At 48.0% G+C, this 229,277-nt stretch carries 220 protein-coding genes, 6 tRNA genes and 3 pseudogenes (2 of these 229 only partly in view); 124 read left to right on the forward strand and 105 right to left on the reverse strand.

Features of this window, described 5'->3' with window-relative positions; translation table 11 throughout:
• Positions 1-709, forward strand: the final stretch of a protein-coding gene (gene clpB, locus NC981_RS00495; protein ID WP_348241079.1) for an ATP-dependent chaperone ClpB. The gene continues 1,973 nt to the left of window position 1, outside the view; 709 of the gene's 2,682 nt are visible here — the last part of the coding sequence; its start codon lies off the left edge, out of view; the stop codon is at positions 707-709.
• 185 nt (positions 710-894) lie between these two features.
• Here the strand turns inward: clpB and NC981_RS00500 are convergent, their stop codons facing one another.
• Positions 895-2,046 carry an acyl-CoA dehydrogenase family protein gene (locus tag NC981_RS00500; RefSeq protein WP_348241080.1) on the reverse strand — a complete coding sequence of 384 codons (1,152 nt, stop codon included), beginning with the start codon at positions 2,044-2,046 and terminating at the stop codon, positions 895-897.
• A 107-nt stretch (positions 2,047-2,153) separates the two neighbouring features.
• Here NC981_RS00500 and NC981_RS00505 point away from each other — a divergent pair, with 107 nt between their 5' ends.
• Positions 2,154-2,921: a helix-turn-helix domain-containing protein gene (locus NC981_RS00505; RefSeq protein WP_348241081.1), complete on the forward strand. Its 768-nt coding sequence runs from the start codon at positions 2,154-2,156 to the stop codon at positions 2,919-2,921.
• 104 nt (positions 2,922-3,025) lie between these two features.
• Here NC981_RS00505 and NC981_RS00510 read toward each other — a convergent pair whose 3' ends face one another.
• A complete protein-coding gene (locus tag NC981_RS00510; protein WP_348241082.1) occupies positions 3,026-3,484 on the reverse strand; it encodes a GatB/YqeY domain-containing protein in 459 nt (152 codons plus the stop codon).
• A 401-nt stretch (positions 3,485-3,885) separates the two neighbouring features.
• Between NC981_RS00510 and NC981_RS00515 the strand changes: the two genes are divergently transcribed.
• Together NC981_RS00515 and NC981_RS00520 are read left to right on the forward strand one after the other, a co-directional pair.
• Positions 3,886-4,878: a ribose-phosphate pyrophosphokinase gene (locus NC981_RS00515; RefSeq protein ID WP_190376214.1), complete on the forward strand. Its 993-nt coding sequence runs from the start codon at positions 3,886-3,888 to the stop codon at positions 4,876-4,878.
• Between the two features lie 176 nt (positions 4,879-5,054).
• Positions 5,055-5,285: a DUF1049 domain-containing protein gene (locus tag NC981_RS00520; protein ID WP_348241083.1), complete on the forward strand. Its 231-nt coding sequence runs from the start codon at positions 5,055-5,057 to the stop codon at positions 5,283-5,285.
• Here NC981_RS00520 and NC981_RS00525 read toward each other — a convergent pair.
• From NC981_RS00525 to NC981_RS00535, 3 genes are all read right to left on the reverse strand, one after another.
• A complete protein-coding gene (locus NC981_RS00525) occupies positions 5,282-6,217 on the reverse strand; it encodes a transposase (RefSeq protein ID WP_348241084.1) in 936 nt (311 codons plus the stop codon). The genes NC981_RS00520 and NC981_RS00525 overlap by 4 nt on opposite strands.
• A gap of 78 nt (positions 6,218-6,295) precedes the next feature.
• Positions 6,296-7,345, reverse strand: a complete 1,050-nt coding sequence (locus NC981_RS00530) for a hypothetical protein (protein ID WP_348241085.1) — start codon at positions 7,343-7,345, stop codon at positions 6,296-6,298.
• A gap of 26 nt (positions 7,346-7,371) precedes the next feature.
• Positions 7,372-8,043, reverse strand: a complete 672-nt coding sequence (locus NC981_RS00535; protein WP_348241086.1) for an Npun_F0813 family protein — start codon at positions 8,041-8,043, stop codon at positions 7,372-7,374.
• A 247-nt stretch (positions 8,044-8,290) separates the two neighbouring features.
• Here NC981_RS00535 and NC981_RS00540 point away from each other — a divergent pair.
• The 4 genes from NC981_RS00540 (at position 8,291) to NC981_RS00555 (ending at position 11,456) form a co-directional block, all read left to right on the forward strand.
• Positions 8,291-8,363, forward strand: a tRNA-Arg gene (locus NC981_RS00540).
• Positions 8,364-8,553: 190 nt separating this feature from the next.
• Positions 8,554-9,156, forward strand: a complete 603-nt coding sequence (locus NC981_RS00545; protein ID WP_348242011.1) for a DedA family protein — start codon at positions 8,554-8,556, stop codon at positions 9,154-9,156.
• A 228-nt stretch (positions 9,157-9,384) separates the two neighbouring features.
• Complete coding sequence (locus NC981_RS00550; RefSeq protein WP_348241087.1) at positions 9,385-11,109, forward strand: ABC transporter ATP-binding protein; 1,725 nt, start codon at positions 9,385-9,387, stop codon at positions 11,107-11,109.
• A gap of 113 nt (positions 11,110-11,222) precedes the next feature.
• The gene (locus NC981_RS00555; RefSeq protein WP_348241088.1) at positions 11,223-11,456 is read left to right on the forward strand and encodes a hypothetical protein; all 234 of its coding nucleotides are present in this window, start codon (positions 11,223-11,225) and stop codon (positions 11,454-11,456) included.
• Here the strand turns inward: NC981_RS00555 and NC981_RS00560 are convergent.
• Positions 11,453-12,163, reverse strand: coding sequence for a Crp/Fnr family transcriptional regulator (locus NC981_RS00560; RefSeq protein ID WP_348241089.1), 711 nt, complete (start codon positions 12,161-12,163; stop codon positions 11,453-11,455). The genes NC981_RS00555 and NC981_RS00560 overlap by 4 nt on opposite strands.
• 353 nt (positions 12,164-12,516) lie before the next feature.
• Between NC981_RS00560 and NC981_RS00565 the strand changes: the two genes are divergently transcribed.
• From NC981_RS00565 to pgsA, 3 genes are all read left to right on the forward strand, one after another.
• Complete coding sequence (locus tag NC981_RS00565) at positions 12,517-13,545, forward strand: hypothetical protein (RefSeq protein WP_348241090.1); 1,029 nt, start codon at positions 12,517-12,519, stop codon at positions 13,543-13,545.
• 283 nt (positions 13,546-13,828) lie between these two features.
• A complete protein-coding gene (locus NC981_RS00570; protein WP_348242012.1) occupies positions 13,829-14,455 on the forward strand; it encodes a sugar transferase in 627 nt (208 codons plus the stop codon).
• 102 nt (positions 14,456-14,557) lie between these two features.
• Complete coding sequence (gene pgsA, locus NC981_RS00575) at positions 14,558-15,076, forward strand: CDP-diacylglycerol--glycerol-3-phosphate 3-phosphatidyltransferase (RefSeq protein ID WP_348242013.1); 519 nt, start codon at positions 14,558-14,560, stop codon at positions 15,074-15,076.
• On the opposite strand, the gene plsY is transcribed toward pgsA, so the two are convergent.
• From plsY to NC981_RS00590, 3 genes are read right to left on the reverse strand one after another with little or no spacing between them, the layout of a single operon-like run.
• On the reverse strand, positions 15,073-15,759 hold the full coding sequence (gene plsY, locus NC981_RS00580; RefSeq protein ID WP_348241091.1) for a glycerol-3-phosphate 1-O-acyltransferase PlsY: 687 nt from the start codon (positions 15,757-15,759) through the stop codon (positions 15,073-15,075). The two genes, pgsA and plsY, sit on opposite strands and share 4 nt — an antisense overlap.
• A gap of 1 nt (position 15,760) precedes the next feature.
• Entirely contained in the window at positions 15,761-16,840 is a 1,080-nt protein-coding gene (locus NC981_RS00585) for a DUF3086 domain-containing protein (protein ID WP_348241092.1), read from the reverse strand.
• A gap of 30 nt (positions 16,841-16,870) precedes the next feature.
• Complete coding sequence (locus NC981_RS00590) at positions 16,871-17,257, reverse strand: DUF3119 family protein (RefSeq protein ID WP_348241093.1); 387 nt, start codon at positions 17,255-17,257, stop codon at positions 16,871-16,873.
• A 104-nt stretch (positions 17,258-17,361) separates the two neighbouring features.
• Between NC981_RS00590 and NC981_RS00595 the strand changes: the two genes are divergently transcribed.
• The 3 genes from NC981_RS00595 (at position 17,362) to NC981_RS00605 (ending at position 19,524) form a co-directional block, all read left to right on the forward strand.
• Positions 17,362-17,583 (forward strand): hypothetical protein, encoded by a 222-nt coding sequence (locus NC981_RS00595; RefSeq protein WP_348241094.1) that lies wholly within the window; start codon positions 17,362-17,364, stop codon positions 17,581-17,583.
• Positions 17,584-17,944: 361 nt separating this feature from the next.
• On the forward strand, positions 17,945-18,577 hold the full coding sequence (locus tag NC981_RS00600) for a hypothetical protein (protein WP_348241095.1): 633 nt from the start codon (positions 17,945-17,947) through the stop codon (positions 18,575-18,577).
• Between the two features lie 176 nt (positions 18,578-18,753).
• Positions 18,754-19,524 carry a COP23 domain-containing protein gene (locus NC981_RS00605; RefSeq protein ID WP_242026712.1) on the forward strand — a complete coding sequence of 257 codons (771 nt, stop codon included), beginning with the start codon at positions 18,754-18,756 and terminating at the stop codon, positions 19,522-19,524.
• Between the two features lie 188 nt (positions 19,525-19,712).
• On the opposite strand, the gene NC981_RS00610 is transcribed toward NC981_RS00605, so the two are convergent.
• Both NC981_RS00610 and NC981_RS00615 read right to left on the reverse strand, forming a co-directional pair.
• Positions 19,713-23,285, reverse strand: coding sequence for a GAF domain-containing protein (locus NC981_RS00610; RefSeq protein ID WP_348241096.1), 3,573 nt, complete (start codon positions 23,283-23,285; stop codon positions 19,713-19,715).
• Between the two features lie 140 nt (positions 23,286-23,425).
• On the reverse strand, positions 23,426-23,581 hold the full coding sequence (locus NC981_RS00615) for a hypothetical protein (protein ID WP_348241097.1): 156 nt from the start codon (positions 23,579-23,581) through the stop codon (positions 23,426-23,428).
• A 179-nt stretch (positions 23,582-23,760) separates the two neighbouring features.
• Between NC981_RS00615 and NC981_RS00620 the strand changes: the two genes are divergently transcribed.
• The gene (locus NC981_RS00620) at positions 23,761-24,246 is read left to right on the forward strand and encodes a hypothetical protein (RefSeq protein ID WP_348241098.1); all 486 of its coding nucleotides are present in this window, start codon (positions 23,761-23,763) and stop codon (positions 24,244-24,246) included.
• Positions 24,247-24,307: 61 nt separating this feature from the next.
• Here NC981_RS00620 and NC981_RS00625 read toward each other — a convergent pair whose 3' ends face one another.
• Entirely contained in the window at positions 24,308-24,574 is a 267-nt protein-coding gene (locus NC981_RS00625) for a DUF1830 domain-containing protein (RefSeq protein WP_348241099.1), read from the reverse strand.
• A gap of 404 nt (positions 24,575-24,978) precedes the next feature.
• Positions 24,979-25,455, reverse strand: coding sequence for a hypothetical protein (locus NC981_RS00630; RefSeq protein ID WP_190376195.1), 477 nt, complete (start codon positions 25,453-25,455; stop codon positions 24,979-24,981).
• A gap of 115 nt (positions 25,456-25,570) precedes the next feature.
• Here NC981_RS00630 and hetZ point away from each other — a divergent pair, with 115 nt between their 5' ends.
• Together hetZ and NC981_RS00640 are read left to right on the forward strand one after the other, a co-directional pair.
• Entirely contained in the window at positions 25,571-26,734 is a 1,164-nt protein-coding gene (gene hetZ / locus NC981_RS00635; RefSeq protein WP_348242014.1) for a heterocyst differentiation protein HetZ, read from the forward strand.
• A gap of 12 nt (positions 26,735-26,746) precedes the next feature.
• The gene (locus NC981_RS00640; protein ID WP_348241100.1) at positions 26,747-27,736 is read left to right on the forward strand and encodes a PatU; all 990 of its coding nucleotides are present in this window, start codon (positions 26,747-26,749) and stop codon (positions 27,734-27,736) included.
• Between the two features lie 170 nt (positions 27,737-27,906).
• On the opposite strand, the gene NC981_RS00645 is transcribed toward NC981_RS00640, so the two are convergent.
• The 5 genes from NC981_RS00645 to NC981_RS00665 form a co-directional block, all read right to left on the reverse strand.
• Positions 27,907-28,344, reverse strand: a complete 438-nt coding sequence (locus tag NC981_RS00645; RefSeq protein WP_348241101.1) for a hypothetical protein — start codon at positions 28,342-28,344, stop codon at positions 27,907-27,909.
• A 15-nt stretch (positions 28,345-28,359) separates the two neighbouring features.
• Positions 28,360-28,977, reverse strand: coding sequence for a VWA domain-containing protein (locus tag NC981_RS00650; RefSeq protein WP_348241102.1), 618 nt, complete (start codon positions 28,975-28,977; stop codon positions 28,360-28,362).
• Positions 28,978-29,089: 112 nt separating this feature from the next.
• Positions 29,090-30,682, reverse strand: coding sequence for an NAD(P)H-quinone oxidoreductase subunit 4 (locus NC981_RS00655; RefSeq protein WP_348241103.1), 1,593 nt, complete (start codon positions 30,680-30,682; stop codon positions 29,090-29,092).
• 540 nt (positions 30,683-31,222) lie between these two features.
• Positions 31,223-32,158, reverse strand: coding sequence for a glycosyltransferase family 2 protein (locus tag NC981_RS00660; protein ID WP_348242015.1), 936 nt, complete (start codon positions 32,156-32,158; stop codon positions 31,223-31,225).
• Between the two features lie 48 nt (positions 32,159-32,206).
• A complete protein-coding gene (locus tag NC981_RS00665; protein WP_348241104.1) occupies positions 32,207-32,923 on the reverse strand; it encodes a hypothetical protein in 717 nt (238 codons plus the stop codon).
• Between the two features lie 81 nt (positions 32,924-33,004).
• Here NC981_RS00665 and cobU point away from each other — a divergent pair, with 81 nt between their 5' ends.
• The 6 genes from cobU to NC981_RS00695 all read left to right on the forward strand — a co-directional run bounded on the left by cobU (position 33,005) and on the right by NC981_RS00695 (position 39,785).
• A complete protein-coding gene (gene cobU / locus NC981_RS00670) occupies positions 33,005-33,556 on the forward strand; it encodes a bifunctional adenosylcobinamide kinase/adenosylcobinamide-phosphate guanylyltransferase (protein ID WP_348241105.1) in 552 nt (183 codons plus the stop codon).
• A gap of 198 nt (positions 33,557-33,754) precedes the next feature.
• The gene (locus NC981_RS00675) at positions 33,755-35,098 is read left to right on the forward strand and encodes an efflux RND transporter periplasmic adaptor subunit (RefSeq protein WP_348241106.1); all 1,344 of its coding nucleotides are present in this window, start codon (positions 33,755-33,757) and stop codon (positions 35,096-35,098) included.
• The gene (locus NC981_RS00680; protein WP_348241107.1) at positions 35,095-38,280 is read left to right on the forward strand and encodes an efflux RND transporter permease subunit; all 3,186 of its coding nucleotides are present in this window, start codon (positions 35,095-35,097) and stop codon (positions 38,278-38,280) included. Before NC981_RS00675 ends, NC981_RS00680 begins: the two co-directional genes overlap by 4 nt.
• Positions 38,281-38,388: 108 nt before the next feature.
• Positions 38,389-38,462: transfer RNA gene (locus NC981_RS00685), tRNA-Pro, on the forward strand.
• A gap of 361 nt (positions 38,463-38,823) precedes the next feature.
• Positions 38,824-39,420, forward strand: coding sequence for a phage integrase SAM-like domain-containing protein (locus tag NC981_RS00690; protein ID WP_348241108.1), 597 nt, complete (start codon positions 38,824-38,826; stop codon positions 39,418-39,420).
• Positions 39,411-39,785, forward strand: a complete 375-nt coding sequence (locus tag NC981_RS00695) for a hypothetical protein (protein WP_348241109.1) — start codon at positions 39,411-39,413, stop codon at positions 39,783-39,785. The genes NC981_RS00690 and NC981_RS00695 overlap by 10 nt, the downstream gene beginning before the upstream one ends.
• Here NC981_RS00695 and NC981_RS00700 read toward each other — a convergent pair.
• The 5 genes from NC981_RS00700 to NC981_RS00720 form a co-directional block, all read right to left on the reverse strand.
• Positions 39,735-40,052 carry a hypothetical protein gene (locus tag NC981_RS00700; protein WP_348241110.1) on the reverse strand — a complete coding sequence of 106 codons (318 nt, stop codon included), beginning with the start codon at positions 40,050-40,052 and terminating at the stop codon, positions 39,735-39,737. The genes NC981_RS00695 and NC981_RS00700 overlap by 51 nt on opposite strands.
• A 92-nt stretch (positions 40,053-40,144) precedes the next feature.
• On the reverse strand, positions 40,145-40,804 hold the full coding sequence (locus tag NC981_RS00705; RefSeq protein ID WP_348241111.1) for a hypothetical protein: 660 nt from the start codon (positions 40,802-40,804) through the stop codon (positions 40,145-40,147).
• On the reverse strand, positions 40,785-41,336 hold the full coding sequence (locus NC981_RS00710) for a helix-turn-helix domain-containing protein (protein ID WP_348241112.1): 552 nt from the start codon (positions 41,334-41,336) through the stop codon (positions 40,785-40,787). The genes NC981_RS00705 and NC981_RS00710 overlap by 20 nt, the downstream gene beginning before the upstream one ends.
• Positions 41,337-41,355: 19 nt before the next feature.
• Positions 41,356-41,589 (reverse strand): hypothetical protein, encoded by a 234-nt coding sequence (locus NC981_RS00715; RefSeq protein ID WP_348241113.1) that lies wholly within the window; start codon positions 41,587-41,589, stop codon positions 41,356-41,358.
• A gap of 275 nt (positions 41,590-41,864) precedes the next feature.
• Complete coding sequence (locus NC981_RS00720) at positions 41,865-42,242, reverse strand: hypothetical protein (RefSeq protein ID WP_348241114.1); 378 nt, start codon at positions 42,240-42,242, stop codon at positions 41,865-41,867.
• Between the two features lie 163 nt (positions 42,243-42,405).
• On the opposite strand from NC981_RS00720, the gene NC981_RS00725 reads away from it, so the two are divergent.
• The 3 genes from NC981_RS00725 to NC981_RS00735 all read left to right on the forward strand — a co-directional run bounded on the left by NC981_RS00725 (position 42,406) and on the right by NC981_RS00735 (position 46,060).
• Positions 42,406-43,173, forward strand: coding sequence for a hypothetical protein (locus tag NC981_RS00725; RefSeq protein WP_348241115.1), 768 nt, complete (start codon positions 42,406-42,408; stop codon positions 43,171-43,173).
• A gap of 1,103 nt (positions 43,174-44,276) precedes the next feature.
• Positions 44,277-45,344 carry a hypothetical protein gene (locus tag NC981_RS00730; protein WP_348241116.1) on the forward strand — a complete coding sequence of 356 codons (1,068 nt, stop codon included), beginning with the start codon at positions 44,277-44,279 and terminating at the stop codon, positions 45,342-45,344.
• 428 nt (positions 45,345-45,772) lie between these two features.
• On the forward strand, positions 45,773-46,060 hold the full coding sequence (locus NC981_RS00735; RefSeq protein WP_348241117.1) for a hypothetical protein: 288 nt from the start codon (positions 45,773-45,775) through the stop codon (positions 46,058-46,060).
• Between the two features lie 182 nt (positions 46,061-46,242).
• On the opposite strand, the gene NC981_RS00740 is transcribed toward NC981_RS00735, so the two are convergent.
• The 7 genes from NC981_RS00740 to NC981_RS00770 form a co-directional block, all read right to left on the reverse strand.
• The gene (locus tag NC981_RS00740; protein WP_348241118.1) at positions 46,243-48,090 is read right to left on the reverse strand and encodes a PAS domain S-box protein; all 1,848 of its coding nucleotides are present in this window, start codon (positions 48,088-48,090) and stop codon (positions 46,243-46,245) included.
• Between the two features lie 767 nt (positions 48,091-48,857).
• The gene (locus NC981_RS00745; RefSeq protein ID WP_348241119.1) at positions 48,858-49,490 is read right to left on the reverse strand and encodes a pentapeptide repeat-containing protein; all 633 of its coding nucleotides are present in this window, start codon (positions 49,488-49,490) and stop codon (positions 48,858-48,860) included.
• 602 nt (positions 49,491-50,092) lie between these two features.
• Positions 50,093-51,601, reverse strand: a complete 1,509-nt coding sequence (locus NC981_RS00750; RefSeq protein ID WP_348241120.1) for a mannitol dehydrogenase family protein — start codon at positions 51,599-51,601, stop codon at positions 50,093-50,095.
• Entirely contained in the window at positions 51,558-52,715 is a 1,158-nt protein-coding gene (gene ugpC, locus NC981_RS00755; protein WP_348241121.1) for a sn-glycerol-3-phosphate ABC transporter ATP-binding protein UgpC, read from the reverse strand. The genes NC981_RS00750 and ugpC overlap by 44 nt, the downstream gene beginning before the upstream one ends.
• Before the next feature lie 36 nt (positions 52,716-52,751).
• Positions 52,752-53,573, reverse strand: coding sequence for a carbohydrate ABC transporter permease (locus tag NC981_RS00760; RefSeq protein ID WP_348241122.1), 822 nt, complete (start codon positions 53,571-53,573; stop codon positions 52,752-52,754).
• Positions 53,574-53,587: 14 nt separating this feature from the next.
• Complete coding sequence (locus NC981_RS00765; RefSeq protein ID WP_348241123.1) at positions 53,588-54,505, reverse strand: sugar ABC transporter permease; 918 nt, start codon at positions 54,503-54,505, stop codon at positions 53,588-53,590.
• 114 nt (positions 54,506-54,619) lie between these two features.
• Complete coding sequence (locus tag NC981_RS00770; protein WP_348241124.1) at positions 54,620-55,966, reverse strand: sugar ABC transporter substrate-binding protein; 1,347 nt, start codon at positions 55,964-55,966, stop codon at positions 54,620-54,622.
• A 157-nt stretch (positions 55,967-56,123) separates the two neighbouring features.
• Here NC981_RS00770 and NC981_RS00775 point away from each other — a divergent pair, with 157 nt between their 5' ends.
• Both NC981_RS00775 and NC981_RS00780 read left to right on the forward strand, forming a co-directional pair.
• On the forward strand, positions 56,124-56,951 hold the full coding sequence (locus NC981_RS00775) for an SDR family NAD(P)-dependent oxidoreductase (protein WP_348241125.1): 828 nt from the start codon (positions 56,124-56,126) through the stop codon (positions 56,949-56,951).
• A 185-nt stretch (positions 56,952-57,136) separates the two neighbouring features.
• Entirely contained in the window at positions 57,137-58,099 is a 963-nt protein-coding gene (locus NC981_RS00780) for a sugar-binding transcriptional regulator (RefSeq protein WP_348241126.1), read from the forward strand.
• Positions 58,100-58,483: 384 nt separating this feature from the next.
• On the opposite strand, the gene xylB is transcribed toward NC981_RS00780, so the two are convergent.
• A complete protein-coding gene (xylB, locus tag NC981_RS00785) occupies positions 58,484-59,950 on the reverse strand; it encodes a xylulokinase (RefSeq protein ID WP_348241127.1) in 1,467 nt (488 codons plus the stop codon).
• A 66-nt stretch (positions 59,951-60,016) separates the two neighbouring features.
• A pseudogene (locus NC981_RS00790) lies at positions 60,017-60,900 on the reverse strand (FAD-dependent oxidoreductase); the annotation flags it as partial.
• 867 nt (positions 60,901-61,767) lie between these two features.
• Here NC981_RS00790 and NC981_RS00795 point away from each other — a divergent pair.
• Both NC981_RS00795 and NC981_RS00800 read left to right on the forward strand, forming a co-directional pair.
• Positions 61,768-62,142 carry a hypothetical protein gene (locus NC981_RS00795; protein WP_348241128.1) on the forward strand — a complete coding sequence of 125 codons (375 nt, stop codon included), beginning with the start codon at positions 61,768-61,770 and terminating at the stop codon, positions 62,140-62,142.
• A gap of 9 nt (positions 62,143-62,151) precedes the next feature.
• Positions 62,152-62,550: a type II toxin-antitoxin system VapC family toxin gene (locus tag NC981_RS00800; RefSeq protein WP_348241129.1), complete on the forward strand. Its 399-nt coding sequence runs from the start codon at positions 62,152-62,154 to the stop codon at positions 62,548-62,550.
• 19 nt (positions 62,551-62,569) lie between these two features.
• Here NC981_RS00800 and NC981_RS00805 read toward each other — a convergent pair whose 3' ends face one another.
• The gene (locus tag NC981_RS00805) at positions 62,570-62,890 is read right to left on the reverse strand and encodes a hypothetical protein (protein ID WP_348241130.1); all 321 of its coding nucleotides are present in this window, start codon (positions 62,888-62,890) and stop codon (positions 62,570-62,572) included.
• Between the two features lie 270 nt (positions 62,891-63,160).
• Positions 63,161-63,811: a DUF3596 domain-containing protein gene (locus NC981_RS00810; RefSeq protein WP_348241131.1), complete on the reverse strand. Its 651-nt coding sequence runs from the start codon at positions 63,809-63,811 to the stop codon at positions 63,161-63,163.
• A gap of 448 nt (positions 63,812-64,259) precedes the next feature.
• Between NC981_RS00810 and NC981_RS00815 the strand changes: the two genes are divergently transcribed.
• On the forward strand, positions 64,260-64,712 hold the full coding sequence (locus NC981_RS00815) for an ATP-binding protein (RefSeq protein ID WP_348241132.1): 453 nt from the start codon (positions 64,260-64,262) through the stop codon (positions 64,710-64,712).
• Positions 64,713-64,730: 18 nt separating this feature from the next.
• Here the strand turns inward: NC981_RS00815 and NC981_RS00820 are convergent, their stop codons facing one another.
• Together NC981_RS00820 and NC981_RS00825 are read right to left on the reverse strand one after the other, a co-directional pair.
• Positions 64,731-65,696 (reverse strand): DUF4351 domain-containing protein, encoded by a 966-nt coding sequence (locus tag NC981_RS00820; protein ID WP_348241133.1) that lies wholly within the window; start codon positions 65,694-65,696, stop codon positions 64,731-64,733.
• A 170-nt stretch (positions 65,697-65,866) separates the two neighbouring features.
• The gene (locus tag NC981_RS00825) at positions 65,867-66,607 is read right to left on the reverse strand and encodes an aldo/keto reductase (protein WP_348241134.1); all 741 of its coding nucleotides are present in this window, start codon (positions 66,605-66,607) and stop codon (positions 65,867-65,869) included.
• A 63-nt stretch (positions 66,608-66,670) separates the two neighbouring features.
• Between NC981_RS00825 and msrA the strand changes: the two genes are divergently transcribed.
• A complete protein-coding gene (gene msrA / locus NC981_RS00830) occupies positions 66,671-67,150 on the forward strand; it encodes a peptide-methionine (S)-S-oxide reductase MsrA (protein ID WP_348241135.1) in 480 nt (159 codons plus the stop codon).
• On the opposite strand, the gene NC981_RS00835 is transcribed toward msrA, so the two are convergent.
• Together NC981_RS00835 and NC981_RS00840 are read right to left on the reverse strand one after the other, a co-directional pair.
• Complete coding sequence (locus NC981_RS00835; protein ID WP_348241136.1) at positions 67,127-68,095, reverse strand: HEAT repeat domain-containing protein; 969 nt, start codon at positions 68,093-68,095, stop codon at positions 67,127-67,129. The genes msrA and NC981_RS00835 overlap by 24 nt on opposite strands.
• Before the next feature lie 188 nt (positions 68,096-68,283).
• Positions 68,284-69,387: a DUF6398 domain-containing protein gene (locus NC981_RS00840; RefSeq protein WP_348241137.1), complete on the reverse strand. Its 1,104-nt coding sequence runs from the start codon at positions 69,385-69,387 to the stop codon at positions 68,284-68,286.
• A 126-nt stretch (positions 69,388-69,513) separates the two neighbouring features.
• On the opposite strand from NC981_RS00840, the gene NC981_RS00845 reads away from it, so the two are divergent.
• Positions 69,514-70,161 carry a Uma2 family endonuclease gene (locus tag NC981_RS00845; protein ID WP_348241138.1) on the forward strand — a complete coding sequence of 216 codons (648 nt, stop codon included), beginning with the start codon at positions 69,514-69,516 and terminating at the stop codon, positions 70,159-70,161.
• Here the strand turns inward: NC981_RS00845 and lepB are convergent.
• The 6 genes from lepB to NC981_RS00875 form a co-directional block, all read right to left on the reverse strand.
• Positions 70,060-70,698 (reverse strand): signal peptidase I, encoded by a 639-nt coding sequence (lepB, locus tag NC981_RS00850; RefSeq protein ID WP_348241139.1) that lies wholly within the window; start codon positions 70,696-70,698, stop codon positions 70,060-70,062. The two genes, NC981_RS00845 and lepB, sit on opposite strands and share 102 nt — an antisense overlap.
• Positions 70,699-70,707: 9 nt before the next feature.
• Positions 70,708-70,923 carry a hypothetical protein gene (locus NC981_RS00855; protein ID WP_348241140.1) on the reverse strand — a complete coding sequence of 72 codons (216 nt, stop codon included), beginning with the start codon at positions 70,921-70,923 and terminating at the stop codon, positions 70,708-70,710.
• The gene (locus tag NC981_RS00860; protein WP_348241141.1) at positions 70,907-71,983 is read right to left on the reverse strand and encodes a hypothetical protein; all 1,077 of its coding nucleotides are present in this window, start codon (positions 71,981-71,983) and stop codon (positions 70,907-70,909) included. The genes NC981_RS00855 and NC981_RS00860 overlap by 17 nt, the downstream gene beginning before the upstream one ends.
• Before the next feature lie 77 nt (positions 71,984-72,060).
• Positions 72,061-73,140: a hypothetical protein gene (locus tag NC981_RS00865; RefSeq protein WP_348241142.1), complete on the reverse strand. Its 1,080-nt coding sequence runs from the start codon at positions 73,138-73,140 to the stop codon at positions 72,061-72,063.
• Between the two features lie 132 nt (positions 73,141-73,272).
• Complete coding sequence (gene mobF, locus NC981_RS00870) at positions 73,273-74,856, reverse strand: MobF family relaxase (protein WP_348241143.1); 1,584 nt, start codon at positions 74,854-74,856, stop codon at positions 73,273-73,275.
• Position 74,857: 1 nt separating this feature from the next.
• Positions 74,858-75,412 (reverse strand): hypothetical protein, encoded by a 555-nt coding sequence (locus NC981_RS00875; protein ID WP_348241144.1) that lies wholly within the window; start codon positions 75,410-75,412, stop codon positions 74,858-74,860.
• A gap of 820 nt (positions 75,413-76,232) precedes the next feature.
• On the opposite strand from NC981_RS00875, the gene NC981_RS00880 reads away from it, so the two are divergent.
• The 4 genes from NC981_RS00880 (at position 76,233) to NC981_RS00895 (ending at position 79,790) form a co-directional block, all read left to right on the forward strand.
• Positions 76,233-77,399 (forward strand): ParM/StbA family protein, encoded by a 1,167-nt coding sequence (locus NC981_RS00880; RefSeq protein ID WP_348241145.1) that lies wholly within the window; start codon positions 76,233-76,235, stop codon positions 77,397-77,399.
• Between the two features lie 10 nt (positions 77,400-77,409).
• Entirely contained in the window at positions 77,410-77,934 is a 525-nt protein-coding gene (locus NC981_RS00885) for a hypothetical protein (protein WP_348241146.1), read from the forward strand.
• Between the two features lie 127 nt (positions 77,935-78,061).
• Entirely contained in the window at positions 78,062-78,691 is a 630-nt protein-coding gene (locus NC981_RS00890; RefSeq protein ID WP_348241147.1) for a DUF4433 domain-containing protein, read from the forward strand.
• Positions 78,692-78,740: 49 nt separating this feature from the next.
• A complete protein-coding gene (locus NC981_RS00895) occupies positions 78,741-79,790 on the forward strand; it encodes a macro domain-containing protein (protein ID WP_348242016.1) in 1,050 nt (349 codons plus the stop codon).
• Between the two features lie 24 nt (positions 79,791-79,814).
• On the opposite strand, the gene NC981_RS00900 is transcribed toward NC981_RS00895, so the two are convergent.
• From NC981_RS00900 to NC981_RS00915, 4 genes are all read right to left on the reverse strand, one after another.
• A complete protein-coding gene (locus NC981_RS00900) occupies positions 79,815-80,561 on the reverse strand; it encodes a Uma2 family endonuclease (protein ID WP_348241148.1) in 747 nt (248 codons plus the stop codon).
• A 113-nt stretch (positions 80,562-80,674) separates the two neighbouring features.
• Positions 80,675-80,899, reverse strand: coding sequence for a hypothetical protein (locus NC981_RS00905; protein ID WP_348241149.1), 225 nt, complete (start codon positions 80,897-80,899; stop codon positions 80,675-80,677).
• A 49-nt stretch (positions 80,900-80,948) separates the two neighbouring features.
• Positions 80,949-81,449, reverse strand: a complete 501-nt coding sequence (locus NC981_RS00910; RefSeq protein ID WP_348241150.1) for a hypothetical protein — start codon at positions 81,447-81,449, stop codon at positions 80,949-80,951.
• Between the two features lie 68 nt (positions 81,450-81,517).
• Positions 81,518-81,829 carry a hypothetical protein gene (locus tag NC981_RS00915; RefSeq protein WP_348241151.1) on the reverse strand — a complete coding sequence of 104 codons (312 nt, stop codon included), beginning with the start codon at positions 81,827-81,829 and terminating at the stop codon, positions 81,518-81,520.
• 244 nt (positions 81,830-82,073) lie between these two features.
• Between NC981_RS00915 and NC981_RS00920 the strand changes: the two genes are divergently transcribed.
• Complete coding sequence (locus tag NC981_RS00920; RefSeq protein WP_348241152.1) at positions 82,074-82,301, forward strand: hypothetical protein; 228 nt, start codon at positions 82,074-82,076, stop codon at positions 82,299-82,301.
• An 82-nt stretch (positions 82,302-82,383) separates the two neighbouring features.
• Here the strand turns inward: NC981_RS00920 and NC981_RS00925 are convergent, their stop codons facing one another.
• From NC981_RS00925 to NC981_RS00940, 4 genes are read right to left on the reverse strand one after another with little or no spacing between them, the layout of a single operon-like run.
• Positions 82,384-82,860, reverse strand: a complete 477-nt coding sequence (locus tag NC981_RS00925; protein WP_348241153.1) for a hypothetical protein — start codon at positions 82,858-82,860, stop codon at positions 82,384-82,386.
• Positions 82,861-82,873: 13 nt separating this feature from the next.
• Positions 82,874-83,335 (reverse strand): hypothetical protein, encoded by a 462-nt coding sequence (locus NC981_RS00930; RefSeq protein ID WP_348241154.1) that lies wholly within the window; start codon positions 83,333-83,335, stop codon positions 82,874-82,876.
• A 12-nt stretch (positions 83,336-83,347) separates the two neighbouring features.
• Positions 83,348-83,782 carry a hypothetical protein gene (locus NC981_RS00935; protein ID WP_348241155.1) on the reverse strand — a complete coding sequence of 145 codons (435 nt, stop codon included), beginning with the start codon at positions 83,780-83,782 and terminating at the stop codon, positions 83,348-83,350.
• Positions 83,779-84,396 (reverse strand): hypothetical protein, encoded by a 618-nt coding sequence (locus tag NC981_RS00940; protein WP_348241156.1) that lies wholly within the window; start codon positions 84,394-84,396, stop codon positions 83,779-83,781. The genes NC981_RS00935 and NC981_RS00940 overlap by 4 nt, the downstream gene beginning before the upstream one ends.
• A gap of 171 nt (positions 84,397-84,567) precedes the next feature.
• Here NC981_RS00940 and NC981_RS00945 point away from each other — a divergent pair, with 171 nt between their 5' ends.
• Positions 84,568-85,305, forward strand: a complete 738-nt coding sequence (locus NC981_RS00945; protein WP_348241157.1) for a helix-turn-helix transcriptional regulator — start codon at positions 84,568-84,570, stop codon at positions 85,303-85,305.
• Here NC981_RS00945 and NC981_RS00950 read toward each other — a convergent pair.
• On the reverse strand, positions 85,286-86,758 hold the full coding sequence (locus tag NC981_RS00950; protein ID WP_348241158.1) for a DUF2779 domain-containing protein: 1,473 nt from the start codon (positions 86,756-86,758) through the stop codon (positions 85,286-85,288). The two genes, NC981_RS00945 and NC981_RS00950, sit on opposite strands and share 20 nt — an antisense overlap.
• 69 nt (positions 86,759-86,827) lie before the next feature.
• Here NC981_RS00950 and NC981_RS00955 point away from each other — a divergent pair, with 69 nt between their 5' ends.
• Complete coding sequence (locus NC981_RS00955; RefSeq protein ID WP_348241159.1) at positions 86,828-87,403, forward strand: hypothetical protein; 576 nt, start codon at positions 86,828-86,830, stop codon at positions 87,401-87,403.
• Positions 87,404-87,514: 111 nt separating this feature from the next.
• Here the strand turns inward: NC981_RS00955 and NC981_RS00960 are convergent, their stop codons facing one another.
• The 3 genes from NC981_RS00960 to NC981_RS00970 are packed head-to-tail and all read right to left on the reverse strand — an operon-like array spanning position 87,515 to position 92,272.
• The gene (locus NC981_RS00960; protein ID WP_348241160.1) at positions 87,515-88,690 is read right to left on the reverse strand and encodes a restriction endonuclease; all 1,176 of its coding nucleotides are present in this window, start codon (positions 88,688-88,690) and stop codon (positions 87,515-87,517) included.
• Between the two features lie 3 nt (positions 88,691-88,693).
• On the reverse strand, positions 88,694-90,178 hold the full coding sequence (locus NC981_RS00965) for an AAA family ATPase (protein ID WP_348241161.1): 1,485 nt from the start codon (positions 90,176-90,178) through the stop codon (positions 88,694-88,696).
• Positions 90,179-90,223: 45 nt separating this feature from the next.
• Complete coding sequence (locus NC981_RS00970; protein ID WP_348241162.1) at positions 90,224-92,272, reverse strand: DNA phosphorothioation-associated putative methyltransferase; 2,049 nt, start codon at positions 92,270-92,272, stop codon at positions 90,224-90,226.
• Between the two features lie 280 nt (positions 92,273-92,552).
• Between NC981_RS00970 and NC981_RS00975 the strand changes: the two genes are divergently transcribed.
• The 11 genes from NC981_RS00975 (at position 92,553) to NC981_RS01025 (ending at position 111,652) form a co-directional block, all read left to right on the forward strand.
• Positions 92,553-93,467 carry a DUF4007 family protein gene (locus NC981_RS00975; protein WP_348241163.1) on the forward strand — a complete coding sequence of 305 codons (915 nt, stop codon included), beginning with the start codon at positions 92,553-92,555 and terminating at the stop codon, positions 93,465-93,467.
• 4 nt (positions 93,468-93,471) lie between these two features.
• A complete protein-coding gene (locus NC981_RS00980; protein ID WP_348241164.1) occupies positions 93,472-96,975 on the forward strand; it encodes a hypothetical protein in 3,504 nt (1,167 codons plus the stop codon).
• The gene (locus NC981_RS00985; protein WP_348241165.1) at positions 96,972-97,778 is read left to right on the forward strand and encodes a phosphoadenosine phosphosulfate reductase family protein; all 807 of its coding nucleotides are present in this window, start codon (positions 96,972-96,974) and stop codon (positions 97,776-97,778) included. Before NC981_RS00980 ends, NC981_RS00985 begins: the two co-directional genes overlap by 4 nt.
• A gap of 60 nt (positions 97,779-97,838) precedes the next feature.
• Positions 97,839-98,555, forward strand: a complete 717-nt coding sequence (locus NC981_RS00990) for a hypothetical protein (RefSeq protein ID WP_348241166.1) — start codon at positions 97,839-97,841, stop codon at positions 98,553-98,555.
• 1 nt (position 98,556) lies between these two features.
• On the forward strand, positions 98,557-100,167 hold the full coding sequence (locus NC981_RS00995; protein ID WP_348241167.1) for a DNA-directed RNA polymerase subunit alpha C-terminal domain-containing protein: 1,611 nt from the start codon (positions 98,557-98,559) through the stop codon (positions 100,165-100,167).
• Positions 100,168-100,293: 126 nt separating this feature from the next.
• The gene (locus NC981_RS01000; protein WP_348241168.1) at positions 100,294-102,120 is read left to right on the forward strand and encodes a hypothetical protein; all 1,827 of its coding nucleotides are present in this window, start codon (positions 100,294-100,296) and stop codon (positions 102,118-102,120) included.
• Complete coding sequence (locus NC981_RS01005) at positions 102,120-103,691, forward strand: hypothetical protein (protein ID WP_348241169.1); 1,572 nt, start codon at positions 102,120-102,122, stop codon at positions 103,689-103,691. Before NC981_RS01000 ends, NC981_RS01005 begins: the two co-directional genes overlap by 1 nt.
• Positions 103,691-109,000 (forward strand): FtsK/SpoIIIE domain-containing protein, encoded by a 5,310-nt coding sequence (locus NC981_RS01010; RefSeq protein WP_348241170.1) that lies wholly within the window; start codon positions 103,691-103,693, stop codon positions 108,998-109,000. The genes NC981_RS01005 and NC981_RS01010 overlap by 1 nt, the downstream gene beginning before the upstream one ends.
• 11 nt (positions 109,001-109,011) lie before the next feature.
• Positions 109,012-110,214 (forward strand): cysteine desulfurase family protein, encoded by a 1,203-nt coding sequence (locus NC981_RS01015; protein ID WP_348241171.1) that lies wholly within the window; start codon positions 109,012-109,014, stop codon positions 110,212-110,214.
• A gap of 59 nt (positions 110,215-110,273) precedes the next feature.
• Positions 110,274-111,104, forward strand: a complete 831-nt coding sequence (locus tag NC981_RS01020; RefSeq protein WP_348241172.1) for an aldo/keto reductase — start codon at positions 110,274-110,276, stop codon at positions 111,102-111,104.
• Between the two features lie 263 nt (positions 111,105-111,367).
• On the forward strand, positions 111,368-111,652 hold the full coding sequence (locus NC981_RS01025) for a hypothetical protein (protein WP_348241173.1): 285 nt from the start codon (positions 111,368-111,370) through the stop codon (positions 111,650-111,652).
• Between the two features lie 51 nt (positions 111,653-111,703).
• Here NC981_RS01025 and NC981_RS01030 read toward each other — a convergent pair whose 3' ends face one another.
• The 5 genes from NC981_RS01030 to NC981_RS01050 form a co-directional block, all read right to left on the reverse strand.
• Positions 111,704-112,516, reverse strand: coding sequence for a hypothetical protein (locus NC981_RS01030; RefSeq protein ID WP_348241174.1), 813 nt, complete (start codon positions 112,514-112,516; stop codon positions 111,704-111,706).
• Between the two features lie 59 nt (positions 112,517-112,575).
• The gene (locus NC981_RS01035; protein ID WP_348241175.1) at positions 112,576-112,947 is read right to left on the reverse strand and encodes an IS1595 family transposase; all 372 of its coding nucleotides are present in this window, start codon (positions 112,945-112,947) and stop codon (positions 112,576-112,578) included.
• Positions 112,948-113,029: 82 nt separating this feature from the next.
• A complete protein-coding gene (locus NC981_RS01040) occupies positions 113,030-113,254 on the reverse strand; it encodes a hypothetical protein (protein WP_348241176.1) in 225 nt (74 codons plus the stop codon).
• A 27-nt stretch (positions 113,255-113,281) separates the two neighbouring features.
• On the reverse strand, positions 113,282-113,545 hold the full coding sequence (locus NC981_RS01045; RefSeq protein WP_348241177.1) for a hypothetical protein: 264 nt from the start codon (positions 113,543-113,545) through the stop codon (positions 113,282-113,284).
• A gap of 54 nt (positions 113,546-113,599) precedes the next feature.
• Positions 113,600-113,845 carry a hypothetical protein gene (locus NC981_RS01050; RefSeq protein ID WP_348241178.1) on the reverse strand — a complete coding sequence of 82 codons (246 nt, stop codon included), beginning with the start codon at positions 113,843-113,845 and terminating at the stop codon, positions 113,600-113,602.
• A 299-nt stretch (positions 113,846-114,144) separates the two neighbouring features.
• On the opposite strand from NC981_RS01050, the gene NC981_RS01055 reads away from it, so the two are divergent.
• Together NC981_RS01055 and NC981_RS01060 are read left to right on the forward strand one after the other, a co-directional pair.
• On the forward strand, positions 114,145-114,984 hold the full coding sequence (locus tag NC981_RS01055) for a hypothetical protein (RefSeq protein WP_348241179.1): 840 nt from the start codon (positions 114,145-114,147) through the stop codon (positions 114,982-114,984).
• Positions 114,985-115,151: 167 nt separating this feature from the next.
• On the forward strand, positions 115,152-115,841 hold the full coding sequence (locus tag NC981_RS01060) for a hypothetical protein (RefSeq protein WP_348241180.1): 690 nt from the start codon (positions 115,152-115,154) through the stop codon (positions 115,839-115,841).
• A 30-nt stretch (positions 115,842-115,871) separates the two neighbouring features.
• Here the strand turns inward: NC981_RS01060 and NC981_RS01065 are convergent, their stop codons facing one another.
• Together NC981_RS01065 and NC981_RS01070 are read right to left on the reverse strand one after the other, a co-directional pair.
• Positions 115,872-117,029 carry a DUF3596 domain-containing protein gene (locus NC981_RS01065; RefSeq protein ID WP_348241181.1) on the reverse strand — a complete coding sequence of 386 codons (1,158 nt, stop codon included), beginning with the start codon at positions 117,027-117,029 and terminating at the stop codon, positions 115,872-115,874.
• 247 nt (positions 117,030-117,276) lie between these two features.
• Positions 117,277-117,349, reverse strand: a tRNA-Thr gene (locus NC981_RS01070).
• A gap of 191 nt (positions 117,350-117,540) precedes the next feature.
• Between NC981_RS01070 and NC981_RS01075 the strand changes: the two genes are divergently transcribed.
• Positions 117,541-118,281 carry a hypothetical protein gene (locus NC981_RS01075; protein WP_348241182.1) on the forward strand — a complete coding sequence of 247 codons (741 nt, stop codon included), beginning with the start codon at positions 117,541-117,543 and terminating at the stop codon, positions 118,279-118,281.
• A 1-nt stretch (position 118,282) separates the two neighbouring features.
• Here the strand turns inward: NC981_RS01075 and NC981_RS01080 are convergent, their stop codons facing one another.
• Positions 118,283-119,749, reverse strand: a complete 1,467-nt coding sequence (locus NC981_RS01080; protein WP_348241183.1) for a hypothetical protein — start codon at positions 119,747-119,749, stop codon at positions 118,283-118,285.
• Positions 119,750-119,861: 112 nt separating this feature from the next.
• On the opposite strand from NC981_RS01080, the gene NC981_RS01085 reads away from it, so the two are divergent.
• Both NC981_RS01085 and NC981_RS01090 read left to right on the forward strand, forming a co-directional pair.
• The gene (locus NC981_RS01085) at positions 119,862-120,911 is read left to right on the forward strand and encodes a WD40 repeat domain-containing protein (RefSeq protein ID WP_348241184.1); all 1,050 of its coding nucleotides are present in this window, start codon (positions 119,862-119,864) and stop codon (positions 120,909-120,911) included.
• 99 nt (positions 120,912-121,010) lie between these two features.
• Positions 121,011-121,631, forward strand: coding sequence for a fasciclin domain-containing protein (locus NC981_RS01090; protein WP_348241185.1), 621 nt, complete (start codon positions 121,011-121,013; stop codon positions 121,629-121,631).
• Between the two features lie 83 nt (positions 121,632-121,714).
• On the opposite strand, the gene NC981_RS01095 is transcribed toward NC981_RS01090, so the two are convergent.
• Entirely contained in the window at positions 121,715-122,254 is a 540-nt protein-coding gene (locus NC981_RS01095; RefSeq protein WP_348241186.1) for an SH3 domain-containing protein, read from the reverse strand.
• A 120-nt stretch (positions 122,255-122,374) separates the two neighbouring features.
• Positions 122,375-122,445 (reverse strand) — tRNA-Gly (locus NC981_RS01100).
• Between the two features lie 148 nt (positions 122,446-122,593).
• On the opposite strand from NC981_RS01100, the gene rplI reads away from it, so the two are divergent.
• From rplI to NC981_RS01155, 11 genes are all read left to right on the forward strand, one after another.
• Positions 122,594-123,052: a 50S ribosomal protein L9 gene (rplI, locus tag NC981_RS01105; RefSeq protein ID WP_348241187.1), complete on the forward strand. Its 459-nt coding sequence runs from the start codon at positions 122,594-122,596 to the stop codon at positions 123,050-123,052.
• A gap of 111 nt (positions 123,053-123,163) precedes the next feature.
• Positions 123,164-124,525, forward strand: coding sequence for a replicative DNA helicase (gene dnaB / locus NC981_RS01110; protein WP_190376047.1), 1,362 nt, complete (start codon positions 123,164-123,166; stop codon positions 124,523-124,525).
• Positions 124,526-124,599: 74 nt separating this feature from the next.
• Positions 124,600-125,361 (forward strand): SprT family zinc-dependent metalloprotease, encoded by a 762-nt coding sequence (locus NC981_RS01115; RefSeq protein ID WP_348241188.1) that lies wholly within the window; start codon positions 124,600-124,602, stop codon positions 125,359-125,361.
• A gap of 68 nt (positions 125,362-125,429) precedes the next feature.
• Complete coding sequence (locus NC981_RS01120; RefSeq protein WP_348241189.1) at positions 125,430-125,630, forward strand: hypothetical protein; 201 nt, start codon at positions 125,430-125,432, stop codon at positions 125,628-125,630.
• A 329-nt stretch (positions 125,631-125,959) separates the two neighbouring features.
• Positions 125,960-127,048: a glycosyltransferase gene (locus NC981_RS01125; RefSeq protein ID WP_348241190.1), complete on the forward strand. Its 1,089-nt coding sequence runs from the start codon at positions 125,960-125,962 to the stop codon at positions 127,046-127,048.
• 56 nt (positions 127,049-127,104) lie between these two features.
• Complete coding sequence (locus tag NC981_RS01130) at positions 127,105-129,321, forward strand: polysaccharide biosynthesis tyrosine autokinase (RefSeq protein ID WP_348241191.1); 2,217 nt, start codon at positions 127,105-127,107, stop codon at positions 129,319-129,321.
• Between the two features lie 658 nt (positions 129,322-129,979).
• On the forward strand, positions 129,980-130,930 hold the full coding sequence (hepC, locus tag NC981_RS01135) for a heterocyst development glycosyltransferase HepC (RefSeq protein WP_348241192.1): 951 nt from the start codon (positions 129,980-129,982) through the stop codon (positions 130,928-130,930).
• A gap of 19 nt (positions 130,931-130,949) precedes the next feature.
• A complete protein-coding gene (gene hepA / locus NC981_RS01140; protein WP_348241193.1) occupies positions 130,950-132,782 on the forward strand; it encodes a heterocyst formation ABC transporter subunit HepA in 1,833 nt (610 codons plus the stop codon).
• Positions 132,779-133,957: a glycosyltransferase family 4 protein gene (locus tag NC981_RS01145; RefSeq protein ID WP_348241194.1), complete on the forward strand. Its 1,179-nt coding sequence runs from the start codon at positions 132,779-132,781 to the stop codon at positions 133,955-133,957. The genes hepA and NC981_RS01145 overlap by 4 nt, the downstream gene beginning before the upstream one ends.
• A gap of 17 nt (positions 133,958-133,974) precedes the next feature.
• Entirely contained in the window at positions 133,975-135,114 is a 1,140-nt protein-coding gene (locus tag NC981_RS01150) for a glycosyltransferase family 4 protein (RefSeq protein WP_348241195.1), read from the forward strand.
• Between the two features lie 196 nt (positions 135,115-135,310).
• Positions 135,311-136,738, forward strand: a complete 1,428-nt coding sequence (locus NC981_RS01155) for an O-antigen ligase domain-containing protein (RefSeq protein ID WP_348241196.1) — start codon at positions 135,311-135,313, stop codon at positions 136,736-136,738.
• On the opposite strand, the gene NC981_RS01160 is transcribed toward NC981_RS01155, so the two are convergent.
• Positions 136,719-137,870 (reverse strand): alanine--glyoxylate aminotransferase family protein, encoded by a 1,152-nt coding sequence (locus NC981_RS01160; RefSeq protein WP_348241197.1) that lies wholly within the window; start codon positions 137,868-137,870, stop codon positions 136,719-136,721. The two genes, NC981_RS01155 and NC981_RS01160, sit on opposite strands and share 20 nt — an antisense overlap.
• A gap of 170 nt (positions 137,871-138,040) precedes the next feature.
• On the opposite strand from NC981_RS01160, the gene NC981_RS01165 reads away from it, so the two are divergent.
• Both NC981_RS01165 and NC981_RS01170 read left to right on the forward strand, forming a co-directional pair.
• Positions 138,041-138,301, forward strand: coding sequence for a sulfiredoxin (locus NC981_RS01165; RefSeq protein WP_348241198.1), 261 nt, complete (start codon positions 138,041-138,043; stop codon positions 138,299-138,301).
• A gap of 82 nt (positions 138,302-138,383) precedes the next feature.
• Positions 138,384-138,860, forward strand: coding sequence for a Dps family protein (locus NC981_RS01170; RefSeq protein WP_190376057.1), 477 nt, complete (start codon positions 138,384-138,386; stop codon positions 138,858-138,860).
• A 52-nt stretch (positions 138,861-138,912) separates the two neighbouring features.
• Here the strand turns inward: NC981_RS01170 and NC981_RS01175 are convergent, their stop codons facing one another.
• Together NC981_RS01175 and NC981_RS01180 are read right to left on the reverse strand one after the other, a co-directional pair.
• A complete protein-coding gene (locus NC981_RS01175; protein ID WP_190376058.1) occupies positions 138,913-139,557 on the reverse strand; it encodes a response regulator transcription factor in 645 nt (214 codons plus the stop codon).
• Between the two features lie 66 nt (positions 139,558-139,623).
• The gene (locus NC981_RS01180) at positions 139,624-140,061 is read right to left on the reverse strand and encodes a dTDP-4-dehydrorhamnose 3,5-epimerase (protein ID WP_348241199.1); all 438 of its coding nucleotides are present in this window, start codon (positions 140,059-140,061) and stop codon (positions 139,624-139,626) included.
• 202 nt (positions 140,062-140,263) lie between these two features.
• On the opposite strand from NC981_RS01180, the gene NC981_RS01185 reads away from it, so the two are divergent.
• From NC981_RS01185 to NC981_RS01205, 5 genes are all read left to right on the forward strand, one after another.
• Positions 140,264-141,133 (forward strand): hypothetical protein, encoded by an 870-nt coding sequence (locus NC981_RS01185; RefSeq protein WP_348241200.1) that lies wholly within the window; start codon positions 140,264-140,266, stop codon positions 141,131-141,133.
• Positions 141,130-141,525, forward strand: coding sequence for a hypothetical protein (locus NC981_RS01190; RefSeq protein WP_348241201.1), 396 nt, complete (start codon positions 141,130-141,132; stop codon positions 141,523-141,525). The genes NC981_RS01185 and NC981_RS01190 overlap by 4 nt, the downstream gene beginning before the upstream one ends.
• 22 nt (positions 141,526-141,547) lie before the next feature.
• A complete protein-coding gene (locus tag NC981_RS01195) occupies positions 141,548-141,955 on the forward strand; it encodes a hypothetical protein (protein ID WP_348241202.1) in 408 nt (135 codons plus the stop codon).
• A complete protein-coding gene (locus tag NC981_RS01200) occupies positions 141,952-142,908 on the forward strand; it encodes a hypothetical protein (protein ID WP_348241203.1) in 957 nt (318 codons plus the stop codon). Before NC981_RS01195 ends, NC981_RS01200 begins: the two co-directional genes overlap by 4 nt.
• Before the next feature lie 128 nt (positions 142,909-143,036).
• On the forward strand, positions 143,037-143,273 hold the full coding sequence (locus NC981_RS01205; RefSeq protein ID WP_348241204.1) for a Calvin cycle protein CP12: 237 nt from the start codon (positions 143,037-143,039) through the stop codon (positions 143,271-143,273).
• 245 nt (positions 143,274-143,518) lie between these two features.
• On the opposite strand, the gene NC981_RS01210 is transcribed toward NC981_RS01205, so the two are convergent.
• Entirely contained in the window at positions 143,519-146,713 is a 3,195-nt protein-coding gene (locus NC981_RS01210) for an MFS transporter (protein ID WP_348241205.1), read from the reverse strand.
• A gap of 185 nt (positions 146,714-146,898) precedes the next feature.
• Positions 146,899-148,236: a UDP-N-acetylmuramoyl-tripeptide--D-alanyl-D-alanine ligase gene (gene murF / locus NC981_RS01215; protein ID WP_348241206.1), complete on the reverse strand. Its 1,338-nt coding sequence runs from the start codon at positions 148,234-148,236 to the stop codon at positions 146,899-146,901.
• A 137-nt stretch (positions 148,237-148,373) separates the two neighbouring features.
• On the opposite strand from murF, the gene NC981_RS01220 reads away from it, so the two are divergent.
• Together NC981_RS01220 and NC981_RS01225 are read left to right on the forward strand one after the other, a co-directional pair.
• Positions 148,374-148,454, forward strand: a tRNA-Leu gene (locus tag NC981_RS01220).
• A gap of 285 nt (positions 148,455-148,739) precedes the next feature.
• Positions 148,740-148,868: a hypothetical protein gene (locus tag NC981_RS01225; RefSeq protein WP_277881337.1), complete on the forward strand. Its 129-nt coding sequence runs from the start codon at positions 148,740-148,742 to the stop codon at positions 148,866-148,868.
• A gap of 92 nt (positions 148,869-148,960) precedes the next feature.
• On the opposite strand, the gene NC981_RS01230 is transcribed toward NC981_RS01225, so the two are convergent.
• Positions 148,961-149,425: a DoxX family protein gene (locus NC981_RS01230; RefSeq protein WP_348241207.1), complete on the reverse strand. Its 465-nt coding sequence runs from the start codon at positions 149,423-149,425 to the stop codon at positions 148,961-148,963.
• Between the two features lie 244 nt (positions 149,426-149,669).
• On the opposite strand from NC981_RS01230, the gene NC981_RS01235 reads away from it, so the two are divergent.
• Positions 149,670-150,026 (forward strand): DUF1257 domain-containing protein, encoded by a 357-nt coding sequence (locus NC981_RS01235; protein ID WP_190376067.1) that lies wholly within the window; start codon positions 149,670-149,672, stop codon positions 150,024-150,026.
• Between the two features lie 66 nt (positions 150,027-150,092).
• Here the strand turns inward: NC981_RS01235 and NC981_RS01240 are convergent, their stop codons facing one another.
• Positions 150,093-150,788, reverse strand: a complete 696-nt coding sequence (locus NC981_RS01240) for a hypothetical protein (protein ID WP_348241208.1) — start codon at positions 150,786-150,788, stop codon at positions 150,093-150,095.
• A 196-nt stretch (positions 150,789-150,984) separates the two neighbouring features.
• On the opposite strand from NC981_RS01240, the gene clpP reads away from it, so the two are divergent.
• Positions 150,985-151,590, forward strand: a complete 606-nt coding sequence (clpP, locus tag NC981_RS01245; protein ID WP_348241209.1) for an ATP-dependent Clp endopeptidase proteolytic subunit ClpP — start codon at positions 150,985-150,987, stop codon at positions 151,588-151,590.
• A gap of 58 nt (positions 151,591-151,648) precedes the next feature.
• Here the strand turns inward: clpP and purF are convergent, their stop codons facing one another.
• Both purF and purL read right to left on the reverse strand, forming a co-directional pair.
• The gene (purF, locus tag NC981_RS01250; protein WP_348241210.1) at positions 151,649-153,127 is read right to left on the reverse strand and encodes an amidophosphoribosyltransferase; all 1,479 of its coding nucleotides are present in this window, start codon (positions 153,125-153,127) and stop codon (positions 151,649-151,651) included.
• A 104-nt stretch (positions 153,128-153,231) separates the two neighbouring features.
• Positions 153,232-155,565 carry a phosphoribosylformylglycinamidine synthase subunit PurL gene (gene purL, locus NC981_RS01255; RefSeq protein WP_348241211.1) on the reverse strand — a complete coding sequence of 778 codons (2,334 nt, stop codon included), beginning with the start codon at positions 155,563-155,565 and terminating at the stop codon, positions 153,232-153,234.
• A gap of 169 nt (positions 155,566-155,734) precedes the next feature.
• Between purL and NC981_RS01260 the strand changes: the two genes are divergently transcribed.
• A complete protein-coding gene (locus tag NC981_RS01260) occupies positions 155,735-156,691 on the forward strand; it encodes an asparaginase (RefSeq protein ID WP_190376071.1) in 957 nt (318 codons plus the stop codon).
• 87 nt (positions 156,692-156,778) lie between these two features.
• Positions 156,779-158,668: an ABC transporter ATP-binding protein gene (locus NC981_RS01265; protein WP_348241212.1), complete on the forward strand. Its 1,890-nt coding sequence runs from the start codon at positions 156,779-156,781 to the stop codon at positions 158,666-158,668.
• On the opposite strand, the gene NC981_RS01270 is transcribed toward NC981_RS01265, so the two are convergent.
• From NC981_RS01270 to NC981_RS01285, 4 genes are all read right to left on the reverse strand, one after another.
• Entirely contained in the window at positions 158,665-159,216 is a 552-nt protein-coding gene (locus NC981_RS01270; protein ID WP_348241213.1) for a Uma2 family endonuclease, read from the reverse strand. The two genes, NC981_RS01265 and NC981_RS01270, sit on opposite strands and share 4 nt — an antisense overlap.
• A gap of 3 nt (positions 159,217-159,219) precedes the next feature.
• Positions 159,220-159,588, reverse strand: a complete 369-nt coding sequence (locus NC981_RS01275) for a 2Fe-2S iron-sulfur cluster-binding protein (protein ID WP_348241214.1) — start codon at positions 159,586-159,588, stop codon at positions 159,220-159,222.
• Between the two features lie 79 nt (positions 159,589-159,667).
• Positions 159,668-161,326 carry a hypothetical protein gene (locus tag NC981_RS01280; RefSeq protein WP_348241215.1) on the reverse strand — a complete coding sequence of 553 codons (1,659 nt, stop codon included), beginning with the start codon at positions 161,324-161,326 and terminating at the stop codon, positions 159,668-159,670.
• Positions 161,327-161,401: 75 nt separating this feature from the next.
• On the reverse strand, positions 161,402-161,623 hold the full coding sequence (locus tag NC981_RS01285; protein ID WP_347272583.1) for a helix-turn-helix transcriptional regulator: 222 nt from the start codon (positions 161,621-161,623) through the stop codon (positions 161,402-161,404).
• A gap of 169 nt (positions 161,624-161,792) precedes the next feature.
• Between NC981_RS01285 and NC981_RS01290 the strand changes: the two genes are divergently transcribed.
• The gene (locus NC981_RS01290; RefSeq protein ID WP_348241216.1) at positions 161,793-162,008 is read left to right on the forward strand and encodes a hypothetical protein; all 216 of its coding nucleotides are present in this window, start codon (positions 161,793-161,795) and stop codon (positions 162,006-162,008) included.
• 199 nt (positions 162,009-162,207) lie between these two features.
• A complete protein-coding gene (locus NC981_RS01295) occupies positions 162,208-163,269 on the forward strand; it encodes a fatty acid desaturase (protein WP_348241217.1) in 1,062 nt (353 codons plus the stop codon).
• Between the two features lie 46 nt (positions 163,270-163,315).
• Here NC981_RS01295 and NC981_RS01300 read toward each other — a convergent pair whose 3' ends face one another.
• On the reverse strand, positions 163,316-163,594 hold the full coding sequence (locus NC981_RS01300) for a hypothetical protein (protein ID WP_348241218.1): 279 nt from the start codon (positions 163,592-163,594) through the stop codon (positions 163,316-163,318).
• Positions 163,595-163,649: 55 nt separating this feature from the next.
• Between NC981_RS01300 and NC981_RS01305 the strand changes: the two genes are divergently transcribed.
• Positions 163,650-164,525, forward strand: coding sequence for an MnmC family methyltransferase (locus tag NC981_RS01305; RefSeq protein ID WP_348241219.1), 876 nt, complete (start codon positions 163,650-163,652; stop codon positions 164,523-164,525).
• Between the two features lie 237 nt (positions 164,526-164,762).
• Complete coding sequence (locus NC981_RS01310) at positions 164,763-166,064, forward strand: N-acetylmuramidase domain-containing protein (RefSeq protein ID WP_348241220.1); 1,302 nt, start codon at positions 164,763-164,765, stop codon at positions 166,062-166,064.
• Between the two features lie 56 nt (positions 166,065-166,120).
• Here the strand turns inward: NC981_RS01310 and NC981_RS01315 are convergent, their stop codons facing one another.
• Positions 166,121-167,668, reverse strand: a complete 1,548-nt coding sequence (locus NC981_RS01315; protein ID WP_348242017.1) for a gamma-glutamyltransferase family protein — start codon at positions 167,666-167,668, stop codon at positions 166,121-166,123.
• 346 nt (positions 167,669-168,014) lie between these two features.
• Between NC981_RS01315 and NC981_RS01320 the strand changes: the two genes are divergently transcribed.
• From NC981_RS01320 to NC981_RS01340, 5 genes are all read left to right on the forward strand, one after another.
• The gene (locus NC981_RS01320; RefSeq protein ID WP_348241221.1) at positions 168,015-169,244 is read left to right on the forward strand and encodes a sedoheptulose 7-phosphate cyclase; all 1,230 of its coding nucleotides are present in this window, start codon (positions 168,015-168,017) and stop codon (positions 169,242-169,244) included.
• The gene (locus NC981_RS01325) at positions 169,245-170,057 is read left to right on the forward strand and encodes a class I SAM-dependent methyltransferase (RefSeq protein WP_348241222.1); all 813 of its coding nucleotides are present in this window, start codon (positions 169,245-169,247) and stop codon (positions 170,055-170,057) included.
• A 340-nt stretch (positions 170,058-170,397) separates the two neighbouring features.
• Positions 170,398-171,744, forward strand: a complete 1,347-nt coding sequence (locus tag NC981_RS01330; RefSeq protein ID WP_348241223.1) for an ATP-grasp enzyme — start codon at positions 170,398-170,400, stop codon at positions 171,742-171,744.
• A complete protein-coding gene (locus NC981_RS01335) occupies positions 171,744-172,925 on the forward strand; it encodes a family 43 glycosylhydrolase (protein ID WP_348241224.1) in 1,182 nt (393 codons plus the stop codon). The genes NC981_RS01330 and NC981_RS01335 overlap by 1 nt, the downstream gene beginning before the upstream one ends.
• Before the next feature lie 48 nt (positions 172,926-172,973).
• Positions 172,974-173,819: a hypothetical protein gene (locus tag NC981_RS01340; RefSeq protein ID WP_348241225.1), complete on the forward strand. Its 846-nt coding sequence runs from the start codon at positions 172,974-172,976 to the stop codon at positions 173,817-173,819.
• On the opposite strand, the gene NC981_RS01345 is transcribed toward NC981_RS01340, so the two are convergent.
• Positions 173,816-174,376 carry a pentapeptide repeat-containing protein gene (locus tag NC981_RS01345; RefSeq protein WP_348241226.1) on the reverse strand — a complete coding sequence of 187 codons (561 nt, stop codon included), beginning with the start codon at positions 174,374-174,376 and terminating at the stop codon, positions 173,816-173,818. The genes NC981_RS01340 and NC981_RS01345 overlap by 4 nt on opposite strands.
• A gap of 261 nt (positions 174,377-174,637) precedes the next feature.
• Here NC981_RS01345 and NC981_RS01350 point away from each other — a divergent pair, with 261 nt between their 5' ends.
• Positions 174,638-176,173, forward strand: coding sequence for a SagB/ThcOx family dehydrogenase (locus NC981_RS01350; RefSeq protein WP_348241227.1), 1,536 nt, complete (start codon positions 174,638-174,640; stop codon positions 176,171-176,173).
• A gap of 75 nt (positions 176,174-176,248) precedes the next feature.
• On the opposite strand, the gene NC981_RS01355 is transcribed toward NC981_RS01350, so the two are convergent.
• Complete coding sequence (locus NC981_RS01355) at positions 176,249-176,854, reverse strand: HD domain-containing protein (RefSeq protein WP_348241228.1); 606 nt, start codon at positions 176,852-176,854, stop codon at positions 176,249-176,251.
• A 131-nt stretch (positions 176,855-176,985) separates the two neighbouring features.
• Here NC981_RS01355 and dnaG point away from each other — a divergent pair, with 131 nt between their 5' ends.
• Complete coding sequence (gene dnaG, locus NC981_RS01360; RefSeq protein WP_348241229.1) at positions 176,986-178,890, forward strand: DNA primase; 1,905 nt, start codon at positions 176,986-176,988, stop codon at positions 178,888-178,890.
• On the opposite strand, the gene NC981_RS01365 is transcribed toward dnaG, so the two are convergent.
• Positions 178,887-180,059 carry a TetR family transcriptional regulator gene (locus tag NC981_RS01365; RefSeq protein WP_348241230.1) on the reverse strand — a complete coding sequence of 391 codons (1,173 nt, stop codon included), beginning with the start codon at positions 180,057-180,059 and terminating at the stop codon, positions 178,887-178,889. The genes dnaG and NC981_RS01365 overlap by 4 nt on opposite strands.
• A 171-nt stretch (positions 180,060-180,230) precedes the next feature.
• Between NC981_RS01365 and NC981_RS01370 the strand changes: the two genes are divergently transcribed.
• Positions 180,231-181,070: a fatty acid desaturase gene (locus tag NC981_RS01370; protein WP_190376087.1), complete on the forward strand. Its 840-nt coding sequence runs from the start codon at positions 180,231-180,233 to the stop codon at positions 181,068-181,070.
• Positions 181,071-181,249: 179 nt separating this feature from the next.
• On the forward strand, positions 181,250-181,570 hold the full coding sequence (locus NC981_RS01375; protein WP_348242018.1) for an IS630 transposase-related protein: 321 nt from the start codon (positions 181,250-181,252) through the stop codon (positions 181,568-181,570).
• Positions 181,571-181,684: 114 nt separating this feature from the next.
• On the opposite strand, the gene NC981_RS01380 is transcribed toward NC981_RS01375, so the two are convergent.
• Together NC981_RS01380 and mtnA are read right to left on the reverse strand one after the other, a co-directional pair.
• Positions 181,685-181,757: transfer RNA gene (locus NC981_RS01380), tRNA-Ala, on the reverse strand.
• A 147-nt stretch (positions 181,758-181,904) separates the two neighbouring features.
• Positions 181,905-182,966 (reverse strand): S-methyl-5-thioribose-1-phosphate isomerase, encoded by a 1,062-nt coding sequence (gene mtnA / locus NC981_RS01385; RefSeq protein ID WP_348241231.1) that lies wholly within the window; start codon positions 182,964-182,966, stop codon positions 181,905-181,907.
• A 60-nt stretch (positions 182,967-183,026) separates the two neighbouring features.
• On the opposite strand from mtnA, the gene glp reads away from it, so the two are divergent.
• Positions 183,027-184,235 carry a gephyrin-like molybdotransferase Glp gene (gene glp / locus NC981_RS01390; protein ID WP_348241232.1) on the forward strand — a complete coding sequence of 403 codons (1,209 nt, stop codon included), beginning with the start codon at positions 183,027-183,029 and terminating at the stop codon, positions 184,233-184,235.
• Between the two features lie 303 nt (positions 184,236-184,538).
• Here the strand turns inward: glp and ftsZ are convergent, their stop codons facing one another.
• The 3 genes from ftsZ to NC981_RS01405 all read right to left on the reverse strand — a co-directional run bounded on the left by ftsZ (position 184,539) and on the right by NC981_RS01405 (position 187,471).
• Entirely contained in the window at positions 184,539-185,765 is a 1,227-nt protein-coding gene (gene ftsZ / locus NC981_RS01395) for a cell division protein FtsZ (RefSeq protein ID WP_348242019.1), read from the reverse strand.
• A gap of 214 nt (positions 185,766-185,979) precedes the next feature.
• Positions 185,980-186,792, reverse strand: coding sequence for an FtsQ-type POTRA domain-containing protein (locus NC981_RS01400; RefSeq protein WP_348241233.1), 813 nt, complete (start codon positions 186,790-186,792; stop codon positions 185,980-185,982).
• 280 nt (positions 186,793-187,072) lie between these two features.
• Positions 187,073-187,471 (reverse strand): DUF4168 domain-containing protein, encoded by a 399-nt coding sequence (locus tag NC981_RS01405; RefSeq protein ID WP_190375992.1) that lies wholly within the window; start codon positions 187,469-187,471, stop codon positions 187,073-187,075.
• Between NC981_RS01405 and NC981_RS01410 the strand changes: the two genes are divergently transcribed.
• Positions 187,470-187,766, forward strand: a complete 297-nt coding sequence (locus NC981_RS01410; RefSeq protein WP_348241234.1) for a DUF2288 domain-containing protein — start codon at positions 187,470-187,472, stop codon at positions 187,764-187,766. The genes NC981_RS01405 and NC981_RS01410 overlap by 2 nt on opposite strands.
• Here NC981_RS01410 and NC981_RS01415 read toward each other — a convergent pair.
• Both NC981_RS01415 and NC981_RS01420 read right to left on the reverse strand, forming a co-directional pair.
• Complete coding sequence (locus NC981_RS01415; RefSeq protein WP_348241235.1) at positions 187,763-188,356, reverse strand: YdcF family protein; 594 nt, start codon at positions 188,354-188,356, stop codon at positions 187,763-187,765. The two genes, NC981_RS01410 and NC981_RS01415, sit on opposite strands and share 4 nt — an antisense overlap.
• A 49-nt stretch (positions 188,357-188,405) precedes the next feature.
• Complete coding sequence (locus NC981_RS01420) at positions 188,406-189,281, reverse strand: tetratricopeptide repeat protein (protein ID WP_348241236.1); 876 nt, start codon at positions 189,279-189,281, stop codon at positions 188,406-188,408.
• Positions 189,282-189,511: 230 nt separating this feature from the next.
• Between NC981_RS01420 and thyX the strand changes: the two genes are divergently transcribed.
• The 3 genes from thyX to NC981_RS01435 all read left to right on the forward strand — a co-directional run bounded on the left by thyX (position 189,512) and on the right by NC981_RS01435 (position 191,775).
• Positions 189,512-190,285, forward strand: a complete 774-nt coding sequence (gene thyX, locus NC981_RS01425; RefSeq protein WP_348241237.1) for an FAD-dependent thymidylate synthase — start codon at positions 189,512-189,514, stop codon at positions 190,283-190,285.
• 173 nt (positions 190,286-190,458) lie between these two features.
• Positions 190,459-191,112, forward strand: a complete 654-nt coding sequence (locus NC981_RS01430; protein ID WP_348241238.1) for a MotA/TolQ/ExbB proton channel family protein — start codon at positions 190,459-190,461, stop codon at positions 191,110-191,112.
• Between the two features lie 21 nt (positions 191,113-191,133).
• Positions 191,134-191,775: a biopolymer transporter ExbD gene (locus NC981_RS01435; RefSeq protein WP_348241239.1), complete on the forward strand. Its 642-nt coding sequence runs from the start codon at positions 191,134-191,136 to the stop codon at positions 191,773-191,775.
• Positions 191,776-192,006: 231 nt separating this feature from the next.
• Here NC981_RS01435 and NC981_RS01440 read toward each other — a convergent pair whose 3' ends face one another.
• The 3 genes and pseudogenes from NC981_RS01440 to speY form a co-directional block, all read right to left on the reverse strand.
• Positions 192,007-192,219, reverse strand: coding sequence for a hypothetical protein (locus NC981_RS01440; protein WP_348241240.1), 213 nt, complete (start codon positions 192,217-192,219; stop codon positions 192,007-192,009).
• Positions 192,203-192,478 (reverse strand): annotated as a pseudogene (locus tag NC981_RS01445) (BrnT family toxin). Before NC981_RS01445 ends, NC981_RS01440 begins: the two are co-directional and overlap by 17 nt.
• 139 nt (positions 192,479-192,617) lie before the next feature.
• Complete coding sequence (gene speY, locus NC981_RS01450; RefSeq protein WP_348241241.1) at positions 192,618-193,805, reverse strand: deoxyhypusine synthase; 1,188 nt, start codon at positions 193,803-193,805, stop codon at positions 192,618-192,620.
• Between the two features lie 524 nt (positions 193,806-194,329).
• Between speY and cobO the strand changes: the two genes are divergently transcribed.
• Both cobO and NC981_RS01460 read left to right on the forward strand, forming a co-directional pair.
• Complete coding sequence (gene cobO / locus NC981_RS01455) at positions 194,330-194,941, forward strand: cob(I)yrinic acid a,c-diamide adenosyltransferase (RefSeq protein WP_348241242.1); 612 nt, start codon at positions 194,330-194,332, stop codon at positions 194,939-194,941.
• A 250-nt stretch (positions 194,942-195,191) separates the two neighbouring features.
• Positions 195,192-197,939, forward strand: coding sequence for an FG-GAP-like repeat-containing protein (locus NC981_RS01460; protein ID WP_348241243.1), 2,748 nt, complete (start codon positions 195,192-195,194; stop codon positions 197,937-197,939).
• 48 nt (positions 197,940-197,987) lie between these two features.
• On the opposite strand, the gene NC981_RS01465 is transcribed toward NC981_RS01460, so the two are convergent.
• Positions 197,988-198,893: a peptidoglycan recognition family protein gene (locus tag NC981_RS01465; protein ID WP_348241244.1), complete on the reverse strand. Its 906-nt coding sequence runs from the start codon at positions 198,891-198,893 to the stop codon at positions 197,988-197,990.
• A gap of 151 nt (positions 198,894-199,044) precedes the next feature.
• On the reverse strand, positions 199,045-199,377 hold the full coding sequence (locus NC981_RS01470) for a hypothetical protein (RefSeq protein ID WP_348241245.1): 333 nt from the start codon (positions 199,375-199,377) through the stop codon (positions 199,045-199,047).
• Between the two features lie 185 nt (positions 199,378-199,562).
• On the opposite strand from NC981_RS01470, the gene NC981_RS01475 reads away from it, so the two are divergent.
• The 16 genes and pseudogenes from NC981_RS01475 (at position 199,563) to lpxD (ending at position 212,970) form a co-directional block, all read left to right on the forward strand.
• On the forward strand, positions 199,563-199,697 hold the full coding sequence (locus NC981_RS01475; RefSeq protein ID WP_277881328.1) for a hypothetical protein: 135 nt from the start codon (positions 199,563-199,565) through the stop codon (positions 199,695-199,697).
• Positions 199,698-199,764: 67 nt separating this feature from the next.
• Entirely contained in the window at positions 199,765-200,559 is a 795-nt protein-coding gene (locus tag NC981_RS01480) for a DUF2993 domain-containing protein (RefSeq protein ID WP_190375982.1), read from the forward strand.
• Between the two features lie 39 nt (positions 200,560-200,598).
• Positions 200,599-201,354 (forward strand): annotated as a pseudogene (locus NC981_RS01485) (class I SAM-dependent methyltransferase).
• Positions 201,355-201,647: 293 nt separating this feature from the next.
• On the forward strand, positions 201,648-202,265 hold the full coding sequence (locus tag NC981_RS01490) for a MotA/TolQ/ExbB proton channel family protein (RefSeq protein WP_348241246.1): 618 nt from the start codon (positions 201,648-201,650) through the stop codon (positions 202,263-202,265).
• Between the two features lie 21 nt (positions 202,266-202,286).
• The gene (locus NC981_RS01495) at positions 202,287-202,688 is read left to right on the forward strand and encodes a biopolymer transporter ExbD (RefSeq protein ID WP_190375979.1); all 402 of its coding nucleotides are present in this window, start codon (positions 202,287-202,289) and stop codon (positions 202,686-202,688) included.
• 386 nt (positions 202,689-203,074) lie between these two features.
• Positions 203,075-204,505 carry a form I ribulose bisphosphate carboxylase large subunit gene (locus NC981_RS01500; RefSeq protein WP_348241247.1) on the forward strand — a complete coding sequence of 477 codons (1,431 nt, stop codon included), beginning with the start codon at positions 203,075-203,077 and terminating at the stop codon, positions 204,503-204,505.
• A gap of 82 nt (positions 204,506-204,587) precedes the next feature.
• Positions 204,588-204,968, forward strand: a complete 381-nt coding sequence (locus NC981_RS01505; protein ID WP_348241248.1) for a chaperonin family protein RbcX — start codon at positions 204,588-204,590, stop codon at positions 204,966-204,968.
• A 22-nt stretch (positions 204,969-204,990) separates the two neighbouring features.
• Positions 204,991-205,338, forward strand: coding sequence for a ribulose bisphosphate carboxylase small subunit (locus tag NC981_RS01510; RefSeq protein ID WP_190375976.1), 348 nt, complete (start codon positions 204,991-204,993; stop codon positions 205,336-205,338).
• Between the two features lie 148 nt (positions 205,339-205,486).
• Positions 205,487-205,669 carry a hypothetical protein gene (locus NC981_RS01515; RefSeq protein ID WP_348241249.1) on the forward strand — a complete coding sequence of 61 codons (183 nt, stop codon included), beginning with the start codon at positions 205,487-205,489 and terminating at the stop codon, positions 205,667-205,669.
• Between the two features lie 41 nt (positions 205,670-205,710).
• The gene (locus NC981_RS01520) at positions 205,711-205,950 is read left to right on the forward strand and encodes a hypothetical protein (RefSeq protein WP_348241250.1); all 240 of its coding nucleotides are present in this window, start codon (positions 205,711-205,713) and stop codon (positions 205,948-205,950) included.
• A gap of 235 nt (positions 205,951-206,185) precedes the next feature.
• Positions 206,186-207,325: an esterase-like activity of phytase family protein gene (locus NC981_RS01525; protein WP_348241251.1), complete on the forward strand. Its 1,140-nt coding sequence runs from the start codon at positions 206,186-206,188 to the stop codon at positions 207,323-207,325.
• 51 nt (positions 207,326-207,376) lie between these two features.
• Positions 207,377-207,967 (forward strand): chromophore lyase CpcT/CpeT, encoded by a 591-nt coding sequence (locus NC981_RS01530; protein WP_348241252.1) that lies wholly within the window; start codon positions 207,377-207,379, stop codon positions 207,965-207,967.
• Between the two features lie 169 nt (positions 207,968-208,136).
• A complete protein-coding gene (locus NC981_RS01535) occupies positions 208,137-209,288 on the forward strand; it encodes an NAD-dependent epimerase/dehydratase family protein (protein WP_190378161.1) in 1,152 nt (383 codons plus the stop codon).
• 66 nt (positions 209,289-209,354) lie between these two features.
• The gene (locus tag NC981_RS01540; protein WP_348241253.1) at positions 209,355-210,488 is read left to right on the forward strand and encodes a glycosyltransferase family 1 protein; all 1,134 of its coding nucleotides are present in this window, start codon (positions 209,355-209,357) and stop codon (positions 210,486-210,488) included.
• A 52-nt stretch (positions 210,489-210,540) separates the two neighbouring features.
• Positions 210,541-211,935 (forward strand): 23S rRNA (uracil(1939)-C(5))-methyltransferase RlmD, encoded by a 1,395-nt coding sequence (gene rlmD / locus NC981_RS01545; RefSeq protein WP_348241254.1) that lies wholly within the window; start codon positions 210,541-210,543, stop codon positions 211,933-211,935.
• Positions 211,936-212,970: a UDP-3-O-(3-hydroxymyristoyl)glucosamine N-acyltransferase gene (gene lpxD / locus NC981_RS01550; RefSeq protein WP_348241255.1), complete on the forward strand. Its 1,035-nt coding sequence runs from the start codon at positions 211,936-211,938 to the stop codon at positions 212,968-212,970.
• A 64-nt stretch (positions 212,971-213,034) separates the two neighbouring features.
• On the opposite strand, the gene NC981_RS01555 is transcribed toward lpxD, so the two are convergent.
• The gene (locus NC981_RS01555) at positions 213,035-213,877 is read right to left on the reverse strand and encodes a M56 family metallopeptidase (protein WP_348241256.1); all 843 of its coding nucleotides are present in this window, start codon (positions 213,875-213,877) and stop codon (positions 213,035-213,037) included.
• A gap of 2 nt (positions 213,878-213,879) precedes the next feature.
• Positions 213,880-214,296, reverse strand: coding sequence for a BlaI/MecI/CopY family transcriptional regulator (locus NC981_RS01560; protein WP_348241257.1), 417 nt, complete (start codon positions 214,294-214,296; stop codon positions 213,880-213,882).
• 91 nt (positions 214,297-214,387) lie between these two features.
• On the opposite strand from NC981_RS01560, the gene ispF reads away from it, so the two are divergent.
• The 5 genes from ispF (at position 214,388) to NC981_RS01585 (ending at position 220,390) form a co-directional block, all read left to right on the forward strand.
• Positions 214,388-214,867 carry a 2-C-methyl-D-erythritol 2,4-cyclodiphosphate synthase gene (gene ispF, locus NC981_RS01565; RefSeq protein ID WP_190378156.1) on the forward strand — a complete coding sequence of 160 codons (480 nt, stop codon included), beginning with the start codon at positions 214,388-214,390 and terminating at the stop codon, positions 214,865-214,867.
• Between the two features lie 170 nt (positions 214,868-215,037).
• Positions 215,038-217,023, forward strand: coding sequence for a DICT sensory domain-containing protein (locus tag NC981_RS01570; RefSeq protein ID WP_348241258.1), 1,986 nt, complete (start codon positions 215,038-215,040; stop codon positions 217,021-217,023).
• A 182-nt stretch (positions 217,024-217,205) separates the two neighbouring features.
• A complete protein-coding gene (locus NC981_RS01575) occupies positions 217,206-217,628 on the forward strand; it encodes a photosystem I reaction center subunit II PsaD (RefSeq protein ID WP_190378154.1) in 423 nt (140 codons plus the stop codon).
• 152 nt (positions 217,629-217,780) lie between these two features.
• Positions 217,781-219,313, forward strand: coding sequence for an anthranilate synthase component I (gene trpE / locus NC981_RS01580; protein WP_348241259.1), 1,533 nt, complete (start codon positions 217,781-217,783; stop codon positions 219,311-219,313).
• A gap of 354 nt (positions 219,314-219,667) precedes the next feature.
• A complete protein-coding gene (locus tag NC981_RS01585; protein ID WP_190378152.1) occupies positions 219,668-220,390 on the forward strand; it encodes a response regulator transcription factor in 723 nt (240 codons plus the stop codon).
• Here the strand turns inward: NC981_RS01585 and NC981_RS01590 are convergent.
• From NC981_RS01590 to NC981_RS01610, 5 genes are all read right to left on the reverse strand, one after another.
• A complete protein-coding gene (locus NC981_RS01590; RefSeq protein ID WP_348241260.1) occupies positions 220,379-221,077 on the reverse strand; it encodes a Uma2 family endonuclease in 699 nt (232 codons plus the stop codon). The genes NC981_RS01585 and NC981_RS01590 overlap by 12 nt on opposite strands.
• A 9-nt stretch (positions 221,078-221,086) precedes the next feature.
• Positions 221,087-223,429 carry a DNA helicase PcrA gene (gene pcrA / locus NC981_RS01595; RefSeq protein WP_348241261.1) on the reverse strand — a complete coding sequence of 781 codons (2,343 nt, stop codon included), beginning with the start codon at positions 223,427-223,429 and terminating at the stop codon, positions 221,087-221,089.
• A 360-nt stretch (positions 223,430-223,789) separates the two neighbouring features.
• A complete protein-coding gene (locus tag NC981_RS01600; RefSeq protein WP_348241262.1) occupies positions 223,790-225,454 on the reverse strand; it encodes a glycoside hydrolase family 3 N-terminal domain-containing protein in 1,665 nt (554 codons plus the stop codon).
• Positions 225,429-225,821 (reverse strand): 30S ribosome-binding factor RbfA, encoded by a 393-nt coding sequence (rbfA, locus tag NC981_RS01605; protein WP_190378148.1) that lies wholly within the window; start codon positions 225,819-225,821, stop codon positions 225,429-225,431. Before rbfA ends, NC981_RS01600 begins: the two co-directional genes overlap by 26 nt.
• Positions 225,822-225,854: 33 nt before the next feature.
• Positions 225,855-226,061, reverse strand: coding sequence for a DUF751 family protein (locus NC981_RS01610; RefSeq protein WP_190378147.1), 207 nt, complete (start codon positions 226,059-226,061; stop codon positions 225,855-225,857).
• A gap of 129 nt (positions 226,062-226,190) precedes the next feature.
• Here NC981_RS01610 and NC981_RS01615 point away from each other — a divergent pair, with 129 nt between their 5' ends.
• The 3 genes from NC981_RS01615 to NC981_RS01625 all read left to right on the forward strand — a co-directional run bounded on the left by NC981_RS01615 (position 226,191) and on the right by NC981_RS01625 (position 228,391).
• Complete coding sequence (locus tag NC981_RS01615) at positions 226,191-227,057, forward strand: DNA adenine methylase (protein WP_348241263.1); 867 nt, start codon at positions 226,191-226,193, stop codon at positions 227,055-227,057.
• A 125-nt stretch (positions 227,058-227,182) separates the two neighbouring features.
• Positions 227,183-227,437 (forward strand): hypothetical protein, encoded by a 255-nt coding sequence (locus tag NC981_RS01620; protein ID WP_348241264.1) that lies wholly within the window; start codon positions 227,183-227,185, stop codon positions 227,435-227,437.
• A gap of 108 nt (positions 227,438-227,545) precedes the next feature.
• Positions 227,546-228,391, forward strand: a complete 846-nt coding sequence (locus NC981_RS01625) for an MBL fold metallo-hydrolase (RefSeq protein WP_348241265.1) — start codon at positions 227,546-227,548, stop codon at positions 228,389-228,391.
• 21 nt (positions 228,392-228,412) lie between these two features.
• Here the strand turns inward: NC981_RS01625 and hpsU are convergent, their stop codons facing one another.
• Both hpsU and NC981_RS01635 read right to left on the reverse strand, forming a co-directional pair.
• Positions 228,413-229,024 carry a hormogonium polysaccharide biosynthesis acetyltransferase HpsU gene (gene hpsU / locus NC981_RS01630; RefSeq protein WP_348241266.1) on the reverse strand — a complete coding sequence of 204 codons (612 nt, stop codon included), beginning with the start codon at positions 229,022-229,024 and terminating at the stop codon, positions 228,413-228,415.
• Positions 229,021-229,277, reverse strand: partial view of a glycosyltransferase family 2 protein gene (locus NC981_RS01635; RefSeq protein WP_348241267.1) — the final stretch only. The gene runs 667 nt beyond the window's last position; 257 of the gene's 924 nt are visible here — the last part of the coding sequence; its start codon lies off the right edge, out of view; it ends in the stop codon at positions 229,021-229,023. Before NC981_RS01635 ends, hpsU begins: the two co-directional genes overlap by 4 nt.

A 229,277-nucleotide genomic window follows, 5' to 3' on the forward strand; every position in this document is an offset into this window, starting at 1 on the left:
TTCCCGTTTAGTCGGCGCACCTCCTGGATATGTGGGGTATGACGAAGGCGGACAGCTCTCTGAGTCGATTCGCCGTAAACCTTATTCTGTGGTGCTGCTCGATGAAGTGGAGAAAGCGCATCCGGATGTGTTTAACATTCTGCTACAAGTGCTCGATGACGGGCGGATTACCGATTCTCAAGGTCGAACGGTTGATTTCCGTAACACAGTCATTGTGATGACGAGCAATATTGGTAGCGAACATATTCTCGATGTTGCAGGCGATGATGCGCGTTATGAGGAAATGCAGAAACGAGTGATGACCGCACTCCGCAAGCATTTCCGTCCTGAATTTCTCAATCGGATTGACGATACGATTCTGTTCCATGCGTTGAACCGTGCGGAACTTGGCGAGATCGTTGGACTCCAGATCCAGCGAATTCAGGCGTTGCTAAGCGATCAGAAGATCATGCTGGAACTCTCGCCTGCTGCACAGAAATATGTGGCAGATGTGGGCTATGACCCAACGTATGGGGCGCGTCCGTTGAAGCGGGCGATTCAGCGAGAACTACAAAACCCGATCGCCACCAAACTGCTCGAAAATGCCTTTGGGGAAGGCGATACGATCTCGATCGATTTAGTCGATGGCAAACTCAAATTCAGCAAAAAGGAACTGGTTGCCAATCCTCAGCCTGTAGTGGCGACTCCCGTAGCAGTGGCAGAAAATTAGGGTGAGAGGAATATTATGCCGACCGCTTTCGGTCTATCGTCCCAATTTGGGTAATTAGACTGAAAGATTCAGTCTAAATAATTTCTAATCTGAACCTTCTATTAAATCTGGAAAGTCAGCGGCTGAAGAATAGTCGTCGTTTTCTATCAAGACTTAGCGATCGCTACTAGATACAAGACATCACCCTACAAAGAAGACATATCCCACTTAAGCGCGAGTTGCCCCGATAGCTTACGCTGAGCATCTTCCCGCAGAGGATGATAGCGCGCGCCCTGCACATCACGAAACAATTTTTCCAGACCGAGTTTGCGATAAAACGCACAGCCCCCCGCAACTTCCATTGCTAAATCAGCAACGTTAAGTACTGCTCTAGCAACCAATGTTCGCCCTGTCATAATTTGATTCGTAGTTTCAAAACCAGGCTGACTCACAACGGCAGTAGAAATCATGTGCTGAAGCGCTAACTTCGCAGCCATCAGTTCGTTGTCCATCCCTCCGACCATGCAGCAAAGATGCTCATCAGTGCGCCGCTTCATTGCTAGTTGAACTGCGCGATCGCGCGCCGCTTCTGCAACCCCAACGTAAACAGAATAAACGATCGGAATTGCCACCATCGAGATCAAGTGAAAGATAAAATGCCACTTTCCTTGTTCTCGTCGTAAAGCAATTGCCGCATCTGGTACAAAAACATTCGACAACACAACATCATGAGAACCCGTTCCCCGCATCCCCAGCGCTTGCCAAGTAGATTCAATCTCCACACCCTGAGCAGTCATAGGAACTGCAAAATGTAATACCGTGGCTCCTTTTTCCGGATCGTCATAAACAGCGCTTGTCATCAATAAATCAGCAACAGGCGCACCACTCGCAAAGACTTTGCGAGCTGTGAGCAAAAATCCACCCTCGACTTTAATCGCTGTCCCACCACTCTGCAACCAATCTGATCCACCACTGCTAAGCATAATCAGTTGCTCCGTTGCCACTCGTCTAAGTAATCCATCCACTGGAGCATTCTGATTGTGCCAGCGCCAAGTCGGTACCATGACCTGATGCGTGTGCATCGAAAACGCGAGCGCCGTTGAACTAGAATAACGTCCTAAAATCCGCAGCACAGCGCAAAGATCAGCATAGCTGACTCCACCGCCCCCTAATTCGATCGGCACACCCGCTGTCGCCAATCCAGACGCTTTCAACCTAGCAAGGTTATCCGCGACAAACAAATCGCTCTCATCAGCTTCAATTTCTCTTGCAGCAAATTGACTTCCCAAAGATTCCGCCAGAGAAAGCCAATCCATCTTTTCTGATTGGATAGTGGGTGCAGTTTGTTGTTCTAGCATTGAACAGTCTCCTTTAATAAATCTTGTGATGCCCTTATTCTGATTTGCTAAAGAAGGTGATACAAGTTCAATATCTGAACCTGATTTGTACTCTCCTTAAATGGGCTATGAGAAAGGGATATGGGCAGTTCTGCCCGGTAGCGAAAGCTGCCGAAGTAATTGGCGATCGCTGGAACCCCTTAGTGCTGCGAGAAATGCTGTATGGCAATCGCCACTTCAATGACATCAGTCGAGGAGTGCCGCTCATGTCCCGCGCCCTCCTCGCTCAACGCCTCAAAGAACTTGAGAAATTAGGTGTGGTCATTAGCCATGAAAAGGAAACAGGGCAGGGGCATGAGTATCTTCTCACGCCTGCTGGGGAAGCCCTGCGTCCTCTAATTGAAGCAATGGGAGTTTGGGCACAACAATGGGGAAGCGAACAAATTGCGTCAGAAGACTTGGACGATGCCTTATTGATGTGGGGCATGAGACGGCGAGTCAATCTTGAGACTGTGCCGCCACAAAAAACAGTACTTCAGTTTGATTTTCAAGGGCTAACCAGAGGGCGCAAAACTCAGCGCAGTTGGTGGATGGTCATCGAGAATCAAGAGGTCGATGTGTGTCAAAAAAATCCAGGCTTTGAGGTGAACGTTTTAATCTCCGCTGATCTTAGTGTGTTCACTCACGTCTGGATGGGATACACCAATTTGAACCTCGCACTCCAGCAAGGTGCAGTTTGCTTTGAAGGCGATCGCAATCTCGTGCGTCAGGTACCAACCTGGCTATATCTCAATGGCGAATGGCGGTATGGTATGGGAATTGATACCTCCGCCGCCCATCTAATGCAGGCTCACAAGCACGTCGCAGCAGAATATAACAAAGTGTCTGGTGCTTAGCTCAATGTTACTTGTAGCTGCTGAATGCAGCCGCTAGCTTCTACTCAAAAAGCTTTTCTTGCACGGCGGCGATCGCTATCCCCATTCATTCCTGAACCCTTGCTCTACCCGCCCAACTTCGCCTTGACGATCGCTTGCACCTTCTTCCCGTCCGCCTTGCCTTTCAATTGCTGCATTGCGACACCCATCACTTTACCCATATCTTTCGCTGAAGCCGCTCCGACTTGAGCGATGATTTGAGCGATCGCACTTTCAACTTCTTCATCAGACATCTGAGCCGGAAGAAACGTCTCGATAATTGCCAACTCTGCCGCTTCCTTATCAGCTAAATCCTGACGTTTGGCGTTGGTGTACTGCTCGATCGAATCTCTGCGCTGCTTGGCAACCTGAGACAAGGCTTCAATCTCTTGCGCTTCGGTTAGCTGATTCTGCCCAGATGGACGCACACTCACTTCTTTTTCTAGCAGCACCTTTTTGATGCTCCGCAGCGTCTCTAACCGCACTTTATCCTGAGACTTCATCGCGGCTTTGATCTCCTCGGTAATGCGGTCTTTTAGGCTCATAGCATCGTTCCTCGCGTCATGGAATTTCCTAGCATAGCTTAGCCTCATGCAAACCATTCCGTTCAAATCAGTTTTTTGTAACGGAGGTAACAAAATTGTACAGAAGGTCAACGATCGATAACATTAGGAAATGGATTGCGAAGCGCGAATAAATTTGGCAAAATAGGTTGCATTAAATACCGTTCGACTGAACTCTGCTTGGAAGTCATCTGTGCTCCTCATCTCACCTGTCCAGATAGCGATCGTACTGATCGCTCGTCTGTGTGCTGCTTGTGGTTCAGTCTTAACAAATATTTCGCAGGCCTATTTGCCATTTACGAATACTTTAGATCCGCGAAACCAGGGACAATGAAGGAAAGTCCCAGTGTTAATATTGCGTTGAATGCGTTCGAGGACTTGACGTGATCCGTTCTGCAACATTATCTCCTCCGTCTGCTCTGCCCTCAATTCCTGACAATAACCGTCTGCGCCTCTTGTCCGGTACGGCAAACGTACCCCTTTCCAAAGAGATCGCACGGTACTTGGGCATGGATTTGAGTCCGATGGTGCAAAAGCACTTTGCCGATGGCGAGCTATATGTCCAAATCCAAGAGTCGATTCGTGGCTGCGATGTTTATTTGATTCAGCCGACCTGTCGCCCCGTGAACGACAATTTGATGGAATTGTTGATCATGATTGATGCTTGTCGGCGAGCATCAGCGCGGCAAGTCACTGCTGTTCTCCCCTATTACGGGTATGCAAGAGCCGATCGTAAAACGGCTGGACGAGAATCCATCACTGCTAAGCTTGCCGCTAACCTGATTACGCAGGCGGGAGCGAATCGCATTCTAGCAATGGACTTACACGCGGCTCAGATCCAAGGCTACTTTGACATTCCGATGGATCACGTTTACGGCTCTCCGACGCTGGTTGATTATATCGCTAGCAAACAGCTAGAGGATTTAGTCGTTGTTTCTCCAGATGTCGGGGGAGTCGCTAGAGCGAGAGCCTTGGCAAAACGCCTAGACGATGCGCCCCTTGCTATCATCGATAAACGGCGACAAGCTCACAACATTGCGGAAGTAATGAATGTGATTGGAGATGTCAAAGGCAAAACGGCGGTTCTCGTCGATGACATGATCGATACGGCAGGGACGATTCTTGAAGGCGCGAAGATTCTTCGACAAGAGGGAGCACGTCAAGTCTATGCTTGTGCGACTCATGCGGTCTTTTCACCTCCCGCGATCGAACGGCTATCGAGCGGTCTGCTGGAAGAAGTGATCGTAACAAATACCATTCCGGTTGCAGAAGAACATCGCTTCCCACAACTAAAAATCCTCTCCGTCGCCAGTGTGATCGGTGAAACGATTTGGCGAATCCATGAGGATAATTCAGTCAGTAGCCTATTCCGCTAAGTTTTGAACTTATTGCACCCGCCGATCAAGCACGATCGGCGGGTTTGTTCTTTAAACTAAAAAGGGACAGACCGATCGATCTGCCCACAAAGGAAATGTCTCACAAGGATGAAAATTATCAGTTCGCGGCTGATGAGTTTCTCTACACGGTCTCAGTTCTCAATTCCTGAAGTCCCATGAAAAGTTTTGCCACTCTAATCACTGCCTGCATTATCGCACTCTGGATCGGCGCGATCGCCCTCGTCGCGATTCAAAATGCTGCTCCGATCGCCCTCAAGTTTCTCGCGTTTCAAACGATCGAATTACCCTTTGGTCTCGTGATCGCCTTTAGTGTAATCTTAGGTATCTTGGGAGCCGCAATCTTGCAGCCCCTACTCGGATCTCCTCAGAGCAACAATGATATCTAGAGCGCGTAAACCTGCCCATCAATCAACAATCGCGTAATTCCCTTGGCTTGTAGGTAGGGTGCAGCTTTCTGTAAAACCCGGCTATCTGGAATTTTAATCACTCGCTGGGTACGAATGTTAGAGAATCGTTTCGCAACTCGATGATTATCGAACACAGGTAAGGTTCTTGCTTCGACTTCTCCCGACGGAATTTGACCTAGTTCCGCGAACTCACTGAGCGGACGCGCCACTAACTCCGCAGCTCGATCGACCACGAGATAACAAGTCCGAGGAATTGCGGCTTCTGCAATTGGGAGTACCCGAATGAATTCTGCTGCACTCAGTTGAATCGACGGCAGGATCGCAGGCTCGTCATCATCTTCGTCTTCGAGGTCTTCATCTAGATTATCGAGATCGTCGAGGTCTTCATCATCGTCCTCGTCGTCCGCCATACTATCTACGGTTGGGCTGAGATCGATCGCTTCGATCTGAGCGAGCTCAGGCGCTTCCTCAGCGGGCGTAGAAGTCAAGGCTTCATTAGTATTAGCTCGTCGTACTCGGCGCGGCGGTGCGGGCTTTGAGGCTGCTTCTCTAGGTTCGACCGCTTCTGGCTCTAGCGGAATTGGTGCTTCTGGTTCGAGTAAGCTACCTTGAACTGGAGGCGCCTCGGCTACCGTTGTCGATCGCGCTCCGCCCCTTGAATCTTGGACATTCTCAGGCGCTTGGCAAGGCGTAAGAGCGGCTACTGTTGTCGATCGCGCTCCGCCCCTTGAAGCACTGCGCTTTTGCTGAATCAGACTGTCATACTCTTCTGCTGACAAACTGCTTTTCAAAATGCGGCTAATTGTCGTATTACTGACACCGTATCGCTCTGCGAGAGTTAAAGTTGTTTCTCCCGATTGGCGATACAGTTCAATAATTTGGCTTTTATCAGAATCAGACAGTCTGCTCATGAGAAACTCAGCGCGGGGCGGCAATTACTCATCTATTCTATGCTGAGCGTGATCGAATGCGGGGGGCAGGATAAATCTTCATGCTCGTCTGCGTGAACTCCCGCGCCGCGATCGGCTCAAATCATATTCCAGTGCAGCTCCGATGCCAAACAGAACACCACTAAAGACCCAAAAGATTTCAATGATCCCGCCACTTTGGTAGTTCTCAAGACGGCTGGTAGCATATTTAAACCACATATCCGCAATATAGAGCGAAAAGGCTGCTGCTGCAATCATACGCCAGGACTGCGAGAATCGACCGCCCCAGAATGCTAGCAGCAGCGTCGTCGCAATAATCAAAATAAATACGTCCGCCAGCACGTAGAAATAGTCCAAAAATGGCTTGAGCGGCGCGAGGGTACTTTCGATCGTCATCACCCATTCTGGAACATCTTGCTGTTTCTCCTCGACGGGCGGCTTCTGCTCGATCGCAGCAGGTTTCGGAGCTAGGAGCGGTGAGGGCTTAGCAACAGCCGAGGGTTTAATCGTCGGTGAGGCAGTTGCTCTTGGGGTCGGCTTAGCAGGTGCCGTTTGAGCAATGGCGGGTTCATCAAAGAACAACAGCATTGAAGTCTTGGGGCTAGGAGTTAAGGTCAGCCAAGTGGCAAACGCAATGCTGACGGCTGCAATGCCCCCCACGGTAAACCACTGCCAGAGATCGAGGTTCAGGCGGCGATCGGAGAACGCCATGATCATGCCCCACCCTAAAAATAGATAGGTGGGAATATAAAAGAAATCTCCGGGTGACACATCGGCTTCGCGCCCCATGTACGTTTCCCAGAAGGTAAACAAGATTGTACCAATGCCATAACAGAGCATTCCTAGCCCAATGCTCAACCAAACCCGCCGCCCACTGACAATTTGTGGACTGCTCCAGTTTCTAAAACACAGCAACGCCGCACTAAAATACGCCACAACTTCAAATGCTGAAGCTCCGTAAGAATACCAGTCCGGGCGGGCTTGTCCAGGATCAGGAACGCTAAACAATAAGAAAAACAATAACGCGAACACTGCCAATAGAATTTCTGCAAACACGATCGCTTGGACAGAAATCGACTTCGACTGAGATTTACTAGCTGAGCTGCTCATAGGTCATCTTCAACAAGGGACAAAAGTTAAGACCAGAGTTTTCCGGTCGGGGAATGGTTGAGCCATTCGAGGAAACGGGTGCGTTCGCCTTGCGGCAAATCTTGCAGCGCATCCAAAACGCGATCGGCGAACGCGGACTTGCCAAAATACGCTTTGCCAAGACGATAGAGTTCTTGTAGCAAAACGTTTAAAAGATTTTCTTGCCAAGCTGGAGTCTGCAAACTGTTGAGGGGATTAATTGTAAGAAGTTGCTTCACAGCGGCAGGTGAATCCGTCTGAGGAAATCGCCATTGCTGAAAGATGCTGATTAAATCCCGCTCAAAGGAAGCGGCTTGCTTTGTACCCATCAAATCCTCAACGTCGATGTACATCGCTTGCAGCATCAATAAACAAGCTTGCGTAAATACTGCGGTAACGGTTCCTCCACCGTCTGGGACTGCTGCATCCTGGCTGAGCTGATCTAGCCGCACCTTCCCCCATACGCTGCATCGCTCTGGTTCTTCCAGCAGGACACAGGCTTTGCCCTGATTGTCGGTCAGATCGCGCCAAAACGATCGCGCTTCTTCTTCTTGCCCAGAGCCAAAGACTTGAATCAGTCGAAAGCTTTGTCCTTGATAGGACAGGATTGGCACTTTTTGATCGCGTTTAGGGTGCTGAATGCTGCTGATCTCAACATCCTGCCGTTTCAGAATGAACATAAAGCGGCTCAGGGCTAGAGGGTAGGGGGCGTAGCGATGTTCGCTATGATGCCTGTGGTGTTGAAATTCAACGTCACAGGGATTCTCCATTTCGGGTCATCTATTCTTTTGAATTCCCCAATTTGATGCTGTACTTTACACATGCTTGATAAAAATCAAAAAAGTACCAAGCCTAAATCGCAAAAGCAGTTAAATTTCGGTTACTCTAGATTTGCCGCGCGCCGCTATATTAGTAAATGACTGTTTTGGATCCTTAGCTCAGTGGATAGAGCAACCGCCTTCTAAGCGGTCGGTCATTGGTTCGAGTCCAATAGGATCCGCTTCCTACTTCATCGCTAATAGAAGGTGCAACTTCGACTTCCGTAAAGTTGCAATGGGAATTTTGCGGATTGGGTGGACTGATGCGTCAAAGTTTCATATAAGTTCATAAGATAAATCTCAGCGATCGCAGAATTGAGGGCGATCGCGCTTCAGTTCACCCACACAAGGAAGTCACGCATGAGTGCAGCACTGGTTGAATGGATTACCAGCACGATGAATTCCCTCGGCTATTTGGGAATTGGGTTTCTGATGTTTATGGAAAATCTGTTTCCGCCGATTCCCTCGGAGTTAATCATGCCGCTGGCTGGGTTTACCGTGTCGCAGGGCAAAATGAACTTTCAGTATGCGGTGCTGGCAGGTGTGGTGGGAACGATTTTAGGAACGCTGCTCTGGTATTATGCTGGGCTTTGGGTGGGTGAGAAGCGAGTGAGTGAGCTTGCCGATCACTACGGTAAGTGGATCGGGGTGACTGGTAACGATATTGATAAGGTCAACCGCTGGTTTTATCGACATGGAACGAAAGCCGTCTTAATCGGGCGACTGGTTCCAGGAATTCGGACGCTGATTTCGCTGCCTGCGGGGTTGAGCGGAATGCGATTGATGCCTTTTTTGGTGTACTCGACGATCGGCACCACAATTTGGACGTTTGCTCTGACTTATGCGGGGTACGCGCTGGGAGCGAATTATGAACTGGTAGACGAATATCTTGCCCCTGTTTCTAAGATTATTCTAGGAATTTTGGTTGTCGCATTCATCGTCTGGCTGATGCAGCGACGTAAGCGCTCGATTTAATACCGCTGGCTTTCTTGCTTCGGCTCCTGTTTTGAATTTGCCCATTTTGACGATGGGCTGCTTTGTTTCTGGCGTGTTGGATGATAGGGTGAGCTATTGGACGGGGAACAGATTGGGGCGAAAACTCTTCCAGGAAGAAGACTTCTGGCTGTTCCACAAATCGATTATTTTGGTTTCGTTTTCGCCTTCTGTTGTTGACATCTATCAGAAACATAAATCCAATCAACCTTGAAACAGCGTTCTAACTACTGGCAGCTTTTAGCTTACATTCGCCCTCAATGGCGCACGATCGTTTATGCCCTGATTTGCTCGGTCGTGTTTGCAGTGACTTGGCCCGTTTTGGCATTTATGTCTGAAAAGATGTCTCGGTTTGTCAGTGAGGGGCGACTGACTGCGATCGCAGAGACAGCCGGATACGTGATTTTGATTTGGGGCGGACAGAAATTAGCGCAATACGGACAGGAAACGCTGATTGCCAAAGCGGCACTGTCGATCGCGATGGAATTGAGAAATCGCACGTTTGCTCATTTGCAACGGTTAAGTCTGGCGTATTTTGAATCGGTGCAGACTGGGGATCTCTCGTACCGCCTGACTGAGGATGTCGATCGCGTCGGCGAAGTGATTCAAAAGCTGTTTAGTCAGTTCGTGCCGAATGCCTTGAAGCTGGTGGTGACGCTGGGCACAATGCTGTATTTCAATTGGCAACTGACCTTTGCGACGTTAGTTGTTGCTCCGCTGCTGGCTTCGCTCACAGCTTGGTTTGGCGAGAAGATGCGAAAGCTGTCCTATCGGAGTCAAAGCCGGATTTCGGATTTGTCGGCACTGCTGATCGAGATGCTCAGCGGAGTGCGGTTGGTGAGAGCATTTGCAGCAGAAGATTATGCGATCGAGCAGTTTCGCCGTGCCTCTGAACGCAATCGTCAAGCGAGATACGCAACAGAAAGGCTGAGAGCCATTCAGTATCCGGTACAGGGATTTTTAGATGCGTTGGGGATTTTGGCGCTCTTGCTGGTGGGAAGCTGGCAGATTTCGCAGGGCAATCTGACTGGAAGTGAGTTTGTCGCCTTTGTTGTTGCAGTTGCGATGTTGTTTGAGCCGATCGCAACGGTGACGCTGAACTACAACGAATTCAAGCAAGCCGAAGCTTCGGTCGATCGCGTGTTTGAACTGCTGCATATTCGACCGTCGATCGCGGAACGTGCCGATACTCAAGAGCTATCCCCCGTCACAGGCAGAATTGAATTTCAAAACGTTAGCTTTGCTTATCGACCCGATCGACCGGTATTGCAAGATTTAAATCTGCGTGTTCTCCCTGGAGAGATGGTTGCATTAGTGGGCGCGTCTGGTGCGGGAAAAACAACTCTGGTGAATTTGATTCCCCGCTTTTACGATCCGCAACAGGGTGATATTTGGATTGATGGCACAAATATCCGTGATGTGTCGCTCAAGAGCCTGCGCCATCAGATCGGAATTGTGCCTCAGGAAACGATCTTGTTTACAGGCACGATCGCGCAAAACATCGCTTTTGGACAACTCGATTTCGATCTTGAAGCCGTGAAAGCGGCGGCGAAGATTGCCAACGCGGATCAATTTATCAGTCAATTTCCCGACGGCTACCAGACCTGGGTGGGTGAACGTGGAGTTAATTTATCCGGCGGACAGCGGCAAAGGTTAGCGATCGCACGGGCTGTTCTGCTCAATCCGAGAATTTTGATCCTGGATGAAGCGACTTCTGCACTCGATTCAGAATCAGAAGCTTTGGTGCAAGAAGCGCTGGAGCGAATTATGCAGGGTCGGACGGTGTTTATTATTGCTCACCGATTGGCAACGGTTCGACGGGTTGATCGTATTCTCGTAATGGAAAAAGGGCGTGTGGTGGAAGCTGGAACGCACAAAGAACTGATTGCAGAAGGCGGACGCTATGCGCGATTTTACGCCCAGCAATTTAGTTAGCTCCACTAGCTCTATTTCGGGAAGTCATCCAATTTTGTTGATTCCAGATTACGGGTGAAAAATTCGCCTGCTTCGATTTCTGAATTGATCAATAGAATGGGGTGTCAAACTTTATGACAAGCGCTGTGCAGAAGCTCCAACCGCAATTACTTCATCAACTTTCCAAAACTGCGTTCTCAGCAAAAACTGCGAAGTTTCTGTTTATCGCGGTTCTGACTTTTGCGATCGCGCTCACCAGTTTCCCCGCCCAATCCGCACAGCAAACAGCGATCGCCTCCTCCGCCTCCTCGAATCGACCCGATCAAATTCGCAATCCATTATTTACTAATCCGGGCTGGCAACCCTAAATCATTAAGCGTTCGAGGGCATGAGCATCAGGAATACACAAAATATCGCGATCGCGCACAATCAAGCCCTTCTTCTCTAGCTTGCTCAACACTCGCGTTACCGTTTCCCGCGCCAATCCGCTCAAACTGCTTAACTCCCGATGCGGCAAATTCGGAATTTCTGTGCCGTTCTGTCCTCGCTTCCCTTGTCCATCTGCCAAAAACAGCAGAATATCCGCCACTCGCGACATACTATCTGATTCACGCAATCTTAATCGGCGATTCACCTGCCGCAATCGTCGCGCCATCAACTGAGCTAATCGAATGCCCGCCTCTGGCTCAGAATTGAGCAACTGCACGAAATCTTGAGCCGGCATATTCCCGATGACGGTCGGAGCTAACGTAATCACATCTGTCGATCGCGGCACCTCATCGAGCGGAGCCATCTCCCCAAACAACTCGCCCTTGCCCAAAATATTCAGCGTCACCTCTTTGCCATCGAGGTTGTAAGTGCGAATCTTCACCCAGCCGCTCAGAATGAAGTAGACCGAACTTCCCCAGTCATTCTCTAGCAAAATGACTTGGTTAGCGGGATGATTTCGCAGCGCGACATGAGAAATCGCTTTCTCGATCGCGCTATCTGGCAATCCTTGAAAGAATGGCGCGAGGCGAATCGATGCGTTAATCGTATTGATCGAAGTGTCGCGGAGAGTGTAACGGTCTTCCATGGAGAGTCTAACCACAGTGGGGCATGAAAACGAGCGCAGACTGATTCCTTGAATCGAGAGATGAGCTTAGAATGCCCACCCGCCTTAGAAACTGCACAGCTTTGTCCAGATAGACTGCGAACATTTTAGATGCTTTACTAGCTTTGGCGCAGATTTCCGTCCGCGAAAAAATGGCAACTCAGCCTGTGAAATGATCCTGATGACTGCATGAAGCTTTGTTTCGTGAAGTAGATCGATCGCAGAATTCCCTGTGACACTGGCAAAAGATGACTCGGTTCGGGCATTCTAATCTCAGCCATTACGATCAACCCGCCACGTTCCGTAGTGCCGAATTTTAGTCAAGGATTTTTGTTGTGACTGCTAACCTAGATCAGATTCAGCGCCTTCTTGCCCAGGTTCAAGAGGTTCTCGCTCAGGCAAATTCCCGTTTACCTTGGGGAATAGCGCCACAAGTTGCTCGTCAGCGCCAAGTGCTAGAGCAAGTTCGTGCCTATTTACAAGACGCTCTGTTTCAACTGAGTCAACACACGCCGGATCAAGCCGAAAACCAAGCTCAAGCTGCGGTGCAAACGGTGATCGAGGAGATGAATGCGCTGCGATCGACGCTCCTGCATCCACTTCATGCTGAAGTGTCTGGATTAATGCAGCAACGTAATACCCTATTGCGCGAAATTCGCCAGCTTGAGGCGCATCAAGAATTCTTACAGTCAAGTCTCGCCGCATCCCAAGTGACTGAAAACTTACCTGCGGGGAAACTTCAAGCGGTTTCTGATCAGATGTTGAGTACGCTAGATGCTTCGCTGCACGTCGTGTTTGAATCGCTACAAAAAGACATTCAGGCGTATCACAGTTCTCTAGCTCAGGGACTCGATAAGCTACATCGCTTGGGACAGGAAAGCGATGTGATGTTCTCAGGGATCGTCGATCGATTGACTACTCAGATAGGACAGACTGCGCTGGTGCAAAGTTCACCTGAGCAGAATCAAATCAGGCTCTCAATGCCCTATGCTGGCAGCGAATTACCGCCCGATCTACCTGTGAGAGTACGGCGCGAATTGGCTACTGAATCGTGCAGCATCGATTCGATCGCGCTTCTGACAGAACTCATTGATCAACTCAGTGAGCGTCCTGTTACAGTTCAAGTCCTACCCCCTCGAAGTGGATTTAAGAGCGGTCAGGAAGCCCTAACTGAGCTGAAATCGTTGTTTGAGGGGGATGCACCCCAGGTCGAACCGGTGATAGAGCCAAATGGCTATCGCACTCTAGATCGTGAAACGGCGTTCGATCGACTGCGGACGATGCCGGCTTCATCGGAAGAGCCTGTGATTTTTTCACTTGATGGTGTGGAAAATCTATTCGATGACGATGCCAGTCATCAATAAGCCGGGCGCAATCCGGATCAAAGCTAGAATTCTCTATCAAAACTTCACAGAATTGCAGGGCGTTCAAAGGTTGAGCAAATATCGCTAAAATCTTGAAAGGAGCACCTGTTTCCCTGTGCACACTAGCCATGCCCACGTCCGTGAAATAATTTAACCCTTTGGACATCGTTTCATTGAAGCGTGGGTACACCGATTACTCAGATTGGCTACTCCTGTGATTACGTATACTAATTCTCTGATTCGCTCCGCTACTTGTCGCCATGCTCAAGATCCCACACCTTCAATCGCAGAAGCTTACTTTCCTCATGTCTCTACAAACAGTAGGATCAAGCGCACGATCGATATCCTAGGTGCTTTAGTGGGATTACTGATTACAGGCTTTGTTTTGCTCCCGATCGCGATCTCCATCCAAATTGATAATCCTGGTCGGATCTTTTACAGCCAGATTCGCTGCGGAATCGGAGGTCGCCCGTTTCGCATCTGGAAGTTTCGCTCAATGGTGACTAACGCCGATCGCTTGCAGCATCTGGTTCAAAACGAAGCGATGGGCAATATTTTCAAGAGCAAAGACGATCCAAGAGTAACGCGGGTCGGTCGATTCCTCCGTCGCACCAGCTTAGATGAGTTGCCGCAGTTTTGGAATGTGTTGCGCGGCGAAATGAGTTTAGTCGGAACTCGTCCACCCACGTTGGATGAAGTCAAACGCTATGAATTACACCATTGGAAGCGCCTAGCCGTAAAGCCGGGAATTACCGGAGAATGGCAGGTCAATGGTCGATCGGAGATCAAAGATTTTGAAGACGTTGTGGCGATGGATTTGGAGTATCAGCGGAAATGGTCGGTGATGTATGACCTGAAGCTGATTGTGAGAACGATCGCCGTCGTGCTGAATAAACATGGGGCTTGCTGAAGGCTGTACAAGTCGATATCTTCTTGATTGATCATGGAGAGAGTCCTTTTAGGATTGTCCCAATTTTTCTATGCTGGAGATAGTTCTAATTGGTGCGACTTGATGAATTTACCGACCTGGATTACCGTTTCTCGGCTGCTTGGAGTGCCGATTTTGCTTTATGGCTTGCAGTTCCCCACGGCTGAGACACGCTGGATTATGGTTGGTGTTTTTCTCGTTGCCGCCGGCACAGATTGGTTGGATGGCTATTTGGCGCGAAAGCTCAACCAGATTACAGATCTCGGCAAATTTCTTGATCCGCTGGTCGATAAATTACTGGTTTTAGCGCCATTGATTTCGCTTGTGGAACTACAGCAAATTCCAGCGTGGGGGGTATTTATGATTTTGGCGCGGGAATTGACGATCGCAGGCTGGCGCGTTGACCCGAATTTACAAAAATCAGTACAGGGCGCGAATTTCTGGGGCAAGCTTAAGACCGTGAGCCAAATTGCAGCGATCGCACTCCTAATCGCACCATTCTCTCAATCCTGGCAGCCTGCAATTCTCAGTTTGTTTTGGATTTCAGTTGCCTTAACCTGGATCTCAGGTCTGATTTATTTATTTCCTCAGAAAACCGCCTAGCTAAGAGTTCCTTCCGATTCCTCGATCTTTTGTCCTAATTTTGGCTCTGTGCCTGCGATTAATCGTTGAATATTCGATCGGTGTCGCCAGATGACATAAGCTCCGCCCGCGATCGCGAACAGCACATACGGCAACGGTTGAGCAAATAGCAGCATAAAAGCAATGACCGAAGCCGCGCCGGAGATCGAGCTAATCGAAACAATTCGCGTCATTGCCAAACTCAGTGCAAATACACCCAACGTTGCCACTCCCACCATCCAATTCATCGCCAGCAGGATTCCTAAACTGGTGGCGACTGATTTTCCACCTGTGAATCCGAGCCAAATCGATTTACTGTGTCCGAGCAGTGCTGCCAGTCCTGCCAGCGTCACCATCGCGGGCTGCCAAAAGCTGAAATCTAGTCCCACAATTTTCGAGAAATACAGCCACCCAGGAAGATGCACAAAGGCGTAATTCACCACCGCGATCGCCAGTGCACCCTTACCGATATCAATCAGGAGAACGACGAGCGCGGGAATTTTGCCGATCGTGCGTAAAACATTCGTTGCTCCCGTCGAGCCTGAGCCGACTTCTCGAATATCGATGCCCTTGAGCAACCGACCTGCCAAATATCCGGTGGGGATTGAACCGAGCAGGTAAGCAACGACTAGAAGCAGTGCGTTATTGATAAACCAAGGCAGCATATTAGTAATACGATTGTTGCTGAATCATTTGTTGGGGACTGGGCGCAAACGCAAGCAGCAGAGGAAATTGAAGCAAAGCAAGGTTGATACTTTCTTCGCTTTCATCTACCACAATCAGCGGCAGTAATCCATCTTTGTCGCATCGCTCTGCTCTCAGCGCTAACTGCTCTGGAGCTTCAAATAATGCAATTCCACGATCGCTGCCAAAGTCACTGCGTGTCACACCCAAACAGTCCTGCAATCCTCGCCGCCATTCTCCTAAGCGCTCCGGCGAATTTGCCAGAATCAGCACTCTTAGACGATCGCGATAAAGATTGTACAGAATCGAAGTCGCTGCTGAGGCAATCAGAATATTTTGCAGGCGTGACCCCATTGTCCGCACTGCACCACGTCCGCCTTGTTTGAAAAACCAATTAGAAACGCGCTCTGCATGGACTGGCTCAAAGGTGCGGCGCAGCTTCCAAACTGGGCCGTAGTAATCGGGCTGATTGCGGAACTGATCGAGAATGCTGCGAATTTTCTGGGCTTCTTCTTCAAACGCCGACTCCCCAAAATTGGGGCTTGGAGTTGCTTGGAGTTTCGCTGGTTCTGGGGTGGCAACAGGCGGCATTTCGGCTTGAAATGTGGGTAATTCTAATTGTTCTGCGGCGATCGCGAGATCTTGAAGACTGCCAACAAGGTAATCTTTGAAGCTTTGAACGCGAATCGCAATCTCTTGAGACGCGCCTGCAAAGCTGGATTTCATCTCATTGCGGATGCGTTCTTGCCGACGTTCTAGCTGCTCGATCGACAGTTGCAGCGTTTGTCTGCGCTGCTCTAATTCCGACAAGTTCTGCTGAACGACTCGCCCTAACGCATTTTGCATCTCCGACACTTGCGCTTGCAAATCATCGCGAGTTGCAACCAAACCCTCAATTTCTTGCTGGAGGGCTTGTTCTTGCTGAGTGAGATCAGCAAGCCGCTGTTCAGACGGCTGCTGTTCAGTAGGCTGCTGTAGATTTGGCAACTTTAACTCTGGTAACACTGCACCTGTTTCATTCGGTGCAGTTTCATCGGAAATGGGCAACTCATCAGAATTCATACGCAACACTCAAATCATTACGCCGCAGCACTAGACCTTGGGGAAACGCTGCTCAAGGCACATTCGTAACATTTTAGGATCAAAGATGATCGGGAGAAAGTGAATACTTTTCACCTCTCTAAAGTAGAAGAGAATGGGCACAGGCGACCAAAAGATTTCCCAGTTCTGCCAGTCGCGATAGGGGAATTGCCGAATAAGCGTTTCACCCCGATAAATGTCTAAGTCAGTCGGTGTGAAGCGTAGCCGCAAAGTCACGCTCTGAATCAGCAGGAATGCCCCAAATAGCGCGATCGTGCCTGCAATCCAGGCTTGCACCCACAGGAGTGGAATCGCTGCCGCAATCAGAACGATCGGAATTGTATAGCTCGGAGCGAGTTCAACGACTTGGTCAGATCCAATCAAGTTGGCATCGGTCATAGCGAATTCCTCGTACGTTAGGGACAGTTCTTATTTTAGATCGCTGCGATTCTTCAGACGGTCGCGCTACGATCGCTCTATATCTCAATTCAAAGGGTATTTGTATGTTTTTGACTGAACTTTCACCACTTGTGCAAGAACTGACTCAGCAACCCGCTGCCTTTTTGGGGGGGTTATTTTCTGGACTATTGCGCCTGAGCCTAAATGAAGAACCCGTGAGAACTTGGCTGACTCAGCAAACAGGAACTACGGTCTATGCCGCAAGCCAGACCACAAATCCGCATAACGGTAACGGTAACGCACCGAAATCTATCTCGATTGACTGAGTTTCATCGTCCGGTTCAAGGCTGTAATTCAAGAGTAAAGGAGCAGTTCTGTTTTGATCTGCTCCTTTGTTTTAACCGTTCATGAGATAAGTGACAACGATTGAAAAACAATTGAGCTTGCTAACGATAACTCATTAAAACCATTAAGGCTTTTAGACAGTTTTTCAAGGTTTCATTAAATACCAAAAAAGGAGGAAACAAAGTCTACAAAATGACAGAGAAGAATTCAGGAACAGGTTAAACCTTTCATGTAGAATTGAGCTATAGGGGGCGCGTAATCTGTAGTTTCAGCACAGACTTACTGCCAGTTTTTTACTCTCTCTAATAAACGTTTTCATCCAAAGATAGTCGGAGTTCTTGTATGAAAGTCTCGAAATTACTCTCGCTTCAAGTGTATTTATATTCAGGAATGCTAAGTCTTACGATCGCAGGTACTGTCCATGCCGCGCCGACGGCACCCGCGCAGAAAGAACAGTCGTCCGCTGCTGGACAATCCTCTAGGGGTGCTTCAAAAACATACCAGAGCCAACTGGGATTTCGGTTTAACTTTACAGCTCCATACGTTGTAGACAAGACTCAGGAAGGGAAAGGAACGATCGTCCTTAGAGATCCTTCATTAAACACTCAAGCTGTTGGTAGCGATCAACCTGCGCCGGTTGATAGTAATGTGCAATCTCAATCTTCTCCGGGAGATAAGATTACGATTTCAAGATTTGACAATCCGCAGCGTCTTTCTGCGCGTCAATGGGCAGAACAAAACAAAACACTATCGTTTTTTGACCAGCAACAAAGCGATTATCGAAGTTACAATTTTGCGGGCAAACCTGCTGTTTCCTACTCTTGGTGTACAACCAATACTTGTGGAGATAGCATTATTGTTCCAAGCCGTGATGGGCGTACAATTTTCGTTTTGAGAGCATTGTATGACTATCCAGGCGATGCCGTCCGATGGGACTTTCAGCGAATGGCTGGAAGATTTCAGCTAACCCAATAGTTTCCTTATAGTAGTCTTTCTAGAACAGCCTGAAACGCGATCGTGTTTCAGGCTGTCTTGTTGAATAGAGTTTGGGAACTTCAGCAAAAAAATTAAGTCACTACAAGAGAACGCCGCCCAAAAGGGTTCGATGTAGCTTTTGCAATACTATATACACACGATCGAGGTTGATTACCATGTCGCGAGTTGACTTGGCAGAAATTCGGAATTTAGTCGTTCGAGGAACGTTATTGTCGCTAGGGGCAATGATGGTAGCGGGTAGTGCGGTGGTGGCACAAACTACCCCACCCCAGGGAGATGTGGTAATTGATACGGTGCCCGATCGCGGTGGATCAACCTCTCAACCGGGTGGGACAACGATTCCATCCCCGACTGCGGCGGGCACTCGGTTTGCCTGCCAAGTGAACAACGGACAAAACACAGTGATGTATTTTCCGGAGAGTCAACCGAGCCGAGCATATGCTTGGGCTGTTCCGAGTACATTGGGCGGGGGCTGGAGTTCCGATCGTCGCTGTAATGAAATCGCGCGCCGTTTAGAGTCGTATCGACCGGATGGCTTGGTGGAGATGAAGACCGGATTTGAGAACGGCTACAACACGATTTGCGTTACGACCGATCGCGTTCCGTCTTGCCGGATTGTATTGACGGTTCCACCCGGACAAGATGCGGTAACAACGCGCGATCGCGTGTTCCAAAACCTCTCGGTCGCAGATAGCGGTCAGCAAACTCAGGGTGTTCTCACGTATGGAGGAGGTCGCTCTAATATTCTCAATCAGCTTGGCCAGATTATTGGAATTCGTCGATCGACCGCTGCAACGAACGGGAATATCAACTTGAAGCCGTTCTTGTCGCCTAGAGATGGTGGAACGGGTGAGCGACTGGTCGGAGGTGTCCAGGTGCGATCTACTCGTCCGGGACAGGCTGTACCTCGGATTTTCCGTCGGTAGTAGGAGTGAGAGGCGGGGCGATTAGCTGTCGGAGTTGATTCGACCTTGATAAAGCTCCGCTTTTTGCAAAACCGCCTGCTCAGGTGAATAGCATTTCACCACATCAAACATCGAGTAGCAAGGCAGAAGATTCGTCAGAGCACGATCGCCTGTGTATTAGAGCGCTTCGGGTTGATTGCATAACGCAATCAACCCGAAGCGCTTTGAGAGTGTAGGAATTGTCGTAGTGCCTCTAGTATTTCGGCGATCTGGGATAGGAGCGTTGGTGCTTGGGTGAGGTCGTTGCTTGATGCCTGTTGTTCTAGGGCTGAGGCGATCGCCTGCATCTCATAAAGTCCAACATTTGCACTAGAGCCTTTGAGCTGATGAGCCAGTCGGGAGATTAATGCTGCATCTTGAGTTTCTAGCGCAGTGCTGGCAGAACTCAAGTGCTGCTGAGAGTCGTTCCAAAAGATTTGGAGTAATTCGCGCTCAAACTCTTTACTGCCGTCTGCGACTTGATGGAGATGATCCCAGTCGATTGCTAAATTCATGGGTTGTTCTACCGTTTGCTGTTCTAATAGCTCACCCCAATACGTCAGTTTCTCACTGAGCATTTCCTTGGAGATGGGTTTACTGAGATAATCATCCATACCTGCGGCTAAGCAGCGCTCTCGATCCTCTAACATAGCATTTGCGGTGAGGGCAATGATGATACTTTGGTGCTCTACCTGTTGCTTTCGGATCACTCGCGTTGCCTCGTAGCCATCTAAAATAGGCATCTGACAGTCCATAAACACTAAGTTGTATGGAATTTGGCTCAGCATTTCGATCGCTTCTTTACCGTTAGCGGCAACATCTGCTGTATAGCCTAAGTGCTTCAGTTGATTCAGAGTGACTTTCTGATTCACGATGTTATCTTCAACCAGCAGAATTTTAAGCCTGGAGTTCGTTTGGGTCGGCAGAGTGCGAGGCGGAGGCAGTGTTGCTGGCTTCACAAGCTGAGCTGGAGACATCGTATTGATGATGCAATCGAGCAGTCGAGCCTGTTTGACGGGCTTGATCAAGTACGCAGAAAATCCAAGCTCTGCCATGTCTTTTGCGCCTCCCCAGCGATGCACTGAGGTCATCATGATTAGCTTCGTGCAAGCTAAAGTGCGATCGGATTTAATCAGTAACCCCAGCGTCTCACCATCGATGTCGGGCATTTGCATATCGAGAATCGCCAAATCGTAGGGCGCACTTGATCGAGCGCGAGTCCGCATTTTTTGCAGCGCGATCGAGGCGTTTTCCGCTTCATCGACTTCAATTTTCCAAGCTGAGAGTTGATAGCGCACGATTGTGCGATTGGTTTCGTTATCGTCTACCACGAGCAACTTCAACTGGGTGAGATCCGGAGTAGGAATGGGGGTCGCTTGTGCGGCGGGTTGCTCTGTTTGCTTCTTAAAGGTGAGTGTGAACCAAAATCTTGATCCGACCTTTGACTTGCTTTCAACGCCGATCGTTCCGCCCATCAGTTCCACAAGCTGACGCGAGATCGCTAAGCCTAATCCGGTGCCCCCACAGCGCCGCGTCATAGACGCATCGACTTGAGCAAACGGCTGAAACAGACGTTTCTGAGCCAATTCGGGAATGCCGATCCCGGTATCAGTGACGGAAAACGAGATCGTCGCAGTCGTCTCGGTTTGCGACTCCAACGCTGCTTTGATCACGACTTCGCCTTGCTGCGTGAATTTAATCGCATTCCCCACTAAATTCGTCAGAATTTGCCGCAATCGACCGACATCGCCTCGTAGTCCGATCGGAATCTCGTGAGAAATGATTGTGCCAATTTCCAGCCCTTCTGCAAATGCGGTGGGAGCAAACAAATCAGCCACTTCTTCGACACAAGCTGCCAGATTAAAATCGAGCGTTTCTAGCTCCATTTCCCGCGCTTCGAGCTTGGAAAAGTCAAGAATTTGATTAATTAACGTCAGTAGGTTGTCGCCACTTGTGCGAATCGTTTCGACAAAATCGCGTTGAGTCGCGTTGAGTTCGGTATCGAGCAGCAATCCGGTCATACCCAGCACCGCATTCATTGGGGTGCGAATTTCGTGACTCATCGTGGCGAGAAAGGTACTCTTCATCTGCGAAGCGCGTTCCGCTTCCGCTCGTGCTTGCTCTAGGGCTAGGTTCTGTTCTGATAAGGTCGATCGCTGTTGGCGCTCTTGGTCGAGCAAACGAGCCTGCATGAGCGCAATCGCCACTTGATCCGCCAGTTGAGTGAGAAATTCCACTTCAAACGCTTGCCAGGAGCGTGGCTGATCACACTGATGCGCGATCAGCAGCCCCCAGAGAATCGGCTCTGCTTCCTCGTCTCGATGCTGCAGAATCGGCACGACTAAATTGGCTTTGACTTCAAACCGTCGCAATAATCGCTTGTGGCAGGGAGTCAACGACGCGATATCAATGTCGTCGATCATTGTGGTGGCTCCCTGCTGATAGTATCGCCATGTGCCTTCTTTGAAGCAGGTATCTTCAATATGTTCGCCCAAGGCTGATACCCAGCCGTCTTTTACCGACTCCACTTCAACGACCCCATTCCACTGTGGATCAAAGCGGTAAATAATCACGCGATCGGCTTGCAAAAACTGTCGCACTTCCGCAACGGTAGTTTCAAGAATCTCATTGAGTTGCAGCGATCGACGAATTCGCAGAGTAATGGCTGCGAGGAGCTGCGATCGGGCGCTTTGTCGATTGGATTCTTCTTCGGCTTGTTTTCGCTCGATAAATTGTCCGACTTGCGACGCGATCGCCACCATCATCGTTGTCATGATTTCTTCATCGGGAGGTTGCACCTGCTGACTAAACAGGACAATCACGCCGATCGTGCCATCGCGACTGAGAATTGGACAGCCGATAGCTGCATGAAGTCCGGCTTTTACGGCTAAGTGCGATCGCAAAAATAATCTATCCTGCACGACATCGCTCATCCACAGGGGTTTACCGCCGCTCCAAACTCGCCCCGGCAACCCATATCCGGGTGCAAATACCCACGATTTTGAGGCGTTTGCAAACTCACTGGACTGTCTTCCTAATCGGCTCCAATGCGCGGTACAACGAATCCCATTGGTTGCTTGATCGGCAATCCACAGTTCGCCAAAATCCCAGCCAATATGTTCACAAATCGTTTGTAGAAGGTGGGGAGTGGCATTGTTGAGGGTGGCAGATTCGGCTAAGACTCGCGTAACGGCGTGCTGAAGCTGTAGCTGCATTTCAGTTTTGCGAGTTTGAGCGGCAGACCGCTCTAGCCGCCGAATTTGACGACGCTGTTCTAATAGAGCGATTGCTTGCTGTGAGAGCGAGCGCAGCGCTGCGCTCTGAGAGGGATCTAGACGTTGTGAAGCATAATCCATCACGCATAGCGTTCCGATCGGCTGACCGTCTAGAGTGATCAATGGAACTCCGGCATAGAACCGAATTGGAGATATTTCCGCGCCAGCAGGATGAAGAATCAGACGTTCTAGTTCCGGCGCATCCACCAGAACTAGAACGTCTGATTGCTCCAGCGTGTAGGAACACGGGGACTGTTGGCGTGGAATTTCAGCAACGCCAACTCCAATTTTTGCTTTAACGACCTGTCGATCGGCATCCATAAAACTAAGCAGCGCGATCGGAGTGCGGCAGAGATAAGCCGCTAACTCAGCTAAGCGATCGAATGCCGCTTCAGGGAGCGTGTCAAAAATGTCATACCCATACAGTGCGGTTAACCTTGCCGCTTCTTGTTCCGGTGATGCCATCATAGGTCTTTATTAGGAATAACAAGGCATTCCTTTTAATGTATGCAGGGCTGGATTATAGGTTGGATCTGCTTCAGTGTATCGATCTTCCGTATTGAATGAACCGTCCGCTGCTGTATCCGGAGCAGTGAAAACAGTGTCCTTCAGTCCCGCAATAGCCAAGTCATGACTCCTAAAAATAGCAGCCAAAATGCCCATTGGGGAACCTGAAGATACGTCAATACTTCTGAGGGAAGTAGAACAAGCCGCACAGCCAGTAATCCAAGAAATAGTAGCACAGTCAAGATTCCGATTAACATGGCAGCAATTCCTACTAAATTAATCGATGTGAATAAATTATCAGCAGCTTCAAAGGTTCAGAAATAAAGTGTAAACAGTCGTGCTGCCTTAAAACGCCTTTCATCCTACAATGAAAATTTAAGTTGGTGAAAGATAAATTTTGCAATAGTAAAAACTTAATACCGTAAGGAGTCTGAAAATGGTTCGATACACACAAAAAATAGCAATGTGGGGAATAGGTATCTCCATGGCGATCGCGTCGCTACAATTTTCCTCTCGCACGATCGCGCAACCCGATACCTTCAAATCCTTAACGCTAAATAACCAAACGACTTCTGGCGTAATGATGGGATCGACTGGGGGAACGACTTCGCTGCCTGCGGTTGTGAGTAATCGCGATCGTCAGGGTCAAGCTTGCATCGGCTTTGGTGATTCGACTCCAAATCACACGCTGGTCTTGGAACGCCCTTTTTCTTCCCTAACGATTCGCGTCGATAGTGGCGGAGGAGACACAACGCTGTTAATCTCAGGGCCAGGTGGAGTCCGTTGTGCGGATGCTGGAGAATCCGGCAGAGATGTGCGATTACAACAAAGTGACTGGCAGCCTGGAAGTTATCGCGTTTGGATCGGAACGGTGACACCTCGCACGAATCGGGATTATCGCCTTATCGTGCGAGGAAATTAGCGGGTCTTGAACTGGTTGAGTTGAAGATTGCCACAGCCTTGCAGATCGGCTCTCAAACTGCTTAAGATGCGATCGCAGCAGAAGTTCGGACTTTAAGGGACTCACAGACGATCGTATCAGTCAGAATCGCGCTCACGGTCGCCCCAGAGTGAATTTCTAAATGCGCAGTGTAGGGTGCTTCAAATAAAAGTCGTTCCCCCGGAAAGACTACGCGCTCAAAATACCAGTTCTCAACATCGGCAATCCGAGCAACTTGAATGTGACGGGTTGTATTGACATAGCAGCAAAGGTCAAGCGTAGGATTTGCCTGAAATGAAGGAAAAGCCATTTTTTTAGTATCGGAGTTAAACTCCGGCGATCGTAACAGCGTTTGATTGATTAAAAGATCTAACTTTAAGTAGATTCAGTTCCCCAATTAGGCAGAGACGCGATCGACTCCGTGGAAACACTTAAGATTCTGACTGCTTTTCATCTCAAGTGCATTTAAACCGGAGAAAGGTTGTAAAGGTTTCATGAAATAGACCGCAGTAAGCTTAAGGATTGTGTTTGAATCTCAAGCTGGAACTTGTCGTAGTATCTGGAGCAGTGCAATCTAGAGAGAGTTGAAAAAGATTCGTATTCAGACGGTTGACTTCTGGAAATAATTTTCTAGCAGAGTCAGAACTGCAACTCTAAAGTCTTCGATTAAGATTTAGATTTACAGTTCTAGCCCGCCCAGTGTAAATTCTGCACTCAAGCGATATCGCTTGGAATATGAGTTACTGCATCTGCCTGTCCTTGCCAATATTCATGAATCAGCGCTTCTAGCTCCGATCGCTGGACTTCGGTTCCAATCGTCGCATCTCCAGGGGTTTCAAAAAAAATTGTGCTGTAATCTTTATCCATTGCCAGCATTTGAAACAGGATATGTATCACCGGAACAGGTAAAGCGATTAAATTTGGATCTGTTAAATCATAAGGACTCGAAGAAACGTCCTTGAGGCTGGGGAACGCATAAATTACGTTTTTCTCAGGTTCATCTTGGGCACGATGATTGAGGGTCAGCATCACCCAGTTTTGATCGAGTGTCTGCACCACGTAGTATTGGAGATGTCGCAACCGCTGCGCGATCGCGCGCAAAACGGGCGCGATTGATTCAATTAACTGAGGAGTAGAGCCGTCTTGGGGAGCTTCGTTAACCAGCATCTGAAGCTGTTGATCTAGATTCATATCGTGCTATCCGCAAATAATCAGGGATTTCTACCACCATTGTGATCTAGGCATCACAAAAAAGTTCCATCAAACCAATGAGAGTAAGCCATTGATTTGCACGACACTAGAAACCGTGGGGGAAATCTGCCAGAGCGTGGATGCGATCTTTCAGCTATTGCTTAACGAACTGAAACAAGCCACCACTGCCTCTGAGCGAAACTGCCGGGAAGTTGCCGATCGACTGACCCAGGAAGTTGTCCGAATCTGCTCCGAAAGTAAGCGCATTCAAGCATCGGGAGAAGTCCAAACCTGGGCAACCGCGCTCGCCAAGCACCGACTTCAGCAATGCCTGGGATATTATCGCCTCGGTTCGCGCCGCGCTCGTGCGGAGTTGCACAGCAATTTGAGCGCCGTAATCTATCGATACATCACACCGCCGCAGACCCAATCGAGCTATCAGGCTCGACTGGTGCTGATCGAGGATTTTCTGCAAGGCTTTTACATGGAAGCGCTGAATGCGTTTCGCCGTGAGTCTCAGTTAGGCGCGACGTACACCCCGCGATCGCCGCTCGAACTTTCGGAGTACATGGCATTTACCGAGCGCTACGGGAAACGACGCATCCCGCTACCCGGACATCGCAATCAGCAGCTCATTATCCTAAGAGCGCAAACCTTCTCACAGCAGCAACCTGCTGAAACGCTGGTCGATCTCGAACAAGCAGCAGAAGGCTCGATGTCGGAATCGGAAAACCCGTGGAGCTTGGCATCGATTCAGCAGGTGCGCGAACAAATGGTCGCCCAGGAACCAGAACTAGCAGAAGATACGCTCCGCCAATCTGTGATTAAAGAACTCGTCGCTTATCTCGAAGAACGCAAACAAACCGACTGTATTGACTACTTCACGCTGCGGCTGCAAGATCTACCCGCCAATGAAATTGAAACGATTCTGGGCTTAACGCCTCGTCAGCGGGATTACTTACAGCAGCGCTTCAAATACCATTTGATTCGATTCTCGTTCTCACATCACTGGGAGCTTGTGCATCAGTGGTTAGAGGCAGACTTAGAGCGCAATCTCGGACTCTCGAATCGTCAGTGGCAGACGTTGCACCAACGCGCTACGGCTTCTCAAGTTAAACTGTTGGAACTGAAGCAGCAAAAGCTACCGGAAGCGACGATCGCTCAGCGCCTCGGTTGCACAGTGAATCAGGTTCAGAAACAATGGTTTAAACTGCTTGAGCAAGCTTGGGAAATTCGTAATGACCAAGATTCCGGAGCAACATCATCGGCTGATGAATAGGGTGTTATCACAATGGATCACGATTTAGCGACACGAACGCAAGTTCTTCTTAAACTGTTACACAATTTCGGTCTGGTCGATCGTTGCGATCTCCAGCCGGATGTGTTAGGGCGATCGTTAGACCGTGATTCAGAGCGTGATTTAAGTTGTGGGGCTAGTTCCTCCCCACAGCGCTCCTCACACGAGGACTTATTACACCAACCGGGAGAGATACCTGCTGTGCAAGATCGTTTTCATGCACTGCTAAAACGTCGCCTTCTGCTTGAGGCTCAGAAAAATCCGCCGCTTTTTCCTTGGGAGAAAGAGGAAGTCGATTATGACACTGAGCCAGCGAGTTACGAAGCGCAACCTGCTTTAGCCGCTGCATCTGTTTGGTTACATCAAATTCGTCACATTAATTTACCGATTCCCATGCCAGAAGCCGTGATGACCGAGCTTCTGTCAAAGTGCCAGTCGGTATTGTTTTCGTCGCTGCGAGAAGGCGCAAAACTGGTTCGAGCAGTGGATACGCTGTTTCCAGGTCAGGCTCAACTGCTAAATAATGTTGCAGGTTACGTCATGGTCTCACCGACTCGGTCTAAGGTCGCCAAGTTGCAAGACCTCGCAACCGAACTGGGCGAAGCGTTGCCGGAGTCGTATGACAGCGCGATCGAGACGCAGCAAATGGCGCTGTCGCTACTTGCTGCACGGGAAATTCTCAGCACGCTGACGCTGACTGTATCCGAGCAGCAACCGCAGCTAGAGCGCGAATGGCTCACCGAACTGGGAGCGTTTACGCTGAGGATTCGATATGCGGTAGAGCAACTCCAGATCGAAGCAGTGCTTCCTTGCGGTGGCAGTTTGCTGTTTCAGGGCGAAGGCTCTCGATCCACGAGCGATCGCAACGATGCAGGTCAGCTGAGTCTGGAGATTCGAGAGTTTGGTGTCGATCGAGCCTATCCGCTAGAAGTTCGCTTGGGTGAGCAGGATTCACTCACATTCGCGCTCAGCATTCAGAAATAGAAATTTGAGGCTGGGGTTAAAGGGTGAAAGTCCAAGACTTTCACCCTTTGTTTTTTTGCTCAATCCGGGAATCCGGACTGATACCAAATTGATTTGTGGATGCGACAGATTCTCGCCCCCTAAATCCCCCATTCTGGGGGACTTTGAGTATGATCTGTCGCGCTCTATGTTTAATTCGGTATGACTTCTTGCAAAGCCTCAAGATAGTCGATCGCAGCTACTAAGCGAGAGTCATAATTACAGGCAAACTCCTCAAACCAGCGCCCTTCGCTCGACTGAGAATCGAGGTTTTTTAACCATTCTTCAGCCCGAAGCGCTAGAGCTTGACGACGCTGTTGCTTTAGTTGTTCGAGACGTTCTTGTTTCTGTTGGGCTTGCTGTTGTAATCGAAGCGCCTCTTGCCTAAGCGTTTCCTGGTGTTCCTGCTTCAATTGGTCAAACAAAGGGTCTGGACTTGGAGCAGTCGAAGGCTGAGGCACTTGCGGTTGGGCATCGATCTGTTTCAGCAGACTATCGATCGATAACCGATCAGGTTTAACCTCTGAAGCAGATTGAGATTCAGAAGATTCGTTATTTAAACTCTTGAGCAATTTGTCAATCGAGTCCATTGTCATTAATCGTAATTAATCGGCGATCGCGTTAATCAGAACTTCAGCAAGGCTCAGATCTGCCATATCGTCCATTGTAATCGTGTCGCAGATGTCAAATTTAGCACCCACGTCTTTGATTTGATCATCAAGCGCTGTGAGAAACTGCTTTGCGCCTGAATCGCTTCCAATCTGTAAAAAGGTGATGGCGAGTTCTTCATCACGCTCCATCTGCTCTGTTGAACGAATAATTGCCTCAATTACGGCACGGCGATCGTCGGGTGCGCCATCTGTCACAACTAGAATCGTTTCGCCTGCCTTGGTCTTTCCTGTTGCTTTGCGATGAAAATAATTTTGAGCGGCATCCCATAATACTGATGCCAAATTTGTTGAACCGATCGGCTCGTTTTCCATGAAAATCTGCTCGACTTTGCTCGAAGTCACATCGTCATAGCGTTTGAAGCGACTAGAGAAGAGATAAACAGTGATGCCATCGGGATCAAACTGTTCACACTTACGAGCAAGGGCAAGCGCTGATTCTTGAACCGCTTCCCAACGGCTTCGACCCCCGCTTTGGTCAGTTGCAGACATACTTCCACTTTTGTCGAGGATTAAGGTGTAATCTCGATTCTTAAGGGAATCAAAACCTGGCATAAGCTTTCTCCGATGGACTTCGCTCTTAGGTTTCCCAAATTTTCATGATCCGACTTCAACTAAAAGAGCCCGGAAGTTTCCTTCCAGGCTCTAATGCTTTTTACGCTGAAACTTACTTAATCAATCCCAACAGTTCAGGCTGAGAAGCCGAGATTTGAGGAGCTGCTAAACCAGGCATTGCAATTTGCTGTGCTATGACTGGAACTGCATTTCGAGCATTCTGTGCGACTTGAACGGTTTTGACATCGTAGGTTTGAGTGATTAGCTTCGGATAGAGACCGATCGCGACGATCGGTAGCACCAGGGAAGCTGTAATGAACAGTTCTCTAGGATTCGCATCTAAGAAAACTTCTTTTTCAACCGCTTTGCCTTCTTTGCCGTAGAACATTTCACGCAGCATCGAGAGCAAGTAGATCGGAGTCACAATTAAACCGACCGCAGAGAGCAAGACGATGACGATTTTGAAAGTCGAGGTGTAAGCGTCGCTTGTGGTGAAGCCAAGGAAGATTGCCAACTCACCCACAAATCCGCTCATGCCAGGGAGTGCCAGCGATGCCATCGAGCAAATTGTGAACAGAGCAAAGGTCGAAGGCATTTTCTTCGCTAAGCCGCCCATGTCGTCCATATTCAGGGTGTGAGTGCGATCGTAGGTCACACCTGCCAAGAAGAAAAGCGCTGCTGCGATCAAACCGTGAGACACCATTTGTAACACCGCACCACTCATTCCTAACTCGGTAAAGGATGCGATACCCAGCAGCACAAACCCCATGTGCGAGATCGAAGAGTAAGCCATCCGACGCTTGAGGTTGCGCTGAGCAAAGGAAGCTAATGCACCGTAGATGATGTTAACAATTCCAAGAATTGCAAGAACCGGAGCGAAGTAAACATGAGCATGAGGCAGCATTTCCATGTTCATGCGAATCAACGCATAGCCACCCATTTTCAGCAGGACACCAGCCAGAATCATCGAAACCGGAGCAGAAGCTTCACCGTGAGCATCCGGCAACCAGGTATGCAGCGGGAAGATGGGAAGCTTGACTCCGAAAGCGATCAAGAACCCTGCATAAGTGAGTAATTCAAAGGTCAGGGAGTAGTCTTTTAGTCCTAACTCCTGCATATTGAAGGTGAAGTAGTCACCGTAGAACGCCATCGCCAACGCCGACACCAGAATAAAAATAGAGGCAAGTGCAGTGTAGAGAATAAATTTGGTGGCAGCGTAAAGGCGTTTCGGTCCGCCCCAAATGGCAATGAGAATGTACACCGGAACCAGTTCAACTTCCCACAATAGGAAAAACTGAATCATGTCTTGGGCACAGAACACACCAATCTGAGCGCTGTACATGACTAATAGTAAGAAGTAGAACAGTCGAGGCTTGTTCGTGACTTTCCAGCCTGCCAGCATGGATAGTGTGGTTACCAAGGCGGCGAGAACAACCAACGGCATTGAAATTCCATCAACTGCTAGTGACCAGTTAATTCCAAGTTGAGGAATCCAGGAGTAGCTTTCAGTCAGTTGGAAGTCGGGGTTTTGGAAGTCGTAGTGTTTCCAGAACGCATAAATTGAGAGAACGAGATCCGCTAAACCGACTCCTAATCCATACCAACGAACTGTTTTACCCTGTTTGTCGGGGATGAGTGGAATCAGAAGCGAGGCTGCGAGGGGAAGGACAATTAGAGTGGTTAACCAAGGGAAAGAAGTAACCATGACATCAGTGACCAGGTGTGTAGAGAGCAGGGGGTCGGTGTAAAGCACCAGTGACTCAATCCGCTAAGAAGCCCAATCAGACAATAAAGAAGGAAGATAGCGATCGAACTTTGGGCGGCGGGAGTCGTGGCGGCGGGTAATGTCTCTAGAGCGAGGCGGCGGTCACAATTCCCACAAGATACTTGGCGGATCAAGTGTTTTGCGTGGAGGAAAACCCAATGAGGATTTGTACCTACTGCACTAATCTTACTCCAGTTTGTTAAGCAAAATGAACTTAACCAACAGAATGTGGAGGATTTTGGATTGGACTATCAGAGGGTAGGACATAGAATTCCTTTATCCACAGAAGTTTTTGGTGATGACACTGCGAATCTTCTCTATGAATCAGCGCAAGTACGGATTGAAGTGTCCGCAATCATCAGAACTTTACAATGGTTAACATTATAGTAAGGCTGGATCAATTGTGACAAAAATTTAATATTTGCCTCTAACGATTGATAGGTGAGCGTTTGAGCACTTTTGATAGGGAAATCTGTGGGTTTACGATCGCTTCATCGCTTTCCCAGACACAAAACCCTCAAAGGCTTTCCTTAGATAACCGATTTGACCGTAGCTGTAGACTAGATTTTCAAAGCGTTGAGCTGGATCAGTGGCAAACTTGAGCGATTTATAAAGCCCGCGAACTAATCGTTCTCCGCCGCGCCGAAACTGTCCGACCCCAGCTTCCCCTGCGATCTGCTCCCGGTAACATTCACTAATGCCCTGCCACCAACCGCGATCAAGAAACCACCTTCTTCTTACCCGTTCTGGAGCGACATGATGGGCGACGCAGGCAGCAGGGAGATAGGCGACTTCCCATCCGGTTTGCAGCGCTAGATGGGTCATGTGAAGTTCTTCATTAGAGAGAAGATTTTTACCAACGCGCCCTAGGTTGGGGTCGAATCCGCCGATCTGATCGAGGAACGACTTACGAATCGAGTAGTTTAAGCCGCGTGGAGTGAGTCCGGGACGATCGATTTGAACGATCGCATCGCCCAAATCGTATGCACCTAAATTGCCAGCGAGTCCGTCAGACAGCCATTTTGGGGACGTGATCCCGTCTGTCCAAATCAGAGTAACCTTGCCGCCTGCGATCGCGAGTCTCGGATTTTCCTGATAGGCAGCGTAAATTGTTCTGAGCCAGTGCGGAGAGGCGATCGCATCGTCATCCAAATAGGTCAAAATTTCGCTCTTCGCACTGTTTGCACCGGTGTTTCGAGCGACTGATAAACCAATTTCTGGCTCGTAAATGTAGCGGAGTCTTGGATCAGCGAGTCGTGCTTCAACGACTTCACGAGTACGATCGCTTGAGGCATTATCGACAACAATAATTTCAAAGGCGGTGAAGTCTTGAGCCAGAAGGCTATCGATTGCGAGACCTAAATAGCGATCGCGGTTGTGAGTGCAAATAATGGCGGAGACGAGCGGTTGCGGCACTTTCATAACAGGGCTTGAATCAAAACAAGCTCAGAGTACCCGCATCGTCTAATCTTTCATCTTGCCATGTAGAGCAACTAACGATTCTGCAAGTCCACTAAGGCGCTGTTCGAGGTGCTGTTTGCGATCGAGCAGTTGCCGGAGTTTGTGATAGCGAGCGATCGCTAAGCTTAAGCTGGGAATTTGCTCTGCTGGGCAGGGATATGACCAGCGCTGTCCGTCGGTGTTGATTCCGCAGAGGCGATATCCTGCTTTTGGGGCATCTTTTGTGCCGGGAATCGGTGCGGCGCAAATCTCTTCGATATAAGACATGAGACGATCGACTTCGGCATGGCGCAGAGTTGAAAGATCTCCTAACGGCTGTCCGGAGTGAGATTCGAGCCAGCCATCGACGATCGGCCCTTCTAGATAGAGGTCTTGAATCTGACGCAAGGTTTGGTTTAACTCGATGTGCCAGCGATCGACGATCGTCTGCATATCAACCAGTAAGCTGGAGGCAAGCGAAGGATTGGCACTATTGCGATGAGTGGTAAAGTTTGGAGCTTTGAGCCTTGGGAGGTTAAGTGGTTTCGGTTCGATCAGGGGTTCGACGATCGGTGGAGCGGAAATTTCTGGCTCGATCGCTTTGGGAGGCTTAGTATGTAGCGAAAACGAAACCGATCGCACCTGTGCTGCGGGTTCTGGATACAGAGCAGTAGATAAAGTGGGAACTTTTTTATTCAGTTGAAGCAGGGTTTCTTCAATCCGTCGCAGATCTTTCTTCATCGCTGCCGAAGTTTTCTTGATTCAAGGTAAAGGTTATTGTAGCGGCGAATTCGCTTTCAGAGTAGATTCTAAAGTTTTTTTATGGCGAAACTGATTTTAGTGACCGGAGCGGCTCGCTCAGGCAAAAGCGAATGGGCAGAACAACTTGCAGCCGATTCAGGAAAGCCTGTCATTTATATTGCAACCGCTCAAGAGAATCTAGAGGATTTAGAATGGCAAGCCCGGATCGAAAAACATCGATCGCGCCGTCCTGAAATTTGGCAAACGCGATCGATTCCCGTGAAATTAAGTTCAGCGATCGTTGACTCTTCGGCTTCAGATTGCCTGCTCATTGATTCGCTTGGAACGTGGCTGGCAAACGTGCTAGATCAAACCGAAGCCGAATGGCAAGAAACCCTAGACACTCTTTTTCAGAGCTTCGATCGCACTGAAAGCCTGATTATTTTTGTTGCAGAAGAAACAGGATGGGGAGTCGTTCCAGCCTATCCAATCGGGCGATTATTTCGGGATCGCTTGGGAAATCTGGTGCGGGAACTGGGCGCGATCGCGGATACCGTTTATCTCGTGGCTGGCGGTCACGTTTTGAACCTGAGCCAGCTTGGAACACCGTTGAAAAGTTATCCCCAAAAATAGATAGTTTTGCGGCGTTTGAGCATGAACCTCAATCACATTGTGTCCCAGCAACCGCTCCAAACTTCTTATACAAACGCTTAGATGGATCGGGTAGAATCTCAATCAAATTATTAATACTTCAACAACTTCAATCCTTACTTAAACAAGCGTCATTCTCCTGCGCGATTTTTGGCTTTTGCTCCTGCACCACTGAAACCTATGGAATCTTTCGACCCTCAGAATCAGCCTGCGATCGATTCTGCTGAAACGCCTGATCCCCAACCCTCACCCAAGAATCGCAAGCTTTGGATTAGCTTATTTTGCACGGGTCTTTTAACCGCGGGTGGGTTTGGCTTCTGGCGCATTCTAAATCCGGAAGGAGAAAAACCTGCTGTTGCACAATCTCAAGGACAACCCCCAAGAGCCGTTGAAACCACTCGTCTTGGCACTGGAGCACCAACCCGAACGGTGCAGCTTTTAGGGCAGGTCGAAGCCTCTAACCAATCGACCATTCGTGCTCAGACGGGTGGAATTGTAAAGGAGATTTTTGTGCAGCCCGGTGATCAGGTTACGGCGGGCATGGAGGTTGCAATTCTGGATGATTCAGACCAGCAGTTAGGCATCGCTCAAGCTCAAGCAAAATTGGCACAAGAACGCAGCAATTTAGCGCGATTGCGGGCAGGAACGCGATCGGAGGTGATTGCTCAACGTCAAGCGGCAGTCAATTCAGCAAAAGCAAGAGAACGAGAAGCACAAGACAACCTCAAGCGGACTTTGGCATTGGTCAGAGAAGGAGCCATTTCGCAGCGATTGTTAGTCGAAGCGCGATCGCAAGTCGATCAGGCAACGGGACAAAGACTTGCAGCACAAGCGAGTTTAGCGGAAGCGAAAGCAGGTCCAATTCGTGAAGAAATTGAGGCGCAACAGGCAACAGTCGCAGCAGCTCAAGCAACGGTAAATCAGGCAAAACTGGCACAAAGACGGACTCAAATTGTCGCCACCGCATCTGGGGTAGTGCAGATGCGCCATGTCAGTCGTGGAGATTTAGTCCAGGGTTCCGGGCAGATTGTGACGCTGGTTTCAGGGGGGGGAATCGACGTTTTCCTGGAGTTGCCGGAAGAGTTGGGCGGAAAAGTGACACCGGGAATGCCGATCGCGCTCACCACCCGTGCTTTACCCCAGTGGAAACAGCAAACCGCAATTACTGCCGTGGTTCCTTCCGCTGATGCGACTTCTAGAAGACAGCGCGTTCGAGTCCAAATCTCCAATCCGCCCAAGGGATTATTGCCGGGAATGGCGATCGCAGGTGCATTGACGCTGCCTACCACGCAAGACAGCTTTGTCGTATCACGCGATGCGCTCACGCGGCGACGCAATCAATGGGTTGTGTTTACGATCACTGACAACAAAGCCAAACCGATTCCGGTTGAACTGGTAACTGATATGGGTGAACAGGTCGCGATTTTTAGTCCGGAGCTGCGATCGGGACAAGAAATTGTGATTCGAGGCGGCGATGGCTTGAATGAGGATGCCCCCGTGAAAATTGTGGGAGGCGCATCGTGAAGTTGATTGAAACGGCGGTTCGCTGGCGACATGGAACGTTTGTGCTGTTCTGTCTGCTAGCAATCTTTGGTGTGTTTTCGCTCTTTCGATTGCCGCTAGAGTTACAGCCCGGTGGCGATCGTCCAGAAATTACAATCAATACTGGATATCCGGGAGCTGCACCTGCGGAAGTTGAAGATTTGATCACGCGCCCGATCGAAGAGCAGATGGAAGAAGTGCTGGGCGTAAAAGAAATCAGCAGTACATCCCGTCCAGGGCGCAGTTCGATCACGCTCACTTTTGAAGAAGGTACGAGCGTCGAGAATCGACTGGTCGATGTGCTGAATCGGTTGCAGCAGGTTGCCAGTCTGCCACCGGAAGCGCTCGAATCCAACGTGGAGTTAGTCGGGGGCAATAGCTCTCCGATGATGTGGATTCCGTTTGATACCCAGCCCGGATTTGAACCGGATCCCGATCGCTACCGCGATTTAGCAGAAGAGATTGTTTTACCGAGATTGCGGCGGGTTCAAGGAGTCGGACAGTTCATCGTTTCCGGCGGGCGGCAGCGAGAAGTTGAGGTTCGAGTTGATCCGAAAGCTCTAGCTGATCGAAATTTGACGATCGGCGATGTTGTGCGAGTGCTGCGGGAAAATAACCGCGATATTCGGGGCGGCCCCTTAGAGTTAGGGCGGCGAGAATATCGGGTGAGAACTCTGAGCCGATCGCAAGATATTGAACAGATTGCGGGCTTTGTGCTGCGGCGGGATGCTGGAGGAACGGTCTACATTCGCGATGTCGCCAAGGTAGAAATGGGGCGCAAGATTCGCGATAGTGCGCTGTTATTTAACGATAAACCTGCGGTCGCAGTTGGCATTATTCGGCAGGTCGGGGCAAACGTTCCTGAAATCTCCCAAGGAGTCAGACAGGCGATTGCCGAACTCCAAGTCCAGTTTGATCAGCAAAAAGAAGGCATTCGCTTTGTTTATAACTACGACGAGAACGAATACGTTAGTCAAGCAGTTAACTTTGTGCAAGAAAATCTGATCGCTGGAGCGGTACTTGCGACGATCGTATTAGTATTATTTCTCGGTTCAATGCGAACCGTTGCTGTGATCGCAATTACGATTCCGATTGCCTCCGTGATGATTTTCATCGTGATGTCTTGGTTGGGTCGATCGCTGAATATTATTAGTCTGGCTGGAATTGCATTTTCCGTTGGCATGGTCGTGGATAACTCGATCGTCGTGATTGAAAACATCTTTACGCATATGCAGCGTGGAGAAAGTGCATTTCGAGCCGCAATCACAGCAACCCAAGAGGTTTGGGGCGCGATGCTTGGCTCGACGCTAACCAACGTCGTTGTGTTTATTCCGCTGTTAATGGTAACGGGTGAAGCAGGACAGCTTTATGCGGATATGGCGATTACCATGTCTTGCTCCGCCATCTTCTCTTTGTTTGCTGCGATCACGCTTGTTCCAATGCTATCTGGATTGTTTCTAAAAGAATCAGAGGCAATGCAGATGTTTGAAGGCGGCGAATATCGGGGGGGCAACTGGTTTGAGCGCTCAGTTGCCAAAACATCTGCCGCCTTTCGACAGATCCAAGGAAAGTTTGAGCATTTCCTAGCCAGAACTGTTCGCTGGTCGATCGGTCGTCACCACATGAAGCGGCGATTGCTTGTTTTAGCAATTCCAGTTTCTCTATTGTTTGCGAGTTTCTTTTTGTTGCCCCCTGCCGATTATCTCCCAGAAGGCAATCGCAACCAGATTCAGTGGCGCGTTGAGCCGCTAGCGGGAACAAGTATTGCAGAGGCGATCGAGCAGTCTAAACCTGTGCGAGAATTTGTCCGCGCTCAGCCCGAAGTTGATCGCGTCATGTTTATCGATCGCCCAGGCGCATTGAGAGCGATCTCAGCAATTCTAAAACCTGAGTTTGCCACAACGCGCGGGCTGGCAGAAATGGTGAATCGCTTCCGGGCAGCGAGTAACAATTTCGCGGGCTATCGATTCATGGTTCCGATCCGTCCCTCGATTTTCCGCGATCCGGGCAAAGAATTTGAAGTCGATATCGTGGGCACCGATTTGAACCAGATCGGACAAATCGATCGCGAGATCTCAGGCAAGCTACGCGCTATCAATGGAATTCGCAATGTGCGATCGAACTTTGTTGTTGGTGCAGGCGAATTGCAAGTGATTCCTAATCGAGAACGGCTGGCAGAAGTTGGACTCTCGGAATCCGAGATTGGTTCGATGGTGGAAACGGCGCTCGGTGGCAGGCTGGCTTCTAAGTTCATCGATGGTAAAGAAGAACTCGATGTCTCGGTAGAACTGCAAAATATCTTCGTTCAAACCCCAGAGCAGTTGCGGCAATTGCCCCTATTTGCAAGGGGTAAACGCATTCAGCTTGGAGATGTGGCTGACGTTAGAGAAGCGACTGGAGCCGACGTGATTAATCACACCGATTTAGAGCGATCAGTGACGTTAACGGCTTCTTTGGCAGACACGGCTCCTTTGAGCGCGATCGTCACTCAAGTCAAGCGCGAGATTCTCGCTCCAGCACAGGCAAATCTACCCGCAGGCTACCGCTTAGCATTAGCGGGAACGGCTGACCAACTGGCAACAACAGTGTCCCAATTAACAGCCGCATTCGCGTTTGCCGTCGTGATTACTTATCTATTACTGGTTGCGTTGTATCGATCGTTTCTCTATCCTGTCGTGATCATGGCAACAGTTCCGATGGGCATGAGTGGTGCTCTGTTGAGTTTGGTTCTCGTCAATCAAATTCCTGGAATGTCAGTTCCATTAGATATGATCACCGCTTTGGGATTCGTGATTCTAACTGGAATTGTGGTGAATAACGCGATTTTGCTGGTCGATCGTGCATTGCAGCTTCAGCAAGAAGGAGAAGATTACGATTCCTCGCTGTTAAGTGCGACCAAGGATCGACTGAGAGCCATTTTCATGTCGGCGGGAACGAGCGTTTTGGGAATGCTGCCGCTTGCAGTGTTACCCGGTCAAGGTTCGGAGCTTTATCAAGGCTTAGGAATTGTTTTAACTGGAGGATTAACATTCTCAACGGTGTTAACTCCAACGGTCGTTCCAGCGTTGATGGGATTGTTGCGCGACTTTTCCGGGAAGCGATCGACTCCGATTCCAGCCAGTGAAATTGCAAGCATCAAGAAAATCGGCGCAACGGAGCATTAAAAAGTTTTGGGGAGAAATAGGGCTTTTATGGTTCTAAAATTTGTCGTTTAAATCTGACTGCAGATGTGCTACTATTGGCAATGCCGCTCAAATCGGCGGAAAACACATCGGGGCGTAGCGCAGCTTGGTAGCGCACTACTTTGGGGTAGTAGGGGTCGTGGGTTCAAATCCCGCCGCTCCGATAAGACAAAAGCCAGTCCATGACTGGCTTTTGTCGTTTCTAGGAATTCGAAAGGCAGTGGTATACACACTGGTATCTTTGTTCGTTCTGGTACGCTTTAATGCGGTTTCCGTCGGGGTAGTGGTATAAGATTCGGTATACCGATCAGTCCACCAATTGAGCCGTATACCACGAATGGCGAGAGACAAGGTTGAAGTCAAGATTGAAGAGATGCGCGGAAATTTGCGCCTGCGTTGGACGCATGAGCGGAAGCGGTACTGTTTAAGCTTGGGTCTCAGAGATAACGCCACAAATCGTGCTCAAGCGCAAATGAGAGCGTCTGTGATCGAACGCGATATCGAGTATGGAATGTTTGTCCAACGTTGTTCAAATACCGCTCGGAGAAGCATGGCAATACGCCAATCAAGGTATATGAATTGTTTGAACGACACATTGAATACAAGCGCGGAAAAATCGCGAACCAAACGTTAGACAAGTATCACGGGGTACTTAGCAACCTTAAGACTTACTTCCGAGAGCGCTATGCCGGGAATTTGACAGAATCCGACTGCGAGAAGTTTAAATCTTGGCTGTCAGAGAAACTTGCGCCGATTACGCTCAAGCAATACTTAAGCGCAATCAAAACCGCTTGGGAGTGGGCGATCGCTCGGAAGATGGTTAGCGAGAATCCCTGGATCGAGATCGTTAAACAAGTTCCACGCGGCAAGGTTAAAAAACCTCAACCTTTTACAGCTCAGGAAGTGCAGCGCATCATCCAGCATTTCAGAACGCACCCAGAATATAGCTACTATGCGGATTATGCAGAATTCTTGCTTTGTACTGGATGTCGAATTGAGGAAGCGATCGCGCTCACTTGGGGTGATGTCACAGAAGACTGTTCCCAAATTTGGTTTGGAAAAGCCTACAACCGTGGGGATTTACGCAAATTAAGGCAGGTGAAGCGGGTTTTGTGCCACTAAGTAAAAGTCTTCAGCAAATGCTATTGAGAAGACGTGCGATCGACGTCAAGCCAGAAGCGCTAATCTTTCCAACGCCTCGAAAGGGTGGATATATGGATAACGCAAACTTTCGCAACCGAGCTTGGAAAACCGTTCTCAGCGAGCTAGACATCCCCTACCGCAAACCAAATACCTCTCGTCATACCCTCATCAGCTATTGGCTGAAACAAGGTGAAGATCCCGCTACGGTTGCAAAATACACGCGCACGTCTCTCAAAATGATTTTTGAACACTATGGTCACTACATTCCAAGTAAGGCAACGTTGCCAGATATCTTAGGCGATATTCTTCCTCCCACCTCTGACGGGAACGGCTCCGGGGTGTAATTCCTGAAACCGTTGGATTGCGGTTATATGCAAGTCAGGGTCTTTCTGGCACTTTGCTGTCAGCCACACTTCAATCATCCGCTTGTTGAATGTGACTTTACCTTTGGGGATTGGTTGGAAATAGTGAACGCCATTAATCCATGCAAATGGGTCATCCTTGAGTGCAATTTGCTCCCACATCGCAGTGGCACCCCAGTCCAGATATGACAGCAGTTGCTCTTGACTGATAACCTCGATTAGCTCAAAAAATTTGTGTTCAGCCGCCATGATTTCGATTCACCTTATATTCTGCGTAAAGATTTAGTGCTTTCTCTGCAAGTTGCAGCAGCTTCGCCGCACCGGGTCTACGTGCGATCGCGTCAATCCTCCCATGAAGGCAGTTGAACCGCCTGCATATAGGCAAACTTGCCCGATCGCGCTTGCTGAAATAAATCCCAGAATATCCCCTGCTGAATCCACGGTGAGGATAGCAATAGAATCTTGCCTAACTTGCCAAACTGCGCGGTAGAAGGCGCTAACGCTTGATAGAGACTAGAACCGCTTTGGTTTCCATCGGTATCGATCGCGAAGGCTAACTCGTCAAAAATGATGAACGGGCACGCCATCCCCCGTCCCGATCGACTACTCGCAGGCATGGCGCGGAATACACAGCCGTTTGATAGCTCTAAAGTATCTGCGGTCTCGCGTTCGATCATTGGCTTCAGAATAGGAGAGCCATTCACTAAATCCTTGATATTGCCTAACGCGATCCGCGCCTGGTCAATCGTGTTAGCGACCGTAATGATGTAGAACCGCTCACCGGAGCGTAGATACTTTTTGTACGCATCTGCCAGCATCGTTCCGGCATACACTGCCGCGATCGCTGCCATCAAGGTTTTACCGCTTCTGCGTCCCAATGCCCAAACGCCGATCGAACTCTGCTGAGTAAAAAAGCCTTCAAGAATCTCGCTTTGCTTGTCCCATAAGGGAGTGTTGAGCAGATTACGATCACGGGCAAACTCACTGATTCGGACTGGCATCTGGCTTATCCTGCTTTTCTGAGAGGTATTGGAGATAGTTTTTAAGGTTGTCTTCCGCACTGCGATCTCGATGTCCATCGGGATACAACCCTAGCAACTTCGACCGCTCTGTAATCACTTTTGCCACGCCATTAAGGAACTGTGGATCACCGGTTTTCTGCTCGGTTCGAGTGGCAATCTTAACGCGACCATCCCCGGCAATCGAGCCGCCTTCTTCACTTGCGATCGCATTCCGTAATTGCTCACGGATCGAGGTTTCTTTTGACTCTTGCGATCGCTCCCATGCCTGCCAATACTCGCGCTCTAACAAGTCGAGCCGATCTCGTTGCATTCCCCGTTCCGCGTCGAAATCTCTCAACGATGATTCTTGCCAATGTCGCTCTAAAGATTTCAGATCACGCGAAACTGTGGACTGATCCAACTCTAAATAGTCAGCAATTTGCTGCTGAGTCCAGCCTTTTAAGCGCAGTTCCGCGACTGTGGCACGATCGCGATCGCGCTGAATTTTAGATCGTCTGTCACGTCCGCTCATGCATTCCTTTGTTATGCGTTTAATATCCCTCGCGCACCTGCCGCATAATTTCGTTGATTCTCTCTTCAGAGAACTCGATCTTAGGTGCTTTTGTCGCTGCCGCTGCTGGGACTTGCTCTCGGCTCATTTCAACGAAGGGACAATTAGGATTAGTTGAAATCGAGTTCAACATCATTTGCCAGCGATCGGGATGACGGCGCTTCAGTTCCTCGATGTTTTGATGCAGTGACAAAATTAAATCTCGATTGCTCATAATCTATGGTTAGAACATTTGCTCTATTATCCCCTGCTTTTCTTGCGATAAGTACGATCGCACTAGAACTGGTCGCCACTCGCTTGAATGGGGTGGCATTTCCTCTCGATAGATTGGGGACAATTACAGGATTTCTGGAAAGAAAAAAGTTGATCGATAAGTTGAGCCGATAAATTTGATCGCACCAATTCTGGACCAACACCGATCACGCCTTAGTCCAACGATCGAAACTGCCTCGATCCGCAGGATGTTTGCTATGTCTACGTTTACGAGATTTATGGCTTTAGAAATTTGGTAGGAATGCTTGGAAATTTTGCGAAGTAGGCAGTGCGAGAGACGAGAACGGTCGCAAGTCTTGTTAGCGCTTCGATGTTTGCGCTCTGCTGCTGAGCTACCGCCAGATGTCCATTGATTGCTTGATTCGTTTCTCGAATTGCCTCAGTTAATCTATCGATCGATTTCTCGGTACGTTCGCCCCATTTTTCTAAATTCGCAGATGTCTGCTTCTGTTGTGCTGCCAATTGGGCAATGTTAAGCGCAAGAGCGTCGATCGATGCGGTGACGCGATCAAAGTTTCGATTGTCGTTATCTCGCATGACTGACAGCAGATCAACGATCGTTTTAAGCGTTTGCTTCTCGAATGACTCAGGCATTAACTTTTACCTCTGATCTCGTTTGCGCCAGTTCATCGAAACTCACCCCAAAATCTACGCCTAAAACATCCTCGACTTTGCGTAGATTCTCGATCGCCAGTGTCCCCTAGTTCTCCCCGATTGTTTCCTAATCTATAAAAATATCGAACTGAGGTTTAGAGCATTGTTAACCGTAAAAAATAGCCCATCAGTAGTTACCTCTCAAGCTTCAAAAGCTTCAGCATTAAGAGAAAAAATCAAAATTGATGAGAGTAAACTTGGTAATCTTATATTTAAGATTGCAGAAACTAAGTCAGAGTTAGAGCAGGCATTTAAGCTAGTTTATAATGCCTATATTCAAATAGAATACATGAATCCTCATCCTTCAGGAATGCGACTTCATCCCCTTCACGTCTTACAAAATTCAACAATATTTATTGGTGTACACAATGACAAAGTAGTAACAACAATGGCTCTGTCTCCTGATTCCGAATTAGGCTTACCTATGGACTGTATTTATCAGGAAGAACTTGCTACTATTCGTCATCAAAAACGGCGATTTGCAGAAATTGGAGCGTTGGCATCAGACCCTAATTTTAGATACAGAGATTTTACTATTCCGTTACATCTCAATAAAATCATGTATCTATATGCAAAACAGTATTTGCAGTTAGATGACCTTGTAATTGGAGTCGTTCCCAAGCATCAATCTTTCTATACAGCTATTCTTCCGTTTCAGCAAATTGGAGCAATCAAAGCTTATCAAGGTATCAACCAAAATCCTGTTATTCTTCTTAGACTTAATTTACACACTGAAGAAGATGATTTGTACCAGACCTATCACAAGTATCCAATTGAAAAAAATCTCTATCATTTCTTTTGCCTTCATGATAGTGAATGTATTTATCTCCCATACCTCAATAATTCTCGGTTAAAGACAAAAACAGCGTAAAGTGAAAGTCTTTCGTTTTTGGAACCGGATCGAGAGAGGTTTTCTCTGAATGAATCGATAAGAACTGCTTAAGCCTTCTGCTCTGGATAAGCCGGACTAACGGCGCAAAAAATAGTCCAGATTTGTATTGCACCTTAAATCGCTGAATCCCCTGATTTATATAGGGTTTCGGGCGTTGACGAGTCCAGGATTTCCTGAAAAATGCTTTGAACTTCTGCTCGCACAGCAGAAGTTCAACAATATTTCTAAATCAAGACCGTCTGCAAAATAAGAATTGTACGCTTTTTTAATTCGTCGTCTTAAAGCCTGGACTAAAACTGAACTATTTGGACTAAGTTGCGATCGCGTTCCCCCAAATTCGATCAACGCATCGCACCGGGACAGAGCAGATGTACTCATTAACCAGACTTATTAATGGTCTTATCTTGAATCTCGTATGAGTCTCAGGCTTTTTACGGTGAGCCGTAAAAATAAAGGCAATCCTAAAGGTCAGGGCTTTTTGATTGTGGCGGGTTGAGTGAATACGCAAGAGCGATCGGGAAGCACAAAGACACTGTTTCAGGATTAAAAGATGCGACACAACCCGGATTAGTGACGCGATGAGCGCTCATCCTTAGTTGAACATTGTCAGCGTGTGGCAGAGTGACGATCTCAGACATCGGAGCCAGGCTCCGTGGTTGAATGCTCTAGTGACGAAGCGGCTTGACCATTAGAGATTAAAGGCACAGCGACAAATAATCCGTTCACAGAATCACAGCACACCTCCCTGACGCAGCGAAGCGGATGATGAGAGGCTATGGCTGCTTATGGTTATCTAGTATCTCAAGTCTCTCCGTTGCATAGCTTCCATTTCTCAGCTGTGAAATAGACGAATGAAGCGGTGTAAGTCTATTTCATCGGAGTAAGGAGTGGTTGTCCGACCATTCGTCTGAAACCAGCTGTCATGCTTCTCCTCTAGTTCTCCCCGTTTATTCTGAAACCAGCTGTCATGCTTCTTCTCTAGTTCTCCCCATTTATTCTCTATCTTGAGCGATATCAGGCAAACCACTGACATTCAGGACTTCGCTGCATCTCAACTTTACGAACACAACAAGAGGTCAACCATGAACCGTCAATTCTGCACGATCGCTCTCCTGACTACCCTAGGTGTTTTTTCTTTTGCATCGGTTCCGAAAGCTGGAGTCGTCTTAAACGGCGCATCAGTCGATGGTTCCACTGTCGACCATACCCAGTTTGACGATCCTTCTAGTCTAGACTTAACTTTGACAAATCGGATGAACAACCAAACCGCTTCGACGTCATCGGGTGGCACACCGACGGTTTTGAACGTTGAGCGTGATGCGCATTTCGTCAACGTGATGGGCGACAAAACACCAGCGATGCCGAATTTTCCTCAGCTTGCGCCAAAGGCTGGAAAAGTGCGCGGTTATGTGAAAGATTTGTCGGGAAATCCTCTGAAGGGCGCGACCATCGGGATTCGTGCTTCGTATTTTGCCGGTCATTATTCAGGTGCGCAGGGCGAAACCGACGCAAACGGGTATTATGAGTTTGCCGTTCCGAAAGGTTCGGCGCATTACTACAATGCAGGTTATCAACTCAAATGGGGCGACGGCATCGCAGCAATGGGTCTGCATCCAGTGGACGGAAAATTGGAAAGTTTTACAACCGTTGATGGTGCGGTGGAAAACTTTGTGCTGCTGCCTTATGGCATTACCAGCCCTGAAAATGTCAGCCAAAATCCGTATGTCTCATCAAGTTATTACGGGGGTTCGATTCGCGTCTCTTATTACACACGCGAAAAGACCGACCCCAATATAGCTGCAGGCAGCATTGTCGAAGATTCGATTATCGAAATCACCTTAACGCCCGAAGGCAACATGCTTGACGGTACAGCGGGAAGAACTTTCGTCATTCGCCAGCCGATCGGGTTTAAGGGTAATTTCAGTATTCACAATATTCCGCTTGGACGCTACCGAATCACTGCTACAACGGGCGACAAAGCGCTCAAGATGAAAGAAGACCGTAAGTTTAACCCGCTTTTTGGGCTGATGCCGGGAGAGGCGATCGGTGAAGCGAGTCTTTTGTTTATTCCGGGCACTGAAAAGGCTTCCAGCGCTACGCCGAATGCTGGCGGTTGGGAGCCAGTAGGTATTACCCTTAGCATGCCGTAGGTTTTGAACGAATTATTGCATTAACAATAGTCCGGGCAAATTCAGACAGCAATTGTGCCGTAGTTACAGAGGTTTGAGTAGTTGGGATGGCTCAAGAATTCCCACATCTAAGGAACGATCGCGCCGTAACCGCTCATCAATCCCGCCGCTCTGCCAGAAATCCCCAAGCTACTAACCCAAGTATCAACCAGTCGTCATAGGCGCGATCGCGGGGTCAGAGTTATTGATAGGTCGCTCACACAAATTAACGAGCATCGATCGCGCTATCTAAATCCACTACATTCAGAACCGTAGAGAACTTTTTCTTCACCGCTTGGCGAAATCTGAACGCACCATTTTCCGCCTGCCTGTCATAGTCAAAACTCGTCAGTCACCCGAGCGATCGCATAGCTGAGGGGGACTATACCGCTCACGATGATGAGAATTATTTGGGGGATACGATTGCGCAATATTTGGGCGATACTCCATCACCGAACCTTGCCGATCGAGTTGGGGAATTGGAGCGAATTGTTTCCGATCTTTTTGCTCGTGTCGCAGGTGCAAATCAAACAGCAGTCCAGACGATCGCTAAGAGCGGGATTCTGACAGAGGCGGAACTGTGTGTCGCTTCAACATTCCGCACAACTGGAGAAGTTCTGTTCACGGATAGAATGCGGAGCATTGGCTCTCAAGGAAAACAGGTGCAGTGCATCTGGGGGGCGATCGCTATCGTTTGAACACCACAACGAAACCTTAGTTAATCAGCATTTCAGCCATTTTAGAGGGGGTTTGATCACCACCATTTCAGAATCAACTCAAATTTGGTGATCTACAAGAAGCCCGATCGCACGTCAAGCTGTTTGGGCTCTTGCAGGCAGGAGCCCAAAGTCAACGGCTGAATAGCCTTTCCGAGCCCAAATCACCAAAAGTTCGCAAGCACCCGTAGTTGTGATTCCAGAGCAGGTAAGTAGATTTTGAATTGAGCACCTTTGTGGGGTTCACTTTCTACGGTGATGAACCCTCCATGCCCTTTGACAATTCCTACCACTAGGGATAGCCCGAGCCCTGTCCCCTTCCCAAACGCTTTGGTTGTGAAGAAGGGTTCAAAGATCCGATTCAAGTTCTCAGGCGGTATGCCAATTCCAGTATCAGAGACAGTTAGCACCACATAGGCACCGGTTGAAGCATCTATACTTGTGCGAGCTAGATTTGCATCAACCCATGTGTTTTCTGCAGAGATGCGTAAAATGCCGCCGTCTGGCATCGCATCACATGCATTTTGGCAAAGATTCAGCAGCATTTGATGGAGTTGCGATGGGTCTCCAGCAATGGTCCAAAGGTCAACTGCAACATCTGTTTGAACTTGGATATTGCCTGGAAAATTTTGCTCAAGGCTCTCTGTTATTTCCAATAGCCAGAACGCCACGGCTAGGGGACTTCTATTGCCCTTCAGCCCTCCCACAAAGGACAAGACCTGCTCGATGACATCAGCACTACGCTTTGTGTTTTGTTCCAGAATTGTCAAAAGTCTTCTGCTCTGTTCGTCGGTCAGTCTGCTCGCCAGTAGGTGGATTGACATCAGGACAGGCGTCAACGCATTGTTGAGATGATGCGCCATCCCACTCGTTACCGTGCTAATGCTTTCAAACCGTTGAATGCGTTGATGTAGCGCTTCGGTCTGCTTTCTCTCAGTAATATTGGTGCTACTGACGAGAATAGATTGAGGCTGTCCTACTGAAACACGGATTAATGTCCAATAGCTGTCAACAATGACTTTTCGACCATCTTTTGCGCGATGCTGCAGCTCACCCTGCCACGCTCCCTGTTCAAGAACCAGGGATTGAGCTTGGTGAAGTTGCGGAGAAACCCCTTCAAAAATTAGGTTGTCAAAGCAACATCCTACTGCTTCATCAGCCGTCCAACCGAATAATCGAGTTGCACTGCTATTCCAAAACAGAATCCGATGGTCTAAGCTCAGCAGAAGAATGGCATTCTGTGACTGATCCAGAAGGGTGGCTTTTGCTTGCAGTTGTGCGTCACTCTCTTTTCGCTCGGTGACATCGGTTTGAATCCCAACGAAATAGAGCAGCTGACCTGTATCTGCGCGCACAGGAGCAAGTTTGAGCTCATTCCAAAAGGGCTGACCATCTTTACGATAATTCAAAAGCGTGGCTTGAATTTCCCGTTGTTGTACAATCGCCTCACGAATTTGCGCGACAACTTCTGGATCAGTGTCTGAACCCTGTAAAAATCGACAATTGGAACCTCTAATCTCCTCGAGTTCATACCCTGTCAGCTTTGAGAAGGCAGGATTTGCGTAGATGATAGGATTATCAGGCTGATTGGGATCGCTGAGCAAAATGCCCTCCGAAGCAAAGTGAAACGCTTGGGCAAAGGGCGACTGAGGCAACTCATCTGCTTGCAATCCTACAGTTGACTGCTTCTTCAACCACTCGAGTCGTTCTTGTTTAGCTCTGTCCCAATACGTCTCGAAAAAGTGTGCGATCTGAGGCTCTTCAGAAATTAAGCCATTAAGATGATCTTGAGCTCGCTTATCCGTCGCGTATGATACTTCTGAGTGCGCCTCCATCCACTCATGGCAGGTTTTGACATAAGCAATAAAGGTGACTAGATATTGGTAGTTCTCGCTCCCTAAAACACACCGCAACGCCTGCCGACAGCTGTCAGCCTCATCTGTATGCAAGGCAATAAAGATGGCACAATCCAGAAGACTTGCTTCGAGAACTGCATTAAGCTGGGATAACACTCTCAATAACTCGTTTTGAGCAGTCAGGAGCCGAAGATGCTCATCTACAGCTTGGGCAGTTGGGGGAGCCGTCTCAAGCAGCATTAATATTTCCTGCGCTTGCATTCCCAACTCCCGGAGTGAGCAGGTGTGGCACACCAAGCAGTATGGAACTGGACAGAAACGCGATAGATAGGCAGACAATTTCTCCTTGAAGAGGGCGGGAAGGGGATTGTCAACGTAGGCAGAACAGGTTTGTTGCCATAAATTTTCTAATACTTGAGGAGTCTGTAAGGCAGGAGAGAAAAAAGGGGGGAAGAACCCGAACTTTTGCTCAATTTCTGTCGTAATTTGCTGACTGGTTCGCATAAATAACGGTTGAATTTAAAAACAAGCACAAGAAATTAGTAAACCCATCGCCTCTCTGTCTGGCGAGCCAGAATTTACAGAGGCAGTATAGGGAGTATATTTGCTTATCCGGTTGTAGTTTAGCTCAGCAACTGCTCTGAAATCTTGTTTTGCATAGACTTTTTTTTATATTTGAGCCTTAAGACGTAGATGTTTTTAAGTTCTCTCCGGTAGCTCGTCAAATGAACGTGGGGTTAGTACAGGGTAAATGCATCTTAAAAGCTTGAAGGTGAGGAAGGAACCCTATCCTTCTGGAGGGCGTTTAATCTCGCATAGCTTCAAGTCTCGACTTAAGCGGTTAGAAAATATGATCGCGAAATTAACGACACCGATCGCGTTCTCTAAAACCACTGCATTCAGAGCCGTAAAGAATTTTTTCTTCACCAAAAAGTGCTCTCTACGATTACACCATCGAGACCAGCACCCTTGAGATTCGCGCCGTTGAGATCGGCACCGCTGAGGTTAGCCCTGCTGAGATTGGCTTCGCTGAGATTGGCTTCGCTGAGATCGGCACCCCGGAGATTAGCTTCGCTGAGGTCGGCGCCGCTGAAGTTAGTATTGAAGAGGTAAGCACCCTGGAGATTAGCCCTGCTGAGGTCGGCACCGCTGAGGTTGGCATTGAAGAGGTAGGCACCCCGGAGATTAGCTCTGCTGAGATCGGTACCGCTGAGGTCGATAGTGTTGCTCAGCTGGGGGAAGTTGCGTTGGCTCATCCATCTGTTCCAAGCTTGAATTTGTCCTTGCTGCAACAGGTGAAAAGGCACATCCCCTGCAATATGAGTCGGAAGCGCAGAGCAATCTGAGGACTTAAAGAAAGTCCTCCAGAGTAGACCAAACAGCCTTTTTCCCGCCCCATGCATCCAGCGCAATCGAACAGCGCTGGGTGATTCAATCTTATTGTTCAAGCGGGTTAATTTCGTTCGAGACTGAGAAAGAGGAACTGGTTTAGGCGGCGGCGAGGAGGGTTGCTGCACAAAATAGCTTCGGTTCTGGATGAACAGTTCAGGATACATCAAATCCCACCACTCAGCTACAAATCCCCAAGCCACTAGCCAAAGCATTAACGCCAGAATACAGCCCTGCTCCGATCAGCATCGGCGCGATCGCGGGTTCAGAGTTCATTAAAAAATCGATTTCTTCCATCACCATTGGGAATAAGAGACGAGTTTAGCGTTCCCAGATTGAGTGCGGTCTCAAATGTTTGAATTCAAACAAGTCAGACTGGTACAAAAAATATTCCAATTCCTATAGTGTTCTTATAGAGATTGGAATATTTTTTGGTATACCAGTCTGAGTGGAAGACAAAAACTGCTGTGAATAAGCAGTTTTTACAATATTTTTTCTACTTTGGGGTAGTAGGGGTCGTGGGTTCAAATCCCGCCGCTCCGATTGACAGAACCTCCTCTAGCAGGGGGTTTTGTCGCTTCTGGGTAAGGCTTTCAGGGATCACCCAGTGCTCAATAAGAGCGTCATAGAACCTCACTAATGTATTTGGCATCGAGCGATCGTACTAGTGCAACAAAACTTGGTGCAATTGAGTTACATCATGGCTCCTGGTCCTGAGCCTGTTCAGCTGGTTGCACTCCGATACTATCCAATGACCTCTAAATACATTTCACCTCATAATATGAACTTGAAGCAGCCCTATTAAGGTTTCTTTTGCTCCGACGTCATATAGATTGCGGAGATGATTCGTGACTGTCTCAACGAAACGCAAAGACTGTGGGAGATCGCCAAAAAGTTCAGATAACCTGAGGAGGCTACTGGGGTTGGAACCGCCTGCTTGGGCACGTTGAGTTAGAGCATCTGCCATTGGATCATCAATTGAAATTGGCTTCTTCTGGTCATCCTGCCTATTTAAATAGCGGAACCAAGCAGCGATCGTCAAACTTAAATAGTCAATTGATCCACCCTGCTGTAGTTTCTCCCGCAGTGAACTGAGCACCCACTTAGGTAACTTAGCTGAACTATTGAGACACAAGCGTGGAAGCTGATCTCGGATTTTGGGATTTGCAAATCGCTCAATCAACGTCTTTTTATAGTTGTCCAAATCAATTCCAGGAACAGGCTGAAGGGTGGACGTCACTTCCTCCATCAACTGTTCAACTGCTTGTCGAATTAACCGATCTGCCATCGTTTCATGGACATAGGAGTAGCCCATCAGTGTGCCTAGGTAGCCAATGAGCAGATGGCTAGCGTTGAGCAGGCGGATTTTCATCATCTCGTAAGGATGAACATTATTCGTAAATTGAACGCCCACCACTTCGAGTTCTGGTCTACCTGAACAGAAGTTATCTTCGATCACCCACTGAAGAAAAGGTTCGGCAACGGCTGGAAAAGCATCCTCAATGCCAAACTGGTGCCGAACCATTTCGATATCCGATGGAGTGGTAGCGGGAGTAATGCGATCGACCATACAGTTTGGAAAGGCAACATGGTCAGCAATCCAACGACCTAACTCTGGATCGCGCATTTCTGCGAAAGTCGTTAGCATTTTTTTGACAATATTGCCGTTCCCCTGCAAGTTATCACAAGACAGGACAGTAAAGGGCGCTAATCCCTGTTTACGACGCTGATCTAGTGCAGCAATCAAAAAGCCATATACACCAATGGGTTCATCTGGATGTTGTAAATCATGCTGAATCGTTGGGTGATTGACATCAAAATCACCGCTGCCCTCGATATAGTAGTAACCTCCTTCTGTAATCGTGAGTGTCACAATACGGCATTGGGGATGGGCTAATGCGTCAATCACAGCTTGCCGATTCTCTGGTGCGAATAGGTACTGTGTAATAGAACCAATGACCCTAGCATTATCGCTTTCGGGCGATCGCTCTACTAAGGTGTATAAGCAATCTTGTGACTTCAAAGCATCTCGCATCCGATGATCGAATTCCAGCAAGCCAACTCCACAAATGCCCCAATCACTGTTGGGATGCTGGTGAAAGTAATCGTCAAGATAGAGCGCTTGATGGGTTCGATGAAATCCGCCTACACCAATGTGGATAATTCCATTTGTGATTTGATGACGATCATATTGGGGAATGCGAACATCACTCGTTAAACGAGCAAGTGATGCTTCATTCAGCTTGATGGCTGATTCTGTTTTGATATTGTGGTTCATGGGAGTCATCCAGTGTTAAATGGTGACGACGAGCCTTGGGAACAGCCTCACCGTTTTGATTGAACAGATGGCAAAGTTCGCCATTCACCTGGATAAATGCACGATCGTGTGTACGACTAGGATTGTCACCATCAGTTTGCACAACCAATGTGTCACCGCCAGCAATCCTGACATAGAGAAATGTTTCTCCACCCAGTTGTTCTACCACAAGTACCTCACCTGTTAAGGTTGGATTGTTGTGATCCAGTCCTAAATGCTCTGGTCGAATTCCTAAGGTTGCGCTATCTCCAGTGGAGAGGCTTCCAGGTCTAACTGGAATTGTGACGCGAGTACCGCCTGGAAGTTGAACTGTTGTACCGGAATCATTGACGGCTGATACTGTAACTGGGAGAAAGTTCATTTTAGGTGAACCAATAAATCCAGCCACGAATAGATTCCGGGGATGATGATATAGCTCCAGTGGCGACCCTACCTGTTCCACAATGCCGCTCTGCAAGACAACAATCTTATCGGCAAGCGTCATTGCTTCTACCTGATCGTGCGTCACATAAATCATTGTAGATTGCAAGCTATCGTGTAAGCTCGATAGTTCTAGCCGCATCTGCACTCGCAAAGCTGCATCTAAGTTTGACAAGGGTTCGTCAAACAAAAACACCTTCGGATTCCGAACGAGTGCCCGACCGATCGCGACCCGTTGACGTTGACCACCCGATAGCTCTTTCGGTTTCCGATTCAAGAGGGGTTCTAATTGAAGGATACGAGCAACATCTCGCGCCCGTTCTAGTCGTCGCGCTTTTGGCATACCAGAGAGCCGTAGACTGAATGCCATATTTTCTGCCACTGTCATGTGGGGATAGAGCGCATAGGTCTGGAACACCATTGCCAATCCGCGCTTGTCCGGCGGCACATCATTCACTCGTTGTTCATCGATGAACAGATCGCCAGAGGAGATTTCTTCCAATCCCGCAATCATCCGAAGTAACGTTGATTTTCCGCAGCCAGAGGGACCGACGAACACAACAAACTCACGATCGTGAATGTCTAGATCAACGCCCTTGATGACTTCAGTATCGGTGTACCGTTTATGGATATTTCTTAAAGTAACTGTAGACATGAACTGCTCCTATCAATGATTACAAACAAGCAGATGCTATTTGACGGCACCAAAGGTGAGACCTCGAACTAACTGTCGTTGGCTCAACCAACCAAAGATGAGAATGGGTGCGATCGCTAATGTTGATGCAGCAGAAAGTTTTGCCCAGAACAATCCCTGCGGGCTGGAGAATGAGGCAATAAATGCAGTGAGTGGAGCTGCATCAGATGTGGTTAGATTCAAACTCCAGAAGGCTTCGTTCCAGGACAGAATAATGGACAGCAGTGCAGTAGAAGCAATTCCCGGTAATGCTAATGGGAGCAATACATGACGAAGCTCTTGTTGGGTGCTTGCGCCATCCATGCGATCGGCTTCTAGAATCTCTTTTGGGACATCCTTGAAGAAGCTATAGATCATCCAAACCACGATCGGTAAATTGCTCAATGTGTAGATAATAATTAAGGCAAGGCGAGTGTCTAGCAGTCCAGCATTTCGGCACAGGATGTAGATGGGAACCAGGACACCAACAGACGGTAGCATTTTGGTGGACAACATCCAGGTTAAGGTTGTCTTGGTGCGCTTGGTTGGGAAGAATGCCATCGCATAGGCAGCAGGGATAGCAAGCAGCAGTGCAAGGATTGTTGAACCGAGGGAAACTGCTATGCTATTAAACGCATAATTGGCATAATTCGCTCGATCCTGAATCGTTGCATAGTTTTCCAATGTTGGCTGGAAGAATAATTGAGGCGGTGTGGCAACCGCAGCAACTTCTGTTTTGAAGCTCGTGATGAACATCCAGAGGATTGGGAAAAACAGGAGTAAAGCAGCTAACCAGCCAAGCACTGCCCACAGCCATTTACGAGAATTTTTACGTGCCATTTTAAGTGCCCCAATTAAGTATCCAAATTACGAGCCACACTCCGCAACAAGAAGATTGCGACGATGTTTGCCAGAATTACGGCAATTAAGCCACCCGCTGAAGCACCACCCACATCAAATTCCAGGAGTGCTTTCAGGAAGATGTAATAAGCTAAGTTAGTTGTTGCTAAACCAGGACCACCCCCAGTCGTTACGAAAATTTCCGCAAAGATGGTGAGGAAGAAGATCGTCTCAATCATGGCCACTACGGCGATCGCACGACTGAGGTGTGGCAACATTACAAACCGAAACAGAGCGATCGCATTTGCACCATCCATTCGAGCTGCTTCTAGCTGTTCGTGATCAAGTGACTGAATCGCTGTCAATAAGATCAACAATGCAAAGGGTAACCACTCCCACGACACAATAATGATGACTGCTAGCAATGGAAAGTTAGCGAACCAATCGATCGCCCCTAATCCCAACCCTCTTGTAATCTGAGCAAACAACCCATTGACCGGGTGCATTAGCATATTCTTCCAAACCAATGCACTGACTGTGGGCATGACAAAGAAGGGAGAGATAGCGAGTACCCGCGCAATTCCCTGACCGGGAAAGTCTTGGTCAAACAGGACGGCGAGTAATGTACCGAGACCGATCGTAATCGCCAAAACTGCAACGACGAGAACGATCGTAGTTCCAATCGAAATCCAGAAGCCCGCATCACTCAGGATAAAGGTGAAATTCTCAATTCCAACGAACTTCTGTGCATCGGGATTTAATAAGTTATATCGCTGGAAGGAAAACCAGATGGTCATCACTAGCGGCACAATCATCCAGAGCAGCAGAGCAATGACGGAAGGCGCAATTAGCGGTAAGGTCGATGCCTGACGATGAGTTCGCTGTCTAGGGGGTTGTGTTTCGGGGTGACGTTCTACAACTATTGAAGACATAGCTTTAAAGACCACAAATTAATTGTTTTTGAACCACGTTGGTCAGAAAGTAAGAACAGATTTTTCGCCATTAGTAATCTTGAGTAATCTTGAAAGCTGCTGTTAAATCTGTTCCTACTGGATGTAGCCTGTATGTCTCATGAAGCGTTCCGTTGTGCTTTGGGATTGTTGCAACGCTTGATCGACAGAGGTACTACGAGTCAGCGCAGCCGCGATCGTCTGCCCAGTCGATGATCCAATTGCCTGAAATTCTGGAATATCCACATACTGAATGCCTTTGTAGGGCGTTGGTTGAGCAGCCGGACGGGTAACATCAGCAGATTGGATCGAACGCAGCACGATCGAGGCAAAAGGAGCGGCTTTTTGATAGTTAGGATTCTGATAGGTGGAAGTGCGAGTCCCCGGTGGTACGGCAACCCAACCATTTTGGTCAGCAACCAGTTGGATATACTCCTTCGAGGTTGCCCAAGCAATAAACCGTTCTGCTGCTTCTGGTGCTTTTGAGGTTTTAGGAACCGCCAAAGCCCATGCCCAGAGCCAGTTTGAACCATTAGGATATTTCTCGATCGGCGCACGAGCAAAGCCTAGCTTGTCATACACCTTGGACTCTTTCGGGTTCGAGAGTAGTCCCGCCGCAACGGTTGCATCAACCCACATTCCGCACTTGCCTGTCGAGAACAAGGCTAGATTTTCATTGAATCCATTAGAACTTGCGCCAGGGGGACCATAGTTCTGCATCAGATCCACATAGTAGTTGATCGCTTCTTTCCAAGCGGGTGTGTTAATTGTTGGATTCCATTTCATGTCAAACCATTGACCTCCATAGGTGTTCACGAGCGTTGAAATGAATCCCATATTTTCACCCCAACCCGGTTTACCCCGTAAGCACACGCCATAAACCCCATTTTTAGGATCATGAACTTTACTTGCCCACTCTTTAATTTGAGGATAGGTGGGCTGTTCAGGAACTGTAATTCCTGCTTTTTGAAATAAATCCTTGCGGTAATAAAGCATCGAACTTTCGCCATAGAACGGCACAGCATAGAGTTTGCCGTCATTGGAAAGCCCTTCTCGAATGGGTTTCAACAGGTCGTTTACATCATAGCTAGCAGGCAGATTTAAGGATCTTAGCCAATCGCGTCTTGCCCAGATCGGTGTCTCATAAGAACCGATCGTCAAAACATCAAATTGCCCACCTTGGCTCGCAACATCAGTCGTGACCCGCTGGCGCAATACATTTTCTTCCAACACTACCCATCTCAGTTGAATATCGGGGTTAGCTTTCTCAAAGTGACTGGAAAGCTCCTGCATGATCACCATGTCGCCATTATTGACTGTAGCGATCGTGAGTCTTGTTTTTTCTGCCGCTCGCGAACCTGATGAACAAGCATGCAACAGTTGCGTCAACATCATGCCAATCAGGAACACAACGATGATTTTGGCGAAGCGAGGTGTGCGCATCGCTAGCTCCTTATATTAAAGATCGAGCAAGTAATATTGATTTTATGCTCTGCTTTTGGGCAAAAGCTCAATAATAGAAATCATACTGACCTCAGTTCTAAAACTAAATCGTTCATTGATATTTGAAACAATTCTTGATTAACAAGGAGATAAAACCGTGACGGCAAGCGCAACTTATTCGTTTGAGGGAAAAACTATCTTAATTACAGGGGGTGCTGGAGATATTGGAAAAGCAACGGCACAACGCTTTGCAGCTAATGGTGCTGGAGTAGTTCTGCTGGATTTAAATGAAACCAAAATGGCAGAGGTTGTGCAGGAATTAAAGGAGTACAATGTCCCCCTTAGTGCATTTCACTGTGATGTGACGCTTGCAGACAGTGTGGCAAAAGCATTTTCTGGTGCTGTAGCGCAGGTTGGACAGATTGACTACGTCTTCAATAATGCTGGCTACCAAGGAGCATTTGCCAAAACTGAGGACTATCCAGAGGATGATTTTCAAAAGGTGATTGATATCAATGTCGTTGGCGTTTTTCACGTTCTAAAAGCTGCCGCTCAGCAGCTCCGCGATTCAGGCGGCGGCGCGGGCACGTACCCGTGTAGCAGAGCTATCGTCAACATGGCGAGCCATGCAGGAGTTGATGGACCTCCGAATATGCTGGCATATGCAGCTTCCAAGTTTGCAGTGATTGGCATGACTCAAACTGCTGCAAAGGATTTAGCACCTTACGGAATTCGAGTGAATTCTCTCTCACCTTCACTGATTGGACCAGGTGTAATGTGGACACGGCAAACTGAATTGCAGGCAGCAGTAGGTTCTCAGTATTTTGATGCAGACCCTAAAGTTGTAGAACAACAAATGATTGATTCAGTGCCAATGCGCCGTCTGGGCAGTTTAGAAGAGGTTGCCAACGGAGTTGCTTTTCTCATGAGTGATGAAGCAAGTTACATTACAGGATTTAACCTGGACATTACGGGAGGTCAATAGCGACTTCGGGGTTTTGAGTCGTTACTGTCGATCGTGAACGTCTTACTTCTCAAAAATTACCTGCTCTGTAGATTTTATTGAGGATAATGTAATAGAGTTTACAGAGAACTTTGAGCAAATATAGTAATTTTGGGCATATGCTCAAAGCTCTCTTTAGACAGATGCGTTTTCCCAGATGATGAGATATGGAAGAAACTTTTCTTGAGCGGCGCGATCGTAAACTGGATCTCGCGGCTCATGCAGCTTGGCTCTATTACATTGGTGGCAATACTCAGGAAGAGGTTGCCAATAAACTCAATGTCTCCCGTCAGGCAGCTCAACGCCTAGTGGCATTGGCTGTTAGCGAAAAACTGATCAAGTTTCGCCTTGATCATCCTTTAAGAGAATGTATAGAGCTAGCTGAATCATTACGGGAAAAATTTCAATTGTCCTTATGTGAAGTAGTTCCCAGTGATGATCGCAATGTCGATCGGTTTAATGGGATTGGGGTATGTGCTGCTAATTACCTAGAGACTTATTTGCTCGCAAAAGCTCCAACTATTCTGGCATTTTCTTCTGGACGGACATTGCGTGCAATGGTGGAACAAATTCCAGCAATGGATCAACCTCAACACAAAATCATCTCCATTATTGGCAACCTATCTCACTATGGACGTGCGGGTCGTCATGAAGTTGTGATGCACCTCTCCGATCGCGTTGGTTCTCAAGCCTATCCTGTTCCCACTCCGGTTGTTGCTACCAGCATTCAGGAACGGCAGCTACTACAAACACAGCGATCGTTTATTACCGTAAAGACCCTAGCAGAGCAAGCTAAAGTAACATTTGTTGGGATTAGTCATATTGCCTGGAATGCTCCACTCCATCAGGACGGCTTTATTAACGATGAAGAAGTTGCGAAATTGATTGAACTGGGAGCAGTTGGAGAGATTGCAGGTTGGGCATATAATCACGACGGAGTTTTGCTACAAGAAGGAATCAATAGCCGCGTAGCCAGCGTTCCCTTGCAGCAACCAGCTCAGCGTCTGGTCATTGGCGTAGCAGGTAGTGAAAAAAAGGCAGAAGCCATTCTAGCCGCTATGCGTGGCAAGCTCATTACAGGGTTGGTCACTGACAAAGCGGTTGCTGAAGCAATTCTTGCCAAAGTGTAAGTGCAATAGAGCATAAACCAAGAATTTATCGGCATTGCTGAATTTGAGTATGAATCTCGGATTCGCCCTCACCCTAGCCCTCTCCCCAGGGAGAGGGAACAAGAGGTTTCTAGCTCCCTTCTCCTTAGGGAGAAGGGTTGGGGATGAGGGCAAACCATACTTGCATTCAGCAACGCCAATTTGTCAAAAACGACTGAGTGAATTGAAACCTCATACAGTCGTCCTTGATAAACCCCAAGGCTGGAGATTGATAGCTATTCATCCATGTTCCGAGGATTTGCCCGCGATCGGGGTGCAGCACTCGTTTATCAATCACTTTTTCAAATGCCTGATTTGTTACTGCTACATCAATAATGTGAATTGCTGTTGATTGCAGCGGATTGTTCAACGCACTGCTTTCAGGGCTTCATATAATTGTTTATATTTTTGAAACGCAGGCTCATACATTAGATTTTTCTGGGGCTGTACAACGTCTTCAGCCTGGGGCAGGATCTTGAATGCAGCTTCTAAATTGGAATATGCCCCAACTCCTACCATTGCTAGAATTGCGGCTCCATAAGCAGCACCTTCTTCAGCCTTGGGCGCAATCAATTCTGTTTGCAACACATCTGCCAGGATCTTCAACCAAACGCTCGATCGTGCCCCTCCTCCCGTTGCCAAGAGTTGCTGCATGGGAGTTATTTCGTGAATCACATCTAAGGCTTCTCTTAGACTGAATGCCACACCTTCCAGTACAGCCCGGATCAGATCAGCTTGCGAATGTGCTAAGGCTAGATTTACCCAGGCACCACGAGTGTCTGGATCAAGGTGAGGGCTTCGTTCTCCCGCAAGATGAGGTAGGAATAAAACACCACGAGCACCAGGCTGCGAACTTTCCGCCAACTGCATCAGATCCGCGAAGGCAATCTGGGGAGCGAACGTGTCTCGATACCAGCGCAACGAGCCACCTGCCGCTAGCGTCACACCTAACAAGTGATAGCCGCCATCAGCATGACAAAACAAATGCACTCGCCCCTCTGGATCAGGGATGGGACGCTCCAGAGGAGCAAAAATCACGCCCGACGTACCGATACTCAGACTACCTCGATTCAGATTACTGGCTGAAATTCCCAACCCAATTGCGGCGGTTGCATTATCACCCCCTCCAGCAACGATTGGTAATCCGTCTGGTAGCCCCACGCGTGTTGCAATCGCTGGTTTCAAGCGTCCAGCGATTGCGGTGGACTCCACTACAGGTGGAAACCATGCTGGATTAATCTCAAGCGCATTCAGAATATCGATGTCCCACTGTCGATTCGCTAAGTTCAAACAACCTGTTCCTGAAGCATCGGAGGGTTCTGTAACGGCTGATCCAGTCAATACATAGCCCAAATAATCCTTGGGCAGCAAGATTTGCCGAACTTGGGCATAGGCTTGTGGCTCTTGCGTTCGCAACCAGATGAGCTTTGGAAGCTGAAATCCTGTGATCGCAGGATTGCCAGTTCGTTGAATTAATTCTTGGCGGGAAATTGTGGCTTCGATCGCCTCCACCGCCTTTCCAGTCCGTTGGTCATTCCATAAAATCGCGGGTCTGATCACATAACCTTCTGCATCGAGCGGAACCATACCGTGCATTTGTCCCGACAAACCGAGGGCGATCGCGTGATTTTCACCAAGCTGTTGAGCAATGTCTGATAAAGCCTCCAAGCTAGCTTCTACCCAATCTGTCGGATCTTGCTCCGTCCAACCGGGTTGTGGCGTGAACAGGGGATAACTTTTTGTTGCCTGAGCAATGAGTTGCCCATGCAGATCAACCGCGATCGCTCGCACTCCTCCAGTCCCCAGATCTAGACCTATCACTACGTCAGTCAAGCTTCCCTCCCAGTTCTGAATGATTTAACGGATCTTCCTCCTGTGTAATCAGGGAGAGGCTCCCTAGCGGCTGAAGTAATTCCAGGACCACTGGATCATCACAATCAGCTTGTTATCAAACTCAATCAAGTAGTAAATATGGGCAAACACCCAAATTAGCCAAGCCAGGAACCCAGAAAGCTTTAACCAGCCCAGGTTAACCACAGCGGCATTCTGTCCAATCACCGCTAAACTTCCGACATCTGAATAGTGGAAGGACGGCAATGCTCGTCTTTGCAGACGATATCGAATTAATTTAGCGATATAAGCGCCTTCCTGCATGGCAACGGGAGCAACTCCTGGCAAAGGTTGATCACCTTGGTGCTTGTAATGAGCAAGATCTCCAACAACAAAAATGTTTGGTTGTCCTGGCACGCTTAAGTCAGGATTGACGATCACTCGCCCTACACAATCGAGCGTTGCACCTGTCCGCTCAGCCAGTACTTTCCCCATTCCTGAAGCGCGAACGCCTGCTGCCCAAAGCACCGTTTTGGCCTGAATTGTCTCAGCTTGCTTTCCGTGGCGAACCATAACCGTATCCTCCGTAATTCCTGTCACAAAGGACCGTGTTTGTACTGTAACGCCTAAATTTTCGAGAGATTTTGCAGCAGCAGTTGAAAGCTCAGGAGGATAAGGCGGTAAGACACGATCTAGCCCTTCTAATAACAAAATCTGAGTTTCTCTCGTATCAATGTTGCGAAAATCATGTTTCAACGCATAGTGATCTAATTCGCCTGATAGAGTAATGGTTGAAAAAGATGAAAATTACGCTTATCGACTAATGTAATTTCAATGTGTTTAAAACGTCCCAAGGCTTTAGCAGCATATAAACCCCCAAACCCACCTCCAGCAATCACAATTCGGTGAGAAGCGGAGTAACCGTCTGTATCTGAGGGCTTATACTGTTCCATTTCAGGTATCCATAATAAAATCCGTTAAAAATAGACTTAATTTCGACGACAATTCACCTTTCACTTTGTAGCGATCGTTTACGGAATTTTTAGACCAGTTGGCAAACTTATATTTCATGCCATATGCGAGGGTAAGACACGGATTTTCCCCGTACTAGAATTAAGTCTTCAATGAATCACGTCCCGCCGCTCCGATTGATGAAAAGCCAGTCACTGACTGGCTTTTGTCGTTTCTGGATAAGTCTTTCACAAGTCACCCAATTCCCAATAAGAGTTTCATAGGAGGTTGTTAAGGCGCTAGTACCAAATTTTTATGACTTTTCTGATCTCAACCTGAATCCCGAACTCGCCCAAAGATCACACCTAGTTTTTTGGAGGTTTCTAAAAAACTGCTCCCAGTAAGGTCTATGAGCCTTATCGGGAGCGTGAAATGGTTGACTTTACTGAAAGCTGGTGACAAGACTCGAACTTGCGACCGGCTGATTACAAATCAGCGTGTCTAGCTTCTCGAAACCTAATCATATCGGGCGTTTTAGCCTCTGAGATTTGAGTTTTTTAATCTTGGATCACAATCTGGATCACAATCGTTAAAAATTAGGTTTTTTTAGAAATAGTTGGGTAATTTTGGCAGAGTTTAGTAGTCTCACCCCTGTTTCATTAACATGAGAGGCTTATTAAGTTTTATATCGCTGTAACTTTGAGGCGGTGAAAAGGTTACTAATCCAACGATTGAATGATTAAGAAATTGAATCCTACAGGATTGCCCTTGCGTTTGACACAACGAAATGAGGTGCGTGGCTGGAGAATGAGGCATAAGGTTCGAGTGATGCCTCGACTATAATGAGAGATGTTGTTCAAGGCAACCCTATGAATCAACACTCATCGAACACACTCAGAGTAACGCTTCGGTTGGAAGCTCAGGCTTCCGGCAGAGTTGCGGCTTCAGTCATTGAATTTCCCGATTGTCGAGTAGAGGCAGCGACGCGGGAGGCAGCGATTGCGAAAGTTCAAGCTGCTTTCTTAGAGCAACTTGCCCGGAGTGAGACAATTTCGTGGGATGTGCCTTTGCCAAATCAAGATTTGAATGGTTCTGAACGGAGAATGGAAAGCCCGTGGATTAAGTACGCTGGTATGTTCAAAGATGATCCAGACTTTGCAGAAATTGCGGCGGCGATTCGAGCAGAACGGGAAGTTGAGGACGATACAGAGGTCGATCCTGCCGTTTATTCGTTAGACGATTGAGGACAGAACTTGTACATTCTCGATACCGATCATGTCTCGCTTTGGCTAGAGGATCATCCAACCGTTAGGAGCAAAGCAGCAGAATTTGAGGCAGATCTTGCAATTACGATCGTGACTGTTCAAGAACTGTTTAATGGTTGGGTGGGTCGCCTCAATCACCCTGCTCAGGCAAATTATCAAGTTCGACTTTATGCAAAATTGTCGCGAATCGTGGCGTATTTACAGGAGGTTAAGGTTTTAGAGCTAGATGATGTCGCCGATCGCTGTTTTCGCAAAATGCTAACCGACTACCCCAACTTGCGGAAAAATCGGATTCAGAAGGACATGAGGATTGCTGCAATTGCTCTTTCTCCAATGCTACAGTTGTCACTCGTAATCGTCGAGACTTTGAGCAAGTGCTGGGGCTGAAGATTCAGGATTGGAGTCTCTAAGAAACTGACGCATTGAAGTCAAACGGCATCGTCTCAAAACCCAGCCGATTCAACCTAAGCATTGCTTGCTGCACCTCTTCAGGTTGTAAATCATCTTGATAGACAAGGCTCTCAAGCAGGGCGTAACCCCCTAAATATTGATCTTCGGTGTGAGTCACCCAACGATTCTCAAACGCCATTGCATTGTGTAATGCCGTGATGACCTGCGTGAAGGGATCTTCAGGAGAGCGATCGCGCATCTCCCGCATCATCCGAATCAGACTATCTGCATAAACCGGAGAAGGTGGTTCATCACGATCGCGGTGAATTCTCTGCAAATCTGACAGAATTTTTTCAGCAAAGCTAAGTCGTAATTTTTTTTAGCGGTTAGGCTAGACGGCTGTAAGGATTGCACGAAGCGCAAGACCTCTTGCTGTTTTTCAAGAGGCAGAACTTTCAGTGTTTCGATTACATCTTGCTCAACACTCATCATTCACCTGCCTTTCCCCTTCAGATCCTTCTATCTTTGTTTGTGAGCGCGATCGCTTCTTCGGGACGGCAACCCGTTAGAAAAAGGAATCTGACATACGGAGTGTAATAGGAGTGCTTCAACGGTGCAAACCGGGAACAGTAGGTGTTATTCTCGAATGCTTGGATGATCGCTTCGCTCTCTTTTCTAGCGAAGGGCGTTCTGGACGAGTTGCTAGACTTCTTGGTTCTGATCTCTCCACCATTCCAATGAATGGATTGGAGTCGATCAGTTTAGAGCGTATACCCCAATTACAGCAGGCGTTAAGCTCTTTAAACGTTCTTTTAGCGACTTCAGCGGAATAGGTTTTCAATAAATAATCCCGGACGATTACTACTGAGTCTAAATCCCGCTTGGGAAACTTCCGAATTCGTTTCTCGATTTTTCCGTAATCTCGGATCAGCGTTGTCTCTTCTACCTGAGTCGATTTGAATTGTGTGTAACGAGTCCACAACTCGGAAAGATCGATCGCCTTTGCTGCGCTAACGGATTTCGCGTGATCGGGTCGATACTTATCAAGGGTGTAATCAAATTTTTCTAACACGATATCCGATTCGATCTGCTTCGCTTTCGCTTCAGCGATTTTTCGATTCGCAATCGTGTCTTCAAGTCCCAACGTTAAATATTTCTGCTTACCGTCGAAGAGTTGACGGGGTAAGCGTAGCCGTAACCGATTCTGGAAGGGTTCAACTCCTACAGATCCTTTTGATGATCGTTTCTGTTTGTCCATGATCCTGATGCCGACTATGAAGAACTAGGGGTGTAGTCATTTCATAGTCAAAATTCAGATTTCTGCTGAAAAACCCGATAAGTCTGAATTTCGACTATCGGTTGAAACCCTTACTATACCTGGATTACAGAATGGCTCAGGCGAGATTTAAACTTGCGACCTTGGGCTTACGAGTCCCCAGGTAAAGCTAGATGGAGCAAGGGTTTCAGCCGTTGTTAAATTTTATTACCCCAAATTTACCCCAAGTCTAAATTTAGCAGCGTTTTTGTTCCCAAATGGCTTCAATCCATCGCCATAATTTCTGTGAAGCATTTAATGCGTCTTCAATTAATCGCGATAAAAGATTAGAACGCAATAAACAGCGACCTTGATGGTCACAATTCGACGATCATACTGATTATCGCACTATTGCTATATTGTAGGAGCGAGGCGTTTTTCATGAAAAGCTGTGCCTGAAACACGGGTTGTATTTTATCAAGATGAAAAAGGGGAGGCTCCAGTTCTTGAGTGGTTCAAAACGTTGCTAAAACAAGACCGTAAGGGATATGCCAACTGTGTGGCTCGAATTCAACGATTAGCTGATGCAGGCTATGAGCTTCGGCGACCCGCAGCAGATTACCTGAGAACAATTCAATCTTGGACAGAGCAAGAAAAACTCTGGATTGCGGTGCAGGATACGGGAATCGGAATTGCTTCTGAAGACTTGCCGTTTGTCTTTCAACGGTTTTGGCGATCCGAGCATTCCCGCAGTCTGCGCTGTGAGGGAAGCGGCATTGGGTTGGCGGTTACAGAACGATTAGTCAGGGTGATGGGAGGGTGGATCGAGGTTGAAAGCGAACTGAACAGAGGAACAACGTTCAGGTTTTGCCTGCCCACTGCCATGCAAAATAAGGATAATTGAGTTGGGCGACCATCGTTCCTAATTCTCTAACCAAGCAATCAAATCCTCGATCGATTCAAAATCCAACAGTGCTTCACCGAGCGCTTCGAGATGTTCGACCGACAAAGCGTTAATTTGAGTGACCGTAGCATCGGGAATAGAGCTAAGTTTCCGGTTCAGAAGGCGGAGAATGAAAGCTCGTTCTCGCTCTAGCGATCGTTGCGCTTCCTCCTTAACTCCGCGCTCGAAACCAATCCGCTCAACACTGGTAATGTAAGGCATCTGTAGCTCCTGCTCGTAGGCTTTTAGCTCCGTCCAAAACTCGGTATCTAGTCGTTTAGGTAACACCAAGATCCAGTCCAGAAAATTGAACAAATTCAGCACTTGTTCTGCATTATAACCTGCTTCATAAAGCTGCCGTACCAACTGCATCTTGACCGTCTTTCGAGCAAGGCTATCTTTTTTTGTTTCTTGGAGCTTTAGGTGGGCTTTGACCACGATCGCAAAGGGATTCCAACTGGCATCGAGTTCTGCCATACGATCGCGATAATCCAGAAGTTTTACGATGCTGAACTCAAAATTCAAAGTTGTTCCTGGCAAGGAAAACCCATACTGCTGTGGTCGCCAAGTCGGACTCGCATCACAGAGGATTGCCAAACTCACTGCGGGTTGGCGAAAATAATCAAAGATTCGCAGTGAATACACGAAAATGCGTTCCGCGAATTTCTTTTCCGGGGCAGCCTGCACTTCAACATGAAGTAGGAGAACCAAATCCTTGCCTCGCTTCAGTTTGACCCGCACCAATTGATCGGCAAAGCGCCGCCCCACCTTCGCATCTGGAGCAATTTTGATAAATTCTTTGTCTAAAAATTCTGGTGGCTGTGTCCAATCCACCAACTTCGCAACCTGGGGAAGAAAAAACTCGATGGCTTCTTGAAAATACTGCTGTAAAATGCGCTTCCACGGCGAATCCTGGTCAGTACGAGGAGTTTCTTGTTTAGCCATCGCCTTCAGTCCAACGTTCTTTAAGTGGTGCAATCGTACCACAATACCGAAGAGCGATATGGAGCGGCTTTTGCCTTGGCAGCAAGCCCTAAAGACTGATGTAGAGTTCACGGGTACAGTGTTTCAAATGTATGTTGTCCTTCTCCGTAGACAAAATCTCCATAATTTTGTCAATAATCAACTTCTTCGGTGCTAAATGGAGGTGCGTGTAGCACTTGCAAATTTTCGGCGAGTTGGGCGCGATCGCGAGGTGAAGTCAAAGCTAAACCAACGGCAGGATGATGCAGCGCAAATCGATAACAGTCTGCGGCAGTCGGTGGTGTTCGAGTATTATGCGGTTGCTGGGTTAGCAGTGTTCCCCAGCGGGTACAAGTGAAGGCAACTACTGGAATTGTGGCGGCTTGAGCAGCAGGCAACAAGTCTGTTTCTGCTTTGCGATGTGCCATGTTGTAGCGGTGCATTAGGACATCACAATTCCGTTGCTCAATGACAGCAAGTCCGGTCGGGCGATGGTGAGTCGTCACACCGACATATCGGATCAGTCCTTGTGCTTTCCAGGCGTAGAGTTCCTCGATCACCGCTTGGATGTCATCCGCACGATCGCTCGGTGAAAGATACTCTGTAAAAAAGATATCAATGCAATCGATCTGAAGCTGTCGCCAAATTTCGTCTCGCTGCTGCCGCAAGGTTTCAATATTGCGGGATTCGCTTCCAACCGTGTAGAGGATTGATGCTCGGTCGCTTGCCAAAAGTGGCTTTAATTCTGCCAGAATCGGTTCTTTGGGTAATTGATAGTCAAAGAAATAGTTGATCCCTGCTTTAAATGCTGCCTGAATGCAAGTCGGGTCTTGCGTGTACTGACTGGCAAATCCAAGTCGGCTTGCAGGTGTTCCGTTTTGGGTTTTAAGCATGGCAGCAGAATTTCAAACCGAGGCGCGTACACTGGCTATTGTAGAGTTTTTCACGGTAGCAGGATGGAAACCGCAACGTTTGGTGCTGGATGTTTCTGGGGGGTGGAAGCGGCATTTCGCAAAGTGCCTGGAGTGATCTCGACTTCGGTAGGATACATGGGCGGACACTTCGAGAATCCCTGCTATCTCGATGTTCTCTCTCGGATCACAGGTCACGCGGAGGTTTGCCAGATCCAATATGATCCAGAGCAAGTCAGCTACGAAGCCTTGATTGATGTTTTCTGGCGTATTCATGATCCGACGAGTTTGAATCGACAAGGAGCAGATCGTGGGGAGCAGTATCGATCGATTATTTTCTATCACACACCAGAACAAGCAGAGATTGCACAACAATCCAAAATTGCTTTGGATCGTTCTGGTCGGTATGACAAATCAATCGTGACCCAAATTCAGGCTGCCTCTGCGTACTGGTTAGCAACCGAGGAGCATCAGCAGTATTTCGAGAAGCGGCAAGCAAAGCTAGAAGCGCAACAACGGCAGTAAGCTCGGTTCTTTGCGTTGGCTTGCTGTGTCACACACTCTGCGCCAGAGGTCGGGGTCTTGGTGGTAGATGCTGAGTGCCGTAATCGCATTCTTCGCATCAAGAAGCTCACCAGTGCCGATTAATTCAAGTAGAAAAGCAATCGCGTCATCTTGACGAAGGAGTGCGATCGCAGTCAATGCTGTCGATCGCAATTCTGCAATCTTTGTTCGCTGCCACCAGTTTCGCAAAACCGGAAATGCTTCTGGCAATCGAGATTCTCCCAACGCTAACGCCGCAACTTCAGCGACTTCATTCAACTGATCTCGATTAGAGGTTAGAAAGCTTTTAATCAATGGAAGTGATGCTTGCGGTGAGAGTTGAAGTAGCGATAGGAAACATTCTGATAGCACAGGTGCAGTATCACCGACTTGAACCCGTAGTCGTAGCAAAGGAACACCACTAGGATCGCCGCTGTACGCGATCGCTCTTGCCGCTGCGATTCGAGCATCTGGCTTTGGATCAGCGAGTAAATCCGCGAGTTCGCTCATCACCTGCGGATAATTCATTCTGACTAATCCCAAAGCACAAGTTCCGCGCAATGCGGCGGCTGTGTCGTCTGAACCGCCCCAAATCGGCTCTTGTTGAATATGTCGAATCCCTCTGAGGAATAGGTCTTCGTTGCTGTATTCCAGGCGATAGAGTGCATCCGCAATTTTGAGTTTTGCGGTACAACCTGGATCAGTTTCAACAGGCTTGGTCATGCAACGATCAAAAGCAGCAACGAGATCCGGAATCAAGTCGTAGCGTTCTGCCTCTCCAATCAGTTTTGCCGCTTGTGCGACTGCGATCGAATACTTCGAGGCAAGAATTTGTTGAAGTGCGATCGTTGACTCTGGCGCATGAGGATCGCGTCGCACAGGTTCAAGTTGGGCAAGCAATTGTTCCAGCTTACGAGATTTTGCCATAGAGCAAAATGGGGAATGAATTTATAGTCAATTCGTACTATGTATTAAGAAAGCGAGTCTGTTCAAGCGTATCGCTGCTCAAAAATTAATACAGCAGAAAAACGACATGAAAAGACAGCTTCTACAGTGCCATTCACGATCAAACGCTTCCTAAAGTCATCACCTATAGGAAAGCGATCGCACCGATTCTAAAATTCAGCATACTGAGGTGGACTCGCCCCAATTCGTTCAGTAATCCGGGGATAGCGGGTCTTGGGTTGCGGCTGGGAGATTGCCACCACACTCACTTGATGCCACCAATCATCGCCAAAATCAAACCAATAGCCAAATGGCTCTCCAACGGTTAACCCTAATGCGCCAATTTGGGTACTGCCAACCTCCCCAGTCAGCCCATCATCCAATTCATCCTGTAACGGACTCGGCAACCCATAGCGATCGGCATTCGGATCGTTCGGTCGATTGCCTTTCAATTGAAATTCATATAAATGCTCTTCCTCGCGATCGAACGCCTTGAAGATGATCCCGTGCAAATCCGCTAACGTTTGATCGCCGCGAATCTCGATCGTGCGAATCACTTGCGGATTCTTCTTGAGAAATTTCTCGGTCACTGGACCACTCCGTAACGCCACTTCTAACACATAGAGCGCTTCCAGTGTCTCTGAAGGAGGCTGGGGCGGTGTTTTGGATTTTGTCGATCGAGATTTTCGGCTTTGGCGATCAGCAGGAGGCGGCTCCAATATCCCGTCTTGCATCAGATTGAGCATTGCCTCACTGTCTTCTTTGTGTCCCGGAATATAAGGAATTAGACCCTTCCGATAGGCTTCGATTTGTGCCCCCAACGGTGCGTTCCGAATGTCCATCAGCAAGCCATTGACCGACAGCATCCAGATCAGAGGATTGCGATCAACCATACTGGGCAAACACCAATCCGGATCAAACTGTTGCATCTTCAGCGTATCTCGCACCAGCTTCGATTTGCCCTGCCCCGTGCTAGACGCAACCCCAAACCACTGATAGAGTTCGTTAGCGCTGATGTGAGGAGTCTGAGAGCTATCAAACAGAAAATTGACCATGCCGATCGCATGAGTGATGCCGCAAGCCCAAGTTTTCGGCTGTCCCTTATCGAGCGGCGAAGGTCGCTTGCGGCAAAGAGCCGCCGTCGCTTGCCGAATCAGTTGGGCGTATTCCTCATTGAGATGTTGCCGCGCAAATTCATCGGTCAGTTCAACGATACTGTTAAACTTCGCTGCCATTGCCTTGGGGACATCTTCCGATTTGTTGGACTTTGCCATCGCGTTGAGATTCCATCAGAGATCAGGAGAGCGGACAGGGGCAACATTGCCTATTTCTGATTGTGGCAGGAATTGCGGCGAGCAATCAAGGCTTTCCAGTACACTGAATGCTAGGAGGTCACAGTCATGGTCGATATACTTCCATCTCCTCAAAATTTAGTTACAGATACCTGGGTGTCAGCGACTTGGGAAGCATTTCTAGCGCTGGTCGATCTCCCTGAATTTGAGCAAGCACGCTGCTACTACGATGCAGGTTGGATGAGGATTGAAACGATGCCGATTGGGTTTGCTCACGGACGGGATAATTCTCTATTGGCATCGGTCGTAACTTTGTACGGAACCTTGAAAAACTTGCCGTTCTTGTCCATTACCAATGGCAGCTTTCGGAAAGCAGGTGAGCGAGAATGCCAACCCGATCTCGCGTTTTATATTGGATCAGAATTGCCGACTATTCCTCGAAGTAATAGTCCAGTCGATGTGAACCTTTTCGGTCCCCCAACGTTAGCGATCGAGATTGCATCGACCACATTGAGCGATGATTTAGGGCAAAAGCGATTGCTGTATGAACGATTAGGAGTCCGCGAGTATTGGGTGGTCAATGTGGAAACTGCGACCGTGATTGCTTTTGAAATCTCCAATGGGGGCAGTCGTCAAATTCAAATTTCGCTGGTGCTACCTGATCTGCCCCTTGCGGTGGTCGAAGAAGCCTTGCGACGTAGCCAAACCGAAGAAGATGGAGCCGTGAATCGGTGGCTGATCGAGCAATTTCGCTAGAAGCCCAGCCGATCCAAGGGGGGAAAAGCGGAAAGCCGCATGACCAATCAGGTTTTGCTCGGGCAGGAAGCCCCACAAGTGACTGTCATAGCTGTGGTTCCGGTTGTCACCCAACACAAAATACTGATTTGGGGGAACGATTGCAGGTCCGTAGTTGTAATTTGGAGACTCCTGAAGGTAGGGTTCAGTGATTCGCTTGCTATTGAGAAATAATTTGCCGGATTGAACCCTAATCGTATCCCCAGGCAGTCCGATCACTCGCTTGATGAGATCGTCCTTCAAATTCTGCGATCGCAATTCTGGTGTCGCGCTGAAAACGACAATATCCCCACGTTGAGGTAATCGAAATCGATAACTCAGTTTTTCGATGATGATGCGATCGCCCACCTGAAGCGTCGGAGTCATCGATTCGGAAGGGATGTAACGCACTTCCGCCACAAAGGTATGGAAGCCCGCTGCGATCGCTAATCCACAGGCTGCTGTTTTTGTCGCTTCCCACCATTCATTTCTATGGGTTAAAGGTTTTAAGGTTGTCATGATTCAGAGTTAAACGATAAGGAAAACAATGAATGCGATCGTGATTTTGAACCAACGCGCTCCTACTGTCAGGGGACAAAGAATGACAGCGATGGTGATGTAGCTCAGTCCCGTCAGCCAATCGTCGTTAAGACCAGATAAACCGATCTGTAGCAAAATCCCCGTCATCATCCATGCGAGAACATCCTGAATTGCTTTCAGGTCTTGGTCAGTGAGGCGAGACATTATGAGGATCACCCCAGACGTTCTTATGTTGAAGCTTGGCTTTCGCTTCTGCCTGTTTCAGCTTGAGTACCAGATTTTCAGGCAGCGTATTGAGGTCGTTCAAATTCAGCTTTGCCAGTCCGTCAGACAGGAGAATTTCTTGGAGAGAGGTTCCATTTGGCAAGGATACGATCGAGGCTGTAATCCCGCTTTGAGCCATCTGCGTGTGACCTATTATCACCTTTGCCTGTGCTGGCTGTAGCAGCATCGCCATCACTCCTTCTGCCTGAGCTTGCCAGTGTGCATCTAAATCTAGCCCTGCTAATTTCACGCGCAACGTTTCTCTAGCAGGCGTTTTGATCAGCAAAATACCATGTTGAATCGATTCGACCGTATTCAAAGATGAGTTCTGCGTCTGCAATTGTTCAAACCACCTGGCTCGTTCTACTTGATGAAGCAGTGTCGGAGCGCCCAACTTCAGACCCAGAGGAATGCAAATCATGAGCGCAAACAAGGCAACGTGCTGAGGCTTCACGACTGCCGTACCAGAGTGTTGACGAAATTGAATTTTGCGGAGCAGTGCTGTAATCGATCGTCTCCAACGGCGAAGGGGCTGTGGGCGAAGATTTTGCTCTAGGGCTTGGCGTAAATCGCTCACTCCGATCGTGAGAGCCGTTAACTGTAGTTCCACACGACGCAAGGCACTCAAAGCCTGTTGTGAGACGGTTCGCGTGGATAACACTTCGACTACACCACCAGCACTCTCAACGTGGCTACCCAGCACTTCAACTAATGCCGAATCGGTCTCTTTATCGAGTGGCTGGGCTGGCGATTGCATCCCTCCTAGTTCGGACAGAAAGGTATCGAGATCTGCTGTCAAATCTTCTATGGTAGAAGCGTCTTGAGAAGTTCCTCCATTTGGAGGCTGAAAAGCGGTGTGCAGTTCTCCCTGCAAATCTCCTGTGAGGGCTTGAACCATTGTGCGAATCGTTGCTTTATCGTCGTCTGTGAGGTCTTGAGCAAACGATGCCTCACCCAGCAAGGCGTTTAATAAATCCTCGATCGAGGGCGAATGCGTCATGTTGGTTCTCCATCAGAATTGACAGACATAGCGTAAATCTCGGATTTGACACTCGTATGGCAGTGGGCAAATATTTTCTAGCGATCGAGGCTGTAGTCTGATCGCTTCTGATTGGAAGAACGCAGCTGTTCCTGTGACAAATCGGGCGTAGATTGCTGCGATCGCTCTCGATGCAACTCGCTTTGAATCATCAACCAAGTCCGCCATTCTCTTAATCGCCGCACGTCTTCCTGAGAAATATTGCCCAAGTCATGTAGCTCGGTCAGATGCCAATGAGATCGACCATGCTCCCGATGCTGCTGATAGTGAGTTGCCGAAACCAACCGCTCATCGTTTCGCTCCAACCAGAACACATCAGATTGTGGGCTATATCCGATACTGTAATTCTCGATCGTTACCGTATGACTTTGGCGCACTGGATCGTACTCGACTGTGCCCATCTGTTCACAAAAGGTAAACAGGGCTTGAGCATCGAGCAACACCGAATTCGCCTGAATGGTTTGCTGTTCCCAGTAAGGAGCAGCAGCGTGAGGCGCTTGCATCGAGGGTTGTTCTGCTAATCGCTGGAGCCAGGTTTCCACTTGTTTCCAGACTTGCATATCCGTTACGCTCAGAATGGCTCCATCTTCACGTTGAAGAGAGTAAAGTCCAATTTCGTCATCTCGACTGATGAGATAAATCTCATCCTCAATTTGTACACGGTAGAAGTGTTCGGTACTGTTAGGCGAGAATTTGAAAGCGGTGTTTCCCTGGCTTGCATAGTATTCAAACAAATTAGCCGCATTGGAAAGCAACGTTTCTGCCTGCGGCTCGGATAGCCCGGTCCGCGACTCATGAGAGTAATTCTCTTGAGTTTCAAGCCACTTCGCGAGTTCTCGAAATTCGGTCAGTTGCTCATCGGAAATGTAAGTCTCCGCCGACCGGACAAACAAGCCCTCGTGCCAATCCAATTGCCAGGAACGATCGTTTGCTGCGATCGATAGCTGTTCAGACTCAGGATTGTAAATGAGAGTCTGCTCACTGCCCCAATAGCACCAACCCTGTTTTGTTTGCTCAAGCAGATTTCGGTTTTGAGCAATCACCAGCGTTTGTTCCAAGATGGGAAGAATTTCTGCGGCACGACGCTCCTGCTCTTGCCAGTGTGCTACATCCGTCATTGCTGCTTCCCTCCGACTAATTGCTCTAGTCGAGAAGTTCGAGTGAGTAGGTTATCGACTTTTGCATTCAGCGGCATTAAATTGATCTGGATTAACCCCACGGTCAGCACCGCCGTTAATAGAATTGAGCCGCTACTGATAGCGATCGCGCTCCAATTCAATCTCTTCTGTTTCTTGGTTGAGTTGTTCAGTTTCACTGTCAGTGGTGCAGTTAATTCCTCCTGGTACAGCGTCGTCAGATTGCTTGCCACCATGTTCAGATGGTTGATCGATAGTTGATGCTTCTCTAGTAATTGCTTGAGTTGGATCAGGGTGGCTGGAAGCGGTTTCAGCCATTGTTGCAGGCGTTCCAGTTGTTCGGCAGTCGCTGGAGTCGAATGGTTCCACCCCTGCCAATCGGCTTCGTTCAGTTGGGATACCTGGGCAGGTGGCGGCAAGGGTACGGAGGTCTTGGCGGAATTGTTCGAGGGCGTGGAGGTTGTGGAGGGTTTCGGCTGGCTCGGAACCGTCTGAGCATAACCCTGGAGTCGGGTCGGTGCGATCTTGCTCGGTAAGTCCCCGAACATCATGCGAGATTGAGTCATGGGCGATTTCTGAGTAGGTACAGAGCTGTTGTCCTTTTTCATTCACATGAAAGGTTAAATTTGGATGTTCGTCGATCGCGATTTGCAACGCGGTAAAGCTGACTTGTCCGATCTGCATCAGCGCGATTCGTTCGATTTCCTCTCGTCGAAAAACGGTAGAGTGTTGAGCTAAATAGTCAATGGTGGCATTGGTAATTGCTTGAGTCAGTTTGAGCCTTACTGTTTCTTTAGGTTCTTGGATCATTGCTGGCTGCAAGCTGATCGCGGTCGCATCTTGCATCCATCTTGCCTCTAGTTCCTCTCTCGATATTTGCTGTTTTTCTTTGCGCCCTGATGCGATCGCAATCCAGGCTTTGTGTTCACTACTGGCATCGTCTCCAGCCTGTTGGTGAATTTGCTTGCTCCGCTTACTAAAAGCTTTGATTTGATCGCTAGAGTAGCCCTTCAATTCCCACAATCCCAAACGATGGTTCGTGACCTGAATTTCGTAGCCGAGCCACTGGACTTCCTGCGCGAGTTCGTTCCGGTAAATTTGCCCTAACAGCATCTTTGCCTGATAAATTTCTGCATTGTCCAGACTGCGCCATTTTCTGTTCGGGAGTTGCTGAAGGTTCAGGATGATGTTGTGGGTGTGGAGTTGCGGATCGAATTCGCGGCTGGTGTCGTGGTGGAATTGTGCGATCGCCATCTGCCCTGTGATCACCTTCTGTCGTTTGCCGTGCTGCATTTGTCGGGTGATGGCATATCGCTCTTCTAAAAAGTCCAACATTCGGACAGTGGCGACCTGATGGGCGATTTCTAGCCTGCGATCGCCAAACACTAAAGCCTGGAGCGAGACAGATTTAGGCGCACTGGTCGTCAGATCAATTCCTGCTCGTTCTTTGATCTTTTTGCTCGCATCACTGAATGGTTGAGAATGCAATCGCGATTTGTCGATTAGCATTTCCCCAGTCGGCGATCGTCCTCGCAATAGACAAGCTAGAGGCTGAGCGTCTACAGATTCAGATAGATTCAAAACCTTGGCTAATCTGCCGTACCAGTTTGAGCAATCGTCCAGGTTGAGGTAATTTCCTTCTTTGGTGTAGTAGTACATTCCGTGGGTCGGGGAAATATTTGCGATTGAGGCAACCATGTTATTTGCAGGTTTCTAGATGGTGTTCCAAGCGGTGTTGAAGCTCTTTGATCCACTCCTGCCGATCTTTCTGAACATCCTCTGGCTGATTGTCAAGAAGCAAGGGCTGCGCGATGACATAAATCGCTTCTAACCAGGCTTCTAGACGGAGTTGATGGTTGCCCATTTGCTGCACGATTTGCTGAATCAAATTGCCCATGACTCCAACTTGGGTTTCTATCTGTTGTAGGCGAGTGTGAACGGGTTGAAGTGCAGCACGAATTTGTGGATCAGGTTGAGTAGAGTTCGTTTGGCGATCGCTCAATTGAACAACCGCTTGTTGTACTAGATTCAATTGCTCTACTAACGGTTGCAATTGTGACGTGAACGCTGCGATGTCTGATTGCAAAGGAGTGTAGTCAGTTTTCTTCTGTTTGGATGAGAGGGATTCCCATTCACTTAACCGCTCTCGAATGATTTGTGGAACAGAGATCCCGCGCTCGGTCGCGGCTTCCCGGATCGCATTCGCTTGCACAGGCGGGAGCGTGATGTTGAACTGGGAACTACTACTAGCCATAGAATTCACGCATTGAGGATGGGCAGATTTGTAGGCAATGGGTAGAGAATTTGTAGGCTGAGTCGTCGGTTGTGGGTTTCCTATTCACAGCAGATTCTCTACAGATTCGACAGTTCCACACAGTCGCACTGTTTCCTACAAATGAGAAGCTCATGTGGAATTTTGTAGAACGATTGCTGGGCATGGCTTTAGCGAATTAGATGCGAGTAGATGTAGGCAATTTGCGAGCGTTGTAGGTCATTTGTAGGCATGGTAGGTTGTGTAGCTTCTACACCTGGCGTTAGGTGTGACGAGATTGCTTGTAGGTTGTGCTGCTAAGAAGAACAACAAACCCATCGCGATGGATTAGACGAAGAAGAAAATGCCGGATACGGCGTTCTTTAAAGCCCTTTCCGCTTACCCTACCTTTGGGATCTGACACCCGTATGGCGCATTAAGCATGATTTGTGGCATTGCGGAAGACCAAGACTGTCAGAAGTGATCAGAGCTTTGCCATATTGCTGTCAGATTGAGTGCTTATGCTGTCTTCGTTCATCGGCAGATAGTAGACAGAGCAATCGTTTTAGCGATTCAATCTCGTCCAATCTGAACCTACAGTTCTTCTCTTTAGTCTTCCATTACCTACTTCCTGCCTTCAATCACCACGCGAATACCTTTGAACGCATCATCCAGTCGTTGTGAAGTAATGGAACCTCAGCGATCGCGCTCCTCCACAGGTAACAATTACCTCCGCTTTACCTTCTGAAAGGCAACATTTAACTTCAAATGATCAACTAGAAGGCTTGCATCGAATCAACCGTTTAACTAAAGGAACCTATCTATGACCGTTTCACCGCCAGATGTTATTTTGACGATCGATACCGGAACCTCCCAAAGCAAAGTGTTTTGGAAATGCTGGTCGCAGGGCAACACAGAGCTTTTATTGATGGGGTCAGAGTTTCTCGAAATCTCGCCCCATGATTTGATCGACACTGGGCTTGCAGGCGGCAGACCAGAGAATGATGCCTTTATCGAACTTGCTAATGGGAAAGTTTACGTTCTGGGTATGAAAGCACAACAAATGCGCGGGAAGCCCCCAACTGGCTTGAGCAAGTATGAGTTTGCGGCGTACAAGGCGTTAGCAATTATTGGCGCGATCGCAGAAACCGCAAATTTACCCGAACAATTTACGATCGCACTAGCGGCACTACTGCCCTACAAGGAATATCAGGATCGCAAAGCCTTTCATGATCTTCTGAGTCAGAATCTTGTCAGTTTTAATTTCCGAGGTCGGCGTTATTCGATCTCTCCATTAGTGCTAGACGTGAAGCCTGAAGGTGCTGGACTCGCCCAGAGTCGCCGGAACGATGCGCCTCAGTCGTTCAATCACAGGAACATTCTTGTCACGATGATTGGGCAACGAGATGCCTCCTTACTACCGTTCAAGCAAGGAACCCCGCAGAGTGGGCATGGGACGCGATTAGGATTCGAGCAGCTGATTGAGGAGATCGCCAATCGTGCCTCGCTCAACCTCGACACCAAAGATTGGGGACGATTGACCGAGTACATTTTCCAAGCTCAACAGAATCCGATTTTGTTGGAGCGGATTGCTCGTATGGTAGTCACGGAAGCTGAAATCGGGCGCAAGGTGGAACAACTGCAAGACGCGATCGCACAATCATGCAGCCGATACTGCCGCGACCTGTTCGATTGGATCAAGTCCAGCTTGGGGCAAGACCTTTATGAGTTTGACGAAGTGATTCTTTCGGGGGGCACATCGCTTTACCTGAAAGCCCAATTGGAAGACTTCTTCGCGCAATATGCTTTAGAGCTATCGTGGGCACTAGATTTACAAGACCAAATCTATCGATCGTTGACGACTCCCATTGATCCGGTTCTGGCTTGCCGAGTGTCAGATGCGTTTGGCATATTCAAACTATTGGGCGGTAAAGTCAGTCGATTGGAAGGGGTTACGAACGCCTCGTGGAGCGTCACGATCTCACGTTGAGGAGAGCTGAATGTCTACCAAGAAGTTTGATTATCGCGTCAGAATTCAAGTGGCAGCAGACAGCCCGGATGGAATTTTGTTGGACTGCCTCAAAAACGAACGGCATCAATCGTACTCTCACAAAGAAATGCTGCTGTGGGCACTGCGGGCATATTGGATGCCGATCGCGTATCAGCTTCAGCAGGAACAAGGGCAGCGATCGCTTTCTGAATCACAAATGAAGCGAATGGCTCAAGATGCAATTCATCAATTACGACAGCAGATCACTTACTTGCAATCAACGTTCGGCGTTGAGCAAAACTTATCGACTGAGGGAGTAATCACATTGCATCCCTCTGATCAACTACTTCCTCTCCTCGCTACCCATCGAATGCCCGACGCAGCCAGCTCAGCTCAACATGCTGAACAGACATCAGCATTAACAACTGACTCAAGCAATCTGCAACCAGAATCAACTTTGACAACGGAGCCAATGGCTGAAAACCAGAAGGATTTGTGGTACGACAGTGAAGATTTGTTTGATTCCCAGATTTAGGTCTTCTCGAATGAATTGTGCCTTTCTAGCCCACCTACGCTTGATTGCTGCTGTATGGCTGAATTATTTTGACTTTCTTCAGTAGAATAGTGCAAATCTACTTGTCCGATTGCGACGATCGCGCCTCATGCCAACCCGGATTTTTCACATCACCCATATCGATAATCTTCCACTGATTCTGGAATCGGGTGGTTTAATTGCCAAAAGTCAACTTCTGAAAAGCAGCGCGAGACATCTTGATATTTCCTATGAAAGTGTTCAGGGTTGGCGTTCTAGAAAAGCCGTTCCTTGTGGTGCTGGAGGAGTGGTACATGATTATGTCCCGTTTTACTTTGCGCCGCGTTCCCCAATGCTCTACACCATCCACAAAGGAAATGTCGCCAACTATCAAGGTGGACAACGCCCGATCCTTCACCTTGTCACCACCATCGAAGAAATCCACGCTCAAGAATTGTCGTTCGTCTTTACAGACGGACACGCAATTATGGACTATTCCGATTTCTACGACGATTTAGAACTGCTCGACGAAGTGATTGATTGGCAGGTGATGAAATCCCAGTACTGGTATGACACCGATGAAGACCCGAATCGAAAATGTAAGCGCCAGGCTGAGTTTTTAGTACATCAGTTTTTTCCGTGGCATCTCATCACCGAAATTGGTGCAATTGATCCAGCAATTCAGTCTCAAGTCAACGTAATATTACAAAATTCGCAATGCGAAACGCCCGTCCGGGTTTACCGTAATTGGTATTACTGATCATGATATGATTAGTAAACCTGAACTATTTAGCTAAATGCTTGATCCCATGCTTCAGCTTAAGCAAGGTAACTTACTAGAGGAGAAAACCGAAGCCCTTGTTAACACAGTCAATTGTGTCGGTGTCATGGGTAAGGGGATTGCTTTGCAGTTCAAACAAGCGTTTCCAGAAAATTTTAAGCAATACAAAAAAGCCTGTGATGCTAGAGAAGTCAGACCAGGAGAAATGTTCATCGTTCATACAGGCAATTTGCTCAATCCTAAGTACATCATCAACTTCCCAACAAAGCGCCATTGGAAAGGGAAATCAAGGTTAGAGGATATTGAGTCTGGTCTTCAGGCGCTCATTGCTGAAATTCAACGCCTCAACATCCAATCGATCGCGATTCCGCCTCTGGGTTGTGGCAATGGTGGACTCGACTGGACGGCGGTCAAGCCTCTCATCATTGCTGCTTTTGAAGCATTACCGGATGTTCAGGTTCTCTTATTTGAACCTACTGGCTCGCCTGCTGTCGATCAGATGCCAGTTGCGACTGAGACTCCTCAGATGACTCGTGCGCGTGCCCTGTTTATCGAACTCATGGATCGCTACGGCATTCCAGGATATCGCTTGTCGAAAATTGAAGTACAGAAGCTGGCTTATTTCCTTCAAGTTGCGGGTGAGCCGCTCCGGTTAAACTACACCAAACATCACCAAGGTCCGTATGCTCATAATCTGAATCATGTTCTTCAGCGCATTGAAGGACACTTCATCCGAGGCTATGGCGATGGCAACCAAGAGTCTGCGCTCTACGTTTTAGATCAAGGGAAGCAGTCCGCTCGATCTATTCTAGAAACCGATCTAGAAGCCAAAGAGCGATTGAGTAAAGTGAGCCGTTTGATTGCTGGTTTTGAAACACCGTATGGGATGGAAATGCTGGCAACGATCCATTGGGTGGCAACTCAAGAAGATCCAGAGGCTGCGATCGATCCAGATCGGGCGATCGCAAAGGTTTACGAATGGAGTGATCGTAAGCGCAATCTGTTCAAGCCCAATCACCTCCGCAAAGCGTGGCAGCGTCTCTCTGATCAGGGCTGGCTGCTACCTTCTCATCCATAGGTTACTGTACTTGAACTCATGAACTCAAACTTCATCGGGGTTAATACCCATCGCTCGAAGCCGCTCTGCGAGTCGCCCTGCCCGTTGGCGCTCCAAATCTCTGCCTTCGGCTCCGGTCAGAATAATTTGTCTGCTACGATCGCACCAACGCAACCAGGTTCCCATTACCCCTTCAAACGCTCCTTCCCACAGCATCAACCCCAATCCAACCGTTCTCAACCAATAGGGTGACGGCAACTCTTCATACTCTCCCTCAACCAATGCCCACACTCGCAGCAACGATCCATTCATCTCGTCTGGCTTCTGAAGCCGCTGTAAGGGGTCAAACACTGCGTAGTAGGGCACACCAATCCGAGCATAAATTTCCTTCTTCGTTGCGATTTTGCCTTTCTGCTGAGATTTGCGGCTCAGGGTTAATTCGTCGCCTTCTCGATTGGAGACAATTTCGATGCAAACTTCCGGTACTTTGCCAAATTCCCAGACGAAGTATGATCGGCTCTGCTTCTGGCTCCAGTCTGTCGGCATCTCCAGCCCTAAACTCAGCATCGCGTCGGGTACGATTGGCTCTTGCTTGAGCGCATAGAATAAACCTACGTTGGCAGCCGCAATGAAGGGGACTCCGGGCGACCAAGAGCTATAAAGCGGTTCCACGAGGAGCCGCTGCTGTTTCTCCGATTGAAAATTATCCACGGGAGTCTCGTCCTCAGTGACCAGATGGCTGATGTCCAACTCGGTCACGATGGCTTCGTCGTTCAACAGGTCTTGAGTCATGGGCAGTTCCAAACCCGATGCCTCATTATTGCTTAGATTTCAGATTGAAGTCATTTCAAGCAGCACCCTGGTTGGCGAGGAAAATAGAAATTTTCCTCTAGCGTATCTACTCCTCACACCCCATATCGGAGATCATCTAAAATCTCTTGCAGCACTTGATCTAAGTGGGGATGCTGCCAAATCAGGCGTTGGATCAGGCAGTTAACAACGGCTGGGATTTCATCTGCTTGAATCAGCGATCGCTCAGAATCCCTTGTATTTTGTCCAATGTAAGTCAATAGTCGATTAATCTCGATCGCAGGACAGGCAGACTTGTAGGTATGTGTTTGCTGTGTCATTTCTGTTCTCCTGATTGGGTTTAGTCCGGTGGCTTCGTGGAATGTGGATTTAAGGATTCAACTCGCTGTCAGTTTGCTGCCGTAGGATTTGCAGGTACAACGTGGTTGCTAATGCTCGAAAATCTCGTTGATCTGCCAGACCTGCAAACTTCTCGTGAGCGACTTCTAAGCAGAATCTCAGCAAGTCAGCATGGTCACAGATTTGGGCTGATAACGCTAACTTCTGCTCATCGCTCCAGGTTGCCGAAATGCAGTCTGGACGATGAATCGCTTGTTGAGCCGCATCAGAAGGATTTGCATCGATCCGCAAAATGTTGTGCTTGTCCTTACCGTTTCGATCCTTGCCTGCGGGCACGAGTTGAACGATCGCGCCTTGAGCCAAATCCTTTGCTTCTTCCTCAGAAAGCGATTTCCAGATCTTTGCAGCTTCGCTCCCTTGCGGTTGGGATTGATCCAGAAACAGCACAGAGCGGTACTTCCCGTAATTACCAGTTTTGAGTTTGCCGATCGCTTCAACTTTTGCGGTGATGGCTTGAACAACTTTTGCCATGTCACATTCTCCTAATGTTTGCGGCGTGAGTGAGGGCTGAGACTTTTCAGCCCCCGGACGTTTAACCGTTAGAAATCGTCCTTCCAGCCGTTCCAAGCAGACTCAGCGATCGGCACGTTCGTAAAGATGGCATTGCGATCGCTGGTGCAAGGTGAGGAGTACGTAGCTTCAGGATAGACCGCCTGATCGCCTTCAAAATGAACTCGCTTCTGAAGCTCATCGAGCCAACCTTTCAGGTAGTTGGGATCTTTGGGGTAGCGCGGCATCTTGCCGAAAGCAAAGTCGGCTGCGCCTTCGTAATAGTCCACGGCAATACGATCGGTTTCGATCGCAGCTTGAGTGTCCAATTCGGTTCGAGCAGAATCAGCAAGAAATGACATGATTAGAGGACTCCTATTTTTAGGGGTGAGTTGGGAGAGTGCCTGGGTGTAGGAAACTTGGGGCACTCTCCCGCTTTTACATTCGGAGAAGAAACAACTTCAGTCCTTCTTCTCTTTATTATATCCCGGTTATTATAGAAGTCAACTATATCCCGAATATTTTTGAAGTGTTATGATCAGTCCAGTCACTTCTTGCGATCGCGAGATACAGTGATGACCAGTCGTTCCATGCTTAGTTGCAACCGTGCCGAAAAAAAGCCAGTACAAACCCGGTGAACACCCGAACTCTCGTGAGAATCTGACCTATCACGAGGGAAGACCGACTGTGTATGAAGAGCGCAAGAAACGGCGAGAAGTCCTGGTGACAGAAGCAGGTTGGGAAGGATTTAAGCAAGCGGCTCAAGCGGCGGGCTGTTCCGCATCTGAGTTCGTGGAGCGCATTGGCAGAGGAATCTTAAAGATTTCAGAGTAACTAACCTTGCTAATGTCACTCCAACATCAACTTGTGAACGCTACAAGAGTTTTTCTTCCAATTTGTCATCTTCGATCGCTCTTTACCTTCTGCTTGAATTAAACCTCAAGACCGTTTGGGCTTCGATGATGCGCTGAATGCGTGGGTCGCTTTTCTCAACCCACCGCTCAGAGATGCCAAAGTAGCTTCCGAACATCACGATCGGAATGTTGGCAGCCTCAACAAACAATGGGTAAACCATCTCTTCGTCATCGGAGCGATCGTCAGCCGCAAGTTCTCCAGTTAATTCTGCGTACAACTCCCAATTGACCCACACACACTCGATAGATTGCCCGTGAAGCGCGTCGAGCATCATCCATTGATCAGGGCGCAACTGCTGACGATCGATTAACCAAAAAATATCGCCGCTCTTATCGCGTTTGAATCGTGCTGGATAGAGTCTGCCTGCAACCTGATCCGCCAACATCAATGCCGGAAAGCCATCGGGAAATCGCTCTAGCATTGACTCAAATGGTGAGTGTTGCCCTTCGAGCACTTGAATGAAAAAGCCTTCTTCCATAGCAGCCTCTTGCCTAACTGCCTTTCAAAATTTGTTCAAGCATGGTTTTACTTGGCTCCACAAATGCCCAGGTTCCATTGTTCTGTTTGAGAAAGGTCGAAAACACCAGAAGATGCGCGGTTCCAATTGGTTGACCTTTCCGCAACACACCAAGGGTTGGACTGCTGATCCCGCAGAAGCGAAACAGGTAGGCTGGTAGCTCCGTGCCAGCAAACAGGACGCATCCAGCTTGATCAGGCTTAGCTTCTCCGCTCATTGGGACATAAATTGGTTTCCCGTCCAGATCGATCGCTAACTCACCCAATGCGCTCACAATTGTTTGATTGTTGATGCGATTGCCCCGTTGAAGTTCCCACTTCTGATAAATCTGAATACTCATTGTCCTTGTGGGAGATGAGAGCTGAGTTTTTGCAAGTTGGCAGGCTGCGAGACTGCCGACCATCAACCCTGCCAACGTTGTTTGAATGATGTTCATAACGTTAAATGGCTAAAGTAAAGAACCGGAACACTGTTGAGTTTGTGGAACGACTCGAACACCGGCATAGTTATCCTCTTCATAGAGAACGATGACCCAAATTTTCGGATCAGCCTCAAGTGGGTAAACCTCCCGTTCCGCCGCAACTCCAGCCCGAACAGTAATTGGCTTTAATCGGCAATACGGTGCTTTCAGAACACTTCGGACTCTCGTTTTGGTGGCTCCTTCTGCGATCGTCATCAGCTTCAAAATGCGCTCTCGACTCAAAACTGCATCAGCCGTTACTACTTCTGCACACTGAAGCTCCTCAGTGAATTTGAATGCAGTCATCGACAACAGGTTCGGATTGAACTGCCAAAGAAGTTTAATTGAGGCAGCGACAGTAGCACTCAGGATCAGCAGCACGAGCGGAATTCTCAAATATCCCTGTTTGTGTTTTTGGCTCATAGAATTAGCACTGCAACTAGCAGCCCTCCGAACACACAAGCAAGATTCCAGAGCAGCTTTTTCTTCCAAGGAGTGAAGACGACAGCCATTAGAAGACTCATGCTACTGACTGCGATCGCAACCCCAGATAGCAACATGGCAAACGGCTGAAGATAGAAAATCAGGACACAGCGAATCAGAACGCCGAGCAGAAACGCAAAGCATCGAACCATAACGATAGCGAAAGATTTCTCACTTGCGGAGCGAGGAACAGCCTTGTCATCGTGATTGTTCGTGCTCTGAACTTGTCTCAAATCTATTTCATTTGATCGAGCGATCAGTCTCTCGGCAGGACGACCGGGAATTTCAAGATTAGGGGGAATAGAGCGATTGGCTGGGTCAATTTTCACAGGCTCACGAAAATTTGAGGATTGACCCGGCATCGGATGATATGAATTTCGAGCAGTTGCATTGTCTGAACCTTTTGCTTGAGCAGCTTGGTAGAGCGTGACGAGATCAAACGATAGCGCTTTGAGTAACGAGGCTTTGACGGAACGGCTCCGACGAGCAAGGACAATTTGCCGTCCGGTTGATCGCTTCCGGTTGGTCGAAGATTGCCGTTTTGGGTGGGGCATGAACAGAATCTCCAGTCGGCTCCAAACGAGGAATTGCTTTAGAACAAGTGTATTATTTATTGAGATCTAGAAATGTTAATTTTTAGAATTTATTAGTTTCATTGTTCTGAAGTCATGATCGCCCTAGTTCGGTGCTAGTGTTGGAGTATTCAACAACAGCAATGAAATTCGGTGTTACAGGAGAACGATCGCTCTCAACGATTGGCGCGATTAGTCAGGCGCTTACGTGGAGATGCTAGTACATATACTTTTGGCGCTCAACTCGGTGTAACCCACAGCACGATTCGCCGTTGGGAGAGTGGTCGAGGGGGCATTAATGAAGAAGCGATCGAGAAATTAAGCACGGGTACTGGAATTTCTGCGGATACCATTCGAGCTTACTTGAGAGGCGGTATCAGCCTTAGAGCTTGTTTAGGTCTGGAGGAGCCACTTGAATCCCAAGCACAGATTGTGATCGAACAGTTACCTAAGCTATCGACGCAAGAATTACTCACTGTTCTGGAAACGACGATCGCACACCTTCTCAGTCGTTCACCCAAGACTCGACCAGAAGTGGCGCAGATTCTACAGGCAGCAATTCGTCTCTTGAGCATTCCGCGCTCATCAAGTAGATCGAGTACCTCCGAAATACAGAAATCAGGCGTAGAAAAGCTTTTGCCACGCACGATTCAAGATGCAATCATTGATGAGATTGAAGCTCGATATGGCACTGTGAATCCAAGAACAATAGCCCAATTTGCTGATGTGGTTGGAATTCAACCTAGCGATCGCTTAATGACGATGATACAAGGAGAGATACAGAAAACTGAGTTGATAGAGTTGCAACCTCATTTACATAAGTATTTTGATCAATGCTGGAGCTTTGAAGAGCTTCTCGAATTAAATTCTTCTAAGAAGAATCTTGAGTAGCACAAAGTTGAAGTAACGCTTGATGAATTTCGACCATTGCTAAGGTGTCAAGCTGGCAATAGGCTTTCAAGCCTGAGATCGCTTGCTTCTTCTTGGCTTGATCGGCACAGTTAATCATCTCCTCCCAAACAGTCTGAGCATGATCACCACGCTGAACAGCTAGTGCTTTGTAGCTCAAAGTAGGAACCAATGTTGGAAGAACGTTCTTAATTGAGGTTGAACCTCGAAAAGCAGGATGCTTGTAGTGTTGCTTAAAGATATCTTCGAGATCCCATAATCGACTTGCAATCGATTCTAAATGCTCTGCATGTTTAGGAAAGTTTTGAGCCAATCTTCGCAATAGCGTGGCTTCAAAAGACTGATGGTAGACAATGACAGAGCCTGTCGAGGTAATATCGATTGCTAAAGCAGCAAGCAGATCAGGTCGCGGATCAGAACAGTCAGTGTGAAGATATTCGCGATGCTCGATGCTGCCATTGTTGTGCAAGACGTGGCAACTGTACTGGAACGGAAATTGCTCGTAGGGCTTCAACCCATCGAATCGAGGAATAGCAGGATTTTGCGCCTCGAAGTCGAAGAAATGGATGGGGTAGGTAAGTTTAGCGAGACTGGCAGCGATCGCATCTGCATCAATGAAGGGTGCATCGCTCAAAACACCGTCAACGTAGGCGCGTTGATTTGCTGTGAGGGAGAAAGCAGAGGGAAGATCTACGATCGCTAGAATCTCTTGGCTGATGAGTGCCTCTTTCTTTTTCCAATCCAGCCGAGGAATCGTAAAGATAGAAACGTCTGGAACGTGCTTCCAACAATCAACGGTGAAAGGGCAAGAATTAGGACTGTTGCATTGTTTCCCGATCGCCAATGTCGGCTCTAAATTCTCAGCCAATATCTCCTCAAATTGCCGCAGTTTGTTGGGAATCTCAGGTAGGAGTCGATCGACTTCAGCAGTGATGTCTACAATCTTAAATAAGTTACTCAAATCAGGAAAGCAGCAAGTCCTAGTGTTGACGTGCATTAACCTCGCCGCGTCAATGACTAACCCTGCACTGCTCAGAACATACTTCTGGATGGCAATGTCCCAAAGATGCTCATCTTTGACTTTGCTAGAAGACTTCACCTCAATCAGTTGCCAACTGCCTGCTGAGGTTTTGCAGAGAATATCGCACCGGACAAACAAACCTCTGAAGCTGAATGCTGCTTCAAATAGACAGGAGGCTCCAGATACGATCGCGTTTTGAGTCGCTTGAATTGCCACCATTCCGCTTCCCTTAATCAGTTGCCCGCCCGGAAATTGCTGCCGCGCATATTCCCCAACTTCCTCCCCCTGATCAATGATGCGCTGCTGAACTGGAGTAAGGGCAGTTGCTCGATGTGGCTCATTGACTTCCAGCCAAAGCTGCTTGTGGCATTGCAGACCACTCATGAATTGGGATTTTGTCAGGGGGGCAACCATACTCTGTATTGAGGAAATTCGGAATATTTTACAGAATTAGAATGCCCGATTCAGGAGGCTTGCGCTTGAATGCACGAAAAATTATTGGGAAAGTACCTAACTTTGCAGGAATTTTGCACTTGTACACAGACATACCGGAAGTACGCCGATCAAATTGACCCATACCCATCCAATTCAGGTGAGACGATTCCAGCCTTGGAAGCACTATGTCAGCACATCCTTGACCCACTGATTGATCACTTTGGCAGAGAGCGATTTCAGCTTAGTTACGGGTTCTGCTCAAAGGATTTGAAGCGGTTTCTGAGCCAGAAAGATCCGGAGACTGGAATTAAAAATGGTCGGGTTGACCCTAGCCGCGATCAGCACATGGCGCATGAGGTGAATCAGAGTGGCGGGTACTACTGCGATCGCTTAGGCGCTGCTTGTGATTTTCGGATTATTGAGTTGGAGTGCGATCGTCTCGTGGATTGGATCTTGGAACAGCGATTACCGTTTGACTCGCTTTATTTCTATGGCAGCGATCAACCGATTCACATCAGCTATGGAGTACAGCACAAGCGAGAAGTTTGGGCGTTTACAGATAAGGGCATTCCGACGCGACGAGGAATTGAGCGTTGGGTTAAGTTGGCGAGAGAGCAGGTTTAGATAGAGTGATCGCTCCAGTAGCCGAGTCTGTGTTGGAGGTACATGACCGCTACAATCAGGATTCCTTGTGTTGCGAGCGATTAAAGTAATGCTTGCTACTTCCGAGGATCGCTAACTGTTGAAAAGCGCACTTATAAACTCTTGTCCATTTCTCTGCAAATCGCCGTGTAGTGCAAACGTGACCGCCTGCACTCGAATGTCCCCCATTCTATAAACTGCATTTCTGCCAAAATCTTGTGGATATACCAAAATTGCTTTGCTCACCTCTTTAGTCACAGCATAAGTAGTGATTTGGTATAGATCAGCATTATCAACTTTCTTTTTATACTTAGTGTCCAAGACACAATATACCGAATTATTTTTTGTGTCATAAATTACTAAGTCAATTTTGAGAAAGCGATTTTCCTCAGTTTCAATTAACATTCTTTCTTGTTTCCTCAAAGCGTAGCCTGCGGGTAAGTTCTGAGATAGCCACTCGGCAACAAATACTTCAAAAAGTTGAGCCATGTTCACTAAAAAAGCAAGCATGGTGTAATCTCCTAAATGATGACTAGCTCCGGTGCTTTCTATAAAAAATCTGCATAGAGCGTGTAATGGACGGTAATCTTCATTCAGGCGGTTATAACTTCTGTTAGTGCAGTCGTATGAGCTATACGGGCAGATTGTGGCTATACCGCGTAGTGCCTGATACGATTGGCGAATTAGCGGCAAGCTGTGAGAACATAAACCGCTATTGACAATTAGAAACAGCGCCCAACCTAGAATCTGGTTCTCTGGGACATCACCAGTAAGCTCTTGGTAGCAACATTTCAAGTTTACTTCCCACGGATTGTAAATTGCTTGTTTGATATCTATGCGTCCTCGAACACGAGGAAGGCGTTCGGCTGCTGAAACATACGTTTGATAAAATCCTTTTTGTGCTTTTCTTAGTACTTTCGATGCTAAAAGCTGGGCTAGACGCTCGTAGAAGCCTTCAATAGTAGCGCAATTAACCAGATTGTCTTGAAAACTAATGTCCAAGCCATAAGCGTACTCTAACATCTGAAACAAATTGCTAATCTCAACCTTTGGAACTAACCTCAATGTGATTTGTGAAGTTAGAGGAATGAAGCCGACCCAACCCCTAGAAATTAATTTCCATTGATGGTCTGTTCCAGCAGAAGGAAACTCCACGGAAATCTTATTCCCATATCGACTTCTAAGAAATTTTCCAATGTGAAGAGGTAGCAATTCTTGGGACAGTTGAAGCGGGGCATATTCGTCTAGCTCAATTATTTGTTTGTTCATGTCTCACAACCCCATCTGAGACATAATAACGCTCCATCTAAATTGATCTAATCTTTGGCGTTGTGTGAAAAAATATTCCTCTAAATATGGCTCAATCTCTGCTTTCCATATGACCTCAATGTTTTCAGATAGATCATCGCATAAGAAGAAAGATGTTCCTATTTCATAATTCGGATCGTCAATTTCTCTATTGAGGGATTCAAGTGTTTCGATAAGCTTCTCGATTGAGAAAGGCAATTCTTTTTCTGCGTAGTAGCGCCTCAACACATCATAATCAGGTTGTAAAGCAATGAATGCAAATCGGCGGCGCAGTGCATAGTCAATCAGAGCGATAGATCGGTCAGCCGTGTTCATTGTGCCAATAACAATCACATTTCGAGGAATTTCAAAAAGCTTACCGCTTGCCAAAGGAATTTTTTTATCACGGTACTCCAACAAGTACATCAATTCACCGAAAACTTGAGCAAGATTTGCACGGTTCATCTCATCTAAAATGAGGACGCAAATCCCCTGATAATTTTTTGCCTTTTCGCAGAAGTCCAGAAATCTACCATTCTTGTATGGATAGGTCAGAGTGCCGAGATTTGTGGAGACTGGACGAATTCCTTGAATAAAATCTTCATAGCTGTAGGCTGGATGAAACTGCACTATGTCATAAAAGCCACTTTCACCAGTGATGTGACGAACTAAATGCTCTGCAATGAAAGTCTTACCTGTACCAGGCGGACCGTATAATATGGCTTGCCTCTTGCGTTTGATTACTTTAGCCCACTGAGCTAGTTTCTCCTCTGTCAGATAGGTCGCATTCGCGCAGTCTTCTAGTGAGTATGCTGATTGATACAGCATCTGACCGGAATTAATTTCTTGTTCAGCAAATGAGACTGAAACTACATCTCCTGGAGAATTTATAGCGCCTTTCTCGAAAACATTCGGAGTTAGGTAAGCATCTTTTGGTGAGTCAGAAACTTCTATTTCAGCAGAAGCGTCAGTGCCCTGAATATTCTCAATCTGGTCAAACAGCAGACCTTGATGCGCGTCAGGCGAAGATAATCTCTCATTAATTTCTTCACGAATTGTGTCCCGAACTGATTGGGATTGAAAGGAAGACCAGACTTCATCATTGATTTTGATATGAGGTACATCTCGCCTGACCGATGCTGGATTAGCAGCATTGATTGTCTCTATATTAACTCCTTCTGAAGGCTGAGGAATCCAAACCTGTAAAGGTTCTTGGTCACTGCGGAGCCTAATGTATGGATTGGAAAACTGCTGTTCAACAACTTGGTTACTCGCTTGTTTTGGGATTAAAGTTTTGAAAAAATTAAAAAGCTCAGTGTACTTGAATTCATTAGGGTGATCAGGTTGTTTATCTAAGAGTTCAAGTACAGACAAAATCAGTAACGATTTGTACTCTGCCTTCCACTCTGGATTGAGCCTTGTACGAATCCTCTTAATCCATTGAATAACTTGAAAGTCTGGGCTTGGCATAATACTCTCCCTGTTTTAGATCGAGATAAATCAATTGCTGCATTCCTAGCTTCTGCGTTCCGCTTGTTTTGCCCGAATCGTCGATCGCACTAATTTCACCCGATACGGATCAGCATCTTTGCGCCACACCACTCGATGCCCTTTCAACTCAGCACAATGCTCCTCTAAGCACGATCGCCATCCTCGTCGATCGCTAATTCGCTTCCAATCCTCCAACAGTCCCCAATCCTCTTCCTGGCGACTCAACTTAGCAAACTTCTCGTGATGGGGATACTCAGGCATCACCAGCAAATCCTTCTGATGCAACACAGGTGGATTTTCATTCGGATCATGGTCGCGATAGTGAACGTGCAAATCCCGTAAATCAATCTGCATACTGGTATACAAGGCGGGATGGGGATCAGCATCAAAGTCTGGATAAACCAAGTAGGTGATTTTAGGCTTGCGGCAGTGGAATTTGATCACATTGGCTTCTTCAGGGCGACCGATCGTGCGGGAAGCGCAGCCTTCGTAGAGGCGGAGGAGTGGATCGAGCGCTTCGATCGCCGACACATGAACCCAAAGCGAATTTGCCAGCTTTTTCCCGATCGCACTGCTTTGACATCGTTCTGCCACCACGTCCAAATTGCCTAAACTCAGCAGCATTAGATCTGCGGCAGTGCAGGCTTGCTGATAGCCTCCGAACAGACTCTTGATATCCGTCTGAATCACAGGCGATAAATCTCTCAGCTTCGGACGACGATCGAAATGACTCAATGCTAGATAAACGAGCAAATCTTGACGACGGCGATCGCTAATTGCATCCCATTCTTGCGGATTGGTTGCCTGTAAGACAATTTGAAAGGCACGACGCAGGCTGCCAAACTCAGCGCTCAATGCCTCAGTTTCCGGTAATTCTTCTAGCGTCGGCAATCGTCCCCGATCAGTGAAGAACGTCATCAGTGGAGTCAGCATCTCCTTATAGTCTTCAAACCGCTTGTTCTGAAGCTGAACTTTGGGAACGCTGACCCGTGATCGGAATCGAGAGGCTCGAAAGCTTTGAGCTTGTGCCTCATCCCGAAACACAAAATAAATGCCGAGCGCGATCGGAACTGCATCGACTCCTAACACCTGATCGATGTACAGCTTGAGTTCTTCTTGGTCGTAATACTTCTGAAACGTATTACGGCTCGTGATTACACCATCTCCAAAAGCAATTTGGCTATTTCCTTGAGCAATTAAGACCTGTGCCGCCACAATCAAAACTTTCCGGGTGAGCGCCCAAGCTTTAATCAGTGCTTCTCGCCGCTCCGTTTGAGACTCAATCACATTAATGATGTACCCCAAGTTAACGACATCTGCCTCTGCTAACTCGGTGTCGGGACGATAATACGGGTCCCAGCCCAAACTGTCATAGCCCAACTTGGCAATGCGCTCCATGTCGCCACCTTGCCCACAACCGTAATCGAAGAAGGTGGTTCCGGTTGAGAAAAGACCGGCTTCTAATGCAAGACGGACAGGTTTAGAAAAGTCGTTGCGGCTGATCGCGGCTTTGTGTCGATCGATTTTGACCTGAGAACTTTGATGACTTCGTTGAACGATTGTGTGTCCGTGAAAGGCAACACGGAACTCTGCCAATCGTTTTTCCCATGCTAACCGAGTGCCAATTCCACGCGGATTGTCTAGCAGCCCCAGCGCTTCTTCTTGACGAGTCAGAGCCGCGAACTGCTGATAATAAGGATAATCTGACGCAACAAATGTCTCTTTGCGATGCAGGATAAAAGGATTCTCAGCGTTGCTGTAATCCCGGCGATTCACTTCCTGCTTGACCAAATCAACCTGAATACTCGCTGATAAAGCGGGATGAGGGTCAGAATCAAACTCTGGATACAGCAAATAAGAGAGGCTTGGCTTATCAAAACTAAATTTGACCAACGTAGCCGATTCAGCACAATCAGCAAGTTGTCGTGCCTCAGACTCGTATATTTGTAGCAGTGGATCGAGATGAACAATCGCTGAAATGTGAACGTAAAGTGCATCCGGCAGAAGTTTGCCTACCCGACTCTTTTGGCAGGCAGCCGTAATGGTGCTGAATTCAGGAAGACGACAAACCATTCAACACAGAAACTGAGCCACATCTCAGCCCGAACTGGAATTCATTATGCTACCGCTTGACAAAAGTTGGGTAATTCAAGCGGCTTCCAACCTACATCATTTGACTTCTCCTTATAGAACCTCTTAATTTTATCGCTATGGATGGGGTAGTAAAGAAATATCATGCGCTTTTTCTACGCTACCTGTAGTAGGATAAGGTCGCTTAGATTATATCGATTCCGGATGCTGTTCAGTTAGCCCAGAATCATACACAATAGATACGTTCGTTCTACATTAAATTATGGCAGTAGAGCAGATTACCCGCAGCACAGGCACGAATGGCACATCTAATCCAATCGTGTTTGCCCGTCATGAAACCTTTCATCCCCGATTTGGCTGGCTTAAGAAGGGGTTCGATCGTGCCTGCGCCGATCCAGAAATTTTCCTACGAGAGGATGCCCCAGTGCGTTTGGGCGTAGGAAAGAATATGGTGCGATCGATTCGCTATTGGTGTCAAGCGTTTAAGCTGCTCGAAGCCGATCAACCGACTGAATTTGGAATTCAATTATTAGGAGATGGGGGTTGGGACTCGTTCTTAGAAGATCCTGCCTCCTTATGGTTACTACATTGGAAATTGCTGGAGCCACCTTGCTACGCAACGACTTGGGAGTTTGTTTTTAATCAATTCCGTTCAGTGGAGTTTTCTACAGAAGAGTTGTTCAATCAGCTTTGTGAATATCGCGATCGCGTTGCGCCTCGAATGGCGGAGTCGTCCCTGAAGAAGGACATTAGCTGTGTGCTGAGAATGTATACACAGCAGCCTGAGAAGGCAACAGTGAGTGAAGATTCATTAGATTGCCCCTTCGCTGAATTAGGGTTGCTCTATCCGTCGGCAAACTCTCGTACCTATGGCTTTCGGATGGGGCAGAAGCCAACTTTGCCTGCTGCGATTGTGGTTTACGCCTGTTTGCATTACGCCGCTGTTGCGATGGCAGGGCAGGATCGAATTCCGCTCGGTAAATTACTTTATGATCCTGGCAGTCCTGGACAAGTGTTTCGTCTTACGGAAAGTGCGCTAGATGAAGCGATTACAGTTTTTGCAGATGAAACTTCTCTTGGCATTAGTGATGCAGCAGGAAAGCGAGAATTCTTCTTCAATGATGAGCCAATTGGAAAAGCAGGGGATATCCTGAACGCGTATTACAGAGCGAGGTAAGACGATGACTCAGCAAGCATTGGCAAATTATTTTAGTTTGCATCGTCGCTATCATCGCTCAATTAATCTAGAGCGGGATTTTGATAAGCCTGACGCAATTGAGGGATATGTTTTGACGGAGCGATCAACTGAGGCGCTCCAGCGAATTGTAACGGCAATTGGCAACCCGAAAACACATCATGCGTGGACAATTACGGGAACTTACGGCTCAGGTAAGTCAGCCTTCGCGCTCTACTTAACTGCACTCTGCACTCCTGAAGATAGTTCGCTCAATCAAGCAGCTTGGGAAGTTGCAGAACGGACATTACCAGAAAATTCCACTCTCTTTGAAGAGATAGCAACTCATATTCCCTCGCAAGGCTTACTGTGTGCGGTGGTAGCAGGAGCTAGAGAGCCTTTAAGTTGGACGATCATTCGGGCACTTGCGAATGCAGTTCGCCAAATTTGGTCGCGTAAGCGCAAGCCGGAAGCAATGCAAGCGATTTTAGATTGGGATGGAGAAATCTCAGTCGGTCGTTGCCAAGTTACCGATCAGCAGGTACTAACAGCAATTCAACAATTGAGTAGCGCAACTAGCCTCGAAGTTCTGCTGATTATTGATGAGCTAGGCAAGAACTTGCAATATGCCTCTTATCATCGCAGTACTGAAGACCTCTACTTACTTCAACAGATTGCAGAGTTACGCCATGAAGAGTATCAGGTTTATTTTCTCGGTTTGCTGCATCAATCTTTTGTGGGATATAGCGAGGCTCTCAGCGCGATCGAACAAAATGAATGGACAAAGATTCAGGGAAGATTTGAGAATCTACAACTGACTGAATCTCCGAGTCAAATGACTCGGTTGATCGGAATGGCGATCGAGCAATCGGATTCAATTACTTTAGTGTGCGCTCAACAGGCTCAAAATTGGCATCAAGCGCTTCAGTCAACACTGATCGATCAAGAAATCTCTGCAAAGATTTTAGCGTCAACTTATCCGCTGCATCCTTTAACTGCATTGGTTCTACCGTTACTCTGTACGCGCTATGCCCAAAATGATCGATCTCTGTTTACCTTTCTAACCAGCGATGAGCCTCATGCTCTAGCTCGATTTCTCCAGATACATCAACTAGAAGATGATCGGTTCTCAACGCTGAAGCTGCACCAGCTGTACGACTATTTCGTGGAGTCTGTTGCAGGACTAGCTTCTCAAGTCAATCTTCAACGATGGGTAGAAATTCAAGGCTTAATTCAGGATGCGCGATCGCAAGACGATGAAGACTTTCTCAAACTTCTGAAAACGATTGGAATTCTGAATCTGATTACCTCAACGGGGTCACTCAAGGCGACTCCTGATTTAGTGGCGCTTGCTCTATGCGATCGTCCAGGTGATCAGGCAGCTTTGAAACATTGGCGTGAACAGATTGACGCATTGAAAAAGCGCGGCACGATTATCTATCGTTCTCAGGCAGACGAACTCCGAATTTGGGAAGGTTCAGATTTTGATGTTGAAGCTGCTATCGTCAAACAGATTGAAGAACAAGCGCGAGTTTCCCTGGCTGAGCTTCTATCTACGACTCATCCCCTCAAGCCCATCGTTGCACAGCGTCATTACACTACAACTGGAAACCTCCGGTACTTTGAACAACGCTATGTAGACAGTTTGGTTTCCTTGACCGAATTACAGACATCAATCAGGGGCGCAGATGGCTTAATTGTTTACTGGCTGGACACTGAGGCTCCGGTTAACGTTCCAGCGCGAACTTTAGAGGGTAGACCGCTGATTCTGGTGACGACGACTCAACTCGATTTGCTGCGAATCCGATCGCAGCATTTGCAAGCACTCAAGACGATTAAGAGAAATGCTCCAGAATTGACTTCAGATGGTGTGGCACAGCGGGAAGTAACCCATCGTTTAGTCTCCGCCGATCGCTTGCTAAATGAAACCATGCAGCAATCCTTTAATTGGGTTGAGAACCAAAACCAATGCTGGGTTGAGGGAGAGCCTCGTCAGATTGTCAGTACTCGCGAATTTCAGGTGACGCTTTCGGATGTGTGCGATCGCACCTATCCAGTAGCGCTTCGTCTCGACAATGAGCTAATCAATCGTCGAGAACTGACCTCGCAAGGTGCAAAAGCGCGGCGTGAATTAATCGAAGCGATGCTTAAATCTGCCGACTTGGAAAGATTGGGTCTACAAGGGTATGGTCCCGAAGTAGCGATGTATTTCTCGGTTTTGGAAGCAACTGGAATTCATCGGCAGGAGAGGGGTGAATGGGGGTTTTATCCACCTCATTCACAGTCTGGCGTAGAGACAGTCTGGGAGAAGATCGAATCATTCTGCACGGCGGCGACCGACCAGCAGCGATCGCTTTCGTTGCTCTATCATGAATTGGCGTTGCCTCCCTATGGTGTAAAAGCAGGTGCGCTCCCGCTTCTACTGGCAGCATTCTTGCTTCACCGAGCCGAGGATATTGGGGTTTATAAAGATGGCACATTTATTCCTGTTTTAGGACCCGAACATTTTGAATTGTTGGTGAAAGCGCCTGAGCGGTTCTCGGTGAAACATTTCGAGATTGCTGGGTTGCGATCGCAGGTGTTCCAGCAGTTGGAGACAGTACTAAAGTCTCCCAATAGCAAAACGCCAACAGGAGTACGAAATGCATCTTTGTTAGCGATCGCTAAACCATTATTCAAATTCGTGCGGCAGCTGCCTCAGTACACCCTCAGAACTCAGCGATTAAGCCAAACTTCGCAGCAAGTATTGCAGGCACTTCAGACAGCTCAAGAACCTGATGAACTGTTGTTCTCATCCCTTCCAAAGGCTTGTGGGTTCGAGCCGATCGCGGCAGAATCCTTACCTAGTAAAGCTACGGCTGAGCAATTCAGGGACATGCTGGTTCAGTGCATTCATGAAATTCAAACAGCTTACGAAACTCTCTTACGAGAATGTCAAGCACATTTGCATGAAGCATTTACCGTAAGAAGTAAACAAGATAATTTGAGGGAGGATTTAAGAGTTCGAGCCAGTTATCTTGTGGGAAGTTGTATCGAGCCAAGATTAAAGCGATTTGTGCTAGATGCGGTTGACGAAACCACAACTCAAACCGAGTGGTTAGAGAAGTTAGTCATGACAGTATCAGATAAGCCCCCTCGAACCTGGAGCGATGAAGACTTTATTAGGTTTGAAAGGGATCTCAGTGATTTAGCGAGACGATTCCAAAATTTAGAAACTCTACAGAGAGAGATTAGAAAGACAGGAAAAGGATTTGAGGCTTTGAAGCTCACTGTTTCGGAAGCTGATGGAAATGAATCGCACGAGGTCGTCTGGGGCGATGACGAGCAAGTAGAGCAGATTGAAACTTTGATTTCTCAAATTCTTGATGACCACCCGATTTTAAGAAATAATTCTGGGTTACAGAAGTTTTTTGCGGCTAAACTAGGTCAGTATGTATTAAAACGAACAATGGAAGAGTCTCAGAACGAAATCGCGCAAGCGAAAAAGCGGAGTAAGAGAGCAGCGGTATGAGTCAAAAAAAGGTCAGGCATATCTTGGGACTTTCTGGAGGTAAGGACAGTACCGCTCTTGCCTATTTCATGCGTCAGAATTATCCTGACCTGGAGATCGAGTACTTCTTTTGCGATACACATAAGGAATTGCAGGAAACTTATGATTACCTGAACCGAATCGAAGCCCGTCTTCAAATCAAAATTAACTACTTAGAATCTGAGCGTGGCTTTGATCACTGGATGGATGTCTATGGTGGAGTTCTGCCATCGCCTCAAGTGAGATGGTGTACCAAGCAGATGAAGATTATTCCGCTAGAGAAATGGGTAGGGGATGACGAGGTAATCAGCTACATCGCAATTCGGGCAGACGAGAACCGCGATGGTCATATTTCCACCAAGCCAAACATTACGCCAAAGTTCCCCTTTAAAGAACACGGAAAGACAAAAGCGGATATATTGGCGCTTCTAGAAGAGAGTGGGCTTGGATTGCCTGATTATTACCGATGGCGATCTCGATCTGGTTGCTATTTCTGCTTCTTCCAGCGTAAATACGAATGGGTGATGCTAGCGCAGGAGCATCCTGACCTTTTTCAGAAAGCGGTTGATTATGAGCAAAATCATAGAGATGGCAGAACCTATACCTGGACGCAAGGTGAAACTCTACTGGAGTTGCTAGAGCGCAAAGAACAGATCATTGCCGACCATGAGAAAGCAATGGCTAGGCAAGTTCAAGAAAAAAATAATCAATCTCTCTCAGATATTCTAGCTTCAGTGTTAGACGATGAGGATGAAGCTTTGCCCTGCCTAGCTTGTCATCTTTAGCGGATGAAGTGTGTTTCGTCTGCGTTAATCTGATTAGTCGGTTCTGAGAGCCTTTAAGAAATGGATTTACGTCAGTACTATCAAAATCTTATTTCGTCATCTGAAGCAACCCTAAATGAGTCGCTTCAGAAGCTGGACGAATTAGCCAAGGTTCATGCTTTCACTGAAGACTTACTAATTTGGCATGAAGTCGTTCATACAAGAGTAGGAGCCACGGTAGTAAGATATGCTGCTGGAGAAATTCAGCTTTCTGCTCTCTCACTTGCCTATGGGCTATATAGACAAGCCTTTACCTCACTAAGGCTTTCCCTTGAGCTATCTCTTTCAGCCATTTTTTTCTCAACTAATGAATTAGAGTTTCGCGAATGGGAACAAGGAAAGAGAGACATCTACTGGAACCAATTAGTTGATGTAAATCCCGATACCAATAACGGCATTTTTTCAAAGAGATATGCTAAAGCCTTTTTTCCAGAGTTGGAAGATTCTGTTGCAGAATATAATAAGCTCGCCAGAAACACGTATAGGGATTTATCAGAGTTCGTACATGGTAATGCGTACACTTGGGAAATGAGTACGTCAAGTATCGGCTTTGATGATGCGCTGTTTCATAGATGGATAACTAACTTTGGAGGCGTTTCGAGAATTATCTCTTTCGGTTTGACTTTGCGTTTTCTTAAATCACTTGAGCGCGGTGAAATAAGCTCTTTGAAAGCTCATTTGCAGGAATATTTAGGGACAATACCTGCCATTCGAGAAGTTATTGGAGGCGCATTGTAACATGAACGACTTTCGCTTACGAACAGAAGATATTCGCTTAGATGAGATTCAAAATCTATTTGTATCCACGACGCTCGATCGAGAAATTATTAATTCTCTTAAGTCATCTAAAACTATTGTGCTTGAAGGCAGTCGGGGTACTGGGAAATCATTTCTTCTAAGAATGTCTGAAGTGGAGTTAAATAGCAGCTTTGCGACTGATAAAGTTCTGCCTGTATACATTAGTTTTGTTGCTAGTCCATTAATTCACACTAATGATCCAGAACAGTTTAAGCACTGGATGCTAGCTACCATTTGCTATGAGTTATTAAGAGCTTTACGCAGAAAAGGATTACTAATAGGTAGTAGTCCCGCGACTGCTTTGCTTTCGAGTCAAAACGAGAGTTCTGGAGGCCTTGAGCAAAAATTTGGCAAGATTATGCAGGCATACCAGGATTCGTATAAATCCAGTTCAACGAATTTTTCGATAGAAGATATACCAGATGTAAGACAGTTTAAGGATGCTGTAGAAGAAATTTGCGAAGAAACTAAAATTCGTAGAATTTATTTGCTTTTCGATGAGGCAGTACATATTTTCCGACAAGAACAGCAGAGACAATTTTTCACTCTGTTTAGGGATTTAAGATCCCCGTATGTTACCTGTAAAGCTGCTGTTTATCCAGGGGTCACAGCCTATGGAACTACTTTTGAAATGTCTCATGACGCAACTCACTTGAGAGTAGAAAGAGATATTTCAAGTGAAGGATACCTTGAAAGTATGAAAGAAATTGTCCTTAAACAAGCAGATGGAAAGTTGCAAGATGCAATTATGCAGAATGGCGAAAATTTTGCTGTTCTCGCTTACGCAGCTAGCGGTAATCCTAGAATGCTATTAAACACAGCCGAAAAATGTCCACGAATGAGAACGAATGAGGTGAATGAGACAATTAAAGACTTCTACAGAGCAGATATATGGACAGAGCATACCGGATTAGGTACTAGATACGCTGGTCATCGTTCTCTTGTTGATTGGGGTAGGAACTTTATAGAGAGACATGTTTTACCTGCAACTAGACAGAAGAATGAAGTACGGGCAGAACATAACGAGTCTACTTGCTATTTCTGGATTCATAGAGATGCTCCAGAGCTTGTAAAAGAATCTTTGAGATTGCTTGAATACACAGGGATAGTAAGAAAACATAAAGACGCTGTTCGTGCAACTGATTCAGAATTAGGCACGCGATATGAGCTGAAATTCGGATGCATTCTAGCTCTAGAATCTAGCCCTGTCGCTTCTGGAATGTCGCTAATTAAAACTTTAACTGCACGCCGCCTAACAGAATACGGAATGAGAAACCAGTTATTTCAGTCGCTTGATCTCGATTTCCATTCTGTATCAGATGACGATATTAGAGAGATGTTAATGTCTCAACTTGAACAGTCGGTTGAGCAGTTGAGATTAAGTGCATGGCAAATCAACACTCTTAGACAGCATAACTTATGCAAAATTCGAGATGTACTAGAGACTTCAGAAGAAGATATGAAAAGCAGAATTCGAGGCGTAGGTGAAAAACGTGCAGCAAGAGTGAGAAATGCAGCACTTGCAGAGTTGTTGGAATACCTATCGGGGTAATAGAGAGAAGATTTCTACTCTTAGACATCCCTTATTAAGCGACTGCTTGCTACTACAGCGTAATAATCAAATTAGGCAAAGATATGGAATTGACAGACGTAAACCACCCTTGCGCTCGTACCGACCATGACTATTCAATCGTGTGAAACATCAAAGTGGATCGAGTTTCTGCGCCAATACGGTCCGATCCCACGCAATGACAATATGTATGATGAGGTGATTCAGCGATCGCTAAAACGAAAGAAGATCCAACCAATCACTTTTGAGACAGAATATCTAAGCGAACTGCTCGAAAACTTTCGCTCAACATCACCTAAGTCGATTATTTTGACTGGAACCGCAGGCGATGGCAAGACTTATTACTGTCGCGAGATTTGGGAAGAATTCGGTGGTTCTGTAGAGAATTGGCAGAAAGACGACAAAATTCACGAGTTGGTGCTAGGAGATCGACACCTCGTTGTCATCAAAGATTTAAGTGAATTGAATGCGAACGAGAAGAGATCGCTTCTACCTCAAGTTGCAGCAGCTATCACAGGCGAAGACACTACCACGGTTTATCTGATTGCTGCCAATGACGGTCAATTAGTAGAAGCTTGGGCAGAAGCCGCACAAACCGCAGGAATTGAAGCAGTCCGGCAAGCGATCGAAGACCTTCTAGTGAATGATCTGCGCGAATCAGATGGATATCAGGTAGGACTCTATAACCTCAGCCGTCAAAGTGCTGCTGTGCTATTTCCGCGCATTCTGGACGCAGTTCTAAATCATCCAGGATGGGGAGACTGTAACCAGTGCGCTTACCAATCACAGGGATGCCCAATCTGGCAGAACAAGCAGCGACTAGAAGGAACGGAAGACGATAAAACTACAAGAGAGCGGCTAACCGACCTTCTCGCACTTTGCGAATTAAACCAAATGCACCTTCCAGTGCGCCAGTTGCTTTTGCTAGTTGCCAACACATTATTAGGTCATCCAGACGCAAAAGATCGACTATTGAATTGTCGGCAAATTCCCAGCATCATTTCTGCTGGAACCACTTCGTCAGCTAGCCTCTATCGCAATATTTTCGGAGAAAACTTACCGGATCGTCGGCGCGAGTCTACTGAAGTTTTCAAAGTGCTACGCGGGTTTGGCATTGGGGCAGAAACCAGCAACCAGATTGACAATATTTTGATCTTTGGAGCAGATGACCCAGAACTACAGACACTTTACACCGAGCTAGTCCTTTCTGATTCATTCTACGGAGCAGACCTCAAATACCAAGCCCAACAACATGCTTACCTGGAGGGAGACGCAGCGAGAGGGCAAGAAGAATTTCTTACTGTCCTACAAGCCCAGAGACAGCGATTGCTCTTTACGATTCCTAGCGATCGCACAGATATGAAGCTTTGGGATCTCACAGTTTTTAATTATGCTGGGGAATATTTGAACGACCTCTACAGGGCACTCCAGGAAGGAAAGAAAGTTCCCAAACCAATCACTTCGCGTATGGTGAGAGGCTTAAATCGCATCTTTACAGGCTTGTTAGTTAGCAATCAGGACGAACTAATCCTGGCAACATCAGGAAGTTACTCTCAAGCAAGAATTAGCCGCGTTTATGAAGAATCCATTTCTGTAACTCGAAAGCGAGGTGAAAGTGTCTCGATCAAACTAGATAAGAGCCGTAGGAAACCGAGTTTGATCGTTAATCTTGCTTCCGATATCGCTCCAATTAGTTTCAACTTGACTCTAACTCGGTATGAATACTTGAGTAGAGTGGCTGAAGGTGCGCTTCCGAGTAGTTTCTCTCAGGAATGTTATGAGGACGTTCTTGCTTTCAAAACTCAGGTCTTCAAGCAGTTAGCGGTTCGGCAATCGTTAGAAGGTGAAGCCGATGAAGAGGCAATGAGTATTCGACTTCTGGAAATCAACAGTGCTGGTATTGCGAGTGAGCATTCTCTTGAGGTCTACTTCTGATGATTGAAATTCTTTCCCGCCCTCAATACATCGAACAATCTCAACTCAATATGTGGGTTGACGAGTCAATTTGGGGACATCGGTTGTATGACGAACAAACTCCCTGGCTCTGCATATTAGAAATGTTCTGCATTGCTCAATCAGAGGCTCGCAAAGGAAGAGGATTCGTTGAAGGGAAGGAAAATGATCTGAGCTATGAAATCTATCCTCGCCTTTATCTTCGTAATATTCTCTTCAATAATCCTCACCTTGAAGCGATCGCGGCTGTCGAATCTCTGGACGACAGCGAACGGTGGCAGATGTGGATGGATGCTATTTCTAGCAACGTCGGCGGATTAGCTTCTTCTGACTTTAGCTATCTCAAATCCAGGTTTGGCTCCTTTAAGCACTTCTCCGAGATTGTCAAATTTCTACAATCGAGCGCTATTGAAGGCGATAGTAATAAGCGGTGGAGTTCAAAATTCGTCTTTCCTTACGGTCCCGATTGTCTCTACGAAGATCTTCGGGTCACTGGTGATAAAGTGACTAATGACCGTCGTTTTTTTGCTAGAACAGGCGAACTCCTCTACCTGATGCTCTGCCGAAGTGGACGAGGTGAACAGATTCTGTCCTGTTTGGAAAAGATAGGAATTATTGTTAGTGATAGTTCGAGCAACCATCGAGGTTCCAAGTGGAATCAGCTAGTACTTGCGCTTCAGTCTCCTAGTGAACAATCTCCCAGATCGAGCGGCAGTCCGCCCTATCTCCCTTATACCCAGCTTCCTGAGTATGAACGGTTAGCCGATGATTGGTTAAATATTCTGGGGTGTGATCTGCCGGATTATGATGCCCTACCTCACATTGTGACCATTACTGGATTACATCTAATCATTTACTTGCTGAGTCGAGCCAAAGCAACATTAGGGCAGCAATCTCCTCCACGCTTTGTACTAGAAATTGTTTCACCTAAAAAGACAACAGTTCGTGAATTGGCTTCTGATGAATTTCAGAACAACAACTTTCTGCCTAAACAAGCGATCGAGCATTACATTCGCAGCACAGCTAATTTACCAGAATGGCAAGCCTGTCTCAACTCTTACAATCCTGTTGAAGATGCCATTGATCTGCTACAAAAACGCTTTGCTTGGTCTGCCAAAGGAGAAGACTCTGAGGGTGCAGGCTCTCCAGAAGCTCTGCTCGATTCTTTGCTAAAAGAATCGGTAAGACGACATCAACAGCATCTTGCTAAATTTCATGGAAGTTGGGCACGCGAAATTGGCTTGTCTTCTAGCCGAAGTAGCCGCCGCACACGATATGCACCGACCGATGCACTGCTAAGAACGCTGGTACTTGCCTCTGTACCGACTCGAATGGAATTCCAAGAGTTTTTGGCAACTCTGCATCAGAAATACGGATTTGTCATTGGCGATCGCCAAGCAGAATCCCTCATCAACTCTGGCGATGCTGATCGAGAAGACTTTGTAGCCAATGCCGAGCGATTAGAGCGTCGCCTTGCCAGTATTGGACTGCTTAAACGCCTCTCTGATGCTTGTGCCTACGTCCAAAATCCCTTTGCCTCGGAGGTGAAATGATGCAAACTATCGAACTAATCGGTCAAGTCGCGGCTGATTTCCTTAAACGCTCAATTCAAACCGACGAGGCAGAGTCAAATGAGGGCGTTGCACGGTTTCTACTCAATCAACTCACCGCTCAACAAGTTGCAGAAGTTTGTCGAACCATTTTGCAGGACTCGAAACTTGCTCCACTGGTCAAAATTCAGGTTCCGCGTGATCTAGTGGGGGGCTGTAACCTACCTGATGAAATTCTGACCGATGAGCGAACTGTTCACTTGCGCCATTCAGCCTGCTATCGTCCGGCTCTTCTCTTAGCAAATAGTAGTGATGATCAATCGCAATCCCTCAATGACATCACCTCTATTAGTGCCCAAGAACTCAAGGGGCAAATCGAATGCTGGATTAATCTCGCCTCAAAAGATCTAGCAATTCCAGATGAGCAAATTGACTACTGGCGTAAAGCTCTTAGAGGGCTACAAAGGGTTGGAACTCCCAGCTTAGAGAATTTTGCGGAATTTATTGTTCAAACGCGATCGCGCATTTTGGATCAGAGTCTTCCGGTTGTAGATGCTTTAGGCTGGGCGCTGCCTGCTTTGCGGCTTCCGCGTGACTCTGCATTCTTCCGTGCCATTCCCGAAACTCAGTGGGGACAGACTCAACGTTGGGAGAAGCTGTTTCAGCAAGCTTTTAGCAAACGTGCCTGCCTATTACTCAAACAAACATCCAGCCGTAAACCCATTGATGAGCAAGATCTACAAACCGCTTTCGATAAAGTAAAAGAGGATATCCCTGAGAACGCTCATCCTATCATTCAGTCATTTATTTCCAGTGCCGCAGGTTGGAACGCTCAAGCCGAGGCGCTTACTCAGTTCGAGTGGGAATCTGACAATATCAACACTCTGTTCTCTGGACTCAAAGCGCAGAAAACAGATATTGCTTCTTTAACGCTAGATTTCTTCAATGACGAGTTCCCCGATACACTAACGGAGGAAGAGCTTCAGTATCTTAATGCTCTCAAGAAACGCAACAAACGAGAGGCATTAGACGAGGATCGGGAGTTTTATGACGCTCATCGCCAGGAATTAGAAGGCGATCGCAAACTCAAAGCCAAGTGGGATAAGTTCGTCTATGGGCAGCCGATCGAATGTACAGATTTTATGATTGGGTTGCTTCAAGCCTTTGAGCGACTATTTGATCAAGCAGAAAATGTTGATAGCGTTAAATCACTCAAGATTGAAACCCAGAAGAAAGCGGCTAAAAGCAAATGGCTAGAACTTAATGCTGATGTCGGTCGATATTTCTGCACCCGCTATCGAGGAATTGAACAACTGACTGCTCCCCACATTGAATGGGAAACACATTGGTTGTTCAAGTACGAAACTCTCATCGAAGAGACACAGAAAAAGCAGAAAGCAAAATATCGCGAAAACACTTCTACTGCAAAAACGGCAACAGAAATCAGATTCTATGTAGAAATGCGAGATGCCGCTCAGTCATTAATTGCAAAGACTCAATTGGTTTGGCGCTGTAATCCAAATGCGATCGGCATGGAGTTAGCGAATGATTTTGAGCGAATGCTCAAAGATTCACCGTTTCAGCTTTCTCAAGTCTCACGGGAACTGGTGAGTAAAAAGGGACGACTGCAAGGGATCTCACTCTTTGATGTAGGTACGTTGATGGCGGCATATCGTCAGGATCGAGGGTCATTGGTCAGCAAGTACGATCGTAAAAGTGATCTCGACAAAATGCTACCTGCAAAGCTCAAACAAGCGGTAGCAGAAGGTCGTCTCTTGAAAGAAGGTTCCGATGCAATCACAACCGCATGGAAGACTTTTTCTGAAACTTATCGAGCTGCGATCGCAGGCTTCACTTCTGAAGGACAAGGTATTGCTAATTCAGAGTTGTTGCACCAGTGCGAAGCTTACGAAACACTTCTCAAGACCGTTCTGACCTACGTTAAAGGCGACCTCAATCGCATCGACTTATATCAGCCTATTTTGCGCTTGGGCTGTATCCGAATTGAACGGGGTAAGCCTGCGGCAATCATCGCTCCTTGGCATCCTCTAAGATTAGCCTCGATCGCAATCAAAGCCCGTCAGTTAGCAGGTTTGCTGCGATATATCATCTCAACTCCAGAGGTGAATTTTGGCGATTCCCGTCTTTTCTTCGCCGACTTACGCAACGAACTCGATCACCCTTACTACCCTGAAGTTTGTGTGGGCTATCAAGGTCAGCAACCGGAGCTTTTGTCGGTTTCTGATACTGTCAATGACTACAGTTTGATGGAGCGCCCTACGCGAGACGAAAGCGATCGCACAAGCAACGAAAATCCTGCCGAAGCTGCTGATCGGTTACTTGGAATCATTCGTCGTTATGTAGAACTATTACCGCATGAGAAGACCAACCTGAGTGTAGTTCTGTACCAGAATGACTCAATTAAACTGCCTCAAGCGATCGTCAATAAACTTAGCGAAGAACTTCAAGACGATCGTGAGGAAGTTCGCTGCCAAGTGATTCTGCGTCATAGAAATGGGCAAAAGTTAACTCAACTCTATGAGCAAATGCTAGAGAGTTCTGACGCTGATCCGGATGCTTTTATTGCGAGTGAAGTGTCTCAAGACTTTATGGCAAGGCTTCGCATCTCCGTAATGTCAAATGATGTCCCACCTACTAATTCTAGAGAGGGTAAGTTTGCAGACATCGTGTTTCTACAAGATGCGATTTCCCGACAAGCAAAAGTCGTTTGGCAGACTTCTCCATTTAGCAGTGATGCCTCTGACTTGCTCATTCACTCTCCAGCACGGTGGTCACGCAAACGTCCCTCCGCAACTGATGAACTTAAATCCACGGTATATCTAACTTGTCCCAAGCAGCCTATCGTCGGGCAAGCCTATCTTGATCTGGTCTACAGCACAATTAAGGGCGAAGACTGTTCTCCTAATCAACACTTTCTACCCGCCCGCCAAATTTCGTTCCAGGACGAGACGACGAAGACGACCTTCGATGAGAGTCATCGCTTAGGAGAATGGGTAGTCAACTATGATGATCTTTTAGAAAGACGACAACTGGTTAATCAGGGAGTGAAAGTAATTCGTTATCAACAACACCGAACTGATGAACGTAATTTTTTAGTCTCTTCGGATGCGTCGTTGAACGTTCTCAAAGTGTTGGTGAGAAAACGGTTAGGTGATCTCAACCTAGCGCTAGAAAGCGATCGTATTGATAAACTTGTAGAACGTTTGATCAATGATGCCAACACAGTTTCTGGTGACATTGTGCTGAGAGCCGCTAAATGTGGCAGATTTGCTAGTGAACTGATGGGTGTTGTGCTTAGCAAGGCGATTATTACAGCAGAAATGGGAGTGCAAAATCCCATTGGTTGGTATTTCTTAGATGACTATGCTTCTTGGCTGGGGCAAAAAGAGGGGCAGATTGCTGACATCATGGCAATCTCACCGCAGTATGTTGATGATGAACCTATTCTTAAAGTTATCATCGCAGAAGCAAAATACATCGACGTTGCTGGATTAGCGGATGCTCGTAAAACTTCTCAGAATCAATTACGGCAAACTGTTGATCGCATTGCAGATGCTCTTTTTATCAGTCCTGGTCGTCTCGATCGCGACCTCTGGCTCTCTCGCCTCAGTGATCTACTCTTAGATGGCATTGAGTTCAGTTCTAACAACAAAGTAGATATTGAGCAATGGCGTGAGCAGATTCGTTCAGGCACTCTTCGGATTGATTTATCTGGATACTCACACGTTTTTGTCACAGGTACAAATGATAGTAATGTAGAAGGCGATCGCTCTCCTATTGCTAAAGTTGAGCGTTGCTTCCAGGAAGTCTTCGATCGCGAATCAGTTCGTAAACTGGTTCTGGCATATGAATCAGGACAGTCGCTATTCCCTATCCGAGAGCAAATCGGTGATGATAAACCGTGGACGGTTGCTCAAGCTCTACCACCTGCTGGACGAGTCACTTGGGTCATGGAGATTGAGAAAGTAGAAGCAATCACCGATCAGCCAAACGTAACCGTAGAAAACGAACTAGAACGCATTACTCATTCACTTCAGCAATCTATTCCCAATAGCTCGGCTACGCCTATTACTTCTCCTGATTCTTCTGCTCTCCCAATGATTGAGAATCTCGATAGTTGGGCAAGTCCAGCGCTGGCTGCTTGGTGGCAACAAGGACAAGCGCAAAATAGTCAGCACGATGCCGCAGCGGAAAAGTGGTTAGAAGAGACTGCTGGAAAGTTACGGACGGCACTATTAGGATATAGTCTGCAAGCAAAAATTGAAGGGCTGCGCTTGACTCCCAACGCCGCGATCGTGCGGTTCAAAGGCTCTGACCATCTGAAGCTAGACGATATCGAGAAGAAGCGATCGCAACTTCTAACCACTCATTCGCTTAATGTAATTAGCCTCTACGGTCAGCCTGGTGAAATTGTGGTTTCGGTTGCTCGTCCTCAACGTCAAACCATTTCTCTACGCGAGGTATGGGAGAAACGCAAGGTTAATCGATCACCTTCTGGGGTCAATCTTAGTTTTGTTCTTGGTGTTAAAGAGATCGATGGAGAACTGCTTTACCTCAACTTAGGTGGCAGCTTCGAGAATTTGGAGCAACACGCGCCTCATACTTTAATTGCTGGTGCAACAGGAAGTGGTAAATCGGTTCTGCTGCAAAATCTTCTGCTTGATATTTGTGCAACCAACTCTACCAGGCTGGCTCAAATTTACTTGATTGATCCCAAAATGGGAGTCGATTATGCCAACATCAGCGATCTACCTCATCTCAAGGAGGGCATCATTATCGAGCAAGAGCGTGCGATCGAGATTCTCGAATTTCTGGTCGAGGAGATGGATAATCGATATCGTAAGTTTCTTACACAGAAGGCAAAATCTTTGCAGGATTATAATTGCAAAGTGCCTGAGTCAGATCGACTTCCAGTATTGTGGCTGGTTCACGATGAGTTTGCCGAATGGATGTTGGTAGATGAGTACAAAGCGGCTGTCTCAACTGCTGTGCAGCGTTTAGGCGTAAAGGCGAGAGCCGCAGGAATCTATCTGATCTTTGCAGCACAGCGACCTGATGCTAACGTGCTTCCAGTGCAGCTTAGAGACAATTTAGGCAATCGCCTGATTTTGAGAGTTGAGAGCGTAGGCACTTCAGAAATTTCGCTTGGACAAAAAGGAGCAGAAAACCTTTTGGGTAAGGGGCACCTAGCGGCGCGACTCACGAACCAATCCGACCTCATTTATGCTCAAGTTCCCTTCCTTGGAGATGAAGATATGGCGACAGTCGCAGAAATCATCAAGCAACAGTGAGTGTAATTGCTATGTCCCAGAATGGATTAGAGACTAGCCTATCTCAAAAGCCCATCTATCTCGATTACCATGCGACTACGCCTACTGATCCGCGAGTTGCAAGTTTAGTGCTGCAATACATGACTGAGGAGTTTGGAAACGCAAGCAGTACCGCTCATGAATATGGCGATCGCGCAGAATCAGCCGTCAAACAAGCCGCCAAACACGTTGCTGATTTAGTCGGAGCTTCACCACGAGAAATCGTTTGGACATCAGGTGCAACGGAGGGCATTAATCTTGCCATCCAAGGTAGCCTTTCTCCCAACCCACAGAAGCTACATCGAATCGCTCTGCTACCACTTGAACATAAAGCGGTTCTCGATACCTGTTTGGCTCTTGAGAAGCGAGGTTGGGCAGAACTCATTTACCTTCAAGTCGATTCTAAAGGCAGACTCGACCTCAATCATTTAGAGAAGATTTGTGCTGAGGGAGTAGCTCTGCTCTGCGTCATGGCTGCAAATAATGAAATTGGCAACATTTATCCAATTCAGGAAATCGGGAGAGTTGCTCAAAGTCATAATGTTCCGCTGCTTTGCGATGCTTCTCAAGGTGTTGGTAAGATCCCAATTCAGTTTGAGGAGTGGGGCATTACTTATCTAGCAATCTCCGGTCATAAGCTTTATGCTCCTAAAGGAGTTGGGGCACTTGTGGTTCACAAAGGACATCACTTGGAGCCGATTATGTTTGGTGGTGGGCATCAGAAGGGAATGCGATCAGGAACACTGAACGTCCCAGGAATCGTAGGATTGGGAGAGGCTTGTTGGTTGCGATCGCTAGAAATGGAAGAGGATGAACGAGCGATCGCTGCCAAGCGAGACCGGCTTCAGCAATTGCTCCTCGAAAGAATTCCAAATTTAGTGGTCAATGGAGACGAAGATCACCGTCTAGCAGGGAATCTTCATATTTCAGTTCCTGGGATTCCCAACAGTGCTGTCATTGCCAGAATTCGTCATCGATTGGCAATTTCGACGGGTTCGGCTTGTTCATCGGGTGTTGAGTCTCCTTCTCACGTTCTTCAAGCATTGCGCTTACCAGAGGCTATTGTTGATGGCGCACTCCGAATTGGGCTAGGGAAATTCACAACTGATGAAGAAATCGATCGTGCCTCTGAAATCCTTGCTGATACTGTCCTGCAAATTCAGCAGGCTCTTAACTTCTTATATCTAGAGCAATAAGCAGGCGGCGGTATTCTTCTTTAGAATTAGCGTCAAACTCAGCATTGGAGATTTTAAGAATGCGATCGCTTCCTCTCCCCTCTGGCGCAACCATTCCCGTTCTCGGTCAAGGCACTTGGCAAATGGGAGAAAATGCGAAAGCACGATCGCAAGAAATCGATGCTCTGAAATTCGGAATTGATTTGGGCATGACTCTGATCGATACGGCAGAAATGTATGGTGAAGGCGGCGCAGAAGAGGTTGTAGCAGAAGCAATCAAAGGACAGCGATCTCGTCTCTTTCTAGTGAGCAAAGTCTATCCGCATAATGCCACTCGCAGGGGAACGATTCAGGCTTGCGATCGCTCCCTCAAACGTCTCAAAACCGACTACTTGGATCTTTACTTGCTCCACTGGCGCGGCTCCGTTCCACTCTCAGAAACCTTTGAATCCTTGCTCGAACTCCGGCAAGCCGGAAAGATTCGGGACTTTGGCGTGAGCAACTTCGACCAAGATGACCTAATGGAAGCCCGTCAGTTTGATCAAAATCTCACCGCAACCGACCAAGTTCTATACAATCTCAGCCGTCGTGGAATTGAGTGGGATGTGTTGCCCTGGTGTCGTCAACAAGGCATTCCAGTCATGGCATATTCTCCGATCGAGCAGGGTCGATTATTGACGAATAAAGCGTTGGGTGCGATCGCGGCTCGATTAAACGTTACGCCTGCTCAAGTTGCGATCGCTTGGCTGCTGCGTCAAGAGAATGTGGTTGTGATTCCGAAATCGAGTCGGCGCGATCGAATTCAGGAAAACTATGCAGCATTGGATATCCACTTGAGCAGGGCTGACTTGGATGCGTTGGATCAAGCGTTTCCGCCACCTGTGCGATCGCAGCCCTTGGAGATGTTGTGAGTTAGGGCTGATTGTCGGTCGCGCTCATCATTCGAGCAGACAGCATCGGAAAAGTGCATCTATAGTTTTGACAAAACTATAGATGCAGTACAAGACTGCCAATTGTCCCCAAAAAATCTGCTCCAAAACTTACTTGACATGCTTTATAGTACATACATACGATAGAGCAAGTATACTGAATTTGTCCCAGATTGCGGTATAGATTGTCCCCAAATAGATACGTAGAATTCGATCGCGCATTGTTGTTGTACGAGGAGCGATCAATGAACGAATCAGAATGGTCAGAAATCAAACGCATTTTGGTACAGGCTTATATCGTTCTGGAGGAACTTATGTCACCCTTAGCCTGGAATAATGCTGATTCAGCAACTCAAGAAAATGTGGAGGAAGCAAAGAATAGGATTGCTGAAGCATTGCAAGATCCTGAAGTGGAAGAAGCTGCCCAACTGATTGAATATGAAACTCTCCTCCAGAAGCTGGAAGCTTTAGAAATGCCAATCACAGACGAAGAAATCGACATCTCTGAAAGATTCCGTAATTCGTACTAACTCCAACCAATCTGATCTGTCACACTATTAGCGAGATGCATGATAACTCTATTAGACGAGCTTCTCTAACCTTTGTATTAACTTGGTCAAATAGTCCTTGAGAAGTTGCTTACCTCTTTCGCGATGCTTTTCTTCCAAGCGCCCAGAAATTTCTGAATGATCGATTAGGTAATCCCGAATGTAACGAAGCACTCTGAGGTAAGCATACTTATTTGGCTCAGCTTCATTAGGATACCGCTGTTTAATGTCCTCCACTCGCATCTCTCGACGATACTTTATACTCAGCATCAACCACGCCTTGAGGTACATAAATACATCTTTCCGAAATCTTTCTAGATCTTGGTTGGCTCGAATTTCTTCTCTGGAAGCTTTGTCCATGCCTAGTTCTTTGCGACAAGCCCAATTAGCAAGACCTACTAGAAGTTCGTCTTCGTCACCCAATCTTCGTACAACTTCATCACTTGCAAGAGCATCATTCTTGATCTGTTCAAGCAGTGATTCATCTCGAATTGATAGGCGAGCAGAACTATAGTTCCGATGAGCAGGCAGAATTACTGCATAGTACTCTATGTCTTGCTGCTCAAGAATGCCCTCTGAGGTTTGAGTAGCCTTGTACTTCTGAATGCCTTCGTCTTTTGCTCGTTCTATTGCACCTTTAACTAGAGCATTCACCATGTCAAAAGACAGAGGCGCACCAAAAAGTGCAAAGATTATTGCTGTAGCCGTAAAGCTAGAATCGGGAAAAGCTTTAGATAGTAGTAGTGTTCCAGTAGCAGATCCCCAAATAAGAATCAATACAATCCAAACTGCTTGGTCTTCAGTTATGCAGAAGAAACGACGAAAACGCACCCTTGAAAAAGCCATAATTTAACTTCCGTCTTCAATTCGGTAGGAAGAGAAAAACTTTAGAAAAGTAGATCAAATCAATCTAGAGATCGCACCAATTCTTGCAGTAATTCTGACTCCTCCTTCATAGCTTTACGAATCCGAGCAATCATAGAAGAAGCCGTATTTTTACTCACTCCAATTTCTTGAGCAAGTCGCCGCACACTGATTACTCTAGATGAGTTCATCACTAATTTAAGGGCATGAAACCATTTCTGTAAATCTACATGAGTCTGATGAAACAGAGTGCCCACTGTAACGCTGTACGATGTAAAACAATCGTTACAGTGATATCTTTGTTCTGACTTAAAAGCTGCTGCATTGGTTGAACCACAATACGGACATTGAGGCCTTCCGTTCCAACGAATGCTTTCTAGCAAATGCAAATATTCCTGATGAGCTTTTGACATAGCGCAAAGAATCAAAATTGAGCTTCACGCTAATCAAAAGCCCAATCTGTCCCCTGTTACGCAGCACATCAGGTTAAATCAGTCACATTCGACAATCCACACGGAGTTTTAGACGTTGTATCCTGCCTCTTTTTAAGACTTGAAATAGCACATCGCGTAATTCTGCTTCGCCTTCGATGCCTCGAACGAGAATGCAATCGTACTTCTCACATCTAACCGGAATGTTGATAATCCACTCAAACCCGTCCGCTTGCCACTGCTCATACGGCTCAAAGCGGTAGTCCAACGTTTCAAACCAGCCGCGCATCTGTTGAGCCAGGACAAACGCATAACATTACTCAGATACCGAGCCTTTTGGAAGGGCTAGAAAAGATTGTGCTGTGAGCCTTGCCATCTCGGTACGGATGCCTCCGATCGTCGGCAATCGTTCTAAGCAATCCTGCACTTGGGCAATCTGACGATGAAGTAAGTTGAGTTGTTGTGTTGTCAGAATATCTGCTGGGGTGCGAGTGCGTTTCGCGATCGCGATAAACACCGTGGCAAACTGATAAAACTCCTGCCGGACATCTACCCCTAATGCCCGTAGTTCATCACCCAAAGCAGCTCCTTCAAGAAACCCCTCTCCTACTTGCAGCAGAACCGAGAAATTATCTTACCCCCAAGCTGCTTGCAAAGCTTGACGAATTTCGTGCTGACGAAATAGCTCCAACACAGCTTTAGGTTTTCCGACCCCATACTCAATCAGCGTATAGGCATACACACCACTAAAATCGGCAGGAGGGCTATCGGGACTGAGATTGAACTGCTTCAGCAGCCGAATCACGGTTTCGTTTCGCTCTAATTTGTTCCGCAGCATCGCTGTGGAATTGACAATACCAGTGATAGTTTGAATCAGCACGGTGAAATCGATCGGGATTACGGGGGCAGCCTCGAAACAAACGCCCCTAGACTAACCGTTCTAATTTCAGGTTGCCAAGATCAAAAATATAAAATTTGATACCTATATTACTGAAGACAAGTGTTTTGAGCGATGTCTTCTCCTCAAACCTGCACAGCCCATGAGATCGCAACCGAGCTATCGTGTGGCAAAACTGATGGCCTATGAATTGCAGTTCCTGACTAACCAAGTCGCTACAAGGTCAAGCTAAAGGCAATATTATTATGGAGGTGTGATTGCAGATTCACAATAGTCAAACTATGCCAAATGACTCGAACTCACCCCTAATTTTCCCGTGTCCCTCAAATTACTGGGCACTGGCTTGCGATGGCAACTATCCTTCCGTGATGGATTGCTTGATGCACCCTGAATCGGTGCAGTCTTTCCTATTTGCCGTTAGAAACCCTGAGCCTTCTGATGAGGTCGCGACGGAACCTTGGATGACGATCTCAGCCGAAATTTTGATCCGCGACGAAACTCATGCATTGGTGCTCTGTCGCGAGCAGGATAACCTGAGCGATCGCTCACGAGTAGGAATTGTGCGCTTGGACATGCCAGATACAACGCTGCGCTGGGTGGATGAAGGACTGCCAATTCCAGAGCCGTGGTTGAGCCGATTGGAAGCGGCAAATCTTGTCCCGCCACCCAGATATCGCACTGGAAGTCGTATTCAACGGGAAGTTCAATCAGACGTGAAGACCCAGATCGTGTTGCAATTTATCCAATCCCAAGAATTAGACGTGTTGCGATACATCGACTGTGGAGAAGAAATCGATGAAGATGCGATTGCAGTTCCGTTTGAGAGAATTGCAGCTCATCTAGAACTGGATAATAGTGCAGCATTGGCTCGATTGACCTATCTTGAAGAACACAACTTATTGGTTTCTCAGTACGAGATTGGCATGTTGACAGAAGATGGGGAGATGGAGTGGTCAGCAGTTCCCTCTGGGCTAGCTTATTTGTCGGTGCCGTTTTATCAAGCGATCTCGCCTGATCTTCAAACTCAGATCAGTGCATTGGATTCGACACCAGCAGGGAAGCGGAAACGACAACAAGGAATCAAGCAACTTGAAGCAGCGCTCCAATCCTACCCTCAATAATGCTGAGAGCCTTCGGTTTCCAACCGAGAGATAAAAGCTAACTAAAGGCTGAAGCCTGTTCTGTGATCCAAGTTCATTTGCTTCCAACCTTAAAAAATCTGAACTCATTTAGGGTGCAATGCCTTTATGAGTGAAGATCTTGGAACAAAAGACTGAGGCAGTGTTTTATGGTGTGGCGTACCAGCTTGGGAGAGCGTGTCCTGCAAAGCATCGAAGCGGAGGTTTATCTAACTGCGGTACAGCATTCAGTTGAATACCTTCAAGATAGCCTGGATTTCGATGAGGTAGAAATTAAAACGGGCGATCGCATCTTTGACTCTGCCAGCATTAATCAGAAAACTGTTTTACTTCACACCTGTTTGTCAGCATTACTCCGCTCAGCCATAGAAGCCCCACCCCTCACAAATGTCACCGAAGCTGCTGCTTATTACCCGTTTGCTTTTCTGAAGCTGCGAGTTGGAGACGAAATTATGATGAGTCAGGAAGAATGGTCTGACGAGGAGGACGAAGCGATTAAATATTTCTACCGTCGTTTGATCTGGAAAGCCTTCGAGCAATATCTCCTTCCAGCATGGCAAGCAGGAATTGAGGAATTTGGACCCAATGAGGAGTTGGACAATTTTCACGATTGTTCAGACGATCTCGACCTATGGCGCACAGTTATTGATGAACTTGCGGATAGAATTTTTTGGGATCGAGACTGGCAAATCAAAGTACGCGATTTTGAATCTCCCACTGATCTTGATGAATCGCTGGGTTTAGAGGAATATTTCACGGATCACATTCCACTCGTGAGCAAGAAACAAGTCGCCGATGCTGTAGCAGAAATTAAAAATTGGCAAATGATCGAGAATTAGCAGATACACCCTGCGGAATGGGTTTGCGATTTAGAGATCTGGAACTTGAATATGATCGGTTGGTTTAGCGTAAACGCGATCGATCATTTCTGGTGACGTACCCACCCATTTCGCAATCTGGATACTGGGAATGTCTGCTGCACGACAGAGACTACAAAATGTATGCTTGGTTTGATAGGGATTTCGGTATTCGATATCCGGTAGTGACTTCAGTACAGTCATCCAAGCTCGATTGGTAAAGTTGTGCCAATCAATCAACTTTCCTCGTCGGCTCGGAAAGACCAAAGCCTCTGGATCACATTTGAACGGTCGAATTGCCTTGAGAATCGTTGCAAGCTGAGCATTGACTGGGAACTTGCGGCGCTCCTGCGTTTTCAGTCCCTTTTTCAGCACTAACCCAGCCCGACCGCCATAAACCAAGGCACGTTCAAAGGTCACGTTGGCAGTTCCGATATGCTTCCATTGCAAGGCGACGGCTTCGGAAGGTCTACAACCTGTGTAGAAGAGAAACTCAACAAGCGGTGTGTAGTACTTGTAGTAGCGATTCTCTTTGAAAGCAGCAATGATGCGATCTCGCTCCTCTTTCGTGAATGGATTGATTTCCTCCTCTTCCGTACCTGTCTTTTTGATTTTGACTTCTGCTGGCATCCCATCAAAGGGATTGGAGTCCAACAACCCTGATTTTCTCGCCCACTTACAGCAAGCCGAAAGTTGAGTGAGAACACGCTGGGTCGATTCCGCCGGGACATGACCAGATAACCAATCGAACACCGCTTGTGCATCGTTGGGTGATTTATGGGGACACCGTTCTAGATGATTGGCGACCCAACCATACATTCTGACAGTCGAAGGGGATTTGCCTGGTTTTCTGACCTCAACATACTGTGACCAGAGATCGAGTAACGTTGGCAATGCCGTAGGTAAAGGCGTGGCATCTTCAACCGTTGTGAGTGCCGACTGAGGTTTGTACTTTTGATAGGTTGGGTCAAATTCCCCATACTCAATGTCGCGCTGAATTTGAAACGCTGTCTCTTGGGCTAATTTTCGATTGAGTGGGGTATTCGGAAAGCCTGTCGTGATGAAATGACGTTTTCCACCATGCGTAAAAATGATGCGGAGATAACCACGGCGATCGCTCACTTGAACTGACCCCGCTTTTGCCTTTCGTCGAGAATTTTTGGCGTACATGAACGACCTCCGAAGTGTTGAAGTGCGTTGACGTTCAGAATCATAGGAGGCAGTTAAGGCGCTAATACTGAATTTTTATGACTTTTCTGATCTCAAGCCGGATCACAATCTGGATCACAATCCGCATCACGATCTCACCTAAACTCACCCAAAAATAACCGTCGTGTTTTTTGAGGGTTTTCAAAAAGCTGCTCCCGGCAAGGGCTAGAAGCCTTACCGGGAGCGTGAAATGCTTGATTTTACTGAAAGCTGGTGACAAGACTCGAACTTGCGACCGGCTGATTACAAATCAGCTGCTCTACCAACTGAGCTACACCAGCAGATTTCTGAAGTATTCTATCAGACAATTCCGCGATCGCGCTACTTTCTCCTCTTGCTGTATTTCCACCAAACCTCTCTTTCAGTGGAGCAAACTCTGCCCAAGAACGCCTCTCTTGATAGAGAACGATTATTGTTAAAAATTCTAAACTTTTAGTTAAATCGCAGCAGTTTTATGGATTAGAGCAATAATATGGTCGCTAATGCTATTCAGGTTAAACCCCTCAGCCAACTTACCACCGAAGAACTCAAGGCTGAACTTTTGACGCTCGTTCGCGATCGCGATACTGAGCCGCTGAATCAAAAAGTGGCATATGCCAAAAACGAATTGGCTCCCTACTTTGAGGAACTCCAGCAGCGTAACCCGCATCCAGCAGTTGAATCGCAAGTTCCGATCGTTCTAGGCGTGTGGACACCTGTTTGGTCTACCATCCCATTTCATGATGTGTTACCAGGGCGGCTGCATGATTGTTCTTACCAAATTTTTCTAGAAAATGGCTACTACGCGAATATTGCAAGGTATGCACCGGGATCAAAATCAAAGCTGATTGAGAAACTCTCTCCGATTCTTGCGGCTTACGATTTTATGGTGATGCAGAAGTTTGAGATTCGCGAAGGGGAGTGGTTCATTCAGAACATAGCGATCAACCAGACGCTGAGATGGAGAGCGATTCCCTTGACGATCGAGAAAGCAGAAGCATGGTTCCATAAAGTGCTGGAGTCCCGCTGGGATGAATTTACTCAGAAAACAGCTCTACCTCAGCAACTCAAGCTCAACAATGTAGATAAAACAACATTGAAGAAGCTAGAAAAGACTTACCATGCCACACCCAAATTTGAGCATGTTTATGTCGATGAAACTCTGCGGATTGTGAAAACGCAGCGCGAAGCAAAGCAGCGCCCGTCTTATACGATCGCCGTTCGCCGCAAGTAAGCTAGTTCAATTCAGCCGCCGCATCTGAGCCTGTCAACCGTTCGATCGGTTGGGGTGCTTCAGGCGGCGGCGTGTGCTTTGAGCGCAGCATGATTGCACCAATGATTAGCGCTAGGATCGGAATTCCAATTGAGATTAGGCTTTTTAAGCTACTATTCAGTCCAAAGAAATACTGAGCGCTGCTAGAGAACGCGAATGCTAATGTTGTTAGACCAAAAAGTCGCGCTTGTGGAACTAACGCGGCGAAGGTAATCAAAATTGAGCAATACCACGGCATTAACCAGGAGGTTGCAAACAGCATCAGCACTAGTGTTGTCCAGCCCATATCTTCTAGCAGCATTTGGGGGGTCTGATTCCAGCGTTTGTCGCTGCGCCAAAGTTGCCAGCAGTAAAAGCCAAAAAAACCAAGCAGTGCTGCGCTGGAAAGTTTTGCGAGCATCGCTTGCTGTTGTAGCAGCGTGAGTTGTTCTGGCTTGAAAATCCGAATCAGATCGAGGGCAAATTTCGAGATTGCCATTAGCGAGGATTGATACTGTCCTGCCACGCCAGGATTAAGGATACTCTGCCAAGCTGCCAGATTGGGCATCACGGTAAACGAAAGCCCAGTCATAATCGCACCTGAGCCAAGGATCATTGCAATCAACCATTTCCAATGTCCTTGGCGCAGCAGCGTTACAGCAACCCAAGGTGCCCAAATAATCGGGAGCGTTTTTCCAAGAAAGCCACCCCACAACGCTGCAAAGGTGATCCAGAAGCGTTGTCTGGCAAAGGATAGTGCAAAAATGATCAAGCTGGTTGAGACTAAAATGTCCACGTGGGCTGAGCTAACTTGTTCCATCAGTAACAGCGGATGTAGCAAGTAAGCGATCGTAATCCTGCTGCGCTCTGGAACTGGAAGCCACCGCCAAATCAGATAGCTATTTAATAGGTGTAATAGTAAGCAGATTAGCTTAAACACATAGAGCGCTACGATCGGACTAATCGTGATAAAAACTGCGGAAAAAGTGAAGAGGACTTGGGAGAGCATCCCATAGGTTGAAGTCTGTCCCCAATCCACATAGGGGGATAGCTGTGTAATGTAAGAAGCGGCACGAATCAGATAAGGATTAGCTCCGCTGAGATTCATCAATCCCGCGTGGAGATAAAGGTAAGTATCATTCCCAAGCGGGTAGGCAATAAACGCCGAGATCCAGAAAAAGGAAGTTCTAAGCAGGATCGTGCGGAAACTCCAGGTTGAATGCATCCATGAGGAGCTGAGCAGATTAGCTATCCAGATGAGGTAGACGATCGACAACAGGAGGTAGCTTCCTCCGATCGCCAACTGCGTTCTCAGATCTGGGAAAGTGGCAAACTTTCGCCCTCCTGCGAGAACGTAGTAAAATTTATCGACTCCTAAATAAAGTAGAACAACGCTCAAAAACGTTGTTAGCATCAGAGCGATCGTGATTAATCCGCGATTTTTGTTCACTTAACTTTAGAATGAATAAATTCTTCTCAATATAACATCGGGTCTTTCTGATGGAATCGAGTTGATGAGAGAATAATCTGGCAGGATCAGTAAGCGTGGAGCAGAAATAAATATGGCTCAAAACCGCTTCATTCAGAATTTATGGCTTGGGGGCGCTGCGATCGTCGCGCTCTTGGTTGCAATTTTTCTTGTGCTTGAGCCTGCTACCTCTTCTCGCACGGCTCAGAAGGTGTGTATCCCCCTCTATGCGGCGGATATTTTATGTTTTGGAAAATCGGAGCAATTGTCTCCCGATAAGCCAACAGCGCTTGCCATCAGTTCGAGCGGCACTCTGCTTGCAGCAGGACAAGAGAATGGAATTGCACTCTGGGATCTCAAGACGCGCAGACTCCTTACTACTTTGCGCGACCATACGCAATTAATTACCGCGATCGCCATTAGCGCAGATGAAAAGATTCTCGCCAGCAGCAGCTTAGACGGCACGATCAAACTCTGGGATTTACCCAACCGTCGGCTTGTTTCAACGCTGAGAGCAGGCAGAGCGTCTAATCTGGCGTTCAGTCCAGATAGCCGTATTCTGGCTAGTTCCAGCCGCGCCAGACGTTGGGCAGATGGCGAATTTAGTCCGGTTGGGGTTCAAATCTGGGACATTGCAACTCGCCGCCGCATCTATAGCCTCGGAGAACAGCCGATTCGAGCGATCGGGTTTAGTCCAGACGGAACCTTATTAGCGACGGGAGATGGTACGAAAACCGAAATTTGGAAAGTCCAGGATGGCGATCGTCTTAGAACCCTAGATTCGGGGGAGGTAACTGGATTACTCTTTTGCCAGGATGGGCAGACCTTGATCACAGGAAGTAGCCGGATTAAGAGTTGGGACCTTAGAAACGGAGCGCTGTTAAAAACGTTCAGTGCAGGCGCTTCCGATCTGGCTTTGAGTCCAGATGGACAGACGTTAGCCACTGCCGCAGGAGGAGCAGTTCACCTATGGCATTTACTGCATGAACAATCCCTGGGATCACTGCCAGCAACGCCTTTTAGTAATCTGTCTGTGAAATTTGCGCTGCAAGGACAAGCCATTATTGCAGGCGGGAGCGATGGTATCCACATCTGGAGCGATCCTAACCCGACGCTGCAATCATTCTCAAGTCCAGCGTCATAGAGCTATTCTTAACTAGAGTCGTCAAAACCTAGAGATGTTGAAAATATTTGATGGACGTATTAGCTTAACGGTAGCTTTTACTCAAAGGATAGGGTTTCAATGTTCGATCGATTCGGATCTCAGTTTCGTAAAGTTGCTTCGATGATGGCGATCGCTGCCGCTTGCAGTGTGGTGTCGCATTCAGGTGCAATTGCTCAGTCACCCACACCCTCGGCAAGCCCTACACCCTCGGCAAGTCCCACGCCAGCAGCATCTCCGGCTCCGGTGAATACTCGCAACTTGACGATAACTCAGCTACTTCAACAGGCATCTAGTGCAGGTCAGTTCACTACCCTTGCTGCCGCAATCAAAGCAGCAGGCGTTGGTAATGCCCTTCAAAAAGGTCAAAGAGTGACGATTTTTGCGCCCACGAATGCCGCATTTGCCGGTCTGCCTGCGGGAACCGTAGAAAAGCTAGTGCAACCCCGAAATCGTGCACTGCTGGCGCGGATTCTGGCATACCACGTTGTCCCTGGTGAGTTAACCGCGAAACAACTCAGAAATGGCAATCTTAAAACTTTGGGAGGTGGTGTTTCGATCGATGTCACACCCTCGCGTGTGATTGTGAATGATGCCCGTGTCGTACAAGCGGATCTCCTAGCGTCGAATGGCGTAATCCATGCTGTGAATCGAATTATCATCCCGCGTGAGATTCGCAACCAGTTAGGTTCGCTGAAGTAACGCTCAGAAATCTATCAAAAAAAGAAGCTTGTAGCTGCATTAGTAAAATGCTACAAGCTTCTCATTGTCTTGATTGTGTGCCTTTATTGGCAATACACCAAATTGGTTCCGGGAGTATTCTGGAACCCGTTAGAAATCCAGCCTGACAGTGGTTTTGCAATATTGACCCAAATCCGACCGCCACTGATGCCAGTCGTTGCAGGGTTCGTTGTCAGAAATACCTGTGAGTTAAACGCTACGTTGCCCACGATCGGGGAATTAATATCCGCGCGTTGACGCACGATCAACCCTTGCGTTTGGCTCACTCGGCGGCAGGTTCCTTGTGGATTTGGCTTCGGTGGGCAGAGTTTTAGGGTTGCAGTTTGAATGAAGCCTGCCGTGGGAGCGCTCACGCCAATGAATCCGTTTTGTGCAGCATTCTCACTTAGTGTCACGGACTGGTTTTCAGCTAGAGTACGAACGACCGCGCTCGTTGACGATCGTTGAGCAAAGATTGCCGTAGATTGTTTTGCACAGCGAGCTTGACCTGTTAGCTGTGCGGATGCAGGAAGCGAGATTACAGGAGCCGCAAGGGCTGCGATCGTGACCGTCGAAAGCGACTGTTGCCAAAGATTTTGTTTCATATATTCAACTCCTCACAAGGTAGAACCTTTACCAGTGGTCTACCAGGGAATTATCCCACGGATAATACAAAAACCTGCCTTTGTTACGGCAGGTTTTACGATTGAGCGTCAATTGATCAAAGCGGGCACCGGGAATCGAACCCGGATATCCTGCTTGGAAGGCAGGTGTTTTACCACTAAACTATGCCCGCGCTGCTTATCGCTTTGTTTTGCGCTTTCTTACAATAGCACCTTTCTCGCAAATTGATGCAGTTTGATTAAAAAAATCTTCTACCCCAGTTTTCGCACTCTCCGGTAAAATAGACTATTTGTGCGGAAACAATCGAGAATACTGAAATTATGGCGAAGCGGATTCAGCTAGTTCTGACTCAGAACGTAAGCAAATTAGGACGCATCGGGGACTTGGTGGAAGTCGCTCCCGGTTATGCAAGAAACTATCTTGTGCCCCAAGGCAAGGCAACGACGGTCAATCCTGGCATTCTCAAGCAGGTCGCCCGTCGGCGTGAACTTGAAGAGCAGCGCTTAGCTGAATTGAGACAGCAAGCGGTGCAAATTGCAGCAGAAATCGAAACGGCAGGCGGATTCGATATCGAAAAGCAAGCCGGCGAAAACGATGCGATTTTCGGAACGGTGACCAATCAGGATGTCGCAGAAGCAATCAAGGCAAAGACCAATCAAGAGGTCGATCGCCGCACGATTACGCTTCCCGATATTCACAAAATCGGAGAGTACAAGGCGCAAGTCAAGCTGCATCCCGAAGTAACGGCAACGGTGGTGGTTCGAGTCGTTGCAGCTTAGTACAAGTCTACTATAAACTGCTAAGATTGAAGTACCTGTAGGGGTTGAGTTCCGTAGTTTTGTGGGATTCAGCCCCTTTGATCCATTCTCGCAATATTGCCCCTCAGCATCATGGTTCAAGAGTTTAATTTTCAACCCATTAACGATCGCATTCCACCCCAAAATTTGGATGCTGAAGAAGCCATTTTAGGGGGAATTCTGCTTGATCCAGAGGCAATTACGCGAGTGCTGGACATTCTGCGCCCGGAGGCGTTTTACAGTAGCGCTCATCAGGAGATTTACAAGGCTTGTGTGGCGCTGCATTATCAAGGGTCTCCCACGGATTTGATGAGCGTTTCGACCTGGCTTAACGATCGCGGACTGTTGGAAAAACTCGGTGGACAATCAAAACTGGTGCAATTAGTCGATCGCACGGTGAGCGCAGTCAACATTGATCAATATGCACAGTTAGTTGTAGATAAGTATCTACGGCGAAAGTTAATCAGCACTGGACATCAGATTTCTCAGCTTGGACATGAAACGGCGAAAGACTTAGAGAAAGTTCTGGATGAAGCTGAGCAGAAAGTTTTTAGCATTACACAGGTGCGCCCAAATCAGGGATTGATTCCGACAGCGGACATTTTGACCAAGACGTTCTCTGAAATTGAAGAACGATCGGCAGGGATGGCTTTACCGGGATTGGCTTCTGGTTTTTATGATCTCGATGGCAAGACTCAGGGCTTTCAGCGATCGGACTTGATTATCGTGGCGGGTCGTCCGTCAATGGGGAAAACAGCCTTCTGTCTAGGTTTGGGGCGCAACATTTCAGCACAGTACAAGCTCCCGATCGCGGTGTTTAGCTTGGAAATGTCAAAAGAGCAGATTGTGCAGCGATTGTTAGCCAGTGAGGCGCGAATCGAGAGTGGACGACTTCGATCGGGACGCATTGCTTCTCAAGATTGGGAGCCACTAGGCAATGCGATCGCTCGATTGTCTGAACTGAAGATTTTTATCGATGACACCCCTAACATTAGTGTGGTTGAGATGCGATCGCGTGCTCGGAAGCTACAAGCCGAACAGGGCGGCGTACTCGGCATGATTTTAATCGACTATCTCCAACTGATGGAAGGAAGCGGCAGTGAAAACCGGGTGCAAGAACTGGCGCGAATTACGCGGGCATTGAAAGGGTTAGCGCGGGAGTTAAATGTCCCTGTGATCGCGCTGTCTCAACTTAGCCGGAGTGTAGAATCACGCGCTGACAAGCGTCCAATGATGTCAGACCTTCGTGAAAGTGGTTCGATCGAGCAAGATGCCGACCTGGTGATGATGCTTTACCGGGATGAATACTACAATGAGGACACCCCCGATCGCGGCATTGCAGAAGTGATCATCACAAAGCACCGCAACGGGCCAACAGGAACAATCAAACTCCTATTCGAGCCGCAATTTACGCGATTTCTGAATCTAGCGGCACCAAATCGGTTCGATTCGTAACCAAATTGCTGATCCAATCCTAGCTGAATCGAGTAATATGAATGACGGGTTTGGAATTGCAACGATGCGTACCAATGGTTGAGTCAAGACTGATTCAGGGTCAGCCTGTGGAACTCCCTCAGTATCGAGTTCGAGAAAGCATTAAAGCGAAACACGTCAGCTTAAAAATGACGGTTCAGGGTGGCTTAGAAGTCATTATCCCACGCGGATTTGACCAAAGCCGCATCCCAGAAATTTTGCACACCAAGCAAAGCTGGATCGAGCGCACGATCGAACGCCTCGAAGAACAGCGCCAACAATTATCGATCGATGCTTCTGCTGCGCTACCTGAACAGTTGTTTCTCAGAGCGATCGACCAAACCTGGACGATCGAATATCAGCCGACTGGATTTTCGCGGGCAACGCTCAGCGAGAAAGGTAAATCGCGGTTGATTCTGCGCGGCAACACTCACAACGAAGAACTTTGTCGTTCCCTGTTGCAGCAGTGGTTAACCCATAAAGCTTATCAGCGACTCGTACCTTGGCTGTGGTCAGTGAGCCAAGAACTCAACTTACCGTTTCACAAAGCCTCCATTCGCGGACAGAAAACGCTCTGGGCAAGTTGTTCTCAGCAATGCAACATCAGCCTGAATTTCAAACTGCTGTTTCTGCCCCCTGAATTGGTGCGCTATGTCTTTGTGCATGAGCTCTGTCACACCGTACATCTCAATCATTCGGCGCAGTTCTGGGGACTTGTGCAAGAAAAAGATCCAAACTACAAAGCGATCGACAAAGAACTGCGGCAATCGAGCCATTATGTTCCTGCGTGGCTTGAAATGAACGGGGTGAGAGATTAACTCATGCTTGCGATAGGCGAAGTCAGCGATCGGACTTTCTAGGATTTTTAAAAATTCTAGATAAAACCATGACAGAACCGACAGAACGCTTACCGAAAGCCACCGATGACTCTGCACCTAAAAACCAAAAGGTGGTTGATCCTAACGATTTAGTTTACAGCGGTGGTTATCAGGGAGACCCGCGAGAACTTGTTGAAAATCCGGCTGTCACACCAGAAATGCCAAACGAACCTGGCGATCTTAGAGCCGATGAATTGGATGAAGATTAACCCTTTTCCGTATATTTTGGCATAACTTATACCTGTTTCGCATCTCTGTCACCGGAGAGATGATAACTTCTTCATGGTAAATTTACAGTTGCTTCGGTAGAAATTCGTTTTAAGCTCGGAGTAAATACGGTTGACGAAGTTTATCCATTGGGCTTCGTTTCGATTGTTTTGCTTGGTTCTTCGGTCACTTGACTTGGAGGCGCTTTTCCTGATTTTCGTTGCTGTCTCAATCGGCTCTAGACTCGCCTGAGTTTTCACATTCAGCGAGCGGGGTGTTTCTGCTCAGACAATTCGATCGAATCGAATTGTTGGTTCTCTATGGTCTTGTCATGAAAGTAGCCCTCGTCCATGACTATCTGACTCAGCGGGGTGGTGCAGAGCGCGTCTTTGAGATGCTCTGTCAGCGCTATCCCGATGCCGATATCTATACCTCCCTGTATGAACCCGCATCCTCGATCGACTTTGGCGATCGTGCGGTGTTCACGACCTATCTACAGCAGCTTCCACAAGCTTCACGCTACTTCAAGCTTCTAGCGCCGCTGTACTATTCAGCATTTCGGGCGCTGGACTTGCGCGAGTATGACTTGATTATTAGCAGCACCACGAGCTTTGCCAAAGCTGTAAGAAAGCGTCCTGATGCGAAACATATTTGTTTTTGTCACAACATCACGCGATTTCTTTGGGACACTCAGACTTATCTGCGTGAATACACTGCCTATCGGCGCTTTCTGCCCCTCATCGAGCAAATCTTTCGGGCAATGCGAAAAGCTGACCTTGCTTACGCCCAAGAACCAGATGTCTACATTGCCAACTCTCACACCGTAGCGCGGCGAATTCAAGAGATTTACAGCAAGCCTGCTCACGTCGCGAACTGTCCAGTCGATAGCGAACAGTTTGACTTCTCACCTCAGAAAGAAGATTTCTATCTCGCTTCGGCTCGCTTGATTAGCTACAAGCGGTTAGATGTGGTGGTAGAAGCGTTTAATTGGCTGGGCTGGAAGCTGTTGATTACAGGAGACGGCCCAGAGCGCGACACGCTAGAAGCGCGAGCGCGGCAGAACGTGCAATTTTTAGGGCATGTCAGCGATGCGGAGCGCAAACAACTGATGTCTAAATCGAGATCAGTGATCGTGATGGCGCTCGAAGATTACGGATTGGTTCCGGTTGAGGCAAACGTAAGCGGAACTCCCGTAATCGCCTATGGAGAAGGCGGCGTTCTGGATACTCAGATTCCAGGAGTGACAGGTGTGTTCTTCAATTCTCAAACGCCTCACGCCCTCTACCGCGCTCTGCTCAAAGCCAAAGCGATCGACTGGAACTACCACCGAATTCGCGAACACGCAGTGAGTCGCTTTTCCAAAGATGCGTTTTTTCAGTCGATCGACTCGGTGATCGCAGAGGTCTGTGGCACTGGCTAATTTAGTAAATTCATTTTTCTAGCTTCCTGAAATTTAAAATCAACGGAGTAACGATCGTGTCGCAAGGTAATCTTCCCCTCCTCAATTCATTCCCGTCGCAAGAACCCGATCCAGGGTACGGGCAACTTCTGGGCGTGTTGATGCGGCGGAAAGCTTGGTTTCTGGGCGCAATTGCGGGAACCGTGGCGCTGGCTGCGATCGTGACCTCGATCATGCCCCCTACCTATCGCAGCACCATGCAAATGCTGGTCGAGTCAAACTACCGAGAACGTCGCGCTCCGGGTGATAATCGTCCTTCCTTTGCTGATCCCAACGTCGAAAGCGATACCGCAACGCAGGTCAATTTAATGCGAAGCACTCAACTGCTGCAACGGGCTGTAGATGATCTGAAGCCGCGCTACAGCGATATCAGCGTCGATCGCTTAAGGCGGCGGCTGAATATTGCCCAAGTGCAGGAGCAGCGCGGCAATGAGCGCGTCACTACCAACATCGTGGAAATGAGCTACATCGATCACGATCGGATCAAAACCCGCGAGGTACTTAAAGCGCTGCAAAAGGTTTATCAGGACTACAACTTAGAACAGCAGCGCAATCGTTTGGCAAAGGGATTATCGTTCATTGACGGACAGATTCCGCAGGTGCAGGCGAAAGTAGATAAAGCCGAAGCTGCTTTAGAGCGGTTTCGCAAATCTGCAAACCTGATTGACCCTGAAGTGCAATCAAGGGCGGTGGTTGATTCGCTGCGGGAATTGCAGAAAAATCAGCAGGCGAATCGCAGCGATCTTGCTAGCGCTCAGGCACGGTTTTACGCGCTCCAGCAGCAGTTAGCCCGATCGCCGCAGCAAGTCGCGATCGCCGCAAAACTTAGCCAATCTAAGCAATATCAAGCCTTACTGGGTGAAATTCAAAAAACTGAAGTTGCCTTAGCTCAGCAGCAAACGCGCTTTACCAGTAAAACTCCGTTTGTGCAGCAGCTTTTGGAGCAGCGTCAGCGCCAGCTTGGGTTGCTTCAGCAGGAGGCGCAGCGGGTCTTAGGCGCGAATGCGGGCGCGGTTGCAGGATCAAGCGATGCCCTGCTTTCCGCCGGACAGTTAGGGGATAACGATCTAAAATTTGCCAGCGACTTAACTCAGGCTCAGGTGGAGTTCTTTTCGGCGCAGGCGCGGGATCAAACGCTGGCAACAGAATCCCAGCGGCTCCAATCTCAACTCCAGCGATTTCCAGGTTTCTTATCGGAATACAACCGCCTCCAGCCTGCGGTGAAGCTGAACCGGGACACGCTGGATGAACTGCAAAAAGCGCGGCAAGATTTGGGTCTGGAAATTGCGCGGGGTGGTTTTGATTGGCAGGCGGTAGAGCAGCCAAAGTTTGGTCGGCAAGTTGGTCCAAATTGGTTACGCAATTTGCTGATTGGAGGTGCGGCGGGAGTCATGCTGGGGAGTGTAGCGGCGTTCCTGCGCGAATCGGCAGATAAATCGATTCGGACTTCCGAAGACTTAACCAAGCAGGCATCAATTCCGCTGATTGGGATGGTGCCGGAATTGCCGATGACCGAGATCATGCCAGTGACCAGTTTTGCGACTCATCGATCGCGCCTCGCCGGAGACATTGTCATGCCGCAAGTGCTGCATTGGGCACCGTTCCGCGAATCGCTGGATTTGATTTACAAGAATCTGCAACTGATGACCGATGGGAATCCGCTGCGATCGCTGGTGGTCACTTCAGCGTTAGCGGGTGAAGGCAAGTCAACTGTGGCGCTGGGCTTGGCGATTAGTGCAGCACGGCTGCATCAGCGCGTCCTGTTAATCGATGCTGATTTACGTCGTCCTGGACTGCATGAGCAATTGCAGCTCCCGAACGATCACGGGCTTTCGACATTGTTGACGAGCGATCGGGCGCTGTCGCAAGCCGCGATTCAGCCTGCGAGCATTTACAGCGATCTGCCAATCTCAGTATTAACTGCTGGCCCCACTCCTAGCGATTCCGTGCAGTTGCTCAGCTCCAAACGGATGCGCGATTTGATCACGGTGTTTGAGCAGCATTACGATCTGGTGATTTTAGATGCGCCACCCGTGTTGGGAATTGTGGATGCCTTATTGGCAGCTTCTTTCTGTGATGGAGCGCTGTTAGTCGGTCGGATGGGGCAGGTCAATCGGGATGAAGTGACGCAGGCAGTGGGGATGCTGAATCGGTTAAATCTCGTGGGTGTGGTTGCAAATTGTGCTGAAAGTGGAAATAGTTACTATTACCGCTCAACGACAACAACGCCTTAGAATTAATTCACAAATTGCAATTAAAAAAGAAGGCAATCAGATTTGCTTGGCTTGATTTGTCCTCTTTTTTTGATGCTAATTTCTAATCATTTTGGAAATTTCGACAGATTAAGAGATAATGCTTTCTATTACAGATTGATTCAGCAATAATCGAGCAGTTTTGACACAAGAGTTTAGGGCAACATCAACTACGATCGCTTGCTTTTTCTAAGTTGAATATCAAATATACTTTAGGACTAATGAGGGGCAACATGACGATCTGGGCATCACCAATTCGCACTCTAAAGTCAAGCGCCGACAGCGGTATTGCCGCTCGGCAGACGGGCGAAAGTAGAGCGGCTTCTTCATCGATTAAGCGGAGAAGAAGTATAAAATTATACTTACATAAGACAAGATCAAGTGATATGAATTGTTCAGTTCAGCTCAATTCTAGAATATGCACTTTTTCAGAATCAAAAATCATCACATTCTAACTTTTAGCAGATTTATCTTTGAGCGAATGAACTAGGATACAAAAAGCCAAAATAAATCTAGACTCGCTGTGATTCTAGACTGAAAATTAAAGCTTTACTAAAGTGATCCTGCTCGATTGATACCAGATTGACCGTTTAAATTCTCCATAGAAGATTCGATTTTCCGCGACTTTACCGGATACCTTATGACAACTTTTAATCCGCTAATTTTGCAAGAAACCTCAAGCTCAACTTGCGAAAAATTTCAGCAGAATAGCCGACGGTGTTTTCTGTACTGGCGGCAACGGCAGCTTCTGGTCTTACAATTTGCATCTCCAACTTCTAGCAGTAATGAAAAACAGCCTCCGCTGCCACCCCTGAGCGATCCAGGCTGGCTTTTAGACTGCTTGCAGCGATCGCCCATTCAGCGGGTTCGCATCGATCCAGGCTTAGGAGAAGCCACCGTTAAACAATGGGCAGATGTTTGCGAACAAGCCGGGAAAGACATTTATCTGCGCTTACCTTCTGCGGCACAGTTGCCGCAGAAGTGTAGAAGCATTCTCTGGGGCTGGAAACGAGCGCTTGATTGGGCTGTCGCTGCATTGCTTTTGGTTGTACTCAGTCCACTGCTCGTGGGGATTGCGATCGCGATTGCGCTTTCCTCTCCGGGAGCGGTAGTTTTCAGCCAGTGGCGCGTCGGTCAGCGCGGCAAACTATTTCGAGTACTGAAGTTTCGCACAATGGTTGCAGATGCAGAGCAAGCCCATCACGGCATTATGGCGAATCAAGGCGCGGGCTGTCTGCACAAGCGCGAAGACGATCCGAGAATTACCCCCTTGGGCAAATGGTTGCGCCGCTATAGCTTGGATGAATTGCCGCAGCTAATTAATGTGTTGCGGGGTGAAATGAGCCTAGTCGGACCGCGACCCTGGGCGCTGTATGATGCGGTGCGAATTCGTCCAGAAATGCAGGAGCGATTGAACGCGCTACCGGGAATTACGGGAGCATGGCAGGTTGAAGCCCGATCAACGCTGCTGGATCTTGATGCGGTCAATCGTAGAGATTTAGAATATTTGAAAAATTGGTCATTGGGAGGAGATTTCAAGATTCTATTGCAGACCGTTCCCAAAGTTTTATCGGGCTTTGGAGCGTTTTAGAGCTTCCCCCAGAGGAAAGATGAGTGTCGCACAACGCATTAAGCGATCGTTGAGAGCAACTCGGTTTTGGCAAGAAAATGCCTTTATTTTGCGAGAATTCAACTCTTTTCCTCGAATTGCGATCGCAGCAATTTTGTTTGCCGTCGCATCTGCGACCTTTGAAGGATTTGGGCTGGGATTTCTGCTGGCATTTCTACAAAGTCTGATTAGTCCGAATCTTGAACCGTTCAGAACAGGAATTCACTGGTTTGATCTTTTCATTCTTGGCATCGATCGCAGTGCGACTGAGCGACTCTTGCGGGTATCGAGTTTGATTTTGCTATCAGTTTGGGTTCGGGCTGGGTTTAACTATTTGACTCAGGTTTATACCGAACTGACGCAGCAAACGTTAGTCGATCGATTGCGGAAGCGGATCTTTGAGCAATTGCAAGCGGTGAGTTTAAGCTACTTCAATCAGACTGCTGCAGGTGAATTGATCAATACAATCACTAGCGAAATCGGTCGGCTTAATTATGCTTGTACATTAGTTGCTTTTATCATCACTAAGCTATTAGCCTTGGTACTGTATTTCGTATTGCTGTTTACGATCTCCTGGAAATTCACGATCGTTTCTCTGGTGTTGTTTAGCTTGATTGGAGTTGTATTGTCGCAAGTTAACAGTCGGGTGAGAGCGAGGAGTATTGCTGTTTCCGAAGCGAATGAAGGGTTTACCAGTAGAGCGCTGGAATTTATCACAGGAATTCGGACCGTGCAAGCCTTTGCGACTCAGGGCTATGAGCGTCAACGGTTTTATGCTGCAAGTTCGCAAGTTGTTCGAGCGGGAATGCGATCGGTGCGCCAATCGGCGATCGTGCGTCCTTTAGCAGAAGGACTGGCAACTACGGTACTGATTTTGATGATCATTCTTGCGATCGCGGTTTTTGTGCAAAACGGATCGCTTCAGACTGCATCGCTCCTCACGTTTTTGTTTGTGTTGTTTCGGTTGGTTCCTGTCGTTTACGAAGCGAACTCGACTCGCGTTCAACTCACGGCTGTCACTGGCTCGATTCGGAATCTGCGCGAGCTGCTGCGGCGCGATAACAAGCCCTATTTGCAGGAGGGCGATCGAATTTTTGACGGATTGAATCACTCGATCGAATTTCAGGCGGTCGATTTTGGCTACGATCCGCAGCAGCTTGTGTTGAAGGAAGTCTCGTTGTGCATTGCGAAAGGAAAAACGACTGCGATCGTGGGCGGTTCTGGAGCGGGAAAAACGACGCTGGTCGATTTGATTCCGCGATTTTATGATCCGACGGCTGGCAAGGTTTTATTTGATGGCGAGGATATCCGACGCTTTGCGATTCAGTCGCTGCGGCGCAGAATTGCGATTGTCAGCCAGGATACGTTTATTTTTAATACGTCGGTACGCGAGAACATTGCTTACGGCTTGAATGATGTCAGCGATCAAGAAGTTTGGCAAGTTGCCGAGCAAGCGAATGCTTTGAAGTTCATTCTGGAACTGCCGGAGCAATTTGAAACAGTGTTGGGAGATCGCGGGGTGCGGCTATCTGGCGGACAGCGACAACGGCTAGCGATCGCACGAGCGTTGCTACGCGATCCAGAGATTCTCATTCTCGATGAAGCGACGAGCGCACTAGATTCGGAATCAGAACGGTTGATTCAGCAATCTTTGGAGCGATTATCGCACGGGCGAACGGTGATCACGATCGCGCATCGGCTTTCGACCATTATCAGAGCGGATCAGGTTGTGGTAATGGAGCAGGGGCGGGTGGTTGAGCAGGGGAGTTATCAGGCGTTGTTAGCGCAGCAGGGAAGACTTTGGCACTATCACCGCATTCAGCATGAAGCGTGAGCGATTTAAAGATGAATTTAATTGTGCTGGAGAATCACGTTACCCGTCAGCGTGGGGGGCAAGAATTAAACTTGCTAGAAATTTGTCGCGGCTTGTTTCAACGGGGGCATCGGATTACTTTGCTGTATCTGAAAGCCGGTGATTTACTGCCGCAGTATCAGTCTTTTTGCGATCGCACAATTCAAATTAGCGCTTATGGCTTTGATTGGCGAAGCTTCAGGAGTACGCTGCAATTTTTGCCAGGTTTGATCAAGCTAGGGCAAATGGCGATCGCACCTAATTCGATCATTTTCTGTAACGATTATCACTTCTCATTATTTGCTTCTGCGCTGTCGTTTTTCCATCAATTGCCGTATGTGTGCTATTTACAACTCCCGCCGATTAATTTAAATCGTCAGCGTAAATTTGGATTGCGTCGAGTGGATCGATTTATCGCAGTTTCACAGCAAACAAAGCAAGATTGGGTCACATTTGGGATTGAGCGCGATCGAATTCAAGTAGTTTACAACGGGGTTGATTTAGAGAAGTTCAAGCCTGCTGAAAATTTGGTGCAAATTCGGCAACAATGGCAGGTTTCTGATGATACAAAGATCATCTCTTACATCGGTAGAATTGACCGAGAAAAAGGACTAGAAACGCTAATCAAAGCGGCAGCAATCTTAATCAAGAAAGGAAGAAGAATTAGAGTTTTGATTGCTGGAAATCCTGTTGTGCATTACAGTTTTGCCAGGAAACGTGAGTGCGAAGATGAAGGAATGGACTATCTACGATCGCTCAATCAACTCGTTGAGGCACAAGGAATTTCTCATCAGGTTCAGTTTGTTGGACATCTCGCAAATCCGGTGTCTCTATATCAAGCTAGCGATGTCAACGTTTTACCGAGTGTATGGAGCGAACCTTGTAGTTTAGGCTTGTTTGAATCGTTATCCTGCGGCGTTCCTAAAATTGCCAGTCGGATCGGTGGAAATCCCGAAATTCTTACCGGATTTGCGGATTTCTTGTTTACTCCAGGCGATGAGAACAATTTAGCAAATTGTCTCGATCGAGTTCTGGATTGGCGGGAAAAAGATCCCTCTTTGGAGACAAGATGTCGGCAACACGTTTTAGATTATTTTAGCTACGACAAAATGATTGACGGTATCGAAAAGAACTTGCTTGAACTGCATTGTGTGTGACCTTCGCTTAATTTTTTATGAAAACACTTTTTACGTTTCACTATCCTGCTGATCCTAATGCGGGTGGCCCTGGTGTTACTTGGCGCTTGGGTCAGGAATACGAAAAACTGGGACATCAAACTGAGTTTTATTCACTCGATGATCTGCCGAAACAATTACCGCCGCTATTGAAATTTGTCTTCTTTCCAGAATTTACAACCGCAAAAATTCTACGATCGCTCTCTTCGATCGATGTGATTGATGCTTCGACAGCAGATGCTTGGATTTGGGGGTTGATTCTGCAAAAGTTTCACAAATCGCGTCCGCTACTCGTCTGCCGTTGCCACGGGCTAGAACATATCGAGCACCTGGAATATCTCGAAGAAGCACAGCGCGGAAACCTCAAACTCGAATGGAAATACCTGCTCTATCGCGCCAGTATTCGCCTTTGGGAAGTCGCAACCTCAATGCGACAGTCTGATTTGGTGCTGTTGCTGAATCATCGCGATCGGGATTACGTGGTCGAGAAATTGGGGGTTCATCCCGATCGTGCTCATGTTGTCGCCAATGGGATTCCAGAAGCGATGTTGAATCTGCCGTTTGAGCCAACCCCTTCAGAAAATGAGCTGATCAAAATTGCTCAAGTGAGTAGCTACATCGTTCGTAAAGGCATTCAATACGGCACACCTGCACTCAATGCCATTCTCAAGCGCTATCCGAAAGTAGAAGTGAGTCTATTCGGAACCGAGTGCCCCGCTGAGCAGGTGTATTCTGATTTCGATCCAGAAGTGCGCGATCGGGTGACTGTGATTCCGTATTATGAAAATTACCAACTCCCGGAGCTGCTTAAAGGACATCACATCAAAGTGTTACCGACCATTTCAGAAGGATTCGGGGTGGCGCTGGTAGAAGCCATGGCGTGTGGATTGGCTCCTGTCACTACAACGGCTCCCGGCCCCTTGGAAATTGTGCGCGATGGTGAAACTGGACTGATCGTACCTTGTCGCGATCGTGAAGCCTTTGAGCAAGCGGTTGAAACGCTGATTCTCGATCGTTCCATGCTCGATCGTCTGCGGCAAAATGCTTATCGAGCAGCACAGCGCTACAGTTGGAAAAATATCGCTCAAGACAATCTCAAGCTCTACGATGCCGCTTGGCGAATGCGATCGACATCCTGAATCTCAATTCGGCAAAATTCGCTTCGATGCTGAATCCAGGTCGCCCTAAATTCCCCACAAGCGGGGGACTTCAACCAATAATTCAAAGTCCCTCACTCGTAGGGGATTTAGGGGGCAAGAAGCCGCCCAAACCAGAGCAAACATCTCCTCTTCCTACGTTCCACCTCTACTAGCCCAGACTCACCCCACCGACTTTATGTACAGCACCCAACCCCAACCCAAATCCCCGCAACTCTCTGAACCCTGGCTTCTGATTGGGGGATTGATTGCGTTTACGGTGCTGTGTCTTGCGGTTAACGTTGCCTCAATTCTTAGACTTGCTTTTCCTATCGGAAGTTTAGCAGTGGGAGCGCTGCTATTTTTTCGCTATCCAATGTTCTACATTGGCTTTACCTGGTGGCTTTGGTTTCTCACACCCTTTGTCCGACGACTGATCGATTGGGAAGTTGGATGGCTTGATCCCAATCCAGTTTTACTAGCTCCGTTTCTAGTGTCATTATTATCGACGCTAACATTGCTGATTCAATTGCCCAAAGCAATTCGAGGGAATGGTTTACCGTTTGTCCTATCTACGATCGCAGTGTTATACGGAGCGTTTATTGGACTAATGGAATATCAGATCCAAACGGTGATCGTTGCGCTGTTAAACTGGCTGACTCCGATCGTGTTTGGCTATTACTTATTTTCTCACTGGCGACGATTTCCAGAACTCAAGCGCGTTACAGAGCGAGTATTTCTCTGGGGAACACTGGTGATGGGCGTTTACGGTGTCATTCAGTTCCTAGTTGCGCCTTTGTGGGATCAGTATTGGCTACAAAATCTGATTAACGTTCTGATGATTTATTCATTTGGAACACCGAACCCGTTATCGATTCGAGTCTTTAGCACGATGCACTCTCCACAGCCGTTCGCCGCAACGATGGTGGCGGGTGTCTTATTACTGTTTGCGATTAAGAGTCCGTTGAAGCTTGTATCATCAGGATTCGGATATCTTGCATTGCTGCTAACGTTGGTGAGAACCGCTTGGTTAAGCTGGCTCATCGGATTGATTGTCTATCTCCCATCGTTGAAACCCAGGCTGCAAATGCGACTGATCGTCACGTTGATGCTGATGTCGCTGGCTGTGTTGCCCTTAACGATGGTTGAGCCATTCTCAACGGTGATCAATTCGCGGCTACAAACATTCTTTGCAGGGCAGCAGGATGGCAGCTTTATCGATCGCAGTATCGGTTATACCAATCTTCTCAACGATGCCCTCAGCGAATTTGAAGGGCGCGGGTTAGGATACGTGATTCGAGATTCAAATATTGGGGGAAACGATAGCGGTATTCTTACGTTATTCCTCAATTTAGGCTGGGTTGGCACCATTCCTTATGTTGCAGGAATGGCACTGCTGGTGTTTGGAGCGCTGCAAGTCCGGCAAGCTTCGAGCGATCCATTTGTCGGAGCCTGTCGCGCTATTGTAATTGCGATCGTGTCGCAAATCAGTCTCAATACCGTCATGCTGATTCCGTTTGGCATAGTGCTGTGGGGATTTATGGGGTTAACTGCTGCGGCTCGATTGTATGAAACGCAGCAAGCAGCAAACCCCATTGCGATCGTCCCTAACCTGCCAAAACTTTAGCCGCCGCCGCAATTCCTGCGCCAGGCGTAAAGCCATCGTAGCCAAGTTCTTGCAGAGTTGCTTCGAGCGCAGAAATCGCTGTGAGAATGTCGCGATCGCTAACAAATCCCAGGTGTCCAATGCGGAAAATCTGACCCTTGAGGTGATCTTGTCCGCCTGCCAGCGCAATATCAAACCGTTTCCGCATGATGCTACGAATTTTTTCTGCATCAACTCCGTTCGGCATTACCGCAGTAATCGCCGGACTGCTGCATTCATCTGCTGCAAACAAGGGCATCCCCAGCCCTTGAACCGCCGCACGGGTAGCTTGCCGATGCCGTTCATGTCGCGCAAAGATGTTTTCTAATCCTTCTGCCTGCATCATTCTCAATGCGGCTTGCATTGCGTAGAACAAGTTAATCGCAGGGGTGAATGGAGTGGTATCTTTGGCACTCGACTTGCGATATTTGCCCAAATCCAAATAGTAGCGGGGAAGTTTTGCCGTTTTGTACGCTTCCCAAGCTTTTGGACTCACAGCAACAAAGCCTAATCCGGGTGGAATCATATAGCCTTTTTGCGATCCGGATGCAACCACATCTAAACCCCATTCATCGACAGGAACGCTGGTTGCTCCTAAGCTCGTCACCGTATCAACAATGATTAACGCTTCGCCGTGGGCTTTAACGTGGCGATTGATCGCTTCGAGATCGTTGATCACTCCGGTCGAGGTTTCGCTGTGCGTGATAATCACCGCTTTGATTTGCTTATCGCGATCGCTCTCCAACTTCTCGCGAAACACTTCGGGGTCAAGCGGTTTACCCCATTCTGCCGTGACGCGCTCGGTTTGCAGTCCATAAGCATCGGTGACTTCTGCCCAGCGCTCTCCAAACTTACCGTTTGATCCGACTAACACGCGATCGCCCGGACTGAGAAAGTTAATAATTCCGGCTTCCATTGCGCCTGTCCCACTGGCAGCCAGGATGAGTAAATCATTTTGCGTTTGGTGCAGCCATTTGAGATTTTGGGTGACTTCTGCCACAATTTTGCCAAAATCACCGCTCCGGTGTCCGATCGGATGTTTTGCCATTGCCGATAAGACCTGCTCCGGCACCGGAGTTGGTCCCGGAATCATGAGCATCAGCTTGTCGTCCATGTTGGGTTCCCTTAGAAAGCTAGAACAATTTGTGCATGATCCAGGATTACACAGATGGTTGAGAATGCGGAATTTGACGCGTTGAATTTAATGTCAGCAAACCTGCAAAAACAACTTGCAAGTCGTAGTCATTATGAGTATGATATAGAGGTTGGATGAAGAGAAGATGCATGAGAGTTCAAGAAATCCCAATCAATCAGATTCGCCGCCCGTTATTTCGGCAGAACGATCAAGAGAAGGTTAAAGATCTCATGGCTTCAATTTCGGAGATTGGACTCCAAGAGCCGATCGACGTTTTAGAAGTGGATGGACAGTATTACGGATTTTCGGGCTGTCATCGCTACGAAGCCTGTAGCCGACTGGGACACGAAACGATTTTGTGTAATGTGCGACGCGCACCCAGAGCCGTTCTTAAGCAACATTTAGCTTAATTTTCAGGTTGGCTGCGGGATAATAGCCAGCAAGACGGTTTGGACTACTCACTCTTTTTTAGAAATTTAGTAGGAGAAGACTATGGTTAGTCAAGTTGCCATTGGCATCGAGGATAACAAGCGTCAAGAAATTGCAGAAGGCTTGTCGCGTTTACTAGCAGATACTTACACGCTGTATTTGAAAACGCACAATTTCCATTGGAATGTCACAGGCCCAATGTTTCAAACGTTGCACACGATGTTTGAGACACAATACACTGAGCTTGCTTTAGCAGTGGATTCGATCGCAGAACGCATCCGAGCACTGGGCTACCCGGCTCCAGGAACTTACAACGAATATGCGAAGCTAAGTTCGATCGCCGAAACGCCGGGAGTTCCAAAAGCAGAAGAAATGATCAAGCTCCTAGTCGAAGGACAAGAAGCAGTGGTGAGAACGGCGCGATCGTTGTTCCCCTTAGTGGATGAAGCCAACGACGAGCCGACTGCCGATCTACTGACTCAACGGATGCAGATTCATGAGAAGACGGCTTGGATGCTGCGGAGCTTGTTGGAATCGTAGGATTTTCAGTCATAAAGCTTGAGAGAACCGCCGGAGTATATCCGGCGGTTTTTTATAGCACTAAATGATGCTCCATTGCGAACCGTACCAATTCAGCCCGATTGCTCGTGTCTGTTTTTCTTAGCAAACTACTGACATGCTTCTCCACGGTGCGCGAACTCAGATGCAACCGATCGCCAATCTGATTATTCGATAATCCATCGCTCAGCAGCGTCAAAACCTCTTGTTCGCGATCGGTAAAAGCAATGTTGATATCTGGTTTTTCCCGCTCTGCTTCTGCGGCTACTTCAAACTCTTGCCGCGATCGCCAACTGGATTCGATCATTTGGCTGCGATCAAGGAGATTCCGCACGACTGCACCCAATTCTGGAAGCTCAAACGGTTTTGCAAGATAAACATCACAGCCAAGCTGATACCCCCGTACCCGCTCGTCGGTATCCGTGCGTCCGGTGAGAAATACGATCGGTAACAAACGCAGCGCCGGTCGTCGCCGCACTTGGCGCACAAATTCATACCCATCCATCAGCGGCATCGAAACATCGGTCACGATCAAATGCGGCTGATGCGTTTCGAGCAGGGCGATCGCATCTTTACCGTTTTCTGCTGAGACCACAGAATAACCAGAACATTCGAGATAGTCGCAAATCGAGAGGCGGGTTCCTAAATCATCTTCTGCAACAAGAATTGTGAGCGGCATGAAACACAGGGGAAAGAGAATTAGATGCCAGTTATGAGTGGCATATTCAAGCTTAAATAAAATTCACTAAGCATGGCTAGAAGAATGAATTTTTTGTAATTGGTGAGCCATATTCATATCGTAGGGGATTGGTCGGCGCATTGGGCGATAATCTCGATCGATAGGAGTGCTATGTCTTAACACGGCGTTCACCAACACACAGGCTGAGCCGCTGAGATTAATGGCTCCATGCGGTACTCCCGGCGGAATTTTTACCACCTGCGGCTTCATTTCGCTTAACGGAATGTATTGATACCTACGATTTTGTAATACAACCAGAATAAAACTGCCGCGCACGACTAGCAGTTGATCGGTCTGAGTGCGATGAACGAACAGATCGTCGATCGTCTGAGCCGGAATATTCACCAGCATGGTTTCATGGCTCGATTGCGGCGTGTAAAACTCCGCCATGCCGCCCTTGATGGATTCAAGTGGGAAAATTTCAACCTGTGTCTTTAACCCCATACCGACCTCCCAGATTCGCTTTCTCCCCAATCTAATTGAGGCAAAATTAAACTTTTGTACCTGTTATCACAAAAGTTCACGCTTTATGGTATGTCGCTTTTTTCGGGATGAATTCGATCGATAAGATTGACATTTGAGCGGTAGCACATTAATACTAATATAGTACGAAGGTACTAAAGATTCACTTGCCCCAGGAGCCGCGATGACAGAACTGAAATCAGAAAGCCAGTCAACCCGGATCACTCAGACTCAGCCAGGCACAAAACGGCAGCTTGCGAAACCGATCGCTGATCCCCTGAGCGCGAGTGAATCGAACCCGGAGTCCACTGCAAGCAGTGATGAGTCTACCACTGATGCGACCTCTCCGAAAAAACGCCGCACCACGAAAACTGAAAAAGCACCAACTGCAAAAGCTGCTAGCACAAAAATCTCCGCATCCAAGCGCCAAGCGACTCATAAAGCAGCGAATCAAGCTGCTTCCACGCGAGTAAAGCTCACCTGGGAAGCGTCCCCCTCACTCGAAGCTGTGCTGGCTCAATTTAACGAGCAACTGAACGCCACTTGGATTGCGATCGACGAGCTTAAGTCCACGGTCGAACATATGCAGGCACAAGAGCGCACCCGCTCTGCTCATCCAGCGCCGCCTCAATCTAGCTCTGTGCGCTTGCCGCTTGAACCCGCTCCCGTTCGCGCTCCACAATCTACTCGCAGACCGCCTCAAACCGAGATTCCGCCCTTTCGTCCGACGAGTGGGAATCCCATTCATCCCACTCGTATCCGTCGCCGCAAGCCTCTATACCGCCTGTTGCAGCGCTGCCTCAAACTACCCGAACAGAATGCTGCACTTGCGATCGATGCTGCCGTTTGGATATTAGCAGCAGCAGGGCTGCGAATTGGGCTGAAATACTGGGTTGCAGCAATGCCATTTCTCAACATTCCAGTGATTGTGTTGATGTGTATTCCGGCATTGTTAGCCGCTTACGCCGCTTTCTTTATTCCTCAAGCCAATCGGATTGGGATTTACCGACTGTTGCTGGTGACTTTGGGATTGTTCGTCGGAGGCAAACTATGACTGAAAAAATTACCTCTAACCAAGGGTTAGCAGGGGTTGCAGGTATCTTAGCGTTGGGCATCTTCTTTCAAGCGATGGGACTCCCTTCATTTGGAAGCAAAGATGCAGGGCTAGACTGTCAAGGATCAGTACGATCGCAGCAAACCGTTTCTGAAGACCAGATTGCAAAGCTGATCACGCTGAAAAACGGAGACCCGAAAGATGCAGTCCGCAAAGCCTTAAAAGAGCCTTACTGCACCCTTCCTGCACTCTCGCTCCGGACTGGAACACGGACTGAGCGTGAAGCCTATCGAGTAGCATCTGATGCGCTAGAACGATCGACTTCTCAAACGTTTATTGTGGTCTCGTATGAAGGGAATCAATATCTGGGATATAAGTTCTGGGTTCGTTAAGGCTGGATTGATTCTGCTTTTAATGTCTAGCTGTTCTGCTTCCCCCCACAGTCAGAACCTGATTTCAGAACCCAAGCTCTATCAAAGCTGGCAACTCAAGCCGGGAGATGAGATTGCAGGCGCAAAAGTGACGGGCGGACTCGGAGATATTTCGATCGCTCTGAACGGTCAGTCGGTGTATGCTCCCTCAGACGGAGATGCGTACATCGACAAACGCGGCTGTGTGTACTTTGCAGGTGCAGATACACCCGCCTATTTGTTCCGCCTGTGTGGATTAGATCGTCCGAAGCTTGGAACCCTGAAAGCTGGAGACGCGATCGCCACCGGAACCATTCTGCAATTTGCCACCTTACTCAAGCAAGCCGACGAAAGCTGGGCACTCGTCGAACCCGATAAAAGCTTACTGCAACGAACTCTAAAGCCACGATGAAAAAACTTGCTTCTTTGATGGTCAGCCTCATCGTCTTGACGCTGAGCGGAATGCGATCGGCGCAAGCTCAAGGACTGCTCACCTTTAGTCCGCCCACCTCTAAAGCAAATTCAGTCACTTCTCAATCTAAAATCACACCATCTGTCACTGGAACCAGCCCGAAGAAATCCGCCGCGATCGGCTTTCAAGCTCCTGCTCGTCCTGCTCAATCTCCTGAAACTGAAGGAGTAAAGCGCCCGAAAGCATTACCTCAAGCCAGCGTTGTAACCAATAATGCTCTGCTAGACGTGTGTAGGAATTGTGGCAATGATCAAAATGGTCAATCCGCCGCTCAATCGGACGATCGCTTAGTTGCAGTTGCACCCGATGAACTGTTTGAAGGTGGTTCAGACTCCCTGGTTGCTAAGGCAGTCGGAAGCGCGGAAGGAACTCGTACTCCCGATGGCAGCAAAACCTGGGCGTACAAGGGACACGTCGATCCAGGTAACGGGGTGTGGAACGTGGGCAGCTTCTCTTATCAACATGGCGCGGATTCTCCCGATGATGCCGATCGTCGTCAACTTGCCCGCCTGCGGAATCAGTATGCTGCGATCGAGCGGCATGCCATTTCTGCGGGACTGCGGCTTGGACTCGAAGAACAGCTAAATGGCATTGATTTGGCAAACCAAGCGCCGCTCGCAGCACTCGAAGAAGGTGGATATGTCGATCGTCTCCGGCAAGCCTATACAGAGGGTTTACGCGGCTCGGAAGCAGTTCTTCACGCTCGTACCTACTCGTATCTTGATCCTCGGACGAATCAATGGGATGCTCCTGGTCTTGGCAACAATTACTACAGCATCAAGCGCGATCAAGCGCGACGGCAAGATGCGATTTACCAGGCAATTCAAAGTCATCAGCAAATGGCACGATCGCTCAAACGTAGCGATGATATCCGAGTCAGCCGAAATAACTAAGGTTGTGATAGATGGTCTTAGGGATAGGAGGTGAATTGTTAAATTAAAGGTAGAAGACCACACAACGCTGAAATCTAGAGGCAAACTGAAAGTAATCGCCCAATCTTCACTACACCAGGGGTAAGGTTATGACTGAAGCAAAAGAAGGCATTACGATCGAACAACGCCTCACCAAACTTGTTGATCAAGCGCGTGATGCTTGCGGTACGAATGGAACGATGTCGGATGAATGTGCAACCGCTTGGGATGCAGTCGAAGAAGTTCAAGCTGAAATCTCGCACCGTCGATCGGATGGAAAAGGGTCATTAGCTGCTTATTGCGACGATAATCCTGATGCGGCTGAATGTCGCATTTACGATGTTTAATTTGACGTTTAATTTGACAGCGCGTAAGCTACAGAGTTTTTAGTTTTGAGCGGATAGCTGCCCCCAAATTTCTCGGTAAGAAGCTTTGAGACCAACAGATTGGATCGGTGTCAAAGCTTCTTGCTTTAGGAATTTGAGGGGCTTTCTGTGTTTACCAGTTTCGCAGCTTGGTTTTAAAAAAGTTAGCCCTCCGCTTCTGAGTAGCGGAGGGCTAACTTTAAGTCGCTAGACTAAACGCGATTCAATTAGAGACCACCGACCGCGATCGCGCCTGCAAGAGCCGATGCGCCTGCCGAGATTAACGCGGTTCCAAACAGCCACCAAGCTGCTGTTTCTGCCGCTTTGCGGGTTTCTTCGGCTTGCTTTTTGGCTTGTCGCTTGACTTCTTCAAGCCGATGTTGGGTTTCGGTTTGAATCCGTTCTGCACGTCGCAGAACTGAAGTTCTCGCGTGTTCCACTTGATCGACAATTCGGTTTGCTTCAGCTTCCGAGATGTCCTCGCGGGATGAGAGCAGCGCTACAACCGTCTCGCGGTTAAAGCTACCTAAACGATCGCGCAACGCATCAAAGCCCGCTTGCGGATCATGGAACAGCGTCCGCAGGTCAGTCCGAATGCCTTCATAGTTCAGCTCCGGGCGATCCAGCGAATTCAAGTAATTGCGAATGCGATCGAGAATGCCGTCGATTACGCCTTGAATCCGGTTCTGGATCGCTTGGATCTGTGCCATGAACTGTTCACGCACCGAAAGCACTTGATCAACCACGCGGTTCGCTTCTTCCTCGGTCATGTCGTTTCGTTGAGCTAGAAGCGCCACGATCGTCGAGCGATCCATGTGGGATAAGCGATCGCCGAAGCTACCAAATCCAGCTTTTGGATCGCGCAGTAGCAATTGTAGATCGCGCTTGATGCCGTCGGGATTGAGTTCTTCTTTCTGCGTATTCCGCAGGTAGTTCTCAAGTGCCGATTGGAAGTTGAGCACCCGCTGTTGGGTTCTCGATGCCAAGCGACGCGGCGATCGCGCCACACTCCGAATGGATGACAGCACTTGATCGACCATCTGATTGGCTTGCGCTTCCGTCAGATCGGGACGTTGTGCTAACAGTTTGACGATCGTGTCGCGATCGACTTGCGACAGTCTTCTTCTCAAGCGAGAACCGCCTGTTTTCGGATCGCTCAGCAACGCATTTAGATCGCTCTTGATGCCATCCGGATCAAGTTCAGAGAGATGCGTGTTGCGGAGATAGCGTTCGATCGTGCTGATGACGTAATCGATTTGATCTTGCGCTTTGTGAACGGCGATTTGCGGCGCGTGCATCACCGTGTTTCGCACATCTTCAAGCTGGCTGATGATCCGATCGGCTTCTTCCGGCGCGAGGTCTTGACGCTGCGATAGCAATTGAACGAGCGTATCGCGATCGAACTGGCTCAGGCGTGCCCGCAGTGCAGAAGATCCAGCTTGCGGATCGTCAAGCAACAAGCGGAAATCGCGCTTAATGCCTTCGGGGTCGAGTTCGGATTTGTTGGTGTTTCGCAGATAAGATTCGACTCTGAGCCGCAGGGCTTCGGCTTCAGAACGAACGCGGTTTTGCGCTTCTTGAGCTGAATTGAGGACACGATCGCGCGTGCTTTCAAAGCGACTAATAATGCGATCGGACTCTTCCGGCGTGAGATCCTGACGCTGCGATAACAACTGCGTCAGGGTATCGCGATCGAAATGGCTCAGGCGATTCTTCAGCGCGTCGTAGCCTGCTTCGGGGTCTTCGAGCAGCAGCGACACTTCCCGCTCGATCGCGTCGGGGTCGAGTTCATCTTTGTGGGTCGATCGCAAGTAGTTCTCAACGCGACTGCGAAGATCGGTCGTTTCGTGATGGTCTTCAGCCGTTTGAACTTGGCTGAGAGTCGCTGCCCGAATTGTTTCAAGCTGATCGGCAATCTCAGCAACTCGTGCTGCCGGTAAATCTCCACGCTGAGTTAAGAGATTGACGAAATCGCTGCGATTTAATCGTTCGAGTTCGCGTCTCACCGCACCCGGATCGGCTTCCGGATCGTGAAGCAATTCGCGGAATTCGTTGTCTAAGGTTTCCCGATTGAAGTGCCAGGAATAGGTATTTAGCAGATAGTTCTCCACATCGGCTTTAATCGGACTAAAGCCTGACGAAACCTGGCTCGTGGCTTTTTGTGCGCCCGACATCACTTTGTCGCGAGCCGATTGAATCTGTCCGATAATCTTTTCGACATCGAGATCCTTCAGGTCTGTCCGTCCCATCACGGTTCCCATCAGAGTTGAGAAACCGAATTGCATCGCTCGATCGACAAGGCTCGCTTGGTCTTGTTTTCCACCTTGCTGCGCCAAGGACGAGAACGCATCGCGCATTCCCGACATTTGATCTTGCTGCGTGTTTTGCAACGTCTGACCTTGACGGCGCAGTTCTTCGGTGAGCTGATCCAAACGACGATTGAGATCGTTCATGTTGACTTGTCCGGATTGAACGGTCTTCAGATATTCCACCAACTCTTGCGTCGGATCTTTGCGCTGATGTCGTCCGATCGTATCTTTCCAAACTGCATCAAGCTGATCGATCAAACGGTTTGCATCTTGTTTCGATAAATCCGTGCGATCGCTAATCAATTTCGCAAACGTATTGCGATCTATATGGCGCAGCCGATCCATCACCTCGACCGCAGAGCCACTACCCATCACGCTTTGCAGTTCTGGATCATTCACCAACGTTTCGAGTTCACGCCGCACCCGACCAAAATCTAATTGTGCAGGACGAAGCCGTTCGATGTAGTCTTCGAGAGAATCCCGAATATTGGCAGGATCGATCGCCGAACCCAATTCTCGCCGGACTGCTGCGGCTGCCGCTTCTGCGGTCGAGACGACTTGCTGATTAACGGCTCTTGCTCCGAGTGCAGCCGTTGCCGTTCCGACGATCGATTGGAATCCAGCCGTTGCAGTATTGACCACTGAACCGACCAGCGATCCCACTGTCGTAGAACTCACCCAAACAAGCAGGGTGAAGTATGCCGCCCAGATCACTAGACCGACGATCGCACCCAGCGCTGCGGTCGTTAATAAACTGAGTTTCACCGCCAGCAAGCAAGCGATAAACAGCGAAATAGTGACGGTGATTAGTGTCCAGAGACCGACAGCAGTACCGATTTTGCGAATCGTGCCGCCACCACCACTAGAGTGCGAATGATGCGAATCATGATCATCCGAAGAATGTCCGAGGTAAGAAATTCCGGCAGCAACGGATAAATTCGTAAACAGTAATTGGAATGCAAATGCTAATACAATTCCCGAAATTAGAGCAACAAAAAATCGAGGGCCTGAAAATACCAAAGCCGCTTGCTCCGGTGTTGTGACTCCTCGATCGATTGGAACTTGTGCCAGGATCTGACCGAGTTCCCAAGTTAAATTTGTGACTTGACTCATAGAAATTCCCTCATCAGACTTCGCCCAACACAAGAGATGTGTCAGTGAGGCTGCAATTTTGAACTACCTTTGATGTCAGAATCGCTGAGGCGAGAGCGGATAAGCATCTTTCTCAAGTGATAGACCCCTCAACTGAAAGGAGTAAATCAACTGTTTTAGCTTGGGGATCAGTCGATAGGAGGTGTTTACTTGGATGGAACGATGGCAGCTACGACGAGATCGAGTCCCACCGCTCTTGATGCTTTAAATAGAAGTCGATCGCCCGATCGAATCAATTCATTCAACCGCGATATTACTTCTGTATGCGTTGTGAAAGTCTCGGACGGAACGGGAGAAGCCGCGATCGCCATGGCTTGCGCTTCATCCGGGTCAGCCAGAATCAACAATTGATCAAGCTGCAAATTTCTCACTTGTTCACCGACTTGCTGATGGTACTGAACCGACCAGTCACCAAGTTCTTTCATCGTGCCAAGCACAGCAATTCTACGATCGCCCTCAGTCTGAGCTAACAGCTTTAGAGATGCCAGCATCGACTCTAAACCTGCGTTGTAGCTTTCATCGAGAATCACCACATCGTTGGGTAATTCGTAGCGTTTCGCTCTGCCACTGGGCAATTCAACTTCGACCCCTGCGGTTAGCCTTGCAGCATCGAGATTGAGAGTTTGCACAACGGCTAAAGCGGCTAAGAAGTTCAGCGCGTTATGTTCACCGGGGAGCGGTAATACAAACTTCAACTCACCGACCTGTAACGTTTCTGCATCAATGAGTTGTCCTTGTAAATCACCCCCCTGCAGTCCGTAGGTGATGGTTTGACCTTGCCAAACTTTCTCAGCCGTTTCGAGCAATAAAGCATTATCGTGATTCAGAATTGCAATGGCATCTTTGGGCATTTCTGCCAGCAGTTCACATTTCGCTTGAGCGATCGCTGCTCTCGATCCCAATCTTCCAATATGTGCGGTTCCTACATTCGTAATCACGCTAACATCCGGCTCTGCAATTTGTGATAACAATGCGATTTCCCCAGGCGCTCTCATTCCCATCTCAATCACAGCAAAATCGTGATCTGAAGTTAATTCTAGGAGTGTCTTCGGAACACCGATTTCATTGTTGTAATTTGCTTGCGTTTTGTGGACTTTGCCGTATTTCAATAAAACCGCTGCAATTAATTCCTTTGTTGTAGTCTTCCCGACTGATCCAGTAATTGCAATCACCGGGATTTTAAACTGTTTCCGCCACCAATGCCCGATCGTTTGATACGCCTGCAAGGTATCCGAAACCACGAGAACAGGTAAATCACCCGCTTCAAATTGAGCATCCACGATCGCCGCGACCGCACCTTGCTCGATTGCAGTCTTTACAAAATCATGCCCGTCAAACTTCTCACCCCGCAAGGCTAGAAAAATCTCACCCGATTGGATCGATCGCGAATCGGTTGTCAGACCGATCGCAGTTGCATCCGGTAAATTTTGAGCTGATGCTCCGAGGAGTGAAACCAGTTGATCTAGGGTTGCGTGAAACGACATGAGCAGTTGCGGGAGTCAGTAAGGTTTTGAGTGTACCGCTATCGGGGGTGCAAAAACTGCGATCGTGCCAATCCCACAAAATTTGAAAAAATTTGTCACGAAATTGCGATTTATCTGCTATTGTAGTTAAGGCTTAGGCGGATGTGGCGGAATTGGTATACGCGCACGCTTGAGGTGCGTGTGGCATTGCCTTGCGAGTTCGAGTCTCGCCATCCGCATGAAGTTGGAAGGGAGAAGTTTATCACTTCTCCCTTTTATTTTTGCAATGAAAACCAAATGCCGAGGAGACTGGTACAGACAGTAGAGATTTGATGATCGTCTCCGTCTAACTTCCCAGGGACAGGGGCAATCCGAGATTCTGCAATTCTCGAAGTTAATCAATCTAAAATACAATCTTGACAAGATTTAATGATTGTAAATAAATGTTTCAATAAGTCACTCTATTCATGTCACTAAAGGTGTAGTTCGCTACGCTTTAGGATAGATGAAGGAGGAACAAATCAATGGTCACTGTGCCCGACAGCATTAGCTTAATCGACTTATCGAGAATTTGGATTCAGAAAGCGTTAGAAGAGATTACAGCCGAAAACGAGCCAGTTGAACAACCGATCGAAACCGAAGAGGAAGAATAATCCCTCACCCAAGTTTTTTAAAAAATGGTCTAGTCCTGTAGATTTCCAAAGCTGAAGCAGTTTTGCAGATTTACCGAGCTAGACCATTCGTTTTAGGAATTCGATCGTCCCCGCGACAACAGATGATCGATCGAGAAATTTCCGCCGCCCCCGACAGTAAACAAAAGATAAATCAGCATATACAGCGAAGCTGTTTCTACAGGCCCAACGTCTAATCCTGTTTTTTTCAGATGGAAATAAACCGCGATTAGCATTGTGAACGTTAAGGACAACGCACTGATTCGCGTGAAGAATCCGAAAATTAACAAAATTGAAGCAACAATTTCCGTATACGCTGCACAATAGGTGAAAAATAATGGAAACGGGAAGCCAATCACGCTCATGACATTATCAACAAAGCCTTGAACATCAGCTAATTTACTAAAGCCATTGTGAATCATTAATACACCCACCAAAACGCGCACTCCTAACCAAACCGCTTGAAACGCTGGATTGGGGCTAAGGTCGGACTGCAAAATCGTTGAAAGGGGCGATCGCCCAGACGGAGTAACGGTCATTTGTTAGCTTCTCAAAAATGGTACTGGTTGCATCTTACCGAACCCAGATCAAAAATCGAAGCTTTACGTTACTGGAATCGTTACATAACTCAATCGTCTAAACGGCTGTCTACCCCAAGACTATTGTAAGCTTAAAAACATAAGCCTAAAAAAGAAGCCTTTAGGTAGACGATCGCTCGATTCTCCCACTGTTACTGTTAACAAAACAACTTACATACCACCCATTCAAGCAAGGACAAAATCTATGTCACACTTTAGTACACTCCGCAGTAAAATCACCGATGCAGAATTGCTTAAAGTTTCGTTGCGCGATCTGGGTTTCACAGTAGAAACCAACGCTGAAGTTCGGGGAATGGGCTGTCAGCGCGTTCACGCAGATATCGTCGCTGTTTTAGATGGTAGCTATGACATCGGCTGGGTACATAACGAAGATGGCACGTACAGCATTGTTGCAGACTTGTGGGGTGTCGCAAGAAAGCACAACCTTGCAGAACTGATGACCTCGGTGAACCAAAAGTATGCGGTACAGCAAACCCTTAGCGCGGTTGCAAAACGCCCTGGTTTGCAGAATGCAAACATTCAAGTGAAGGTTCGCGGCTAATTGCACGATCGCTAAATCTCATAAATCCTTTACAGAGTCCTTGCTGCACCCTGTAAAGGATTTGTTTTATTTGGCGGCTCCGCTTAAAACTGCATTGCCATCTTGGAAGTTAATATCTTTTACGGTCAAGCTGCGTAGCTTCAGTTCGAGGTTGAGTTGGTCTTGCACTTTTTGAGGAGACACCCCTAAGCGGTTCGCCACTTCAGTGATCGTAAAGCTCATGTTTCCCACCTGAATTTTGGCGTTTTGATCGAAGTGTAACTTGCCGTTTTGGATCTCAGGCTTGCCCTCTATTCCGATGTAAACTTTGCGATCGCTCATCGGAATCTTTTCGGTAATTTGCGTTAACAATGCCTGATGTTGCGATCCGATTCCGCTATTCTGTAGCTCTTTAATATCCACAACCGCTCCAGTTTTTAGCTGGTCATTTTTCACTGAAGTTTGAAACCCTTTCACTGAATTGGGTAAACCTTTACCGCCACTTTTCTCAGTGATTTTGGTGACAAGTAAATCGTTTAATTCTTGAGAACTCAGTGCAACCTGAACAGGCTTAGAGGGCTGAGGCTCCGGGAAATTGGGCGTAATATTTGTACTGGCAGGCTGCGGATTGGTTTGAATTTGAGCGGCAATTTTTCTTTCGATCGCAGCACCGGATTCTTGAATTTGAGTATAAGTTCGAGGGCTAGACTGTTCCTCAGCGTACCAGTCTGGTAGTTGGGTGAACTGTCGCCAAAAATAATAACCACCGGATACTGCTGCCACTGCAATTCCTGTTAATGACAAAAGTAGAATCTTTGATCTTTTCACAGCTACCTCAAATCAACCTTTACATTCCTTGACGATAATTTAGTCCGTTTATTCAGGTTAGGCAAACTCTAGCGCATCCGTTGTGTACGGCAAACACCCCAACGACTGAGCGTTCATTCGCTAAAATGAAAAAAATTACTGGGCTGGATTCATGATTCCTACCGTTATTGAAACTTCCGGACGGGGCGAACGCGCCTTTGACATTTACTCCCGACTGTTGCGGGAACGAATCGTGTTCCTCGGTAGCGCGATCGATTCGGATGTTGCCAACCTCGTCGTTGCGCAACTACTGTTCCTCGAAGCCGAAGATCCGGACAAAGATATCTATCTCTACATCAATTCCCCCGGCGGTTCGGTTTCCGCGGGAATGGGTATCTATGACACGATTAAGCAAATTCGCCCGCAGGTGTCTACAATTTGCGTCGGGTTTGCTGCCAGCATGGGTGCATTCTTGCTCAGCGCTGGAACTAAAGGAAAACGCATGAGCTTACCCCACTCGCGGATTATGATTCACCAGCCGCTAGGGGGCGCACAAGGACAAGCGACCGATATCGAAATTCAAGCGAGAGAAATTCTGTATCTCAAGCAGCGACTCAATTCGTATCTGGCAGATCACACCGGACAACCGCTCGATCGGATTGAACAAGATACTGAGCGCGATTTCTTCATGTCGGCTGAAGAAGCAAAAGACTATGGATTGGTTGATCAAGTGATCGATCGTCGTCCGTCTGCGGCTCGTCCTGCGGTTGTGCAGTAGTTTAGCCGTTCGCTCTTAAGAAACATGCCCACCGAATTCGATTCGGTGGGCATGTTTGCTATTTCGCCGTTTTTTCTAGCATTAACTTCGATCGCTTCACCGTTTCAGGAATTGCGATTGGGTAATCTCCAGTAAAACAAGCCGAGCAGAATTCACCCGGATTTTCTCTAGTTGAATCTAGCATTCCTTCCCAACTGAGATATTGCAGCGAATCTACCTCAATCTGCTTTGCAATTTCCTCGATTGATTTTGTCGCTGCAATTAAGTGATCCTGACTGTCAGTATCAATGCCGTAGAAACAAGGATGCGTCACCGGAGGCGAAGAAATCCGCATATGAACTTCGATTGCGCCTGCATCGCGCAGTGCTCTCACGATCTTGCGGCTCGTCGTTCCACGCACGATCGAGTCATCCACAATAATCACACGCTTTCCAGCGAGTACATCTTTAAGCGGGTTAAGCTTCATCCGAATTCCCGCTTCTCGCATTCCTTGAGTCGGTTGAATGAAAGTACGACCGACATAGCGATTTTTGATCAAGCCTTCGGCATAAGGAATGCCCGAAGTTTGAGAAAACCCGATTGCAGCCGGAACGCCCGAATCTGGCACCGCAATCACGATATCTGCATCCACTGTCGATTCTTTCGCAAGCTGCCGTCCGATTCGCAGCCGATAGCTGTACAGCGTTTCATCGTGCATCATGCTATCAGGACGCGCGAAATAAATCATCTCAAAAATGCACAGTTTGCGAGCGGGTTGTTCTGCCCAGAAAATCGACTCGATGCCGTCTTTGGTAATCCACACCAGTTCACCCGGCTGAATGTCTCGAACGTAATCGGCTCCAATGATATCGAGTCCACAAGTTTCTGAGGCTAAAACATAGCGCAAAGGTGCAGCGTGCGATTCCTGCGCCAAAGTGCCCAAAACGAGCGGACGAACCCCATTCGGGTCACGGGTCCCAATCATGCCGTCCGGAGTGCCGATCGCGAGACTAAACGCACCCTGACACCGCTTAAACGCCGCGATCGCGCCATTGACCCAATCGTTCCCTCGATTGACTTCTTCTGCGATCGCAAGCGCGATCGCTTCAGAATCCGTTGTTGTCGCAAAATCGTGATTCGTTTCAGCTAATGCTTCACGGAGTTCACGAGTATTCACCAAGTTTCCGTTATGTGCTAACGCCAGCGTTCCTAAACGTGATTTTGCTAACGCAGGTTGAGCATTCACCACCCGACTCGATCCGGTCGTCGAATAGCGAGTATGACCGATCGCTAAATCTCCGGGTAGCTCTTTGAGCTTTGCTTCATTAAAGACTTGTGCCACCAAACCCATGTCTTTATGAAGGTGAACATAATCTCCTTCAAACGTGGCAATTCCCGCAGATTCTTGACCTCGATGCTGTAGGGCAAACAGTCCAAAATAAGCCAGATTAGCTACAGGTTCTCCCGGTGCGTAAACTCCAAACACCCCGCAGGCTTCTTCTGGTTTGTCAGGACGATGCTCAGCAGGATCTACAGAAAACTTGTCGTCAGGCAGCATAAGCTTGGTTTTGCGTAGTTAGACAGCAATCAGAACGTTGAGAACACGGGTCTTGTTGAACACAGAGTCTTAACATTCCCTTAATATCGCACACAACGGCAGAGCTATTCCGTTAGCCCCTTCTCGATCGCACTCGACCAACCTGTGAACAACTCTGCGATCGTAGCGTCGATTACATGAAATTGGGAGACCGAAATCTTTAGGGATTCCCCGCCGACGGTTCCCAATTTTTGCCAACGATCGCCGAGCTCCGCAGATAGAGTTGCCTCCCATTCTGCAACCGATTCCGGTTTCACAGAAACAATGATCCGCGCTCCGCCTTCTGCAAAGAGAACTTCGTCCATTCGCGCCGCACTATTTGGAATTTGGATCTCTGCCCCAAGCTGATGCCCGAAACAACATTCAGAAAGCGCGATCGCGACTCCCCCTTCTGCACTATCATGCGCCGATTGAATAACACCGCTGCGAATTCCCGATCGACAAACCGCTTGGACTTTGCGTTCTAGTTCAAAGTCAACGATCGGCGGTTTTCCTGCCACAGTTTGATGCACTGTTGCCAGGTATTCTGATGCGCCCAAGGTTAAGGACGAATCCGACATCGGCAATCCTAAGAGGTAAATTACGTCTCCGCTTTGTTTCCAGCTTTGTCCGACGATGCGATCGAGCTGCGGAATAAATCCAACCATGCCCACAACCGGAGTCGGATAAATCGGCTCTGGCTTGCCTTCAGAATCTAGGGTTTCGTTATAAAGCGAGACGTTTCCGCCCGTTACCGGAGTCGAAAATTCTCGGCAGGCTTCGGACAGTCCGCGACACGCCTCAGAAAGTTGCCAATAGCCGATCGGCTTTTCTGGACTGCCAAAGTTTAAGTTATCGGTAATCGCAACCGGATCGGCACCGACACAGCTTAGATTCCGGGCGGCTTCTGCGACAGCGGCTTTTGCACCTTCATAGGGATGCAGGTACACATAACGAGGATTGCAATCAACCGTTGCGGCAACCCCTTTGCTTAATGAAGCTGAATCAGGAATGACAGAGGCGCTCTGAGCATCAGCAAGTGGACGAACTCTCACGACTGCCGCATCTGCACCACCGGGAAGCAATACTGTATTGTTCTGGACTTGATGATCATATTGGCGATAGACCCAGCGTTTTGAGGCGATCGTCGGTGTATTCAACAAAGTTGCTAAAATCTCATTCCAGTTCCGATTAGCAATCCCGTTTTCATCACAGTTCGGTAAACTTTCGGCTGTCCATGCCCAAGCTTTTTGAGCATATTCGGGGGGTTCGCTGATCAGTTCACGATGATAAATCGGAGTGTTATCTGCTAAAGCGGTTGCGGGGATTTCAGCCGCGATCGCGCCTTGGAAGAGAATTCTCACGATCTCTTCTTCGATCACTTTCCCGGCAACAGTCGCATGAAGTCCCCACTTCTCAAAAATATCAATCAGTTCCTGTTCGCGTCCCTTTTCTGCCACAAACAGCATTCGCTCCTGTGATTCCGAAAGTAAATACTCATACGGAACCATCCCCGTTTCCCGCACTGGAATTAAATCCAAATCGAGTTCGATTCCGACTCCACCTTTTGCTGCCATTTCTGAAGTTGAACAGGTAATGCCTGCTGCGCCCATATCCTGGGCTGCAACGACTGCACCTGTTTTAAATGCTTCTAAACAAGCTTCGATCAAAGATTTTTCTAAGAACGGATCACCCACTTGCACCGCCGGACGATCGTCGATCGATTGATCGCTCAATTCCGCACTAGCAAAACTCGCACCGCCCATACCATCGCGTCCTGTGGTCGAGCCAACATACAGCACCGGATTTCCCAATCCTTTTGCGCCTGACTTCACGATTTCGGTCGTTTCCATCAATCCCAATGCCATCACATTCACCAAGGGATTGCCGGAATAAGCGCGATCGAAATACACTTCACCACCAACAGTGGGAACACCCACGCAATTTCCATAATGTGAGATTCCAGCCACAACGCCGTTTACAATCCGACGAGTCCGGGCATCATCGAGCGTTCCAAATCGCAGAGAATTGAGTAGCGCGATCGGTCGTGCCCCCATCGTAAAAATATCGCGCAAAATTCCGCCCACTCCGGTTGCTGCACCTTGAAACGGTTCTACAGCAGAAGGGTGATTGTGCGACTCGATCTTAAACGCTAATCGCAAGCCATCGCCCAAATCAATCACGCCTGCATTCTCACCAGGGCCAACTAAAATGCGATCGCCCTCAGTCGGAAACTGCTTTAACAAAGGTCGCGAATTTTTATAGCAGCAATGCTCCGACCACATCACACCGAACATTCCCAGTTCAGCCTTGTTTGGATGGCGACCTAAGCGGCGCACAATCTCCTCGTACTCTTCAGGCTTGATCCCTTCAGAAGCAATTTCGGTCTCAGAGAATGGTGCAGATGACAGGACAGACATAAACCCTAGCCCGGATAGAACAGGCACTTATTCTATCGAACAAAGCTCCGGGTTTAACGATCGATCCAATGTTTCTCACAGCAGCGATCATTCAAGCATTCTAGACTAAGCATTTCGATTTTTAACGCAGGTGAACCGCCTCTGAAGCAGGTGTGTTACATTTCTACTCATGACAAGGGGAAGAAAAATTCAAGCCACCGCAGAACTCGAAGTCCGGTTACTGCGAGAAGGGATCACAGAGTCGGTTCATCACGCTCAAGCGGTCATTTGCGACGATCGCGGACGGTTGCTGCTGTGTGCAGGTAATCCTGAAACTGCCACATTTGCGCGATCCGTACTCAAGCCATTTCAAGCAATTGCAGTCACCGCATCTGGAACGCTAGAGCGGTTTAATTTGACCGATCGAGATCTGGCGATTATTTGCAGTTCGCACAAAGGAACGATCGAGCAAGTTCGCCAAGTCTTTAACATCTTGTGGCGAGCTGATGTTGATCCGACTGCGCTACAGTGCCCGACTCCCGAAGGCAAACAAAGTCCGCTGCAATACAACTGCTCTGGCAAACACGCTGGAATGCTAGCAGTTTCTCAGCAGCTTGGATATCCGATCAATAACTATCTGCACTACAATCATCCGGTTCAGCAGTTGATTCTAAGTAAGCTCGCAGAGTTTCTGAAAAATCCGGCTGAAGAGTTTATTCCGGCTCGTGATGACTGTGGCGCACCCACGTATTTTATGCAGCTTCGACAGTTGGCTTGGCTTTATGCTCAGCTTGCATCGGGTGCAAATTTGGACATGGAGCGGATTCTCAGAGCCATGACGCATCATCCCACGATGGTGGCGGGCGATGGCGAATTTGATACCGAACTGATGCGACTGACCCAAGGCGAACTCGTGAGCAAATCCGGCGCAGAAGGCGTTCAGTGTATTGGTCGAGTCGGTGAAGGCATGGGGCTTGCGATCAAAGTGATGGACGGGGCAAAACGAGCCAAGTACGCGATCGCGATTCACGTGCTGCGCCAAATGGGTTGGATTACGCCATCGATCGCAGAAAACCTGTCAGAAACCTACATCAACCTCGGACGCTACAAGCGCTTAGAAGTCGCAGGCGATCTCTCAATGCTTTAGTTCTGAATGCTTTAGTGCAGTGGGAACCTTACAGGGTGCGATCGCGTTGCTAAAATTAATCATTCCCCCATCGATCAGCCGAATCCTATGAGCGACACAATCCTGAATGTCCGTAACCTGCAAGTTCAATTCAAAACTGATGAACGATTGGTTAAAGCGGTAGACGGCATTTCGTTTCAAGTGCGACGGGGACGAACGCTCGGAATTGTGGGTGAATCAGGGTCAGGAAAATCGGTGACATCGCTGGCGGTGATGCGGCTGATTCCCAATCCGCCGGGACGAATTACGGACGGTGAGATCTTGTTTCAGGCGGCAGATGCTCCAGAACCGATCGATCTCTTGCGGTTAAGCGAAAAGCAAATGCAGTCTTATCGCGGCGAACAGATTTCGATGATTTTTCAGGAGCCGATGAGTTCGCTGAATCCGGTGTATACTTGCGGGTTTCAGCTTGTGGAAGCGATTCGGCAACACCAAAACATTTCGCAGTCAGAAGCACGTCGTCGAGCGGCTTTATTGCTGCAAGAAGTGCGGGTGCTGCCATCGGATGAAGAGTTAAAACAACGAGTTTTAGAAGAACGCAACCAAAAACCGCTCAGCGAACCGGAACTCGATCAAGAACTGAATCGCCAAAAAACCGCAATGCTCGATCGCTATCCGCATGAGCTATCTGGTGGGCAGTTGCAGCGAATCATGATTGCGATGGCGATCGCCTGTAATCCCACTTTGCTGATTGCTGACGAACCGACCACGGCGCTGGATGTGACAGTACAGGCGACGATTTTAGATCTGCTGCGGGAACTGCGCGATCGACGCGGGATGGCAATGATGTTTATCACCCACGATCTCGGCTTGATTGCAGAGATCGCCGATGATGTGGCGGTGATGTACGAAGGCAAAATCGTAGAATACGGCTCGGTTTTAGAGATTTTCTCGAATCCGAAGCATCCTTACACCAAAGGACTGCTCACTTGTCGTCCACAGCCCGATCGACGCTTGCGATTTTTGCCAACCGTTTCGGACTTTATGGAAGTGTCGCTGTTACCGTCCGGGGAGAAATTAATTCAGGCAAAACAGCGCGATGTGAATACGGCTCTAGCGGAAGCACAAGAAATCAGCGATGTGGAATTTGATCAGCGGCTCAAATCACTTCAGCAAAAACAGCCGCTGGTTTCGGTTCAAAATCTGCAAGTGGCGTTCCCAGTTCGGGGAGTATTTGGGCAGACGAAGCGCTACATGATGGCGGTGAATGATGTGTCGTTCGATGTCTATCCAGGTGAAACGCTGGGACTCGTAGGAGAATCAGGTTGTGGTAAATCGACGTTAGCGCGAACGCTGCTGAGACTGATTGAACCGAAACAAGGAAAAATTTTCTTTGAAACCGAGGACATTCTGAAGCTTTCTAAGCATCGAGTGCGTCAACTGCGGCGCGATGCTCAAATTATTTTTCAGAATCCGTATAGTTCACTCGATCCGCGAATGAATATTGGTGATGCGGTGATGGAGCCGTTGCTAATTTACGGGCGTGGCAACCGGAAGCAATTTAAGGAACGAGTCGAGTATCTATTGCAGCGCGTGGGACTCGATCCGAAGTTCATAAATCGCTATCCGCACGAATTTTCTGGCGGACAACGGCAACGGATTTGTATTGCTCGATCGCTCGCCCTTAATCCGAAATTTATTATCTGCGATGAGTCGGTGTCTGCGCTCGATGTCTCAGTTCAAGCGCAGGTCTTGAATCTGCTGAAAGAATTGCAGTCTGAATTTGGGTTAACTTACATTTTCATTTCGCATGACTTAAGCGTTGTGAAGTTCATGAGTGATCGCATTATCGTAATGAATCGCGGCAAAATTGAAGAGATCGGAACCGCCGAGACGATTTACCGCAAACCGCAAACTTCTTACACTCGTCAGTTGATTTCGGCAATTCCGGTTGGTTCGCTCGATCGCATTCGGGAACGTCAACAGCGATCAGCTTAACTGTTGAGAATACGATCGACCGAAATCGAAATCTCTGGGAATGCGAGGGGTGCGATCGTGCCTGTGGTTAGCGTTGTTTCAGAACGGTAATCCCCATCCTGCGGATCGCGCAACACAATTAGCTGTAACCTTTTCAGATCCACAATCCAATACTCAGAAATTCCAACCTCCGCGTAAATTTTGCGTTTAATTCCAAGATCTTTGCTGGGGCTGGAATTTGAATACTCGATCAGCCAGAAAATATTTTCAGGATAAGGATGATGTTCGCGATATTCCCGTCCCAAATCTTGAACGATCGCAAGATCTGGTTCAGGCTCTGATTGGTTTGGTAATGTAATCGGCTTTGCACCCCGAACATCTGCTAAACCTTCTAGAAGGTTTAGCAGATACTTAAATGCTTGATTGGAATCAAACGCATGGGGCTCTCCTTCTGGCGGCATTTCGACAATTTCTCCTCGCAGCAATTCCACCCGCCGATCGTCTAAAATCCCCGCTTCGATCATGCGGTGATACTCCTCTAGTGTCCATTTCGCGATCGTCACGCTCATCGTTTAATCCTCGTCTAGCGGCAGTCCACGCTTGACCCGACCTTTGCCAAAATAGCGCCCAAACTGAAGCTCATACACTTCATCTTCATCCTGTGTTTCAACTTCGAGATCTGATTTGGCATAGCTCACACACAGCAGCGCATAGCCTTGTCGCTTTAATTCTGGCGACAATCCCACCGCTTCCGGTTGCTCTAAATGACCCGACAACACCCGTACCGCACAGGTTGTACAGGCTCCATTGCGACAAGAAAACGGCAGTTCGATTCCTTGAGTTTCGCCGGATTGGAGAATGTAGCGATCGTCCGGCACTTCAAAAGTGTAAAACTTGTCTTTTTGTCGGTGATAAACCCGGATTGTATGAAATTCAGTCATGATCGTTGTTTTGAATCTGCTCTTTCCACTCTAAGACTTTTTGGCGGCAGCAGTTGAGTGGCGGTAAACCGGAGTTGTACTATTTTGTGCGGCAAACCCAAAGATCATAAAATTTGCTGCTGGATTGGCGATCGTAGTGTGCTGCAAAGATTTTCCTAAATTCATCACTGAATAGTTTCTGAAGTGGCGGATAGTAGCTGTAGACCTGAAACGGTGGATTGCTTTTTGGAATTAACCAAATCTCTGTTTGGCAAGTTCTGATCGCATTGAGTGTACTTTCTGGCGTGTTGTTCATTCCAGATGCCTGCATTTCCATTAGAGACGCAGAATCGAGCCAGTAAGGATTACCCGCAAATACTAATTGAGGGCGATAAGTTGAAAGTTGATAGCTCACTGCACCATAACCCATGCCGATCGTGCGATTCGGATTTGTTGCCATGATGCGATCGAGATCTGCGATCGCCTGATGTCCGGGAGCGGTAGTCATCCGATCAATGAATTTTATTTCAGTTGAGTAAACCGCTAAACAGAGCGATAACGTGAATGCGATCGCAGCACTCAAGTTGATTGGAGTGATAATTTTAGATCGCTTAGAATACGTTGGAATTTGGAATAGCTCGATCGCAAGATAAACGAGTAGCGGCACGAATGGCAGCATATTATTTTCTAAAGCACCGCGAGTTGCACTAATCACTGCATTGGCAACGATGCCAGCAATTAAAGTGATGCAATATAGGGAATGCTTAGATAGCCATCGTTTCAGTGAATCAAAATTAGTAAAAAGCGACTGTATGAAAGCGAGCGCTACAGGTAATGCTACAAATCCTGCCCATAAAAGATTCTTTGGAATCTGATCGGAATTAATCCCCTTGAGTCGAACTTGCTGTAGCCACGCCCAATAATTTGTGAATGAGATTTGGGAAAAAATAAAGTATGGTAATGCTGAAACAAACGCAGCAATACCAGATGAAATTAGTACAGAAATGAATCCGAATCGATATAGTAACAGAACATAAATTGGGATGAAATGCAGAAAGGCAGTGATTTTTAGATTCGTGCTAATGCCAAGTGCGATAGTGCTTCCAATTATCGCAATCGATTGCGATCCTCGTACAACCAGAAACAGTCCAAGCACGGTAAAAAATAACAGCAACGAATCAGGTCTGACCCAAAACGAAGACGTTAGCAACCCAGAAGCAGAAGTTTGCGCCAGAAAACAAAGTGAAACGATCGCGCTTCCAAAGATTCCAGCTTTCCAGCCCAAACGATCGCGAATCAACCAAAAGATCAGCCCCAAACTCGAAAGCCCTGCCAAACAACCTGCAATTTTTGTCGAAAAAATGCTCGGTTTTAGAACACTTAGAAATCCACTCTGAATCACATAAGAAAGAGCACCATAATTATTAATGTATCTTTCTGCTGCATCTAATTTTGGGTAAAGCGCTTGTCCTCGATGAAACAGCCATGAAACGATCGCAACATTCGCTTCAGCCGGATCAGCAAAATCCGCCCAAGTTGGATAAAGAACCACCAAGCCAACATAATTTAAGACAATCAAACTTGCGAGTAGGAGCAGAATCGAACGAGTGAATCGATCGACCTGATTTCGCAGTTGAAATATTACGAATGCTGGAATCAACCCAATTAAGAACAGTGCAAAAAAACCTTGAAAGATCAGTTCAATTTCTAATCTTTTGCTGCTCGAAATTGCTTGAATTATCGTCTCTAACGCTTGCATTGCTCGGCAAATTCTAGCAAAGGGATCACAGCGATCAAAGCATAAATTGTGTTCGATCGCATGGAAAATCGAAGGTTACTCTTCGGCATCTGGCACATATTGAATCAAATCCGCAGGCGTACAGTTCAGCGCATCGCAAAGTTTCGCCAGTGTTTCGCCACCGATCGCAGGCATATCATCTGCATTCTTCAGCTTCGAGATGCTAACCGGGTGCATTCCAACAACTTGGGAAAGCGCTTGATTTGTTATTTTGCGGTCTGCCATGACCACCCGTAATCGCCAACGAATCTTTCCCACTTGCACTTAGACTAAATAGAGCTTGACCTAGAAAATTTGAAATTGTGTAAGCGATGGGCTATTTAGTCTTAGCGTTTTACGCTATAGTTAAAGCCTAAGAATCTAAGATGCAGTTGCAAGCCCCGCTAAGAGTCTGCAACTGCATTGCCCCAAATGAGGTAAATAAATCATGCCATACAACGCTGAGTTTGATGATTCTGCGGCACACGATCGTGTGTGTTCCTATAGAGAGCGATTTTTGACAAATTGGGCGGTGCCTTTGGCTCACGCGAACGTGTCCGTCTGCCTTTTGCCGAATATGCAGTGCGTGATTGTTGAACGATTCCGCACTCGCACCGATGCAGATGGACATTTACGAGTGTTGCGTCAGATGATGCCAAGGTGAGAATTCATTGTGGTGTTCGATCGTGAAGAAAGCGGAAGTTTTTCAAGCGTAGATTGCACGTAATTCGTAGTTTTGAGACATTAGCTCGTCTGTTTCTAATGCCTAGCTCTAGTCGCCTATTCTCGAAATATACTGTTACATTTGGCACGGTTAAACGGTAGAATAACCGGGCTACACATTGTTTCGTGAAAAGAATTACGTGCAAGTTTATCCGAATCCGTCTACCCCGGTGACAGACGCTTTTGTTCGTCAAGATCTACCCTTTACTCTCAAAGATGTGCGATCGGCAATTCCCGATCGTTGCTTTCAACCTTCGACCGCTCGATCGCTAGCTTATTTCTTCCTCGATATCGGCATTATTGCAGGACTGATTGCGATCGCAGCTTACCTCGATTCTTGGCTATTTTTCCCGGTTTTTTGGTTTGCTCAAGGCACAATGTTTTGGGCGTTATTTGTGGTTGGGCATGACTGCGGACATGGCTCATTTTCTCAACACAAATGGCTGAATAATCTGATCGGGCATTTGTCACACTCTCCAATTTTGGTTCCGTTTCATGGTTGGAGAATTAGCCATCGCACTCACCATGCAAATACTGGCAACATTGATACTGACGAAAGCTGGTATCCGGTGACAGAAACGAAGTATGCAGAAATGGGATTTCCAGAAAAGCTAATGCGGTTTTATTTGCCGTTGTTGGCTTATCCCCTGTATTTGTTTCGCCGATCGCCCGGTAAACAAGGCTCTCACTTCATGCCAAGTAGCCCTTTGTTTAAGCCCTCTGAGCGCAATGATGTTCTTGTTAGTAGTGTTTGCTGGCTGTTGATGGTTGCATTTCTCGCAGCGTTAACCATTCAGTTTGGGTTTCTATTTCTGCTGAAATACTATCTTGGCGGTTACGTTGTATTTGTAATTTGGTTGGATCTAGTGACCTTCCTCCATCACACCGAAGATGATATTCCCTGGTATCGGGGTGAAGATTGGTACTTCCTTAAAGGTGCGTTGTCTACGATCGATCGTGATTACGGTATTTTTAATCCGATTCATCACGACATTGGCACGCATGTTGCTCACCATATCTTCTCAAATATGCCGCATTACCGCTTAAAAGAGGCAACAGAAGCCATTAAGCCTGTCCTCGGTGGATATTACCGCAAGTCAAATGAGCCGATTTGGAAAAGCTTTTTCAAATCCTACTTTGCTTGTCATTTTGTGGCTGACACCGGATCGAAAATCTACTACCAATCGCCACATAACCGATAAGTCAAGCCCTGCTTGAGAACTCCAGTTTTTCATAAAATTGGAGTTCTCAATCTTTTGTAGATTCATCCTCTTCGTTCATGTCGATTAAGCCTTCCTCAACGGCTGTTTCGAGCAAAAATCGTTTCGCAAGGCGATCGTACACTCCTGCCCCCACAAACTGCGGAAATTTGTGCGATCGACTGTAGACCCAAACTAAATTCCCTTTTTCAAAAATCCGAACGTCCTGAAACCACTTACACTCTGGCATCTTCAACTTTGCAAATTCGAGAGCATCAATCCAGCGATCAAACTCACGATCGACATTGCGTGTAACAACTCTAAACACCGTTCTATCCTTGTGAACCCTAACTCTAGAATAAAGGAAGCGTTCAGAAGTTTGTATGTCCGATTGGATTCCGCAGTTAACTCAAGATGGCTCTTATACCTTTTTCTCTGAGGAGTTTGGGGAAGCGTTTCACAGCTATCAAGGCGCAAAAACCGAAGCCTTTCAAAAATTCTCAGACGCGATCGACCTGCAACAGAGAGCACAGCAATCCCAAATCAAACTCTTAGATGTTTGCTATGGATTAGGCTATAACACCGCAGCCGCGATCGAAGTCATCAGAAAAGTTAATCCAACTTGCAACATTGAAATTTACGCTTTAGAACTCGATCCAACAGTACCTCTTGGATCAGTTACACCACAATTATTGCAATACTGGTCAAAATCCGTTCAAGAAATTCTAGAAACACTTGCAAAACAGCATTACTATCAGCACGAGCATCTCAAAGCACAATTGCTCATTGGTGATGCAAGACAAACAATTCAGCACTTAATCGCATCGAAATTTCAAGCAGATGCCATCTTTTTTGACCCATTCTCACCGCGTCGCTGTCCCCAACTTTGGACGATCGAATTCTTTCAGCTTGTCGCCCAATGCCTCGCCCCCACCGGAAAACTCGCAACCTACTCGCGCTCGGCATCTGTCCGCACTGCCCTAATCGAAGCCGGATTACAAATCGGAACCATTCCCCTCGGAGCGCTTCACCTGCCGCACGACTGGGCACAAGGCACGATCGCAGCCTGGAACCCTGAAACCCTGCATCCTTTGTCACAAATGGAGCAAGAACACCTCAAGACTCGCGCCGCCATTCCTTACCGCGATCGCACCCTCAGCGATTCAGCCGCAGAAATTTTGACCCGGCACGAACAAGAACAGCGATCGTCCACGGTAGAATCAACCTCAAGTTGGCGAAGACGTTGGAACATCAAATGAGCGATCACGTTGGATTTTTGCAGAACTGGCAAGATGCAGTCGTCTTTTGGAGCTTTGTGGCAATTACCGTATTTGTCACCTGGCGCATCTTAGTCAGTAAGCCCAGAGATTAATTCGCGGTGCGATCGGAGCGTAAGAAATTATTCCTATTTCTAGAAGATACGTAGAATCTGCTAAAGAAATTGAGGGGATCGTGCCTACAATCTAGAGTGCTAGTCAGCGCATGAGTAAAATCTTATGAACCTCAATACCATCGCATCGGGAACATCTACGACTCCATTAACCACGGTTCGCAACAGCCAAAGCTTAACCAGAGAACTACAGCAACGCCTAATCGCCTTAGGCTTTCAACCTGGCCCTGTGGATGGCATTTGGGGCAATATGACTCAGAGCGCTTTTAGTGCATTCGCCACTCGCAATCAGCTTAAAAACAACGAAATCAGCCCCCGTGCGGCGCAACTGCTTCTAGGTCTCCAGCCTCGACCCGCACAACCAACTCCACCTGCACAAGCGAAGCCACCTGCACAATCGACTCCGCCCACACAAGCGAAGCCACCCGCACAACCCACCTCACCTACACAACCCACCGCACCTACACAACCAACTCCCCCACAAACCGTTGTGCAACCTCCTGCAACACCAGCGCCTACAACACCGGCTCCCTCTGGGACTCGCCTTGCTCCCCCAAATCAAGCCATCCCGACCGGACTCCGCCTCATTGCAACAGGTGGATTCACCTGGCAGATGTCTCGCATTACTGCCGATCAGCGCCTTACCCGCCAAATTCAGCAGGGACTCGATGCAATGGGACATGCTCCAGGTCCTGTCGATGGACTTTGGGGCGGTAGAACTCAGTCGGCCTATGTTGCTTTCTCTAGAGCTTACGAATTCAACTCCAATGAGCTTTCGCCCACTGCCGCACTGATGTTACTCGAACCTGCAATTCCTCGAATTCCTGTGGTGCGTCCAACTCGATCGCTCAATTCTCAAGATTTTCGCGATGTGGCTCGATCGATTGGTTGTGAGGTTGCCGCAGTTCGAGCCGTTGTTGATGTAGAAGCTGCCGGATCAGGATTTTTGCGCGACGGCAGACCCAAAATCTTGTTTGAGGCGCATTGGTTTTCGGATTTTACCAATGGGCGATTTGACTACAGCGACGATAATATTTCCAGCCCGGTCTGGAATCGTAGTTTGTACATTGGTGGAGCCGGAGAATGGGATCGCATTTATCGAGCAGCGAATCTGAATCGGGAAGCGGCATTGAAATCTGCTTCTTGGGGTTTGGGTCAGGTGATGGGCTTCAATCACGCTCAGGCGGGCTACCGGGATGTGGAATCTTTTGTGCGCGATATGCACGAAAGCGAAGGCAAGCAGTTAGCAGCAATGTTCAATTTTATTAAAAGCAATCGGCTCGATCGCTTCTTGATTAGCCGCGATTGGGCAGGATTTGCGCTGCGGTATAACGGTGAAAGCTACCGGGTGAATCGCTACGATGAAAAGCTAGCAGATGCCTATAGCTACTGGCTAAAAGCGGCTTAGGCGTTGATTAATCTACTCTCGTATCGATACAAGAGATATCGATACGAGACGCTCGTTTAAAGCACGATCGCACAACCATCCGCTCTCGATTCTGAACCCGCAATTAAGACATGATTAGACTTTAGAATCATCTGTCCTCGACCAAATGCACTCGGTTCCGCAGCCAGTTGAATCTGATGATTGCGATCGGACAGTGCGATCGCAACATCTGAGGCTACAGTTTGCTCTAACAACACTTGATTGTTTGCTATCCATCGCCAGCGAGGAGCATCCAGCGCAACTTGGGGATTCATGCCATAGTCCACTAAGTTCACGACCATCTGTAAATGTCCTTGAGGCTGCATAAATCCGCCCATCACACCAAACGCGCCGAGCGGCTGATCTCCCACGCTGAGAAATCCTGGAATAATCGTGTGATAGGGACGCTTACTCGGTGCAACTTGATTCGGATGCCCCGCTTCGGTTGAAAAGGCGTTGCCGCGATTGTGAAGTGCAATTCCAGTATCGGGAATGAGGATACCGCTACCAAATCCCTCGTAGTTAGACTGAATGAATGACACCATTAAGTCTTCGTCTGCTGCGGCTAGATAAACCGTTCCACCTTTGGGAAATCCTGAGCGAATTGATGTTAATGCAGTTTGACTAATCAAGTGTCGTCGCTCAGATGCGTAAGCTTTATCCAGTAAGTCGGCTACAGCAACTTGCATTGTTCGGGGATCGCTGACATGACGATCGACCTCAACATACGCTAACTTCATCGCTTCGATTTGCAAATGGAAGCTTTCGACCGAATCCCGCGGATATTGCGATAAATCAAAGCCTTCTAGAATGTTCAATGCAATCAATGTCGCAATGCCGTGAGTGTTAGGCGGAATTTCCCAGACTGTCACACCCCGATAGCTAATTGAGATCGGATCAACCCAAGCCGCTTGATGGGTTGCAAAATCCTGATGATCGAGAAATCCTCCGGTCTGTTCTGCAAATTGAGCAATCGCGTCTGCAAGTTCACCTTGATAGAATGCTTCACCTTGGGAGCTAGCAATCGATCGCAAGGTTTTTGCATGAGCAGGACTGCGCCAAATCTCGCCCACACGCGGAGCGCGACCACCGGGAAAAAACACAGCTTTAAAGGGTTGGAATTCTGCACCTGTGAGCGGTAGAAAGGTTTGTTCGGCTCGCTTCCAAGCGCGGGCAACTTCCGGCGAGACGGGAAATCCTTGTTCTGCATAGTGGATCGCAGGCTCAAACAATCGCTCAAACGGCAGCTTTCCCCAACGTTGGGAGAGCGATCGCCAAGCCGAAACAGCACCTGGAACTGTGACTGTTGCCCAACCTAACTGCGGCATCTTCGGAGCTTCGAGTAAGGTTTGAACAGGTAAATTCTGCGGGCTTCTACCCGATGCGTTTAATCCATGTAGCTTGCCATCCCAAACTAGCGCGAATGCATCAGAGCCAATTCCGTTTGAAGTCGGTTCCACCACAGTCAGCGCGATCGCAACTGCGATCGCAGCATCAGCAGCATTCCCGCCCGCGAGTAGCATTTGTATTCCAGCTAACGTTGCTAAAGGTTGACTGGTCGCCACTGCTCCTCTACTTCCCAACATTGCCCGACGCTTCGCTGCGTAAGGATAGCGGTCAATCTGCTGATTGGCAGAGAATCCCTCCCAAGAATTAGTCTTCAAGACGTACTCCTTTCTACTCCTTTAGACACTGTTAGGCGCAAAGTACATTATTTACTCTACTGATAGTTTACGGTGCGACTGATACATGATTCAAATTATGAGGCACTCCATGTTTTGGGAGTCCGCCAAATCGATTCGATTGATCTTATTCAGTCGGTTGCGATTTCTGACGCAAACTTAAACAGTTTTTCATCCCCTGAATTGCAGTTTTTAGCTCGAAATTCGAGCAAGTTTGTGTTGGCAACTTAGACAATCACGGAAGTAAGCTATGAGTTCTGTTCACGCAAAAGTTGAAGCAACGGATCAGTCATTTCATTTGGAAGGATACGAGAAGATCGAGTTTAATTTGGATCTCATCGAGGGTTTGTTTGAAGTTGGAAATCCCGCTTTGGCAGATAACTACCGCACTTTAGGACGCTGTCTAGCAGTGGTGGATCACAATGTCGATCGTCTCTATGGCGAACAGTTGCGATCGTATTTCGAGTATTACGAAATCGATTTAACGGTATTTGCGATCGAGATTACTGAACCAGAGAAAACGATCGACACTTTCTTAAAGATCACGGATGCTTTCTGCGATTTTAATCTCAAGCGTAAAGAGCCAGTTCTAGTCATTGGTGGCGGATTGGTTTTAGATGTTGCAGGGTTTGCTTGTTCTTCTTATCGCAGAAGCACAAACTATATCCGAGTTCCTTCAACTTTAATTGGGTTGATTGATGCGGGTGTTGCAATCAAAGTTGCTGTGAATCATGGCAAGTTAAAGAATCGTCTCGGTGCTTATCATCCGCCTAAGCAAGTCATTCTTGATTTCTCGTTCTTGAAGACCTTGCCTGTGGATCAGATCCGAAATGGTATGGCAGAGTTAGTTAAAATTGCCGTTGTTTCTAACGCTGAAGTGTTTGAGTTGTTAGAGCAATATGGTGAAGAATTGCTGTATAACCACTTCGGTTTTGTGGGTGATGCTGCGGATCTCAAACAAATCGGACATCGCGTGAACTATGAGTCAATCAAAACAATGCTGGAGCTAGAGGCTCCGAATCTGCATGAATTGATGCTCGATCGCGTGATTGCTTATGGTCACACTTGGAGTCCAACGCTGGAATTAGCTCCACAAATTCCACTGTTACATGGTCATGCCGTGAACATTGATATGGCGCTTTCGGCGACTATTGCTGAAAAACGTGGTTATATCTCTGCGGTGGATCGCGATCGTATTCTCGGTTTGATGAGTCGGTTGGGCTTGGCACTCGATCATCCCATGATGGAGATTGACTTGATGTGGAAAGCAACTCAATCGATTATGCTGACTCGTGATGGATTGCTCAGAGCCGCAATGCCGCGCCCGATCGGAACTTGCTACTTTGTGAATGATTTGACCCGGGATGAGCTAGAAAGCGCGATCGCAGATCACAAGCGGTTGTGTGCGGACTATCCTCGTGCTGGAGCAGGCATTGATGCGTATGTAGCGAACAGTGAGCTGGTGGGGAGTGCAAACTAGATGACCACAGCCACTCCGACTGCGGCACGTCCCGTTACGCCGCTTGGAATTTTGACGGCTCATCTGCAAACTGCACTTAAGCAACTCCAACACGCTGAAGATGCCACAGAATCCGTGCAGAAAGCATTGGAATTGGCGATCGGGCTTGAAGAGTATGTCAATGCTTGTACAACACCTGAATCGAAAGATTTGAGCGCAATTGCTAGGAAAACCCAGGGGGAGCCTTGGGATCAGCGCTTTTCGGATGGTGAAACAGTGCGCCATCTAGAGCAGGAAATGCTATCGGGTCATGTTGAAGGACAGTTTCTTAAAATGTTGGTTCACATGGCTCACGCTCGTCGCATTTTGGATATCGGAATGTTTACCGGATATTCTGCATTAGCAATGGCGGAAGCATTACCCATTGATGGTGTTCTCGTTGCTTGCGAAGTCGATGAGTATGTTGCAAGTTTTGCTCAGGAGCTATTTGATCAGTCGTTGCATGGTGCAAAGATTCAGATTAAGTTAGCCCCAGCGATCGACACCCTCAAAGAACTTGTAAGTCAAGGCGAGGTGTTTGACTTCGTGTTTATCGATGCCGATAAGCGGGAATATGTGCAGTATTTTCAATTGCTGCTCGATTCCGGATTGTTAGCACCGAATGGCTTTATTTGCGTGGACAATACTTTGCTTCAAGGACAGCCTTATTTGACTGAACGATCGGCGAATGGAGCGGCGATCGCTGAGTTTAATCAGGTCGTTGCAGAGGATGCGCGAGTTGAACAAGTGTTAGTTCCCTTGCGCGATGGTGTGACGCTGATTCGACGGGTTTAGAAAGTTCCTGTTTTCTCTTTCCCCCTCTTCTAAGGTATTGCTGTGTAAAGATGGTTTTCGCTGCGTTGCAGTCGAATAGCTGCCCCCTAAATCCCCCACAAGTGGGGGACTTTGAGTGGAGTAAAGCTCTTGATTGCTACAGCACTTTTGTCCTAATCAAATTTGAGTCTGTTTTTGAGCAAGGATTCATGCAGGAGCAGGCTTGTTTGATCACTTCAAAGTCCCCCACAAGTGGGGGATTTAGGGGGCAATTAGCCGCTTAGAACAAAGCGACAATTTGCATCTACATCGTAGTTTCTGGCTTTAGAAGAGGGGAAACTTTAATTTATGGCTATTGCTTATGCTAAGTTCGCAATCGTTTCAGTCTAAGTTCAAAGCAGCACTACAGAACATCCTAACGCTGACATTGCTGCTGATTGCTCTACCAATTAACCTCACGATCGTTCTATGCGCCTGGATCGTTGGTAAGTTTCAGCAGTCGTCTACTCCGCAATCTGATTCACCAAAACGCATCTTGATTACAGGCGGCAAAATGACCAAAGCCTTGCAGCTTGCGCGATCGTTTCATGCGGCAGGTCATTGGGTTGTTTTAATTGAAACTCAGAAATACTGGCTCACCGGACATCAGTTTTCTAATTCGGTCGATCGCTTCTACACTGTTCCTGCACCGAAGCAAGACCCAGAAGCCTTTGTTCAAGCGTTGCTAAACATTGTACAGCGAGAAAACATTGATGTTGTTGTTCCAGTGACTAGCCCTGTTGAAAGCTATTACTGTTCACTTGCAAAACCTGCATTATCAAAACATTGTGAAGTATTGCACTTTGATGTAGGAATCACTCAGCTATTGGATGACAAGTTTGAACTGAGTCAGAAGGCTCGATCGCTCGGTCTCACGGCTCCGAAAACATACCGCATCACCGATCCGCAGCAAGTTTTAGATTTTGACTTTGACTCCAGCCAGTACATTCTCAAAAGCATTGCTTACGATTCGGTACATCGCTTGGATATGACCAAGTATCCATTGGAATCGAAAGAAGCAATGGCAGCACATCTCGCAACATTGCCCATCAGTGAAGAGAGTCCTTGGATTCTGCAAGAGTTCATCACTGGGCAGGAGTATTGTACGCATAGCACTGTGCGCGATGGTGAAGTGCGCTTACATTGTTGTGCGAAGTCTTCTGCATTTCAGGTGAACTATGAGCAGATTGATCATCCTGCAATTCAGGCTTGGGTGACTACATTTGTAAAAGCGTTGAATCTCACCGGACAAATTTCGTTTGATTTCATTGAACGATCGACCGGAGAAGTGTATGCGATCGAATGTAATCCTAGAACACATTCTGCAATTACAATGTTCTACAATCATCCCGATGTAGCAAAAGCCTATTTGGGAGAATCGATCGCCGTAGAACCGATTCAGCCGCTTCCGAGCAGTAAACCCACCTACTGGACATATCACGAGGTCTGGAGACTGATCACCGCCGGATCTTGGAGGCGCTTCCAGGAGCGCCTCAGTGTGATTTTGAGTGGAAAAGATGCCATGCTTCAAGCCTCTGATCCAATTCCCTTTTTGATGGTGCATCACTGGCAGATTCCATTATTGCTATTGAATAACTTACGTAAGCTCAAAGGCTGGATACGAATTGACTTCAACATTGGTAAATTAGTTGAACCTGGTGGAGATTAATGAACTTAAATCGGATTCATCACGGGATTGTCAGTCTGATTGAACCGATTCCAACGGGAGCATCTGAGCTACAAACGATTAGCATTCTTGAGCGCGGCGCAATCCGGATTGGCAATGCGATCGCTGGAATGCTGCGATCGTCGCTCCGAGGCGCACCGATGAACTGGGACCCCTGGATTCTCAAGGACGGCGATCGCTATCTCATGTTCTATCTACAAGGAGTCGAAGGTCAAACGCCTTGGTGGTCAGTGAGCAACCTTTGTGGTGCAATTTCCAAAGACTTGTATGAGTGGGACGATTTAGGCATTCTACTTGCACCTGATCCAAATCATGCTTGGGAGTCGGGCAGAATCTCCGCGGGTCATACCCTAAAAGAAAATGGAACTTACTATCTGTTCTATTCAGCAGGCGGCAAAGAAGGGCGAGAACTCAAAAGTGAAGGCATTGGACTTGCAACTTCAACTGATGGCATTCACTGGGAACGCCAGTACAAGCATTTTCCCTTAATTCCCAGCGAGGATGATCCTGATTATGGTCGCTGCAATTGGTCAAACCATTTTCACTGGCGTGATCCTTACATCTTCAAAGATCCTGACTCTGGTAAATATTTTATGTTTACCTGTGCAAGCTCCAAAACGCCCGGAAACTTTCAAGGCTGTGTGGGCGTAGCCGTTTCCGATACTATTGACGGCAAATATCAACTGCTTCCTCCCGTACTTGTTGCACCTCCCAATGCAAAAAATTGGGGCTTCTATCACCTTGAACGTCCCCAAGTGATTTACCGAAATAATCAATATCACTTATTTTTCTCTTGTTTTCGGATGTTTCAAAATCAGAAATGGCTGCACAAGCATCCACGCGGGCGCATTACGAATTCTTCGTTGCATTGGTATGTGAGCGATCGCATCACAGGTCAATTTCTTCCAGTTGCGCAAAATCAGTCGATCGTTCCCGGCAGCGAAACCAGCGGACTCTACGGAACTAACCTGCTCGAAACCGAGACCCCTGATGAATATATCGGCTACGGCTGGTATCACCGTCTTCATGTCCTCGAAGTTTCGCCCCGCTATCGAATTTGCTGGACGGGAAACGGCTACGAAATGCGACGCGCTAATCCCTCCGGTCTTCAGTTCCCGCGCTCGATCTCGTCCGGAACACTCACCGCAGCCAGTGAATCATAAAGTAAGAGGACATTGCCTAAATCGTTTCAGTCCAGGCAATGACGCGCTATGAGAACCAATGCTTTGATTGTGTCTGGAGTCGTGGTTTTGACTGCTGCTGTGAGTTCGGCGATCGCGGCTGTCACTTATCTGCGCCCCCAACCCCAACCGACCCCCCTCCAAATCGAACAGCCCGCCCCTTCGACTCCACCTGCAACCAGCGAGAAACTCAATCCTCCGGTTGCGGCTTCTCCTTCTCCTGTGGCGAGTCCTGATCCGGATCTCCTGTCGATCACGCTCGTAGACGAATCCACGCGATCCCAAGACTTTGCGAAGTTTCTCGATCGCACCCGTCAAGCGGTGCGAGATCGCGATGCCAAGTACATTCGCAGTATTGTCACACCAGAAACCAAATTCAGCTTTGGAGAACATCGATCGATTGATTATCTCAATCCAGAAAACCCCAATTCATCATTCTGGACATCGCTCGAAAAAGCTCTCTCGCTGGGTTGCTCTGAAGCAAGTTACGGCTACTCTTGCCCGACCGTGTTTCAGCAATTTGACAACGCAATTAAAAAGAATCCCTCAGCAAACCTCGATGCGTTTTCTGCGATCGTCGTTGTGGGTAAAAACGTGAATGTTCGATCGCAGCCCAATACAAATTCATCTGCGATCGCAACGCTAACAAACGAGATTGTGAAATACGACACAACCGCTTTTCAAAACGCCTCTGACACGGAGAAATCAACAACTTTAAGACTCGATAATCCCAACGGCTGGACACCGATCGTTTTATCTAATAATCGACGTGGATTTGTTTCGAGCCGATATGCTTACAGCCCGATTGGATATCGAGTTTTGTTTAACAAAGACAGTGGTGAATGGAAGATGCAAGCTTTTGTCACCGGAGATTAGTTGCCTTGGCGATGTCCGTCAGGATAAATCGTAAACGCATCGACGATCGCGCCTGTGAGGTCGAGATCCGTCGATCGCGATAAGTTCGCCCCGCTCAAATTTGCACCATTCAGATTCGCTTGCTTCAGGTTTGCTCGACTTAGATCTGCTTGTCTCAAATTGGCGTTGCTGAGGTCAGCGTTTACCAAATTTGCCCCACTTAAGTTTGCTCTGCTCAAATTTGCGTCATTCAAACTCGCCAAACTCAAATCCGCTCTCAGAAGTGCCGCATCCTCCAAATCTGCATCATCCAAATTCACTTGGTGTAATTGAGCATCACTAAGTTCGGCGCTTTTAAGCTGCGTTGCACTCAAGTTTGCCTGATGTAAATTGGCATAAGGTAAGTACGCACGATTTAAGCGACTGCCAGCTAGATTAATTCTGACTAACCTTGCTTCAAAAAAGTTAGCTTGCTCTAAGTTACAGTTCTCAAATTCTCGTTCTCCCTGGTTGTATCTTGCAATCAATACCTCAGCCGCGATCGTCTCCATTGTTGTTCTAGACTCTGCTTGTCGCATACGCCTCCTATAGAAACGTAAAGAGTATTTCTGACAAGTTAAGAATATTTAACATTTTCTTTAGAGATCACTCAGTGATTTTAGGGGGGAATGGAGTGTCTCGTTTCCTTTTCAGCCCTCTCCTTCCTACCCACTCTCTACTCCTTTCAGCGTTCACCAATCAAACAAGATCGCTACATACGAATTTGTTTTCCGGATATCTAGCTCCCCACCCTGATCTCATGTCAATATCAGAAACAGTACGCAGTCTAAAAATTAGCTATGCCGGACTTGCAAGTGTCGATCGCTGAACACTATCACGAACGCACCAAATACGACCCGCAAACGATTCACACCAAAAGTCAAGCGCTGAACTGGGAAGAGCAGCCAATCCCGTTCAAGTCCTACAAGTTTGGAGCCTCGATCGACCTGAAGCCTTATCTCAGTGAAGAATCGAAAGACGATTGGTGGCAGCGACTTTCTAAACTGCTTGTCTGTAGCTACGGTTTGACGGGCGCGATTCCCACCAATGGAGAGCCGCATTATCTGCGATCGTCTCCTTCTGCGGGGGGACTGTATCCGGCTGAAGTCTACCTAATTTCTCGCGGAACTCCGGACTTGCCTGCTGGGCTTTACAACTATCAAGCAAAAACCCATACCTTACTGCATTTTTGGGAGGCGGAGGTCTGGAACTCGCTTCAGTCGGCGTGTTTTTGGAATCCAGCTTTAGAGCAGACCCAATTTGCGATCGTGTTGTCTGCGGTGTTTTTTCGCTCAGCTTGGCGCTATCAAGATCGGGCGTATCGGCGAATTTTTCTCGACACTGGACACTTAATTGGGAACATTGAGCTTGCTTGCGCCATGACGGATTTTCGTCCGCATTTGATTGGCGGATTTGCGGATGAAGCGATCAATCAATTGTTATACTTCGATGCAGAACAAGAAGGTGCGATCGCAGTGTTACCGATCGCTGACTTATCCAAAGTTCGAGAACACTTGCCGCTGGCTCGAACCGCACTTCCGACTGCACCGCAGCTAGACTATCCCAAGATTCCCGATGGTGGATTGCTGAGTTATTTTCACCAGGCGACTCAAATTCCCTACCATGCCAATGCAAAAGTAAACTGGACTGTTCCCGAATCTGAGGAACATTCGGATAAATACAATTTTCCGTTTTGTTTGAAAGTTTCGACCGTTTGCAATCCGATTCGCTGGGATACAAACTTACGCGGACTTGAGCAAACCATGATTCACCGTCGATCGACCCGTGCGTTTAGCGGTGAACCTCTGCTGCTTGAAGAACTCAACGCGATTCTAGATTTTGCTTATCAACCCCAGCATTACATTGATCAACATCTCGATCGTTCTCCCGATTATTTCGATTTGAACTTAGTTGAAACCTTTGTTGCCGTTTCGGGTGTCACTAACCTCGAAGATGGTTGTTATTACTATGCTCCTAGAGCGCAAGAGCTTCGTCAGATTCGATTTAAGAACTTCCGACGTGAACTGCATTTTCTGTGTTTAGGTCAAGATTTGGGGCGGGATGCAAGCGCGATCGTGTTTCACACCGCAGATTTAAAGAAAGCGATCGAGCAGTATGGCGATCGGGTTTACCGTTATTTGCACATGGATGCGGGACATTTGGGACAGCGCATGAACTTAGCTGCGATTCATTTAGGACTCGGTGCAAGTGGCATTGGTGGATTCTTTGATGATCAAGTGAATGAAGTCTTGGGAATTCCGCCAGATGAAGCAGTTTTGTACATTACGGCGTTGGGTCGTTGCTTGCAGCGCGCTTCGCTTTCGGGACAGCGATAGACATACCAAACAAAAATTTGGTTCTTTATTGGAGAATAATGCTAGATTTAGCAATCTAAGCAATTGCTTTGTGCATTACTGCTCAGACTGCATAATAAATTTTTGCCGCACCGCATCCTGAATCAAATTTTCCACAAACTCACCCAACACCGGAGAACCGATCGCAACTGGAGCCATGCGCTTCCTGACCTTCTCCACCGTTACGCCTGCCTTTCTCCAAGTGCCGCCCTCAGTGTAGTAATTGTGCAATAGCGGCTGAAGTCGATCGAGCGCCGCCGCAAACTGAGCATCTAGAGTTTCTTTCGCCTCAAACTCTTCCCAGAGCGATCTCAGTTCCTCACCTAAATTCTCCGGCAACATTCCAAACAAGCGATCGGCGGCTTTCTCTTCACGTTCGGCTTGGTCTTGCAGCGCGATCGTGTCATAGCAAAACGTATCTCCGGCATCGATTTCAACTAAATCGTGAATCAGCACCATTTTGAGAACGCGCAGTAAATCGACTTGCGGATCAGCATATTCGGCAAGCACGATCGCCATCATCGCCAGGTGCCAGGAATGCTCTGCATCATTCTCGCGCCTCGATTTGTCCATTAAGAGCGTCTGCCGTAAAACATGCTTGAGCTTGTCAATTTCAACGATGAATTGGATTTGCGCTTGCAGTCTTGTAGTAGTCAGTTGCATGAAAAATTTCTCAGTGCTAAACTTGCGGTCAAACGCTACAGGTAGCGTAGAATAAACAAATCAAATCCTACTCACGGCGTATCTAGAAATTCATTCTGTCGCTAGAATAGGTGTATCAGTAGAGAGTGATCATGAACGTTCCTCGCCTGCATCCAGACACGATCGAACAAGTCAAACAACGCGCTGATATTGTTGATGTCGTTTCGGAACACGTTGTCCTGAAGAAGCAGGGCAAGGATTTTGTCGGCTTGTGTCCGTTTCATGATGACAAATCTCCGAGCTTTACAGTAAGTCCGAGCAAACAGTTTTATTACTGCTTTAGCTGTGGAGCGGGGGGCAATACGATCAAGTTTCTCATGGAGTTGGGCAAACGCAATTTTAGCGAAGTTGTCTTAGAACTGGCGAATAAGTACCAAGTTCCAGTACAAACGCTGCAAGCTGAGGATCGTCAGGAATTCCAGCGTCAACAGTCGGTGAGAGAACAGCTATACGAGATTTTGGCGATCGCAGCTAAATTCTACGAACACGCCTTACAACAGTCCCACGGCGCAGAAGCGCTCTCCTATCTGAAGCGCGATCGCAAACTTTCCCCGGAAACAATCCAGCAATTCCAACTCGGTTTTGCTCCTGCTGGATGGGAAACGTTGTCTAAGTATTTAGTCGAGCAAAAGCGCTATCCGGTTGTGATGGTGGAAAAAGCCGGATTGTTGATTCCGCGCAAAAATGGTGAGGGATATTACGATCGCTTCCGTAACCGTTTAATGGTTCCAATTCATGATTCTCAAGGTCGCGTGATTGGATTCGGTGGACGAACTTTAAGCGACGAACAGCCGAAGTATCTGAACTCTCCTGAAACGGATCTATTTGATAAAGGGAAGACGCTTTTTGGATTGGATAAAGCGAAGAGCGCGATCGCGAAACAAGACCAAGCCGTTGTGGTTGAAGGCTATTTCGATGTGATTGCGCTTCATACGGCTGGAATTACGAATGCAGTGGCTTCACTTGGAACAGCCTTAAGTGTGGCTCAAGTGAAACAACTTTTGCGCTTTACTGAATCCAAGCGAATTGTGTTTAACTTTGATGCCGATCGTGCAGGAGTCCAAGCAGCAGAACGAGCGATCGGAGAAATTGCAAATCTCGCCTATCAAGGAGAAGTTCAGCTTCGGATCTTGAACACTCCCGATGGTAAAGATCCGGATGACTATCTCAAGCATCATTCAGCACAAGACTATCAAGCCTTGCTCGATCGCGCCCCACTTTGGCTAGATTGGCAGATTGAACAAGAAATACTGCATCAAGACCTGAAACAATCCGATCAGTTCCAGAAGGCAGTGATGGCGATCGTGTCTCTGCTTGGAAATCTTCCCAATCCCTCGCTGCGAACACACTACATTCATTACTGTGCAGAACTCTTGAGTCAGGGCAACAGTCGGTTAGCTCGGCAAATTGAAGAAAACTTACGGCTGCAAGTGCGGGGGCAACGGTGGCATGGTCGATCTCAAAAATGGCAAACTCCGGGCGATCGCAACCTACTCGAAGAATGTGAATCTCAGCTATTGCGCCTCTACCTTCATGCACCGGAATGTCGCGTTCAAATTAGAGCCGCGATCGATGCCCAAGATCTCGAATTTAGCCTGTCACACCATCGCTTTCTCTGGCGGCAAATTTGCGAGATCGAGCAAGACAATCTCGATTGTGATTTGTTTGAGCAACTGCGCGATCGCACTCACGACTTCCCGCGCGAAATGTCTCAGGTCTATTCGCTGTTTGAACTCGACGAGAAGACCAAGCGCGACATTCTCAGAGCGCCACTTGTGATTCGTTCTGCTACGGCTGGAATTGAGCGCGTCATGTGCGAAAAACGCTATCGGCACTTCCTTGATCTTTGGGAAAAAACAGATCTCAGCACCACACCCGATCTGGGACAGTTCTATCAGCAAAAAGCCTATGTTGAGAAACAGCGAATTACAGAACTCGATCGTCTGCGTCAAGTCAGTTTTGTTGACCTAGTACAAGCACCGATCGCGGTCGATTAAGCTTGATCGAGTCGAATTGCTTGTTCTAACGCAGCCTTCTCTCTGGCTCGATCGACAAACGGCTGTAACTCGGATAGCTCTCGTCGCGTCAGGACTTGTAAGTTTGCGATCGACATTCCTCGCATGAGTAGCTCAACACACCAAGTTTGAAACGCTTGCTCGATCGTGGGTGGTTTCAAAATGCCCTCTGTGAGACTACTCCAGCGCTGCAACAAATCTGCTTCGGTGATCGGCTGACCGCTTGAATTGAGAAACATCGCTGGCGAAACATCTTTGCGGCTTTTAAGCCATTGAGTCAGCGGATTTTTTGTATATGAACCGTAACGCTTTCCTAAAATCCACTGATTGAGCGGACGAACAAACTCTTGAGCAAGCTGTAACTGTTGTTGGTGTCGAGTCGAGGAATAGTCCGATCGTCTGAGTTGCACCAATTCACCCGCACTCAGTCCCGCCCCAAATAAAACATACGCGATCGCATAGTCTTGCAATCCTCGCTTTTTAGCACGTTGAAAAATCGAATGCACCATATCAGCGCTCAAATCCCGAACTCCTGAAGGAACCGACTGGGAAGGCTGGAGCGCCCCTTGTAAAAACAACGTGACAAGGTTCGACACGAATTCTTCTCGGCTCTGCCAAAGTTCGTGAAATTCGCTAGTGAACTCAATCACGGCATACCCTAGCAGCATTCCATTCAGCAAGCTTGCAAGCGTCTCCGCAGGCAGATTTGGCTGCATTTGACGACGCTGAATCATCTGATCAAAATACTCCGCCACATAGCGATTCGCCTGAGTCAGACCCCGCCCCAACGCTTTGCGATTCTCAGCCGGATATTGCCCTGCTTCTCCGACCACCGATCGCACCATTTCGGGAACTCGCTCCAAGGCTTCTAGACAAGTTGTGGCATATTCTTTCAGCGCTTGATCAATGTAATCCGCTTGATCCGCTTGTTGTACCAGCGTTTGACCCAGTTCTGTAAACACCGCCGCTTCCTCGATTGCGGCTAACAGCAATCCATGTTTATTACCAAAATGCCGAAACAGCGTGACTTCGTTGACCTCTGCTAATTCAGCGATCTGTTTGGTCGTCGTCTCGGTGACACCGTGAGCCGTAAATAGCTCCAGTGCCGCTTGAATCAGCCTTTGGCGAGTGGTCGTTCTAGGAGTAGGCATAAATAATGCAAGTGCTACTTGCAGAAAAGCTCATCCGTTGTTAGGCTACAGATGCAAGCGGCACTTGCAAATGCGTTTCTCAACTGTAACGGATTTCGTCAAAAGTTGAAAATGCAACTTGAGATCGGACTGAATCAAGACCGATCGTTGTCAACTTAGTAAAGGATTTTCATGACTTCTAATTCTATTCAAGCCGACTCCGAACAAGCTCTGAAACTGGAGTGGACGAACGTTGCGTTTTTCGGAGCCTTTCACGCTCTGGCACTCACTGCCCCTTGGTTTTTCTCCTGGAAGGCCCTCGGCGTGATGATTTTTTTACATTGGCTATTTGGTAGTATTGGCATCTGTTTAGGTTTTCACCGCCTGCTGACACATCGAAGCTTACAGGTTCCCAAACCTTTGGAATATGCGTTGGCGGTGATTGGAACACTGGCACTACAGGGTGGTGTAATTTTCTGGGTGGCGGGTCATCGGATGCACCACTTGCATACAGAAGATGTAGACAATGATCCCTATTCAGCCAGTCGTGGCTTCTGGTGGAGCCATATGGGATGGGTGCTGTATCCCCGCGATAAGTTTTTTAACTATGAGTCTTATCGACAATTTGCGCCGGATCTGGCTCGTGATCCGTTCTATCGTTGGCTCGATCGCACTGAAGTTTATCTTGCGCTGCAAATTCCGATGGCGATCGTGCTTTATCTATTAGGCGGTTGGTCATTTATTATTTATGGCTTAGTGTTGCGGGCGGTGTTGTTGTGGCATAGCACCTGGTTTATTAACTCGGTCACGCATCTGTTTGGCTATACAAACTATGAAGCAGAGGATAATTCACGCAATCTTTGGTGGGCAGCGTTGATTACCTACGGTGAAGGTTGGCACAACAATCACCATGCTCAGCCGAATGTGGCAAAAGCGGGTCGGAAATGGTGGGAAATTGATGTGACGTGGTGGGCAATTCAGGTGTTGCGATCGCTTGGTTTAGCTCGTCGTGTGGTGATGCCGCCGAATTGAGTTAATTTAATCAGCAGAAGGCCAAAACGCGATCGAGTGCGATCGCGTTTTGATGTTTTTATAGCGGTCGCCAATAGTGTTGCGGTATCGAACGAGACTTAGTGGGCACTCTAACCTTGTTGAGTCGTTGGGTCGAGATCGGGCCAAAAGCATACAGTCAGGATTGACGAGAAAAAGCCATTGCAGCCCTAGACCGAGGTGTGCCAAAGAGCGAAGTGATTCAGATGTTCAACATCAGTCGGGATAGTCTTGAGCGTTGGTTGAAACGGCGCTCAGAGACAGGAAGCTTCCAGGCGACTCAAGGCTATCCGCAGGGCTCCAGCCATCGAATTGTCGATCGGGAAGCATTTCGCGCTTTTGTGAAACGGCAGGGTGACAAGACTCAGGTAGAACTCGCCGAACTGTGGCACGACCGCGTGAGTTCGCGCACCATCTCACGGGCTTTAGCGAAGATTAGATTCACTCGTAAAAAAGACCTGCGGCTATCGCGAACGGGATGAAGTGAAACGAGCGAAATTTCTGCAACAGCTTGCTTTGATTGAACCGTCCCGTCAAGTTTACGTCGGTGAAGCAGGTCAAGTCACAAAGCCGTCTATATCAGCGTTTTCAGAGTATGGAGCTAAGGGGAGTCGAACCCCTGACCTTCTCAATGCCATTGAGACGCGCTACCAACTGCGCTATAGCCCCGGTCTTTAACTTATTCTACCTTAGTCTAGACAAACAGCAACAATGCGGTTTTTTCGACTTTGTTAGAAGGCGCAAGGGTATGCATTAGAGACTGTTTTAATAGCGATCTCCAACTGCAAGACCCAAAGCCAAAAGATACGATCGTACCTAAGCAACTCGCAACTTCGCCTGAAGTTGATCCGGTGCAAATGCGCCGAATTCCGTAACGATAGCAGTAATGAACTCAGCCGGAGTCACATCAAACGCAGGATTGTAAAACTCAATGCCAGGCGGACAGATAACCGTTTCACCGATTTGGTAAATCTCAGACGAATCGCGCTCTTCAATGGGAATTTGAGTACCATCCGCAATGCTGAAATCGATCGTTGAAACCGGAGCCGCAACGAAGAACGGAATGTTGTGTGCTTTTGCAATCAGCGCCACGCTGTAAGTCCCAATCTTATTGGCTGCATCTCCATTTGCCGCAATGCGATCGGCTCCCACAACAACCGCATCAATCATGCCGCGCTGCATACAGTGAGCCGCCATATTATCGGTAATTAGCGTCACCGGAATTCCTTCGTGAGCGCATTCCCAAGCTGTAAGTTTGGCTCCTTGCAAGCGAGGGCGCGTCTCATCGGCATACACTCGCGCTAAACGGTTCGCTGTCCATGCCGATCGCACCACACCTAAAGCCGTTCCATACCCTGCGGTTGCCAATGCGCCTGCATTGCAGTGTGTGAGAAGCCGCAGTCTTTCAGGGGTTGCGGGCAAAGCCGCTAGACCGTGATCGCCAATCGATCGACAAGTGGCTAAATCGTCTTCCTGAATCTGCTTGGCTGCGTACAATAGCGCCTCTTTCAAAGACTCAATCGATCCGAGTGTTTGCCGCGCCGTTTTCAGCATCTGATCGATCGCCCAGAATAAATTCACCGCCGTTGGACGAGTCGCACGGAGTTGGGCAGCGATAGTTTCGAGTTGGGCTAAAAATTGTTCTCGATTCGGGGTTTCGATGTCTCGCGCACCCAGATACATTCCATAAGCGGCAGCAACCCCAATCGCAGGCGCACCCCGCACAATCATCGTTTTGATCGCTTGAGCCATTTCGTCACAGCGACAAATTTCTACTGTGGTGTATTCACTGGGCAAACGAGTTTGATCGATCAGCAAGACGCGATCGTGGTTCCAAACTACGGGATAAACCTGGGGATAAACCTGACTCGGAGACATATTTAGCTTTACGGTTGAGTATTGTTGATCTTAGCGGAAACGGGATTTGGAATTGAATTTATGCTGTCAGTTGTAGAAGCAGAAACGCTGATTTTAGAGTCAGTTCAGGCGATCGGAGAAATCGAAAGGGTTGGGTTAGCAGCGTGTCGTAATCGCATTCTCGCGGCTCCGATCGCGAGTAACCTCGACTTTCCCCACTGGGATAATTCTGCGATGGATGGCTATGCAGTGCGATTTGAGGATGTGAAACAGCCCGCTATTCTAGAGATCGTTGAAGAGATCCCGGCAGGCTATCTACCTCAGAAATCGATACAGCCTGGACAAGCGGCAAGAATTCTCACGGGATCGATGATGCCTGCGGGCGCAGATACCGTTGTGATGCAGGAGAACACTCAGCGGCAGGGCGATCGCGTTTCGATTCTCACGCCTCCTCCCACTCAGGGATCGTTCGTCCGATATCGCGGTTCATATTATCAGGCTGGAAATCCTCTACTCTCTCCGGGTGCTGTTCTGAAAGCGCCTGAAATCGCGATTTTGGCAGCAGCGCAATGTGTAGAAGTTCCAGTTTTTCGCCGTTTGCGGGTGGCGATTCTTTCAACGGGGAGCGAATTAGTTACTCCCGATCGACCACTCCAACCCGGACAAATTGTCGATTCTAATCAATATGCGCTCGAAGCTCTCGTTGCAGAAATGGGAGCAGAGGTGATTTCGCTGGGAATTATTTGTGATGAGCCAGCGGAATTGAAGAACGCGATCGCTACGGCGGTTGAGTCTGCGGATGTCGTCATTTCTTCGGGTGGGGTTTCTGTGGGCGATTACGATTACGTCGATCGCATTTTAGAAGAATTAGGTGCAGCGATTCAGATTCGCTCCGTCGCTGTTAAGCCCGGTAAACCTCTGACCTTTGCAACATTTCCGAATTCGACGCTGTATTTTGGACTCCCCGGAAATCCGGCTTCAGTGTTAGTGACGTTTTGGCGGTTTGCTCAGCCTGCAATTCGGAAATTATCAGGACTGGGGCAGGGCTGGAAGCCCGAATTCTTGAGCGCGATCGCCACTCAAGAACTCAAATCCGACGGCAAACGGGAGTTTTACCTATGGGGATCGGTGTCGATCTCAGACGGTGTATTGCATTTCACTCCTGCGGGTGGCAGTCGCTTATCGGGAAACTTGATCAATCTTGCAGGAACGAATGCACTGGGGAAAATGTCGATCGGACAAACTCACATTTCCCCAGGCGAAACTATCCAAATTCTCAAAGTGAGCTAAAAACTACTGTGAATTCGATGGACTCCTTCGCTCCGGTTCGACCGCGCCCGGAATAGAATTTGGGGCGGGTAAAAAACAGAGCGAAGAAGTTCATCGAACTTACTTGAACAACTAGAAGTCTCCCACTGTGCCAAGGCTGAGAGTGCGATCGCTATTCCAGTGATCCGGAGGGCTGTTTTAGTCCTCGCGATCGCTATTTCAGTGATCCGGAGAGCTATTTCAGTGGTCGCGATCGTTGATCCTGATAAAAGCTCCTTGCCACTCGCGGGGGATTTAGCCACTCCGAACGCAGCCAACTTCCACCTACTTCTGCGGTTTGCGTCTCGTCCGCAGAAACTCAGGAATATCCAGACCTCCTGGTTTTTGCTGTGTCGGCTCCGGTGCAGGCGGTTGACCCATCGGTGGAGGCGTAATTGGTCGAGGTTTTGGTTGCGGCACAGAAACGCTCTTCGTCGTCGTCGCTTGCGGCTGCACGTCTTGCGTAAACCCAGTCGCAATCACTGTAATCCGAATTTCACCCTGCAAGGCTTCATCAATCACTGCACCAAAAATAATGTTGGCATTCGGATCAACCGCTTCGTAGATCGTATCGGCAGCTTGGCTCACTTCATGCAGCGTGAGATCAGAGCCGCCCGTAATGTTAAACACCACGCCTCGCGCTCCATCGATCGAAGCTTCCAACAACGGCGAAGAAATCGCTGCGACTGCCGCTTCTCGCGCTCTCGACTTACCAGAACCGATGCCGATTCCCATCAGCGCCGATCCCGCGTCTGCCATCACCGCCCGGACATCCGCAAAGTCCACGTTCACTAACCCCGGAATCGTGATGATATCCGAAATGCCTTGCACCCCTTGACGCAAGATATCATCCGCCGTCCGGAACGCTTCCTGCACCGGAGTTTGCTCGGAAATCACCGACAGCAGCTTATCGTTGGGAATAATAATCAGCGTATCCACTCGGCTTTGCAGCGCTGCCACGCCTTCTTCGGCTTGTCCCGTCCGCCGCCGACCCTCAAACGTAAACGGACGCGTCACCACGCCAACCGTCAGCGCCCCTAATTCTTTCGCGACCTCCGCCACGATCGGCGCGGCTCCGGTGCCTGTACCGCCTCCCATGCCTGCGGTAATAAACACCAAATCCGCGCCTTCGAGCGCTGCCGCAATCTCATCTCGCGATTCTTCCGCCGCCTTTTGCCCGATTGCTGGGTTGCCGCCTGCACCCAGTCCGCGCGTTAACTTCTGACCCACCTGCAACCGCTTCGAGCCAGACGATTGAGTCAGCGCCTGAGCATCGGTATTGATCGACCAGAACTCGACTCCCCGAACATCACTGGCGATCATGCGGTTGACTGCATTACTGCCACCGCCACCCACGCCAATTACTTTAATTTTGGCAATGCTCCCAGGCACAATATCACCACTCCTTGCATCAGGGACTGTCTTTAGCCCAGCGTTCTGTCCCATCGTTTGACTATGATACAAACCAGAATTAAATGGATTTGAGTTATCTGAGGTCGAAAAATTATTCATTTGCCCTTCCGCGTTCGAGCTTAGGTAGCCTGATTCTGGCTGATGATTCAGCGTTGTTGGGTTGGCATTCGACTCATTATGATTAAGCGTCATTGGGATTTCAAGCGGTGGAGATGAACAGCAGAGCAGTCGAAAAGGGCGACTGAACTCGATTAGCACATTAGCTTATCAGGACTCGCGACAGTTCGCTGGAGATTTTCTCACAACTTTTATTCTATGGAGTACCTAATTTTACAGGAGTTTGGGGTGCATTCATTTGCAGAACCGGAGAATTCGGATTTCTTAAGTCGATCGACAGAATTTGACCCGCATTCACCCGACTCGGCAACCGGCGCATCTCGTCTAATACTTTGAGCTGCGTCGGAAAATTCGAGCCGTAGCCCCCAAACTGTACCGCACCTAGTTCGGTTTTGAGAATTAAGTTTGTCGGATCTTCCCAATTCGCTTCCAAAACCCGAACGGGACTCTGGCGAATGGTGCGGTAGAACGTTGCCCAGTGAGAACGATATTGCTCCGGGTTGCCGATAATTTTGAGGTCGGGTGGTCTGAAGTTAGGGTTCAATTTCGTGTAGCCTTCTTGCGGCATCCAGGTTCCGGTTTCGTCGAGCAGTCCGGGCGGAGCCGCTTTTGAAGTAGTCTGCGCGATCGGAACGCGCTCTTGAATCCGCACGGTTAAGCCCGGTGGAAACAATTGGCGATCGACGGTTGCGTTGGCGATCGGCGCTTTGGCTATGAGCGCATCGGCAATCCAGTGCGGCTGCACTTTCAGCAGCGACTGGGGATAATCGATCGGCAACAGCGTGCGAATCGTTTGTTCTGAAAGCAAGCGATTGCCTTTGATGGTGATTTGATCGGGCTTGCGAATCACCCAAGCGGGGAGCGTGGCGACCCAGACCGTGCCCACGGCTAAACTTGCGATCGCAGCGCTGCGCCAACTGGTCTGAAACAACCGGGTTCGACGCTGGCGACGGAGTTGTTGGCGGCGCTGGGAGAGTTCGTTGCGGGACACGGGGGCGATGCTTGTCATTAGAAAGGCGCGATTCGGGTCAATAGAGAAGCGATTGAGGTTGAAGCCCTTCTGCCAGGAGGTTTAACTGATCTCAACCGACTGCATGAGTCTTGAAATTAGTTAAACTTCAGTTAGTAGGGTTCAGACGTTAACTCTAATCGATCTGCTTCAGGTTGGAAGCTTTTTTCGGCAATCTTTTTCAGGCTCTATGGCGATCTTAAATCGGGGGGAGTGGGGAGTGGGGCACAACTTAAGCACGATCGCTCTAAGCCCTGTTCAGAGACCATCGAAACCTCCCCTAGCTGGGTGTTTCTTGTAGCAGCGTCGCCACCCGTTCACCAAACTCCGGATCGACATTTGCAAGGCTCAAAAGCTGTAAATATTCTTGGCGCGTTAGCCCATTTCTTTCGATGATCGCGATCGCTTCAGCTTCAATATCTCGCTGAATTCGTGCCGATTCAGACTCTGTTTCTGCGGCTTGTAGTTCCCCTTCTCGCCGCTCAATTAGCGTCACCACTTCTAAGCAGGACTGCACAAATTGATTCAGCTTCTCGGATGGGATCGTGTTGGCATCAATGCTTGAGCTTACGGGGGGCGGAATTGGGCTTTCTGCGATCGCCCAACTTGCGCTAGGGTGAGCTAGAACGCAAATCAACAGAAGTGCGATCATTAAAATAAGCTTAGAAATTCGAGTCATGTCAGATTTAAAAGCAGAACTGAGAGAATCCTTAGACGAAGCAGAGTGGGAATGGTTAATTCCTCACGCCGATCGCGATGCCGTAATTATGGTCGCTGATTCCCTTGATCTTGTAGAGGTTGGATACGCGATCGCCAACGATCAAATTAGTTCAGTGCAGCAGTGGATTCAAGATTGCTTGATCTACAAGCCGTCGATCGAGCAGAAAACCGTTTGGAACGAAGACCAAACCAAGCGCTTTCAGGCGTTGATTCTCCAGCCTTATGTGTTGATTCAAGAATTAGCTGCCGCTTAATTCCCTTTGCTAGCGGGTGCAAGACTCGCGCCCGTCCGTCCCGTTGTCACCCAAAGCAAAGCTCGTCCCCCATCTCGAACTGCCTTAGAGAGCGATTCTTCCGACTGATTCGACGGGATTGCAATCGGTCGAATATTGATCCCACGACTCCCTAAGACGATTTCGCCGATAATCTGAGCGCGGCGCATATGATAGTCCGAGGTAATGAGATAAACGCTGCGAATATTTTGCTGACGCAAGCGATCGGCGATCGAGGTGAAGTTCGTCACCGTATCGACCGCTTCATAATCTAAGTGCAGCCGTTGCAGGCTCACACCTGTTTTAGTAAAGACGCGCTCTGCATACTCACGTGGCGCACCCGATGAAATCCAGACCGGAAGATTCGGATGCTGTTTGGCAAATTTGGCGCTGAAAATCTCGCGCTCTTCTGCTCCACCGAGTACCAAGATGGCATCCGGTTGCTCAAAATATAGCCTTGCCGATCGTACTCCCATCCACAGCACGATCGGCGTGAGTAGAAGCAGCCAGGGAAACGATCGTCTGCGGCTTTTACGGTGATATTGATTTGGCGAAACGGCTCTTAAGCGCACGATGCCACCCCTGCGAAAACAGATAAATTCACGCCCAACTCTTGAGATACTACTGCTTGCGGCGTTCTTGTTCAGATTGCGCCTGAGCAATAACCGCTTGAATCCGCGGTAAGGCAAAAAATCTTTGAGTATCTGCCATGAGTTTATCGCCCCAAAGATTCTCTTTGAGGAATTTCGGCTCGCTATAGCGGACATCTTGCTTCAATGCACTTTCTCCGAGCGTGAGCGCTTCGGTTTGGTTCCCCTTCCGAAAGAGCGCAACCGCGATCGCCAACTGCGGTTCTGCGGTTTGCTTTGGATCGACCGCCACCGATCGCCGCCAGAGCCTGATTGCTTCGTCGATCTTGCCTTCTTCGTAGCGGATTAGTCCGATGTTATTAATGGCAGGCCAAAACTTTTGGTCAAGTGAGGTCGCTTTTTCATAGCTGCCGATCGCGTCTCGATTCTTTTTCAACATTAGATAAGCATTACCCATATCGAAATAAGCCCCCGCGACGTCGGGCTTGATCTTGAGTCCTGCCTGAATTTGTTTGATCGACTCTTCGTACTGTGCCTTCTGGAAGTGTGCGGTTCCCAAGGCAAAGAGGATGGCAGAATTTTTGGGATCAAGTGAATTCGCTTTTCTGAGCGCGGGGATCGCATCGTCAGTTCGATTCGTCTCAAGATACAAGCCGCCTAAAATTGCCCAAGTTTCGGGACGCTTAGGTGCAAGTTGAACTGCTAGTCTCGCTCGCGCTAACGCTAACTGATTCTGGTTGAACTGCGCGAGCTGGGACGCTTCTTGCACTAGCCCCAACCCTTGCTGCTCTAGTTTGTCAAAATCAACTTGGGGTGCGTGGGGGATCAGTGCTTGAGCGGACGCAGGTCGAGTCGTCAGGAGTCCGAGTATCAGGCACATTGAGAAGAGAGAGAGACGTTTGGGCACGACAAAGCCTTTAAAAAACGACGGCAAGATATGCAGTAAGCTTAATCGATCTTGTTAATTTTGGGGATATCGATGGAGAATCGCAAAGCATTCAGGCTGCAGAATTATGATTAGATAGACATTTTGCAAAAGCTAAAGTCAGCCCTATATCTTGAATTTTTCTCAAACTAGCGGTACAGTAAACGCTACCAATAGCGTTTTGCTCAAGTCCACCGTTTGAGGAATCGTCCATGATTTCATCTATTGCTGTTCCCAATTTCACAAATATGTCTGACTTGCCCGACCCTACAGCACAATCGCCCTGGATCGATCCGCTCAACGATGGCAAAAGTCGAATCGCGCTGCTGTCGCATATGGGCAGTGATTTAGACATTGTGAATGATGCCAGGGCTAGCTTTGATAAGGTGTCGATCGATCTCGATGACAAAGACATCAAGCTGATTCGCTATCTAATTCAGCATCACCACACCTCACCGTTTCGAGGTGTGGTGTTTAAATTCAAAGTGAAAGCGCCGCTCTTTGTCGCACGCCAATGGTGGAAGCACGTTATCGCCTCAAGCCACAACGATGAGCAAGTCGGTTGGAACGAAAAGAGTTTTCGCTATGTGGCGATCGAAGATTCCGAAGACTTTTACATTCCTGCTTCATTCCGTCAGCAGTCCAAGAGTAATCGACAAGCAACATTCGGCGAGATTCCCGAAGCGCAAAACCAAAAAGCGCTCGAAATCTACCGCGCTCAATGTGAAGCCAGCTACAAGGCTTATAAAGACTTGCTTGAACTTGGAGTCGGTCGAGAGCAAGCGCGAGGCGTTTTGGTTCCAAGCGTCTACACTTCTTGGGTTTGGACAGTTTCATTGCAAGCGGTACTCCACTTCATCGGACTGCGAAAAGGCGAAGGCGCGCAGCAAGAAATTCACTTCTACGCCGATGCCATTTCTCAATTGATTCAGCCGATCGTGCCGCAAACGATCGGCGCTTGGGAAGAATTGAACCGATCGTTCTAGTTTCTTCTCAAAGCATCGAGAGAACTTTGCGCCAAATTAGGTGGCAGAGTTCTCTTTTCTTTTAGAGATTCCACAGAAATGAATCGCTCACGCAGTAAGATTTTATGGAATCTTCAAACAGCCGATTCACTCATTGGGATGCGACGAGGGACACGTAGAAAGGAAGAGCAATCATGAATATCATTGAACTATTTGAAAAAGGCGGCATAACGATGCTGCCGTTGTTTGTTCTCTCAATCTTGTCGCTTGGAGCCATTATTGAGCGATCGTGGTTTTGGTTCAACGTCCTCAATAAAGAGAAAGAAGTCGCCGGACGAATTCTCGAAACTTCGCGGCGCGATTGGGATGGGGCAGTTGAAATTGCGCGGCAGTCTTATGATCAGCCGATCGGACGCTTCCTTTATGCTCCGATGCGCTTGCAAAATCCCGATCCGGAGCTGTTTCGTCTGGCGCTGGAATCTTCTGCCGATGAGGAGATCGCTTCAATGCGGCGCGGCGACAAAATTCTCGAAGCTGTGATCGCGCTGGCTCCACTGCTCGGACTGTTGGGAACTGTGATCGGTCTAATTCTGTCGTTGCGATCGATCCGAATCGGCGATATTGGAACCGCTTCCACCGCCGGGGTAACAACCGGGATCGGGGAAGCGTTGATTAGTACCGCAGCGGGGCTAGTTGTAGCAATCTTCAGCCTTGTGTTTTACCGCATCTTTCAAGGATTGATTTTCAATCAGGCGAAGATCTTTCGTCGCACAGGCAACGATCTAGAATTGCTGTACCGCCAGAAATGGCAACTAACTCACAATAAGTTCGATCGCAAAGACGGTTAGCCCCTCACTCGATTCAGCGTTATGAAAATTAATCTCGACTCTCCCACCGATGAAGCTCAGATCCAGATCATTCCGCTAATCGATGTGATCTTTTGTATTCTGACTTTCTTTATCCTGGCTGCACTTCAACTGACTCGTCAGCAGGGCATCGGATTAGACCTGCCACAGTCGCAAACGAGTAGCGTTCTGATGAGTGAAATGCTTGTCATTGGTCTAGATTCCAATGGACAAACTTACTTGTCGAATCAAGGACAGCGACAACTGATCGATCGCTCTCAACTCTTACAGCTCGTTCAGGCGTACCACCGAGAGCAACCCGAAGGATTATTAGTCCTCGAAGCGGCTCAAACTGCGTTTTATAACGATGTGATTCAGGTGCTGGATGTGATGAGATCGGTCGCCGCTGATAAAGTTGCGCTTTCGACTGCACCGGGCAATCAGCCGGGACAGCCACAACCTGGACAACCACAAGCGCCCGGAACGATCCCGCAAATTACTCCGGCTCCAAACCTCATTCCCAGTCCGACTGCTCCAACGAACGTCGCGCCGATTAATCCGAATCTCACGCCGACCGCTCCGGCTCAGCCTACTGCTCCACAGGCTCCGGCTCCTTCAAAGACCGTTCCAACCGCTCCCGGTGAAGCAGTTCCTCAATCTCCGTAGTGAACTCACTTTGTCCAAACATCTGAATATCGCCAAAAGAGATGTCTTCTGATTTGCACGTTTTTCAAGAATCGGGAGTACATCTTTTTTGCTTGAGAGATTGTCAAATATTCATCAGTCCGAAGATGTTCGCGCATTGCTGCGATCGCTTCTATCGACGGCTGTTTTCCCACTGCTCAAGAAGGGCAAGGCGATCGAAATCATTCCGAATCTTCAATTGCTTATCCACGCTCAAGCTGGAACTGATTTTGCGATCTTAGCCAGCAGTCTCAATGCCTCATTAACTGAAGCTGAATCTCGAAAAACCTCTGCCACATCTGGATCGAGAACAACGACATTGCTAGATTTCTTGAACGCTTCGTAATACTTCCCTCTCACTCCGCCTGAAAAATCATATTCAGGAAGCATTTCATCGTCTTCGTGTAAATTATTCTCCTGATTCATAAACCCTCCTTTCTTTTTGAGTGGCTAGACGAGCGCTAATCAGCCGAATTTCACCGTCTCTTTCAGTATGCGACACAATCAACAATCGAAATCGCGTCGAGTTGCCGATCGTGACCAGTCAAATTTCTCCGATGGAATGTCTCGGATCATCGATCGTAATCGCTAACGGATCAGCAAAAACAGTCACTGCTTCTTCAAACGTTACTTCATGTTTTTGTTCATTAGAGCTTGCCTTGTGTCGATCCCATTGAAACTTCATTTCAGGTTTTTGACTTCCAAACGCCTACTTGCGAGTAGCTCGGCTCCATTCGACATATAAGTTTCAGGCTAAACAACCTGTGAAATATTTTACGGGTAGGCAATCCACCTACCCACCTGAATAAGTTTCGGAAGTAAAACTACCGACTCCGGATCGGAGTACCGCAAGGATAAGTTGCAACAGATTGACGTTCCGCACCTGAGATTGACTCCGTAGCCAGATGAGCAGGCTGGAGTTTTGCCGCTTGATAATCTGCTTTCAGCTTCGCCAGCATTGCTTCACGCTGATCGTACAATCGCTTCAACGGACGTGGGGCACATTGATTGATCACATACGCCGTCATGATTGGAAGCGCGATCGTGCTGTCGGTATAGCAGACGATCGTATTTGGCAACTCATCGGGATCAACTTTGCCCCAGCTTACCGCTTCATTCGGCGTTGCCCCCGACAATCCACCGGTATCCGGTCGAGCATCGGTAATCTGCACAAAGAAATCATGTCCGCGCTCTTCCAAACCCAACACCTCATGCAATTGAGGCTGAGTTTGCAGCAGGAAATTCTTCGGACTGCCGCCCCCAATAATCAGTGCAGCACTCTTGCCCTCAATGTTGGAATTACCAGACTCACGCGCAGAATACACGATCGCCGCTGTCTCATTCACATCCAGTAGCGGATCAATTTGCAGCTTCGAGCCTTCCAGCGCCATCGCCGCCAAATTCATCCCGATCGAACTATCTCCCGGCGACGAAGTGTAGACCGGAACACCGCACTCGTAAGCCGTTGCCAGCAAAGAAGGATGTTTTACCCCCAGCTTGCGTTCCACCTCATGCACATATTTACCCAGGAGGTAATGAAACTCAGCCGTTCCCATCCGTTTCTGAAACGGTTCCGCCTGAATAATTTGGCGGATAAACGCATCCGTTCCGAGCAGCACATCGTAATCAAAAATGATGTCGTAAATGCGAATGCGCCCCTCGTCACGCAGTTTCACATCATCGACAAACGGATTGCTGGCGTAGAGATCTAGCCCCAAACCGTAATGCAGATCGTGATACAGATTTGCACCCGTGCTGATGATCCAATCAATAAAGCCATTCTGCATCAAGGGCGCTAACACCGAAGTTCCAAAACCCGCCGGAGTCATCGCTCCTGACAAACTCACACCAACCGTCACCCCTGCTTGCATCACTTCGCGGCTCAGCAGATGGCACACCTCGCGCAATCGCGCAGAATTGTAAGCGGTAAAATATCCGTCGATTAAATCCACCACGCTAATATCATTTGGAATGGGGGCGGGTGTAATCTTGCGGCTAAGAAGCTTGGACATTGTGATACTCCAGAAAAGGTCAAACGCATAGAGTGAAGACAGACAAAATGAACCCAGGCTGAAATTTGCAACGCAGCTATGACCACTGAAAACTTCAGAAGTTATCCAGCACAAACTAGACCGCTTTGAGCCGATCGCACTATTTAAGTTTAAGAATTCCCGTTCATAGAGAATCCGACCGATCCAGTCCGTGCGGTAATTAGCTTCTCAAGAGAGAAGAACGATCGACGAACCTAAAGTTACAGATCGGTCAGTTCATACTGGGAGCTTCGCAGCGATCAACCCAAGATAGCGTCGGATCGCACTGCCCTATGCGCTTCAATTTCAGCTCCAGATACCACAGCGGTCGCCAAGGATATCCAGTTAAAGAAAAACGTTTCAATTCTGTTCTCTTAACCTGCAACTGCTACAGATAGCCTCATCCTAGCACTGTTAAAAAAAATGGCACGTTTTTATTAATAGCTTCCGCTACAGAGTGAACACAAATACGCTACAATCTATCGCCCTATCATTCTACTGAAATCATGTCTGACGCTTTAAACGCGGAACAGCACCGCCTGAAAATGCAGCGCCGCAAACAAGTCCAGGATCAACGCATTGCCGATCGCACCCGTGAAAAAGGCTTGATTATCGTGAACACCGGAAACGGAAAAGGAAAAACTACTGCAGCTTTAGGAATGGTGTTACGCTCCTTGGGTCACGGCTACAAAGTCGCGATCGTGCAATTCATCAAAGGCGCATGGGAACCTGCGGAGAAAGCTGCATTCGAGCACTGGGGCGATCAGCTTGAGTTTCATGCAATGGGAGAAGGCTTTACCTGGGAAACCCAAGATCGCGATCGCGATATTCTCAAAGCCACAGAAGCCTGGGAAAGAGCACTCTCTTATATTCAGAATCCCAACTTTCGATTAATCTTGCTCGATGAAGTCAATGTCGCTCTGAAGCTGGGCTACCTCGAAGTAGAAACCGTTTTAGCAGGACTCGACCAAAAACCAGAAGACTCTCATGTCATTCTCACCGGAAGAGGGGCACCCGCAGCTCTCGTTGATCGAGCAGATCTCGTCACCGAAATGACGATCGTGAAGCATCCCTTCCGCGAACAAGGGATCAAAGCTCAGCCGGGAATTGAGTTTTAATTGCATCTTCCAGGTGAAACAATGCAATCCGGAGCTTCACGGAGGGGCGATCGTTCAGTCTCTCAAGGGGAATTATTTTCAGTATTCACTCTGAAGCAATATCGGATAACTCTGTATAAATTCTTCTAAGTGTTGCTTGCTCTGTTGGTTCGGCTGAATTGAGAATTTCCTAGAAAAGCGCTTTTTGACCTCTGACATCAGGGAATACTACGTCAAAAGTCGGTAGCAATTCAGCCTAAATCAGCACACTATGACTTCACCCACTCTTATTCAAAATCCACTGATTCCATCGACCCAGAGCGGCTCCCTCAATACCAACACTCCTACCACTAGCTTTCAAATCGATCTCAGAAATTTTCGGAGCAGTGCAGGAAATTTTTCATTGACGGATCTGTCTGGTGATGCAGATCTCCGAGTGTTCCGAGAACCGGCAATGACTGACGGCACCAGGGTCTTAGTCGGAGAATCTAGAAATCAAGGCAAGCTTTCTGAGTCGCTTTTACTGGGGACAGGCGCTCTGACCCCCGGAGTTTACACCATAGAGGTGTCGCTTGCCCAAGACGCTCCAACTGCAAATTACAAGCTGAATGTTGCAGTTAACACTGACGCTAGCCTGAGCAATATCTTTTGGCGTAATGCTCCTGGCGCTCAATCTGCTGTCTGGAGAATGGATGGCACAACTGTTGCAGGGGCAACATCGCAGGAAGATGTCGCCTCAGATTGGCAAGTTCAGGGCATTGCAGACTTAGACGGGGACGGAGAAGAAGATCTCCTCTGGCGCAATGGTCAGGGGCAGGTTGCTTTCTGGACATTTAAAGGAGGAGAGGTTGCGAATGCAGGATTTTCGGCAAATCTCTCAATTGGTCCAGAATGGCAGATTACCGCTGTAAAGGATCTCAGTGGCGATGGGCAAGCAGACCTTGTTTGGCAAAATACTAGTCAAGGACAAGTTGCGGTTTGGCAACTTAAGGGTGGAGTATCGGTCAACGGAAACTTAGTTAATGTTGGTCCGGGTTGGAGAACTGTTGCAGCCGTTGATCTTGACGCAGATACTAGATCAGATATTATCCTCCAGAACCTGTCAACTGGCGACTTCGCATTCTGGCTGATGAACGGTGCTGAGATCAGACGTGGAGCTTTAATTAAAATTGCACCTTCATGGCAACCGCAGCTCTACGGTGATTTCAATAGCGACGGCAAGACAGACATTGTACTGCGCGATCGCTCCACAGGTACTGCGGCAATTTGGTTGATGGATGGAACCAGTATCAGTCATGGTTGGATGACGGCGGCAATTTCACTAGACTGGCAAATTGAGGCGTTAGGCAACTTTGACGGCAGAACAAACAGTGGCAACGGCAACAAAGACTTGCTGTGGCGCAACCGCAGAACAGGTGAAATGGCAATTTGGCTGATGAATCCGGATGGCAAGAGCTTCTCAAGCCAGCAATTTGTCCAATTCAACGGCAGCAACTACAACAACGGCGCAGGCTGGACGATCGCCGGAATTGGCGATTTTAACTATGACAGCAAGGAAGATATCATCTACCGAAACGACCAGCAGGGGGGAATTGAAATCTTGCTGATGAACGGAACAAATATTAGCACCAGGAATGCCCCGGCAAGTACGATCGGCAGCCCCTGGAGAGTTCAAGGCATCATGCAGCGCAAAATTCAAGCCCAGCCGTTTGAAATTAGCGGACGTTCCCAATCGGGGGGCTATGTGGCAGCGACGGCTTTCAACCTGGGCTTGTTAGATGGAAGCGCAACTTACCGGGATAGAGTACAGTTCAATGCGGCTGACTACTTCAGATTCAACGTTTCTACTCAGTCGAATGTGACGCTCAATGCGACAGGCACTGGAGTGACCCTGGAACTCTTCCCGATTCTGCAAAATGGCACCCTTGGAAGCGCGATCGCGGCTACGCCTGATATGCTGCTGAATGGGGGGGCTTACGCTGTGAAAGTGTCCACAACCCGGACAGACTTAGCCCCCGACTACACGCTAAGCGTAACGGGCAAACCCAAGACCACTGATGTTGCGGGAGTCTCCTTCTCGTTGCTGGACGCTGCACTTGCGCTCAATCCCACACCTGAGCCAGGCAGCGGTCAAGTCTTCGAGAAGAACCGCCTCACCGCGAGATTCAAAGTTAGAAACAACAGTTCGCTTGCGATCAATAATCTTGAAGTTGGTTTCCGAATTTCGCGTGATGGTCGGATTGACACGACGACAACAGCAGATGCACAACTTGAGATCGGAGGGACTACAGGCTCAACGCTGCCCGTTTACACCATCGCATCTCTGGCAGCGGGTGCAACAAGTGCTGAGATTGAAGTTCAACTGGTCTTACCCGATACCGCCGCAGACTTCTGGTTTGTGGATGGACAGTACACGATCGGGATGGTCGTCGATCCCAACAACAAGTTGACTGAAGACAACGAGAGCAACAACTTCAACGTAGCGCTCAACACCGACAAGGGACAGCTTGCTGTAACTCGGACAGAAACGATCGAGCTGGTTGGCTCGGATATGCGGGTAACGAGCGGAACCTTTGCACCAGATCAAACACTGAGAGTGTCATTCACGCTGCAAAACCTTGGAAATCGAGCGTTCCCTAGCGACACTGCTCTTCCACTCCAGTTCTATCTCTCTTCAGATACAACTCTAGATCAAACCACAGACATCCCCTTAGAGGTTTGGGCAGCAGGCACTACCTCTGGCAATTTCAACCAGTTCTTCGTCGATGCTCCAGCAAGTGGCACGATTCTGGGGGCAAAAGGTAGCGGATCGGATACGAGGATGCTAGACCTTAACCTCAAGCTTCCTCCCGAAACTTCGCTGGCGCGCGGACAAACCTATTACCTCTCAGTCTGGATTGATCCGGCAGAAAATACGGCCAAAGAGGCGGACTTCACTAACAACAGGATCGACCCATCAAAGGCTGATACTCCCGAAGACACGATCGGCAAGAACTACATCAAGTTCACTTACAACTAACTCAATTGTGTCTGATAGACAGGGACGCTGGTGAAGCGTCCCTGTTTTTTATTCTTCTTGAGCGATCGCAGGCAATGTGCACTGCATTGAAATGTCGCTCGTCTTCGGGAAAGCATCCAGAAGTTGGGCGAAGAGCTGGGTATTGAAGCTGCGGGGATCACGTCGCGACCTTGATCGATCAACAAGCTGATGGGTACTAATGCGATCGTTGGAAATGCCTGTTTTGGCGACTAGCCAAGCCAAGGACTGATATTGAGCGCGAGTGTAGCCGCTATGTCTAGCTCCATCGTCTCGTCCATCAGGCGGTGTCACTAGCGAGATATGGTAAGCAAAATTGTTGACAGAAGGCGGAAAGGTGGGATTTGTTTTGACCGCTTCTTCCCCTTTATTGCCATTAAACACAGAGTTTCCGGCTCCAAAAGCACGACGATCGGGCGGAACGAGATAAACCACATTACCGTTTTCCCGAATGAGAGCGTGATAGCTCACTTGATCATTATCATTCGGGTGGGGCGTTCTAAAGTAGTTAATCGCAGAGCTGCCCGACCCCACGGTTTCATGCAGAACGACGATCGGCTCATTGCTGACCGGACGACCGTACAGATCTTGAGCAAATCGTCGTCCGAAGTTTGAAGGATGTGCTAGAGCAACTTCTTCTCTCGGTTGATAAGTCGAGCTAGGGGGCGAGTCTTGGCGGAATCGACTCAGAGAAGGAGTGCCTTGAATGGCGGGAAGATTTCGGGGTCTACCGCCTCTTGAGACGGGTTTAATGGCACAAGCGCTCGATAGCAGATCGCTTGCCTCGGCAATATTTTGCTGAAAACTAATCAACCGGGGTTGGGAGGTCTTGATCCGAAGCCCATCGAGCCATTCGGCTTGTCCCGATTGAACAGCAATCAAAAATGTAGCAAACCCGACTAGGACGATCGCAAGAACCTGAAAAAGCCTCTTCATGTGTTGTGGAAGTTATCCTGCTAGAGATCAAAGATCAACTTGTGCTAATCGTGGAACAAGATAGAGTTTTCTCGAGTTTAGTTCCAGAGCGGAGTCAATTCAGAGAAGCGTGATTTATTACACGCAGCATAAAAATGGGATACGTAGGCTCTTACCGCCCCTGCAATTTAGCGACTTTTTCTTCTAAAGTTTTGATTCGTTCACGTAATTCAATCACCAGGGTTGCGAGTCGATCGAACTGGGCATCCGTGAACTTTGTTGATCGTGGAAGCGTTGGAGAGCTTGAAGGAGAGGGAACTGAGACTCCAGCGCGGGGACGGCTTGCAGACAGTTGATTTAACTCCGAGCGAATCCCCACAAGTTCAGTTTCGATCCGCGAAAGCCGCGATTCTACTAATCCGATCTGTGCGTCGGCAGGTGAAAATAGCTGAGTTACAAGCGAGATCAAAACGCTGAGACTGAAGAAAACAAGAACATTTTTCATCATTAGATTTCTGGTGCTTGTTTGATCAAAATGGTTCATTACAAGATTATTTCTGTACCCGGATAGACTAGACATAAGCCAACTTCAGCGAAAAAGCTTGAAGTGTTGAATGATTCCCAGCGATTTCTTCGCTTTTGGCTTAGGGTCGATCGTGCATCCAGGAAACAACTTTTGCGGGACTGCTTATGTCTGTCATAGCACCTGCAAATCTGATTCAACTCGCGATTCGTGCTTTGATTAAGCATAATGGCTCTAAGAAGCCAGCGTTATGGCTCAAGCAAACGATTCAAGTTTCTGAAGCTTTGCATTACCTCCGTTGATATCCCATTTGTTGCCAGTCTTAACATTCTGTTACATAATGAATGGAGCAAGGTTCTAAAAATGCTTATGTTTGGCGGATTTACTGGCTTCAAGCCCCCCACCAATAACACGGACTTCGGCGAACAGATGCTGAACTCTGTGTTGAGTCAATCGATTCGCCATCTGTTTACGCAGAGTGAGTCTGTGGATGTTTCACTCAAATGTTTTCCATCAAGCAAGCTGTTGCAGGGCAGCATTGACAGCTTCAAAATGAGCGGACGTGGGTTGCTGATCCGCCGTGAATTCTGGGTTGAGGAGATGTGGTTTGAAACCGATGCGGTGTCGATCGATTTCGGCTCTGTCCTATCGGGTAAGATTCGCCTCAAGCAAGCGGCTCAAGCTGTTGCAAAGGTCATCCTTACAGAAGCGGGTCTAAATAAGGCATTTCAGTCTGAACTAGTTAAGCCTCGAATGGAAAACATTACGGAAGCGTCATTGATGAATCTCTCCGGGGGTGAACCTGTTGCCTTCTCGGAAGTTGTTCTGAAGCTTCTGCCCGAAAATCAAATCCAGATTTCTGCAAAAGCAGCATTACCGAATGGACTCATTCCAATTTGCTTAACTGCAACGATCGCGATCGAACGTCGTCGTCGCATTCTGTTTCAAAATCCACAATTTATTGTTGATGACATTCCTGAAGCTCAACGTGGAGTGTCAGAGCTTTTGAGCAATACCTTTGCTGAGATTTTAAATAATATGGTGGATCTCGATCGATTTAATCTTGATGGTGTGACGATGCGCCTAAATCGCTTAGAAACTGAAGACGATAAGCTGATTTTTAGCGGTTATGCAGAAGTCACGCATTTTCCGAAACAGGGTTAATTATCTTAGCCTGACTTGTTCCAACTATTCTGCAAAGTTATGGAACAAGAAATTTACGAGTCTTGGAATCAGAAGGCTCAAGATTGGAATATTCAGGTTGGTGAGCCGGGAGATCGCATTCTCAATTCTGATCCGGTAGTGTGGCAGTTTTTGGGAGCGGTAGACGGGCGCGCTGTTTTAGATGCAGGTTGTGGAACCGGATATTTATCACATCAAGTTTGTCGAAAGGGTGCAATCGTCACCGGAGTTGATCTTGCGCCAGAGATGTTGGTGATCGCGCAACAAAAAGCACGATAAGGATTATCGATCGACTTTCACGAAGATTCCTGCTCAGAACTCAAAACGCTTCCAGATGAACACTTTGATTTGCTTGTGTCCAATTATGTTTTGATGGATTTACCTGATTTAGAAGAGACAATTCTCGCTTTCCAACGAGTGTTAAAGCTGGGTGGGATTGCGGTTTTGGTGTTTTCACATCCTTGTTTTGATCAAGGAGCCGCCGTTGTGAATGATGCCTCTGTTGCGTATCACTGGAAAGAATCATACTTTGGACGGCAAAAGCGCCAAGATCCGCCTTGGAAACACTTCACGACTTCGTTTATCTGGTTCCACCGACCTCTATCAGACTATTGGAAAGCGTTTAAGTTGGCTGGTTTTGATGTAGTTGATTTTGAGGAACCGAGATTAGGAAGCGATCGGACGCATCTCGCCAAAAATGAGCAAGAATTCTTCAAATATCAAAATCTTCCTTATTCTGTTGCCTTCAAGTTGTCAAAACCAATCGATCAAGCGTGATGCAAGCCATTAACAGAGTTTTCGCCGCATTCAATTCAAGATAAAGCGCTGTTACGAGCGACGCAAGAGCAAATTAATCAAGTCCTGAGCCGTCCCTCAAATGACGATGTTCACGGTTATTTGAGGGTTTTGGTGATGTTGATTTATGAGTATGAAGAACAAACAGAAGCTTTTCCTGGATTAACAGACGAAGAACGGATTCAGGCGCTTGAGGAAGATTCAGCTAATTAAATCGCCACGATCGTTCCCCGCTTCATTCATAATGGGTGGTTGTTCTAAAGTCGCGATTTCTCATGCCTAACTGGTTCATTGCTGGCGGAGTTGTGATGATTCCGTTGCTGCTGTTTTCAATTTTGGCAGTGGCACTGATTCTAGAACGATCGCTGTTTTGGGTAAAAATTTCTCAGCGTCAGCAGCGAGTCGCTAGAGAAGTGATGAATGTTTACAAGCGCAATCCGATCGCTGCCTTTCAGATGTTAGAGAAAAATTCAGATTTACCGATCGCTCGAATCTTTCTTGCAGCTTTAGAGCTGGAGCAAGCCACGCCTGAAGAATTCCGGCTGGCACTCGAAAGTGCGGGTATGGCAGAGATTCCACTGTTAAAACGGTTTAACACGGTGTTTGATACGATCGTCGGTCTCGCCCCGCTCCTTGGCTTACTGGGAACCGTAACCGGACTAATTACTTCATTTGCTTCATTGCGCTTGGGGGATGTGGGAGGAGCCAATACACTAGGGGTAACGGGTGGAATTAGTGAAGCGTTGATTTCAACCGCAGCAGGCTTGGTCGTTGCCATTTTTACGCTATTTTTTGCGAATCTCTTTCGCGGTTTGTACACCAAACAACTCGCACTGATTCAAGAATACGGTGGACAATTAGAATTGCTTTACCGTCGTCGCCACGCTATCTGAAAAACTGTCGAGGAGTTCCCGATGCGTCTTCCTGAAGAGCCAGACCTACCCCCGCAAATTTATCTTGCGCCTCTGATCGATGTGGTGTTTGCGCTGTTGACATTCTTTATTATGTCTACGCTGTTTTTAACGCGATCGCAAGGTCTCCCCGTTTCGCTTCCGAAAGCTGTCACGGCTGAAGCCCAAAAAACAGCTCAAATTGTGGTGACGATTAATCCAAAGGGAGAAATCGCAGTTGATAAAAAGCCGATTGTGATTGATACGCTTCCAGCGACAGTGCGTGAAATCTTGAGCCGCAATCGCCAAGCGGTTGTCGTAATCAATGCCGACGAAAGAGTTTCGCATGGTCAAGTGATTACCGTAATGGATCGATTGCGATCGATTCCTGGGATTCGGCTAGGAATCGCAACTCGTCAGTCGTAACGAAAGTTAAAGAAAGTAAAAAATTTGCTGCAGCGATCCCCTTGACTTCGATCGCGCTTAATGCAGAAACGGGCGTTTTAACTGTTTCTTAAGTTTTCATATGCCAAACGTTACATCCAGGTAAATCTCATAACATTTTTTTATTAATCAACACAGATTCTCTAAACTAAGGCTTATTGAAATCCTGATATGATTCAGATCAGTTCGCGCCTATGCACGGGAGAGCAGCGAGATTCACAAACTGTCTCCAAACATGGGATCATGTATGGCAAGCTGATCCCCAGTGTCAAGGTGTAATGCCAGCCACATCGGTCAGGAATTTCCTGGTCACTGTTGGTGATGTCTGAATCAAGGTTTTCAATCGTTTTCATTACAGGAAGGGAGATATGTCCTACGCTCAAACCAAAACCCAGTCCAAAGCTGGGTATAAGGCTGGGGTACAAGATTACCGTTTAACGTACTACACCCCAGACTACACGCCTAAAGACACTGATATTTTGGCAGCGTTCCGGGTGACTCCTCAACCTGGCGTTCCTCCGGAAGAAGCTGCTGCTGCGGTTGCTGCTGAGTCTTCCACGGGTACCTGGACGACTGTGTGGACGGACTTGTTGACCGACCTCGATCGCTACAAAGGACGCTGCTACGATATCGAGCCTGTCCGGGGTGAAGATAGCCAATTCATCGCTTATATTGCATATCCTCTCGACCTGTTTGAAGAAGGATCTGTAACCAACCTGCTGACCTCGTTGGTGGGTAACGTCTTCGGGTTCAAAGCGTTGAAAGCGCTGCGTCTCGAAGACCTCCGCATCCCGGTTGCTTACTTGAAGACCTTCCAAGGACCGCCTCACGGCATCCAGGTTGAGCGCGACAAAATTAACAAGTACGGTCGTCCGCTACTTGGATGTACGATTAAGCCGAAACTCGGTCTGTCTGCGAAGAACTACGGTCGTGCAGTGTACGAATGTCTGCGCGGTGGTTTGGACTTCACCAAAGACGACGAAAACATCAACTCGCAGCCGTTCCAACGCTGGCGCGATCGCTTCTTGTTCGTTGCTGATGCAATTCACAAGTCGCAAGCTGAAACGGGCGAAATCAAAGGTCACTACCTCAACGTGACCGCTGCAACTTGCGAAGATATGTTAGAGCGTGCGGCATTCGCGAAAGAACTCGAAATGCCGATCATCATGCACGACTTCTTGACCGCAGGTTTCACAGCAAACACGACTCTGGCGAAATACTGCCGTGCGAATGGTCTGCTGTTGCACATTCACCGTGCAATGCACGCGGTGATCGATCGTCAGAAGAACCACGGTATCCACTTCCGCGTGTTGTCGAAGTGCTTACGGATGTCTGGTGGTGACCACATTCACACCGGAACCGTTGTCGGTAAGCTCGAAGGTGACAAGGCAATCACACTTGGTTTCATCGACTTGCTGCGTGAAAACTACATCGAGCGCGATCCGTCTCGTGGTGTTTACTTCACCCAGGACTGGGCTTCGATGCCGGGTGTGATGGCGGTGGCTTCGGGTGGTATCCACGTATGGCACATGCCTGCACTGGTTGAAATCTTCGGTGATGACTCGGTGCTTCAGTTCGGTGGTGGAACCTTGGGTCACCCCTGGGGTAACGCGCCGGGTGCAACGGCAAACCGTGTTGCATTGGAAGCTTGTGTGCAAGCTCGGAACGAAGGTCGTGACCTCATGCGTGAAGGCGGCGACATCATTCGTGAAGCTTGCCGCTGGTCGCCAGAATTGGCTGCGGCTTGTGAACTGTGGAAAGAAATCAAGTTCGAGTTTGAAGCTGTTGATACCGTCTGATGACCGTTTGATCGCAGATTTTAGATTTTGGATGGGGCGATCTCTGTCCAGAATCTAAAATCCAAAACTCACAATCCAACGTATGGATCTGAAGCGAATTGCGAAAGATACGACAAAGACACTGATTAGTTATTTGACGTATCAAGCAGTCCGGGTTGTTTATGCTCAGCTAGACGAAACTGATCCAAAAAAGGCTTACTGGCTGCACAAGTTTTCCTCACGAGAAAGCATTACAGACGGTGAAGCGTTTATGGAAGCGATGTTTCGAGAACGGCAAGATTTGGCGTTTCGGATTTTAACGGTGAGAGAACATCTTGCCGAGGAAATCGCTGATGTGCTGCCGGAAATGTTGCGATCGTCGATGCAACAAGCAAACATGGAGCAACGCCGCAAACAGCTAGAGCGCATGACGCAACTCGACTTAACGACCGAATCGCAAGATTCTGACTCTGAAAGTAATTGACGACCTAATCATTGAGGATTTCATGAAAACTCTACCCAAAGAGCAGCGTTTTGAGACGTTTTCCTATCTGCCTGCTTTGACTGATGCTCAAATTGCGCGTCAGATTCAGTACACGCTTGATCAAGGGTATTTCCCTTGTATCGAGTTCAACGAGTCGTCTGACCCGACCGTTTACTACTGGACGATGTGGAAGTTGCCTTTGTTTAACGCAACTTCTCCCCAAGAAGTGCTGAACGAAGTGCAACAGTGCCGTTCTGAGTATGGCAATTGCTACATCCGCGTGGTGGCGTTTGACAACATCAAACAGTGCCAGGTGATGAGCTTTATCGTTCACAAACCGGGTTCAAACAATAGCGGCTACCGCTACTAATTTTGATTCGCAGTTGGTTCTGCGATCGTTTTTAAAGGAGATGGACAATCCATCTCCTTTTTTATTGTTCAGATTGTCCAGGGTAAATGGGGTACTGCCATGCGTAACAGGGAAACCTAACAGCGAAGTTACGTAGATAAAAGAATCAATGGACTTACAACGCCTTTATTGGACGAAAAACGTAAAAAGCGTAGAGCCTAACAAAGAATGGGCTTATCCCAACCCTCAAACTCCGTTTAAGTTGGAATGGAAGAACTGCGAGAACAACGCCAACAAACCGCAACGTAATGACCTAATTCTCCTGCGGCAGCGTGGCTACGTTACGCCCTAGTCAAAGTTCTCGATGACAAGGCTGACCGTAAAGACTTGAAAGTGGAAGGCGACTTTAACTTTTATCGCGAAGTTAAAGTGATATGGACAATTAATAATCCACCTGATGAATTCAGGGCAGAGGTAATTTTTGAATACCCAGCCGTTCTTAGTTATCAAGGCGGCAATGTGATGAGGCTAGAAGAACTACCAACCTTTAGAGAAGCTTGGGACTCTAAAGGCGGGATTTCTGCTTTCCAGAAATCTGTCCAGGCAAAACTTGACGATGTAAAAGCTGGTTAATTGTTGAGCGTATCTGGACGATAATTCAGCTTCTCTGTCTCTATTGCGCTCTACCTTGAATTCAATTTATAGAGGTTAGAGCGCTTTAATCTGCGATTCTCCCAGCAATAATTGAAGGAATGATGCAAGGGAAAACACTATGCCAGCGATCGTTAAACTCAACGTCGAAGCACTCGCAGAAGCGATCGATTCCCATCCCGCGCTACAGTAAACGGAGATTTGCAAGGAAAGATCAATGCGTTGCTGGACTTCTTGGATTGCTCTGTTTCTCTGTTTCGTCGGCTTGACTGGATGCAGCTTGCCGCGCGTGAGCGCAGAAGACCGATTGTTTTTGCCACTGTCGATCGAGTTTCTCGGTAGCTACACTTTGACCGATAAAGCGTTCAAAGAAACGACGATCGGCGGACTTTCGGGGATTACTTACGATCGTAAACGAGATCTCTATTACGCCATTTCGGACGATCGCAGCGATCGCAATCCCGCCCGTTTTTACACGCTGAAATTGCAGATTGCTCAGAACACACTCAAATCGGTCGAAGTTCAGAACGTCACGACATTAACTGATGAGACAGGGCAACCGTTTGCGAAAGGAACGATCGACCCGGAAGGCATTGCATTATCGCCGCTCAACTCTGTGTTTGTTTCCAGCGAGGGAGTGACGAAAGACGGGATTGCACCCTTTATTGGGGAGTTCGATTTGCAAACCGGGAAACTGAAGCGGAAGTTGCAGATGCCGGAGTCGTATTTGCCGGATGCAAAAGGAATGACGCAAACTCGCGGAGTTCGGGATAATCTCGGATTTGAAGCGTTGACGCTGAATGCAGGCGCTTCCACGGCTCCCTCTGCTGAACCGTTCCGATTGTTTGCCGCGATCGAGTCCCCGTTAGCCCAAGATCTTGAACTGCCAACGACAAAAGAAAGTCTGTTGAATCGATTGCTGCATTATCAACTGATTCCCACGCGATCGACATTGATTTCAGAACACGCTTATCCGTTAGATCCGAAACCCACAGGCGCATCTGATTCTGGACTGACTGAACTATTGTCGATCGATCAAGGTGGGCATTTCTTGAGCTTAGAGCGATCGTTCGGAGTGGGTGGATTTCAGGTCAAACTGTTTCAAGTTGCAACTGGAACGGCAAGTGATACGTCTTCGATCGAATCCCTGCGTGGAGCGAAGGTGAGACCCGTAAGAAAGGAGCTATTGCAAGATCTCAATCAGTTAGGTGTTCGGATTGATAACTTGGAAGCAATGACGATCGGCGCAAGATTACCAGATGGATCGCATAGCTTAGTGCTGGTCAGCGATGACAATTTCAGCTTAGGGCAAGTGACACAATTCTTGCTGTTTCGGCTCAAGGGACTAAAAGGATGATTTGTCGGCTGCAACCCCTTACAATAAAATCCAAGTCTCGATGAAATGGCTATGACACACTCTACTGATATTGCAACTTTGGCACGTTGGATGGCTGCGGATTTCAGCAATCAGTTACAAGCCTTTGAAAATCCGCCGATGTATGCTCACATTCGCGTGTGTATGCGTCCGTTGCCGTTGGATGTGCTTGGTGGAGTCGGATTTTTTGTTGAGCAAGCCTACGACTATATGCTGAATGATCCGTATCGGTTGCGAGTATTGAAATTGATCGATCGCAACGGTTACATCGAAATCGAAAATTACCAAGTGCGCGATGAACAAAAGCTGTATGGAGCATCCCGTGATTTGAACCGCCTGAAGGAATTGAAAGCAGATCAGCTAGAAAAGCTTCCAGGCTGCAACATGATTGTGGAATGGACGGGCAGCAGCTTCAAAGGACGAGTCGAGCCTGGAAAAGCCTGTATGGTGACTCGCAAAGGCAAAGAAACTTACTTAGATAGTGAATTTGAGATTGATGGAGAGCGATTTACCAGTCTCGATCGTGGACGCGACCCGGAAACCGATGAGCACGTTTGGGGATCGGTCGCAGGTGCATTTGAATTTGTGCGATGGGCAAGCTTTGCCGATGAGGTACAGATTTAGTAATTTTGAATACACCGTAGGACAATCACACTTCCGCCATTAGATAGATATTGGGGTGAATCGGAAGATTACAGTTAAGAATTCAGGCGAACTCGCTGCGAATTGCGATCTTCTGAGTGCCGAAACCTGGTAGATTTGGCAAAGTATCCGCAGGAAAGATTGAGCAAGCATGAAAGTCCTAGTTATTGGTGGTGATGGATATTGTGGTTGGGCAACTGCGCTCTACTTGTCGAATCGAGGGCATGAGGTTGGTATTTTAGATAGCTTAGTGCGGCGGCATTGGGATAATGAATTGTGTATTGATACGCTGACCCCGATCGCGCCGATTAAGCAGCGTCTGCAACGCTGGAAAGACCTCACAGGCAAAACGATCGATCTTTTTATCGGCGATATCACGAACTACGAGTTTCTCAACAAATCAATGGAGCAGTTCCAACCCGATGCGATCGTGCATTTTGGGGAACAGCGATCGGCTCCGTTTTCGATGATCGATCGCGAACACGCCGTTCTCACTCAGGTCAATAATGTCGTCGGAACGCTCAATCTGCTCTACATCATGAAAGAGAAGTTCCCCGATTGTCATTTGGTCAAACTTGGAACGATGGGCGAATATGGAACGCCAAACATCGATATCGAAGAAGGCTACATTACGATCGAACACAACGGACGCAAAGATACGCTTCCGTACCCGAAACAGCCGGGGAGTATGTATCACCTCAGCAAAGTTCACGACTCGCACAATATTCACTTTGCCTGTCGGATTTGGGGTTTACGCGCAACGGATCTTAACCAGGGCATTGTGTACGGCGTTCTGACCGAAGAAACCGGAATGGACGAACTGCTGATCAACCGCCTTGATTATGATGGTGTGTTTGGAACGGCGTTGAATCGATTCTGCATTCAAGCAGCGATCGGGCATCCGCTCACGGTCTACGGAAAAGGTGGACAAACGCGGGGATTTCTCGATATTCGGGATACGGTGCGCTGTGTGGAATTGGCGCTGGAAACGCCTGCGGCTCCGGGTGAGTTTCGCGTGTTTAACCAATTTACTGAACTGTTCGGGGTGGCAGAAATCGCCAACTTGGTTCAGAAAGCGGGAAGCGCAATGGGCTTGAAAATTGAGGTGCAGAACTTCGATAATCCCCGCATCGAGAAAGAAGAACATTATTTCAATGCGAAAAACACCAATCTCTTGGATTTGGGACTGCAACCGCACTATCTTTCGGATTCATTGCTCGATTCGTTGCTGAATTTTGCTGTGAAGTACAAGCATCGCGTGGATAACAGCGAGATCCTACCAAAAGTAACTTGGAAGCGATAATTCAATTCAAAAAGCGATGGTTTTCGGATCATCGCTTTTTTACGATCGACCCTTCTCATAACGGTTATGCGTATTGCTTTATTTACAGAAACGTTTCTGCCAAAAGTTGATGGAATTGTTACTCGGTTAAAACACACCGTTGACCACCTGCAAAGACAGGGCAACGAAGTGTTGATCTTCTCGCCCGATGGGGGTTTAACCGAGTACAAAGGCGCAAAAATTTATGGTGTTTCAGGATTTCCGTTACCGTTGTATCCAGAGTTGAAGTTAGCATTGCCGCGACCTGCGATCGGTGATCAACTTTCACACTTCAAACCCGATCTGATTCATATTGTGAATCCTGCGGTTTTAGGATTGGCAGGACTGTTTTACAGCAAGGTTCTCAACATCCCATTGATCGCGTCTTATCACACGCACTTACCGGAATATCTTCATCACTACGGTTTGGGGGCATTAGAGGGCGTTCTGTGGGAATTGCTCAAAGCTGGACATAATCAAGCTGAAATCAATCTCTGCACTTCAACCGCAATGATGCAGGCCTTGACAGATCACGGAATTGAACGGGTCAATCTTTGGCAGCGTGGCGTGGATACGGAGACGTTTCAGCCGCATTTTGCGAACCTGGAAATGCGATCGCGCCTCTCACAAGGTCATCCTGAAGCGCCATTGTTGCTCTATGTCGGGCGGTTATCTGCGGAGAAAGAGGTCGATCGCATCAAAGCCGTTCTCGAATCGATTCCGAATGCACGATTAGCCTTAGTCGGTGATGGCCCAAATCGCCAACCGTTAGAGCAACACTTTGCAGGCACCAATACAAATTTTGTCGGATATCTTGCAGGTCAAGAACTGGCATCTGCATTTGCCTCTGCAGATGCGTTTGTGTTTCCGTCTCGAACTGAAACGCTTGGACTTGTTTTACTTGAAGCAATGGCGGCAGGCTGTCCAGTGGTGGCAGCTCGATCGGGCGGCATTCCCGATATTGTCGAAGATGGCGTGAATGGCTATCTCTTCGATCCGACTGATGAGAAGGGCGCGATCGTCGCCACGCAGCATCTGTTATCGCGCACCGAAGAACGCGAGAAGCTGAGACAGAATGCTCGCGCTGAAGCAGAGCGCTGGAGTTGGTCAGCCGCAACGAAACAATTGCAGAACTACTATGAAGATGTGTTATCAAAAGCTGCGATCGCGGCTGTGCGATAATCGACTTTGCCAAAAAACGCCACAATGGAACAGACCTTATTGGTAAATTGTTGTGCCCTCAGAGTTAGAAACCGCCCCGATTGATAGCCCTTGGAAACAAGGTGATCTGATCGAAGTGACGATCACAGATTTAAGCGATCGGGGCGATGGTGTTGGACGATCCGGATCGCGAGTGGTGTTTGTGCCGGACACGGTGACGGGCGATCGGGCGATCGTCCGATTGATGCACGTCAAGCCGAATTACGCTCATGCAAAGATACATGAACTGCTCGAAGAGTCTCCGTATGGAGTGCGTCCGAGTTGCATTGTGGCGGATAAGTGTGGCGGATGTCAGTGGCAGCACGTCGAGTATGAATATCAGCGCACGGCGAAACGCAATCAGGTTGTGCAAGCGTTAGAGCGGATCGGGGGATTCGAGGGAGTTGCAATTGATGAAGTTCTTAACGTCAGCGAGCCTCTGCACTATCGCAATAAAGCAACTTATCCGCTAGGGATATCGCAGCATCGACAAGTACAAGCCGGGTATTACCAGAAAGGAACGCATCAAATTGTGAATCTGAATCAATGCCCGATTCAGGATGAACGATTGAATCCGTTCTTGGCTGAGGTGAAACACGATATTCAGCAGCAAGGTTGGCGGGTTTATGATGAGAAGTATCATCGGGGACAAGTGCGGCATTTAGCCTTGAGAATCGGACAGCGTACAGGTGAAGTGCTGTTAACGATGGTGACGGCTGATCCAGAATTACCAAATCTAGAAGCTCAAGCGCAGGAATGGCTACAACGGTACCCAGATCTTGTAGGAGTGTCGATCAATGTGCAGCCCGATCGCACAAACGCCATCTTTGGGGCAGAAACCCATTGCATTGCGGGGCAACCGTTTCTCAGTGAGCAATTTGCTGGATTAACCTTTCACATTCGACCGGATACATTTTTCCAAGTTCATACCGAGCAAGCAGAAGCATTGTTAACGACAATCTTGGATGAGTTGAACTTACAAGGGGATGAAACCTTTATTGATCTGTACTGCGGAATTGGCACGATGACTTTACCGATCGCACAGCGCGTCAAAACTGCGATCGGAATCGAAATTCAGCCCGAAGCGATCGAGCAAGCGCAGCAGAACGCAGCATTAAATGGAATTGGAAATGTCAGCTTTGAGGTCGGCTCGGTTGAAAAAGCTTTGCGCACCCTCTCCCTTCACCCTGATTTAGTCATGCTCGATCCGCCCCGAAAAGGCTGTGATGCTAGCGTTTTAGAAACGTTACGCCTTCAGAAACCAAAGCAAATCGTTTACGTCAGTTGTAACCCTGCAACTCTTGCACGCGATCTAAAGGTGCTGTGTGCAGGTAATATGTATCAACTGAAGCGGGTGCAGCCTGCGGACTTTTTTCCGCAGACCGCTCACGTCGAATGTGCAGCTTTCTTGAAACGGGTGGATGAGTAAATGCAATTCAAGGATCTAGTCGAAAAGTTAGGTAAATCGGTCATCAGCTACAGTGCCACACCAAGTTTAGACATTACAGGTGTAAGCCCGATCGCCGATGCCACTCCCAACACTTTGACTTATGCAGAAAGCACAAAATATACGGCGCAGCTTCAATCGACAAAAGCGACTGCCGTAATTTTGCCTGCTAACAAAACCTTACAGGCGATCGCCACCGAGCGCGATTTAGCCTGGATTGTTGTCTCTCAGCCGCGTTTTGCGTTTGCCCAAGCGATCGCGCTGTTTTACCAACCCTTCAAACCTTCGCCTAAGATTCATCCAACTGCTGTGATCGATCCATCGGCTCAGATTGGCGAAGGTGTTGCGATCGGTGCTCATGTGGTGATTGAATCCGGCGTTAAAGTTGGTAATCATGCCTGCATTCACCCCAATGTTGTCATTTATCCGGGGGCAAGTATTGGCGATCGTACGGTACTTCATGCCAACTGCACGATTCACGAACGGAGTCAAATCGGTGCAGATTGCGTGATTCATGCTGGGGCAGTGATTGGATCAGAAGGGTTTGGGTTTGTGCCGACTCGTGAAGGCTGGCTGAAAATGGAGCAATCCGGCTACACGGTGCTAGAAGATGGAGTCGAGGTTGGGTGTAATTCCGCGATCGATCGTCCTGCCGTCGGTGTAACCCGGATTGGGCGCAACACCAAGCTTGACAACTTTGTTCAAGTTGGGCATGGTGTGAAAGTCGGTGAAGCTTGTGCGTTTGCGGCTCAAGTTGGCATTGCCGGCGGATCGACGATCGGTAATCGGGTGATTCTGGGTGGACAGTCTGGAGTTGCGAACGAAGCCAAGATGGGCGACGGCTCGATCGCGTCGGCAAAAGCAGGCGTTCATGCGAACGTGAAACCTGGTGCAATCATGTCAGGCTATCCTGCGGTGGAGCATAAAATCTATCTCAAATCTTCAGCGATTTACAGCCGTTTATATGAGATGTATCAAGCCATCAAACAGATTCAGAAACGCTTAGATGATCAGTAGTGTGAACAGCTAAGATAATACATTTTGCAATTCTGCAAGTCACTCTTGCACAATGCGGTAGTAATCAGGAATGAAACGGAATGACGAATAGCGGCAATAATACGATCGACAACCCAATCCAAACCGTATAACTCTTTTCTGGTAAAGGTTCCGATTCATCTAATAACGCATCAATTCGCTCATTCAGTCGAGTTTGAGGCTTCGAATCGTTTAGCGCCGCCATCCAGGGTTCGGATTCAACTTGCGAGGCAGAAACGATCGATAACAACGCTTCCGCAAGTAGCAATCCATCGGTTCGCTGTGCAGCCCAGCGATCGGCGCGGAGTTCCCTCAGCAAAATTAACTCTTGCCAAAGGGCTTCGGTGTTTGGCAACCAGGCAGTTAAACGGCGCAACCCACCCAGCCAGAAAAACCAGAACGTATCGCGATAATGACGATGTGCTTCTTCATGCGTTAGCGCCACTTGTAAATGCGCTTCGTCTAGCGTGTCTAGAAGTCCATCACTGATCACTAACTCAGGATTCCAGAAACCGATTTGAGCAATGAATGGAGTTGAGCTTTTTAGTAATCGCGCGGGTGTTGACAAGATAATTTCTTGCGGCAACTGGTCGATTTCTTTCAGCGATCGCCCTGCCTGCCTTGCCAACTGCATCATCAAAACAACGCCAAGACCCAAAAATCCGATCGCAATTCCATAACTCCCCCAGCCTTCCCAAGTTTGTACCATTTGACCGCGAGGCCCCATGCACAAAATCGCGATCGCGCTTGTGATTAACAGAAGCGGCGAAAATAAAAATACACCTAACGCCATTTGCCAACGGGTATTCCAGTCTGAAGCACTCGTTTTCCAGGCAAGCCGAAACGCGATCGCCACGCTAACGGAAATGAGCAATAAAGTGAAGTGCATAATTATTTCTCCCGTGCTTGACGAACTGCCTTGAGGCGTTGCGCGATCGCGTCAAGCTGATCACAACTCGCTTGATCCAAACTATCTGCAAATGCCGCAACCACATCCGGATTAGTCACCGCTAAAAATTGATTCAGTTGCTCCATTGCCTGAATTGCTCTTGCCTCAGATTGCGAGACGATCGCCGACCAAGTAAACGATCGATTCTGCTTGTTACAGGTTAACCAGCCTTTTTTCACCAATCGATTCAGAACCGTCGTGACTGAAGTGTAAGCCAGTTCTCGATCGGGGTCAGCCAGAATGAGATCGTGAACGTCCTTTACCGTAACCATTTCGAGTTCCCAAACGATGCGAAGAATCTCAGCTTCTAAGGGGCCTAGCGAGAGTTGTTTTGGGCGGTATTCTGGAAGCGGAGCCATGGGTTAAGCAGGTGTGGATCGCATTTGATTGTACTGTCTGCGATCGCTCAGATTCAACTATCCTAAAAGTCGCAGTGATTTCTTCAAAGTTATGGCAATTCGCATCGGCAACGGTTACGACATTCATCGCCTTGTCAGTGGACGAGATTTGATCCTTGGCGGCATCAAGATCGAACATGAAACCGGGTTGCTGGGTCACAGTGATGCGGACGTTTTGACTCACGCGATCATGGATGCAATGCTTGGGGCACTGAGTCTAGGCGACATCGGGCATTATTTCCCACCGACTGACCCAAAATGGGCAGGAGCCGACAGCATTGTTTTACTTGAACAAGTGCATCAATTAATTCAAGACAAAGGCTGGAAAATCGGCAACATCGATTCGGTGATTGTGGCAGAACGCCCGAAACTGAAGCCGCACATTGAAGCAATGCGATCGCGTCTCGCCACCGCTCTGAATCTCCCTCCAGATTGCGTCGGAGTCAAAGCCACCACGAACGAAAAAATGGATGCCGTCGGGCAGGAAGATGCGATCGTCGCTCACGCCGTAGTGCTGCTGGAACAAGCCTGAGTTAAGAAACGAAACGTGAACCTGCGATCGACCCCATCCACCCTTTACAATGACTGAGGGAATTACTTTGATTCTCATAAACAAAAGTTCTACTACGGTCTAGGTCATTTTCGACCCTAGCTTCTCGACCCACTGGGAATTCAACAGTTGGCGGGTTACTTACTATAACAATGATCATTCCTGACTCAGTCCTGGAGACGCTGCTGAAGGCGCTTCCCCAGGTGCGACCTCAAATCTACTTCAAGTCTTCCCTCACTGCCTTGTCGCACGCGATGGAAGACCAGGTTTTAGCAGGCAATGATCATCCGCTTGTAATCGCGAGTTTTCAGCGGGAGCGTTTTTATCGGCAAGAAGCCCATCGGTATCTGAGAATCTCTGATCGTACCGATCAAGTCTATGTGCTTGCGGCTCCAGAAACCGATTTTGCCAATCGCTCCGAGCATTACGAAACGATCGCCTTTGAGCCGGAAGATGCGCTGAGTCAGGAGTGGCATCTCATTGTTGTCAGCGAACAGTACGCCGCTTGTTTGATTTGCCGAGAGCGCGATCTCAGTGCAGAAAATCAGTCCATTGCGCCACTGCACGTCGATCAAGCCCGACGATTTGAAGGAATTTGGACATTCGATCGCGCTGTGGTTCACAAATCGGCTGAGATTCTGCTGAATCGAATTCTGCAATATCGCCCAGAGCTACAAAGCAAAATTGCTCCAGTGCTGGTGCGAATTGCCGCGAGTTCAACCTCCAATATTAACCAAGTTGATCCGGCTCCGTTTGCCGATCGCTTAGTCACCTACTTGCAAGCGGGACAGTATAAACTCGCAAAAGCTTACCGCTCGATTGCAGAAAAAGAGCGCAAAGAACGCTTGGTGAATTCAATTACGGCAGCAGTGCGACGATCGCTTGATCCGCATGAAATTCTCAATGTTGCAGCAGAAGAACTCGGAAAAGTGTTAGGTGCCGGACGCTGTTTAATTTATCGCTGCAAATCAACCGATGCTTCTGCGATTTTGCAGCACGAATATTTACTCGATTCGGTTCCTTCGCTTGCAGGTCGGACTTGGACACTGCATGGCAATCCGTTGTTTGAAGAAGTTGTGCAGCGCCAAGAAGCAGTCTTTATCGAAGACACTCAAACCGATGCAAGATTGGCGATGATCAAAGATGGCGATCGCACGCTGCAAGCCTTAACTCAGGAATGGGATGTTCGATCGTGGCTGATGGTTCCGGTGCTGCATCAGAATCAGCTTTTGGGCATGGTCGAACTGCACTATTGCGGCACGACTCCGCACGTTCTAGAGCGCGATGAAGTCGCCATGATCGAAGCGATCGCCACTCAAGTCGGAGTGGCTTTGATTCAAGCCGAATCGTTTGCCAATCTAGAAGATCTCAATCAGCAGCTAGAAGCGCTCGATCGCACCCGCAGCAATTTGATTGCCATTACCGGGCACGAACTTCGTACCCCGCTTTCGACCATTCAAGTGTGTCTCGAAAGCCTTGCCAGCGAACCCGATATGTCTCCCGACCTGCGGCAAGTGATGCTCAATTCCGCCCTAGCCGACGGAGAACGAATGCGGAAGCTGATTCAAGACTTTCTCACGTTGTCGCGGCTTGAAAGCGGACGAGTGGAGTGGAGAATGGAACCGTTGCCGCTTTGGGAATGTGTTGATCTCGCTCTCAGCAGTCTGCAAGCCCGCAGAATGGCAACTCCACTGCCGCAAATTGTTACCCAGATTTCCACCGAACTGCCGCTGGTTCAAGTCGATGGTGAATGGCTAGTCGAAGTTCTCACCAAACTACTCGATAATGCCTGCAAGTTTACGGATGCTGGGGGCAGAGTCACCATTCGAGCGAAGCGTAGCAGCGACACCATGCTTGAAGTGATGGTCGCAGATACTGGACGCGGCATCGAAGAAAATCGGCTAGAAACGGTGTTCGATCGCTTCTACCAAGAAGAAGGCGCACTGAGGCGTACCACAGGCGGAACCGGTCTCGGACTTGCCATCTGTCGCCAAATTATCGCCAACTGGGGCGGACGCATCTGGGCAGAATCGAGCGGCAAAGATCGCGGCAGTGAGTTTCACTTTACGATTCCGATCGTGCCCGTGGGAGAGTCTAAGCGATCCGCTCAGAGAAAAAGAACGCGATCGAGAGATTAAATGCCCGAAATGCAAAATGCCGCATGATAATTGGCACGGTTTTGCTGTGCCTCCTACCCAAAAGTTTAGAATTTTCTACGCTTAAACCTGGAAAAATTCGTACCTATTAACAACTGTTACGGAATCGTTAAAGCTGTAAACGTGCGGTGATACGATGCCTAAAACGTTTAGAGCGAGACCCTATGTCAGAAACTCTTACTGGACAAGCACCTTTGTTCGGTGGCAGTACAGGTGGACTGCTAACCAAAGCCCTAATAGAAGAGAAATACGCCATCACCTGGAGCAGTCCCAAAGAGCAAGTCTTTGAAATGCCCATGAGTGGTGCAGCAACGATGCGTCAAGGCGACAATCTACTGTATTTAGCCCGCAAGGAACACTGCCTAGCTTTGGGTGGACAACTTCGCACGAAGTTCAAGATCACCAACTACAAGGTCTATCGCATTTTCCCGAACGGCGAAATTCAGTACCTGCACCCGAATGATGGCGTTTTCCCTGAAAGGGTAAATCCTGGTCGTGTTGCAGTCAATAGCGTTCCGCGCAACATCGGAGCGAACTATGAGCCTGCCAAGTTGAAGTTTAGCGGTCGTAAACCCTACGATCCTTAAGCCTCGATCGTCTCGAATTGTGCTTTTAGGAGCCGAATTTTAGCCTTCTTGGTTAAAGTTTGGCTCCTCTTGTTTCGAGTAAGAAATTCAGTCTGTATAGTCATCAGTAAAAGAAAGCTTGTATCCTAACTGTACGATCGTTCTAAGTTGCTATGATTTCTCCCGATTTTTCTCAATTCAAGGAACTCGCACAGCAAGGTAATTTTGTCCCCGTTTATCAAGAATGGGTCGCTGATTTGGATACGCCCGTTTCTGCATGGTATCGCGTGTGCGATGGGCAGCCTTATAGCTTTTTGCTGGAGTCGGTCGAAGGCGGAGAAACGATCGGGCGCTACAGTTTCTTAGGGTGTGATCCGCTGTGGGTTTTGGAAGCGAGGGGCGATCGCACCACCCAAACTCACCGAGACGGAACTCAGAGAGTGTTTGAAGGCGATCCGTTTGCGACACTATCTGAATGTTTAGCGCCTTATCAGCCGGTAAAACTACCTGAATTGCCGTCAGGAATTGGCGGACTGTTCGGATTTTGGGGATATGAACTGATCAACTGGATTGAACCGCGTGTTCCAATCTATCAGGCAACCGAAGAGGATTTGCCCGATGGATTGTGGATGCAGATTGATCAGGTGTTGATTTTTGATCAGGTGAAGCGGAAGATTTGGGCGATCGCGTATGCAGATTTGCGCGATCCAAACACTGATTTAGAAGCAGCGTATCAGCAAGCCTGCGATCGCGTCACGCAATTAGTCAATAAGCTCAAATCGCCGCTTCCTGAGAAAACTCGATTGCTTTCCTGGAAGCCACCTGCAAATAATGATTCATCAATCACGTGGACAAGCAACACCACAAAAGAACAATTCTGCGCCAACGTCGAAACTGCCAAAGCGCACATCAAAGCGGGTGATATTTTTCAGGTTGTGATTTCACAACGGCTGAATTCGGAATTTGTCGGAGAGCCGTTTGCACTGTATCGATCGCTGCGATTAATCAATCCCTCGCCCTATATGGCGTATTTCCACTTCAACAATTGGCAGATTATTGGATCGAGTCCAGAAGTCTTGGTTAAAGCCGAGCGATCGAGCGATCCGACTCAGCCGAAAATTGCCACAGTGCGACCGATCGCGGGAACTCGTAAACGCGGCAAAACTCACGCAGAAGATCTCGCTCTAGAACAAGATTTACTGGCTGATCCCAAAGAAGTGGCAGAGCATGTGATGTTAGTCGATTTAGGACGCAATGATTTAGGGCGCGTCTGCATCAACGGAACGGTGAAAGTCGATGAATTGATGGTGATCGAGCGTTATTCTCATGTGATGCACATTGTCAGTAACGTCGTCGGAGAGTTATCACCCGATAAAACCGCGTGGGATTTGCTCAAAGCAGGATTTCCAGCCGGAACAGTGAGCGGTGCGCCGAAGATTCGAGCAATGGAGATTATTCACAATTTAGAACCTTGTCGGCGCGGGGTGTATTCGGGCGCGTATGGGTACTACGACTTTGAGGGGCAACTGAATAGCGCGATCGCTATTCGGACGATGGTGGTGCGCGATCGAGGTGATGGTAAACACACAGTTCAGGTACAAGCAGGAGCCGGACTGGTGGCGGATTCTGTACCCGAAAGTGAGTATCAAGAAACGCTAAATAAAGCGCGGGGGCTTTTAGAGGCAATTCGCTGCTTACAAGAGTGAGTCCCTTAGATGCAGTAAATGCAATTTATATTCTATGCTGAGGCGTTTCGGCGAAACGCCCTAATCGAGTCATGGAAAGGCACCATTTGCAACATTCATTGCTTGAGTTGCTATAACGAAGCAAAGAGTTGATGCCATTTCAGCCCTAGAGACGAGGATGAAGAAGATCCTACGTAAGGTTTATGCCACAGGTAGTACAACAGGGAGGAGGATTTACGACTATTTTTAAAGCACAATAAAATTGACTATCTCTATGTGGATTTGTAATTAAGCACCGCTCCAACACTGGTGCGGCGCATTGATGTATTTCTATGCAATTTTGATATTCTCTAAATACTGTGGGGGTTTTTTCATATGAATGACATTCGGATTACGCTGATTGAGGATCATGACTTAACCAGGGTGGGAATGAAGACCGCGTTACAGCAACGCCCAGGGTTTGAAGTCGTGGGAGAAGCAGCGAATGGAACCGATGGATTGAAAATGCTGACGAATTTGAAGCCGGATGTTGCGATCGTAGATATTGGCTTGCCCGATATCGATGGCGTAGAACTGACGCGCCGTTTCCGTCAAGCGCAAGCTGAGATGGAAGATCACCCCAATACAAAAGTTCTTATTTTAACGCTACAAGATCACGAAGATACAGTTCTAGCAGCGTTTGCGGCGGGTGCAGACTCGTACTGCATGAAAGATGTCAGTTTAGATCAGTTGGTCGAGGCGTTGCGCGTCACCCAAGAAGGAAACTCCTGGATCGATCCGGCGATCGCTCGTGTGGTGCTGCGTCAAACTCAGTCAACCGCGCCTCAAACTGCGGCTCAATCTGAAGCTCAACAGGTCGCCATTACCGCAACCGAGCCAGAATATAACCAAATTATTGAGGCGTATCCATTAACAGAGCGGGAATTAGAAGTATTGCAGTTGATTGTGGATGGTTGTAGCAATGCTGCGATCGCTGAAAAGCTTTATATCACGGTGGGAACAGTGAAGACGCACGTTCGGAACATTCTGAATAAGCTGTGTGCGGATGATCGAACCCAGGCGGCGGTGAGGGCGTTGCGATCGGGATTAGTCGGCTAGACGATCGCGCAACTGCTGCACAAATGTTTGATGTTCTTGAGAATTCAATCCCTGCTGCAAAACTGCCATGACTTGCAGCATTTCACCGTTGAGCAGGGAGTCGATCGCCAGCCACAATCCCGGAAACGTTTGACTCCGAATGATTCCGGTTTCGTCTGGTAATAGCGGAACATATTCATCGTCTTGCAGCGCAAACCAATCGAGCTTGTTTTCAAACATTTGCCAGACGAGATATTCTCGGACTCCGTTGCGCCGATACGCCTTTTTCTTATCGCCTAAATCGTAAGCGGCACTACTGGCGGCGATTTCTGCGATCAGTTCGGGTGCGCCTTCGAGATAGTCATCGCTTGAAATTCGCACTTGTCCACCGAATTCAGGTTCGATAAATAAGGCGATATCAGGTTGCGGCTCATTGTCTAAATCGAGCCGGACAGTGGTGTTATCCGCCAAAGCAGTCCCGATCGTGGCAATCTGATAGTTGCCCAGCCAGACCATTAACCGGGCATGGGGTTGACCATGACTTCTAAAGCGGAGTGCGGCTGGCATATAGACAATTCCTTCGATCAGTTCGGCTTTTTTGATGTGGGGTGCAGCCGTATAACGCCGCTCAAATTCGGCGCGAGACAAACGATCGCCATTCTCCAAGGGCGGGACAGAGCGGTTTGATTTCGAGGATTGAATCACCATAGTTTGAGATTAATCGATCGCAGTTAAGGCGCGATCGCCGATCGGGAGAATCTTGCGCTTCATTCCGGTCAAGTTATCGAATCGAATCGCCAAAGTCGCTTTATTACCACTACCGAAGATATTAGTAATTTCTCCGATTCCGAATTGACTGTGCATGACGCGATCACCGATGCTCCAATCGGTTTCGGTACTCTGAATCACAGGGGCGGGTTTGGCGGCAGGCTTGGTGGTGTATTTGGCTGGGATCGCGGCTTTGGTGTTGCTATCCATCAATTCGCGAGGCATTTCTCCCAGGAATAGCGAGGGACTGGCGGGTTCGCGATTTCCGTATAACCGACGTTCGCGGGCGTGAGAAAGGAATAGGCGTTCTTGAGCGCGGGTGATGCCGACGTAACAGAGGCGGCGTTCTTCTTCGATCGCGGCGGGATCATCGAGTGATCGATAACTCGGAAATAAGCCTTGTTCTAAACCGACTAGAAAGACGATCGGAAATTCTAACCCTTTCGAGGAGTGCAGCGTCATCAAAGAAACTTTGGTTGTTTCTTCTTGTACGTCGTCTAAATCCGAAGCGAGAGACGCGCTGGCGAGGAAACCGATCAGGCTCTTATCGTCTTCGTTTTCTTCCTCAAATTGCAGCACAGCGTTATACAACTCTTGAACGTTCTGCAAGCGGTCTTCGGCTTCGTCTGTGCCTTGAGATTTTAGATCGGCGATGTACCCAGAGTCTTCGAGCACACCTTGTACCAGTTCTGAAGCGCTCACTGCGTCGAGCTGCGATCGCCATTTCTGAATGATCTGAGCAAACTGAATCACGCCTCTCGAAGACCGACCCGCTAGAGTTTTGATCGAGTTTTCATCGCTGAGAATTTCCCACAAAGGAACACCGAGTCCGATCGAAGCTTTCTGTAGAGATTCGATCGTGGTTTTTCCGACTCCGCGACGAGGTGTATTAATCACGCGCAAGAGGCTAACGGTATCAGAAGGATTGGCGATCGCTCTCAAATACGCAAGCACATCCTTGATTTCTTTCCGGTCATAGAATCGCAGACCACCCACGACCTTATAAGGTACACCCCAACGCACCAAAATTTCTTCAAACGCCCGTGATTGAGCATTGGTTCGATAGAGAATCGCAAATTTACCCCAATGCAAATCGGAGTTCATCGCTTCGAGTCGCCGCATTTGTTGAACGACAAATTCTGCTTCGTCGATTTCATCCTGAGCGCGGTAGCAGAAATTCGGTTCACCTTGTCCGCGAGTCGGTTTAAGGATTTTATCAATGCGTTCGGTGTTGTTTTCGATCAGTTCGTTCGCGAGTTGCAGGATATTTTCGGTCGATCGATAGTTCTCTTCGAGCTTCACCATTGTCCGGGTGTCATCATCGGGCAAGCTATCCCCAAAGTCTTGCTGAAAGCCCATCAGAATTGTGAAGTCTGCCATGCGGAACGAGTAGATCGACTGATCGGCATCGCCCACCACAAAGACCGATCGATGTTCCCACTCGTTAAATCGATTCGGGGGTTCTCCATTCGTCACTAATAACTGAATCAGATCGTACTGAGTGCGATTGGTATCTTGATATTCATCTACCAAGATATGTCTGAAGCGTTTATGCCAGTATGCGCGGATCTGTTCATTCTGACGAAAGAGTTGTACTGGAATCCAGATTAAATCATCGAAATCAACAGCATTGTTTTCAGCGAGTTTATCCTGATAAACGCTATAGACGTTTGCAATCACTTTGCCTTTGAAGTTCGATTGCTCTTTTTCATAATCTCGCGGCGATAAACCTTTATTTTTGGCGTTGCTGATTGCATATCGAACCGATCGCGGATCGAATTTCTTTTCATCAATATTCAATTGATTAATGATGATATCTTTCACCAAGCTTTGAGCATCGGACTCATCAAAAATCGAAAACGATCGCGTCCACTTCCGTCCTTTTTCATCCTGGAACTTTTCGATATCAAAGCGAAGAATTCGACAGCAAAGCGCGTGAAATGTGCCAATCCAGAGATCTTTGGTGATGGTTTTGTAGACGTGCGATCGCAATTTCGTCTGAACATGACCGGGCAGCGATTCGAGCGGCTTGCCATGTTCGCTTAATGCCTCCTGCTCGGCAAACAACCGTTCGATCCGGTCTTTCATTTCCCGCGCCGCTTTATTCGTAAATGTCACCGCCAGAATATTTTCTGGATCGACGCGATGTTTCAGCACCAGATTGGCGATGCGATACGTCAATGCTCTTGTCTTGCCTGAACCCGCGCCAGCAATCACCAGCAAAGGGCCACAAAAATGCTGAACGGCTTGCCTTTGGGACGGATTAAGATGGCTGAGAAAATCAACAGTCATAGGTTAGACGATCGCACAAATCTACTCCATAGATAGGGTATCGTATCTCAGCTTGGAACGTGGCAAAAGAAATAGTACGTATCACCGCCCAAGTCCGAATTGTGTATCCATCATAGAAAAAATTGGACAACGCACTGCACACACTGTAGTAGTGAAGATGTAAGTAGTGCTCAAGATGTAATGATGGAGAAGTAAAGTTTCTGGCTATTGCCAAGACTGTGAACGACAGTTTGCGGAACAGCCATTTCAATCACTGCCTCGATCGGGAAGTCGATCGCTGCCGCATAAGCACGTAGCCCTAACTGGACTTTTCTGGCAAAGTGTTCAAGATAATTTCTGTCGCTTCCGGTGTTAGATGTTCTACTTGCATTGGCTTCTAAACAGAGTTTCTAATGCGATCGCTTGAGCCGCTTGCATTTGCCCGTAGCTGAATACATAAGGGACATCCGGCGGCAAACTGGGAAGAAAGCGATCGAGAACATAAGGACTGCCGTAAACTGCGATCGCACAAAGTTGATTTGTATTTAATAGAAACGTAAACCAATCTTCTGCCGCTTGAGTTAATCCAGCGATTCCACGAAAGGGATTACCCCGGATAAATAATTGCAATACAGTTGGAACTTGAGCGCGATTATTTGGAGCAATGTAAGGGGTATGCTGATCGATAATCTGAGTCTCTGTCAATCCAAATTGAGCGGGAAATGCGATCGCAGGAGCGGTTCGACCCAGGAAATCACAATCCAGAATGCTATCGACAATGACTAGATTGCGACCCACACCGGAAAGCGAATCTAAGCGAGAAGAATTTGGATGATGCGATGCCTTTGGCACAGGCGAACGTGACCGCATCGAATGACGCAGCAATTTAGCATTGATTGAAAGTGCATCTGGCTGAGCAATTTTCGAGGTTAATTCAATCGTTTCTAAAATGGGTTCGGGCGGATTTTCCCAAGCGTGACCTTCTTCAGATGGAATTGTGACTGCACAAGCTTTTTGTTTAGCTCTCCAGAGTCTTTCAACCGAAGATTGGATGCGATCGTGACTAATCCGCCCGCTTTCTACGGCTTCACAAACGGCTGTAATTGCCTTTTCTGGCTCTAATGGCATCAATAAAATATCTGCGCCTGCTTCGACTGCCAGAACACAAGCTTCCTCGGTTCCATATCGATTGGCGATCGCGCCCATCACTAAAGCATCGGTGACAATCAAGCCTTCAAATTCAAGATTCCGTCTCAACTCATTTGTAAGAACCTTTGGAGAAAGCGTTGCAGGATAGTTCGGATCAAGCGCGGGAATTTGAAGGTGAGCGCTCATTACAACATCGACACCTGCTGAGATTGCGGCTCTAAAAGGCGGAAGTTCAATTTGTTCTAGGCGATCGCGATTATGCGGAATTACAGGTAATTCGAGGTGAGAATCGGTCTCCGTATCACCATGCCCCGGAAAATGTTTTGCAGTGGTTAAAATCGGGTGCTGGTGTGCGCCTCGGATAAAAGCTTTTGCCAGTTCGCCAACAATCTCTGGAGTTTCGCCAAAAGCCCGGACATTGATCACGGGATTGTCAGGATTGTTGTTGACATCCACCGTGGGAGAAAGCAGCCAATTCAAGCCGATCGCTAAACTTTCTGCTGCCGTAATTCGCCCCATTTGTTCAGCATAGTGACACGCAAGAGTGAGATCCCGTTTGGCAATTTCTGCGATCGCCATTGGCGGTGGAAACCAAGTTGCCCCCGAAAACCGCTGCCCAACTCCTTCCTCAACATCCGCACAAATCAAGAGCGGAATCGATGCCCAAGCTTGCAACTGCTGCGTTCTGAGCGCAATTTCTCCCACACTCGCACCCAGGAGAATCACACCCCCCACGCCCCACTCCCTAATCCAACCCTCTAACGTCGCCGCAGGTGGCTCCCAGACCGGATACTGAATCTCATGGTCAAACAGAAAGCCCGAAGCCCTCACGACCACCATTTGAGCCACTTGCTGACGCAGCGTTAACTCATCAAGATTCGGGAGAAACGTCTTCATCGGGGAACTCTTTGCGCTCTTGGCTGAGGCGATTGATTAACCCTAGAACTTTATCACCCCGCTCTAGCGATCGATCCTCAATAAAGATAACTTCAGGCGTTCTCCGTAAGCGAATTCGCTGTCCTAATTCGCTGCGAACATAGCCTGTCGCGGACTTTAAGCCTGCCATCGTTTCGGCTTTGGCTTCTTCGTCACCATAGATGCTGACAAAGATTTTGGCGTGCTGCAAATCCCCGGATACATCAACATCGGTGACGCTCACCATTCCGGTTCCTACGCGATCGTCTTTGATGCCATTCAACAGCATTTGACTCACTTCGCGCCGGATAGATTCTGCGACACGAGCCATTCTTCGATCTGTCGCCATACAATTCCTTCCTACCTACAAAATTCCATTCTATTAAAGCGGATCTAAACCGAGCATTGCTTTGAGGGTGAAAGAAACAAAGGCAAGTCCACCGACAAGAACACCAACCAGCGCGATCGCGGTTACAGGGCGTTTGAACAGCGGCACGAGCGGCGCAGCAGCATTCAGGAATATGCCAAGAATGACACCGATTACAAACTTGGGGTATTTAGAAACGGTGTTCCAAAGGTCTTGAATCATAAGGGTTATTTTCTAAACTCCATTCCATCATATCGAGATCAGAGATCAATTACGAAACCTGATCAGAGTGTCATTTTTATAATACGAATACTGATCAGATCAAATGTATTTTAGGTGTTAAATAAAAACATGATTACTCAAGTACAGTCCCCAGGGTTACCACGCCCATTTATTAAGTGGGCAGGCGGAAAAAACCAGCTAATTTCGCAGTACGTTTCCTATTTCCCGAAACGTTACCAGAATTACTATGAGCCGTTTGTCGGAGGTGGAGCAATTTTCTTTCATCTCCAGCCCGCAACATCATTATTGATTGATATTAATCTTGAGCTAGTCAATGTCTATCGGTGTGTGCGCGATCAGGTGGAAGAGTTGATCGATCGCTTAGAGCAACATCATCAGCAACATTGCCCAGAGCATTACTACCAAGTCCGCGCTCAAATCACCGCCTCAGACGATTGGTTTTATGCCGGTAATAATGTCGATCGCGCTGCAAGACTGATTTATCTGAATAAAACTTGCTTTAACGGACTGTACCGTGAGAACTCCAAAGGGCATTTTAATGTGCCGATCGGCAGTTACAAAAAGCCTGGGATTTATGATCCAGAGGTGCTTCGAGCGGACTCGATCGCGCTATCGAACGCGCAAATTGAACCTGGATCATTTGATCAAGTGCTGCAATATGCTTGTAGTTCAGAAGACTTTGTTTACTTTGATCCACCTTACTATCCGATTAGCCCAACCAGTAACTTCACTGCTTACAATCGCTATTCGTTCAGCGAAGATCAGCAGGTGCAATTGCGCGATGTGATGACAGAGTTAAGCGATCGAGGCGTACAAGTCATGTTGTCGAACTCAGATTGTCCATTCGTTCGTGAACTGTACAAAGGATTCAACATTTATACGATTTATGCCACGCGCAACATTAACTGCAATGCAGAGAAGCGCGGAAAAATCACAGAAGTGCTCGTGACAAATTACTGTCTTGACTTGGACTGATTAGAGAAACGTATTCACTCTAAGGGAATTTGAGCTTTACTGGTATGGAAATTCGCTACTTAGTTCCATGCGTTATTCTGCTCGCGTCCTGTTCTCAGACTCGGTGGTTTGATCGAGCAGAGCAGATGCAGCAATACTTTGTGAAACGAATTCCAGTAGGAACATCAGTAGAGCAGGCGCGTCAAGCTCTTAAATCTGAGGGATTTAATGTCATCACAAGTATTAATCAACCGTTTCAAGAAGAAGGGAAAAAATTTAACTATTTAGATGGGCAGAGAATTGACGGCTTTATATTTGTGCGAATGTGGAACGTTTTCGTTTTTTTTGAGGAAAATACAGTAGTCAAGATAGTTGTTGAGACAAGAGAGGTAGGTCCGTAAACACTTTACCTATTCAGGCTGACAAAAGTTACAATCCCTCATAAGAAAGACGGAATCCGATCGCAATCTCTCTAGCATTCACGTAGTTGATCGCACCGAAGAACCGCTATGCGAATTCATCATCTAAACTGTGGCTGTATGTGTCCGGTGGGTGGAGCCTTGTTCGATGGCTTCAGTCGAGGCTTGACTTCCCATCTTGTCTGTCACTGTTTGCTGATTGAAACAAATCAAGGACTTGTTCTAATCGATACGGGCTTTGGGTTGCGCGATATTCAAGCTCCCTCACATCGGCTGAGTCCGTTTTTTATTGCACTTAATAACATTCAATTCGATCGTAAATACAGTGCGATCGACCAAATCGAAAAGCTGGGATTCTCGCCCCAAGATGTCCGTCACATTGTCCTGACTCATCTCGACTTTGATCATGCGGGAGGTCTAGAAGACTTTCCTAACGCAACAGTTCATGTCATGCAGAGTGAGATTGATGCGGTACGGAATCGGGAAGGCTTTATTGCGCGTCGCCGCTATCGTCCGGAACAATGGGATGAGGTTAAGTCCTGGAAATTCTACACAGCAAATGGTGAACCCTGGTTTGGATTTGAAGCCGTTCGAGAGTTAGAAGGACTACCCCCAGAGATCTTGTTTATTCCGTTAGTCGGACATACACCTGGTCATGCAGGAATTGCTATCGAAACCTCCGACGGTTGGCTCCTACATGCGGGAGATGCTTACTTCTATCGCGACGAGATGAAACCGAATCCGAAATGCACACCGGGATTAAAAGCGTATCAATGGATGATGGAAGTCGATCGCAATGCCAGATTGCTCAATCAAGATCGTCTCCGCAAACTATCCCTGAATCATGGCGACGAGGTTCGCCTATTTTGCAGCCATGATGCGAGCGAGTACAAGACCTTTGCAGAACAACGATCGCTAAACCTGAGTGCAAGTTAAGCCCAAGTGAACAAAGCAATGCTACTGCGATTCCTCGCTTGCAAAATTTATTTGCCTTAGATACTGCGATCGACAAGGAGATCCCCAGCAAACGGATTGAGTCGGCATCGACTTCAGCACGGTACTCCGCGCTCCGATCACTGCGTTTGAACCAATCTGCACCCCAGGCGCGATAAAGCAATCTGTCGCAATCCAAACCCCGTGACCGATCTCGATCGGACGGGTCTCTAACTTAAACGCTGAATCGCTGACATTATGACTTCCTGTACATAGATAGCTTTTTTGGGAAATAACACAGTGATTTCCAATTGAGATACGATCGAGACTGTAAAGTACAACATCATCACCAATCCAACTGTAATCGCCGATTTCGACTTTCCAGGGATAAATGAATCGCGCAGTTGGGCGAATTAAAACGCCTTGACCGATCTTGGCTCCAAACCATCGCAGCACCAAACATCGAAGCGAATTGAGCGGATGGGGAGTTATGGGAAAGACGATCGCTTGCACCAGCCACCAGAACAAAACATACCAACCTGGACGACCTCGATCAAACCAGGACTGATCATAATCGCGTAGATCAACCAGTGAGGGAGCGTGAATGTCGATCGGAGACTCTCGAATCGGCATCATGATTCTGGCTGTGCGATCGAAGGTTTAACTGGCTGTGGGGTGTTCAGCGTCCCGCCAAACTGCTGCAACTCAAACAACTTCACGCCAATTTGAAACTCATACTGGCTGAGTAACCGTGCATAGATATACCCCGCTTTTCCATCTAGAAATCCCAGCCGAAACACATAAGCCAACAAAAACCGCAATGTCGGCTTAAACGGTAATCTCACCCAAATTCGCTTCAAAAAGCGCTTGCGCTGCACCGAATCTCCAA

This window comes from Leptolyngbya sp. DQ-M1, assembly GCF_039962505.1.
Classification (GTDB): Bacteria; Cyanobacteriota; Cyanobacteriia; order Leptolyngbyales; family Leptolyngbyaceae; genus Leptolyngbya.

Excerpts from the sequence above, each read along its gene's own strand:
- NC981_RS00500 (WP_348241080.1), bottom strand. The coding sequence starts at position 2,046 with ATGCTAGAACAACAAACTGCACCCACTATCCAATCAGAAAAGATGGAT.
- NC981_RS00505 (WP_348241081.1), top strand. The coding sequence starts at position 2,154 with ATGAGAAAGGGATATGGGCAGTTCTGCCCGGTAGCGAAAGCTGCCGAA.
- NC981_RS00510 (WP_348241082.1), bottom strand. The coding sequence starts at position 3,484 with ATGAGCCTAAAAGACCGCATTACCGAGGAGATCAAAGCCGCGATGAAG.
- NC981_RS00520 (WP_348241083.1), top strand. The coding sequence starts at position 5,055 with ATGAAAAGTTTTGCCACTCTAATCACTGCCTGCATTATCGCACTCTGG.
- NC981_RS00525 (WP_348241084.1), bottom strand. The coding sequence starts at position 6,217 with ATGAGCAGACTGTCTGATTCTGATAAAAGCCAAATTATTGAACTGTAT.
- NC981_RS00530 (WP_348241085.1), bottom strand. The coding sequence starts at position 7,345 with ATGAGCAGCTCAGCTAGTAAATCTCAGTCGAAGTCGATTTCTGTCCAA.
- NC981_RS00535 (WP_348241086.1), bottom strand. The coding sequence starts at position 8,043 with ATGTTCATTCTGAAACGGCAGGATGTTGAGATCAGCAGCATTCAGCAC.
- NC981_RS00555 (WP_348241088.1), top strand. The coding sequence starts at position 11,223 with ATGACAAGCGCTGTGCAGAAGCTCCAACCGCAATTACTTCATCAACTT.
- NC981_RS00560 (WP_348241089.1), bottom strand. The coding sequence starts at position 12,163 with ATGGAAGACCGTTACACTCTCCGCGACACTTCGATCAATACGATTAAC.
- pgsA (WP_348242013.1), top strand. The coding sequence starts at position 14,558 with ATGAATTTACCGACCTGGATTACCGTTTCTCGGCTGCTTGGAGTGCCG.
- plsY (WP_348241091.1), bottom strand. The coding sequence starts at position 15,759 with ATGCTGCCTTGGTTTATCAATAACGCACTGCTTCTAGTCGTTGCTTAC.
- NC981_RS00585 (WP_348241092.1), bottom strand. The coding sequence starts at position 16,840 with ATGAATTCTGATGAGTTGCCCATTTCCGATGAAACTGCACCGAATGAA.
- NC981_RS00590 (WP_348241093.1), bottom strand. The coding sequence starts at position 17,257 with ATGACCGATGCCAACTTGATTGGATCTGACCAAGTCGTTGAACTCGCT.
- NC981_RS00595 (WP_348241094.1), top strand. The coding sequence starts at position 17,362 with ATGTTTTTGACTGAACTTTCACCACTTGTGCAAGAACTGACTCAGCAA.
- NC981_RS00600 (WP_348241095.1), top strand. The coding sequence starts at position 17,945 with ATGAAAGTCTCGAAATTACTCTCGCTTCAAGTGTATTTATATTCAGGA.
- NC981_RS00605 (WP_242026712.1), top strand. The coding sequence starts at position 18,754 with ATGTCGCGAGTTGACTTGGCAGAAATTCGGAATTTAGTCGTTCGAGGA.
- NC981_RS00610 (WP_348241096.1), bottom strand. The coding sequence starts at position 23,285 with ATGATGGCATCACCGGAACAAGAAGCGGCAAGGTTAACCGCACTGTAT.
- NC981_RS00615 (WP_348241097.1), bottom strand. The coding sequence starts at position 23,581 with ATGTTAATCGGAATCTTGACTGTGCTACTATTTCTTGGATTACTGGCT.
- NC981_RS00620 (WP_348241098.1), top strand. The coding sequence starts at position 23,761 with ATGGTTCGATACACACAAAAAATAGCAATGTGGGGAATAGGTATCTCC.
- NC981_RS00625 (WP_348241099.1), bottom strand. The coding sequence starts at position 24,574 with ATGGCTTTTCCTTCATTTCAGGCAAATCCTACGCTTGACCTTTGCTGC.
- NC981_RS00630 (WP_190376195.1), bottom strand. The coding sequence starts at position 25,455 with ATGAATCTAGATCAACAGCTTCAGATGCTGGTTAACGAAGCTCCCCAA.
- NC981_RS00640 (WP_348241100.1), top strand. The coding sequence starts at position 26,747 with ATGGATCACGATTTAGCGACACGAACGCAAGTTCTTCTTAAACTGTTA.
- NC981_RS00645 (WP_348241101.1), bottom strand. The coding sequence starts at position 28,344 with ATGGACTCGATTGACAAATTGCTCAAGAGTTTAAATAACGAATCTTCT.
- NC981_RS00650 (WP_348241102.1), bottom strand. The coding sequence starts at position 28,977 with ATGCCAGGTTTTGATTCCCTTAAGAATCGAGATTACACCTTAATCCTC.
- NC981_RS00655 (WP_348241103.1), bottom strand. The coding sequence starts at position 30,682 with ATGGTTACTTCTTTCCCTTGGTTAACCACTCTAATTGTCCTTCCCCTC.
- NC981_RS00665 (WP_348241104.1), bottom strand. The coding sequence starts at position 32,923 with ATGAAGAAAGATCTGCGACGGATTGAAGAAACCCTGCTTCAACTGAAT.
- cobU (WP_348241105.1), top strand. The coding sequence starts at position 33,005 with ATGGCGAAACTGATTTTAGTGACCGGAGCGGCTCGCTCAGGCAAAAGC.
- NC981_RS00675 (WP_348241106.1), top strand. The coding sequence starts at position 33,755 with ATGGAATCTTTCGACCCTCAGAATCAGCCTGCGATCGATTCTGCTGAA.
- NC981_RS00700 (WP_348241110.1), bottom strand. The coding sequence starts at position 40,052 with ATGGCGGCTGAACACAAATTTTTTGAGCTAATCGAGGTTATCAGTCAA.
- NC981_RS00705 (WP_348241111.1), bottom strand. The coding sequence starts at position 40,804 with ATGCCAGTCCGAATCAGTGAGTTTGCCCGTGATCGTAATCTGCTCAAC.
- NC981_RS00710 (WP_348241112.1), bottom strand. The coding sequence starts at position 41,336 with ATGAGCGGACGTGACAGACGATCTAAAATTCAGCGCGATCGCGATCGT.
- NC981_RS00715 (WP_348241113.1), bottom strand. The coding sequence starts at position 41,589 with ATGAGCAATCGAGATTTAATTTTGTCACTGCATCAAAACATCGAGGAA.
- NC981_RS00720 (WP_348241114.1), bottom strand. The coding sequence starts at position 42,242 with ATGCCTGAGTCATTCGAGAAGCAAACGCTTAAAACGATCGTTGATCTG.
- NC981_RS00730 (WP_348241116.1), top strand. The coding sequence starts at position 44,277 with ATGAACCGTCAATTCTGCACGATCGCTCTCCTGACTACCCTAGGTGTT.
- NC981_RS00745 (WP_348241119.1), bottom strand. The coding sequence starts at position 49,490 with ATGTATCCTGAACTGTTCATCCAGAACCGAAGCTATTTTGTGCAGCAA.
- NC981_RS00750 (WP_348241120.1), bottom strand. The coding sequence starts at position 51,601 with ATGAACCACAATATCAAAACAGAATCAGCCATCAAGCTGAATGAAGCA.
- ugpC (WP_348241121.1), bottom strand. The coding sequence starts at position 52,715 with ATGTCTACAGTTACTTTAAGAAATATCCATAAACGGTACACCGATACT.
- NC981_RS00760 (WP_348241122.1), bottom strand. The coding sequence starts at position 53,573 with ATGGCACGTAAAAATTCTCGTAAATGGCTGTGGGCAGTGCTTGGCTGG.
- NC981_RS00765 (WP_348241123.1), bottom strand. The coding sequence starts at position 54,505 with ATGTCTTCAATAGTTGTAGAACGTCACCCCGAAACACAACCCCCTAGA.
- NC981_RS00770 (WP_348241124.1), bottom strand. The coding sequence starts at position 55,966 with ATGCGCACACCTCGCTTCGCCAAAATCATCGTTGTGTTCCTGATTGGC.
- NC981_RS00780 (WP_348241126.1), top strand. The coding sequence starts at position 57,137 with ATGGAAGAAACTTTTCTTGAGCGGCGCGATCGTAAACTGGATCTCGCG.
- NC981_RS00795 (WP_348241128.1), top strand. The coding sequence starts at position 61,768 with ATGAATCAACACTCATCGAACACACTCAGAGTAACGCTTCGGTTGGAA.
- NC981_RS00810 (WP_348241131.1), bottom strand. The coding sequence starts at position 63,811 with ATGGACAAACAGAAACGATCATCAAAAGGATCTGTAGGAGTTGAACCC.
- NC981_RS00820 (WP_348241133.1), bottom strand. The coding sequence starts at position 65,696 with ATGGCTAAACAAGAAACTCCTCGTACTGACCAGGATTCGCCGTGGAAG.
- NC981_RS00825 (WP_348241134.1), bottom strand. The coding sequence starts at position 66,607 with ATGCTTAAAACCCAAAACGGAACACCTGCAAGCCGACTTGGATTTGCC.
- msrA (WP_348241135.1), top strand. The coding sequence starts at position 66,671 with ATGGAAACCGCAACGTTTGGTGCTGGATGTTTCTGGGGGGTGGAAGCG.
- NC981_RS00835 (WP_348241136.1), bottom strand. The coding sequence starts at position 68,095 with ATGGCAAAATCTCGTAAGCTGGAACAATTGCTTGCCCAACTTGAACCT.
- NC981_RS00840 (WP_348241137.1), bottom strand. The coding sequence starts at position 69,387 with ATGGCAAAGTCCAACAAATCGGAAGATGTCCCCAAGGCAATGGCAGCG.
- NC981_RS00845 (WP_348241138.1), top strand. The coding sequence starts at position 69,514 with ATGGTCGATATACTTCCATCTCCTCAAAATTTAGTTACAGATACCTGG.
- lepB (WP_348241139.1), bottom strand. The coding sequence starts at position 70,698 with ATGACAACCTTAAAACCTTTAACCCATAGAAATGAATGGTGGGAAGCG.
- NC981_RS00855 (WP_348241140.1), bottom strand. The coding sequence starts at position 70,923 with ATGTCTCGCCTCACTGACCAAGACCTGAAAGCAATTCAGGATGTTCTC.
- NC981_RS00860 (WP_348241141.1), bottom strand. The coding sequence starts at position 71,983 with ATGACGCATTCGCCCTCGATCGAGGATTTATTAAACGCCTTGCTGGGT.
- NC981_RS00865 (WP_348241142.1), bottom strand. The coding sequence starts at position 73,140 with ATGACGGATGTAGCACACTGGCAAGAGCAGGAGCGTCGTGCCGCAGAA.
- mobF (WP_348241143.1), bottom strand. The coding sequence starts at position 74,856 with ATGGTTGCCTCAATCGCAAATATTTCCCCGACCCACGGAATGTACTAC.
- NC981_RS00875 (WP_348241144.1), bottom strand. The coding sequence starts at position 75,412 with ATGGCTAGTAGTAGTTCCCAGTTCAACATCACGCTCCCGCCTGTGCAA.
- NC981_RS00880 (WP_348241145.1), top strand. The coding sequence starts at position 76,233 with ATGACCGTTTCACCGCCAGATGTTATTTTGACGATCGATACCGGAACC.
- NC981_RS00885 (WP_348241146.1), top strand. The coding sequence starts at position 77,410 with ATGTCTACCAAGAAGTTTGATTATCGCGTCAGAATTCAAGTGGCAGCA.
- NC981_RS00890 (WP_348241147.1), top strand. The coding sequence starts at position 78,062 with ATGCCAACCCGGATTTTTCACATCACCCATATCGATAATCTTCCACTG.
- NC981_RS00895 (WP_348242016.1), top strand. The coding sequence starts at position 78,741 with ATGCTTCAGCTTAAGCAAGGTAACTTACTAGAGGAGAAAACCGAAGCC.
- NC981_RS00900 (WP_348241148.1), bottom strand. The coding sequence starts at position 80,561 with ATGACTCAAGACCTGTTGAACGACGAAGCCATCGTGACCGAGTTGGAC.
- NC981_RS00905 (WP_348241149.1), bottom strand. The coding sequence starts at position 80,899 with ATGACACAGCAAACACATACCTACAAGTCTGCCTGTCCTGCGATCGAG.
- NC981_RS00910 (WP_348241150.1), bottom strand. The coding sequence starts at position 81,449 with ATGGCAAAAGTTGTTCAAGCCATCACCGCAAAAGTTGAAGCGATCGGC.
- NC981_RS00915 (WP_348241151.1), bottom strand. The coding sequence starts at position 81,829 with ATGTCATTTCTTGCTGATTCTGCTCGAACCGAATTGGACACTCAAGCT.
- NC981_RS00925 (WP_348241153.1), bottom strand. The coding sequence starts at position 82,860 with ATGGAAGAAGGCTTTTTCATTCAAGTGCTCGAAGGGCAACACTCACCA.
- NC981_RS00930 (WP_348241154.1), bottom strand. The coding sequence starts at position 83,335 with ATGAACATCATTCAAACAACGTTGGCAGGGTTGATGGTCGGCAGTCTC.
- NC981_RS00935 (WP_348241155.1), bottom strand. The coding sequence starts at position 83,782 with ATGAGCCAAAAACACAAACAGGGATATTTGAGAATTCCGCTCGTGCTG.
- NC981_RS00940 (WP_348241156.1), bottom strand. The coding sequence starts at position 84,396 with ATGCCCCACCCAAAACGGCAATCTTCGACCAACCGGAAGCGATCAACC.
- NC981_RS00950 (WP_348241158.1), bottom strand. The coding sequence starts at position 86,758 with ATGGTTGCCCCCCTGACAAAATCCCAATTCATGAGTGGTCTGCAATGC.
- NC981_RS00955 (WP_348241159.1), top strand. The coding sequence starts at position 86,828 with ATGCACGAAAAATTATTGGGAAAGTACCTAACTTTGCAGGAATTTTGC.
- NC981_RS00960 (WP_348241160.1), bottom strand. The coding sequence starts at position 88,690 with ATGAACAAACAAATAATTGAGCTAGACGAATATGCCCCGCTTCAACTG.
- NC981_RS00965 (WP_348241161.1), bottom strand. The coding sequence starts at position 90,178 with ATGCCAAGCCCAGACTTTCAAGTTATTCAATGGATTAAGAGGATTCGT.
- NC981_RS00970 (WP_348241162.1), bottom strand. The coding sequence starts at position 92,272 with ATGGTTTGTCGTCTTCCTGAATTCAGCACCATTACGGCTGCCTGCCAA.
- NC981_RS00975 (WP_348241163.1), top strand. The coding sequence starts at position 92,553 with ATGGCAGTAGAGCAGATTACCCGCAGCACAGGCACGAATGGCACATCT.
- NC981_RS00980 (WP_348241164.1), top strand. The coding sequence starts at position 93,472 with ATGACTCAGCAAGCATTGGCAAATTATTTTAGTTTGCATCGTCGCTAT.
- NC981_RS00985 (WP_348241165.1), top strand. The coding sequence starts at position 96,972 with ATGAGTCAAAAAAAGGTCAGGCATATCTTGGGACTTTCTGGAGGTAAG.
- NC981_RS00990 (WP_348241166.1), top strand. The coding sequence starts at position 97,839 with ATGGATTTACGTCAGTACTATCAAAATCTTATTTCGTCATCTGAAGCA.
- NC981_RS00995 (WP_348241167.1), top strand. The coding sequence starts at position 98,557 with ATGAACGACTTTCGCTTACGAACAGAAGATATTCGCTTAGATGAGATT.
- NC981_RS01000 (WP_348241168.1), top strand. The coding sequence starts at position 100,294 with ATGACTATTCAATCGTGTGAAACATCAAAGTGGATCGAGTTTCTGCGC.
- NC981_RS01005 (WP_348241169.1), top strand. The coding sequence starts at position 102,120 with ATGATTGAAATTCTTTCCCGCCCTCAATACATCGAACAATCTCAACTC.
- NC981_RS01010 (WP_348241170.1), top strand. The coding sequence starts at position 103,691 with ATGCAAACTATCGAACTAATCGGTCAAGTCGCGGCTGATTTCCTTAAA.
- NC981_RS01015 (WP_348241171.1), top strand. The coding sequence starts at position 109,012 with ATGTCCCAGAATGGATTAGAGACTAGCCTATCTCAAAAGCCCATCTAT.
- NC981_RS01020 (WP_348241172.1), top strand. The coding sequence starts at position 110,274 with ATGCGATCGCTTCCTCTCCCCTCTGGCGCAACCATTCCCGTTCTCGGT.
- NC981_RS01025 (WP_348241173.1), top strand. The coding sequence starts at position 111,368 with ATGAACGAATCAGAATGGTCAGAAATCAAACGCATTTTGGTACAGGCT.
- NC981_RS01030 (WP_348241174.1), bottom strand. The coding sequence starts at position 112,516 with ATGGCTTTTTCAAGGGTGCGTTTTCGTCGTTTCTTCTGCATAACTGAA.
- NC981_RS01035 (WP_348241175.1), bottom strand. The coding sequence starts at position 112,947 with ATGTCAAAAGCTCATCAGGAATATTTGCATTTGCTAGAAAGCATTCGT.
- NC981_RS01040 (WP_348241176.1), bottom strand. The coding sequence starts at position 113,254 with ATGCGCGGCTGGTTTGAAACGTTGGACTACCGCTTTGAGCCGTATGAG.
- NC981_RS01055 (WP_348241179.1), top strand. The coding sequence starts at position 114,145 with ATGCCAAATGACTCGAACTCACCCCTAATTTTCCCGTGTCCCTCAAAT.
- NC981_RS01060 (WP_348241180.1), top strand. The coding sequence starts at position 115,152 with ATGGTGTGGCGTACCAGCTTGGGAGAGCGTGTCCTGCAAAGCATCGAA.
- NC981_RS01065 (WP_348241181.1), bottom strand. The coding sequence starts at position 117,029 with ATGTACGCCAAAAATTCTCGACGAAAGGCAAAAGCGGGGTCAGTTCAA.
- NC981_RS01075 (WP_348241182.1), top strand. The coding sequence starts at position 117,541 with ATGGTCGCTAATGCTATTCAGGTTAAACCCCTCAGCCAACTTACCACC.
- NC981_RS01085 (WP_348241184.1), top strand. The coding sequence starts at position 119,862 with ATGGCTCAAAACCGCTTCATTCAGAATTTATGGCTTGGGGGCGCTGCG.
- NC981_RS01090 (WP_348241185.1), top strand. The coding sequence starts at position 121,011 with ATGTTCGATCGATTCGGATCTCAGTTTCGTAAAGTTGCTTCGATGATG.
- NC981_RS01095 (WP_348241186.1), bottom strand. The coding sequence starts at position 122,254 with ATGAAACAAAATCTTTGGCAACAGTCGCTTTCGACGGTCACGATCGCA.
- rplI (WP_348241187.1), top strand. The coding sequence starts at position 122,594 with ATGGCGAAGCGGATTCAGCTAGTTCTGACTCAGAACGTAAGCAAATTA.
- dnaB (WP_190376047.1), top strand. The coding sequence starts at position 123,164 with ATGGTTCAAGAGTTTAATTTTCAACCCATTAACGATCGCATTCCACCC.
- NC981_RS01115 (WP_348241188.1), top strand. The coding sequence starts at position 124,600 with ATGGTTGAGTCAAGACTGATTCAGGGTCAGCCTGTGGAACTCCCTCAG.
- NC981_RS01120 (WP_348241189.1), top strand. The coding sequence starts at position 125,430 with ATGACAGAACCGACAGAACGCTTACCGAAAGCCACCGATGACTCTGCA.
- NC981_RS01125 (WP_348241190.1), top strand. The coding sequence starts at position 125,960 with ATGAAAGTAGCCCTCGTCCATGACTATCTGACTCAGCGGGGTGGTGCA.
- hepC (WP_348241192.1), top strand. The coding sequence starts at position 129,980 with ATGACAACTTTTAATCCGCTAATTTTGCAAGAAACCTCAAGCTCAACT.
- hepA (WP_348241193.1), top strand. The coding sequence starts at position 130,950 with ATGAGTGTCGCACAACGCATTAAGCGATCGTTGAGAGCAACTCGGTTT.
- NC981_RS01150 (WP_348241195.1), top strand. The coding sequence starts at position 133,975 with ATGAAAACACTTTTTACGTTTCACTATCCTGCTGATCCTAATGCGGGT.
- NC981_RS01155 (WP_348241196.1), top strand. The coding sequence starts at position 135,311 with ATGTACAGCACCCAACCCCAACCCAAATCCCCGCAACTCTCTGAACCC.
- NC981_RS01160 (WP_348241197.1), bottom strand. The coding sequence starts at position 137,870 with ATGGACGACAAGCTGATGCTCATGATTCCGGGACCAACTCCGGTGCCG.
- NC981_RS01165 (WP_348241198.1), top strand. The coding sequence starts at position 138,041 with ATGAGAGTTCAAGAAATCCCAATCAATCAGATTCGCCGCCCGTTATTT.
- NC981_RS01170 (WP_190376057.1), top strand. The coding sequence starts at position 138,384 with ATGGTTAGTCAAGTTGCCATTGGCATCGAGGATAACAAGCGTCAAGAA.
- NC981_RS01175 (WP_190376058.1), bottom strand. The coding sequence starts at position 139,557 with ATGCCGCTCACAATTCTTGTTGCAGAAGATGATTTAGGAACCCGCCTC.
- NC981_RS01180 (WP_348241199.1), bottom strand. The coding sequence starts at position 140,061 with ATGGGGTTAAAGACACAGGTTGAAATTTTCCCACTTGAATCCATCAAG.
- NC981_RS01185 (WP_348241200.1), top strand. The coding sequence starts at position 140,264 with ATGACAGAACTGAAATCAGAAAGCCAGTCAACCCGGATCACTCAGACT.
- NC981_RS01190 (WP_348241201.1), top strand. The coding sequence starts at position 141,130 with ATGACTGAAAAAATTACCTCTAACCAAGGGTTAGCAGGGGTTGCAGGT.
- NC981_RS01195 (WP_348241202.1), top strand. The coding sequence starts at position 141,548 with ATGTCTAGCTGTTCTGCTTCCCCCCACAGTCAGAACCTGATTTCAGAA.
- NC981_RS01200 (WP_348241203.1), top strand. The coding sequence starts at position 141,952 with ATGAAAAAACTTGCTTCTTTGATGGTCAGCCTCATCGTCTTGACGCTG.
- NC981_RS01205 (WP_348241204.1), top strand. The coding sequence starts at position 143,037 with ATGACTGAAGCAAAAGAAGGCATTACGATCGAACAACGCCTCACCAAA.
- NC981_RS01210 (WP_348241205.1), bottom strand. The coding sequence starts at position 146,713 with ATGAGTCAAGTCACAAATTTAACTTGGGAACTCGGTCAGATCCTGGCA.
- murF (WP_348241206.1), bottom strand. The coding sequence starts at position 148,236 with ATGTCGTTTCACGCAACCCTAGATCAACTGGTTTCACTCCTCGGAGCA.
- NC981_RS01225 (WP_277881337.1), top strand. The coding sequence starts at position 148,740 with ATGGTCACTGTGCCCGACAGCATTAGCTTAATCGACTTATCGAGAATT.
- NC981_RS01230 (WP_348241207.1), bottom strand. The coding sequence starts at position 149,425 with ATGACCGTTACTCCGTCTGGGCGATCGCCCCTTTCAACGATTTTGCAG.
- NC981_RS01235 (WP_190376067.1), top strand. The coding sequence starts at position 149,670 with ATGTCACACTTTAGTACACTCCGCAGTAAAATCACCGATGCAGAATTG.
- clpP (WP_348241209.1), top strand. The coding sequence starts at position 150,985 with ATGATTCCTACCGTTATTGAAACTTCCGGACGGGGCGAACGCGCCTTT.
- purF (WP_348241210.1), bottom strand. The coding sequence starts at position 153,127 with ATGCTGCCTGACGACAAGTTTTCTGTAGATCCTGCTGAGCATCGTCCT.
- purL (WP_348241211.1), bottom strand. The coding sequence starts at position 155,565 with ATGTCTGTCCTGTCATCTGCACCATTCTCTGAGACCGAAATTGCTTCT.
- NC981_RS01260 (WP_190376071.1), top strand. The coding sequence starts at position 155,735 with ATGACAAGGGGAAGAAAAATTCAAGCCACCGCAGAACTCGAAGTCCGG.
- NC981_RS01265 (WP_348241212.1), top strand. The coding sequence starts at position 156,779 with ATGAGCGACACAATCCTGAATGTCCGTAACCTGCAAGTTCAATTCAAA.
- NC981_RS01270 (WP_348241213.1), bottom strand. The coding sequence starts at position 159,216 with ATGAGCGTGACGATCGCGAAATGGACACTAGAGGAGTATCACCGCATG.
- NC981_RS01275 (WP_348241214.1), bottom strand. The coding sequence starts at position 159,588 with ATGACTGAATTTCATACAATCCGGGTTTATCACCGACAAAAAGACAAG.
- NC981_RS01280 (WP_348241215.1), bottom strand. The coding sequence starts at position 161,326 with ATGCAAGCGTTAGAGACGATAATTCAAGCAATTTCGAGCAGCAAAAGA.
- NC981_RS01290 (WP_348241216.1), top strand. The coding sequence starts at position 161,793 with ATGCCATACAACGCTGAGTTTGATGATTCTGCGGCACACGATCGTGTG.
- NC981_RS01305 (WP_348241219.1), top strand. The coding sequence starts at position 163,650 with ATGTCCGATTGGATTCCGCAGTTAACTCAAGATGGCTCTTATACCTTT.
- NC981_RS01310 (WP_348241220.1), top strand. The coding sequence starts at position 164,763 with ATGAACCTCAATACCATCGCATCGGGAACATCTACGACTCCATTAACC.
- NC981_RS01315 (WP_348242017.1), bottom strand. The coding sequence starts at position 167,668 with ATGTTGGGAAGTAGAGGAGCAGTGGCGACCAGTCAACCTTTAGCAACG.
- NC981_RS01320 (WP_348241221.1), top strand. The coding sequence starts at position 168,015 with ATGAGTTCTGTTCACGCAAAAGTTGAAGCAACGGATCAGTCATTTCAT.
- NC981_RS01325 (WP_348241222.1), top strand. The coding sequence starts at position 169,245 with ATGACCACAGCCACTCCGACTGCGGCACGTCCCGTTACGCCGCTTGGA.
- NC981_RS01330 (WP_348241223.1), top strand. The coding sequence starts at position 170,398 with ATGCTAAGTTCGCAATCGTTTCAGTCTAAGTTCAAAGCAGCACTACAG.
- NC981_RS01335 (WP_348241224.1), top strand. The coding sequence starts at position 171,744 with ATGAACTTAAATCGGATTCATCACGGGATTGTCAGTCTGATTGAACCG.
- NC981_RS01340 (WP_348241225.1), top strand. The coding sequence starts at position 172,974 with ATGAGAACCAATGCTTTGATTGTGTCTGGAGTCGTGGTTTTGACTGCT.
- NC981_RS01345 (WP_348241226.1), bottom strand. The coding sequence starts at position 174,376 with ATGCGACAAGCAGAGTCTAGAACAACAATGGAGACGATCGCGGCTGAG.
- NC981_RS01350 (WP_348241227.1), top strand. The coding sequence starts at position 174,638 with ATGCCGGACTTGCAAGTGTCGATCGCTGAACACTATCACGAACGCACC.
- NC981_RS01355 (WP_348241228.1), bottom strand. The coding sequence starts at position 176,854 with ATGCAACTGACTACTACAAGACTGCAAGCGCAAATCCAATTCATCGTT.
- dnaG (WP_348241229.1), top strand. The coding sequence starts at position 176,986 with ATGAACGTTCCTCGCCTGCATCCAGACACGATCGAACAAGTCAAACAA.
- NC981_RS01365 (WP_348241230.1), bottom strand. The coding sequence starts at position 180,059 with ATGCCTACTCCTAGAACGACCACTCGCCAAAGGCTGATTCAAGCGGCA.
- NC981_RS01370 (WP_190376087.1), top strand. The coding sequence starts at position 180,231 with ATGACTTCTAATTCTATTCAAGCCGACTCCGAACAAGCTCTGAAACTG.
- mtnA (WP_348241231.1), bottom strand. The coding sequence starts at position 182,966 with ATGTCTCCGAGTCAGGTTTATCCCCAGGTTTATCCCGTAGTTTGGAAC.
- glp (WP_348241232.1), top strand. The coding sequence starts at position 183,027 with ATGCTGTCAGTTGTAGAAGCAGAAACGCTGATTTTAGAGTCAGTTCAG.
- ftsZ (WP_348242019.1), bottom strand. The coding sequence starts at position 185,765 with ATGAATAATTTTTCGACCTCAGATAACTCAAATCCATTTAATTCTGGT.
- NC981_RS01400 (WP_348241233.1), bottom strand. The coding sequence starts at position 186,792 with ATGACAAGCATCGCCCCCGTGTCCCGCAACGAACTCTCCCAGCGCCGC.
- NC981_RS01410 (WP_348241234.1), top strand. The coding sequence starts at position 187,470 with ATGTCAGATTTAAAAGCAGAACTGAGAGAATCCTTAGACGAAGCAGAG.
- NC981_RS01405 (WP_190375992.1), bottom strand. The coding sequence starts at position 187,471 with ATGACTCGAATTTCTAAGCTTATTTTAATGATCGCACTTCTGTTGATT.
- thyX (WP_348241237.1), top strand. The coding sequence starts at position 189,512 with ATGATTTCATCTATTGCTGTTCCCAATTTCACAAATATGTCTGACTTG.
- NC981_RS01430 (WP_348241238.1), top strand. The coding sequence starts at position 190,459 with ATGAATATCATTGAACTATTTGAAAAAGGCGGCATAACGATGCTGCCG.
- NC981_RS01435 (WP_348241239.1), top strand. The coding sequence starts at position 191,134 with ATGAAAATTAATCTCGACTCTCCCACCGATGAAGCTCAGATCCAGATC.
- NC981_RS01440 (WP_348241240.1), bottom strand. The coding sequence starts at position 192,219 with ATGAATCAGGAGAATAATTTACACGAAGACGATGAAATGCTTCCTGAA.
- speY (WP_348241241.1), bottom strand. The coding sequence starts at position 193,805 with ATGTCCAAGCTTCTTAGCCGCAAGATTACACCCGCCCCCATTCCAAAT.
- cobO (WP_348241242.1), top strand. The coding sequence starts at position 194,330 with ATGTCTGACGCTTTAAACGCGGAACAGCACCGCCTGAAAATGCAGCGC.
- NC981_RS01460 (WP_348241243.1), top strand. The coding sequence starts at position 195,192 with ATGACTTCACCCACTCTTATTCAAAATCCACTGATTCCATCGACCCAG.
- NC981_RS01465 (WP_348241244.1), bottom strand. The coding sequence starts at position 198,893 with ATGAAGAGGCTTTTTCAGGTTCTTGCGATCGTCCTAGTCGGGTTTGCT.
- NC981_RS01470 (WP_348241245.1), bottom strand. The coding sequence starts at position 199,377 with ATGAAAAATGTTCTTGTTTTCTTCAGTCTCAGCGTTTTGATCTCGCTT.
- NC981_RS01475 (WP_277881328.1), top strand. The coding sequence starts at position 199,563 with ATGTCTGTCATAGCACCTGCAAATCTGATTCAACTCGCGATTCGTGCT.
- NC981_RS01480 (WP_190375982.1), top strand. The coding sequence starts at position 199,765 with ATGTTTGGCGGATTTACTGGCTTCAAGCCCCCCACCAATAACACGGAC.
- NC981_RS01490 (WP_348241246.1), top strand. The coding sequence starts at position 201,648 with ATGCCTAACTGGTTCATTGCTGGCGGAGTTGTGATGATTCCGTTGCTG.
- NC981_RS01495 (WP_190375979.1), top strand. The coding sequence starts at position 202,287 with ATGCGTCTTCCTGAAGAGCCAGACCTACCCCCGCAAATTTATCTTGCG.
- NC981_RS01500 (WP_348241247.1), top strand. The coding sequence starts at position 203,075 with ATGTCCTACGCTCAAACCAAAACCCAGTCCAAAGCTGGGTATAAGGCT.
- NC981_RS01505 (WP_348241248.1), top strand. The coding sequence starts at position 204,588 with ATGGATCTGAAGCGAATTGCGAAAGATACGACAAAGACACTGATTAGT.
- NC981_RS01510 (WP_190375976.1), top strand. The coding sequence starts at position 204,991 with ATGAAAACTCTACCCAAAGAGCAGCGTTTTGAGACGTTTTCCTATCTG.
- NC981_RS01515 (WP_348241249.1), top strand. The coding sequence starts at position 205,487 with ATGGACTTACAACGCCTTTATTGGACGAAAAACGTAAAAAGCGTAGAG.
- NC981_RS01525 (WP_348241251.1), top strand. The coding sequence starts at position 206,186 with ATGCGTTGCTGGACTTCTTGGATTGCTCTGTTTCTCTGTTTCGTCGGC.
- NC981_RS01530 (WP_348241252.1), top strand. The coding sequence starts at position 207,377 with ATGACACACTCTACTGATATTGCAACTTTGGCACGTTGGATGGCTGCG.
- NC981_RS01535 (WP_190378161.1), top strand. The coding sequence starts at position 208,137 with ATGAAAGTCCTAGTTATTGGTGGTGATGGATATTGTGGTTGGGCAACT.
- NC981_RS01540 (WP_348241253.1), top strand. The coding sequence starts at position 209,355 with ATGCGTATTGCTTTATTTACAGAAACGTTTCTGCCAAAAGTTGATGGA.
- lpxD (WP_348241255.1), top strand. The coding sequence starts at position 211,936 with ATGCAATTCAAGGATCTAGTCGAAAAGTTAGGTAAATCGGTCATCAGC.
- NC981_RS01555 (WP_348241256.1), bottom strand. The coding sequence starts at position 213,877 with ATGCACTTCACTTTATTGCTCATTTCCGTTAGCGTGGCGATCGCGTTT.
- NC981_RS01560 (WP_348241257.1), bottom strand. The coding sequence starts at position 214,296 with ATGGCTCCGCTTCCAGAATACCGCCCAAAACAACTCTCGCTAGGCCCC.
- ispF (WP_190378156.1), top strand. The coding sequence starts at position 214,388 with ATGGCAATTCGCATCGGCAACGGTTACGACATTCATCGCCTTGTCAGT.
- NC981_RS01570 (WP_348241258.1), top strand. The coding sequence starts at position 215,038 with ATGATCATTCCTGACTCAGTCCTGGAGACGCTGCTGAAGGCGCTTCCC.
- NC981_RS01575 (WP_190378154.1), top strand. The coding sequence starts at position 217,206 with ATGTCAGAAACTCTTACTGGACAAGCACCTTTGTTCGGTGGCAGTACA.
- trpE (WP_348241259.1), top strand. The coding sequence starts at position 217,781 with ATGATTTCTCCCGATTTTTCTCAATTCAAGGAACTCGCACAGCAAGGT.
- NC981_RS01585 (WP_190378152.1), top strand. The coding sequence starts at position 219,668 with ATGAATGACATTCGGATTACGCTGATTGAGGATCATGACTTAACCAGG.
- NC981_RS01590 (WP_348241260.1), bottom strand. The coding sequence starts at position 221,077 with ATGGTGATTCAATCCTCGAAATCAAACCGCTCTGTCCCGCCCTTGGAG.
- pcrA (WP_348241261.1), bottom strand. The coding sequence starts at position 223,429 with ATGACTGTTGATTTTCTCAGCCATCTTAATCCGTCCCAAAGGCAAGCC.
- NC981_RS01600 (WP_348241262.1), bottom strand. The coding sequence starts at position 225,454 with ATGAAGACGTTTCTCCCGAATCTTGATGAGTTAACGCTGCGTCAGCAA.
- rbfA (WP_190378148.1), bottom strand. The coding sequence starts at position 225,821 with ATGGCGACAGATCGAAGAATGGCTCGTGTCGCAGAATCTATCCGGCGC.
- NC981_RS01610 (WP_190378147.1), bottom strand. The coding sequence starts at position 226,061 with ATGATTCAAGACCTTTGGAACACCGTTTCTAAATACCCCAAGTTTGTA.
- NC981_RS01615 (WP_348241263.1), top strand. The coding sequence starts at position 226,191 with ATGATTACTCAAGTACAGTCCCCAGGGTTACCACGCCCATTTATTAAG.
- NC981_RS01620 (WP_348241264.1), top strand. The coding sequence starts at position 227,183 with ATGCAGCAATACTTTGTGAAACGAATTCCAGTAGGAACATCAGTAGAG.
- NC981_RS01625 (WP_348241265.1), top strand. The coding sequence starts at position 227,546 with ATGCGAATTCATCATCTAAACTGTGGCTGTATGTGTCCGGTGGGTGGA.
- hpsU (WP_348241266.1), bottom strand. The coding sequence starts at position 229,024 with ATGATGCCGATTCGAGAGTCTCCGATCGACATTCACGCTCCCTCACTG.